Origin of the sequence: Sphingopyxis sp. 22461 (genome assembly GCF_052044915.1) — a bacterium.
GTDB lineage: Bacteria > Pseudomonadota > Alphaproteobacteria > Sphingomonadales > Sphingomonadaceae > Sphingopyxis.
Window position 1 is genome coordinate 109,351 of the sequence record NZ_JBQENY010000004.1, and the last position, 203,150, is coordinate 312,500.

Genomic DNA, 203,150 nt, shown 5'->3' on the forward strand with positions numbered 1-203,150 from the left:
TTTGCCTTCCTCTACGACGCGCCCGAACCGCCGACCTTGAAGGCGATGCTCGAACATGTCGCGAGCCGCCTCGGCAACACCCCCGCGATCGCGCGCAAAGCCTATGTCCACCCCGCGATGCTCGCTGCGGCGCAGGCACGCGAAGACTTCGCATCCGCCATCGGAAACCTGCCGCGCGCGACGCGTTATCTTTCGCGTTACGAACGCGGATTTTTGACCTATCTGGAGCAGGCGCCCGCGGCTGCGGTGCTGCTCCAATCCGCCTGATCCGACGTACAAAGGACCCGACGTGAATTTCTCCATCCTCGCCGCCGCGACCACCGCCGCCCCGAAAGCTGCGCCCGCAAAGGCGGCCGCGACCGATCCGCTCGCCGATCTGCAGCGCTATTGGGACATGAGCCTCGCGTGGGTGGAAAGCCACTGGCTGCAGATCGGTATCGCGATCGGCGTCGGTCTCGCCATCTATTTCCTGCTGTCGATGGTCCGCCGCTTTGCGCTCAAATATGCAAAGTCGGCCGAAGGCGACCTCTCGCTGACCCACATCGCCGGGCGCGTGATCCACAAGACCAAGTCATCCGTGCTCGCGATCATCGCGATCCGCATGGTCGCGAGCTATGCCCAGCCGCCCGCGGTGATCATGCATATGATCCAGTTCGTCTTTACCGTCGCGGTCGTGCTGCAAGTCGCGATCTGGGCGCGCGAGATCGTGCTCGGACTGATCCAGCGCCGCGCCGCCGAGGGCAATAACGAGACGCTCAGCAACGCGATGGGGATCATCCGCCTGCTGATCAGTATCGCCTTGTTCGCGATCGCGGCGATCGTCATCCTCGACAATATGGGGGTCAATGTCACCGGCCTCATCGCGGGCCTCGGCATCGGCGGCATCGCGATCGGTCTTGCCGCGCAAGGCATTTTCTCCGACCTCTTCGCCTCGCTGTCGATCATCTTCGACCGCCCATTCCGCGTCGGCGAGACGATCAAGTACGACATGAGCACCGCGACGGTCGAACGCATCGGGCTCAAGAGCACCCGGCTCCGCTCATTGAACGGCGAATTGCTCGTGATCTCGAACACCAATTTGCTGAGCAAGGAGATCACCAACTTCGCGCATCTCCACCGCCGCCGGATCACCTTCAAGATCGGTGTCATCTATCAGACGACCCCCGCTATGCTCCGCGACCTGCCGCCGTTGCTCGAGGAGCAGGTGGTTGCCGGTGGCCAGGAATTCATCCGCTCGAGCTTTTTGACCTTCGGTCCGTCGAGCCTCGATTTCGAACTGATCTTTGATGTCTTCAGCGACGATTATGATGTCGTCGCCGCGGCGCGCACCGATATCGCCATCCGCGTCTTCGACGCGATGGCCAAGAGCGGCTACGAGTTCGCCTATCCCACGCAGACGACCTTTACCGCGGCGCCCGACGGGACCATGATCATGCCCTATTCCGAGTCTCCAAAGCCAAAGGCGGCGGCGGCAAAGGCAGCGAAGCCCGGCTGACGCTACGGCGCCGCGGCTGCGGGGCTTGGCTCTTGTGCAACGCGGCAAGAGATGCCTAGAACGCGCCCCGAACCAGCAATTTCAGGGGATGACATATGGCCACCATCACGCCGCAGGAACTGCAAACCAAGGTCGGTGAGCATCTCGGCACGTCGGACTGGGTGCTCGTCGATCAGGAGATGATCAACAAGTTCGCCGACGCCACGGGCGACCATCAGTTCATCCATATCGACGAGGAAAAGGCCAAGCTGACGCCGTTCGGCGGCACGATCGCGCACGGCTTCCTCACCCTGTCGCTGATGCCGCTGCTCGGCGCGAGCACCGACGGCCCCAAGGTCGGCGGCGTCAAGATGGGGGTCAATTACGGCTGCAACAAAGTCCGCTTCCTGTCGCCCGTCCGCTCGGGCAAGCGCGTGCGCAGCCATGTGAAGCTGCTCGAGCTCGAGGAAAAGCGCCCCGGCCAGTGGCAGCAGACCAACGAAGTCACCGTCGAGATCGAGGGCGAGGAAAAGCCCGCCCTGATCGCCGAATGGATCAGCCAGTTTTTCGTTTGAGCATAGACCTCCCCGGCAAAGATTCTGCCAAACTCTTCGAAGAGGAATTACATCATGCGTGACGCCGTCATCGTTTCCACCGCCCGCACCCCGCTGACCAAGGCGGCGCGCGGATCGTTCAACAACACCCTTGCCCCGACGCTCGGTGCCCATGCCGTCCGCGCCGCGGTCGAGCGCGCCGGCATCGAAGGCGGCGAGATCGACGACGTCGTCTTCGGCGCCGCGATGCAGCAGGGTTCGCAGACGATGAACGTCGCGCGCCTGATCGCGCTGCGCGCCGGCCTGCCCGTCACCGTCCCCGGCATGTCGATCGACCGTCAGTGCTCGTCGGGCCTGATGACGATCGCGACCGCCGCAAAGCAGATCATCGTCGACCGTCAGGACATCGCGGTTGCCGGCGGCATCGAGAGCATCTCGAAGGTCAGCGGCAGCGGCAAGGTGTTCATCGAGACCGACGCCGAGCTGATCGCGATGCACAAGGACACCTATATGCCGATGATCGGCACCGCCGAGGTCGTCGCCAAGCGCTACAACATCAGCCGCGAAGCGCAGGACGAATATTCGTTCCAGTCGCAGCAGCGCACCGCCGCCGCGCAGGCCGCGGGCAAATATGACGACGAGATCGTCGCCTGCAATGCGACCATGGCGGTGGTGAACAAGGAAACGAAGGAAGTCAGCTTCCAGGACGTCGTCGCGAACAAGGACGAGTGCAACCGTCCCGACACGACGCTCGAAGGGCTGTCGAGCCTGAAGCCGGTGATGGGCGAAGGCTTTTCGATCACCGCGGGTAACGCCAGCCAGCTCGCCGACGGTGCATCGGCGTGTGTCGTGATGGAAGCCAAGGTCGCCGAAAAGAAGGGTCTCCAGCCGCTCGGCCGCTATGTCGGCATGGCGGTCGCGGGCACCGAGCCCGACGAAATGGGCATCGGCCCCGTCTTCGCGATCCCCAAGCTGCTCGAACGCTTCGAGCTCAAGATGGACGACATCGGCCTCTGGGAACTCAACGAAGCCTTTGCGGTGCAGGTGCTTTACTGCCGCGACAAGCTCGGCATCCCGAACGAGCTGCTCAACGTCAACGGCGGCTCGATCTCGATCGGCCACCCGTTCGGCATGACCGGCGCGCGCTGCGTCGGCCACGCGCTGATCGAAGGCAAGCGCCGCGGCGTCAAATATGCCGTCGTGACGATGTGCATCGGCGGCGGCCAGGGCGCAGCGGGCCTGTTCGAGGTCTTCTGATGCGGCTTGCCGCTCCGCGTATCGAGCCGGTCGACCTCGACCGGCTCGATGCCGACCAGCGCGCCGCGCTCGAACCCTTCCTTGCTGCCAATGGCGGCAAGGTCGGGGGCGGCAAGATTCTCAACATCTTCCGCACCCTCGCCCATGCGCCGAAGGCGCTCACCGCCTTCCTCGGCTGGGGCAATTATATCCTCTCGAGGCGCAACGCGCTTTCGCCGCGGGATCGCGAACTCGTCATCCTGCGCACCGGCTACAACTGCCGCTCGGGCTATGAGTGGACGCAGCACAAGCGCATCGGCCTCGATTGCGGGCTCACCGAAGACGAGATCGCGCACATCAAGACCGGCCCCGACGCGAGCGGCTGGAACGACCTCGACCGCGCGATGCTCCGCGCGACCGACGAGCTCACGAGCCATCACTTTGTTACTGACGCCACCTGGGCCGCGCTCGCGCCGCTCGGCGACAAGGGCCGCATGGACCTCGTCATGACCGTCGGCCAATACACGCAGGTTTCGATGATTTTGAACAGCTTCGGCATCCAGGTCGAGGACGGCTGGACCGTCGACCCCGACCTCAAAGCCTGAACCACAAGGGAGAGAGACCATGAGTGCCATCGGTGTAATCGCCACGCTGCGCGTGCAGCCCGGCAAGGAAGAGGCGTTCGAAGGCGTGTTCGCCGAACTCGCCGCCGCGGTGCACGCGGACGAGCCCGGCAACAGCTATTACAAGCTGTTCCGCACCAGCGAGGCGGGTGTGTACAAGGTGCTCGAATGCTATGACGGCGATGCCGCGGTCGAAGCACACCGCGCGTCGGACCATTTCCGTACCCTCGGCGCGAAGCTCGGCCCCTGCCTCGCCGGCGCGCCCGAAATCGAGCGGCTTTCCGCGGTTTGATTATCCGGAGATGATCTTTCATTCATCGTCACCCCGGACTTGATCCGGGGTCCCGCTCGAGATCGAAGCCAGTCGATGCCTCACAAAAGCGGGATCCCGGATCAAGTCCGGGATGACGAAGGGAAAGGACGCGACATCCTTCCTCAGCGCACCCGGTTGAAATAATTCGTCCGCATCGCGGTGCAAGGCGTCAGCCGACCTCGGCAATCTGCCCCGACCGGTCGCCCAGCACATAGCGCGGCCCCGCCCCGCGTTGCGCCGCCTTGTCGTCGCGATTGTAGAGGCCGCATTTCTTGAGCGAGAGGCACCCGCAGCCGATGCAGTTGCCGAGCAGTTCGCGCGTGCGCTGAAGCGCCGCGATCTGCGCATCGATCCGCGCGCTGAGGCCGGTGCTGATCCGTGTCCAGTCGGCGCCGTTCGGCGTCCGTCCCGCGGGGAGCCGCGCCAGCTCGGCGGCGATTTCTTCAAGGCTCAGCCCCAGTTGCTGCGCGATCAGGATGAACGAGACGCGGCGGATATCGGCGCGCAGGAAGCGCCGCTGGCCGCCGCCGGTGCGCAGCGCCTCCACCAGCCCCTTCGCTTCGTAAAAGCGGATCGCCGACACCGCGACGCCGGTGCGCGCCGCGAGTTCGCCGATCGCGATCAGGTCGGTCCGATGCATCTTCCGCGCTCCTGCTTTTATCCTTGATCTCAACCTGACTTGAGCTTTCATAAGCCGTGCGTCAACGCGAATCAGGAGAATATAAGGTGACGCATCCCTTCATCGAGCATGTGAATCTGACGGTCAGCGACCCCGACCGCACCGCCGGAATCCTCTCGGCGATCTTTGGCTGGCACGAGCGCTGGCGCGGCCCTGCACAGGGTGGCGGGCGCACGATCCACCTCGGCAGCGACGCCGCTTATATCGCACTCTACACCGGCCCCGACGGCGAGCACGCCGACGCGCAATATCCAAAGGGCGCGCCGCTCAACCATGTCGGGGTGCAAGTCGACGATCTGGACACGATCGAGATGCGCGTGAAGGCAGTCGGGCTGACCCCGTTCAACCACGGCGATTACGAACCCGGCCGCCGCTTCTATTTCTTCGATCCCGACGGCATCGAATATGAGGTCGTCAGCTATGCGGAGCCGCGGCTGCGCTGAACGGGGCAACGACCGGCGCCCTGCCGCGTTGATCGATCATCGGGGGGCATGAAGGAGTCTTTCGATGAGCGAAGACATCAAGAAACAATTCTGGAAGGCGCTGGCCGACAGCCCTTATGTCATGGTCGGCGCGACCGGCGAGCGCGAACATCATATCCCGATGAACGCCCAGCTCGACAGGGATGCGCACGGCGCCTTCTGGTTCTTCACCGCGACCGACAACCGCCTGTCGGGCGGCGGCCCCGCGATGGCGCAGTTCGCCGCGAAAGGCCACGAGCTGTTCGCCTGCATCTCGGGCACGCTGCGCCGCGAGGAAAGTCGCGCAGTGCTCGACAAATTGTGGAATAACAGCATCGCGGCCTGGTACGAAGGCGGCAAGGACGATCCGAAGCTCGTCCTCTTGCGCTTCGATCTCGACAACGCCGAAATCTGGACCGCCGACCCGAGCATCAAGGGCCTGTTCAAGCTGGCAACGGGCATGACGATGAAGGAAGGCGAGCTTGGCCAGCACGCCACGGTAGCGCTGTAACCTGCCTTCCCCCGTTCATGTCGAGCGAAGTCGAGACACCTATCATGGTAACGCCCAGCCGATGGGCATCGCGACTACGCTCGATGCGAACGGTTTTTGTTCAGCCCACCGGCGGCCCGATCCGCCCGTCGCGAAACTCGAACCCGCCCTCGCGGTCGCGCTCCAACAAGGCAGGACCGTCGAGATCGACCCAGCGCGCCCGCTGTGCCAGCACGAACGCCGGCGCAATCGCGAGGCTGGTCGACAACATGCACCCGGCCATGATCGACAGTCCCGCCGCATCGGCCGCATCGGCGATGCGCAATGCCTCGGTCAGACCGCCCGCCTTGTCGAGCTTGATATTCACCCCGTCGTAAAACGCGCCGATCCGCGCGACATCGGCCGCGGTCTGACAGCTCTCGTCGGCGATGAAGGGAATGGGCGCATAGATCGGGTCGAGCAGCGCGTCGGCACCCACCGGCACCGGCTGCTCGATCATTTCGACCCCCAGGTCGGCGAGCGCCTCGGCCTCGCTCAAAATGTCGATATCGCGCCAGCTTTCGTTGGCGTCGACGATCAGCCGCGCCTCGGGCGCACCTTTGCGCACCGCGGCGACGCGCAGGCGGTCGCCTTCGCCGGTGAGCTTCAATTTCAGCAAACGATAGCCGTCGGCCTCGGCCGTCGCCGCCTGCTCCGCCATCGCGCCGGGCGCGCCGAGCGAGATGGTGAAGGCGGTAACACGCGACGTCGGCGCGCCGTCGCACCCGGCAAGCTGCCAGAGACGCAATCCGCGCTGCCGCGCCTCGAGATCCCACAGCGCACAATCGAGCGCGTTGCGTGCCGCGCCGGGCGCCATCAACTCCTGCACCGCGGCGCGTGCCTCGACGGCGCCCAGCTCGGCGATATAGGGCGCGACGCGCAGTAACTGGTCGCGGCACCCCGCGGCATCCTCGCCCAGATAATAGACCGGCGTCCCTTCGCCGCGTCCGACAGCGCCGTCACCCTCGATTTCGGCGACGACGACATCGACATGCGTCTTCGCGCCGCGGCTGATCACGAACGCTCCCGCGACCGGCCAGCGTTCAACACGTGCGCTTTTCAGTTGGATAGCCATGCGGGAAGGCTAGTGTAGATCGCGATGACCGGCAAATCTCTTTCCGAACGTATCGGCGATCTCGGCCACCGCCTCGCGGTCGAGGCGCACGCCGCCTGGCTCGCCGCGCGCGACCCGCGCGTGCCCTGGCTCGCGCGCCTGCTCGCGATCGCGGTGGCGGCCTATGCGCTGTCACCGATCGACCTGATTCCCGATTTCATTCCGGTCTTGGGCTGGCTTGACGATTTGCTGATCGTCCCGCTCGGCCTGTGGGTTGTGCGCCGCCTGATCCCCGATCCCCTATGGGCCGAACTTCACGCCGCCGCCGAAACCGCGAGCGAGCGCCCGTCGAGCCGCGCCGGAATGGCGTTCATCCTGCTGCTCTGGGCGGGGCTGCTCTATATTGTCTATTGGAGCGTGCGGACGTCGCCCTGGCATTAGTTGCCGGTTTTCTGACGGTCGGCTTCGGGGTGGATTCCAGTCATCCCCCTCCCTTTTAGGGAGGGGTTAGGGGTGGGTACGAGCGAAGCGAGCTGCAGTAGAACGCCGCCTTCGGCGGCCACCCACCCCCGGCCCCTCCCTAAAAGGGAGGGGAGAAGTATGTCCACAACCCGTCGTCAGCCGCCGTGCGCGCGGATCCATTTCTCGACCACCGGCGCGATCTCCTCGCGCCATTTGCGGCCGTTGAAAATACCGTAATGACCGACGCCCTTCACCATCAAATATTTCTTCTGGTCGGCGGGTAGCGCCTTGGCGATCGTCAGCGCTGCCTTGGTCTGGCCGATCCCCGAAATATCGTCGCGCTCGCCCTCGATCGCGAGGATCGCGATGTCCTCGATCGCGCCGACATCGACCGGCTGGCCGCGGTGCGTCATCTCGCCCTTCGGCAGCAGGTGGCGCTGGAACACGACGTCGACCGTCTGCAGGTAGAATTCGGACGTCATGTCGCACACCGCGCGATATTCGTCGTAGAATTCCTTGGTCTTGTCGGCGCTCTCGCCGTCGCCATCGACCAGATGCTTGAACATCTCCCAATGGCTCATCATGTGATTGCCAAGGTTCATTGACATGAAGCCCGCAAGCTGCAGGAAGCCCGGATAGACGCGGCGGCCGGCGCCAGGATAATAAGCCGGGACGGTCGCGATGACATTTTCCTGGAACCAGGCGTGCGGGCGCGTCATCGCATGCTCGTTCACCGCGGTCGGCGCCTTGCGCGTGTCGATCGGCCCGCCCATCATCGTCAGCGTCTTCGGCCGGCACTTATGCTTGTTCGCGGCCATGATCGCCGCCGCCGCAAGGCTCGGCACCGACGGCTGGCACACCGCGAGCACATGCGCGCCGGGGCCGATATGCTCGAGCCACGAGATCAGATAATCGACATAGTCGTCGAGGTCGAACTTGCCGGCTTCGAGCGGCACGTTGCGCGCGTCGCGCCAGTCGGTGATCCACAGGTCATGGCCGGGCAGCATCCGCTCGACCGTGCCGCGCAGCAGCGTCGCATAATGACCCGACATCGGCGCGACGATCAGCAGCTTCGGCGCGTCTTTCGACCCCTTATGCTTGAAATGCTTGAGCTGGCCGAAGGGTTTGCGCGCCTCGACCACCTCGGTCACGCGCGTCTTTTCGCCATCCACTTGGGTCTCGTATAGTTCGAATCCCGGCTTGCCGCGCGGCGCCGAGGCGTGCGCGAATACTTCGAGCGCCGATGCAAACATCGGGCTGCCGCTGAAATAGCCGAGCGGATTCGCGGGATGCTGCATCACTTGTGCGCCCGCGGTCGCCAGCGCGCTCGCGCCTGCGAGCCAGTTTTTCTGCATGTCAAAGGCGTGGTACAGCATATTCGATTCTTCCTTGCGTGACCCCGGCGGCGCTCTCCGGCGCCTGCTCATTGGTTAGCAGTCTAGGGGCTGATCCTCATTGTGCAATGCATCAAAATCGTTGCGAGGCGTGCCGAAGTCGAATATTCTGCGCGGAACGGCGCATGATGCGCCGATGGAGTGAATATGTCTGAGATTGCGGGCAACCGCTAACATCCCGGCGTAATCGGGATGTGCGCAGCGTGCGGACCAGCGGGTCCGCGCGCCTTTGTTGCTTGAAAATCCCGGATAATCCCATGAATATTTCGAAAGCGGAGCAGCGTATGCTCCATGTGCTGGCGCAGGGCGGCATGATCCGCCATCGGCGCGGCGAAAATGGCCATATCGTCGAAGCCTTGTGCTTCACCCGCGATGGCCACGTCCTCGCCGATACCGGCCTGCCCTTGTTCAACCGCCTGCGGCGGCGCGGTTTCATCGGTTCGCAGAATGGCGCGCCATATCGCATCACGCAGGCGGGTCTCCGCGCGGTACGCGCGCAGCTCGACAACCGGTGACGATCGGGCGTTGACGATCGGAGCGCGGTGCACGCCGCCGCGCTCCCTTTTCGGAGCGACCATATCGTCCCGCTTCAAAGCGCTTGAAGCCATGTGTCATTCTGCGGCGTTGAGCGGCATCGGCGGGGCTGCTAGGGCCGTCGTCCATGGCGACCACATCCGACAAATCCGACACGCCCCGCCGCAAGCTCGGCAGCCTGCGTATGATCTGGCACTATGCCAGTCGCTATCCGCTGCAACTGGTCATTGCCGCGGTCGCACTCGGCGTCGCCGCGCTCGCGACGCTCGCGATCCCCTATCAATTCAAGGAAATGATCGACAGCGGCTTCGTCGCCGGCGGCGGCGACGTGAGCCCCCATTTCCGCTTCTTCTATCTCATCGTCATCGTCCTCGCGGTCGCCACCGCGCTGCGCTTCTATTTCGTCAGCTGGCTGGGTGAGCGCACCGTCGCCGACATCCGCCAGGCGGTGCAGCGCAACCTGCTGCGCCTCGCCCCGGGTTTCTTCGAGGAAAACCGCCCGTCGGAAATCGCCTCGCGCATGACATCGGACACCTCGGTCATCGAACAGACGGTCGGCACCACCGTCTCGGTCGCACTGCGCAACACCGTGATGGGTATCGGCGGCATCGCCTATCTCTTCACCCTATCGCCCAAGCTCACCGGCGGCATCCTGCTCGGTATTCCGGTGATCATCATGCCGATCGTGCTGCTCGGCCGAAAGCTCCAGAATGTCTCGCGGTCGAGCCAGGACCGCGTCGCCGACATCGGCGCGACCACCGCCGAGCAATTGGGCGCGATGAAGATCGTCCAGGCATTCGGGCAGGAAGCGCGCGAGGCTGATCGCTTCACGACCGCGGTCGAGGCGAATTTCGCGACCGCCAAGCGCCGCATCCAGCTGCGCGCGACGATGACCGCGATCGTCATCGGCCTGCTCTTTGGCGCGATCACGACCTTGCTCTGGTACGGCGCGGCGGGCGTCGCCGCGGGCACGATCACCGGCGGCACGATCGCCGCCTTCGTGCTGACGGGCGGGCTCGTCGCGGGCGCGTTCGGTGCCCTTACCGAAGTTTATGGCGACCTGCTTCGCGCCGCCGGAGCGGCCGAGCGGCTCAGCGAATTGCTCAATGCCGAGGCGAGCATCGCGCCGCCCGCAAAACCGCGCCCCTTCCCCGCACCGCCCGTCGGTACGCTCGAATTCGATCATGTCGAATTCCACTATCCGACCCGCCCCGACGCCCCAGCGCTCCATGATTTCAGCCTTGCGATCCGCCCGCGCGAGACCGTCGCGATCGTCGGCCCCTCGGGCGCCGGCAAGTCGACGCTCTTCCAGCTCGCCGAGCGCTTCTATGACCCGCAGGGTGGGCAGATCCGCCTCGACGGCGTCGCGCTCACCGAAGCCGACCCCGCCGACATCCGCGCGCGTATCGCGATGGTGCCGCAGGAAACAGTGATCTTCGCCGCCTCGGCGCGCGACAATCTTCGCTACGGCAATTGGGACGCGACCGACGAAGAACTCTGGGACGCCGCACGCGCCGCCAATGCCGAGGAATTCCTGCGCAAGCTGCCTGACGGGCTCGACACTTTCATGGGCGAAGGCGGCGCGCGGCTTTCGGGCGGCCAGCGCCAGCGCGTCGCGATCGCGCGCGCGCTGCTCCGCCGCGCCCCGCTGCTGCTCCTCGACGAAGCGACCTCGGCGCTCGACGCCGAATCCGAAAAGCTCGTGCAGGACGCGCTCGAGACGCTGATGCACGACCGCACGACGATCGTCATCGCGCACCGTCTCGCGACCGTCCGCGCCGCCGACCGCATCGTCGTCATGGACGACGGCCGCATCGTCGAAGAGGGCAAGCACGACGAGCTCGTCGCCGCCGACGGCCTCTACGCCCGCCTCGCGCGGCTCCAGTTCCAGGACAATCTTGCCGCCGCCTGACCCAAGTTCGATCGATCGAAGGAAATGACGATGCTCTACGACCTCACCGTACCCGCCTGGCAAAATGGCCTGAGAGCGCTGTCGGGCGAGCTTTCGCGGGCGCGCGTATGGGGTGAGGAAAACGGCATCGGCGAATTGCAGTTCGCGGTCGCGCGCCTCGCGCCCGACATGTTCCCGCTCGCCTCGCAGGTTCGCTTTACTTGCGTCCAGGCGCTCCAGCCGCTGGTCCGCCTCGCCGACGCCGAAGTCCCAGAATTCGCCGAAGACGCGGTCGATTTCGCCGGAATGCAGGAGCAGATCGCGGCGACGCTCGCGGTCCTCGACGCGGTCGATCCAGCCGCGCTCGGCACCGACCTCGATCGCGCGGTCAGCTTCCCGCTGCCCAACGGCATGATCTTCGACATGCGCGCCTTCGACTATGTCCGCGACTGGGCACAGCCGCAATTCGCCTTCCATCGCACCGCGGCCTATACGGTGATGCGCCACATGGGCGTGCCGCTCGGCAAGGCCGACTATGTCAGCTATATGATGCGCTATCTCCGGCCCGGAACGGCTCCCGCCGCCTGAGACAGCGGGAACCCGCCAAGACTCAGATCAGACTGGCGTAATTCTGGATTCCCGGAAAGGCGAGCTTCGACCCGCCATTGCGCCGGATCGCTCCAATGGCTTCGTCGACGCGCAAGTAGCGCGCCCGCGCTTCAGGTTCGAGCAGGATGGCTGCGGGCTCGGGACGTTCGGCCGCGACTTTCACCAGCACCCCCAGCTCGGCAAGGTCGACCGCTTCGTCATTCCAGCGGATCACGTCGCTCGTATCGATGGTGACACGATTCTCGTCCAGCACCTTGCCCGGAATATCCGGTCCGATCGGCAGTGTGACATCGACGCTGTGCGTCGGCGGGGGGATGGTGATGATGAACATCACCAGCATCACCAGCATCACGTCGATCAGCGGCGTGGTGTTGATATCGGGATCGCCATTGGGGTCGGCGCGAAAAATGCTGCGATGAAACCTGCTGCGATTGCGCATCGTCTCTCTCCCGCTGGGGAGACGCACCGCGCTTGACGGGCACCACCCCCTCATCGAGGACCCAAGACCATCCTGCGCCCCTGAGTGATGGTATATCATAATACGCGCCGAGCAAGCAGAAACTGGAAAATGAGCAGCGGACGATTACTGCCGCACAAAGCACGCATAAAGAAAGGGCGGCACCTTTCGGCACCGCCCTTCTTTTTCGTTCCGTCCCAGTCGGGAGCGGAAACCGGTCTTACATGCCCGAGTTCGGACCGTAAGTGATTTCCACGCGACGGTTCTGGTCGTTGCGGACGCCATCGGCGGTTGCAACGGCCGGGCGGCTTTCGCCGAAGCCCTGCGCGCTGATCGAGCCATCCGAGATACCGCGAGCGGTGAGATAGCTGCGAACCGCGGTGTTGCGACGTTCCGACAGGCCGACGTTGTACTTGGCCGAACCCGAACGGTCAGCGTGACCGGCGAGCATGACCTGCGTACCCGTGCAACCACGGTTGTAGGCGCTGATCGCGTTGTCGAGCGTCGAAGCCGCTTCCGGCGTGATGTCCGACTTATCCCAGTCGAAGTACACGATATACGGTCCCGGTGCGCATTCCACGACCGGCGGCGGCGGCGGAGGCGGCGGGGGCGGCGGGGGCGGCGGGGGCGGGGGCGGCGGTGCCACCACCGGCTCCGGTGCGCCACCGAAGTTGAACGTCAGCGTGCCGAGGATCGAGTGCGAACGGAAGCGCGTCGAAACGTCGCGACCGCGCTGGTCGACCAGATCGATCTTGTCGGCGTTGAAGAAGCGATACTTCAGGCCAACGTCGATGCTGTCGGTCAGCGGAGCGCGGACACCCGCGATCGCCTGCCAGGCAAAGCCCGTGTCCGAATCGTCGAGGAAGTTACCGGCAAAGACCGGCTCGACCGAAACGCGCGCGACACCGGCACCACCGCCGACAAAGCCCTGAAGGCCGTCGTCGTCGCCGAAGTCGAGCATGCCGTTGACCATGAAGCTCAGCGCGTTCGTATCGCCAGCGAGGTCAAACGAACCGGTAGCGAGCGCGCCAGCGCCGTTAACCGACTGCGGAATGCCCGGGGTCGCGAAGCGGCCCGACTTGATGTCAGCTTCACGGAAGCCGACTTCGACTTCCGCGCGGAAACCGCCGAAGTCATAACCGACGGTGCCTTCGACGTCATAGCCAGCGCGATGGTCGAGCGAACCGGCATTGTTGAAAGTGCCAATGTCGAGATCCAGGTCTTCGACGAGCATTGCGCCAGCACCAACACCAACATACCAGGAGTTGTCGCGCGCCAGGACGGGCGACGCCAGGGTGGTGGAGGCCAACGCCACAGCGACGGCAAGCTTCCTCATAGTAATTCCCCTTTCAAATTGAGATATACGTCTCGGCAGACGTCCTACTCGCCGCTTTGGTTCCGTGCAAGTGAACAAATCGTCAATCTGTTGCCAAAAAGTCGCACTTCTTATGTCAAAGAACCGAAAATCAGCCTGAGATCAGAAGACCCTGCGCGGCGAGGTGAAGAATCAGTGTGGAGATCGCGTTACGCGCTTCGGAATCGATTATCGACCCGCCCGAAGGCGCCCCCACCGTCGCCGGCGCGGCCCATGCGCCGCCCACGAAGCGAAGCTGCGCGCCGTCGGTGAGCCGCGTCGCCCGCATCCCCTCACGCGGCGGCGCAAATCGCCATCCGCCCCCGGTCCGGATCGCGATCGCATTTGCCTGCCCCGCCCAGGGACCCGTCGGCGCCGCACCGACGATCCAGCATTGCCCCTCGACAGGTCCCGCGGGCGGCGCGGCGAGCGGTCCGGCCTCGACGGCCGCGTGGACCAACGCGTCGAGCAGCGTCAAAGCTTCGTTGTGCGTTACCTCTTTCTGCGCCTGCGCTACGCCAAGTAACGGTAACGCGAAGCGCGGCGTGGATGGCATGACGGTCATGGTTTTATCCTTTTATGTCAATGGTAAAGACAGGGGCGAGGACAGTGCGAAATCCCCCGCCTGCCGGATCTCGATCGTGCAACCGGGCGGCAGCGCCGCCAGCTCGGCGGCACCAATATCCAGCGTCGGCGATGCGCTTTCCCACGGCCCGATTCCCGGAACGGGCGGCGACAGCGCAATGCGCCACGCCTCATGACTTTCGCCAAGTGGCTGGTCGACATGGTCGCGCCACCCCGCGTCGGCGCGGCTGCGTCGAACCCAACCGATCGTCACGCCGCCCGCACCGTCGGCCCGGACCTGCCCGTGTACCGGCGTCAGCGGCCGCAGCGCCCGGCCGGTCGCCGGCACATCAACCTCGGCCAGCGTCGTCCCGCCCCGCGGAGCCCATTCGAGGGTCGCCGCGCCGCCCTCCGCCGATCCCGCAAGCGCCTCGGGCAGTGTCAACAGCGCCGGATCGTCAAGCAGGACAAAGGACGCCCCGGCCGCATGCGTCATTTCCCTCTCGGTGCCGGCCCGCCCGCGCAGCAATCGCGACAGGCGCCAGCGCCCGGATCCGACAACTTCGGCAATGCCGAATTGCAGCAATTCGCCATCGACCATCGCCCGGTTCGCGCCGCCCAGCAACGCCGCGTCGCTTACCGATTCCAACGTCATCGCCGGATTGACCAGCTGAACCTCGACGCTGTTCAAAAGGTCGAACAGGCAATCGCTTCCCGCGGCCAGCGGCAGGGCAAGCTGGCCCAGCGCGGCCGCCGGACGCACCGCGCCGACCGGGATCGGTTCGGCACCGGCCGATGCGACGAGCCAGCAATCGGCGCCGCGCCAACCATCGTTACTGCCGGCACCGGCGACCAATAATCGCGGCGCCGACGCCGCCGGACTGCCCATATTGGGAAGGTCGAACAGGCGGACCGTGCCGATGGCATCAGGCCAATCGGGCGCACGGACCGGAACGCCGGGTTCTGCGGGAAGATCGGCCGCGGGAAGCGGCGCGTGGCGCCTGAGTTCGAGCAAGATGTCGCTCCCGCGAACCGTCCTTCCCGCCAGCCGCCAGCGGCTCCCGTCGGCCAGTGCAATGACATGCCCGACGGTCAACGCCAGCGCCGCAAGATCGGCCCGCCACACCAAAGTTTCGCGCCCGTCCGCCGCGGCGGCGGCAAGCCGCTGCGCCAGCGCCCGCGCCGACGTCGCCGGCAGCACCGCGGGTAAATCGATCCGTTCCTCGCGGACGCCGCCGCCGGCAACCTGGCTCGTCTGCTGGCCGAGCTGATAATCGCGTTCGGGTTCATAGTGCCGCAGCCGGATCGTCCCCGGCAGCGATGACAGCGGCGCGCGGCGATGCTCGGTCCGGTCGCCCGGTGCATCGCCCCGCCTCGCCTCGCGGAAATCGGCCAGCGCCAGCGGTTCCCCGGCCGCAGCCGTCGGCGCCAGCCGCCATCCGTCCGGCCCGCTGAGCAGCCGCACGCCGTCCGCCTCGAACAGCGGCGCGAGCGCGTCGCGCAACCGGTCTCCCGATGCGGCATAGCCCGTAAAAGGCCATTCGCCGTCGCAGCGCGCGGTTTCACCGAACAGGCTGTTACCGACCATCCCGGCGTCGATGCCCGCGGCGTCGGCCTCCACTTCGAAGGTCAGGGACGGAATCCGATTGCCGAACGTGCCGAGCTCAAGCTCTTCGAACACCGCATAGGCGCACCCCCGAAACGCACTCACCGACGCGATGCCCAGCGCCGATGCGATCAGCGGATCGACCGCCTGGTCCTCGCTGCCGTTATGCCAGCGAAAGATGCACCGCTCCTGGAACGTCCCGCTCGACCCGCGCAGCAGATTTCCGTCGGCCCATATCCGTCCGATCCTGCGGATCGGCCGCGACGACAGCGCGACCGCCAGCGACACGGCATAGCTATATTCGGTCGTCGACGGCCGCCCCTTGCCCCCGCCGCGCTTGTTCCGCCGTTCGATCAGGTCGGTGGCCCAGATCACGCTCCCTGCGACGCGCATCGTCCCGAACAGCTGCGGGATCTGCTGGCCATAGGTCGACGCCTGAATCTTCAGATCGGCAAGCCGCGGCCCTTCGCGCCCCTTGGGTTTGAAAATCTGTGCGTCGATCTGCTGGCCCACCGCAGCCCCGATCGCGGCCCCCACCGGACCCCCGACAATCCCGCCGACCACCGTCAGCACCAACGTTGCCATCAATCTGCTCCCGAAAAGAATATTCCTCCCCTCCCGCTTGCGGGAGGGGCAGCGAGACTTGGCAGCTCGCTGCCTAGTCGCAGCGGGGAGGGCATTGCTCCAGCCGCCAGCACGCGACGCCATCCAGTCCAGAGATTGGCGTCTCGACCACCCGCCGCAGCCCGGCATGCGCATGCACCAGCCGATCCAGCCCCATCAGGCCGAGATGAAACTGCCCCGCCGGATAGGCGATCAGCATCACATCGCCACCGCGCCCATCCCCAACGACCGGAACGAAGCCCGCGTGAACCAATCCCGCTTCGACCTGAGCCCGCGCCCAGCCCCGCAGCGGGTAACCGACCGGCCGCGCCAACCGCCGCCCCGCCGCCGCATAGGCCGCCCACACCAGCCCCACGCAATCGAGCCCCGTCGCCGGATCATAGCCCTGCGGCCGGAACCTCACCCCGACCATCGTCCGCGCCGCCGCAAAGGCGCGCGGTCCCAGCTCATCCACCGGGATAACGCGTGAGCAGGTCATTACCCGGCAGGTGCGCCTCGCCGCGAAAATTGACAGCGTTGGCAAACCGATCCCGGCACGTCGCAAGCTGCTTGTCGCATCCTTCAGTGAGCCGTACGCGCACCGGTCCCGCGACCGCGAAAGACGGCGCTTCGGCCAGATGCAGTACGGCCGCCTCGACCGCGATCACCGGACTGGCCAATCCGCAATTGGCGCCCTCCATCCACAGGAGTTCGCCGAACGCCATTCCGGGCGCCGCGGCATCCAGCGTCACCATGCGCCCATCGACCGCAACGACCCGCCTCGCATGTGTCAGCGGCGCCAGATCGACCCGGCACGCCCGGTCGCCCAGCATGGCGCGGCACGATGGCGAGGTCGCCGGGCACACCGGTCGGTCGAGCAGCCGTGTCACCCCCTGCAACTCCGCTGCAAAGGCCGGCCCGCGCCGCTCGATCGCCCCCAGCGACCCCCGCGCCACCGTGACCGGCGCAACGTCGGCCGCGCTCCAGTCGGTGACGAACAGCTCCAACTCGGCGCCGTCCCACCGCCCTGCGTCGAGATCGCGCGCCGCGATCGCGTCGCTCGTGACCGCGCCCTCAAGGTCCATCGTCGCGACATCAAGGCTGTCGCTCGTCTCCAGCGCCGATGGCTTCATCCCCGGCGCCGCACGGTACAATATCCCGCCAACCATCAGGTCGCGGTCGTGCGAAGTCAGCCCGATCACAACCCCGTCGCGCCGCGCCAGCCGCCAGCACCACGCCAGTGTCACCAGCTCTTCGCGCAGCCAGCCCGGCGCTTCCATCATCACCACGGCGCGCGCACCTCGACCAGCGGCACGCTCGCCATCTCGCCCGCGAGGAAGGTCGCGCGACTGACCTCCAGCCGATCTTCGGCAAAGCGCACCGGCACGTCGAACAGATACCCCGCGCGCACCGCGACACCGAGCACGGGCGCGACATCGAGCAAAATCTCGCCCTCGTCCGTCACCAGAAATGCCGCCGTCTCCAGCCCGTCGACCGACACGCGCACGCTGCCCTCGACCGGCATCCGAACGCTGCGCACCTGCTCAGCATCACCGGCACCATAGCGCTTCACCAAAGCAAACTGCCGCCGCGCACCATCGCCGACGCCAAGCATCTGATCGACCGCGGTCGGCAACCCGCCATCCGCCGCCGAGCTGCTATCGAAGGGATCGCGAAAGCGGAACGCTCGCGCCGCCCCGCGCCGCGCGCGAAAAAAGTCGGCGAGCGCCCGCACATCGGCCTCGGACCGGATTCCTGGCCCCGCGTCATAGCGCATCCGCGCCTCGGCCCATTCGGTCGCCCGCTGCTCGTGCCCCGACGGCGAACTCACGATCTGCGTCGAAAATTCGGTCGCGACCATCGCCTCGCGCCCGATCGCGAGCGGAAAATCCACCGCATCGAAAGCCTGCACAACATCCTCCCCGTCAAACGCCACAAACCCATCGCGCGCCACCTGCGGCAGCGCCCAGATGAAGGTCCGCGCGACCCCCGCGCGCCGCGCGCCATCGGCCGCATCGGCGATCGCCGCCCACTGCGCACGATCCTCGGCCGCGAGCACGAAGCCCGAAAAATAATGCTGTTCTGCAACCGGATAGCCGAGCCGCAACACCATCGCCGCCCGCGCACCCGCGGTCTCCGCCCCGCGCCCGCCGGTCACCCAGTCATAGTCCTCGAGCTGCAGCACATCGAACGCCGGCGTCGCCCACCCCAGCGGCACATTCGCACGCCGCACCGCCGGCGCTGCCGGGTCGAGCACCGTCGGCAGGTAAACGAGCAAATGGCTCACCAGCCCCGCCGCTCCCGCCTCGTCGCGCGCCGCCGCAGCCAAAGCGGCAGTCGACCCCGCCAGCAACACCCCCAGCGCATCGAGCATCGCCAATTGCGCCGCCCCCAGCGACCCGCGCACGTCGGCGATCGGAACGCTTGCCGCCCCCAAAGCCGCCGTGGTCGCCGCATCATAAGCGCAAATCCGCCCGCCGCTCGCGATCCACCACCAAGGCTCGCCGACCTGGAATTTCAGCGGCAAGCCAGCGGCCGCGCCGATCGCCACAAACGCCCGCGCGACCAGCTGCAAATATCCCATCGCAGCTGCATTCGCCGGCGACAGCAGGGTCGACGGCGGCTCCCACCCGGTCAGCGCGGGCGACCCGTCGCTCGCCCGCTGCTTCCACACGTCCCAGCAATAGGCGTCGAACAGCTCGTAGGAGAGCGACCAGATCACCCCCAGCCCCGCATTCGCACACGCCGCCGCAAAACCCGCATGCCAAGCTGCGCAAGGCGCATTCAGCACGCCGCCCGCCACGCTCGCGGAAAAGCCGCCGCCCGCCGCCTCGAGCCGCATATAATGGCTCATCCCGACATAATGGACGACATCGCCGCGATAGCCCAATTGCACCATCTGCCGCACCAGCCGCGCCGGGGTCAGGTGATAGCTGTCGTCATAGCCGCTCGCGATCCCGAGCCCCCCTTTGGCCGGGTCCAATTCGGGCATCACCACATCGCCTATCGCCAGCACCGAGCCCGATCCCGAGCAGACAATCCCGCTCATCTCGGCCCAGCCAGCGGCCGGTGCCCCCAGCACGCCGTCGCCGCCATCATAGGTCGGCGGCACCAGCGAAATGAACATCCGGTCGATGTCGCCCGCCCACACCGGGTCGGCCTCGCCGGGAAGCAGGAAGCCACCGTCCAATGCGTCGAAATCAAGGCTGACGACGGCATCCTCGGCCGTCCCCTCGGCATAGTTCCAGAGCCGCACATACCAGGCACGCGGCGCCCCCGCCGCATCGCGCCCCTCGATCGTCAAGGTCGGCCCGTGCAGCGCATCGAGCGGCTTCACCCCGCCCGACCGCCAGCGGAATCTGAGCTGCGTGTGCCGAAAATCGCGGCGCGTCTCATAGGCGAGCAAAGGATGATCCCACCGGTCCTCGGCTTCCCAGATCAGCCCCGCCAGATCCTGCTTCCGATAAAAGATCGTCTCGACCCGCAGCGACCCCGGCACATCGCTCGTCACGCTCGCCATCATCGGCCGCGCGAAATCGACCGTCCAGAACCGCGGGTCGAACCGCTTGAGCCAGCCCTTTCGATGATGCGGCTCGGCCGCCGCTACCAGCGCCCAGCCCATCAATCGTCGCCCGCTGCAACCGCGCGCCGCACCGCGCGCGCCAGTTGCCGCCCCGTCTGCGCCAGCCGCTGCGGCTCGCTCCCCGCTTCCCCGCGCACATTTACCGTGATCGCGAAATTGCGTACCCCACCGGCACCCGCGGCCTCGATCCGCCCGCTCGCGGTCGGCACGAACAGCTCGGGCCCGCGCTCGCCGACGCGATAGGCGCGGCCGGCGCTCACTGGCCCGCCGGTCGCCCGCCCCGGTGCCCCGAACAGCGCCATCGCGATCGAGGTGCCGAGCGACAGCAAATCGCCGCTCCCGCCACCACCTGAGCCCCCGCCCGCCGCCGCGCCGATACCGTTCGAAATCGCCGCCCTTGCGATGTCCGCCATCACCGACAGCGCGAGCCGCTTCAGATCCTCGAACCCCATCTTGCCGCTGACGATCGCGCGCGACAGCGCCCGCTCGATCGCACGCCCCGCCTGATCGGCCTCGGCAACCAGCGGCCCGCCCAGCTCGGCGCGCAGCGCCGCAATGTCGCGCCGGAACGCGCCCGTGTCGGCGCGCACCGCGACCACCATTTCGTCGATCTCGTCACCCATCGGGAAACCTCTCCATCATCGCCGCCAGCGCCGCACCGTCGAGGGACGCCTCGGCATCCGCCTCGACCCAGCCCGCCAGCACCGCGCGCACATCGGCCGGCGTCGCGGTCCAGAACTCATCGGGCCGCCATCCCGCAACGCGCGCCATCACGCCCGCCAGCGTCACCGCTGCAGGCCCTATGCAAAGTTGCGACATATCGATCCTCCCTGTCGCGCAGCGATGGGGAGGTGGCAGCGCGAAGCGCTGACGGAGGGGCCGAGGGCGCGACGCCGCAGCCCCTCCACCATCCTGCGGATGGTCCCCCTCCCCATGCCTGCGGCACGGGGAGGATCGATTTGTCACATCACCGCCCCTGCAAAATCTGCCCGAGCAGCACGCGCAGCGCCGGCGTCGCCGACGCCAGACCCTGCGCGATGACCGCCTCGCCGACCGCCTCGCGCGTCAGCGTCTCGGGCCGATCCCTCACGCAATGCCAGAACAGGCACGCAAGCTCGCCCAGCCCCAACCGCCCGTCCGCCGCGCGCTCAACCAGCGCGAACAGCGGCCCCAGCTCGCCCTCCGCTGCAACCAACGCAGCAAAACTCGGCCGCAGAACATGCACATGGTCGCCGACGCGCAATTCCGCTTCGCCGCGCAGCGCGTTGGCGGCGCTCACAGGCTCACCACCGCGCCGCTCGATTCCAGGTTCAGCGTGTAATTGCGCTCGCCATTATAATCGCCGGCATAGTCGAGCCGCGTGACGAGGAAGCGCCCACGCATCCGTTCGCCGCTTTCAAAGCTCAATTCATAATCGTCGATGACGCCCGAAAGCGCATGACCGCGCAGCCGCACCTCGGCGTCGGACCCGGTAAAAATGCCCGCCGCGCTCACCGAAACCGATCGCACCCCGGCGCCCGACAGCAGCTCGCGCCAGCCGCCCGAATCCTTCGTCGTGACATTCACCGCTTCGCCGTTGACCGACATCTGCGTGGTGCGCAGGCCCGCGACCGTCCGATAGGTCGGCGGCGCTTCGCCGTCGCCGATCTTGAGCAGAAAATCGCTCCCATTTTCAATCGCCATCGTCTAATCTCCTCTGGGAAAAAACACTGCTAACGGGGAGTCGCAGGATGCTTTTGATCACAACATTGATTTTGGCCGTCATGGTGCAGTCGCCCTCGGCGACGGTCGACACGACGCGCGCCGCTTTCACCAAATGCCTGCGCGCCGACATGAAGAAGGCGCTCGAGGCCAAGATGGAAGAGGCCGAGTATGAAATGCAGGTGAAATCGAACTGCGCGACCGAGCGCGACGCGTTCCGCAAGGCCGTGATCGCGCTGGGCCGGTCGGGCGGCGATTCCGAAAAGGTCGCGGGCGAAGACGCCGACATGCAGATCGACGATTACCACGCCAATTTCACCGACAAGTTCAAGGACTATAAGTCGACGAACACGATGCCCGGCGAGTAAACGAACGATCTGATCCTCCCTGTGGCGAAGCCATGGGGAGGGGGACCGCTCGCAAAGCGAGTGGTGGAGGGGCCGCGACGGTAGCGCCAATAGCCCCTCCGTCAGCGGCTAAAGCCACTGCCACCTCCCCATCGCTACGCGACAGGGAGGATTGGATGGCAATATCCGTCAGTTCCTACCGCAATCACCCCGCCAAACACCGACACCGCACGATCAGCTCGTGGCGCCAGCCGCCGTCGCGCGCAAAAGTAAAGCGCGTGCGGATCGTTCGCGCCCCGACCACCGACCAGGCACCGGCCGGGCCGCGCAGGGCCGTGACGACCGCCTCGACGCGCCCCGCGGCCTTGTCGTCGATCGCGCTGTCGACGCCGACCAATGTCAGCGTCAGGCGGATTTCGCGCCCCGCCCGGTCCTTGGTCCCCCAGTCGCCGCCTTCCGCCGTACCGACCGCTACATAGGGCGCGCTCACCCGCGGCGGCGTGCCGTCGAATATTCCGTGGACCATCGCCGCCAGCGCGTCATCGCGCGCCAACAGCTCGATCGCCCGCGCGCGCACCGCGCCCTCCGCGCTCGTCATTGCCCGCCCCCCAGTGTCAGCCGCCGCCACGGCTGCCACAGCGCCGCGATCGCCGCCGGCGGGGCCGCGCCCGCGCCGTCACGCGCCTCATGCAGATGCTGCGTCATCCGGACGATACCCTGCCGGATCGCTTCGGGAATTCCGTTCGCGCCTTCGGCAATTCCCGCGCGATAGGCGACGCGCACCCGCGCCGCGCCGCGCGGGTGGCCCACTGTCACCCGCGCGGTCCCGTCGCGGCCGACCGTCGTCCGGTAATCGCCGTCGCCCAGCGCCGCCTCGTCGCCGCCGGGAAGCAACAAAGTCACGGCATCGATCCCGACCACCGGTCGTGCCCCGGGTTGGCCCACCCCGTTTTTCAAGGGCAAAAGCTCCTCGACCGCGCGAATGACCAGCCACTGCCCGATAAAGGCCTCGCAGATATTGGTCGCCGCGCGGACAAGGCCCGCGACCACGGCATCGTCGATCGTCGCCCCCAGCCGCAACCAGCCGCGCGCTTCGTTCAGGCTCACCGGGGCATCGCCCGGCGTCAGACTTTCCGCCATCACCGTTCCTCCACCCGCACCGTCATCGATCGTTCGTCGATCTGGCCGTCGCTCATCGTCACCCGGTTGGTGACGCGATAGACGTGGCCGGCGATCCCGCCCGCCAGCGTCGCGGTCGTCCGGGTCAGGTCGTGCGCGGCGGCGGCCACCGCCACGCCGCCATCCTCGTCCGGTACAACCAGCCATGCGCTCGCCAGCACCGCCTGCCCATCGGCATAGGCCGCACCCCAGTCGAACTCATAATCGATCCGTGATCCCGGATCCTTCACCATCATCGTCATGGCCGCTCCTTTCTGGTCAGGGCTTGCGAACCGCCATGCGGCGGCGGGGTTCCGGCGCCACCGGGACTGCGGTCTGGGCTGCGGCGGGTTCGGGACCGCCCCATTCGCTGGGCAAATCGCGCCGCTGAGCGTCGCCGACGGCGCGCGACGCAAGCGCCGAACCGGCGATCACGACGCCGTCTCCAGCGCCGCCAGGCGCCGCTCCTGCGCCGCGATCAGGAACAGCGCCAGCTGGTCGGGGCGGATGCCGAAGCGGTCGTGCACCGCACCCGCCTCATCGGCCCACGCGTCCCAGCACAGAAAGGCATAGGGCGTGTCGCCCGGCCGTCCGGCGGGGTCCAGCGGTTCGATCAGGCCTTCGTCGGCCATGATCGTCCACACCGCCTGCGCGCGGACGCCAAAATGCAGCCGCGCGCCTTCCGGCCCCTTTTTCGCGATCGCATCGTTCCACTGGAAAAAGCCCAGCTCGGCGGCGATGCGCGATGCGGCCTGCAGTTCCGCGCCGCTCGCCGCGCTGCGCCACGTCTTTTCGCGCATGTCCGATGTGTTGATGGCGCCGGTGGCGGAAAAGATGACCGACCATCGATTGAAACCGACGCCCAGCGACTGCGCATTGTCGCCGCCGGGCCGTACAAAGGCGCCGTCGACGACCAGCAATGTCGTGTCGGCCGTCGCATCATAGACGGAAAAGCAGGACTGGCTCGCATTGTGGATGCCCGACACCAGGTCATAAACCCGCCCGCCGGCGGCGCTGTTGCGGATACGCAGGCGCGCCACGATCTGGTCCGTGCCCGCGATCTCCAGCCGTGTCGCCGGATTGGCTGTGCCGATCCCGACCAGGCCGCCGCTCGCGATCCGCATCCGCTCCACCCCGCCGGCGGCAAGGCCGATGCTGTCGGGGGCGGGGCGGAACAGGCCGCAATCGCCGTCGTCGGCAAAGCCGATCGCGGGGGCCGCCGCGGTGCCGTCCTGCGCCGCCAGCCCCCCGCTCAGCATGTGGCGCCCGCTCGCATTCCGATACGCCAGCGCCGTCAGCGGAATATTGACCCAGCCGCCGCCGCGCCGGACGGTCATCAGATCGCCGTCGGCCCCCGTCGCTGCGCCGCCATGCGTCGTCGACAGCGGCTGCTTTGCCTCCAGCGCGCTCGCCAGCGCCGCGACATCGTCGCTCAGCCCCGCCGCGCCTGCATCGCTCGCGGCGAACCAGTCGGCGGCAACCGTCAGTGCGATCGTCTTGAGCCCCGCCGCGAAATCGACGCGCGCGCTACCGGCGGACGAGGCGACGACCGCATCGCGTTGCAACCGGCCGGAGCCATCGATCCGGCCCATCCCGACCTCCCATTGCTGGGGCTGCGCGATGCCCGCGACGGCATAATGAAATGGCGTGCCCGGCGGCACCGCATCGACGAAGCGGCGATGCCCGGGGACCGCGCCGGTCGGCGTCAGCGGTCCGCTGCCGCCGTCCTGGCACGTCTCGCGCACCAGGTCGGCGAAAAATTGGGTCGGCATGGCGGGGCCATCCTTCTCTTGATGTCATGAGGAAATTGGCGCCCGGTCCGCCCCGAAAGGGATAGGGCCGGCCGGGCGCCCATCGCGCGCCAGCAGATCAGCTGGCGGCGAATTTCATCAGCTTGATGGCCTGCGAATCGATGACCGCGCCGCCGACCCTTTTGGTTGCATAGAAATGCACGAAGGGTTTGTTGCTGAACGGATCGCGCAGGATGCGCGTCTCGCCGCGGTCGGCGACCAGATACCCCGCGCGAAAATTGCCGAACGCGATCGACAGGCTGTTCGCGCCGACATCGGGCATATCCTCGGCCTCGACGACGGGATAACCCAGCAGCGTTGCCGCCTGCCCCTCGACCATTCCCGGCTGCCAGATGAAGGCGCCGTCGCTGGTCTTGAACTTGCGGATGCGGCTCAGCGTATCCGAATTCATCACCCAGCTCGCGCCCTGACGATAGGGCGCCTTCAGCGAATGGACCAGCTCGACCAGCTTGTCCTGCGGGTTCGACGCCGGGAACGCGCCTGCCGTCCCCGTCGCCAGATGCTGGAGCGTCCCGAACGCCCGCACGCTGTCGATCTCGTTCGTCGTCGTATAGGTCAGGAACCCCTTCGGCCGGTTCGTCCCGTTGCCGCCCACGAACGCGCTGCCCTCGGCGACCGCGAACTCGCGGCCGAGCTGCTCGGCCAGCCAGTCCTCGACGTTGAACATCGCATCGTCGAGCATCGCCTGGCTTGCCGCCGGATTGGCGTAGAGCTCGCCCGACGGCGGCGCGATTTCGGCAAAGCTGCGCGTCGCGGTCTCGGGCCGCGCCGCGGTCTCGCCGACCCAGCCCGCACCCATCGATCCCGTCGCGATCAGCTTGCGATAGCCGCTCGTCCCTGTCTGCACGACCGTCGCGATCGACCGGATCGGCGACAGCGTCTTCAGCGTCGCCGCGATGCTGCCGTCGATCTCGCGCGGCACCGCAAAACCGCCGTCGCCGCCCGACGCCCCCGACAGGCTCTTCATCTCGACCCCGGCATCGATCCCGCGGCGCAGGTAGCGCTCGACAAAGGCGTCACGCGCCGGATCGGCCGCCTTCGCCCCGTCAAGCGGCAGCCGCGACGCCGCCACCGTCTGCGCATCGACCTGTGCCTTCAGCGCCGCGACCGACGCCTTCAGCTCATCGACCGCCTCGGCCGCCAGCACCGCATCGAACGCCCCCTCGAGCGCATCCGCCTTCACTTCCATCTCCATATCCATGCCCGTCACTCCTTCTGAAAATTTACCGCAATCACTCGCGCGAGCGGCTGCATCGGCGCCGCCACCAAACTCACTTCCGCGAGGTCGAGCCCCAGCAATTCGCGTGGGCCGTTCCCGCGCGAAGCCGTCACCCGATATCCAAAGGACAATCCCGTCAGCGCCCCGCGCGCGACCAGCGCCGCCGCCGTCGGATGCGTCACCCGCGCGACGACGCGCAGCCCGCGCGCATCCTCCGCCAATGTCTCGATCACGCCGATCACCGCCCCCGGCCGATGCTGCCAAAGCAAGGGCACCGCGCGCCGCTCGCGCAAACTCGCAGCAAAAGCCCCCGCCCGCACCACATCGCCCCCGCGATCGACCCGGTCGAACACCGAAGCATAACCCGCGAACCTGACCTCCCCCTCCCGCTTGCGGGAGGGGGCCGGGGGGTGGGCAGCGGCACCAACCGCCCTCACCGCAGCAACCCCGGCAGCCCCAGCTTCATCGCCAGCCCGACGACCAGCAGCGCCAGCCCGCACCGCACCGCCCAGTCGACCGCTGCCTTCCACGCGCTCGTCTTCGCATCGCGCCACGCACCGAGCAGCTGCCGCAGATCGACCATGTCGTCGCGCGCCGCCTCGTCGGCGAGCCCCAGCCGCGCCAGCGCCCGCCGCGCCCCCAGCTCGCTCGCCTCCTCGACCACCGCGCGCAGCAGCGCCGCATCGGGCGCACTCGTCCCCGCCAGCGCGATCAGCCGCGCCAGCGCTTCCTCTTCATCCATTTGTGTAACTCCTTCGTCATCCCGGACTTGATCCGGGATCCACAGCAGCGCCGAAGTCATGGACCCCGGATCAAGTCCGGGGTGACGAGGGCGGCTAACCCACCCCCAGCAGCGCCTTCTTCTCATCCGCGCTCAGCCAGTCCGCCGCCGACACCTCGCGCCACAGCGCCATCCGGTCCTCGGCCAGCGCCGGCACCTTGTCCAAATCGACGCGCAGCTCGGCGCCCTCGAACCAGCCCGACAATCCCTGCGAAACCGCCCCCAATATCTTCGCGCACAGCGGCAGGACCGTCAGCCGCCACAGCGCGCGATTGGCTTCGCGATAATTGGCATAGGTCGCATCCCCCGGCAGCCCGAGCAGCATCGGCGGCACCCCGAACGCCATCGCAATCTCGCGCGCGCTGCTGTCTTTCAGCGCCAGGAAATCCATCTCCGCCGGCGACAGCGACAGCGCCTGCCACCGCAATCCGCCCTCGAGCAGCAACGGCCGCCCCGCATTCGCCCCGCCCGCGAAACTCTCGGCCAGCTCCTCGCGCAGCCGGTCGACCTGCTCCGCCGACAAAGGCATCCCCTTGTCGCCCGGATCATGCACCAGCGCCCCCGAAGGCCGCGCCGCATTCTCCAGCAACGCCGCGTTCCACCGCGCGGCTGCGTTGTGGGATGCGATCGCCCCCGAAGCCGCCCCCAGGCACCCCGCGCCATAATGATCGTCGAGCGGGTGCAGCGCCTTCACATGCACCACCTGGGGCCGCCCCGCGCCATCCTCGGCGGGCAGCACAACCCCCGATCCGCCGGCTTTATACCGATAGGCCACCGGCCACCCGCGCGCGTCGGCCTCGACCGTCACCCGCTCGGGCCGCAGCGCAAACAGCTCCGCCGGCGCCCCCGCGCCATCGGCCAAAATCTGCACATAGCCATTGCCATGCAGCAGCAACTGCGACGCCAGAGTCTCAACGAGCCCCTGCCCGCCCGACGTCGCGGAAACGAGCGCCGCCAACGCCGGATCGCTCGCGACCAGCGGCGCCGACCCGGCAGCCTCGGCCACCAACCGCACCGCCCGCTGCACGATCGCATTGGACAAATAGCCCTCGCTCACCTGCGCTTCCCAGCTGAGTGGCGCAGGCGCCGACCACGATCCATACACACGCGACAAAGCGGGCCGCGCAGGATGCTGCGCGGCCTTGCGGCCAAACCAGTTCATGATGATCTCCTGCATGTTCCCCGGCGAACGCCGAGGCCCAAGGCGTCAAAGCGCCATCTTCTTCTCTCCGTTCGTGTCGAGCGAAGTCGAGACACCCCGAAAGCAAACGCCAAGCCGATGGGCATCTCGACTTCGCTCGATGCGAACGGATGAGTTATTCACACACAATTCACAGCCATCGAGACCAATGGGTGGAAATGGCCCATGTTCATGGTTGGCTATTTGTTCCTGCTCGCTTATCCAGATTGTTGGTAGTCGTCCTACCGACCTTTTTGACCGGAACCGCGGCCTCTGAACGGCGCGGAGGCACGAGGCCTTCCGGAGTGTGGGCTCAATCCCACTTCAAAAAGGAGATGGCTTATGGAGCGCGTATTCGTGCGAGCTTATAAGCGTTGGCGCCTTGGCCGGATGGAGTTCGTAAGAACTCACACCCGGCGTTGGCCCAACCAATATTCGTTCGACTTCTAGCCGGAGGCAGAACGGGTAGGGCGGCTACCACCCTTTCGGGTTTCACCGTACGAAACTTTCGCACAGGCCGACCTTCGCCCGCAAGAAAATTATCCCGTCGGGATAATTTGATCTCGCGGCTTCAATCTAGCGACCAACCCACCGCTAAACCCGCCGCACCCCCGGCTCGCGCCCCTTCCGTAGCCCCTCCAGCAAAGCCGCCAGCGCCCACACGCACGCATCCGCCCGATCGGGCGACCGCCCCGGCCCTGCATAACCGCCACCCACCTGCAATCCGCAAAGCTGGTCCTCCAGCGCCGTAAACACCCCCGCATGCACCACCTGCCCGCGCTCATACGCCAGCGCCACCGGCTCCGCCCTTCGCGCCTTGCCGACGCTCGCATGCACCGGCACCACCGGCAACGTCAGCTCGGCCTGGCGCAGCGTCCCCTCGACCATTTCACCGCCCATATTGCTCTCGGCGACGACCCGCTCGGCCCCCCAGCGCGCCGCCGCGCCCGCCACCGCCTGCGCCCACACGGCGGGCGGCGGGTTCTCGACGCTCGCATCCTCGACCACCGCCAGCCGTCCGTCGCGCAGCAGCGCCGCCACCACGATCCCGCACGCATCGCCGTGCGCCGTCGCCGGCGGATCGACGCCGATCACGACACGCACCGGCTTGCCGATCGCATCGGAATCGACCCGGCACCGCTCGATCAGCACCCGCGTCCACAGTGCGCCCTCGACATCCTCGAGCATCTCGCCGTCAAGCTCCTGCCGCCCCAGCCGCGTTCCGCCATAGGTTTCGAGCATCGCGCTCACGAAAAATTCGGGCAGCCAGGGATTCTCGCCCGTCTTGCCCAGCGTCTCGACCTTTCCCGGCGCCGCCAGTACCCGCTGCATCGCCGCATTGACGCGCGGCGTCGTCGTCACCACGACGCGCGGCCGTTCGCCAAGCCGCATCCCCATCATCAGATTGTCCCACGCCGCCTCGCCGCGCCGCCATTTCGCCAGCTCGTCGCACCAGGCGAAATGATGTTCGGGTCCGCGCAGTTCCTCGCCCGCCTCGGCCGAATAGAGCGTTGCGACCGCCCCGCTCGAAAAGCGCAGCTCGCGCCGCGCATTCACCCAGCGCGGTTCCTCGTCGGCGCGCGCGACCGCGAGCAGCCCGCTCGGCCCCTCGATCATCACGCGCTGGCCGTCGACCTGCGTCGCCGCGACCAGCGCGATGCGCGCATCGCCATTGCTCCGCGCAACCTCGCTCACCCATTCGGACCCCGCGCGCGTCTTGCCAAAACCACGCCCGGCGCGGATCAGCCAGATGCGCCAATCGCCCGGCGGCGCACGCTGGCCGTCATTCTCGAACCCGTACCAGCGGCGGACCAGCTCCCGCTTCTGCGCCACGCTCAACTGACGCAGCACCGATCGCCGCTCGGCCTCGGTCAGCTCTGCCCACCATGTCCAAATATCATCGGACCGTATCTGCCGTGACGCCGCGTCGGTCGCATCGAGCGCGATTGCCGTTATCCGCACGCGCCGTCCGGCGCATCGGGCGCGCCGACCTTGTATTCGGGCGATGGTAGCGCGGCCGGGCCGCCCCGCTCGGCGCGCAGCGCCCGCTGACGCAGCACCATGCCGATCCGCTTGATCAGCACCGCATCGGTTTCTTCCTGCGTCGCGATCTCGCGCGGCTGCGACCGGCGCCCGGTGGCCCCGCCGCGTTCGACGCTCGCTCGATGCTGGCGCAGCAGCGCGATAGCCTGCGCGACAGACATCTTCTCGACCGGTTCCTTGCCTTCGTCGAGCGTCAGCTCATCGACAGCTTCGAGCGCGCGGCGAACCAGCGCCAGTTCGAGCCGCTCATACCCCAGCTCAAGCGCCTCCTGCCATTGCCGCGCGAACAGCGGGTCACGCCGCCGCAGTCGATACGCGCTCCCCAATCCCATTTCCGCCGACGCATGCGCGCGGCGGACGTTACAAGACATCGCGAGTTCTTCCAGAAAGGCGGCGCGGCGCGCCTTGGTCCATCCATTCGTCTTTGTCCTTTTACGTTGCAACGGCCCATTATTCTGCGGCCCGATCTCCTCATCCATCGTCGCCTGCCTCCAAAAGCAATCGGGCCGGAACGCCCCTCCGCATCGAAAGGGGGCACCGGCCCGACTCGCAATTCTTCATGATGTGACACTTGTGCCATATCAGCGTGACGATGTCAATATAAAATAACCTATTTGGTTATTACGCCAAAATGGATGACCCGCCTCAAGTCAGAGATTCAGCGCCCACCCAGCGACGCCGCCCGCCAGCACGAGCGCCGGAGCGGTGAGCTTTCCCTTCCAGCGCCAGACCACCAGCACGGCGGCGACAAAGAGAAGGCCCGACGACACAAGGTTCGCGACGCGTCCCGCGGTCGACCAGCCCAGTTGCAGCAGCGTCGCGGCGATCACGCCGACCACCGCCGCCGCCACGCCGGCGAGCACGCGGTGGAGCGCCGGATTGTCGACCACCGCCTCCAGCCGCTCGAAAAAGATCATCGAGAAGGCGAAGGCGGGCAGGAACATCCCCACCGTGATTGCGACCGCGCCGGGCAGGCCCGCCGCGACATATCCCGCAAAGGTCGCAAAGATGACGAGCGGGGCCGGCAGCATCCCCGCGAACGCGACGCCGTCGAGAAAGCTCGCGTCGCTGATCCAGCCGCGCCCGACCGTGTCGGTGCGCACATAGGGGATCGCGGTATAGGCGCCGCCAAAGGTCAGCAGCCCGCCTTTCAGCCCGGCGATGAACAGCGCCACAATCCCCGCCTCGCTCGCGGCGATGCTTGTCTTCACCGAGGGCGCGGAGCCCGACACAAGGGCGGCGAGCACGACTGCCGCGACAAAGATCGCCGCCGCCACGACCGGCCGCTTCGCATAGGTATAGATCAGCCCCGATGCGATCAGCGGAATCCAGAACGGCACCCCCGCCAGCGTCGCGGCAAGCCCGGCAGCCGCGAGCAGCCAGAGCAGCCGGTCCTCCAGGATATGCGCCCCGATCCGCTGCACCGCGCGCAGGATGATCGCCAGCACGACGACCTGCACCCCCAGAAAGATCGGCGCCATCGCCGGATTGCCGACGATCCAGCCCGTGTAGAGCCACGCCGCACCCAGCATCAGCGCAAAGCCGGGCAGCATGAAGCCGAGCCCCGCGAGCAGCCCGCCGATCCGCCCGCGCGCGACCATCCCCAGATGGACGCACAATTCATGCGCCTCCGGTCCCGGCAGGATCTGCATCACGGCGAGCAGCCGGTTGAAACGCACCGGCGAAATCCAGCGCTCCTCCTCGACGAGCGCCTGTTTCACCATCGCGATCTGCGCGACCGGGCCGCCAAAGGCGAGGAAACCGAAACGCAGGAAGCGGAGGAAAAGCTGAAACAATGAAAGGCTGGGCGGCGAATAGATATCGGTCGTCATTGCAAGCACGCTCCTTGCCGCAGTCGCGGCTTATGGAGCGGAACTTGGACGGCGCACCGTCTGAACGGGCGTCCGCATTGCCCGCACCGCCCATTTTACCGCGTCCGCCCGAAAGGGGAAGATAGACTTTGTTTCAGCGCGAAACGCGAATGTCGGCTTTGAGGTGGGAAGCAGACGTTACTTCATCTTCCTTCGTCATCCGGCGAGCAAGCTCAACCTCGATGGACCCAATCAGCCGCCGATCGCCGGCAATCCGTCCATGATCGCGGTGAGCGCGAGCGCATTCTCGCGCTCCATCGCGCTGTGCCCGGCGTTGGTGACGACATAGGTCGCGGGCTCGCGCCCCGCCTCGCGCAGCGCCGCGACCAGCCGCGACGCCTGCGTCAGCGGACACACCTCGTCGAAACGACCGTGCACGATATGCACCGGGATGCTCGCCAGAGTGTCGATATTGTCAAAGAAATGCCCCGCCGGGATGAACAGCTCGTTCGCGAAATAATGCGCCTCGATCTGCGCAAAACCCAGTGCGAAATCGGCCTCGCCGAACTTGCCCGTGTCGGCGGTCTCGGGGATCATGTTCGAGATCACGCCTTCCCAAAGCGACCAGGTCAGCGCGGCCTTCAGCTGCCGTTCCTTCTCGGCCTCGGTCGCGGGCACCATGTCGAAAATCGCCTTGTACGACTTCATCACATCCTTGCGCTCTTCGGCCGTCAGCTCCGACAGCAGATCGGCCCACTCCGCGGGATATTTCATATAGGCCCCGGGCTCGGTCAGCCCGTACGGATCGGCTTCCCACGTCGCTGCATTCCCCTGATACAGATACAGCAGATCCTCGGACGAACCGAGGAAGATGCCGCGCAGGATCAGGCTCGCGGTATGCGCCGGATGCGCAATCGCATAGGCCATCGCCAGCGTGCTCCCCCAACTCCCCCCGAACACATGCATCGGCCCGCTGATCTCCAGCTTCTCGCGCAATTTCTCGATATCGCCGATCAGGTCGGCGGTGGTGTTCTTCGTCAGCGCCAACGCCGGCCCCGCCGACGCCACGTTGGGCTCGCTCTTCCCGCACCCACGCTGGTCGAACAGGATGACGCGATAGCGCTTTGGATCGAAAAAGCGCGCCATCGCCGGCGCGCACGCCCCGCCCGGCCCGCCGTGCAGGAACATCACCGGCTCGCCCGCGGGATTGCCATATTCCTCCCAGTAAATGCGGTGCGCCGGATCGCGGTCGACCTCGAGCCAGCCGAAATTCAGGCACGGCGGCTGCGGATAGACCCAGTCGTCACCGATCTTGCTCGAAGCCTGCAACCGCGAAAAATCCATGTCCGATGCCTTTGTCAGTGATTGGCCGCCAACCGGCCCGCGCTGTTCGACTTAACCTCCCGCGCGGCCATGTCCACAGCCCGGGAACTTATCGAGCAGGCTATCGTTCAGAAATTACCCCTGACCGCGGGATCGATAACGCGCGCATAGAACTGCGCGTGGCTGAAATTCCAGGGTTGGGCACGCGCATCCGGAAAGCGATTTCCGGTTGCATCAAAAAGGAGTGGTCTATGCGTATCCAACCAATTTTGCTCGGTGCGCTTGGCGCCCTGGCACTCTCCGCCTGCAGCCAACAGCAAGAAGTCGCCGCCGCGCCGCCCCCACCCCCGCCGGGTGCCGTCCCGGGCAGTGTCGCCGCCGACCGCGACGGCGACGGCATCATCGACGGTTATTACACCTCGGACGGCATTTACCATCCGAACTATATGCCGCCGCCCCCGCCGCCGCCCGCGCCGACGCGGCTGGGAGAACGCGGCTGATTACCAAGTTTCGGGGAGCGCAGCGCTGCTGCGCCCCCCTTTTCCTGATCGGATTGGCGCTCGGCACCACCTTCGCGCCGCCCACACTCGCGGCACCCGCCGCGCAGGGGGCAACGCTGCCGCTCACCGCCGCGATCCGCGAAGAAGCGGGCGGCGACGTCAAGCGCTTCTATGCCGCGCGCGGCTACAAGCCGCTGTGGGTCCGCGCGGGCAAGGTCGGTCCCGAAGCGGCGATCTTGCTCGGCTATCTGTCGACCGCATCGCGCGACGACCTCAAATCCTCCGCCTATGATCTCGAAAAGCTCGAGGAGCTGATCGCGCGCGCCCGCGGCGGCGATCCGCAAGCGCTCGCGCGCGCCGATGTCGCGCTCTCCTCATCCTTCGCGCGCTATGTCCGCGACATGCGCAGCCCCGGCAAGGCGAAAATGGAATATGCCGACAAGTCACTTCGCCCGAAAAAAGCCGATGCCGATGACGTCCTTCGCGCCGCCGCCTTCCCCAAGGATTTCGGCGCCTATATGAAAAACATGGGCTGGATGAGCGAACATTATGTCCGCCTCCGCGCGCTCATGGGCCGCGCGCTGGCAGAGGGGGCGCCCAAGGACACGATGGCGCGCCTCCGCCTCAACCTCGACCGCACGCGCATCCTGCCCGGCCCCTATGTCTATCACATCGTCGTCGACGCCTCGTCGGGGCAGCTCTATTATTATGGCGGCGGCAAGCGCGCGGGCACGATGAAGGTCGTCGTCGGGGCGCCCGAGACGCAAACGCCGATGCTCGCGGGCAAGCTCCAATGGGCGATCCTGAACCCCTATTGGAACGTCCCCGACTATCTCGCACAGAAAAGCATCGCGCCGAAGGTGCTCGCCGGCCGCAGCCTCGCCTCGCTGCGCATGGAGGCGCTGTCCGACTGGGGCCCCAATCCGCGCAAGCTCGACGCGTCCGAAATCGACTGGCCCGCGGTCGCCGCTGGCGATCAGGCGCTGCGCCTGCGCGAGCTTCCCGGCGGCGCCAATTCGATGGGCCGCGTCAAATTCCTCTTCCCCAATGACGAGGGCATCTACCTCCACGACACCCCCGATCGCGCGCTGCTCGGCAAGCCCGACCGCCATTTTTCGAACGGCTGCATCCGCCTCGAAAATGCCTCCGCGCTAGGCCAGTGGCTGCTCCACCGCTCGATCAACACCAAGTCGAAAACCCCCGAACAGGCGGTCGCGCTGCCGGTCGAAGTGCCCGTCTACCTCACCTATATCACCGCCATCGCAACCGAACGCGGCCTGGCCTTTCGCGACGATGTGTACGGCAGGGACGGGTAGCCACCCCTTCGTCATCCCGGGCTTGACCCGGGATCCCGCTCTCTTTTTGAAAAGTTGGTCTGCCCAGCTCTCGAGCGGGACCCCGGATCAAGTCCGGGGTGACGATAAACGGGACAATAATTTTCGACCTTGCGGCACGGCTCTCTCGTCAGGCCGTGTCTAACGAAAGAACCTCTGCCAGAGGCGGTTGACCCACCCCGGCGAAACGTACAGACCTGCCGCTTCACTGAAAAAAGGGCGAATCTTCATGCGCAAACTGGCCATCCTCGGTGCGAGCCTGCTCGTGCTCTCCTCGCAGCCGACCTTCGCACAGGAAGAGCCCGCCCCAGCCGCCCCGCCCGCCCCCGCCACAGAAACCACCACCCCCGCCCCCATGTCCGCGTCCGCCGCCGGCAGCGCGCGCAAAGGCCCCGAACGCCGCCTCACCGGCGCCGACCTCTTCGACCTCTCGATCGCCTCCGACCCGCAGATCAGCCCCGACGGGCGCCACATCGCCTATGTCCGCCGTTCGAACGACATCATGTCCGACCGCGCGGTCAGTTCGATCTGGCTGATCGACACCGCGACCGGCGAGGAAACCCCGGTGGCGGGCCGCAGCGGCGGCGCTTTCTCGCCGCGCTGGTCGCCCGACGGCAAGCGCCTCGCCTTCGCCTCGACCGAGGGCGGCAGCGCGCAACTCTGGGTGCGCTGGATGAACGGCGGCGAGGCGGTGCGCCTCACCGGTCTGCCGACCAGCCCGTCGAGCCTCGCCTGGTCGCCCGACGGCCGCTCGATCGCCTACACGATGCTCGTCAAGGACGACGGCCCCAGCTTCGGCTCGGCACCGAAGAACAAGCCCGAGGGCGCGAAATGGGCCGAACCGCTCGAGGTCCACGACCTTCTCGCCTACCGCGCCGACGGCGAAGGCTATCTCGAACCCGGCTTCGAAAAGATTTTCGTCGTCCCCGCGACGGGCGGCTCGCCGCGCCAGCTGACCTTCGGCCCTTATCATGACGGCGGTCCCTTGAGCTGGTCGCGCGACGGCCGCACCCTCTATTTCAGCGCGAACCGCAAACCCGATTGGGAGAAGGATCCGGTCGAGAGCGAAATTCACGCGCTCGACGTGACGAGCGGCACGGTCACCGCGCTCACTGACCGCAACGGCCCCGACAGCAACCCGCTCGTCTCGCCCGACGGCGGCAAGATCGCGTATCTCGGCTTCGACGACAAATTGCGCGCTTACGAAAACACCCAGCTCTACGTCATGAACCGCGACGGATCGGGCAAGCGCAGCCTGACGGGCAATTGGGACTATGGCGTCGACGCGATCCAGTGGAGCGCCGACGGCAAGTCGGTCTACGCGCAGTACGACGATCATGGCGAGACCAAGGTCGCACGCATCGGCCTCGATGGCGCGGTGCGCACCGCCGCGACCGGCCTTTCGGGTGGCGGGCTCGACCGGCCCTATACGGGCGGCAGCTTCACCGTGTCGGACGGCGGCGCGATCGCCTTCACCGGCGGCACTGCGACCCGCCCCGCCGAGGTACAGCTCAACCGCGGCGGCACCCCGCGCATCCTCACCGATCTCAACCGCTCGCTTCGCGAAGTGAAATCGCTCGGCGAGGTGCGCAAGATCACGGTAGCATCGAGCCACGACGGCAAGACGATCGAGGGCTGGCTGACCCTCCCGCCCGGCTACCGCGATGGCCAGCGCGTGCCGCTGATCCTCGAAATCCATGGCGGCCCCTTCGCGGCCTATGGCGGCCATTTCTCGACCGATAACCAGCTTTACGCGGCGGGCGGCTATGCCGTGCTCTCGGCGAACCCGCGCGGTTCGACCAGCTATGGCGCGGCCTTCGCGAACGAGATCGACAAGACTTATCCGGGCAATGATTATTTCGACCTCATCAGCATCGTCGACCGCGCGATCGAACTCGGTGTCGCCGACCCCGACGCGCTCTTCGTCACCGGCGGCTCGGGCGGCGGCGTGCTCACCAGCTGGATCGTCGGCAAGACCAACCGCTTCAAGGCCGCGGTCACGCAAAAGCCCGTGATCAACTGGACGACGCAGGCGCTCACCGCCGACGGTCCCGGCTTCTTCGGCCCCTATTGGCTCGGCGCCGAGCCGTGGGAAAAGCCCGAACTCTTCTGGTCGCGTTCGCCGCTCTCGCTCGTCGGCAATGTCGAAACCCCGACGCTCGTCATCGTCGGCGCCGAGGATTACCGCACCCCGGTCAGCGAATCCGAGCAATATTACACCGCGCTCCGCCTCCGCGGCGTGCCCAGCGCGCTGATCAAGGTGCCCGGCGCCGGCCACGGCACCATCGCCGCGCGCCCGTCGCAATCGGCCGCCAAAGCCTCGGCAATCCTCGCCTGGTTCGAAAAGTACAAGAAGGGCTGGACGCGCCCGGCGAGCGATGCTGCGGCGAAATAGCCTGCCCGTCTCGCGTCTGCTTAGGGGTGGTGAGCATCCTTTCGATCATCCACTTTCGTCATCCCGGGCTTGACCCGGGACCCGCCTTTTCCTTCAAGAAGGCAGGCTCCGGATCAAGTCCGGGGTGACGATGATGGATAGGTCAGCTCTCGGTCGAAGCCGACACTGTCTCGGCACGCCGCCGCACCGGACGACGATTAGCGACCATCCAGATCAAATTTTATCCATTCAATATCAATATTTTATTTTATATCGTACGCGATTTAATCGCTAGCGCTTGATATTGCAGCGCGACTCACTTAATTACATCGCATCCGATCTAAACGGATACGATCAAAAACCCCGAAAGGAACCCGAAATGGCTTACAAAATCATCTTCACCGGCACCACCCACGTCAAAGGCGGCCCCGAGGGCTACGCCCGCAGCACGAACGACGTTCTCGATCTCGCGCTGCCCCAGCCGCACCCCGCCGCCGAGAATCTCTTCGCCGCCGCATGGTCGGCCTGCTTCATCGGCGCGCTCGAACTCGCCGCCGGACAGCGCAAGATCGCGCTGCCCGCCTCGCCCGAAGCCGACACGACGATCGAGCTGCTGAACCGCGCTGACGGTTTTGTCCTCCGCGCCCGCCTCGACATCCAGGTTCCCGGCATCGACCGCGACATCGCGCGCGAACTGGTCGACACCGCGCACAAGATCTGCCCCTATTCGAAGGCGGTCGAGGGCAATATCGACATCGAACTCAACCTCGTCTGATGTTTCGACCGGGCGGTGCCCCCCGCACCGCCCGGTTGACACTGCCGCAATCCGATTTCATCGTATGCGCTTGAATTATCGGACCTTCACCAAGGAACCCCCATGACGAAATCGCCTGCCCCCGAACGGCCCAAGCTCGGCGAATTCCTCTGCTTCGCGGTCTATTCGGCGAACCTCGCCTTCGGCCGCGCCTATCGCCCGATCCTCGAAAAGCTCGGCCTGACCTACACCCAATATGTCGCGCTCGTCGCCTTGTGGGAACAGGACGGCCAGACCGTCGGCGAACTCGGCGAAAAAATGTTCCTCGAATCGAACACGCTCACCCCGATTTTGAAGAAACTGGAACAATCAGGCTTCATCGAGCGCCGCCGCGACCCCGCCGACGAGCGCCAGGTGCGCATCCGCCTGACCCCCAAGGGCAGCGAGCTGCGCAGTCACGAGATCGGCAATGAATTGTTCGACGCGACCGGTCTCGGTGACAGTTTTTTCGACGTGCAGAAATCGGTCGCCAAGCTACGCGACAATCTGATGCGCTCGCTGGACGACTGACCGCGCGCTTAGGTTGCGTCGTGAAAAATGACGCCCAGCGTGTGCCGCCGCCCCGACCGGATTTCGCTCACCCCATGGCGCATCGCGACGCGATAGTCGCCGCGCGCGCCCTTCACGGGCCGGACATTCACCGCAAACACCACCGCATCGCCCTTCGCCAGCGGCACCACCGCGGCGCGTGATTGCATCCGCGGCCTTTGCTCGGTCAGCACGAATTCGCCGCCGGTAAAATCGTCGCCCGGCGCCGACAGCAGCACCGCGACCTGCAACGGAAAAACATGCTCGCCATACAGATCCTGGTGCAGGCAATTATAATCGCCCGCGCCATATTGCAGCAGCAACGGCGTCGGCCGCCGCTGCCCCGCATCATGGCACCGCGCTAGAAATTCGGCGTGCCCGGCGGGAAAGCGCACCGCCATCCCCATCCGCTCGTGCCAGCGATTGGCGATCGGCGCGAGCGACGGATACAGCCCGCTCCGCAGCGCCGCGACCAGAGGCGGCAACGGATAGGCGAAATAGCGATATTCGCCGCGCCCGAAGCCGTGCCGCGCCATGAACACATGGCTGCGAAACCCCGCCTCCTCAGCATAGAGCGCCGCAGTGCCGTCGCACTCGGCATCGCTCAATAGCCCCGGCAACACCGCCCACCCGTCGCGGTCGAGCGCCACGGCGATCGCGTCCCGGTCCAGCGCTTCGATACGCGCGCCGATGTCTGTTTCCATGGTTTCCGTCATGCCCCGGGCCATGCCACCGCGCGCGCCGACCCGCGCCCCGTTTCTTGCTTTCAAACTGGAAGTCCCACGCCGCGCCACCGTCCGGCGTATCCAGGGCACAGCGGACCCGATCGGGGCTTTCGCGCCCGCGCATCTTCTCTCTAGTCGATCTGACAGGGGGCGAGTGAAGACAGGAGCAAAGATCATGAGCGCCCTTTCGACCCGGCACGAGCCCGACCCGGTCCGTCATGGCTGCCCGCCGACGGCGGACGACTATGCGCTGGGGCTCCAGTTCTGCCGCGTCGGCTTTCTGTCGCTGACGCGGTTGCAACTCGCGCTCGAACGCGGCGACCGGTCGCGCGCGATGGAGGCGATCGACGACCTGCACGCACTCGATATCGAGGTCGAACGCCTCGTCGGCGCGCTCCCCGTCTCGCCCGACGATCCGCAGCAGGAACACGCCGCCCGCATTGTCAAGGAAGGAAGGATGGCGGTCGCCTTCGAGAAACTCGCGCTCGCCAGCGGGATCAGCGGGCCGGACCTCTCGTCGCGACCCGGCTTTCCGAACCGCATCGGCGATGTATGGCCCGAAGCCGAGCCTGCCGTCGTCGCCGACTGGCCACCCGCCGAGCCGCGAACGGCGCGCCTCCTGCGCCTCTATGGCCTCCGCGCTGCGGTTCTGCTCGCGATCGCGGCCGCGACGCTCGCCGCATTGCTGGTTGCACTCTAGCCAGCCTCAACCGCCGCCGCACCGGTTCACAAAGCGCTTGGCCATGCTAGGGTCCGACCTCCTTCCCCAAAGCGGAACCGATTCATCATGTCCCTGCGCCACGCCGCCGCCCTGCTCCTCCCCCTGCTCGCCATTCCCGCCGCGGCGCAAAACGCGCCCGGCATCGACGCCGCGAACCTCACCCAGACCGTCCGCACCCTCGCCTCCGATCAGTTTCAGGGTCGCGCGCCCGGCACAATCGGCGAGGAACGCACGATCGGTTATCTGATCGGCCGGCTGCAGGCGCTCGGGCTCGAACCCGCGGGCACCGGCGGCGGCTGGACCCAGCCCGTGCCCTTGCTCCACACCCGCCTCGGCACCCCGACGACGCTCGCCTTCGACCGCAAGGGCACCGCGACCCCGCTGACTTTCGGCACCGACATCTATGTCTCGACGCTCCAGCCCAAGGATCAGGCGGTGATCCAGAATGCGCCGATGGTGTTCGTCGGTTACGGCGTCTCCGCGCTCGAACGCGGCTGGGACGATTTCAAGGGGCAGGACCTCAAGGGCAAGGTCGCGGTCTTCCTTATCAACGACCCCGATTTCGTCGCCACAAAAGGCGAGGACAGCTTCGGCAAGTTCGGCGGCCGCACGATGACCTATTATGGCCGCTGGACCTACAAGTTCGAGGAAGCCGCGCGCCGCGGTGCAATCGGCGCGCTGATCGTCCACGACACCGACGGCGTCGGCTATGGCTGGAACGTCGTCAAAAGCCCCGGCGGCGAAAATTACGGCCTCGTCGTCCCCCCCGAAAAGGTCACCAGCCTAGCGCTCCAGGGCTGGATCTCGGGCGAGACCGCAACGGCGCTGTTCACGAACGCCGGACAGGATCTGGCAAAGCTGCGCACCGCAGCGCGCCGCAAGGATTTCAAACCCATCCACCTCGGCACCAGCTTCAACGCCGCGATCCCCGTAACGCAGGCGGTCGTGCAGAGCCAGAATGTCCTCGCCAAAATCCCCGGCACCAAGCGCCCCGACGAGGTGATCATGTACGGCGCGCATTGGGACGCCTATGGCGAGGGCGCGCCCGACGAAAAGGGCCGCATCTACCGCGCCGGCGCCAACGACGACGCGCTGGGCGTCGCCGGACTGTTCGAGATCGCACGGCTGTTCAAGGCGGCGCCCGCCCCCGACCGGACGATCGCCTTCGCCTTCTGGACCGCCGAGGAGCGCGGGCTCTTGGGCTCCGAAGCCTATGCCCAAAACCCGATCTTCCCGGCGGAGAAAACCGTTGCCAACTTCGGCCTCGACATTCTCCAGACCGCCGGAAAGGCAAAAGACGTCGTCCTCGTCGGCAAGGGCCAGGGCACGCTCGAAGACGATCTCGCGCGCGTCGCCGCCACCCAAGGGCGCACCGTCAGCGTCGAAAGCCTCCCCGAACGCGGCCTCTTCTACCGCGCCGACCATTTCAGCCTCGCCAAGCGCGGCGTCCCCGTCCTCCTGATGATGGGCATCGCGGGCGCCTCCGATCTCGCCCGGGGCGGTAAGCCCGCCGGACAGGCGTGGGTCGATGCCTATACCGGCAAATGCTATCATCAGGCCTGCGATGCGTGGGACGAAAGCTGGAACCTCGACGGCGCGGTTCAGGACATTTCGATTTTCTACACGATCGGCGACGAACTCGCCCGCTCGGCCAAATGGCCGGGCTGGAAGGACGGCAGCGAATTCAAGGCGATCCGCGACAAGAGCGCCTCGTCGCGGAAATAAGCGAATGGCGGCGATTGTTGGCGACCGGGACGCGTACATCCCTTTTCTCGTCACCCCTGACTTGATCCGGGGTCCATGACAACGGCGCGGTTATGGGTCCCGGGTCAAGCCCGGGATGACGAGCGACTGGAGGCGACCAATTTCGGCTACGACGGATCGGCCGGCGGAAAGCGCAACGTGGCAGCGATCTGTGCCTCGGCCGCGGTTGCTTCTTCGATGAGCAGGCGCAATGCCTTTGCGGTGTCTTCCAAAAGCCCGTCACCAAGGGGCCGCTCGCCATTGATAAAACGGCGGATGGCCCGCTCGTCTATGCCAAGGCGCCGCGAGAATGCAGTGGTTCCGCCAAACAGTTGGACGCAATAAGCAAAATGCTCGCGTCGCTCGTCCACTGAAAATGTCGCGGCCATTGCTTTCCCTCTTCGTCCATCGCCAGTGGCCATAGGCTATCTTGCGGATGAGGCGCAATCGACCGATTGTGGACGTTCCTAGCGGGCGCTCGACCAAGTTACGCGGTCGACCGCAGGGTCATATCGCGCAATGGCGGAATCCCTCTGATTTTCAGGAGTGAGAATGACTTCCTGGGAGGTGGCACGCCCCATTTGCGTGAGAAACCGTTCGAGCAATTCGCCGTCAGCAGCAGAACGAACCTCTTGTGGATCGATATCCAACTCCACTTCGTCTGCTCCGAAGAAATGGCAATTAAGGCCCATTGTTCCAAGCCGATATGTTGCCAAGAATCCGTGGAATGGCCGGCGCTCGAAAATCTTTTGCAGATCGCTCGGTGGATCGGTTCGATCGCCATCGACCCAGAATTCCAGCAAATCGGGATCGGCTGTCAGCAATGCCCAGACATTCTCCCACACTGAGAGCGATGCATTAAGAATGTAGATATCCCGTAATCCGCCGTCCGGCTCGAAATCCTGTGCGATACTTGACCATTCCATCGCCGTTGCATGCAACTTTCCAGTATCGGGTGCAATGTCCGCTTCCCACCCCAAACCGGCCCTTCGCGCCGCACGACGACAGGCAACCGCCTTCACGAAAACAGGTAGGTACAACCAACCACTGAAATAATATTGCGCCCGGCCCGGCACTGCGCAACAAGCCCCTCATTCGAATAGGAGAATGTGATGCGCTTTGCCGTTGCCCTGATGCTGCTCCCCGTCCTGCCCTTCGCTCCGATGACCGCGCCCGCCTTCGCACAGGCGGCACCGCAAGCCGGCGCTCAGGACCCGGCCCTGCTCGACTTCCTCGATCAGGCGTTCGAAGAGCGGCTGGCCCTCAGCCCCGAATCGCAGACCCAGCTCGGGCTCAAGACCAATTACGGCAAGCTCGACGATTACACTGACGCCGCGTCGGTACGCGAGCAGGAGCTGGCCGAACGCCAGCTCAAGGACATGCACGCGCGTTTCAAACCCGACCAGCTCGGCGAGAGCGCGCGCGTCAGCTACCGTCTGTTCGAATATGAAGTCGAACGCGGCCGCGAATCGCTGCGCTTCCGCAAGCTGCGCTTCCCCGTGTCGACCAACGGCAGCCCGGCGGGCGCAATCCCGGTGCTGCTCATCAACAATCACAAGATCGACAGCCTGCAGGATGCGGAAGCCTATATCGCGCGCCTGCGCGACACCGACCGCGTGATGCGCGAAGTCGCGGCGACGATGCGCGAACAGGCGGCGGCGGGGATCGTCCCGAACAAGGTCAATTTCGCCCCCGCGCGCGCCGATGCGCTGAAAGTCATCACGGGCGCCCCGTTCGGCAGCGGCGCCGATTCGACGCTGATGGCCGATTTCCGCAAAAAGGTGGGTGCGCTGGACGCGCCCGCGGCGACGAAGGCCAAGCTGCTCGCCGACGCAAGCGCCGCGCTGACCGGACCGTTCAAGCAAGGCTACAACACGCTGGTCGCCGCGATCGACGAAATCGAGCCCAAATCAAAGGGCAATTTCGGTGCATGGAACCTGCCCGACGGCGCCGCCTATTATGCCGACCGGCTGAAGAGCTCGACCACGACCAGCCTCACCGCCGACCAGATCCACGACCTCGGCCTCGCGCAGGTCGCGGCGATCCGCGGCGAGATGGAGGCGATCAAAAACGAGGTCGGTTTCAAGGGCACGCTCGAACAATTCTTCGACCACATCCGCACCGATCCGCAGTTCAAATATCCGAATACCGAGGCCGGCCGCGAAACCTATCTCGCCGACGCGCGCGCGGTGATCGCATCGGTGATGACCGCCGCGCCGCGCTATTTCCGCGTGCTGCCCAAGGCGGCGCTCGAAGTGCGCGCGGTCGAGAAATGGCGCGAGGGGACGGCGTCGACCGCCTTCTACAACCCGCCGTCGGCCGACGGGTCGCGCCCCGGCATCTATTACGTCAACCTCGTCGACATGAACCAGACGCAGAAGGTGCAGGTCGCCGGCATCGCCGCGCACGAAGGCGCGCCGGGCCATCATTTCCAGATCGCGCGCCAGCAGGAACTCGCAGGCATCCCGAAATTCCGCAAGTTCGGCGGCTATGGCGCCTATATGGAGGGCTGGGGACTCTATTCGGAGCGGCTCGCGAACGAGATGGGCGTCTACAAGACCCCCTATGACCGCTTCGGCATGCTCTCGTTGCAGGTGTGGCGCGCGATCCGCCTCGTCCTCGACACAGGTATCCATTCGAAGCGCTGGACGCGCGATCAGGCGATCGCTTACTTCAAGGCGAACAGCTCGGTGTCGGACACCGACATCGCGCGCGAGGTCGACCGCTATTTCAACTGGCCGGGTCAGGCGACCAGCTACATGGTCGGCCAGCTCAAGATCGCCGAACTGCGCAAACGCGCCGAAAGCGAACTCGGCCCGCGCTTCGACATTCGCGATTTCCACGAAGCCGTGCTCAGCGAAGGCGCCCTGCCGCTCGACATCCTCGAAGAGCAGGTAACGCGCTATATCGCGGCGAAGAAGAAGTGATGCGGCGGCGCTGACGTAGGCGGAACGGAAGCTGCTCCTTTGTGTACGCCGGCGAAAGCCGGGGCCCAGCGCGGAAACACGCCAAGGTCGCGTTTGAGTTCCGTGCCCCGGCTTTCGCCGGGGTGCACATCTCTACTGGCGTTGATCGCTCGATACCCGCCTTGCCCCGCCCCGCGCGCAGGCTTAATCCCCACCCATGACCGACGCCAAAATCTTCATCAGCGCAAACGACCTGCTCGCCGACTCCTTCCGGCTCGGCATGCAGGTGCTGGACAGCGGCTTCAAGCCCACGCACCTCGTCGGCATCTGGCGTGGCGGCGCGCCGGTCGGCATTGCGGTGCAGGAACTGCTCGACTATCACGGCCAGCATTGCGACCATATCGCGATCCGCACCTCCTCCTATCACGGCATCGACAAGCAGGACGCGCACGTCAAAGTCTTCGCGCTCGGCTATCTGATCGACACGCTGAACCCCGAGGACCGGCTGCTCATCATCGACGATGTCTTCGACAGCGGGCGCAGCATCCGCGCCTTCATCGCCGAGCTGAAAGCACGCTGCCGCCACAATATGCCGCGCGATATCCGCATCGCGACCGTCTGGTTCAAACCCGGGCGCAACGTCACCGACCTCCGCCCCGATTTCTTCGTACACGAAACCGACCAGTGGCTGATCTTTCCGCACGAGGTCGACGGGCTGACGGTCGACGAAATCCGCCAGCACAAGCCCGAAGCGGCGATCATCCTGCGCGAGGAGGACAAGCCCAATGCCTGAGGGTTTCGCATCGGCCGAAGACCGGGCCGCCTTCATCGCCGGCCTACCCAAGGCCGAGCTTCACCTTCATATCGAAGGCTCGCTCGAACCCGAACTGATGTTCGAGCTTGCGCAGCGCAACGCCGTCGCGATCCCTTTCGCATCGGTGGAGGACGTGCGCGCGGCCTACGCCTTCTCGAACCTCCAGGATTTCCTCGACATCTATTATCAGGGAATGGGCGTCCTCCAAACCGAGCAGGATTTCCATGACCTGACCGCCGCCTATCTTGCCCGCGCTAACGCCGACGCTGTCCGCCACGTCGAAATCTTCTTCGACCCGCAGGGCCACACGACACGCGGCGTCGCGTTCGAAACCGTCATCGCGGGCATCACCCGCGCACTCGACGATGCGGCGGCAAGCTACGGAATGACATCGAAGCTCATCATGTGCTTCCTCCGCCACCTCAGCGAAGCCGACGCCGAAGCGACACTCGACGAAGCTTTGCCCTTCCTCGATCGCATTGACGGCGTCGGCCTCGATTCGTCCGAGGTCGGCCATCCCCCGGCAAAATTCGAACGCGTCTTCGCCCGCGCCCGCGGCCTCGGCCTCAAGAGCGTCGCGCATGCTGGCGAGGAGGGCCCGCCCGCCTATGTCCACGAGGCGCTCGACCTGCTGAAAGTCGACCGCATCGACCATGGCAACCGCAGCCTCGAAGACCCCGCACTCGTCGCGCGCCTCGCGGCCCAGGGCATGACGCTCACCGTCTGCCCGCTCTCGAACCTCAAGCTCTGCGTCGTCGACGACATCGCCCACCATCCGCTCAAGCGCATGCTCGGCGCCGGGCTCCGCGCGACGGTGAACAGCGACGATCCCAGCTATTTCGGCGGCTATGTGAACGCCAATTATCAGGCGGTCGCCGACGCGCTCGACCTGTCGAAGGACGACCTCGTCACGCTCGCACGCAACAGCTTCGCCGGTTCGTTCCTCGGCGACGCCGACAAGGCGCGCCACCTCGCGGCGATCGACGCTTACGCCTGATCCTTAAACTTCGTCATTCCCGCGAAAGCGGGAACCCAGCGCGGCCTTACGCCGCGATCAGCACACCATGATAGGCGCGGTCCTCGAACGCGCGGCCGGCTCCCATCGCGACACAGATCAGCGCATCGTCGGCAACCACCACCGGCAGCCCCGTCGCGCGCGCAATCGCCTGATCCATCCGGCGCAGCAGCGCGCCGCCGCCGGTCAATGTGATGCCTTCGTCGATAATGTCGGCCGACAGTTCGGGCGGCGTCTGTTCCAGCGCCGCGCGCACCGCGCTGACGATCTGCCCGACCGGCTCGGTCAGCGCCTCGGCGATTTCGGCCTCGGTTACCTTGACCTCGGCGGGGCGGCCGGTCACCAGGTCGCGGCCCTTGACGCCCATGATCATCCCGTCGCCGACCGGCGGCGTCGCACAGCCGATCGTCAGCTTGACGCGCTCGGCGGTCATTTCGCCGACCATCAGATTGTGCCGGCGGCGGATCGACGACGAAATCATCTCGTCCATCTTGTCGCCGCCGACGCGCACCGATGTGCTGTACGCGATGCCGCTCAGCGACAGCACCGCGACTTCGGTCGTGCCGCCGCCGATATCGACGACCATGGCGCCTCTTGGTTCGGTGACATGCAGACCGGCGCCGATGGCGGCGGCAAGCGATTCCTCAATCAGCTGCACCGACACCGCGCCGGCGTTCGTCGCGGCATCGCGGATCGCGCGGCGCTCGACCATCGTCGATCCGGAGGGCACGCAGATCACGACGTTGCTGCGCTGCATGAAGCGGCTCGCGCCGCCCTGCGCCTTGTCCATGAAATGTTTCAGCATCTGTTCGGCGACGTCGATGTCGGCGATCACGCCGTCGCGCAGCGGCCGGATCGCCTGGATATTGTCGGGGGTTTTGCCCATCATCGGCTTGGCTTCGTTGCCGACGACCTTCACCCGCCGCACCCCGTCGCGCGTCTCCAGCGCAACGACCGACGGCTCGTTGAGTACGATGCCCTTGTCGCGCACATAAACCACGGTGTTCACAGTACCCAGGTCGATGGCCATGTCGTGCGCGGCCGACGCAAACCGATTAAAAAACTTCATAAGACGGGGCAAATGCCTTCGGGAATGAATGGAAGAATCAGGCGTGGCTGGCCCTTCGGCGCCCGCAACGTCTGTCCCATATCGACTGCGGCGAAGGCGCACCCGCGTCAACGAATGCCGCGACCAATCCTGCCAGAACGGTGGTTTCTCAGGCCCGGCTGTTCGATCGGTTCAAAATTCGGGACCACCCGAGCCCGGAACGATGAATTTCAGCCCCTGCAGCCGGACGACCTCATCCCCCACACAAACCGGCGCTGCGATCAACCGCATCCACCGGCGCTGCGCCTGCGCCGGCTTTATTTCGACATCGAGCGTGAAGCCGCGCCGGTGCCGGATCGCATAGGCGCGGAGCTTCTCCATAGCCGCCCGCGACCCCTCGGCATAAAGCGCGACCGCCTCGGCCCGCGCGACCGCCACACCCCGCGGAATGCCGAAAATGTCATATACCTCGTCCGACCAGCTCAGCCGGTTGTTGTCGGTTAGGTCGCATTCCCATTGGCCGATCCGCGCGCGCACCGGCAACAGCCGCGCCGCGACATCGACGACGTCGGGGATCGGATCGAGCGTGTCGCCGAGATGAAGCCGCCCAAGCTCGAAAAAGCGATCACGCTCATAAAGCGGCCAGCTATGATGAACAGGCAAGGGATGGGTCGGCTTCAACACGCTGGTCTTCCATTGGGCCGCCAAAGGATAGGCGCGCGTCGCTTAGCAACTGGCGATCCCGATGGACAGCCCTTCGGCGCGTTATCGCCCGCTTGCCAGCGCGATCCCCGCCAGATTCTGCGTCCGCTTGACATGGCGTATGTTCGGCACCGGACCGTCTCCGACGAGCGCGCGGAACGCGGCGAGATGCGCGGCGGCGTCGCCGCGCGCCCGCACCACGTCATTCGCCTGTTCCACCACCGCCGCGGCATCGCCGAGCAGGACAAAATTCGTCAGCCCCAGATCCTGCGCCAGCCGCAGCGCCGCGATCAGCGCCAGCCACTCGGCATCCATGCTGCTGCCGATCCCCGCGTCGCGCACGACCATCGCGGCGCCTCCGGTCACGACGGCGGTTTCCATCTTCCCCGGATTGGGCCGGCACCCGCCGTCGAAATAGATTTTGATGCGGCGCGCCACCATCGGATTCCCTTAGCCCGTCAGAACTTTCCGCGCACCGAAAAGGAGAAGATCGGGCCGATCAGCCGATCGCGTTCCTCGATAAAGCTCACCGGGCTTTCACCGCGAACCCCGGTATAGGCCGTGCGGTCGCGCTTCGAGCGGGCGTTGGCGATATTGCGGATCGACGCGCGGACGGTCAGGCCCAGCACATCCTTGTGCTCGACAAAGACCGACGCCCAGACCGGCCCTTCCCAGACCTTGTCGGTCTGGTTGCGGCGATAATTGGGCTGATAATGCGAATATTCGACATCGCCGCCCCACGCCCAGTCGCTGGCCGGGATATCGTGGCGCAGGCCCAGGCTGATCACCGTGTCGGTGAAGCCGTTCCACTGCCTTTTCTCGCCGGTGAAGGGATCGCGCAGCGAACTTTTCTGCAGCAACATCCGCGGTTCGAGCCTCATTCCCTTGATCCCCGCGGGATCGAGGTTGATCGTCGCCGTCCAGTCGATCGCCCCCGCTTTCGCCTTCGCGATATTGCCGACCGCCTCGCCATTGGCGCCGATCGGGATCACGTCGACCCGGTCCTCGACATCGCGATAGATCAAGATGATCTTAGTCGAGCCCCACGCCCCGAACTTCCTGTTGATCTCGGCTTCATAGGTCCAGTCCTGCTGCGGCCGCAGGTCGTTGTTGCTCTCATTCTGGTTGCCGTCGTTCAGGAAGGCGCGCGCGAGGAAATCGTAGAAGCTGAGCTGGAGCACGCGCCGCCGCAGCTTCACCGAAATGTCGAAATCGGGCGACGGGGTCCACGCCAGCGAAATCGAGCCCTTGGGACGAAAGAAGCTGCGCGTCAGGCCGTTCATGCCCGTCTGCGTGATCGTCGAATGTTCGGCGCCCGCGATGATCTGGAAATTGAGCTTGTCGGTCAGCTTGCGCCCGAAACTCAGCAAACCCTCATAGCGATCCTCGCTCACACCGCCGGTGCCGCCCTCGAACGGCTGATCGACCCACGCCCCCGTGGGATCGAGCACCGCGATCGACGCCACATTGTCGAGCGTATTGAACGCGGCCTCGCCCGACAGCTGCCAGTCGCCGCCGAACATCTTCCACTGATATTCGCCGCGCCCGATCGTCTCGCCGATGTCGCCGGTCTGCATGAAGCGGTCGCCGGTTGCGACGCCGCCCTCGGGCGTCGTGACGATCTCCTGCCGATAAGGCTCGTGGCTGAACCGGCGGAGCCCGATCAGCTTCAGCTTCCCGGGCCCCAGCCCGAACTGGTAATCGCCGCTGACCTCATAATTCCAGCTGTCTTCATTCTCATACACCGTGCGGATACGGTCGGGCAGACCCGGCCCGATACGCACGCCATCCTCGTAATAGCGGTCATATATGCGCTGATAGTGGCCGCCGAGGTTGGCGACCGTATCGCCGGCGGGATCCCAGGTGATGCGCCCCGACAGCTTCGGCGTGTCGTAATGCGTGTTCCAGATGTCCTTGCGCCGCTCGATGATATTGCGCGCGCCGTCATAGATCAAAGTCGGCCCGCCCGCGCCGCTGCGCGCCGAATCGTCGTTGTTCAGCGCGACCTCATATTCGACCGCGCCGGCGCGGCCGCGCACCGACACGTCGGCGCGGGTGAGGAGCGGATCGGTGTAATGGGCACGAAATTCGGGCTTCCATGAAAACTGCCCCGAAAAGGCATCGGCGCGATAGACAATATTGGCGACCTGCCCCGACAGGCCCGGAATATCGAGCGTCGCACCGTCGACGATCTCGATCCGTTCGACATTGCTGGCGGGGATGCGCGACAGCTGCGTATACATGTCGTCGGCCTTGTTCGACGGCCGCTCGCCGTTGAACAGCACATTGCCCGTCGCCTGGCCCAGCCCGCGCAGATTCTCGTTGTCGCGGATCTGGAAGCTCGGAACCTGGATCAGCATGTCATAGGCGTTGTTCGGCGCGTAGCGCGCGAAGTCGGCGGGCGTATAGACCTGCCGCGCCGTGGTCGTCGCGGTCGGCGCGATTTCGGTCGGCGCGGGCGGCGGGGTATCGCCGGTCGGCGCCGCCGTCTCCTGCGCCAGCGCGGGCGCCGAGAGCACGGCCGCAACCGCCATCAGGCTGGTCCATCGGTTCACTTGGAAATTCCCCCCGCCGCGCGGTTCATCGCCTGCGCATATTCGCCCGTGACGCCCATCGCCTTCATGCTGACGACCTCGTCGGCGCTCAGCTTCCGGTATCCCGCCGCGGCGAGCCCGCGCACATAAGCGCCGTCGACGCCCAGCGCCTTGCACGCGATCGCATCTTCGATTTCGGTCAGCACCAGCGCCTCGGACTTGAGGTCGCGAACATAGGCCGGCCGCACATCGAGCGCCGCCGCTGCAATCAGGTCGTCGGCATCCTTCGGTCGCACCCCCTCGCGCGTGAGCCCATCGGCAAGCTCGATCGTCGCATCGACCATCAGCATCGCAAGCAAGGTCGACCGCCGGTCGGGCACCAGTCCGCGTTCGCCAAGCGCACGCTCGAAGGCGGGGTCGGAAGTAAAGCGGCACTCGCCCTTCCCTTCGAACGCGCGGGTCAGCGTGCCGGTGCACGCCAGCGTCCCCGCATCATGTGTCACAGTAAAACTGACCGGCCCCGGCGTTTTCCGCCCGAGCGCCGCTTCTGCCGCAGCGAAATAGGGGCGCGAGCCGTCGAAACTCTGGTCGCTGCTCGACTGTTTGTGCCGGATGCGGACGCGCGGCGCGCCCTTCTTTCCGCCCGCGGGCTCGGCGACCCAGCTGACGTCGCTCAGGACGAGCGGATCGGCAGCGGCGGTCGGCGCCGAACAGGCGAGGATCGACAGCAGCGTGGCGCCGCCGGCAAATAACAGGGCTTTCATTTGGTGCACTCCTCCCTCCGTGCGCCGGGCGAGCGTCATCGCTCGCCGCCGCAGCGGCAATTTTGAATCAAGTTTCGATTAATCGTCGGTCGCTACGGACGAATGTCCGGGCGTCAGTCGCGGGCGGGGGGCTCGGGCGGTTCCGGCGATGCGGGGAATTCGATCCGCGCGGTCCGGCCATCCCCGCGCCGCGCCTCGATCACGCCGCGCTCCATATCGACGACCGCAACATTGTCGCCCCGCACCGCTTTCGTCACCGGGCGCGGCATCGCCGCGGGACGATACTTCGCCATGGGCCGGAACCCGCCCGTCGCGCGCAGCTCGATCGCGTCGTCGGCATCGCGCATCTTGACGCCCGACTTCTGCATGTCGGTGACGAAGTCGCAGTCGACCCCCATCGCCTTCAGCGCGATCAGATCGTCGACCCCGATGTCGGGGAAATGCGATTTCATGTCGCGGGCAAAGGCCGCGTTGACGCCGACATGCCGCGCGCCGACCAGCTCGTCGAAATCGGCACCGGGAATCACGTCACGCATCTGCCGGATATAGGCGGGGTCGATCCCGCTCGCCTTGGCCGAGATGATGTCGTCGGCGTCCATCGACCCGCCGCTCTCGCGCATCTTTTCGACATATTCGGGAGTCACGCCGACCGCGCGCATTCCGACCAGCTGCTCGGCGGAGAGCTGCTTCGACGTCGCCGTCGCGGCGCCCTCGACGGCAGCGGCCTGCGCAGCCACAGCCGACGCCGACGCCGACGACACGGTGGTCGCCTTCTTGGTCGTCGAGGCGACGACGGAGTGGACGTCCGCCGTCGCCGCGGGCCGAGCGGTTGCCGAAAAGGCCGCCAGTGGCGCGGTCACGCCCGCCAGCACCACCAAGCTCATCAAAATCCAGCTCGCGCTCGCCGGGCCGCGCTTCAGGCTGCCGTCGAGGACGCGGGTGATGCGGCGCTTCAGGCTGTCCTTGCCCGGCGCGACGCCATGCGCGGCGAGCAGCGCGCCCTGATTGTCGTGCCGCGCCGCGCCGACCAGCAAAGTCGCATAATCGGGCCCGTTGATATCGGCCATCAGCACCGCATCGTCGGCGGCTTCCTCGCGCAACTGATGGCTCTCGCGCGCCAGCATCCACACCAGCGGATTGAACCAGAAGACCGCGCAGGCGACGCGCGCGCCAAGCAGTTTCGCCCAGTCGAGCCGCGCGACATGCGCCAGTTCGTGCGCGATGATCGCCTCGGCCTCACCCGATGCCGCGACGGCTTTCGGGCTCAGCACGATTGTCGGGCGCAGCACGCCCCAGCTGATCGGCGAGCGCAGCTCGTTGCTGACCAGCAGCGCGGTGCCATGCTTGAACCCCATGCGCCGCTGCGCCTCGGCGAGCGCGGACAGCCACGAGCGTTCGACGAGGATCTCGGCGCGCCCGCGCATCGCGAACAGCCGCACGACGGCGAGCGCCATCACTCCAGATAATAGCAGGAGCGGGACAAGATAGAGAAAGGGGGCAAGGTCGCTCCACGAAAAGACGATCGGCGTCGATCCGGCACCATCGACCACGACAGGGACTGAAGCCGTGGCGGGTGCCGGATCGATCGCCGATCTCCCCGTTGTTGCCGCTTGCACAATCGGCGCGGCGGGTTCGAAAGACCAGCTCGAGGGGAGTGGCGCCCATTGCGGCAGCAGCAGGATCGCCGCGGGCAGCGCGAGCAGCGCCATCAGCCCGGCGTGCGCGATCATCGACCGCTCGCCGGCCGAGCGCGAGCGCATCAGCCGCAACAGTCCCATCGTCAGCGCCGCGACGACAACGGATTTCCAGGCAAGGCCCAGCAACATTGCGGTGGTCAACATCACCCTCTCCCTTCGCGCGCTTTGGCGATCATCTGTTCAAGCTCGTCGAGTTCGCTATTGCTCATCTCGTCCTGCATGCCGAGCAGCGCGGCGGCGGCGCTCGTCGCCGACCCGTTGAAGAAGACGCGCACGACCTGGCTCAGCGCCGACTTGCGCGCCGTCTTGTCCGACACGCTGGGCGCATAGACGAAACCGCGCTCCGATTGTTCACGCGCCACAAAGCCCTTCGTCTCGAGCCGCTTCAGCATCGCGCGGATCGCCGAACCTGACAATTCGTCGGCCAGCGCCTCACCGATTTCGGTCACGGTCGACGCACCGCATTCATACAGAATATCGACGATCTCGCGTTCTCGCGGGGGCAGGCTGGACAACATACGACTCACCTCATGCGCTACATTTGTAGCGTGCTACATTTGTAGCGCATGCTTGGCAAGGGGTTTTATTCGGATAATACACGAAGGACGGATAGCGGGCGCTTTCGGGATGGGGAGCTGCCATCTCCTCCTTTCGTTACCCCGGACTTGATCCGGGATTCATTAGCGTGACGGCAGCTATGGACCCCGGATCAAGTCCGGGGTGACGAGGATAGAGAACGTCCGCCATCGGTCGTTTTCATACCACGTCAGACCGACCTCCCCGGTCGACCCCGGTTGCATGCCGCAACCGCAGCCTCTACATCACCCGCTCAACCAACCGGAGATTCCCGCCATGGACCGCAACCTGACCGCAACGCAGCCCCGCCTTGCCGCCAGGAAAGTTCATGTTCATGCCCCCCGTCTCTCCATCCATTACGATCTCCAATCTCAGCTGGTCCACGCCTGACGGCCGCGCCGTCCTTTCGGACCTCGACCTTAATTTCCAGCCCGAGCGCGCAGGCATCGTCGGGCGCAACGGCGTCGGCAAGTCGACGCTGCTGCGCCTGCTGACTGGCGAACTCACGCCGGCATCGGGCAGCATTGCGATCGACGGCAGCATCGCGATGCTCCGCCAGACCGTGCAGGTCGCGGCTCACGAAAGCATCGCCGATCTGTTCGGCGCACGCGACGGCCTTGCCTTGCTGCGCAAGGCCGAAGCGGGCGAAGCGAGTGTCGAAGAAATCGGCGACGCCGACTGGACGCTCGAAGCGCGGATCGACGAGGCGCTCGCCGGTGTCGGCCTGCCGCTTCCCGCGGACACTCCGCTTGCACAGCTGTCGGGAGGACAGCGCACACGCGCCGCGCTCGCCGGCGCGATGTTCGCCGCACCCGATTTCCTGCTTCTCGACGAACCGACGAACAATCTCGACCGCGAGGGCCGCGAAGCCGTGCGCGACCTGCTCGCCGGCTGGCGCGGCGGCGCGATCGTCGTCAGCCACGACCGCGAACTGCTCGAGGAAATGGACGCGATCGTCGAGCTGACCAGCCTCGGCGGGACGCGCTATGGCGGCGGCTGGAGCGCCTATCGCGCGCGCAAGGACATCGAGCAGGCGGCGGTCGAGGCCGAACTCGCGGGCGCCGAAAAGCGCGCCGACGCCGCGCAGCGGCAGGCGCAGGCGGCGACCGAAAAACAGGACCGCCGCGACTCGCGCGGACGCGCCAAGGCCGCGCGCGGCGACATGCCGAAAATCCTTATAGGCGGTCTCAAGCGCCGCGCCGAAGAAACCCGCGCGGCGGGAAGCCGCCTCGCCGAACGGCAGCGCGGCATGGCCGAAGAGCAGCTATCCGCCGCGCGCGCGAAGATCGAGATCGTCGACCCCCTTGCGGTCGGCCTGCCTTCGACCGGTCTTCCCGCGTCGCGGACCGTGCTTGCCCTCGATCATGTCACGGCAGGCTATGCCGAGGACCGGCCGGTCATCGAAAATCTGTCGCTCACCCTCACCGGTCCCGAACGCGTCGCGATCACCGGTCCCAATGGCTCAGGCAAGTCGACGCTTCTCGCGCTCGTCGCCGGCACCCTGCCCCCCTGGTCGGGACAGGTCCGGGTCGGTGTCCCCTTCGCGCTCTTCGACCAACGCGTCAGCCTGCTCGACCCCGCGCAGTCGATCGCCGGCAATTTCCTCGCGCTCAACCCCGGGACGACGAACAACCAGTGCCGCGCCGCGCTCGCACGCTTTCGCTTCCGCGCCGACGCCGCCGATCGCATCGTCGGGACGCTCAGCGGCGGGCAGATGCTCCGCGCCGGACTCGCCTGTGTCCTCGGCGCGCCGCAGCCGCCGCAGCTCCTGATTCTCGACGAGCCCGGCAACCATCTCGACATCGAGTCGCTGACCGCCGTCGAAACAGGCCTCGCCGCCTATGACGGCGCGCTGCTCGTCGTCAGCCACGACACGGCGTTTCTGGACGCGATCGGGATCACGCGAACGGTCGAATTGACCATATCCTGAGCGATGAAGGCCGCGCGGCCGAAACCCGTGCTTTTTGTGCCGGCGCACCATCTTTCGGCGCGCTCGCTAACCTTCTTTTAACCAGCCCGGCACCAACAACCGCATATGCCTATTTTCGGACATTTCCTGCCATCGGCGCCCGGCGCCGAAAAACGGTTCGACGCGCGCCGGAAACTCAGCCTTCTCGCCTCGGGCTTGCGGCATGACGGCACGGGCCTCGAAGTCCAGATCCACAATATCTCCGGAACGGGCCTGCTGCTCGAAAGCGATGTCAAACTGGCGACCGGCGACCGGATCGAGATCGAGCTGCCGCATGCCGGAGACATAACGGCGGTCGTCATCTGGGCAAGCGGACGTCTTTTCGGATGTCAGTTCGAAGGTCCGGTATCGCCGGCAACGCTGAGCGCCGTGGAACTCAAGAGCGCCATCGGCCCGGCGCCCGAACTGGCGGACGCCGCGGACCCTGCGCCCGGCATCGACGAAGATCAGTCGGCACCGGTGATCGACGAAGCGCCCGGGGAACCCGAGACGTTGCTGGATCTGATCGACCGCAGCCGCGAACAGATCGCGGTCGCCGCCGGCATCAGCGCCGACAGGGTCCGGATCATCGTCGAATTCTAGGCCGCCAGCACCCGCGCCATCAGCTTTTCTTCCTTCGCAATCCACATCGCCATGCTCGGCCGCGACAGGATCGCCTCGCTCCACGCCGCGATCTTCGGATGCGTCGCCGGATCGATGCACGCGCCGCAGTGGCGGAAATTCATCAGCGGCGATGCCACCGCAAGGTCGGCCAGCGTCAGCCGGTCGCCGACGAGAAACCTCGACGCCGGGATCGCGCTTTCGAGGTAGGCGAGCAGCTTGGGCAATTCCTCGCTCTCCGCTTGCGCCGCGGCGGCCAGGTCGCCTTCGCGCCCCAGGAATTTCGGCGCGACGATGCGGTTGAAGAACATCTTGCCGCTGCATGCCGCAAACACCGTGTCGCCAAACTCCTCCCACCAGATCACCCGACCGCGCTCCTGCGGATCGGCGGGAATCAGAGCGGGTTCGGGATATTTCGCCTCGACATATTGGATGATCGCGCTCGAATCGGCGAGCAGGAAGCCGTCATCGTCCATCGCGGGCATCTTGCCGAGCGGCGAGGCGGCACGAAACCCCGGATCGGGGTCGCCGATTCCGACGCCCTTCAGCTCGAAATCGATTCTCTTTTCGCCAAGATATGCCAGCAATTTGCGCACGAACGGCGACACCACCGACCCGTAAATAATCATCGCGCTTCTCCCATTCTATATGCGGCATCATAGGCAATGGGTTTTCGCTTGCAACCGGCCAGCGATGGGGCCGAAGCGGCACGAAATTTACTTGCTATCAGCCCTTTCGCGTGAAACATCTGGCCTCGGAGGGGGGCGCTGCTACGGCAGCCATCAGGCAGGACAAGATAATGCGCCCTTCAACCTGGGCAGATCGGCTGTTGGCGCTGCTGGTCCGCTTCGTCGGGCTGGTCATCCTGCTTGCGACCATCGTCGCGGCCGGCGCCAGTTTCCTCTATAATCAGGCCGAAGAAGCCGATCAGGCCGAACGCGTCGCGGCGCAGTTCAACATGCGGCTGCGCGATCATGTCGCGATCCTCGAAGGCGTCCGCGCGCTCTACCAGTCCGACGCCGCCGCAAGCGGCCCCGGCATCCGCGCCTATCTCGGCGCGCTCCGGCCGCAGGTCCATGCCCCCGGGATGGAGGGCATCGGCATCGCCGCCGCGATGCGCGCGGGTACGCCGGCCGCGATCGAGACGCGGCTGCACGAAAATTACGGCGAGAATATCAAGGTGTGGGGCGAGACCGACCAGCCCGTCGGCTTTCCCGTCATCCTCCTCGAACCCTATACGCCGCGCCGCGATGTCGCGCTGGGCTTCGACATGTACAGCGAGCCCGTGCGGCGCGCGGCGATGCGACGTGCCTGGCAGACCGGGCGCCCGGCCGCGAGCGGCATCGTCCATCTCGCGCAGGAGCGCGCGGCAAAGGTCAAGCAGCAGGGCTTTCTCATTTATCTCCCAGTCTACACCCGCGGGTCGGGGGTGACGGACAATGCGGCAAAAGCCCCCGGCACCCGGCCGGTCGAGGCGTTCGTCTACGCCCCCTTCCGCATCAACGACATGATGAAGGCGGTGCTCGGGCCGCAGCTGGGCAAAATCGACGGCCTCGAAATCCGCGCCGGGGCCGGTCCCTCGGCGCCGGTCATTTTCCGCCAGGGCAAGATGGGCTGGGATGCGCAGGAACAGGTGCTGCGCGTCGCCGACCGGCAATGGACGATGCACATCTCCTACGGCCGCTTCCTCGAGCGGCTGGGTCGCCCGCTCGGCATCTTCCTGTTCGGCGTCGCGCTGGCGCTGCTTGCGACCCAGCTTCACCGCGTCCAGCGCCGCCGCAGCGACGCGTTTCAGGCGCTCGCGGTGCAAACGGCGCGCCACGCCGAGGACCGCGAATTGATGATCGGCGAGATGGCGCACCGCATGAAAAACGCCTTCGCGCGCATCGGCGCGCTCGCGCGCATCACGCTCCGCGAATCCACCAGCCTCGAGGATTTCGAGGTCAAGTTCGACGGCCGCATGCGCGCATTGTCCGACGCCAAGCAGATGCTCGTCACCGGCGCGGTCGACAGCGTCGATCTGGGGCGGATCGTCCACCGCGAGCTCGAGCTCGCCGGCCGCTCGCCCGAACAGCTCGCCGCGATCACCGGCCCCGACGTCCGCCTTGACGACGAGGGCGCACAGGCGCTGTCGCTCGCGGTCCACGAATTCGTCACGAACAGCATCAAATATGGCGCGCTCGCGGGCGCGGGCGGCCTCGCGGTCAGCTGGCACCGCGACGGGGGCGACATCCAGCTCGACTGGGTCGAAAGCAACCTCCCCGAAACCCCGCACATCGACTGCGAAAGCTTCGGCACCCACTTCATCCGCACCCTGATCGAACGCCAGCTCAAGGGCAGCTGGCAGCGCACAGCGGTTGACAACCGCCTCGCCATCGTCATTCGCTGGCCGGACAATGTCCCGACAAACTGACGTCATAAGTTCTGACCCTTACTGGCAAATCTGGATCGACCGCGGCGGCACCTTCACCGATGTCGTCGCGCGCAGCGCCGACGGCGCCGTCGTCACCACCAAATATCTCAGCGAAGACCCCGCGCGCCCCGGCGACGCCGCGGTCAATGCCATCCGCGACCTGACGGGCGCGGGCGCGGGCGCGCTCCCGCCGCTCGCGATCCGCATGGGAAGTACGGTCGCGACCAACGCGCTCCTCGAACGCAAGGGCGAACCGACCTTGCTCGCGATCACGCGCGGCTTCGGCGACGCCCTCACCATCGGCTATCAGGACCGCCCCGAGCTTTTCGCGCGGCGGCTCGACCGCATCCCGCCGCCCCATGCCGCGATCGCCGAAATCATCGAACGCGTCGGCCCCGAGGGCGACATCCTGACCCCGCTCGACGAAGCCGCCGCCCGCGCCGCGCTGCAAGCCGCGCGCGAGCGGGGCCTCACCAGCATCGCGATCGTGCTGATGCACGGTTACCGCCACCCCGCGCACGAAGCCCGCCTGGCCGCCATCGCGCGCGAAACGGGCTTCACCCAGATCTCGACCAGCCACGACGTCAGCGCGCTGATCAAGCTGATCGGCCGCGGCGACACGACGCTCGCCGACGCCTATCTCTCGCCCGTGCTCCATCATTATGTCCGGCAATTCGTCGCGCAGTTGGGCGAAGGCGTCGATGGGGGCATCGATCCGCAGTTCATGAAAAGCTCGGGCGGCCTCGCATCCGCATCGGCCTTCCACGGCCGCGACGCGATCCTCTCGGGGCCCGCGGGCGGCATCGTCGGCATGGTCGGCAGCGCCGCGCCCTTGGGCAAGACGCGCCTGATCGGTTTCGACATGGGCGGCACCTCGACCGACGTCAGCCATTATGCCGGCCGGCTCGAGCGCGATAACGAGACGATCGTCGCGGGCACCCGCATCCGCGCCCCGATGCTGCGCATCCACACCGTCGCGGCGGGCGGCGGGTCGATTTGCCGCTGGGACGGCGCGCGCCTGCTCGTCGGCCCCGAAAGCGCGGGCGCGAACCCCGGCCCCGCTGCCTATGGCCGTGGCGGGCCGCTGACGGTGACCGACTGCAACGTCCTGCTCGGCAAGATCCAGCCCGGCCATTTCCCCAAGCTCTTCGGCCCGAACGGCGACCAGCCGCTCGACCGTGCGGTGGTGGTTGAAAAATTTTCCGCCATGGCCGCCGAAGTCGGGAATATCACCCCCGAAGCCCTCGCCGAAGGTCTGCTCGCCATCGCGGTCCAGCAAATGGCGAACGCGATCAAACGCATCACCATCGCGCGCGGCCACGACGTCACGCAAGGCCACAGCCTCGTCGGTTTTGGCGGCGCGGCGGGCCAGCATGTCTGCCTCGTCGCCGATGCGCTCGGCGTCGACGAAATCCTGCTCCATCCGCTCGCGGGCGTACTCTCGGCCTTTGGCATGGGCCTCGCCAAGCCATCGGCGATCCGCGAGCGCACGCTGGCGCTCAAACTCGACGCGCATTGCAGCGCTGCCCTCGCCGCGACCGAAACCGAGCTGTCGGATCAAGCCCGCACCGATCTCGCCCCCGATGCAGCGACGACGCGCGAAACCTTGATTTTCGTTCGCCTCGCCGACAGCGACAACGCGATTGAACTCCCGCTCGCCGCACCCGCTGAGGTCGCCAGATCCTTCGCCGCCGCCTTCCGCCAGCGCTTCGGCTACGCCCCGCACGACAATCTCGTCGTCGACCGCATCCGCGTCGAACTGACCGAGGCGGGCGATGCTCCCGCAGCACTGTCCTTGCCCGCGCCGACCACCGAACCCGAACCCGAAATCGTCACTGCATGGCTCGCGGGCGCCGAGCATCGGGTCCCGCTTCACCAGCGCAGCGCCCTCGCCCCCGGCCGCACCATCGCCGGCCCCGCGATCATTATCGACGCGCTTTCGACGACGATCGTCGAGCCCGACTGGCGCGCCGAGGTCCAAAGCGAGGGCACATTGCTCCTCGCCCGCACGCGCGCGGCCGGAACACAAATCGTCGCGAGCGACAACCTGACCACTCCCGACCCGATCCGCCTCGAAATCTTCAACAGCCTGTTCATGGCGATCGCCGAGGAAATGGGCGGCGCGCTTCAGCACAGCGCCTCGTCGATCAACATCCGCGAGCGGCTCGACTTCTCGTGCGCGATCTTCGACGGCGAGGGCCGGCTGGTCGCCAACGCCCCGCACATGCCCGTACACTTGGGCTCGATGGGCGAAAGCGTCCGCACGATCCTGCGCCAGCGTACCCGCGACGGCCGCGGCATCCGGCGCGGCGACGCCTACGCGCTCAACGCGCCTTACGATGGCGGCACCCACCTTCCCGACATCACCGTCATCATGCCGGTATTCGTCGACAGCGACACCCCCAGCTTCTTCGTCGCCGCGCGCGGCCACCACGCCGACCTCGGCGGCATCGCCCCCGGGTCGATGCCGCCCGACAGCAAGAGCATCGAGGACGAGGGCATACTTTTCGACAATATGCTGATCGTCGACCACGGCCATTTCCGCGACGCCGCGGTCGCGTCGCACCTCGTCGACAGCCCATGGCCCGCGCGCAACCCCGCGCTCAATATCGCCGACCTCAAGGCTCAGGTCGCCGCCTGCCAGCGCGGCGCGAGCGCACTCGCCGACCTTTCCGCCACGCACGGCAGCGCCACCGTCGCCGCCTATATGGCGCATGGCCAGCGTCAGGCCGAAGCCGCGGTGCGCCAGCTTATCGCGCGCCTCGACGACGGCGCCTTCCGCTACGCAATGGACAATGGCGCCGAGGTTGCCGTCGCCGTCAAAGTCGACCGGACGGCGCGCCACGTCACCATCGACTTCACCGGCTCGTCGGCGACCCTCCCCGACAATTTCAACGCGCCCATGCCCGTCGTCCGCGCCGCGGTGCTCTATGTTCTGCGTACGATGCTCGACGATCCGATCCCGATGAACGAGGGCTGCCTTGCCCCCGTCACGCTCATCGTTCCCGACAATTCGATGCTGTCCCCGACCTATCCCGCCGCGGTCGTCGCGGGCAATGTCGAGACGAGCCAGGTCATCACCGACGCGCTCTTCGCCGCCTTCGGCGCGATGGCCCCCGCGCAGGGGACGATGAACAACTTCACCTTCGGAAACGAAACACACCAATATTATGAAACGATCGCCGGCGGCTCGGGCGCAGGTCCGGGCTTCGACGGCACATCCGTGATCCAGACGCATATGACCAACAGCCGCATGACCGACCCCGAAGTCATGGAAACGCGCTTCCCCGTGATCGTCGAGGAATTCTCGATCCGCAAAGGTTCGGGCGGTGCGGGCCGATGGCGCGGCGGCGACGGCGCCACCCGCCGCATCCGCTTCCGCGAGCCGATGGCCGCGAACATCCTCGCGAACCGCCGCCACATCGCGCCAAAGGGTCTCGCGGGCGGCGAAGACGCCGCGCCGGGACGCAACTGGGTCGAACGCGCCGACGGCCGGATCGAGATGCTGGCCGCGACGGGCAGCGCCGACCTCGCCGCGGGCGACGCCTTCGTCATCGAAACGCCCGGCGGCGGCGGCTACGGGAAACCAGGGGAGAGATAATTTGGCGACAGCGCGGTCTACCCCACGCGGGGATGACGGGATGAAGGGACACCAATCATGCTCGTGCTGATCGGCATCCTGATCATCATCGCGGGCTTCCTGCTCCGCTTCAATCCGCTGCTCGTGATCATGGCCTCGGCGCTCGCGACCGGCCTCGCCGCAGGGCTCGACATCGCCGCGATCATCGCCGCCTTCGGGAAGGCGTTCAACGACACGCGTTATGTCTCGATCGTCTGGATCGTCCTCCCCGTCATCGGCCTGCTCGAAGCCTATGGGCTGCAACAACACGCCCGCAGCCTGATCGGCCGGATGAAGGGTGCGACGCTCGGCCGCCTCCTCACCTCCTATCTGCTGCTCCGCCAGGCGATGGCCGCGGTCGGCCTCACCTCGGTCGCAGGGCATCCGCAGACCGTCCGCCCGCTCGTCGCCCCGATGGCCGAAGCGGCGGCCGAGGCGAAAAACGACGCGCTCACCGACGACCAGCGCGAAGAGGTCAAGGCATTCTCCGCCGCGACCGACAATGTCGGTCTCTTCTTCGGCGAAGATATCTTCCTCGCGATCGGCTCGATCCTGCTGATGAAGGGCGTGCTCGAAGGCTATGGCTATATCATCGAGCCGTTGCACTTTTCGCTCTGGGCGATCCCGACCGCAATCGCCGCCTTCCTGATCCACGGCCTGCGCCTCCGTCGCCTCGAAAAGCGAATGATGACGGAGGCGGGCGCATGATCACGCTCGGCTTCGTTTATGTGCTCACAGGGCTGACCTTCGCCGCCTTCGCCTTCCTCGGGCTTCGGGATCGCAGCAATCCGAAACGCTTCGGCAACGCGGCCTTCTGGGGCCTGCTTGCGGTCTCGATGCTGGCGGGCGACCGGCTCGGCGACTTCGGCAACGGCCTGCTTGTTCTCGCGCTCGTCGCGATCGCCGGCACCGGCCAGATCGGCCGCGCGCCCGGCGGCGATGTCGCGCTCGAAATCCAGGCCGAACGCGCCGCACGTCACGGCCCCTTCCTGCTCCTCGTCGCGCTGATCATCCCCGCGGTCGCGCTCGCGGGCACCTTTCTCTTCAAATGGCTTCCCGGCCTGGCCGACCCGAAGCAGGCGACGCTGATCTCGCTCGCGATTGGCGTGCTCATCGCGCTCGCCGTCGGCATGGCGCGCCTCAAGCCGCCGCCGCTCCTCCCGCTCCAGCAAGGCCGCCGCCTGCTCGACGCCGTTGGCTGGGCGGCGATCCTGCCGCAGATGCTCGCCAGCCTCGGCGCGGTCTTCGCGCTCGCGGGCGTCGGCGAGGTCGTCGGCGACCTCATCGGCGCCGCGATCCCGCATGGCAGCCTGTTCGGCGCGGTGCTCGCCTACGGCCTCGGCATGGCCTTTTTTACCATGGTGATGGGCAATGCCTTCGCGGCCTTTCCCGTGATGCTCGCCGCGATCGGTATGCCCTTGCTCATCATGCAATATGAAGGCGACCCCGCGGTCGTCGCGGCGATCGGTATGCTCGCGGGCTTCTGCGGCACGCTGATGACCCCGATGGCGGCGAACTTCAATCTGGTCCCCGCCGCCTTGCTCGAGCTCAAAAATCCCTATGGCGTGATCAAGGCGCAGATCGGCACCGCGCTGCCCCTGCTCGCGGTGAACATCGTCTTCATCTGGCTGTTTGCATTCTGACCAAGTGGGCCTCCCAATCCCGCTCGCATCGAGCGAAGTCGAGATGCCCCTCGGTCACGCATTGACGACGGGTGTCTCGACTTCGCTCGACACGAACGGGTAACGAGGGGAATGACCCACCTCACCCCCGAACACGCCACCCGCTTCGCCGCCGCGACCCTCTCGCACCTCGGCCGCGAATATCCGTACAAGATGGACCTCGTCCTGAACGGCCCCGAGGACGCAAAGCCCCCGCGCGAGCATCATCCGATCTTCCACGGCAGTTTCGACTGGCACAGCTGCGTCCACGGCTGGTGGCAAATCCTCCGCCTAGCGCGCCGCTTCCCCGACCTGCCCGTCGCCGCCAACATCCGCGCCCGCGCCGATGCGATGCTCGTCCCTGAAAAGGTCGCGGGCGAGCTTGCCTTCCTGGGCCGCCCGATGTCGGCGGGCTTCGAGCGCCCCTATGGCTGGGCTTGGCTCCTCGCGCTCCACGCCGAGGCGACACGCCACGACGCGCCGTGGGCGGCGGCGCTCGAACCGCTCGCCACCGCCTTCGCCGCACGCTTCCACGCCTTCCTGCCCAAGCTCACCTATCCGCTGCGCGTCGGCACCCATTTCAACATCGCGTTTGCGCTCCTCCTCGCGCGTCACTGGGCCGAAACCCGCGATCCCGCGCTTGTCAGCCTGATCGATACCCGCGCCCGCGACTGGTTCGCCGGCGACCGCGACTGTCAGGCGTGGGAACCCGGCGGCGACGAATTCCTCTCCTCGGCGCTCACCGAAGCGCATTTGATGACCGTCGTCCTCGATGACGATTTCTCCGGCTGGTTCGACGCCTTCCTCCCCCGCGCCGCACAGCAGCAGCCCGCAACGCTCTTCACCCCCGCCACCGTCTCCGACCGCAGCGACGGCAAGATCGCGCATCTCGACGGGCTCAATCTCAGCCGTGCGTGGAGCTGGCGCGCCATCGCCGCCGCGCTCGGCCCGGCCCACCCCGTCGCGCCCGTTGCCGAAGCCGCGGCGCAGCGTCATCTCGCCGCCGCACTCCCGCACGTCACCGGCGACTATATGGGCGAACATTGGCTCGCCAGCTTCGCGCTCCTCGCGCTCGACGGCCTTTAGGCCGTCGTTCCGGAAAGAGACGGGCGGCCTCGCCGATTGACAAGCCCCGCCCTCGCGGCGAGAGACGGCGCAAGGGGGAGAGAAGGCCAAGGTGAACGGAAAGATGCTGCGTCCCACATCGTTCGACGTTGCCGAGCGCGCCGGCGTGTCGCAATCGACCGTTTCGCGTGCGCTCCGCAACAGCCCTGGCGTCAACGCCGAAACGCGCGCGCGCGTCTCGGCCGCGGCGCGCGAACTCGGCTATGTCGTCGACCGCCACGCCTCGTCACTGCGCCTCAAGAGCAGCGAGACGATCGCGCTCGTCACCATCTGCCGCCCCGGCGAGGACCGCAGCGCGATCAACCCCTTTTATTTCGCGCTGCTCGGAAGCATCGCCGCCGCGACCTCGGCACGCGGGTTCAACCTGCTCGTCTCCTTCCAGGAAAATCCCGACAATTTCCGCGCCGATTTCGTCGCCTCCGGCCTCGCCGACGCGATGATCGTCATTGGCACGACCAGCAACCGCCCGGCGTGGGACTATTTCGCGCAGGCGCAGGCGTCAGGCCTCGACTTCGTCTGCTGGGGCAGCCCCGGCAGCCCGTTCCACTGGATGCGCAGCGAAAACGACATCGGCGGACAGCTCGCGGCCGAACATTTCATCAAGACCGGCCGCCGCCGTATTGCCTTCGTCGGGCCGCAGCAGTCGCCGCAGCGCCAGTTCGACGAGCGCCGCGACGGCTTTTCGGCCGCGCTCGCGGCGCACGGCCTGACCGCGATCGTCGCTGAGCCGCCCGCCGCCGCCGACCGCCACGCGCAGGGCGTCGCCGCGGTGCAGGCGCTACTCGAGGCACATCCCGACACCGACGCGATCTTCGCGGCCTCGGACATGCTCGCGCTCGGCGTCTTGCAGGGCCTGAAGGATGCGGGGCGCCGCATACCCGAGGATGTCGCGCTGATCGGCTTCGACGGCATCCGCGCCGGCACCCTCGCCGACCCGGCGCTCACCACGCTCGAACCCGACCTCGATGCCGCGGGCGAAGCGCTCGTCGCGATGGCGCTCGAGGATGACGAACGCACGCGCAGCGGCACCCGCATCCCCGTCCATCTCGTGGTGCGCGGGACCGCCTGAGTGTCCCGCTCTGGGGCGTTACCGTGACTTAACTCCCCGAAAAGTAACAATTCGTTATCCAAGGCGCTGCTACCCTAGGGGGCGGGGGCAGAAAGCGGTAGTGTGAACGGACAATTTTTCATCTCGCTGCTCAACCCGGGCATCGGCCTGCTGTTCGCCATCGCCTTTTTCCTGCTCTGGCTGAACCGCCGCGAACGCTATGTCGCCTATGCGGCGGGCGCCTATACCGCGTCGGCGATCGCCTTCATGATCCAGGACGTCGGTCCGGTGCTGCCGATGGAATTGCAGCGCCTGCCAGCCAATCTCGGCTTTCTCGCCACCGGCGTGCTCTTCGCCGCGGCGATCATCAAGCGCTACGGCCTGCCGATCCCCTGGCGCGCAATGGCGGTAACGACCGCGATCTCGATCTCCGTCTTCACCTGGTTCCTGCTCGTCCAGCCAAGCATCGCCGCGCGCATCCTGTCGATCAGCATCGGCGCGGGCCTCATCGCCGCGATGATCGTCAAGTCGCTCTGGCCGATCGAAAAGCCCTATCTCATCGATCGCGTGCTGTTCTGGGTCGCGGCGATCTCGGCGCTCAATCTCATCGTCCGCCCGATCGTGCTGCTCTCGCTCGTCGGCGGCTTCGACAACTATGTCGGATTCCAGCAGTCGGTTTACTGGACCACCGTCCAGTTCAGCCAGGCGATGGTGTCGATCGTCGCGGCGATCAGCCTGATGGTCGCGGTCGCAATCGACCAGATCGCCGAGCTCCGCCGCGAGGCCGACGACGACAATCTGTCGGGTCTGCTCAACCGCCGCGGGTTCGAGGCGCAGGCGGGTGCGGCGCTCCGCCGCTGCATCGACGAGCATGCCCCCGTCGCGCTGATGATCGCCGACCTCGACCATTTCAAACGGGTCAACGACAATCACGGCCACGCGGTCGGCGACGCGATCATCGCCGCGTTCGGCGCGCATGTCCGCGCCATCGGCCCCGCCGGCATGATCGCGGGCCGCATCGGCGGCGAGGAATTCGCGCTGCTCGTCCCCGGCGCGAGCATCGAGGCCGCGCGCCAGCTCGCCGAGGCGGTCCGCGTCGGGCTGCAGGCCGCGTGCGCCGACCGCATCCCGGAACAGCTCTGCCCGACGACCAGCATCGGCCTCGCGATCGGCGCCCCCGGCACGACGCTCTCGGCCTTGATGCAGGAGGCCGACCAGGCGCTCTACGAAGCCAAACGCACGGGCCGCAACCGCGTCCGCACCTTCACCCCCAAGCCGGTGCGCCTCGCCGCGGGCGGAAGCTGAGCCGCCGGGCTATTTCCGGGGCTTCACCGCCACCACCTTGATCTCGACCACCGCGGTCGGCTCGTACAGCCGCGACACGCCGATCGCGGTCCACGCCGGAAAGGGAGCCTTCACATATTTGTTCTTCACCGCCGCAAAGCCGTCGATGTGCGCGGCGAGGTCGGTGTGAAAGGTCGTGATATCGACGACATCGTCCCAGCTCGCCCCCGCGCGCGCCAGCGTCGCGGCGATCCCCTTGAAGGCGCGATCATATCCGGCCGCGAGGTCGGTCTCGCCCTTTGCCATTCCCGCGACCACGCCCGACAGATAAATGGTATCGCCCGCGATCACCGCATCGGCATAGCCCACCGCTTCCTGAAAGGCGCGTCCCTGGGGGTGCTCGGACATGAGCACCTTGTCCGTCTCGCGCGCCGCTGCTGGCGCGGCGACCAGCCCCGCCGCCATCGCCGCCATCATCATCCTTCGCATGCACCGCACCCCCATTTCCAGCCCGTGGCACCCGAGCCTGACAGCGGGCAGCCGCGATGGCTAGCCCCTAACGCCGGGCACGTTTCACTCGCCGGGAACCCTCGCCTTGGTAAAACGTAGGTCCCCTATCAAAATAGGGACGGAGATTTATCGGTGAATATTCTGCATGTTACTTTCCTTGCTGTGACCGGAATCGCGCTCGCGGGCTGCGACGTCAGCGAGGCGCCGTCGACCCCGGACACGGCGGCCGCGCCGGAATCGGGCGTCACGCGCGAAGCTGTCACCGCGCCGCAGGACGAAGCCCCCGTCGCACGCATGCCCGCGCAAGTTGCAATCCAGAGCCAGCCGGGACCTGACGGATCGCAGGTCGACCTGATGAAAGTTGCAGTCACCGGCGACATATTGACCGTGACGCTGCGCTGCTCGAGCGACGAGAAGATCAACAGCGAATCCTTCGACGTGCAAAAGATCAGCGTGATCGACGATGCCACGTCGCAACGGCTGGGCGTGCTCAAGGACAATGCCGGCGAATGGATGGCGTCGAACGTCGGCGGAAACAGCCTGAACACCGAATGCGAGATCAAGCCCGGCGTGATCTGGGCCAAATTCCCCGCCCCGCCCGCGACCAGCAAGACCGTGTCGATCAACCTCCCGAAGGTCGGCCCGTTCGACGGGATACCGGTCACGCGATGATGCGTCTTGCCTCGCTGTCGATCGGCGCCGCGCTGCTCGCCGCCTGTTCACCGGGCGGCGGCGGCGGCGATGCCCCTGCCGGCGAAGCGGCCACGGGGGCCGGGACGACCTCCGCCCCCGTCGCAGCCGCAGCCGACGCACAACCCACCGCCGGGGGCGGACCGGGAAGCGCGATGACAGGAACGGTCAGCGACCTGAAAGGCGACGTGAGCGGGCTGAACATTCGCGTCACCGACACCGCCACGATCGTCGACCTGCCCGCCGATGCGCTGTTCGAATTCGACAAGGCCGATCTGACCCCCGGTGCGGAAGTCGAGTTACAAAAAGCGGCCGAACTGATCCGCAAGGCGCCGCCGGGCGCCATCGAAGTGATCGGCCATAGCGACGCCAAGGGCGACGACGCCTATAACCTGCGCCTGTCCGAAAAGCGGGCCCGCACTGTTGCAGACTGGTTCGCGGGCCAAGTCGGCGTGCGCCAACGCACGTTCCGCGTGTCGGGCAAGGGCGAAACCGACCCGATCGCGGCAAATCAAACCGCCGACGGAAAGGATGAAGCCGCCGGCCGCGCACGGAATCGCCGCGTCGAGGTGGTCCTGCCGCGATAGCCGCCGCCCACCCCCTTGCATTTCCCCACCCTCGGCGTAAGGCGGCGCCAACATAAACCCGCGCGTGCGACTCCCGTTGGCCCCGCTCTCCCGCTTCGCCATCGGACAGTCATTCCCCGCCGCGCCAACATGGGGACTGCAATCCTATGACGACCACGGGCAACGACACGCTTGGAACCCGCTCGACGCTGAGCGTCGGCGGCAAGAATTACGCTTATTATTCGCTCGACAAGGCCGCGGCAAAGCTGGGCGACGTGTCGCGCCTGCCCTTCTCGATGAAGGTGCTGCTCGAAAATCTGCTGCGTTTCGAGGATGGCGGCTTCACCGTGTCGAAGGATGATGTGCAGGCGCTGGTCGACTGGCAGAAGGACCCGCATTCGAACCGCGAGATCCAGTATCGCCCGGCGCGCGTGCTGCTCCAGGATTTCACCGGCGTTCCCTGCGTCGTCGACCTCGCCGCGATGCGCGATGCGATCGCGACGCTCGGCGGCGACACGACGAAGATCAACCCGCTCGTCCCCGTCCACCTCGTCATCGACCACTCGGTGATGGTCGACGAATTCGGCCATCCGAAGGCGTTCGAGCAGAATGTCGAGATCGAATATTATCGCAACGGCGAACGTTACGACTTCCTGAAATGGGGGTCGAAGTCGCTGTCGAACTTCAAGGCGGTGCCCCCGGGCACCGGCATCTGCCACCAGGTCAATCTCGAGCATATCGCGCAGGCGGTGTGGTCGAGCGAGGATGCATCGGGTGAAACCGTCGCCTATCCCGACACCTGCGTCGGCACCGACAGCCACACGACGATGATCAACGGCCTCGGCGTCCTCGGCTGGGGCGTCGGCGGGATCGAGGCCGAGGCCGCGATGCTCGGCCAGCCCGTGTCGATGCTCATCCCCGAAGTCGTCGGCTTCAAATTCACCGGCAAGCTGAAGGAAGGCGTCACCGCGACCGACCTCGTGCTCACCGCGACGCAGATGCTGCGCGCCAAGGGCGTCGTCGGCCGCTTCGTCGAATATTTCGGCCCCGGTCTCGCCTCGCTGAGCCTCGCGGATCGTGCGACGCTCGCCAATATGGCGCCCGAATATGGCGCGACCTGCGGCTTCTTCGGCGTCGACGACAAGACGCTCGACTATATGCGCCTGACCGGCCGCAGCGACGAGAATATCGCGCTGGTCGAAGCCTATGCCAAGGCGCAGGGCCTCTGGATCGTCGAGGGCGCCGCGGACCCGATCTTCACCGACACGCTCGAACTCGACCTCGGCACCGTCGTGCCGTCGCTCGCCGGACCGAAGCGGCCGCAGGACCGCGTCTCGCTCCCCGACGTCGACGATGTGTTCAACGCCGACATGGCGAACACCTATAAAAAGGCGCAGACGCGCGTGCCGGTCGAGGGCATGGATTTCGACATCGGCGACGGCGACGTGACCATCGCCGCGATCACCAGCTGCACCAACACGTCGAACCCCGGCGTGCTCGTCGCCGCGGGTCTCGTTGCGAAGAAAGCCGACGCGCTGGGGCTGAAGCCCAAGCCGTGGGTCAAGACCTCGCTCGCCCCGGGATCGCAGGTTGTCACCGACTATCTCGAAAAGGCCGGGCTGCAGAAGCATCTCGACAATATCGGCTTCAACCTCGTCGGTTACGGCTGCACGACGTGCATCGGCAACTCGGGCCCGCTCGCCGAACCGATTTCGAAGGCGATCAACGAGAATGGCCTCGTCGCCGCAGCGGTGATCTCGGGTAACCGCAACTTCGAAGGCCGCGTGTCGCCCGACGTGCGCGCGAACTTCCTCGCCTCGCCGCCGCTCGTGGTGGCGTACGCGCTGAAGGGCACGGTGATCGAGGACTTCACCACCACCCCGATCGGGCAGGACCAGCAGGGCAAGGACGTCTTCCTCGCCGACATCTGGCCGACCAATCTCGAAGTCGCCGATGCGGTGGCGGGCGCGGTCGACCGCGACATGTTCGTCGCGCGCTACGCGCATGTCTACAAGGGCGACGAGCATTGGCAGAAGATCGAGGTCGAAGGCAGCGACACCTATCAGTGGCGCGCCGGCTCGACCTATGTCGCCAACCCGCCCTATTTCGAGGGCATGACGATGACCCCGGCACCGGTGAAAGACATCATCGACGCCAAGCCGCTCGCGATCCTCGGCGACAGCATCACGACCGACCACATCAGCCCTGCTGGCAGCATCAAGGCCGACTCGCCGGCCGGCAAGTGGCTGATGGAACATCAGGTCAGCAAGGCCGACTTCAACAGCTACGGCGCCCGCCGCGGCCACCACGACGTCATGATGCGCGGCACCTTCGCCAACATCCGCATCAAGAATGAAATGGTCCCCGGCATCGAGGGCGGCATGTCGCGCTATGGCGCCGAGGTCATGCCGATCTATGACGCCGCAATGCGCCACAAGGCCGACGGTACCCCGCTCGTCGTCATCGCCGGCAAGGAATATGGCACCGGCTCGTCGCGCGACTGGGCGGCAAAGGGCACGAACCTGCTCGGCGTCCGCACCGTCATCGTCGAGAGCTTCGAGCGCATCCACCGCTCGAACCTTGTCGGCATGGGCGTGCTGCCGCTGCAGTTCCAGGACGGCGACACGCGCGAGACGCTCGGCCTGACCGGCGACGACACCTTCACCATCACCGGCGTCGCCGACCTCAAGCCGCGCCAGACGGTCACGGTGAATGTCACCCGCGCCGACGGTTCGACGTTCAGCTTCGACACGCTCTGCCGCATCGATACGGCGAACGAGGTCGAATATTATATGAACGGCGGCATCCTGCATTATGTGCTGCGCAAGCTTGCGGCCTGACGCCGCAGACAGCTGATGCTAAAAGCGCCCGCCCCCTCATCGGGGCGGGCGTTTTCATTTGGAGAGGAAGCGCATGAGCGCCGAAGTCATCGTCATCGAGATCATCGGCTGGGCGGCCGCCGCAATCATCCTCGCCGCCTATATCCTACTGTCGCTCGGCAGGCTCGACGGACGCAGCTATCTCTATCAGTAGATGAATGTCGTCGGCGCGGGCGGCTTCATCGTCAATTCGGGTTATAATGGCGCGATCCCGTCGGCGGTCCTCAATGTCATCTGGGCCGCGATGGGATTATTCACCCTTTGGAGCGTGTGGCGCGCCCGGCAAGCGACACGCGCCATCGTCCCTTAGGGCTTGGCCGCCCCGGCATTCCACGCCGCAACTTTCGCGCGCGCGTCGACAAGCATCTTGTCGAGCGCCGCACGATCCTGAACCGTCCCGCGCATCACCACCGTGTCGATGGCGCGCGTCGCGGCGATATCCTCGAGCGGATTCTTTGTCAGCAACACCAGATCGGCAGCCATGCCGGGCTTGATCGCGCCGTAACGATCAAGCTGGCCGAACCACGCCGGACCCGCGCGCGTTGCCGAGGCGAGCGCCTGCGCCGGGGTCAGCCCCTTCTGCTGGAACAGCTCGATCTCGTCGTGCAGCCCAAAACCCGGATAATTATAGCTATTGAGGAAACCCGCGTCGGTCCCCGCGATGATCGGCACCCCGGCTTCGGCGAGCATTGGCAGGATCGTCGCGACATCCTCGATCTGCTTGTGGCGCGCCGCGATGGCCGCGGCGTCGGCCTTCGCCGCGCGCTCGATCCGCCAGTCATAGGTCTTGCGCAGCTTGGGCCCGATATAGGCGAGGCCCGCATCCTTCGAATGATCGTCGCGATCGAGATAGGCGATGATGCGGCTGCCGTTCAGCGTCGGGGTGACGAACACGCCCTTCGCGGCGAAGCGGCGGTAGGCGGCCATCGCGGTGTCGCGGTCGAAACCGGCATCGAGCCGGCGGTTCGCTTCGGCGCGGTCGATGCGCTTCGCGGCGAAATCGGCGGCGATCGCGGCCTCATCCTTCGCCCCGGCGTTATAGGCATAGTCGAGATGCTCGATCGAGCTGATCCCGGCGTCGACCGCCTGATCGACCGTCAGCGCCATCGGGATATGCCCCGACGTGCGCAGCCCAAGCGCCTTGGCCTTGGTCAACGCATAGAGAAACAGCTCGGGTTTCAGCGTGCTGTCGGTAATCTTGACGAAATCGACCTTGTCGCGGTTTTTCAGCCGATCGAGCGCGGCATCGACATCGGCCTCGCTGCCGACCTCGATCGTCCCTTTCCAGACCGGCGCGATCCCCTCGATCTTTGCCCCCGACGTCAGCAGCCGCGGCCCGAACAGGCTGCCCGCCGCAATCTCGCCGCGCCAGGCGAGCACCTGCTCGGGCAGATCCCCCGAACAGTCGCGGATCGTCGTGATGCCGTTCGCGACATAGAGCGGCAGCAAAGCCTTATTCTCTTCGATCAGCTCGGGCCCGCCACCGAAATGGACGTGCATGTCCCACAGGCCGGGGATCAAATAGCCTCCCTTGCCCTCGATCGTCCGCGCCGCGTGCCAGTCCTTTGCGATGACCGCATCGGCGCCGACCGCGACGATATCGTCGCCCTTCAGCACCACCGCCTGCCCAGCGATCGTCTTCGCCGCCTCGACATCGACGATCGTCACATGGCGGATGACGACATCGCCCTGTTTCGGCGCGGCGAACGCCGGCGGAGCAAAAGCGAGCAGAGCGGGGACAAGAGCGGAAAGCAGATATTTCATGGCAGCGACCTTTTTCGAATAGGCGTCCCTTAACCCCATCGGCGGCGAGATCAAGCGACCCAGACGCCGGCGTCCCTATGCCATTCCTCGATCGATTTTTCGGGATAGAGATCGAATGCCGCATCGTCGGGCCCGATGCCGGGTTCGACCCAATCCGCCTTATATTTGAGCATCAGATGGACGCGCGACGGCGGCACCGGCAGCGGCGAATCGATCGCGCTCGCAAAGGGATGGATGAGGTCGGGCCAAGTCGGGTCATAGAGCCACAGCGCCGACCCGCATAAGCGGCAGAACCGTCGTTCGCCGCTCGAAACCTCGCACCGGCCATGCTCGTCATCTTCGATCCGCGCGCGATAGAGGCCCAGATTCTCCTCGCCCTCGACCTTCAGCAGCTTTCGGGGTCACGAACAACCGAATTGAATGACCGAAATGAGGCGCAAAGCGGACATGCAAACAGCTTGGAGAAGGCAATTGCCGCTGCGTTAGAGTGGGCGGAAAAATACCACGTTCCAAAAATTTGGATTCAACGTCACCCCCTCTTAATCAGCGGGTCCCAGGTTCGAGCCTTAAAGTGCGCCCACCATTTCTTTCAAAGACTTAGCTACGAGTCTTGAGTGACTTCTCCGTAACGACCAACGCCGTGTAAGCATCGGCTAAGCATGCGATCGACGGATCGCTTCCGATTATATTCAACATTGGAGGGGCTTATGCCGGTTTTATCCGGCGATTGGCCTCCAGAATGTCACCTTGCCGTCAGCTTCTTGATGGCGTCCCCATGCCTTCATCGCTTGGCCCCTCTCTTCCTGATACGGGTGGCATGGACGTATGGACCTCCTCGGGCGGAGGAACTGGTCAGACGCATGAATCATGCTTCGATCAACGGGAAGGCAGAACAATAGTTCTGCGCGATGGTATCAATTTGGCATGATCATTTGCCGCTGACGTGTAGCCTCCGATTGATCGGCGATCCCAAGCCGCGAGGAGGCAACCCATGAAATGCTATCGCCATATGTTAACCGCCAGCCTGTCCGTTTCCCTCATCGGGTCGGGTCTGGCGATAACCGTCGATGCCAATGCCCATGGCATCTGGTTTGCGCAGCGCGCGCGCCAGTTGGCGCTGGTCTATGGCGTTGGGGCCGACGACCTCGATGCCGTGAAGCGCCTGCCGCTGATCCGGTCGACAACCGGCTATGACGCCGACTGGACGCCGGTGGAGACGCGCCTGCGCGTCGCAGGGCCCATCCCCGTGGTTGACAGCGACGAGCCCGTGGCGGCGGTCGCGGCGGCGATGGATTACGGGTTGTGGAGCAAGACGCCCGATGGCGAGTGGCACAACAAGGGCCGCGACGAGGTGCCGAATGCCACGCTGTCCGAGCATAACTGGAAATATGCCGTCCATCTCGAGAAGATGCCGACCAGCCAGGTGCCGCTGCTCGCCGGACACACACTGCAACTGGTGCCCGTCGGCACCGCAATCCCGCAAACGATGGGCGCATCGATGACGGTGCGCGCTTATTATATGGGCAAGCCGATCGAAGGTGCGAGCATCCTCTCCGATTATGTGAACGACCCAGACGAGGCGCCGGTAAAGACCACCGCCGATGGCACGGCAACGATCAAGGTGCGCAACCAGGGCCTCAACGTGCTGATGGCCATCTATGTCGGCCCCAGCGACGACAAGGCGAAAGCCGACCATGTCGAATATCGCGCCTCGCTTTCCTTCGTCCTGCCGCATGCGCCGGAATGACCCGCCCCTCAACCAGAAGGATGTCGCTCATGAAACTTGATCTCTTGCGCACGAGTCTCGCCGCATTTGCCCTGATCGCCATTCCCGCCGCCGTCCATGCCCATGGCAGCATGAAGCCCCAACATGGCGGGATGGTGCAGATGTCGGGCGAGACCATGATCGAACTGGCGACGACACCCAAGGGTGTCGACGTCTACCTCAGCGAGGAGGACAAGCCGACCCCGACCGCAGGTTTCACAGCCAAGCTCGCCCAGACGGCTGCGGGCAAGCGAACCGAAGCCGCGCTTAAGCCAGCAGGCGGCAACAAATTGTCCGCGCCGGGCTTCAAGCCGGCGCGCGGCGCGAAGCTGGTCGTCGCCATCGTCGACAAGAGCGGCGCCAAAATCTTCGCAACCTTCCAGACCAAATAGCGATGGCGATGCCCAAGGCGCTTTCTTCAGCATCTTTCGGTTCCCGGCTGCGGCGGGCCCTGCCGCCGCTTGCCGGGCTCGCTCTCCTGCTGACGAGCGCAACGCTTTGTGCGCATGGCGTCGACCAGAAAGACCAAGCCTTCATCGAAGGCGCGTCGGGCATCAACATCATCCCCTATATGTATCTCGGCGCCAAGCACATGGTCACGGGGTACGACCATCTGCTGTTCCTCGCCGGCGTCATCTTCTTCCTCTATAGGATGAAAGACGTCGCGGCCTATGTGACCCTTTTCGCCATAGGGCACAGCACAACACTGCTCCTTGGCGTCCTGTTCGACATCCGTGCGAACCCCTTCATCATCGACGCGATCATCGGCCTGTCCGTGGTTTACAAGGCGATCGACAATCTCGACGGCTTTCGCACCTGGTTCGGCGTCGCGCCCAACCCCAAGGCGGCGGTGCTGATTTTCGGATTCTTCCACGGCTTTGGCCTCGCCACCAAGCTGCAGGATCTGACGCTCGCCAAGGACGGGCTCGTCCCCAACCTCATCAGTTTCAATGTCGGTGTCGAACTGGGCCAGCTCCTGGCGCTTGCCGTCATCCTCATTGCGATGAACCTGTGGCGAATGAGCGACAGCTTTCGGCGCAGCGCCCTTGTCGCCAACGCCGCGCTGATGGCGGCGGGTTTCGTTCTGATCGGTTATCAGTTGACCGGCTATTTCATCGAAGGCGCCTGACATGAACACGCAAGAGCTTTCACCACTTCCGACCGGCATCAAGCCGTCACCCGCGACGCTCGCCAAGGCGACCGGCGCCGCCGTGGTCGCCGCGGCGGCGATCCTCACGCTGTTCGTGTTGCCGGCCGAATATGGCATTGACCCGACCGGCGTCGGCACATCGCTGGGCCTGAGCGGCATGGTCGCAAGCTCGGCCGAGGCTGCACCGGTCGCCAAAGCGGCGCCGGCGAATGTCGCGATCCCAACCAAAGCAACCATTTCTAGGCCCGCGGCATGGCGTCAGGACGAAATGACCATCACGCTCGAACCGCACAGTGGCCAGGAAGTGAAGGCGCATATGTCCAAGGGCGACAGTTTCATCTTCCAATGGACGTCGACCGGCGGCCCGGTGAAGGCGGAGATGCACGGCGAGAAGGTCAATGCCGCCGAGGGCGAATTCACGGACTATTGGAAAGAACTGGAAATGACCGGCGGCCAAGGCGATTTTACCGCGCCTTTCGACGGCACTCATGGCTGGTATTTCCGCAACAAGGGCGACACGCGCGTCACCGTCTCGGTCACGACGGTGGGCTTCTACAAGGATCTGTTCCAACCGCAGGGCGAATGAGGACAGGGATGATGATCGGGACGGAGAACGAACGATGAGCGGCACGACATATCATGTTCCAGCCAGCGGGCTCGGAGCCGGCGCGACATCCACCGTGGAGGCAGCGAAGGCAAGGACACGCCTCGTCGCCATCGACGCGCTGCGCGGCTTGGTGATGCTGTTCATGCTGGTCGATCATGTCCGCGAGACGTTTTTCCTCCACCTCCAGGTGACCGACCCGGTCGACGCCAACACCACCGATCCCGGCCTGTTCTACACCCGCCTGCTTTCGACCTTCTGCGCCCCGACTTTCGTCGCGCTGACGGGCCTGTCGGCGTGGCTTTACGGCCAGTCGCACACCAAGGCCGAAGTGTCAGAATTCCTGCTCAAACGCGGCCTGTTCCTGCTGTTCCTCGAACTCACGGTGGTCGGCTTCGCATGGCCGACGCAGCCGCTGATCTTTCCGCCGCCCAATTTCTGGTTGCAGGTCATCTGGGCGATCGGCGTCAGCATGGTCGCGCTCGCCGCGCTGATCCACCTGCCCCGCATCGCGCAGTTCGCCGTCGGCCTTGCGATCGTGTGCCTGCACAATCTGCTCGACCCGATCCAGCCGACGCCCGAATCGCCCTGGTACAACATCTGGGCGATGATCCATCAGCGCGCGGTGATCGACATCGGTGGCGGCATGATCGCGAAAACGACCTATCCGGTGCTGCCGTGGATCGGCGTCATCCTGCTTGGCTATGCCTGCGGCCCGTGGTTCGCCAAAGGCAGCGACCCGGCGCGCCGTATCCGGCGTCTCGTGATCGCCGGCGCGGCGCTGATCGTCGGTTTCGTGGCGATCCGCTACCTGAATTTCTATGGCGACAAGCCCTGGTTCGACGCCGGAACGCCGCTGCGCACTACAATGAGCTTCCTGTCGCTCACCAAATATCCGCCGTCGCTGCTGTTCCTGATGCCGACCGTCGGCACCGGCTGCCTGCTGCTCGCGCTGTTCGAAAAATATGAGAACAGCCGCGTCATGCCCGCGCTGGCTCTCTTCGGAGGCGCGCCGATGTTCTTCTATATCGTGCATCTCTATGTGCTGAAGGGCATCTATAATATCGCGCTGCACCTCTATGGCCCGACCAAGGGCACGGTGTTCGGGGTCGACAATCTGGCGACCGTCTGGCTGTGGGTGGCGATTCTGATCCCGGTTCTTTACTTCCCCACGCGCTGGTTCGCGCAGCTTAGACAGCGCCGCCGCGACATCTGGTGGCTCAAATATCTCTGATCTTCAACGGCGCCCTGCGGTTGAAGTCCACTGGAGAGGGGTCGGATCGATGGATCCGGCCCCTTCTTTTTTGCGCCGCCTTTGCCCGACAAGGCGCCGCGCGGCATATTTCGTGGCTGTCATCACATTTTCACAATAATCAGCCGAGCCACTTGTCCGCTTCAACGCAAGATTCCTTCGCCAGCGCCTAACCTCAGCAATCAAAGGCGAGCAAGACGGAGAATATGCGGAACTTTCTTTCCGGCACAAAATACCGTCATGACATCGCCGATCATTCGCAGGGCCCGGAACGATGCGAGTTGAGGGGAATAAAGATGAAGAGCCTGTCTGCGTTTCATACGATCCTGGCCACCAGCGTGGCGCTGACGATCGTCCCGGCAACCGCCGGGGCCCAGGACACCGCCGACCCGGCCGGCACCGCCGCGTCGGGCGACGCGATCGTCGTTACCGGCCAGCGCCAGCAATATCGCGGCGATGTCCCGCTCAAGGAAATCCCGCAGAGCATTCAGGTCATCGGGTCAGAGCTGATGACCGAGCTCAACGTCACGCGGCTCGATTCGGCACTCGAACTTGCAAGCGGCGTGTCGCGTCAGAATAATTTCGGCGGCTTGTGGGACGCCTTTGCGGTGCGCGGCTTTGCCGGCGACGAAAATTTTCCCAGCGGCTTCCTCGTCAACGGATTCAATGGCGGCCGCGGTTACGGCGGCCCCCGCGATGCGTCGAACATCGAGCGTATCGAAATACTGAAAGGCCCGAACGGCGCCGTTTTCGGCCGCGGCGAGCCCGGCGGCACGGTGAATATCATCACCAAGAAAGCGACGGTGAAAGACACGTTTGGCAGCGCGTCGGCCTCTTATGGCAGTTACGATACCTATCGCATCGAGGCCGATGCCAACCTCGCGCTGAACGAGAAGATCGCGGTGCGAGTCAATGGCGCCTACCAGGAAGGCGACAGCTTCCGTGACACGCTGCATAGCAAGAAGCTCGTCCTCTCGCCGTCGGTGCTATTCAAGCTGTCCGACCGGACCAGCCTCACCTACGAACTCGAATATGTAGATCAGGAAGTTCCGTTCGATCGCGGCGTCGTCGCCGTGAACGGGCAGCTTGGCCTCATCCCGCGCTCGCGGTTCCTGGGCGAGCCCGGCGATGGCCCGACGAAGGTCAAGGTGGTCGGCCATCAGGCCCAGTTCGAGCAGGATCTGGGGGGCAACGACTGGGTGTTCATCGCGGGCTTCGGCTATCGCGACACCAGCTTCAAAGGCTTTTCGAGCGACGCCGAACTGGCGCTCGGCCGCCAGATTCTGGACAATGACGGCACCAACCTGTCCCGCCAGCGCCGCTTGCGCGACTATCAGACCACCAACACCGTGCTGCGGGCTGAAATTTCAGGCGAAGTCCATCTGGGCAGCCTGGTCAACCATGTGCTGGTCGGTGCCGACTGGGACCGGTTCAAGATCGACACGCTTCAGCTGCGCTATCGTCCGCCGACCTATGTAGCGGGCAGCCCGATCACACCGGCCAACAATGCCGTCAACATCTTCAACCCGGTTTACGGGCAGTTGCCCGTTCCCACCGCGACCGTCCAGAATATAGTCGAACTCCAGAAATCCTACGGCATCTATTTCCAGGACCAGATGGACCTGACCGACCGGCTGAAACTTCGCCTTGGCGGACGTTTCGACCATTTCCGTCAGCAGATCACCAATCGCGCCGGCGCCTCGCCGACGCCGGCGGTCAAGGAACGTTTCAGCCCCACGGCGGGCATCCTCTATGAGGTCACCGACACGGTCGGCGTCTATGCCGGCTATGGCACGGGTTTCCGCCCCAACAGCGGTCTCGATGCCGCCGGCAACCCCTTCCTTCCCGAAACGAGCCGATCCTACGAGATTGGTGTCCGCTATACGTCGCCCGGCGAAGGCATCACCGCAACGGTCGCCGCCTATTCGATGAAAAAGAACAATATCCTGACGGCCGATCCGACCAACGCCGGCTTCAGCATCGCGGGCGGCAAGGCGCGCAGCCGGGGGCTGGAAGCCGATGTCAACGCGAACCTGCCCGGCGACTTTACGGTTCTTGCGACCTATTCCTACACCGACGCCCAATGGACAAGTTCGTCGCTCGATCCGAATTTCGCGGCGCTGATCCGCGCCGGCGATCCGCTGATCAACATCCCGAAGCATCAGGCGAGCCTGCTCGCGACCAAGAGCTTCGAGCTGGGCAGCGCGGGCAAGGTGACGATAGGCGCCGGCCTCAACTACACCGGCCGCCGCCTCGGCGAGACGGCGAGCAGTTTCTACTTGCCCGGCTATACACTCGCGAGGGCGCTGGTCAGTTATGAACCGAGCGAGAATATCCGGATCGGGGTCGATGTGACCAACCTGTTCGACAAGACCTATTATGCGAGTTCCTATTCGCAATTCTGGGTCCAGCCGGGCACGCCGCGTACCGTCACCGGCCGCGCGACCCTTTCCTTCTGACCCGGACAGGCTTCGGATCGCGCACAGCCCCCTTCCCGCGCGATCCGAAGCCGACTTTTCGTCCGATGATCTCCCGGCCCAGCCTGCTGATCTTCCATCGCCGATTGGCGCTGGTCGTTGCTCCGCTCCTCCTGCTTCAGGCGATGACGGGATCCGTCCTGCTGTTCCGTGCCGAAATCGCCCGCCTGATCGACCCGCGCGCGATGGCGCGGACCGCCCCGGCCCGCGATGTAGCAGTCTCGACGATGACGGCCCGGGCGGAGGCCGCTCTTCCCGGTTTTCGCGTCACACGCCTCCATTTGCCGGCGGCGCCGCACGACACCGCCTTTGCCCAGCTCACCGACCGGCAAGGGGCACTCCGCTACGCCGCGATCGACCCGGGCAATGGCCGCCTGCTGGCCGCGGGAACGATATGGCGCTTCCCGCTCGAAGCCGCATTGCAGCTTCATTACCGGCTGATGGATGCCAGGGCGGGCATGGCGGTGATCCTCGTCAATGCGCTGGCGCTGATGTTCCTGGCGGCGACCGGAACCGCTTTCTGGTGGCCTGGCCGCAAGCGGGCGACAAAATCGCTTGCCATCCGCGCCGGCGCGCCGCCGCGCGCGCGCCTCCGCCAATGGCACCGCAGCACCGGGGTCCTGCTGTCGCTGCCGATCCTGTTCAGCGCGACGACCGGGGCGCTGCTGATCATTCCCGACCTCGCTGAGCCGGCCGTCGCGGCGTCGGCCCACAACCCAGCGCCCGGTAGGGTCACAATCGACCGGGCCGTTGCGCGCGCCTCCGCAGCCTTTCCGGGCGAACGGCTGCGCGACATTCGCTTCCCGCAGGCCGACCGCATCGACGTCAATTTCTTTTCGCCGCAGCAGGGTCCGCGCGCCGTCGATGTCGCATCCGTGTCGCTGTCGGACGGACAGTTGCTCAAGCGGATTCCGGCGGGCGCAAATCCCGCGCTCTGGATGACGATCCTGCCCCTGCATGCGGGCGACAGCTTTGGCATCGGAGGACGGATCTTACTCCTCATCGAAGCCCTCGCCTTGATTTTTCTTGCCTGTTCGGGACCGCTGATGTGGTGGCACGCGCGGCGGCCCAAGCGAAGGAAGTCCTGATGAAACTTCTCCACCATGGCCCCGAAGCGCGCGGAAAGCACTGGCGCGACGTCGTGTCGCGAGCCCTGCCGCAAGTCGATTTTCGCTGCTGGCCCGACGTCGGAAATCCGGCCGAGATCGAACATCTGGTGGCGTGGACCGTGCCCGACGAGCTAATCGCGAGCCTGCCCAATTTGCGGACCCTGTTCAGCGTCGGCGCCGGCGTCGATCAGCTCGACCTCGACCGGTTGCCCCCGGACCTTCGCATCGTCCGGATGATCGAGCCGGGGATCACCGACACGATGGCCGACTATGTCGCGATGGCGGTGCTCGCGCTGCACCGCGACCTGCCCTTCCACATCGCCGGGCAGCGCGCGGGGCGCTGGAGCTGGCGCGATGTCCCGCCGGCACGCGAGCGCCGCGTCGGGGTGATGGGCCTCGGCGCACTCGGCCGCGCTGCGCTGGCGGCGCTCGCGCCGCACGGGTTCGAGCTGGCGGGATGGAGCCGGTCGCCCCGGACGATCGACGGCGTCGATTGTTTCGCCGGCGACACGGGCCTCGCGCCCTTTCTCGCCCACAGCGAAATCCTCGTCTGCCTGTTGCCGCTCACCGACGACACGCGCCATATCCTCAATCGCGTGACCTTCGCCGCGATGCCGCAGGGCGCGCGGCTGGTGAATGTCGCGCGCGGCGGACATCTGGTGCAGGACGACTTGCTCGAGGCGCTGGACAATGGTCAGCTGTCGGCCGCGATTCTCGACGTCGCGGATCCCGAACCCTTGCCTGCCGGCCATCCCTTTTTCACGCATCCCGCGATCCTGCTGACGCCGCATGTCGCCGGCATCACGCGCACCGACAGCGCCGTCCACGCGCTGATCGACAATCTGCGGCGAATGAGCGCGGGCCTCCCGCTGGCCGGCGAAATCGATCGCCGCCGTGGTTATTGATCGACGGCACAGCATGCCGGGCTGGCGGCGATCGGCGGAAGCAAGCATCGCCGTCCCGCTGCGGAATGACAGCACGCCCCGACGCGGGCGTGGCATGATAGCACCGCAGGAATAGAGGGAGGTCGGGAATGGAAGACGCTGGCGCGATCCGCACCGTGCGGCTGGAGCGCGATCCGCTTGGCATCGTGCCCGTCGACGCCGACCGCCTATACGGACCGCAAACCGAACGCGCGCGCGCCAATTTCCCGCTGACGGGCGCCGTCATCGGCGATTTTCCGGAGCTCCTCATCGCACTTGCACAGGTCAAGAAGGCGGCGGCACGCGTCAACGGACGGATCGGCGATCTGCCGGCCGACATCGCCGACGCGATCGTCCGGGCGTGTGACGAGATCCTTGCCGGCCGGCACCACGATCATTTTCCGGTCGACGTCTGTCAGGGCGGCGCCGGCACATCGACGAACATGAACGCCAACGAGGTCATCGCGAACCGCGCCCTACAGCTTCTTGCCCACGACGCGGGCGATTACACCCGGGTCAATCCCAACGACCATGTCAATCGCAACCAGTCGACCAACGACGCCTATGCCACCGCCGTCCGCCTCGCCGTCTTCGCGCTCAACGGCCGGTTGATGGCGGCAAGCGAGCGGCTGGCGGCGGCGTTCGCCGAGCGGAGCCTGGGGTTCGAGGCGGTGCAAAAGCTCGGCCGGACGCAGCTTCAGGATGCCGTGCCGATGACGCTGGGCGAAGAATTCGGCGCCTATGCAACGACGCTGCGCGAGGATGTCCAGCGCGCGGGAGAAATCGCGCGGCTGTTGCTGGAAGTCAATCTGGGCGGAACCGCGATCGGCACGGGCATCGCCGCAAGCGCCGCCTATCGCGAACAGGTCTGCGCCGAACTGGCACTGGTCACCGGCTATCGGGTCGTACAGGCCGCCAATCTGGTCGAAGCGACGTGGGATATGGGCGCCTTCGTGCTCTATAGCGGGATGCTGAAGCGGGTCGCGGCCAAGCTTTCGAAAATCGCCAACGATCTGCGCCTGCTGTCGAGCGGTCCCGCCGGCGGCATTGGCGAAATCGCGCTGCCTCGCCGCCAGCCGGGTTCGTCGATCATGCCGGGCAAGGTTAATCCCGTCATCCCCGAGGCCGTGAACGCCGCCGCCTTCCGTGTCTTTGGTCTGGACCTCACCGTGACCTTTGCGGCCGAGGGCGGGCAGTTACAGCTCAATCCCTTCGAGCCCGTCATCTACTGGTCGATCCACGAAGCGGTTACGCTTCTTGTGAACGCGATGAACATGCTCGCCGATCATTGCGTTGCCGGGATCGAGGCATGCGAGGCGCGCTGTCATGCCAATTTGCTTCACAGCACTGCGCTCGCCACCGAACTGGTGCCGCGGATCGGCTACGCCCGCGCCGCCGCGGTCGCGGCCTTCGCGCAGGAAAGCGGCAGTCTGCTCGCCGCCGTCGAAGCACTCGAACCCGCACAGACCGACTATATTCGCCTCAGGATTCCGGAGTAAGCCATGTCCACTGCCATCGATTGCCCCAGCTTCATCGACCTGCGCGCCTTCGCGGCCGGGCCCAACCATAATGATGGAGCGGACCCGTTCGGCGAGGGGCGTCGCCTCGTGCCGCTGCGCGGCGGCCCGGTCGAGGCCGGCTCGATCCATCTGCCCGCCGGCAAAGGCACCGCCCCGGCAGCGACGGGCGATTGCTGGATGATCCTTGCCGACGGCGCGGTGACCATTTCCGCCGATGGCGCGACGCGGGAGCATGCAGCGGGCGACAGCTGGGTCGTCCCGGCCGAAACCGCTTTCGACTGGGTGGCACCAGTCCCCGCGACGATCATCTTCCTTCGTTACACGAACGGAGCGGACAGCCCGGCCGGGATCATCCCGATCGACATCGCCGTCGACCTCACGCCCTCGGGCGCTCCGCTCGCCGAATTGCTGATCGGAGAGACGCCCGCATGCCGCAATTTCAGCACCTTCCGTTCGGCAGACGGCGAATTCACCTGCGGTATCTGGGATTCGACTCGCTATCACCGCCGACCGATGCGCTATGTCCATTTCGAGCTCATGTATCTGTTACAGGGAGAGGTGACGTTCGTCGACGAAAGCGGCCGGTCGCGGACCTTTGCGCAGGGCGACATCTTCCTCGTCGAACAGGGTGCAAGCTGCAGCTGGGAAAGCCTCGAGCATGTCGCCAAGGTCTATGCAATCTTTCGGCCGCTTGCATGATCGCATCGTCCGAGGCGGCGCGGAACGGCATTTTATGCCGGTTTGTGAAAGCCGTCGTCCCGAATGCCCGTGATGGCGCGGCGGCAAACCCATCTAAGCAAGCGCAAAGGCGCAAGCGGGAACGCGGCATGCTATGCCGAAACGGGCAAGCGAAACGTGGCGATACGCTTGCCCGACGGGTCCAATCGGGGACAAGTTCCGACGGTCAGATGGCCATATGGTCGGCGCAACAGCGGGGCTACAGTACAGCCGCGCCAGGAGGGAAATCCAGACGATGAGCAATGCCGGTCCCACCTTCACTCCCAAATATATCAGTTTCGACTGTTATGGGACGCTGACCCGTTTCCGCATGTCCGAAATGGCCCGCGATTTTTTCGCCGATCGCATCCCCGCCAAAGTGATGGATGCGATGTGCCGGGATTTCTCGGCCTATCGCTTCGACGAGGTGCTGGGCGACTGGAAACCCTATCGCGAAGTCATCCGGGGCGCGGTGCGGCGCACGGCGAAAAAATATGGCGTCGAATATCGCGAGGAAGACGCCGATTCCATCTATGCGACGGTGCCGACCTGGGGGCCGCATCCCGATGTGCCCGGCGGGCTGTCGAAAATCTGCGACAAGATCCCGCTCGTCATCCTGTCGAACGCGATGAACGACCAGATCCATCACAATGTCGCGTTGCTCGGCGCCACCTTCCACCGCGTCTATACCGCCGAAAGCGCACAGGCTTACAAGCCGCGCATGCAGGCGTTCGAATATATGTTCGACCAGCTCGGCTGCGGCCCCGAGGACATGATGCACGTCTCGTCGAGCTTTCGATACGACCAGAATACGGCGACCGACCTCGGCTTCGGTTGCCGCGTGTTCGTCGGCCGCGGACACGAGCCGTCGAATGCCAATTATCGCGACATCGAAATCCCGCACATCGGCTGCCTGCCCGCCGTCGTTGGCCTCTGACATCATGCCGGTGCCCGCCCCCTCCTATTGGCAGGCGAGCGCCCCTGATTTCGATGGCGGCCGCACCGATGCCGTCGGCGGCGCGTTCGACGTGGCCGTGATCGGAGGAGGATTCACCGGCTTGTCGGCTGCGCTCGCGCTCGCCCGGTCGGGCGCGAGTGTGGCATTGCTCGAAGCCGGACGGGTGATCGGCGCGGCCTCGGGCCGGAATGGCGGACAGTGCAACGCCGGCACAGCGCATGATTTTGGCGCGCTCGCGTCGAGCTTCGGCATCGATCGCGCGCGCGCCTGGTATCTGGCGCATTGTGACGCCGTCGACACGGTCGAACGCATCGCCGCCGCTGAAGACATCGACTGCGACTTCATCCGCTGCGGGCGCGCGAAACTGGCCGCGAAGCCTGAACATTATCCGAAGCTCGAGGCCGCCTACGCCCTGCTGACCAAGGAGGTCGATCCCCATGTCGAACTGGTTCCGCCGGGCCGGATCGGCGACGAAATCGGTGCCCGCGAATTTCACGGCGCGCTGATCCAGACGACGAGCGCGCAGCTTCACCCCGGCCGGTTCGGCATCGGCCTCGCCGACGCCGCCGCACGCGCGGGCGCGGCGATCTGGGAAAATGCGCCCGTGACACGGCTACTGGACGTGGACAAGGGTTGGGCGGTCGATACGCCGCGGGGAACGGCGGCAGCGAAGCAGATACTCGTCGCCACGGGCGGTGCGAGCCCCTACGCTCCCTTTGGCTGGTTCCGCCGCCGCATCGTGTCGGTGGGCAGCTTTGCTATCGCCACCGAACCGCTCGATGCGGAGCTGGTCGCGCAATTGTTCCCGACCCGCCGCAATTATGTGACGAGCCGGATCATCGGCAATTACTTCCGCCTGACCCCCGACAACCGCTTGATCTTCGGCGGTCGCGCGCGTTTCGCGTTGTCGAACCCAGGCTCGGACCTGAAGGGTGCGCGCGTGCTCGAGAGCACGATGCATCGCATGTTTCCGGCGCTGTCCGATGCGCGGGTCGACCATATCTGGGGTGGGACGGTCGACCTGACCGCCGATCGCCTTCCCCGTGCCGGCGAACATGACGGGCTCTATTATGCAATGGGGTACAGCGGCCATGGCGTCCAGATGGCCACGCATCTGGGCGAACGCATGGCGCGCGTGATGGGCGGCGACGCGGCGGCGAACCCCTTCGCCGACCTCTCCTGGCCCGCCATTCCCGGCCACCTGGGCAAGCCATGGTTCCTGCCGATGGTTGGTGCGTGGTACAAGCTGCAGGACTGGCTCCATTGAATAGCGACCTCACCCGCCGCGGCCTGATCGCTGCCGGCATCGCGGGCGCCGGGATGCTCGCGCTGCCCGGTCAGCATTCGGCCTTCGCGGTCCCGCGCCGCGGCGGCAGCATCCGCATCGCCACGCAGTCGAGTTCGACCGCCGACACGCTCGACCCCGCGAAGGGCGCGCTGTCGACCGACTATGTCCGCCATTTCATGCTCTATGGCGGACTGACCAAGACCGGTCCCGATCTGATACCGCGCCCGTCGCTCGCCGAAAGCATCGAGACGTCCGACCGCATCAACTGGCATCTCCGGCTGCGCAGGGGCGTGCGCTTCCATGACGGCGCCGAACTGACGAGCGCGGACGTCATCTGGTCGCTGCGCCGGCATTCGGATGCCAAGCTAGGGTCGAAGATGGCGACGATCGCCGAGCAATTCGCAGAGATCCGGGCCGACGGCCGCCATGGCGTGCTGATCCGGCTGACCGGCGCCAATGCCGACCTGCCTGCGATCCTCGCCCAGTCGCATTTCCTGATCGTCCGCAACGGCGAAACGAAACCCGACGGCAACGGCACCGGACCCTATCGGCTCACCCAGTTCAAACCGGGGGTGCGCACAGTCGTCACGCGCAATCCCGATTATTGGGTGGCGGGGCGTCCCTATCTCGACCGTATCGAGCTGATTTCCATCCCCGACGAGGTCAGCCGCGTCAATGCGCTGCTCGCAGGCGATGTCCAGTTGATCAACGCGGTAAACCCGCGGTCGACGAAGCGCATCGATGCCTCCGCCGGGCATGGCCTGCTCGCGACGCCGTCGTCGCTCTACACCGACCTTATCATGCGACAGGACCGGCTGCCGACCGGCAATCCCGACTTCGTCGAGGCGATCAAGCATCTGATCGACCGGCCGCTCGTCAAACGCGCGCTGTTCCGAAACTATGCGACGATCGGCAATGATCAGCCGATCCCGCCCTTTCACCCTTATTATAACCCCGAGGTGCCGCAGACGACGCTCGACCTCGACCGCGCGCGCTGGCATCTGAAGCGCAGCGGGCTGACCGGGGTGCGCATTCCCGTCTATGCGACCCCTGCGGCCGAAGGATCGGTCGACATGGCGTCGATCCTGCAGGAATATGGCGCTCGCGTCGGTCTCGAGCTCGCGGTCAACCGTGTTCCCGCCGACGGTTACTGGTCGACGCACTGGATGAAGCACCCGATGGGCTTCGGCAACACCAACCCGCGCCCGACCGCCGACCTGATCTTCAGCCTGTTCTTCAAATCCGATGCCGACTGGAACGAAAGCGGATGGAATAATCCGCGTTTCGACCGTTTGCTGGTCGAAGCACGCGGCGAGGCCGATCAGGCCCGGCGCAAGCAGCTCTATGGCGAGATGCAGGCACTGGTCCACGGTCAGTGCGGCGTCGCCATTCCCGTTTTCATCACGCTGATCGACGGCTTCGACCGCCGGCTCAAGGGGCTGCAGCCGGTCGCGCTCGGCGGTTTCATGGCGTATCAGTTCGCCGAATATGCCTGGTGGGACGACTAATGGCCGCGACCACCGCCTCCCGTTCCGCCTTTGCCGGCATCCTGCAGCTGGTGCTGCGCCGCACTGGATCGGCGCTGCTGACGCTGTTCCTCGTATCGGCCGTGATCTTCACGATCAGCGGCCTGCTCCCAGGTGACGCCGCGCAGGAAACGCTCGGCCAAAGCGCGACGCCCGAACAGGTCGCTGCGCTGCGCCACGAAATGGGTCTCGATCGCCCGGCGCTTACCCGCTACGCCGAATGGCTCGGCGCGATCGTCCAGGGCGATCCGGGCCAGTCGCTGGTCGCCAACATGCCGGTGCGCGACATCATCGCCGAGCGCCTGCCCAATTCGCTGATGCTTGCGGGTATCACCGCGCTGCTCGCGGTGCCGCTTGCGCTGCTGATCGGCATCGTATCTGCGGTGAACCGCGGCGGCACCATCGACCGCGCGCTCAACATCGCGACGCTGTCGATGGTCGCGGTGCCCGAATTTCTCGTTGCGACGATCGGCGTCCTCATCTTTTCGGTAAAGTTACTCTGGCTGCCGTCGATCGCGCTCGTCTCCGATGAAGCAACGTGGGGCGAATTGCTGCGCTCGATCGCGCTGCCCGTGCTGACGCTGACCGTCGTCGTGGTGGCACAGATGGCGCGCATGACGCGCGCGGCGGTCGCCGATCAGTTGGACCGCCCCTATGTCGAGATGGCGCGCCTGAAAGGCCTGCCCTTTCGCCGCATCGTCCTGTCGCACGTCCTGCCGAACGCGATCGGCCCGATCGTCAACGCGATGGCGCTGTCGCTGTCCTATCTGATGGGCGGCGCTATCATTGTCGAGACGATCTTCAACTTCCCCGGCCTCGCCAGTTTGATGGTCAACGCGGTGACGAGCCGCGACATGCCGCTGCTGCAGGCCTGCGCGATGATCTTCTGCACCGCCTATCTGGCGCTGATGCTTTTTGCCGACGTCGTCGCGATCCTCGCCAACCCAAGGCTTCGTGCGCAATGAGACGCTTCACCGCCTTCGCCAAGTCGCTGTCGCTCTCGGGCCGCATCGGTCTCGGGCTCGTCCTCTTCTGGCTGTTTGCCGCCGTCGCGGGGCCATGGCTCGCGCCCTATTCGGTCGGCGCCTTTGTTGATTATGAGGTTTTCAGCGGAGCGTCGCGGCGTTTCTGGCTCGGCAGCGACTATCTGGGCCGCGATGTGCTGAGCCGCCTGCTGTGGGGCGCGCGCTATACCGTCTTTCTCGCTTTAGGCGCGGCGCTCGCCGCCAGCATGACCGGCACAGCGCTCGCGCTATTCGCCGCGATCAAGGGCGGATGGGTCGATGAAATGCTTGCGCGCGCGATGGATACGCTGATCTCCATTCCGTCGAAGATTTTCGCGCTGGTGCTCGTCGCCGCTTTCGGTTCCTCGCTCAGCCTGTTGCTGCTTATTTGCGCGATCACCTATGTCCCCGGCAATTTCCGCATCGCCCGCGCCCTTGCGATGAACCTCGTCTCGCTCGATTTCGTGCAGGTCGCACGCACCCGCGGCGAGGGCGTCTTTCATATCGCGTTGCGCGAGGTGCTGCCCAACATGATCCACCCCTGGCTCGCCGACCTCGGCCTCCGCTTCGTGTTCATCGTCCTGCTTTTGTCGGGGCTCAGCTTCCTTGGCCTCGGAGTCCAGCCGCCCTATGCCGACCTCGGTTCACTGGTGCGCGAGAATATCTCGGGCCTCACCGAAGGAGCGCTGGCCATCGTCCTGCCCGCGATCGCCATCGCGACCCTGACCGTGGGTGCGAACCTCGTCATCGATGCGCTGAAACCGGTGGAGGACCGCAAGTGAGTACCGCGGCCGCCTCGCCCCATGTCGAGATCCAGGGCCTGCGCATCACGGTGCGCGGGCCGGATGGCGGCGAACGCGCGATCGTCGATGATGTATCCTTTTCGATCCCGCGCGGCGAAGTGCTCGCGTTGATCGGCGAATCCGGATCAGGCAAGACGACCATCGCGCTGTCGCTGATGGGCTATTCACGCAGCGGCGCGCGCATATCGGGCGGCAGCATCCGCGTCGGCGATCGGACGATCGCCGAGCTTGGTCCCGCCGAGCTCAACGCCCTGCGCGGACGCAGCATTTCCTATATCGCGCAAAGCGCCGCCGCTGCCTTCAACCCGTCGCGCACCATCATGTCGCAGGTCGTCGAACCGGTCCTGATCCACCGCCTCGGCACCCGCGCCGAGGCCGAGGCCAAGGCGCTCGCCCTGTTCAGGGCGCTGTCGCTGCCCGACCCCGAAACCATCGGCGCGCGCTATCCGCACCAGGTGTCGGGCGGCCAGCTGCAGCGGCTGATGGCCGCGATGGCGTTAATTACCGGGCCCGAACTGGTGATCCTCGACGAGCCCACGACCGCACTCGACGTGACGACCCAAGTCGAGGTGCTGAAAGCGTTCAAAACCGCACTCGCGCACTGCAAGGCGACCGCCGTCTATGTCAGCCACGACCTTGCCGTCGTCGCCCAGATGGCCGACCGCATCGCGGTCCTCCAGCACGGCAAGCTCTGCGAAGAAGGCGCCGCGGCGCAGATACTGGCCGCGCCGGCCGACGATTATACGCGCACGCTGCTGGCCGCGGCGCGGCCCGCGGCGCGACCGGCCGCGATCCTCGACGACGCACCGATCCTGTCGGTTTCACATGTCACCGCGGGCTATGGCCGCGTGCGCGGCGGTGTTCCGGCCATCCCGGTGCTGCACGACATCGGCTTCACCCTCACCCGCGGCGCGACGCTGGGCGTCATCGGCGAATCGGGGTCTGGAAAATCGACGCTCGCGCGGGTCATCGCGGGCCTGTTGCCGCGGGCATCGGGTTCGGTCGCGCTCCATGGCGAGGAACTGCCGCGCGGGCTCGACGGGCGCAGCCGCGACCAGTTCCGCCGCGTCCAGCTCGTGTTCCAGAACGCCGACACCGCACTCAATCCGGCGCACAGCGTCGGCGACATCCTCGCCCGGCCCCTGGCGCTGTTCAAGGGGCTGAAGGGGGCGGCGGCCGATGCACGCGTGGGCGAACTGCTCGAACTGATCCGCCTGCCGCGCGACATCGTGCGGCGCAAGAGTTCGGAGCTGTCGGGCGGGCAAAAGCAGCGCATCAACCTCGCGCGCGCGCTTGCTGCCGAACCCGAATTGCTGCTCTGCGACGAAGTGACCTCGGCGCTCGACACTGTCGTCGGCGCGGCGATTCTCGAGCTCATCGACGATTTGCGCCGCGAACTCGGGATCGCGACCATCTTCATCAGCCACGACATCTCGACGGTTCGCGCCTTTTGCGACCAGATACTTGTCCTCTACGGCGGCACCGCCGTCGAACAGGCCGATCGCGCCGAATTCGCGGCGGGGCCGCATCATCCCTACACCCGCCTGCTCATGGACTCGGTTCCCGAAATGCAGGCCGGCTGGCTGGAACGGATTCCCGGGCAAGCGAGCGCCGCGCTCCCGAACGCGGAGGCGGCCGGGCTCTGCCGCTTCCTGCCGCGCTGCCCCGTCGCTATCGCGGGTCCGTGCGACGGCGCAGTGCCGCCGCTGCGGACGCGCGAAGATCACCAGTGGCTATGTCATCACGAGCCAGCGGCGCTGGCCGCGCAGCGCGAAAAGATCACCCTATGAGCGGCCGCTTTCGCCGCCTCGCCGAAACCGGCCGGCCCGAAGTGCGGTTCACTGTCGACGGCCGGTCGGTCGGCGCGCTGGCGGGCGACACGCTGATGGTGGCGATGCTGACCACCGGATCGGCGCTTCGCGACAGCGAATTCGGCGACGGGCGGCGCGCGGGCTTTTGCCTGATGGCGGCCTGCCAGGATTGCTGGGTCTGGACTGCCGCAGGCGAGAGGCTGCGCGCCTGCTCGACCGAAGTAAGCGAAGGATTGTCAGTCCTCACCACCCAGCCGGAGGCGTCATGGCCGAACGTCGGATAATCGTCATCGGTGCCGGACCGGCCGGGGTGCGCGCCGCGGAAGCGCTTGTCGCTGGCGGTGTCCGTCCGCTCGTCATCGACGAAGGGCGCCGCGACGGCGGCCAGATCTATCGGCGCCAGCCGGACGGCTTCAAGCGCGGCTATGCTGCGCTCTATGGCACCGAGGCGGCGCGCGCCGAGGCCGTGCATCAGGCCTTCGACCGGTTGCGCCCGGCGATCGACTATGAGCCCGAAACGCTAGTGTGGAATATCTCGGAAGGCGCGGTGTGGACGAGCTGCGCCGGAGAAGCCCGGGCCGTGCCCTATGACGCACTGATCGTGTGTTCGGGTGCGGCCGATCGGCTGGTCCCAATCAAAGGGTGGAACCGGGCGGGCTGCTACAGCCTTGGCGGCGCGCAGATCGCGCTTAAGGCGCAAGCCTGCGCGATCGGGCACAGGGTCACATTCCTCGGCACCGGCCCCCTCCTCTATCTGGTCGCGCATCAATATGCGAAGGCCGGGGCCGACGTCGCCGCAGTCCTCGACACCTCGCCGCTCGGGGGCCGCCTGGCCGCTGCCGCCAAGCTCGCAGCGCAACCCGACCTGCTCTGGACGGGCGCAAAGCTGACCTTTGATCTCTGGCGCCGCCGCATCCCCGTCCTGACCGGCGTCACCCCGACCGAAATCCACGGCGACGAAGACGGCGGCGTAAGCGGCATCAGCGTCGCAACCCAGGGCGGAACCATCCGCCAGTTCGACTGCGATGCAGTCGGCATGGGCTGGCACCTCCGTCCCGAAACACAGATTGCCGATCTGGCGCGCTGCCGTTTCGCCTTCGACGCGCCGACGCGCCAATGGCTTCCCGAAACCGACGACGACGGCCGCGCGAGTGCCGAACATATCTATCTGGCCGGCGACGGCGCCCGTATCCTCGGGGCGCGATGCGCCGAAGTGACGGGCGAGCTCGCCGCGCTCGCCGCGCTCGCCGACTTGGGCATATCCGACAAGGCGGACCGGCGCCGCGAGCTCCACGCCCAAAAGTCACGCTATCGCCGCTTCGCCGACGGGCTGGCGCAGGCCTTTCCCTGGCCGCACGAACTGGCGGCGCGCGCCCTCGACGAGACGATCGTTTGCCGCTGCGAAAGCGTCACCGCGGCTGCGCTGCGCGCCAGCATCGTCGATGCCGGCGCGACCGAGACAAACCGCGCCAAGGCATTCAGCCGCGCCGGCATGGGGCGCTGCCAGGGCCGCTATTGCGGCAATGCCGCCGCCGAAATCATTGCGGCGGCGCGCGGCGAAACACTGATCGAAGCCGGGCGCCTACGCGGTCAGGCGCCCGTCAAGCCCATCGGCATCGGCACGGCAAGGAACGACAAATGACGATCGCGCCGATCCACAGCGATGTTGCGATCATCGGCGGCGGCATCATGGGCTGTTCGGCCGCCTTCTTCCTGCGCCAGCGCGGGCTGTCTGTGACCCTCATCGAAACCGACAAGGTCGGGCGGCAGGCAAGCGGCACCAATTTCGGCAATGTCCGCCGTCAGGGGCGGCCAATCTTCCAGCTGCCGCTGGCCAATCGTGCGAGCCGCATCTGGCGCAGCGCGAACGAACTGCTCGGCGCCGACATCGAATATCTGCAAGGTGGCCATATCCGTGTCTGCTTTCGCGAGCGGCCCGAAAATGTCGGCGCGATGGAGGATTATGCGGCGAAGGCGCGTGAGGAAGGTCTCGACCTCGAACTGTTGAGCGGCAATGTCCTGCGCGACCGCTTCCCCTGGCTCGGTCCCGATGTCCTCGCCGGTTCCTATTCGGCGCTCGACGGCCATGCCAATCCGCGCCTCGCCGCCCCCGCCTTCGCCCGCGCCGCAGCCAGGCTGGGCGCGCGTATCGTCGAGGACAGGAAGATCGTCGCAGCGAGCAAGCAGGGCGAGGATTTCGAACTGGTGGCGGAGGACGGCAGCTTCTTTCGCGCGCCGATCCTGCTCGTCACGGCCGGCGCGTGGGCGGGCCCGATCGCCGGCTGGTTTGGCGAACCCGTCCCACTGACCCCCCGCGCGCCGACGATGACGGTGACCGAGCCAGTGCCCTATGCCATCGCCCCTTCGGTTGGCGTGATGACGCCCGAGGAAATCGAGACCGTTTATTTCCGGCAAGTTGCGCGCGGCAATATCGTCCTCGGCGGCAGCACGCGCGCCCCCTCCTATCCCGACGAATATCGCGCCTATGTGATGCCCGAGAACACTTTGACTCAGCTCGAACATATCCGCCGCCTCGCGCCCGGACTCGCGCCGCTGCAGATCATTCGCGTCTGGTCAGGGATCGAGGGTTATACCGACGACAGCCTGCCGGTCATGGGGCCCAGCGCAACAATCCCCGGGCTGTTCCATGCCTTCGGCTTCTCGGGTGCGGGCTTCCAGATCGGCCCCGGGGTCGGCGAAACCATGACCGAACTGATCGCGGACGGCGCGACCGATATTCCGATCGCGCCCTATTCGATCGCGCGTTTCGCCGAATAAGACCCGCCGCCTAGAACTGAATGAGCGCGGTCTTGCCCTTGCAATTGGCCAGATAGGCTTCGCGGCCCAGATCCTTGCCGATACCCGATTCCTTGTAGCCGCCGGTGGGCAGGATGAAATCGTCGCTGCGGCCATAGCGATTGACCCAGATTGTCCCGGCCTGCAATTCGCGGGTCGCGCGCAACGCGCGCGCGACGTCGCTTGTATGCACGCCCGCCGCAAGGCCATAGCGCGTGCCGTTGGCGAGCGCGAACGCCTCTTTCTCGTCGGCGAAGGTCTGGACGGTCAGCACCGGCCCGAAAATCTCCCCCTGCACGGCCTCGTCATTCTGCGCGACGCCAGCGAGCAACGTCGGCGCATAATAGCTTCCCCGCTGCGGCGATGCGGCACGGCCTCCGCCGGCCAGCGCCTCGGCCCCGCCCGCCAGCGCGCGCGATACCATGCCGTCGATCGTTTCAAGCTGCCGTTCGGACACGATCGGCCCCATCGTCGTGTCGCTGTTCCAGGTTTCGCCGATGCGATGCGCGGCAAAGGCGCGGACGATGCGGTCGATGACGGGCTCGGCGACGCTTTCGTGCACCAGCAGGCGCGAGCCCGCGACGCAGACCTGCCCGGCGTTGAGCGTGATCGCCTTGGCGACGATGGCGCCCGCCTTGTCGAGATCGGCATCGCCGAAGACGATCTGGGGACTCTTGCCGCCGAGTTCGAGCGTCACCGGCTTGGGTCCGGTTTCGGCGCAGGCGGCCATGATCGCGCGCCCGGTGCGCGTCGATCCGGTGAAGCTGACCTTGCCGATCGCATCGGCGCGCACCAGCGCATCGCCAATATCGGCGCCGCCGCCCTGCACGATATTGAAGATGCCCGCGGGCATCCCGGCCTCGATCGCCAGTTCGGCAAGGCGAACGACGCTGAAGGGTGTCAGTTCGGACGGCTTGAGTACGACGGCATTTCCGGCCGCCAGCGCCGGTGCGATCTTCCATGCGGCCATCACCAGCGGCAGGTTCCACGGTGCGATGGCGGCGACGACACCAAAGGGTTCGGTCAGGGTGAAGCCGAGCTTGTCAGGTGTCGTTGCCCCGACCTCGCCGCCATGCTTGTCGGCAAACTCGGCAAAGAAGCGGATACACTCCGCAGTATAGGGAATGTCCCATGCGCGGATTTCAGCGAGCGTGCGCGTCGAACCCACCGCCTCCAGCGGGGCCAGCCAATCAGTGTCGCCTTCGATCAGTTCCGCCCAGCGGCGCAGCAACCGCATGCGGCCGCGCGGTTCCATTGTCCCCCAGCCGCTGCGCTTTTGCGCCGCGGCGGCATCGGCGACCGCTTCGTCCAGCTGCGCCGCGTCCGCGGCAAGAAGCGGGGCAAGGAGCACGCCATCCGAAGGGCGCAGAACCTCGAACATGCGCCCGCGTCCCTCGATCTTGCGGCCGCCGATGAAATTGGCAGCGGAATCGGGACGGAACCGGTTGGCGTCGAATTCGGGCATGGCGCGGATTCCTTTGATGCGGGTGATGACATCTTATCCGGCATGCCCGGAATTCGCGCCCCGCGCCCGGGCAGTCCAACGCGATATTCTTCTATAATCGGCGAAAAACCGGCAGCCCATGCCAGCAGCGGGTGGTTAGATGGAAATGGGAGGCAGGCGAGTCCGGTGCTGCAACAAGCCTTGACGCGCATTTCTTTCGAGCAGGAGTATTCCCGATGGCGACAATATTGGCCGCTCCCCTGGCCCTTCGGCCGATGACGGCCGCTGACCTTGAAGCGGCGACCGAACTTTCGCGCGAGCAGCAATGGCCGCACCGCGACGAGGATTGGGAATTGTTCCTCAGCCTTGGCGAAGGACTCGTCGCCGAAGCCGGCGGCAAGCTGGTCGGAACCATCATGGCGTGGCGTTTCGGTGAAACAATGGCGACGATCGGGATGGTGATCGTGGGCTCGGCCGCCCAAGGCCAGGGCATCGGCCGCAAGCTGATGGAGGCGATGATCGACCAACTGGGCGAGCGCACCATCGTGCTCAACGCCACCGAAGAAGGATTGCCGCTCTACCTCAAGCTCGGCTTCGTCGAAACCGGTCAAATCTACCAGCATCAAGGCCCCGCGCCCGATGTTCCGCTCACCGAATTGCAGCCGGGCGAACGGGTGCGGCCGAAGGGCAAGGCTGACGGCGAACTTGGCGAACTTTATGGCAAGGCCAGCGGGATGGAACGGCAGGCATTGTTCGACGCGCTGGCCGGCGACAGCCGCACCGTCGTTCTCTCGCGCGACCAGCACCCCGTCGGCTTTGCGATGCTGCGCCGCTTTGGTCGCGGCTGGTCGATCGCGCCGGTTGTGGCGCCTGACGCGGCAGGAGCGAAGGCTCTGATCCTTCACTGGCTTGCCGTCAAACAGGGCCGTTTCTGCCGCATCGACATCACGGCCGAAAGCGGCCTCGGCGACTGGCTCGAAGAACTGGGCCTGCCGCGCGTCGGCTCGGTGCGCACGATGGCACGCGGCCCGGCCCCCGTACCGGCCCCCTTCCCCGCCGTCTTTGGCCTCGCGGCACAGGCGCTCGGATGACCCTCCTCCTCGACGACCCGGGCTTGCTGCGGCAAGCCGCGCTGATCGACGGCGCATGGATACCGGCCACCGGCCGCGCGAGCGTGACCGTCACCGATCCGGCCACGGGCGCCGCGGTCGGCGATATTCCCGACTGCTCGGCCGCCGAAACTGAAGCCGCGATCGCCGCGGCCGAAGCCGCATGGCCCGAATGGCGCGCGCGCACCGCGAACGAGCGCGGCGCACTGCTCGAGCGCTGGCACGCGCTGGTGCTCGAGAATCTGGACGACCTCGCGCGGATCATGACCGCCGAACAGGGCAAACCGTTGGCGGAGGCGCAGGGCGAAATCCGCTATGCCGCGACCTTCATCAAATGGTTCGCCGAGGAAGGCCGCCGCGTCGGCGCGCGCAATATCGCCTCGCCCGAACGCGACCGGCGCATCATCATACTGCAGGAACCCGTCGGCGTCAGCGCCGCAATCACGCCGTGGAACTTCCCGGCGGCGATGATTACGCGCAAATGCGCCCCCGCCCTCGCGGCGGGCTGTCCGGTCATCATCAAGCCGTCCGAACTCACGCCCTTCACCGCCATCGCGCTCGTCGAACTGGCGGTGCGGGCCGGCTTCCCGAAGGGGACGATCAACCTCTTGACCGGCAGGCCGCAGGCGATCGGCGCGGCGATCACCGCCAGCCCCGTCGTGCGAAAATTATCTTTCACCGGATCGACCCGGATCGGCGCCCTGCTGTTCCGGCAGAGCGCCGACACGATCAAGCGCCTCAGCCTCGAGCTCGGCGGCAACGCGCCGCTGATCGTGTTCGACGATGCCGACCTCGACCTTGCGGTGCGCGCTACGATGGCCAGCAAATTCCGCAACGCGGGCCAGACCTGCGTCTGCGCCAACCGCATCCTCGTCCAGTCCTCGGTCTATGACGAATTCGCAGCGCGGCTGGGACAGGCGGTTGCGGCCCTCCATAGCGCGCCCGGGACCGAAGACGGCGCAACGATCGGCCCGCTGATCAACGCCGCGGCGGTCGACAAGGTCGCGGCGCATGTCGACGATGCCCTGGCGAAGGGCGCGAAGGCGCTCGCCGCCGGGTCGGGGCGCCGCGACGGCAATTTCGTCCGCCCGCTGCTGCTCGGCGACGCGACGCCCGACATGCGCCTTGCCGAAGAAGAGACGTTCGGCCCGGTCGCGCCGCTGTTCCGTTTCGGCGACGAGGCCGAAGCGATCGCGATGGCGAATGCGACGCCCTATGGCCTCGCAAGCTATTTCTATACGCGCGACCTCGCCCGCTCCTTTCGCGTTGCCGAACGGCTCGAAGCCGGGATGGTCGCACTCAACACGGGATCGATCGCGATGGAGATGGCACCATTCGGCGGCGTCAAACAGTCGGGCATCGGCCGCGAAGGCGGCGAAGCCGGCATCGCGGAATATCTGGAAACCAAGGCCTTCCATATCGGCGGGCTCGAATTTTGAGGGAGCAAGCCGTGACCGGCAAGCGTCGCTACACGATCGCCGTTCTTCCCGGCGATGGCATCGGCAAGGAAGTCATGCCTGAGGGTATCCGCGCGCTCGAGGCGGCGGCAAGCCGCTTTGGCTTCGAGATCGACCAGCAATGGCATGATTTCGCAAGCTGCGACCATTATGCGCAGCACGGCCAGATGATGCCCGACGACTGGAAGGCACGGATCGGACGCCCCGATGCAATCTTCTTTGGCGCGGTCGGCTGGCCTGCGACGGTGCCCGATCATATTTCGCTGGGCCAGTCGTTGCTGCAATTCCGCCGCGAATATGACCAATATGTCAATTTGCGTCCCGTGCGGCTGATGCCCGGCGTTCCTTGTCCGCTCGCCGGACGCGAACCCGGTGACATCGATTTCTGGGTCGTGCGCGAAAACACCGAAGGCGAATATAGCCCGGTCGGCGGGCACATGTTCGCCGGCACCGATCGCGAGGTGGTGATCCAGGAAACGGTGATGACGCGCTTCGGGGTCGATCGTGTATTGCGCTTCGCCTTCGACCTCGCAAGCCAGCGCGAGCGGCGTCATGTCACATCGGCGACCAAGTCGAACGGCATCGCGATCACCATGCCCTTCTGGGACTCGCGCGTCGAAGCCATCGCCGAAGAATATCCCGATGTCAGTCACGACAAATATCATATCGACATCTTGACCGCGCAGTTCGTGATGAACCCCGACCGCTTCGACGTCGTCGTCGCGTCGAACCTCTTCGGCGACATATTGTCCGACCTTGGTCCCGCCTGCACCGGGACGATCGGCGTTGCGCCGTCGGGGAATATCAATCCCGACGGCATGCATCCCTCGCTATTCGAACCCGTCCATGGCTCCGCCCCTGACATCTCGGGCAAGGGAATCGCCAATCCGGTGGGCCAGATCTGGTCGGCGGCGATGATGCTCGAACATCTGGGCGAAACCGAAGCCGCGGCCGCGATCATGCACGCGATCGAGGATATACTGTCGACCCCCGCGGGCCGCACGGGCGACCTGAAGGGCAGCGCCGACACGGTTGGCTGCGGCAAGGCGATCGCCGCGACGATCGGCTGAAGATGGGCGTCGGCATAATATGCCGCGCCCGCTTTGCAAAAGCCGTTCACGCGCGCCGGATCGGGCAATTTCGGCGCAACCGCCTATCCGCCCGCGCTAGCCTGACAGCATGCAAAACGCCCTGAAGTCCGAGCCCGTCCGGTCCAATCGCTCGCTTCTCGAGATCGACCGCGACCATCTGATCCACCCCGTCAGCTCGTTCCGCGGGCACGAACGCCACGGCGCGCGGATCCTAACCGCCGGTGACGGCATGTGGCTGACCGACAGCGACGGCCGGCGCATCCTCGATGCGTTCGCCGGGCTGTGGTGTGTCAACGTGGGCTATGGGCAGGACAGCATCGTCGAAGCGGCCGCCGAACAGATGCGCCGCCTTCCCTATGCGACCGGTTATTTCCATTTCTCGAGCGAACCCGCGATCCGGCTCGCCGACGAGCTCACCACGCTGGCACCTGCGGGGCTCGACCATATCTATTTCACGCTCGGCGGATCAGACGCGGTCGATAGCGCGATCCGCTATATCGTCCATTATTTCAACGCTATAGGGCAGCCGCAGAAGAAGCATTTTATCGCGCTCGAATGGGGCTATCACGGATCGAGCTCGAATGGCGCGGGCCTGACGGCGCTGGCGAATTTTCACCGCGGCTTCGACCTGCCGCGCTCCTGGCAGCATCATATCGCATCGCCCTATCCTTATCGTCATCCGCAGGGCGATGACGATGCAGCGGTGATCGCCTCATCGGTCGCGGCGCTGGAGGCGAAGGTCGCCGAACTCGGCGCCGATAGCGTCGCAGCCTTCTGCTGCGAACCGATCCAGGGTTCGGGCGGCGTGATCGTCCCGCCGAAAGGCTGGCTGAAAGCGATGCGCGACGCCTGCACCCGGCTCGGCATATTGATGCTGGTCGACGAGGTTATCACCGGCTTCGGCCGCACCGGCCCGATGTTCGCCTGCAACGACGAGGGGGTTTCCCCCGATTTCCTGACGCTCGCGAAGGGGCTGACCAGCGGCTACGCGCCGATGGGCGCGGTGCTGATGGCCGATCATATCTACCAGACGATCGCCGACAGTGCGCCAGAAGCGCTTCCGGTCGGTCATGGCTTTACCTATTCGGGTCATCCGGTGAGCGCGGCCGTGGCGCTGGAAGTGCTGCGCCTCTATCGGCAAGGCGGCCTGCTCGAAAACGGGGTAGCGGTCGGCGAGCGCTTTACGGCGCGGCTCGAAGCACTGAGGGCGCATCCGCTCGTCGGCGATGCGCGCGGACGCGGGTTGCTCGGCGCAGTCGAACTGGTGACGAACAAGCAGACAAAGGCCGAATTTGCCGCCGAACTCGACGTGGGTGGCAGGCTGTCGCAACTGACGTGGGACAATGGCGTGATTGTCCGCTGCTTCGCCAATGCGGTAATCGGCTTCGCCCCCGCATTATGCTGTTCGGACGACGAAATGGACCTTATATTCGATCGGGTCGAAAAATCGCTCGACCAACTCCTCGAACAGCCCGATATTCGGGCCGCGCTCAGCTGACGGCATAGGGGATAGAGTCATGATGCCAGGCCCGAAGCTCGACCGGATCGACCTCAATATCCTCGCAAAGCTGCAGCAGATGGGCCGCATCACCAATGTTGAATTGGCCGACGCGGTGGGCCTGTCACCCAGCCCCTGTCTGACGCGAGTCAAGCGACTGGAAAAGGCGGGTTATATCTCCGGCTATGGCGCGCATATCAACCTGCACAAGCTCGGCGAATTCCTCACCGTTTTTACCGAAGTGACGCTCACCGAGCATCGCCACGGCGATTTTTCGCGCTTCGAAACCCGCATTGCCAAGCTCGACGAGATCGTCGAATGCCATCTCGTCAGCGGCGGCTATGATTATCTGCTGAAGTTCGTCGCACGCGGCGTCGCCCATTATCAGTCGATCATCGAAGGCATGCTCGAAAGCGACTATGGGATCGAAAAATATTTCAGCTACGTCGTGATCAAGTCGCCCTTCATCAAGCATCATTTTCCGATTCAGAACCTGTTCGGCAACCAGAATTGATGACCGACCTCACTGACCTGATCCAGCCGCTCGTCGCACTGCGCCGTGACATCCATGCGCACCCCGAACTCGGTTTCCAGGAACATCGGACGGCCGCGCGCATCGCTGCCGAACTGCGTTCGGCGGGGATCGAGGTTCATGAAGGCATTGGCGGGACCGGACTTGTCGGCGTTTTGCGCGTGGGCGACGGCTCCCGCACCCTTGGCCTGCGCGCCGACATGGACGCGCTGCCGATCGACGAACAGACGAACCTTGCCTGGTCCAGCACCTCGCCGGGCTGCTTTCATGGTTGCGGCCACGACGGCCATGTTGCGATGCTGCTCGGCGCGGCGCAATATCTGGCCCGCGATCCCGGCTTTTCGGGCACGCTCCATTTCATCTTTCAGCCGGCCGAAGAGGGCTTAGGCGGCGCGCGGCAGATGATCGAGGACGGCTTGTTCGAGCGCTTCCCCTGCGACCGCGTCTATGCCTTGCATAATTGGCCGGGCCTGCCGGCAGGCACCATCTCGACCCGCGCCGGAGCGATCATGGGTGCGGCGGACAAATTCGTCATCATGATTGAGGGCCGCGGCGGGCACGCCGCGCTGCCGCAGGATACGCCCGACGCGCTGCTAGCCGCAGCCGGCCTCGTGCAGCAGCTCAACACGATCGTCGCGCGCGATGTGCCGCCATCGGCGGCGGCGGTCCTCTCGGTCACCGAAATCCAGGGCGGCCACGCGCACAATGTCATTCCCGCCGAGGTTCGCGTCGGCGGCACGGTCCGGACCTTCGACCCGCTGGTGCAGGACAGGATCGAGGAACGGATGCGCCAGATCCTGCGCGGCATCGAGGCATCGTTCGAAGTACGCGCGACCCTCGTCTATGATCGCTACTACCCGGCAACGATCAACGACGCGGCCGCAGCGGAAGACGCGCTGGAGATTGCCGCGACCGTCGCCCGCGCCGAACGGGCGCCCGAGCCCGCGGCAACATCGGAAGATTTCTCCTTCATGCTCCAGCAGCGACCCGGTGCCTATATCTGGCTGGGCCAGGGACAAGGCGACAATCCCGCCCCGCTCCACAATCCGCGTTATGATTTCAACGACGATGTCCTGGAAACCGGCATTCGCCTGCACATCGCGCTGGCCCGTCACTGGCTGCGCTGACGGGGGACTGCGGGCGCCCGTCGATGGATCTCGGCGGATGCTAAAACGAAAGCCCGATGCCGAAAATCGCCCGTGTCACCTTGGCCGTTTCTCCATGCGCAGCTGCAATGTCGCGCGTGCCGCCGAGCAGTCGCTCGTGGATGACACCCGTATAGATGTTGAGGCTTTCCCCAAGCGATCGGCGCAACCGCACCGACACCTCGACATCGGTCGGACCGCTGCCAAGATCCTCGGCTAGAACATCCTGTGCCGACCAGCCCAACGCCAGCCGCGGTTCGAGCGCCAAGCGCGGCGCGATGTCCCAGCGGGCGATCAACTGACCGCTTCCCGTCAGGTTCCCGTGCTGCGACACGAAGGCATAATGCTCGGCCTCGATCCCGGACCCGAGATCGCCGACGACCCCCAGGGACGCATGGGCCAGATTCGATGCATCGCGAATATCATAGCGTACGCCGGCGAGCATTGTGACACGGTCCGAAAGCGTGCGCGAATAGAGCGCCTGGATTTCGACGTCGTCGAAGCTCGTGCGCGTGTCGCTTCCGCCTTCGACCTTGATCACAAGCTGGTCGGCGCCCGTACCGACGGTCATGCCGCTGTCGAGCACGAGATGATCGTGCCCGTTGCCGACATGTATCTCGAGCAGATCGATCTCCGCCGAAATGCCATCCTGGGCGCAAACCGCGACGGGAAAGGCGGTAAGGCCGGCGAGAAGCATGAACCAGCGGGAGGCGGCCGAATATCGCATGCCCCCATGTGCCATGCTCGCGCTCGCGATTATCGCCGATCTGGGGTTGGCATACGGCACATCCTGTCAGAAGCGGGCCCGATTCCGAAGATGGATGCGGCCGCAAAGCCGTATAGGATAGAAAGCCTGCGGCACCGCTATGCCGCAGCTCCAAGGACTGGAGAAACAAGATGCGCAAATATGCTTTCATCGCCTTCACCATTCTCACCGCGAGCCTGCTGCCGGCGACTGCAATGGCCCACCCCCGCCTGCTCTCCTCTTCGCCCGCCGCCAACGCCAGCGTCGCGAAGCCGGCAACGATCACCCTCGGTTTTTCCGAAACACTTGTTGCACCGCTGTCGGGGATCGAACTGACGATGACCGGTATGCCGGGCATGGCGAAACACGGGCCGGTTCCGATAAGCGATTTTACCACCAAGGTCACGGGCAAGGTGCTGACGGTGAAGCTCGCACGGCCGCTCGCCGCCGGCACCTATGTCCTGAAGTGGCATGCGGTGGCTGCCGACCAGCACCGCATCGAAGGCAATTTCAGCTTCACCGTCCGATAATCCCTTGACCGACCCCGGCCTCCTCGCCGCCCGTGCATTGAGCTATGCGGCGCTGCTCCTTACGGCGGGCGTGCCCTTGTATATGCTCGCCGCGGGTCGCACGCTGGTCAGCGGGCAGCGGAGCTTGCCGATCGTCGCGGTGCTCGCGCTGACCGCCCTCGCCGCATCGGTCTGGGGAATGTTCGAAAGCGTCGCGTCGATGCTCGGCGTCCCGGTGGGCGAGGTCGATCTTGCAACGCTTCAAACCATTCTCGCGGCGACGCCGCTCGGCTTGGTGTTTGCTATTCGCGGCGCCGCGCTGTTGCTGACGGCCTTCGCTGCGGCGCGCCGGAAATGCGGTCTGGCAGCGATTTCTGCTTCGATCGCGCTCGCAACTAACGCTTGGACGGGCCATGCCGGCGCGACCGAAGACGGCCTCGGCACCCTTCACCGCCTGTCCGACATCGTCCATCTGCTCGCGGCCGCGATGTGGCTCGGCGCGCTTGTCATCTTTCTGGGCGCCTTGCTGCGCCGGAGCAATCGCGATGCCCTCCTCCGCAGCCTTGCCGGTTTTGCCGCCACGGGCACGATCCTCGTGCTGCTGTTGCTCGCCACGGGGATCGTCAACATGATCGTCATCGCAGGATGGCCGCCAGCGCTGACCAGTGGCTGGGCGGTCGTGTTGGTGGCAAAACTCGGCCTGTTCGCCGCGATGCTCGGTTTCGCGGCGCTCAATCGCTGGCGCCTCGCGCCCGCCCTCGCGGCGGACGCACCCGGAGCCGATCGCGCGCTGCGCCGCTCGCTCGGCGCAGAAACCGCTGCCGGGTTCGCGGTCCTGCTGGCGGTCGCCCTGCTCGGCACCCTCTCGCCCACGTGAGCAAAACCTGTCGCGGGACGCGGATTTCCGGCATTCTCGGCCGTTTTCCGCGCAACTTCAGCCGCGCCTTCTCACTCCACAATCCTAAGTGCCGGGGGAGAGAATGAGGGAGCGAGGACAATGGGCGACGCCGAAATCTACCCTGTGCCGCAATGGTGGAAGGAGAATGGCCGCGTCGATGCGGCGGCTCGCCGGATGCTCTACGACCGCTCGCTGATCCAGCCCGACGCCTTTTGGTTGGAACAGGCCCGGCGACTGGACTGGACGAGCTTCCCACAAACCGCAGGCGACTGGTCCTTCGACCGCGACGATTTTCATATCGCCTGGTTCGCCGACGGCTCGCTGAATGCCTGCGTCAATTGCATCGACCGCCATGCAGCGACACGCCCCCAGGCAACCGCGATCATCTGGGAGCCCGACGATCCGTCCGAGGCGCCGCGTCTGATCGACTATGCCGAACTGCTCGCCGAGACATGCCGCTTCGCCAATGTCCTGAAAGCGAACGGCGTCCAGCGCGGCGATCGCGTCACCATCTATATGCCGATGATCCCCGAGGCGGCCTTCGCGATGCTCGCCTGCGCGCGCCTCGGCGCGATCCACTCGGTCGTCTTCGGGGGCTTTTCTCCCGAATCGATCGCCGGCAGGGTCAACGACTGCGGATCGACCGTCATCGTCACCGCCGATGCGGGGCGGCGCGGTGGCAAGCCGGTCCCGCTCAAACCGAATGTCGATGCGGCCCTTGCCCATGCGCCGGGCGTCGGGCGCGTCATCGTCGTGCGGGCCACCGGCGCCGATACGCCCATGACGCCCGGACGCGACATCTGGTATGACGAGGCGGCGGCCGCGGTCGGGACCGAATGCCCGGCGGTCGCCATGAGAGCCGAGGATCCGCTCTTCATCCTCTATACGTCGGGCTCGACCGGCAAGCCGAAGGGCGTCATGCACACGACCGGCGGCTATCTTCTCTGGGCGGCGCTCACGCACGAACTCGCCTTCGACTACCGGCCTGGCGATGTCTTCTGGTGCGCCGCCGACGTCGGCTGGATCACGGGACACAGCTATATCCTATATGGCCCACTCGCCAACGGCGCGACAACGCTGATGTATGAAGGGGTTCCCAATTGGCCGACCCCGTCGCGCCTGTGGGAAATCTGCGACCGGCACGGTGTCAACACGCTGTTCACTGCCCCGACCGTGCTGCGCGCGCTCATGCGCGAAGGCGACGACCATGTCACGCGGACCAGTCGTGCGTCGCTCAGGCTGCTGGGGTCGGTCGGCGAGCCGATCAATCCGGAAGCCTGGCGCTGGTATCATGCCGTCGCCGGCGAGGGCCGTTGCCCGATTATCGACACCTGGTGGCAGACCGAAACCGGCGGAGCGATGATCGCCCCGTTCCCCGCCGCGACCAACCTCAAACCCGGAGCGGCGACCCTGCCGCTTCCCGGCGTCGCGCTGCGGCTTGTCGATGCGAATGGCGACGACGTCCCCGGCACCGGCAGCGGAAACCTCCTCATCGAGCGGAGCTGGCCGGGGCAGATGCGGTCGGTCTGGAACGATCACGACCGCTTCTTCGAGACCTATTTCACCGCTTATCCGGGTTGCTATTTCACCGGCGACGGCGCGCGCCGCGACGCCGACGGATATTGGTGGATCACGGGCCGGGTCGATGACGTCATCAACGTCTCGGGGCACCGGCTGAGCACCGCCGAAATCGAATCGGCGCTTGTGCTCCACGAAAAGGTCGCCGAGGCCGCAGTCGTCGGCAGTCCCCATGATATCAAGGGGCAGGCGGTCCACGCCTATGTCGTGCTGAACGCCGGCGAGGAAGCCTCGGAAGCCATGGAAGGCGATCTTGCACAATGGGTCCGGCGCGAGATCGGGCCGATCGCAACGCCCGAAAGCGTGCGGATCGTGCATGGTCTGCCAAAAACGCGCAGCGGCAAGATCATGCGGCGTTTGCTGCGAAAGATCGCGGAAGGCGATACAAGCGACCTCGGCGACACGTCTACACTGGCTGACCCTACGATTCTCGATACATTACTCGCAAATCTTAGCAAACCTTAGCCCGAAGAGAGCCGCGGTGAAGTTGATCTCGGCCCTTGTATTAGCCAGTCGTACGCGGCCCTGAACCTCAGTCGAAGCCGCGGCGGCCTCGATGGCAGTATCGACGCCATACTTCTGCTCCCTGCTCCGGCTCGCTTACCTTGCGCCCGATATCACGACCGCAATCCTCGACGGCCGCCAGCCCGCGCACCTCAATCGACAGTTCCTGGCGCGCATCAATCACCTTCCGATCGACTGGCAAGGTCAGCGCGACATGCTCGGGTTCGCATAAACCTACACCCACAGCACCGCGGGATAAGATGCGCATCTGATGCGCATCTTTCATGCAACGCATCCTCCGGCCGCAAAATCCTCGAACAGAGAATCTGCGTCCTGCGACGACTGGTTTCGGCCGCCGGAAACGTCTCTACGTCGAAGCTATGCGCGATAGATATCGAGCTAAGCCGCTGACATATCGTGATATTATCGAAAACACAGCTACGGCGTCGCCGCGATTGCAGTCGACTAGTGACTGCGTGGTGGGCGCTGACGGGCTCGAACCGCCGACCCTCTCGGTGTAAACGAGATGCTCTACCAACTGAGCTAAGCGCCCCCCAGATGTCGCCATCAGCGGAAGGTGCGCCCCTGCCATAAGCCGCCGCCGCTGGCAAGCGCGTCGCGCGCGTCAGAGCCAGCCGATATGCTTGAATCGCCAGAAGACGAGTCCTGATCCGCCAAAGATCAGGGCGAGCGCGAATGGATAGCCAAAAGCCCAGTCGAGTTCGGGCATGAACTCGAAATTCATCCCATAAATGCCGGCAATTGCGGTCGGCACGGCAAGGATCGCAGCCCAGGCGGCGAGCTGGCGCGTGATCACGCCCTGGCGCTGCTGTTCGAGCATGCCGTTGGTTTCGATCACCGACGCGGCGACGTCGCGGAGGCCGACGAGGCGGAATTCGGCGCGCTGCACATGATCCCAGATGTCGCGGAAAAAGGGGCGCACGGCGGGATCGATATTGGGCAAATCCTCTTCGGTCGCGAGGCGCCCCGCGACCTCCTTCATCATGCCGACGAGGCGCTGAAAGCGGATGATTTCATGCCGCTGCGCGTAAAGATGACGAATCTCGGCAGCATCGAGCGGGGTGTCCATCACGCTTTCCTCGACCAGCAGCATCCGGTCCTCGATCGCGTCGACGACGGGGAAATAGCCGTCGACGATGAAATCGAGCACAGCATAGAGGACATAGTCGGGGCCGTGCGCGAGCTTGGCGGGCAGCGTTTCGAGCCGCGCGCGAATGTCGGTGTGGGTGCGCGCCGACCCGTGGCGGACGCTGACGAAAAAATGGGGGCCAAGGAAAAACGCCGTCTCGCCCGGATGGATCGTGTCAGAATCGAGGTTCGCAGTGCGGGTTATGACGAACAGCTGGTCGCCATAGGCTTCGACCTTCGGCAACTGGTTCGCCTTCAGCGCATCCTCGACCGCGAGCGGATGAAGGCCGAACCGCTTGGCGATCCCCTCCAGTTCCCCCGGCGTCGGTTCATAGAGGCCGAGCCAGAAAAAATCGCCGTCGGCGCAATCTTCCGGAAGTTCCTCGTCAGGGCCGATGTCGCGGACAAGCTTGCCGTCATGATAAACGCGGGCGGCCATAATCGGCATCAGCAGAAACTCCGTTGAAGTGCGGCGCTTACATAGTGCGCCGCGCGATGAAGGGAAATGGCCCGGCTTGGGGGCGAGGGTCCTGCCCCTAGATGTCCCGGCTGTCGTACGCCCATTGCAGCAATGCCTGCCGCTGTTTCGGACGGCAAAAGGGATCGCCCGGCTCGCAATGCTTGCGCACTTGCGCGGCATGGCGCCGGAACGCGCGCCACCGCGCAATCTGGCGATGGTCCTCGCCCGGCATCCGCCGTCCCGAATAATAGCGGCAATACCATTGGAACCAGCCGCGCGGATCATCGGGATGGATCCACCCTTTCTGGACCCAGATATGCAGCGGAACACTCGCGCGGATGCCGAAATAGTTGAGCGAACAGTCCGCCCGTTCGGGTGAAAGTTTCGCCTTCTTGAACCAGCTTTCCGGGAATTCGGCGGTGCAGTCGGTCATATATTTGCCGCAGAACACCCCGAGTTCCAGCATCTCGGCGGGCGTGAGTTCGGGTTCGAAACCGGGATCGAACGCTTTGCCCATCGCGGCCGTGCGCCTGTAGCGATACCCCTGCTGCATCCGGTCGTTCACGACTACTTCGACGGCATCCTTCATGGCCGGAAGTTAGCCGGGCCGATCGGCGCGGGCCATGCCCATTCTTCGCCTATTCCTCGAGCGCCTCGAAATAACGGCCGAGCGCGTCAGAGGCGCCCTCGGCGAGCGCGATGAAGATGCGGCGGCCATCGTGCGGGTCGTCTTCGCGCAGGAACAGGCCGGCATCGGTCATCGTTTTGATCCAGCGCAGCGCCGTCGTCGCGGGGACCGCGGCGGCGATGCACAGGCTCGACACCGACACCGGCTGGCGCTCGAGCCGCGCGGCATAGAGATCGAGCAACATGTCCCATGCCGGATCGGCGAACAGGTCGGCGGGGAAATATTGCTCACGCATCCGCCGCTGGCGCAGCATCCGCCGCACCGCCTTGGCGCGCTGCCGGTCGAGCGTGCGCTCTTCGGGAACGAAGCTGCGCGGCATCGCGGTAAAGTCGCGCGCCGGTGCGCGGACCTGTCCTGCATAGTCGGCCAGATCCTCAGCCCGCGATGCAAAGCCCATGGGCGTACCGGGAAGACCGCCCCTCTGGCCGGCAAGGTCGCCGAGCAGGCGCGAGATGCGCGCGACTTCTTCCTGCAGCCGGTCGATCCGCTCCATCTGATCATTGCGTGCTATGTCATGGAGTACGCCGTGCCGCGTCCGCCTTGCTGCCGCCAGGGCAACGAGCCGGTCGGTCGGATCGGCGTCAACCAGGAACTGAACGTCGAGCGCCGCCGGAATAGCCGCCGCGGCCCGATCAAGCGCGACCAGCGTGGTTTCGCATATGAGGTTGCAGCCCCGCTCGGCCGCCGCCGCGCATATGTCGCCCAGCGTTTCGCCTTCGATCGTCTCCGCGGCGGCGAGCCAGATAATGTCCAGTGTCGCTGTTTTCCGGATATAGTCCGCCGCCCGCAATGGAGGGAGCGTTCTGACGAGGCGCACTTCGGCGAGCGAAGCCGCGTCGGGCCAATCGGCCGCTGACCCCACGAACAAAAGCGGCGACGCAATACTGTCGGGGATTGATCCGCCGATCGTCTCGGGCGGCCCGGCCTGTCCTGCACCAAAACCGCCTGGCGCGATTGCCAATGAATCCAGCCTCTGCATCTCTTGGCCCATCATGCTACCTGTCCCCCCATCGCTCCATCCTGGCGTAAGCATGCCGTCATTTCGGCGATATTCACCTTTTGTTCGCTCCCGTTTGCCGCCAATCCGGACCCAAGCTTGATATTGGTATGAGTCGGTGCGCGTCGGCCGTTGGAGAATAGGTCCATTTTGGATATGGTTTGTTCCTATCGTCAATCCTTAATTCACCCTTGCCAAGCCGTCCCCATCGAGTCAGGCGGGATCCGATGGTTTCAGGCTCCTCCTCGCTCGCGCGGCTGCGCTGGCGGCGGCGCTTCCGGTCGCTGCTCGCACTACTGCTCCTCGCCGGGTTCGCCTTTGTCGCATGGGTGTGGTTGCCAGCACCCGCGCTGACCGTGCCGCTTGTCCATGTGATCGACGGTGACAGCCTGACGGTGCGGCAGGACGACGCGCCGCTGACGATCCGCCTGACCGGCATCGACGCGGTCGAATATCGGCAGGATTGCGCGCGCGGCGCAACGCGCTGGCCCTGCGGGCGCGACGCACGCACCGCGCTCGAAAAACTCGCGGGCCGCGGGCCGCTCCATTGCGAGGTCGCGGCAAAGGATCGTTACGATCGCACGCTCGCCGCGTGCCGCACCGCCGCCTTCCCCGACGGCATCGATCTCGGCGCCGAAATGACGCGGCTCGGATGGGCGGTGGCAACCAGCGACGCCTATATGGTCGAAGAAGCCGAGGCGCAGGCGAAACGGCGGGGCATCTGGCAGGGCGACTTTGTCCGTCCCGAAAACTGGCGCGCGACGCACGAGCGCTCCACCACCGCACTGACCCCGCCCGACGCCTAGAAATGGCCCGCTATGCCTCGCGCCCGTTTCGGGCTAGGGCGGGCGCATGAACAGCCTGTTTCCCGTCATGATCGGCGGCGCGATCGGCGCCGGCGCCCGCCATCTGGTCGGGCAGGCGATGCTCGCGCGGTTGGGCCCGGCCTTCCCGTGGGGCACGCTGTCGATCAATATCGTCGGCAGCCTGTTGATGGGCCTGCTCGTCGGCTGGCTCGTGCGCAGCGGCGGCGGCGACACCGCGCGACTGTTCGTGGGCGTCGGGATTCTCGGCGGCTTCACCACCTTCTCCTCTTTCAGCATGGAATATTGGATGCTCTTCGAACGCGGTCAAAACGCTCAGGCGGCCGCCTATGTCCTCGCGTCGGTAGTCGGCGCGATTGCCGCCTGCGGGCTCGGGCTCTTCATCGTGCGGCAGGTGCCGGCATGAGCGACGCCAAAGCCAATCTCGACGGCGCCACCATCGCCGAGGAAGACGACGGCATCCGGCTCGACCGCTGGTTCAAGCGCCACCGCGAAGGAACGCCGCACGCACTGCTCGCGCGCTGGGCACGCTCGGGACAGCTGACGCTCGACGGCAAAAAGGCCGATGTGTCGGACCGGATCGCGACCGGGCAGAAACTCGTCATGCCGACACCGCCGGTCGAGACTGCGGCGCGTCCGGCGCGCAAGGGTCGTCCGCTGACCGATGCCGATATCGAGCTGGCGACCGGGATGCTCATCCACCGCGATGCCAGTGCGATCGTGCTCAACAAGCTTCCCGGGCTCGCAACGCAGGGCGGCACCAAGACCGAGCAGCATGTCGACGGCCTGCTCGACGCGCTGAAATTCGATGGCCCGACGCGCCCCAAGCTCGTCCACCGGCTCGACAAGGACACGTCGGGCGCGCTCCTCGTTGCGCGGACGCCGAAGGCCGCGGCCTATTTCGCCAAGAGCTTTTCGAACCGCAGCGCGAAGAAGACCTATTGGGCGCTGATTGTCGGCGTTCCCGACATCCAGCAGGGCGAAATCGACCTGCCGCTCGCCAAGCAGCCGGGGTCGGGCGGCGAGAAAATGCACGTCCATGACAGCGGCCTCGCATCGAAGACGCGCTATCGCGTGATCGAGCGGGCGGGGAACAGCGCGGCGTGGGTCGAACTGCAGCCGCTGACCGGGCGTACCCACCAGCTGCGCGTCCATATGGCGGCGATCGGCCATCCGATCGTCGGCGACGGCAAATATGGCGGCAAGGGTGCGTTCCTGACCGGCACGATCAGCCGCAAGATGCACCTCCACAGTCGCCGTTTGCGCATCGACCACCCCGACGGCGGCGCGATCGATATCAGCGCCGAGGTGCCCGAGCATTTCGCAGCGAGCCTCGACGCGCTCGGTTTCGACCTGCTGCTCGGCGAGGTCGGGATCGACCCGACCGAGAAAGGCCCGCCGCCAAAATCGGCGCTGAAGGCGCAGGCGAAGGCGCACAGCAAGCAGATCCGCAAGGCGCGGCGCGGCGAGCGGCGCGGCCGCACCGCCGAGAGCAAGCCGACCGATTTCGTCGGCAAGCCGAAGCCCAAGGCGAAGGCGAAACCGGGCAAGCCCGGCAAGCCGGCGCCCGGGAAACCCGCGGGCAAGAAACCGAGCGCCAAAAAGCATCCGGCGCGCCCGCCCAAAGCGGACTGATGCATCCGAACTCCGCCTTCCGCCCGCGGCAGGACGATCTCGCCGAATTGCTCGTGCGCGAGATCGGTTTTGCCGCGATCTTTGCGAGCACCCCCGACGGGCCGCGCGTCGCGCATGCGCCGGTGGTGCTGAGCGACGACCGGACGACGCTGCAATTCCACCTCGCGCGCGGCAATGCGCTCACCCGCCACCTGGGCGGCGCGAACGCGCTGGCGGTCGTGCAGGGTCCCGATGCCTATGTCAGCGCGAGCTGGTACGCCGATGCCGATCAGGTGCCGACATGGAATTATGTCGCGATCGAGATGGAGGGCGTGGCGCGCAAGCTCGACGACGCCGAACTGGTCGCGCAGCTCGATACATTGTCCACCCAGCACGAAGCGCGCGTCGGCGGGAACCCGCCCTGGACGCGCGACAAGATGAACCCGGCGCTGTTCAGCAAGATGACCGGCGCCATTACCGGCTTCGAAATGCGGATCGCGGCGTGGCGCCCGACGATCAAACTGTCGCAGAACAAGTCCGCCGCGGAACGCGGGCGCGTGATCGAGGGCGTCGAGGCGACCGGCCATGGCGCGCTCGCGCAGTTGATGCGCCACCTTGGCGGCGATAGGGAGGGTGCATGACCCAAGCCGACGACGCACTCGCCAAAAAACGTTTCTTTGCGATCTCCGCGATGCGCCTGATGGGCGCCGCCTTCGCGATGATCGGTTTCATCCTGATCAGCGGCGGTTTCACGCTCGCGGGCCAGCCGACCGACCGCTGGATCGGCGCCGCGATCGTGCTGGTCGGCGCGTTCGATTTCGCGGTCATGCCGCTGCTGCTCGCGCGCCGCTGGCGTTCGCCCAAAAACCCGTGAAGCGCTTCTGGAAAGAGGTCGCCGTCGCCCCCGAGGACGGCGGCTGGGGCATCGCGCTCGACGGCCGGCCGGTGCGCACGCCGCAACGCGCACCGCTCGCCGTCGCAAGCGCCGCACTCGCCGAAGCGATCGCCGCCGAATGGCGCAACGTGGGCGAGACGATCGACCCGGCCGCCATGCCGATGACAGGCCTGACCAACGCCGCGATCGATCTGGCGACACCCGACCTCGCCGCCTTCGCCGCGCCGGTCGCCGCTTATGCGCAGAGCGATCTCTTCTGCTATCGCGACGCGCGCGATGCCGCGCTGCAGGCCGAGCAGGCGGCGGCATGGAACCCGCTGCTCGCCTGGGCCGAGGCACGCTACGGCATCGAATTCACGCTGACGCAGGGCGTGCTGCCGGTCGATCAGCCCGAGGCGACGGTTGCGGTGTTGCAGGGCGCCGTGCTGGCGCAGGACGCGTGGCGGATCACCGCGCTGACGCCGCTGGTGACGATCGGCGGATCGCTCGTCGCGGGCCTCGCCTTGCTCGAAAACGTGTTCGACGCCGACGCCTTATGGGAGACCGTGAGCCTCGACGAGCTCTATCAGGAACGCCGCTGGGGCGCTGACAGCGAAGCGCAAAAAGCGCGCGCCATCCACAAACGCGACTGGGATAATGCGGCGCGGTTTCTAACTCTGCTCTAATCCGTAAAATTCGGCTTCCGCTTCTGCATCCCCGCCATCACCGCTTCCATCTGGTTCGGGGTGCGGATCACCTTCACCTGTTCATCGCTTTCGGCCTGAAGGATTTCGGCGTCGCTCGCATCGGCGAGCATGTTGCACAGCCGCTTCGCCCCGCGGATCGCGTGCGGATTCTTGTCGGCGATCACTTCGGCGAGTTCCATCGCTTTCGCCAACGGGTCGTCCGACACATGCGTCGCAAAACCGAGCAGCTTGGCTTCCGATCCGTTGAATTCGCGGTTGGTATAGATCATCTCGCGCAGCACATCGTCGGCGACCTGCGTGCGCCACAGCGCCATGCCGGCGACATCGGGGACAAGGCCCCAACGCATCTCCATGATCGCGATGCGCGTGTCGGGGTGGACGATACGGATGTCGGCCGCGGCCATGATCTGGCTCCCCGCGCCGAACGCGACGCCATGAACCGCCGCGATCACTGGCACCGGGATTTCGCGCCAGCCCCACGCGGCGTATTGGGCATTGTTCGCGATCCCACGTGTCCGGTCGGACAGGCTGCCGCCCGCGCTGCTCGCGCCCGGATCACGATCGTTGCTGAGGCTCGAGAGGTCGAGCCCGGCGCAGAAGGCGCGGCCTTCGCCCGAGAGGACGACGACGCGGAGCCCCGCGGTCGCCTTGAGTTGATCGACCGCCTCGGCGAGCGCCTCCCACATTGCGGGGTCGAGCGCATTCATCTTGTCGGCGCGGATCAGCCGGACATCGGCGATCCCGCCTTCGAGCATGGTGATCGAAATACGGTCTTTCACGGGAGAGTCCTTTTCAGCGTGTGAGCGCGGCCTCGACGAGCGGAAGCTGGTCGTTGCCAAAATACATATCGTCCCTATCGACGAAGATCGTCGGCGAACCATAGCCGCCGCGCGCGATGACTTCATCGGTATTCGCGCGCAGCCGCGCCTTGACCGCATCGCTGCCCGCCGCGGCGGCGAGCGCCGCGCCGCCCAGCCCCTCGGCATCGGCGATCGCTGCGAGTACAGCGGGGTCGTCGAGATTTTCCTGCCGGTCGAAATAGCTCGCGAAGGCACCGCGCGCGAAGCGAACGAGCGCCGCCTGATCCGCTTCGAGCGCGCAGCAGAAGCGCATCGCCGCGATGCTTTTCGCCGGGTGCCACTCCGAAGGGAAATTCATCGGCACGCCCGCAAGCCGCGCCCAGTCCTTCAGGATTTTCCAGCTGTGCGTCAGCCGCCGGTTGTCGACCTGTTTGCGCGCCGCATAGACGGCGGGATTCACCGCATTGAACACCCCGCCGACAAGGATCGGCCGATAGACCGCCGCCGCGCCCGTCCGTTCGAGTACACCCGGCAGGTTATGGAACGCGAGGCAGGTCCACGGCGAAGAAAGGTCGAAGAAAAATTCGACGCGCGCGCTCATCGGATCAGGCCTCCGCCTTTGCCTTTTCCCAATATTGGTCGCGGAGCAGGCGCTTGTAGAGCTTGCCCGTGTCGTGGCGCGGCAGCGCTTCCATGAAATCGATGCGGCGCGGGATTTTCACCCCCGACAATTTCTCGCGCGCATAGGTCAGCAATTCGGCGCGGAAGGCATCGGTCGCGTCGGCCATGTCGGCGGGCTGGATCACCGCGATCACTTCCTCGCCCATTTCGTCGTGCGGGCCGCCCACGACGGCGACGTCGGCGACCTTCGGATGGGTGACGAGGTGGTTCTCGATTTCCTGCGGATAGATGTTCACCCCGCCCGAGATGATCATGAAGCTCTTGCGGTCGGTCAGATAGAGGAAGCCATCTTCATCAACTTTGCCCACATCGCCGAGGGTCGACCAGCCCTTCGAATTGCGGCTCGACGCCGTTTTTTCATTATCCCCATGATATTCGAAGACATTTTCGCTTTCGAAGAAAACCGCGCCTTCTTCGTTCGCGCCAAGCTCGGTCTCGTTATCCTCGCCCATGATGTGGATCGCGCCGAGGATCGGGCGGCCGACGCTGCCCTTGTGCGTCAGCCAGTCGGCGCTGGAGATGAAGGTCATGCCATTGCCCTCGGAGCCGGCATAATATTCGAACAATACCGGCCCCCACCAGTCGATCATCGCCTGCTTGACCGGCACCGGGCACGGCGCGGCCGCGTGGATCGCGACTTTCAATGACGAGGTGTCGTAGCGCGTGCGGACGTCGTCCGGCAGCTTGAGCATGCGCACGAAATGCGTCGGCACCCACTGGCTGGCGTTCACGCGATATTTTTCGATGTGCGCCAGCGCGGTCTCGGGATCGAATTTCTTCATCAGCACGACGGTGCCGCCGAGGCGGTGGACGGTCATCGACCAGCGCAGCGGCGCGGCGTGATAGAGCGGCGCCGGGGACAGATAGATGCTGTCGGCGTTGATCTGGAATATCGCCGAGGCGAGCATGACGAGGCTGTTCGTCGCGTCGATCGCGGGATCCTCGGGCAGCGGCACGCGCACACCCTTGGGCCGGCCGGTGGTGCCCGACGAATAGAGCATGTCGACCCCCGCGCGCTCGTCGGCGACCGGAGTCGCGGGCATCGCGGCGACCGCATCCTCCCAGCTTTCATACCCCGGTATAGCGCCGCCCATCGCGAAGCGCTTGATGCCCGTCGTGAGCTGCTGCGCGGCGCCCGCAAGGCTCGCCGACACGATCAGGATCTGCGCGCCCGAATTTTCGAGAATATAGTCGGTCTCGTCCTGCGTCAGCCGCGACGAGATGCAGACATAGCGGAGCCCCGCGCGCTGCGCACCCCAGGTCAGCCCATAATAATGCGGGGTGTTGTCGAGCATGAAGGCGACGACATCCTCATGCCCCAGCCCGTGCGAGCGAAAGAGCTGCGCCGCGCGGTTCGACGCCGCATCGAGTTCGCCATAGCTGATCGCCTCCCCCGTCTCGGCGACGATGATCGCGGCTTTATCGGGATTGGCGCGGGCGTGGACTGAGGGGTGCATCGGGCATCATCTCCGGGAATCGTTGCTTTCTTTATGTCGAAGATCAGTAGCAACCTGAAACTTTCGGTCAAGCAAGCTGGGGCTCGTGACAGGATAGCGATCAAGAAGGGGCAAATCCGAGCGGCACGTCGATCAAATCTTCGATCCTCCCTGTGCCGGAGGCGTGGGGAGGTGGCAGCCTCGAAGAGGCTGACGGAGGGGCCGGGACGTTACGTTGCCGCCCCTCCACCACCGCTTCGCGGCGGTCCCCCTCCCCATCGCTGCGCGACAGGGAGGATTAATCCGGACGCGAGCGCAGCGCGTAACCCATGCCCTTCACCGTGCGCAGCATCGGCCAGTCGAATCCCCGATCGACCTTGGCGCGCAGCCGCGACATGTGCACCTCGACCCGATTGGTGCCGGGATCGAAATCGAGCCGCCACACCGCGCGGAGCAGCGCGCCGCGCGACAGCGGCCGGTCGGGCACACGCGCAAGGTTCGCGAGCAGATCGAATTCGCGGAGCGGCAGACGGATGATCTGGCCCGCGCGTTCGACGCGCCGGTCGATCAGATCGATGCTGAGTTCTCCCTCGCCGAGCTGCCCGGCGGCGATGCGGCTGCGGCGCAGCAGGCTGGCAACCCGCGCGAGCACTTCGGGGAGATTGTCGGTCCAGCCCACCGCATCGTCGGCGCCCGCGCCGAGCGCGACCATCCGGTCGTCGAGCGAGTCGCGGTCGGACAAGGCGATCAGCGGCCGGCGCCCGGCAATCGACGACGCCAACCGGACGAACTCGGACGGCTCCTGCCAGTCGAGGAAGGGATTGATAAGCAACAGATTGAAGCAACTGTCGACCCAAGGGCGCAGGTCGCTCACATGCGGTGGCAGGAATTGCACCGCCAAACCCGCGGCCTCGATCGCCGCACCGAGGACATCGGCCCGTGCAGGCACGGGATGATGGACGGCGACCAGCAACTTCCGGTCGCCTTGCCCGGCAATATCCGATGATGCCATCCGCATCCCCCGTCGTCGACGCAACATATCCAGGGTCAGGACCTACCAAATGCGCGTTCGAGGCGTCGAAATGGCGAAGATATCGGGCTCGAGCGGATGCAGCGGGTAGCATCGCTACCCGCAAGGCCGCGCGGGCCTGAGATCGAAGCCATTTCGGCGTCCCTTCGGGATTTGACCGATTTTGCCCATGGCTTCGTCGGCAAGTCTTGGAATATTCTCATATGCCTGCGCCTTGCCTTCGCGCCCTGAGCAAAATCGCTTCAAACCTCGAACGCGCATTTGGTAGATCCTGACCCTAGCGCCCCGCCGCCCCACCGGCATTGCACCGCCTTTCGGCTGTGCTAACCCATGGGTCATGACCAGTATCGAAATGCTTGACGGCGACTTCGCCACCCTGCCCGACCTTGTCCGTGCTCATGCCGCGGAGCGTCCCGATGCCGTAGCGGCTGCCGACGCGCTGCGGCGGCTGAGCTGGTCCGAACTGGATCAATTGACCGACCGAATCGCCGCGCGGTTGCAGCAGGACGGATTCGCGAAAGGCGACCGCACCGCGATCGCGGGCCTCAACAGCGTCGAGCAGATGGCGGTGATCCTCGGCACGCTGCGCGCCGGCGGGGTCGCAGGGCTCGTCACCAACAGCGCGACGGGCGAGCAGATGGCGGCGATGATCGCGGACACCGGCGCGCGCCACCTGTTCCTCGACAGTGCGGCAAAGACGAGCCTCGAAGGCCATGTCATCACCGCGAGCGACCTGATCGCGATGGATGGCAGCGACGCCGGAACACCGCTCGACGCCTGGCTGTCGCTCGCGGGGGCGAAGCCCGCACCGGTCGAGATTCTGCCCGATGACGGCTTCAACATCATTTATTCGTCGGGCACCACCGGCACGCCCAAGGGCATCATCCACAGCCATGCGATGCGCTGGCAGCACATCATCCGTGGCGCCCCCGCTTATGGCCCCAATGCCGTGACAATCCTGTCGACCCCGCTCTATTCGAACACGACGATGGCGAGCTTCATGCCGACGGTCGGGTCGGGCGGGCAGGTCGTCTTGATGAAGAAATTCGACGCGCGCGGCTTCCTTGAGCTCGCGGCGCGCGAGCGCGCGACGAACACGATGCTGGTCCCGGTGCAGTATCGCCGGATCATGGCGCTCGACGATTTCGGCGACTTCGACCTCTCCAGCTTCGTCGTGAAATATTGCACCTCGGCGCCCTTCGCCGCGGCGCTCAAGGCCGATGTGCTCCGGCGCTGGCCGGGCGGGCTCGTCGAGATTTACGGCATGACCGAAGGCGGCGCGGCGTTCATCCTCGAGGCGCATCAATTCCCCGACAAATTGCACACGGTCGGTAAGCCCGCGCCGGGACATATCGCGAAGGTGATCGACGAGGACGGCAACGAGCTGCCGCAAGGATCGGTCGGCGAAGTCGTCGGCCGCAGCCCCGCGATGATGACGGGATATAACAACCGTCCCGACGCGACCAAGGCGATGCACTGGTACGACGCCGAGGGAAATCTCTTCTATCGCCACGGCGACATCGGCCGCATCGACGAGGACGGGTTCCTGACCTTGATGGACCGCGCGAAGGACATGATCATTTCGGGCGGGTTCAACATTTTCCCGAGCGACCTGGAAGCGATATTGATTGCCGATGAGCGCGTCGTCGAAGCGGCGGTGGTCGGCATGCCGAGCGAGGAATGGGGCGAGACGCCCGTCGCGTTCGTCGTGCTGAAGGACGGCGCCGAGGCCGAGGCCGTGCGCGCCGATTGCAACGCCAAGGTCGGCAAGACGCAGCGGTTGAGCGCGATCACCGTCTTGGACGAACTGCCGCGCAGCCCGATCGGCAAGGTGCTGAAGCGCGAGTTAAGGGACGCGTACGCGCGGTAGCTTCTGGGCCGTCGGCTTTCGACCGCTAGTTGCCGTTCCTATTTATCGTCATCCCGGACTTGATCCGGGATCCCGCTTTTTTTTGAGGCACCGACTGGCTTCGACATCAAGCGGGACCCCGGATCAAGTCCGGGGTGACGAAGAGAAAGGAGACGACGCCAGCTCCCACTCCAAAGCCGACACTCACCACATCCGCAGATTCGCTCAGGCCAACCCTGCTGCCTCAATCGCCGCCAGCGCGCTTTGCAGCCGCGCATCGCCTTCGCCCTCGACCCAGGCCCATTTGAGTTTGCGCCGGTCGAGCTCGCCGATCGCGACCTCCATGAACTGATCCCGTGCCAGTTCGCTGCCGAACAGGCGGGTGCCGTCCTCTTCCCACGAAAGGTCCATCGCGGGGACGAGATAGAGGTCAGCGACCTCGTCCCACAAGTCGATCTCGGGCAGACGGCGGCCGAGCAGCATGATTGCCCACGCCTGCGTCATCAGCGGATCGGTGTCCGAAATCAGCCATTCGGGCCGCTGCGCGAGCGCTTCGCGCGTCGCCGCCAAGTGGCCGTCGAAGATCGCGAGCAGGTCGACTTCGTCGAGGTTGGTGCCGTTCGCCTCGGCATAGGTGCGGCCATATTCGGGGACGACGAGCCCGCCGAGCTGAAGCGCGAGCCGCGGCGCGAGCGTCGATTTGCCCGTGCTTTCGGCGCCATGGAGGCAGATATGGCGCGTCATATCGCTGCCCTGCCCGCGGCCGCCGCGCGCCGCCACTGGAGCAGGCCGTCGATCGACAGGCCGAGCAGCACGACATAGACCGCGCTGGTCGCGTAAAGCCCGCGCGACGCGAACAGCGGCACCGCGATCAGGTCGACGAGGATCCAGAGGAACCAGCTTTCGACGCGGCGGCGCGCGAGCAGCCATTGCGCGGTGATGCTGAGCATCGCGATCGCACCGTCGATCCACGGCGCGGCCGCGTCGGTATAGCGGTCCATCGCAAAGCTCCACCCCGCCCACGCGGCGATCGTCGTAAGCGCCCAGCCTCGCCGCGCACGCTCGGTCATCCAGCGCACCGGCACCCCGCTGTCATCGCGCGCGCGCATCCAGGCGGTCCAGCCATAGAGATTGAGCGCGAAGAAAAAGCCCTGGAGCAGCATGTCGCTGTAAAGTTTCGCCTCGAAAAAGACGAAGGCGTAGAGCGTGACCGCGACGAGCGCGAAGGGATAGTTCCACACGCTGCGCAGTGCGACGAGTGCGACATTGGTCAGCACGAACGCCGCGGCGATCCACTCGAGATAGCTCATTCGCTGGCACCATGGCGCTCGACGTGTCTGGGGCGCGTCCACAGCCCCTCGCGGCTGATCCGCCGCTGCGGCGGGCGGCGCAGCACCGACCAGCCCGCGCGCGCGACCCAGCCGAGCTTGGCGAAGAGGCTCGATGCGGCGCGGTGATCCCACGCATGGTCGCCGCGCGCACGCACTTCGCGCACGATATCGCCATAGATGCCCGCGGCGGCAAGCACCGCCCAGCGGCTGCGCGGGCCGAGCTTGCGCGCGCCCCAACGCGCCGACGCCTCATATTCCTCGGCCATTTCGGACAGCCATCGCGCCATCACCGACAGGCGCCCGCGAAAGGCGGGGTGCATGTGCTGGCCGGGCGGGATGTCGAGTTCGACCAGCCATTCGACCGGCAGGTAACATCGGTCGGCGGCGGCATCCTCGGCCACATCGCGCGCGATATTGGCGAGCTGGAACGCGATGCCGAGGTCCGAGGCGCGGTCGAGCGTCGTCTCGTCGGCGGGATCGATGCCCATGACGAGCGCCATCGCGACCCCGACCGCGCCCGCGACATGGTAGGAGTAGCGGAGCAGGTCTGCCTCGCTGCGCGGGCGCCAGTCCTTCGCGTCGAGTTCGAAGCCCGCGACGATATCGTCGATCACCCAGCGCGGAATCGCGACTTCGGTCAGCAGGAAGCCGAGCGCGTCGAACGCCATGTCGCCCATCGGCTGCCCGGCAAAGGCCTTGTCGGTCTGCGCGCGGATATGCGCGACCGCGGCGACCGGATCATGGTCCGGCTTCATCGCGCCGCCATGATCCTGCCCGTCGGTCAGATCGTCGGCGGCGCGGCACCAGGCATAGAGCAACCACACCCGCTCGCGCGTTTCGCGGTCGAAGAGCTGGCTGGCCAGCGCGAAGCTTTTCGATCCGCGCGCGATGCTGTCGTGCGCGAAACCGTGGAGGGCATGTGCATCATAGGCCCCCGCCTCACTCATTACAGAGTTTCGGCCTTCATCGCGAAAATCGTCTTGTGCGGGACATAAGCCGCCATTTTTTCGAGCAAATCGTCGAGCCCGGCGTCGACGATCATGATCCCGGCGTGCGCGGGGCGGATGAAGCCGACCTCGATCATGTTGCGATTGAACGCGATAAGGTCGTTGTAGAAGCCCGCGGCGTTGAGCAACCCGACGGGCTTGGTATGATAGCCGAGCTGCGCCCAGCTGATCGCTTCCCACAGTTCGTCCATCGTCCCGACGCCGCCGGGAATGGTGAGGAAGCCGTCGGAGAGGTCGGTGAACATCTTCTTGCGTTCGTGCATGCCCGACACGACGTGGAGCTCGGTGCAGCCGCGGTGCGCGACCTCGGCGCCGACGAGCGCCTCGGGGATGATCCCGATGACTTCGCCGCCCGCTTCCAAGGCGCTATCGGCGACCGCGCCCATCAGCCCCAATCGCCCGCCGCCATAGACGACGCCGATGCCGCGCTCCGCCAAAGTGCGCCCGACGTGGCGCGCGGTTTCGATATAGATCGGATCTTCGGGGGTCGCGGACCCGCAATAGACGGCAAGGCGTTTCATTTCTGTCTCTCAACTTCAGTTGGCGGCCTTACATGACCAAGCATTTTTTCCTCACAGGCCCCAAACTGCAAAAAGTTCTTCCGAGCTTGGTTCAGACTCAAATTTCCGTTCGGTCCACCGCGCACCTCATCTGCATCCAAATCATCTTGCCCATCATCTTCCCAATAGCAGACAGGGCATATTTCATAGTCTGCGTGCGCCTCGATCGTGAAAAACCGACAACAAGGGCATTCGACTTTGGAACTCACTGCTTGGAACCTTCCAACATCAGATTGGCGGTCGCCTTGGCGCTGCCGACGACCCCCGGGATACCCGCGCCCGGATGCGTCCCCGCGCCGACGAAGTAAAGGTTCGAAATCACATCGTCGCGGTTGTGCGCGCGGAACCAGGCGCTTTGCCACAGCACGGGCTCGAGGCTGAACGCGCTGCCGAGATGCGCCGACAGGTCGCGGCCGAAATCGGCGGGGGTGTAGTGGAAGCGGGTGACAAGGTTGGCGCGAAGGCCGGGGGCGACGCGGCGTTCGACCTCTTCGATGATCGCGTCGGCGAAGTGCTGCCCGAACGCGCCGTCCCAGTCGGCTTTGGCCCTGCCCAGATGCGCGACAGGGGCGAGCGCGTAGAAGGCGGAATGACCCGGCGGCGCCATGCCTGGATCGGTGATGCTGGGATGGTGAAGGTAGAGCGAAAAGTCGTCGGGGATCACGCCGCCGTAAATATCGCCCAGCAGCCCCTTGTAGCGCGGGCCGAACAGGATGCTGTGGTGCGCCACATCGGGATAGGAGCCCTTCACGCCGAAATGGACGACGAAGAGCGACGGCGACCAGCGTTTGCGCGCGAGCCTCTTTGCCACCTTCGCCCCGCGCGGATGCCCCGCGAGCAGCGCTTTATAGCTGTGCATCAGGTCGCCGTTACACGCGACCATATCGGCGTCGCCGTACCAGCCGCCTTGCGTCGTGACGCCCGTGACGCGGTCACCCGCGGTTTCGATCTGCGTCACCGGATCACCAAGCCGCAGCGTTCCGCCTAGCCGCTCGAACAGCCGCACCATGCCGCGCACCAGCGCATTGGTGCCGCCACGCGCGAACCAGACCCCGCCTTCTTTCTCGATCGTGTGGATGAGCGCATAAATCGCGCTCGTCGTCATCGGGTTGCCGCCGACGAGCAGGGTATGGAACGACAAAGCCTGCCGCAGCCGCTCGTCCTGCACATAAGATGACACGATCGAATAGACGCTGCGCCACGCCTGATATTTCATCAGCGCGGGCGCCGCTTTGATCATCGAGGCGAAGTCGAGAAAGGCGACCGCACCGAGCTTCACATAACCCTGCTCGTACACACCCTTCGAATATTCGAGGAAGCGGTCGTAGCCGGCGACGTCGGCGGGATGGAGCTTGGCGATTTCGGCACGGAGCGCGGCCTCGTCGTTCGAATAATCGAAGTTCGTGCCGTCGGGCCAGTTGAGACGGTAAAAGGGCATCACCGGGACGAGGTCGACGTCCTGCGCCATGTCCTGTCCGCTCAGCGCCCATAGTTCCTGCAAACAGGGCGGATCGGTGATCACGGTCGGCCCCGCGTCAAAGGTAAAGCCGTCCTTCATCCAGTGGTACGCGCGCCCGCCGGGCTTGTCGCGCGCTTCGACGATCGTCGTTTCGACGCCCGCCGACTGGAGCCGGATCGCGAGCGCGAGCCCGCCGAAACCCGCGCCGACGACGATCGCGCGGCGCGTCATCGCCAGTCGCGTTTCCACAACGCGGAAATCGCGCGGCCGATCGGCACCGGGGGCCTGCCCGACAGGATGCGCAGCTTGTCCGCCGTGGTCGAGCGCCCGGCATAGAAGCGCGCGATCAGGCCCGGCGACAGGCGGTAGAAGCGCTCGAAGATGCGGTAGCGCTCCCCCGGATCGGCGGCGCGGAAGAGCATCGCGCCGAGCATGCGGTAGAAGCGCTGGCGCCGCCACGCCGCCGCAGCGCGGTCGCGGAGGATGGCGGGAAGGTCGGCGCGATCGACGAGGCCGGGCAGCGATGATGCAGTGCGCACGGCATCGGGAAGCGAATAGCCGGTGGTCGCATGGAAGGTGCCCGCGCGCACCCCGATTCGTCCGGTGCGGTCGGAGGCGGGCCACAGCCGGTCGAAATCGCCCGCGATCACCACCGGCAGCACGCCGCTTTCCTCGCGCGTCGTCGCGGCGACGTCCCAGCCCCGCACCGCCGCATAGGCCGCGATCCGTTCGCGTACGACCGGGGCATCGAGATCGGCGTCGTCGCTGTAATAGGTGTCCTCGACGAACAATGTCTCGGCATCGAAGGGCAGCAGGTAGACGAAGCGATAGCCATCGAGCTGTGGGGCGGTCGCGTCCATCACGACGGGCTGCTCGACGCCGTGCCCGCCCTTCACTGTCAGCGCCTGCCCGACGAACTTCTGCCAGCCGCAGTCGAGGCCCGCGAATTTCCCCCCGCCGCGCGCATCGATCACATGCTTTGCCGAAAGCCGGCCACCGCGCGCCAGAAGCAGATGGTCGGGCGCGACATGCTTGGCCTTGTCGGCGATGACATGCCCCGTCGGCAGCGCCGCCATGACGGCATCGGCGAGCGCTTCGCCGGTGATGCTTTTGTACCCCATGCGCAGCCGGCGCTCGTGCGATGGGAAGCGCACATCGTAGCGCGGCCAGTGATAGCGGACGAGCGGCGCGACGAGCCAGCGGTCCTTCTTGGCGATGTCGCTGTCGAAAAAGGACCAGATATGATTGCCGCCGATCGGCCCCGGCTCGACCAGCCGGATGTCGAGGTCTGGGCGCTTCGCCGCGAGCGCAAGCGTCGCGAGCCCGCCGGCGAGCCCGCCGCCGACGATCGCGATGTCGCATTTGTCGTTACTCGGCCCCACCATTCCCCTGCCTTAGCCACGCAAACGCGCGGGCGCAAAGCCATTGCAACGCGGCGGCGAGCGGCTAGCCTTGTGCGATGACCGGCTGGCCGATCCTTTTGTCCGCACTCGCGATGACCGCGATCGTCGGCGTGCGCTATCTGATCACCAGCGGCGGCTTCGCGCTTGCGACGCGGTGGAAGCACCCCGGCCTCTATCGCGGGCTCGAGCCGCAGATGCGCCGCGAGGTCCGGTGGAGCCTTGCGAGCGCCGCGATTTACGGCGCTCCCGCGGGCGTCGTCGCGTGGGGGTGGCAGGCGCATGGCTGGACGCGCATCTACAGTGATTGGGGCGCCTTTCCGCTCTGGTATCTGCCGCTTAGCCTCCTCGCTTACCTGTTGATCCACGACACATGGTTTTACTGGACGCACCGCTGGATGCACCGTCCCGCTTTATTCAGAATCGCCCATTCGGTTCATCACGAAAGCCGCCCGCCGACCGCGTGGGCCGCGATGAGCTTTCATCCCCTGGAGGCAATCACCGGCGCAATCGTCATCCCCGCGCTCGTCTTTCTGATCCCGATCCATGTCGCGGTGCTGGGGCTCGTGCTCGCGATCATGACGATCATGGGGGTCGGCAATCATATGGGGTGGGAGATGTTCCCGCGCGCGCTTGTTCATGGACCCGCCGGCCGCTGGCTGATAACCGCGACACATCACGAGCAGCATCACGCCGCTTACCGGGGAAATTATGGACTTTATTTCCGCTTCTGGGACAAGGCGTGCGGCACCGATCTTGGCCTTGGCCATTTCGGCCACGCTGCTGACCGGCGCCGCGCCGCCGCCGACGCCCGCTCCAACAGTTGAGGTCAACGTTACCGGGCTGCGCAGCGCAAAGGGGCAGATCCTCGTCTGCCTGACCACCAATCCCAAGGCATTTCCCGACTGCAGCAAGGACAAGGGGTCGGTGCGCATGGCGGTGAAAGCCGCCGACGCCGGCGATTTCGCGGTCCACGCGCCCGCGACCGGCACCTATGCGATCGCGGTCGTCCATGACGAGAACAGCAACAACAAGATGGATGTCGCGATCTTCGTGCCCAAGGAAGGCTTCGGCTTTTCGCGCAATCCCACGATCACCGTCGGCCCGCCGAGCTTCAAATCGGCAAGTTTCGCGGTCGCGGGCGATATGCGCCAGTCGATCAAGATGAAATATATGCTCTGACGGGTGTAGCGTCGTTCGCAACCGTTTGGGGTAGGGAGCGGACGTTGCTTCATTGTCTTTCGTCATCCCGGACTTGATCCGGGATCCCGCTTTTTGAGGCATCGGCTGGCTTCGACCTCAAGCGGGACCCCGGATCAAGTCCGGGGCGACGATGAAAGCGAGGGTCGGCTACCGCTCGTTATTCGCCATAAGCCCCGCCGGAGAATCGCAAGTGCCATTGTAGGGCCGAGGGTGCAGCGCTAAAGCAGCGCGCGTGACCGCGACATCCTCCCGCATCGCCGCTTTTGCCGACCGTTGGCCAAAGCTTGTTGCCCTCCTGCTCGGTGCCATTTCGGCAACCGGCTTCGCCCCGCTCCACCTGTGGCCGCTGAGCCTGCTCGCGCTCGGCGGCTGGATGGTGCTTGTCGCGCGCAGCCCCAAGGGTTCGCGCGCGCTGGGTATCGGCTGGGCGTTCGGCGTCGGCCATTTCGTCGTCGGCCTCAACTGGATCGCAACCGCCTTCACCTATCAGGCGGCAATGCCCGCATGGCTCGGGTGGATCGCGGTCGGCCTGTTGTCGCTGTATCTTGCCGTCTATCCGGCGCTTGCGGCCTGGGGCGCGTGGATGATGAAGCCCAAGGCAGACGCGCATTTTGCGGCGCCGTCCTACCTGCTGGCCTTCGCCGGCCTCTGGGCGCTCACCGAATGGCTTCGCGGCTGGATTTTTACCGGCTTTGCATGGAACCCCTTGGGGGTGATTGCCGTCCCGCACGTTGCCGCGCCCGCCCGCTGGATTGGCACATATGGCATGAGCGCGATCGTCTGCCTGTTCGCGGCGGTGATGATCCTAGCGTGGTTTCATCGCCGTGTCGCCGCAGCCACGCTTTTCGGTAGTCTGCTCGCCCTATGGGGTGCGGCATTTCTGTCGCAAACGGGCAGCAACGTCGATGCCGCCGTTCGCGTTAAGGGTACGCAGCGCATCCCCATCACCGTCGTCCAGCCCAATGTCGGACAGGAAGACAAATGGGAGGGCAGCAAGGCCGACCTCAATTTCGAAAAGCTCGCGCGTCTGACGACGCCGAAGGATGACACGCCGCGCCTGATCCTGTGGCCCGAGGCGGCGGTGCCCGATTATCTCGAAGCGGGCTATCCCGCCCCTTATTATGATCGCTCGCCCGTCGAGGCGCGTATGCGGCTCATCAAACTGATGAACCCCGACGACCTGATGCTTCTGGGTGCGCTCAAGCTCGAACTCGACAAGACGGGCGATGTCGTCGGCGCGCGCAACGCGGTGATGACGGTCCATGCCGACGGCACGCTCGGCCCGCGCTACGACAAGGCGCATCTTGTCCCTTACGGCGAATATCTGCCGATGCGCCCGATCCTGTCGGCGATCGGCCTGTCGCGGCTCGCCCCCGGCGACATCGATTTCTGGCCGGGCCCCGGCGCCCGCACCCTCGACCTCGGCGCCTTTGGTCGGGCCGGGCTGCAAATCTGCTACGAGATCATCTTTTCAGGCCAGGTGGTCGACCGGGCGCACCGCCCCGATTTCATCTTCAATCCCTCGAACGATGCCTGGTTCGGCGGCTGGGGCCCGCCGCAACATCTGGCGCAAGCGCGGCTCCGCGCAATCGAGGAAGGGTTGCCGGTCGTGCGCGCGACCCCGACGGGAATCAGCGCCGTCATCGATGCCGACGGCCGCATCGTCGAATCGCTGCCGATGCATGCGGCGGGACGCATCGACACCTTCGTTCCGAAGGCGCATGCCCCCACGCTCTTCGCGCGCTATGGCAACATGCTGCCCGTCGGGTTTGCGTTGCTGTTGCTCGCGCTGGCCATTGCCTTTCGTCGGCGCGGACGCTAACAGCACCTCACATAAAGCTTCCTTTATATCCGTTCACAGAAGGCTCTCCATGCGCAACAGCTTCCTCTTCACCTCCGAAAGCGTGTCCGAAGGACATCCCGACAAGGTGGCCGACCAGATCAGCGATTCGATCGTCGACCTGTTCCTGTCGAAGGATCCCGAAGCCCGAATCGCGTGCGAGACGCTGACCACCACCCAGCTCGTCGTGCTGGCCGGCGAAATCCGCTGCAAGGGCGTGTTCGAGAATGACGAGTGGGCACCGGGCGCGCTCGACGAGATCGAAGCCACTGTGCGCAAGACGGTGAAGGACATCGGGTATGAGCAGGCTGGCTTTCACTGGGAAAGCTTCCGCTTCGAGAATAATCTCCACGCCCAGTCGGCGCATATCGCGCAGGGCGTCGACGAAAGCGGCGACAAGGACGAAGGCGCCGGCGACCAGGGTATCATGTTCGGCTATGCGTCGGACGAGACCCCCGACCTGATGCCCGCGACGCTCGATTACAGCCACAAGATCCTCGAGCGTATGGCGGCCGACCGCAAGGCGGGCACCGCACCCTTCCTCGAACCCGATACCAAGAGCCAGGTCACGCTGCGCTACGCCAACGAGCGTCCGGTTGAGGCGACCGCGATCGTCGTGTCGACCCAGCATGCGCCGGGCTATTATTTCCACAATGGCGAAGGCGACGAAGCGAAATACACCGAGCTGCGCAAATATGTGCTCGGCGTGATTGCCGACGTGCTGCCTGCCGAACTGCTCACCGCGAACACCGTCTATCACATCAACCCGACCGGGCGTTTCGAGATCGGTGGCCCCGACGGCGACGCCGGCGTGACCGGCCGCAAGATCATCGTCGACACCTATGGCGGCGCGAGCCCGCACGGCGGCGGCGCGTTCAGCGGCAAGGACCCGACCAAGGTCGACCGCTCGGCGGCGTACATCACCCGCTATCTGGCGAAGAACATCGTCGCCGCGGGCCTCGCGCGCCGCTGCACGATCCAGCTCAGCTACGCGATCGGCGTCGCCGAGCCGCTGTCGATCTATGTCGACCTGCACGGCACCGGTACCGTTGACGAAGGCAAGATCGAGGCGGTCATCCCGCAGCTCGTGCGCCTGACGCCGAAGGGCATCCGCACGCACCTCGGCCTCAACAAGCCGATCTACAAGCAGACCGCAGCGTACGGCCATTTCGGCCGCACGTCGGAGGGCGACAGCTTCCCGTGGGAACGCACCGACCTGGTCGACAAGCTCAAGGCAGCGCTCGCCGCCTGACGCTCATTTGATGTCGCATTATGCCGGGTGGCGGGTTGCCGCCGCCCGGTCGCGCGGCTAGGGCGCGCCCCATGACTGCACATAAGCCCGGCGATCCGACGACGATCAACCGCCTCTACGGCCGTTCAAAGGGCAAACCCCTGCGCGCGGGCCAGCAGGACCTGATCGACACGTTGCTGCCGCAGATCGCGGTTCCCACCGAGGGCGAGGTCACCGCCGAAGCGCTGTTCGGTTACGACCGCCCGCTCCATTTCGAGATCGGCTTTGGCGGCGGCGAGCATATGGCGGGGCGTGCCGACATGCTGCCCGATCATGGCTTCATCGGCGCCGAACCCTTTATCAACGGCGTCGCCCAGGCACTGGTCCACGTCGCGGGCGATCATGGCGCACGGCTCCCCATCGGCAATGTTCGCATTCATCATGGCGACGCGCTGGAAGTGCTGCGGCGCATCCCCGATGGCGCGCTCAGCTTCGCCTATCTGCTCCACCCCGATCCCTGGCCGAAGGCCCGCCACGCCAAGCGGCGGATGATGAACGACGGCCCGCTCGACCTGATCGCGGCAAAGCTCAAACCCGGCGGCGAGTTCCGCTTCGGCACCGACCACCCGATCTATCTGCAGCACGCGTTGATGGTGATGCGCCGCCACCGCCATCAGTTCGAATGGCTGGCGCAGGATTCGCAGGATTTCCAGGTCCGCCCTGGCGGCTGGCCCGAGACACGTTACGAAGCCAAGGCGCGCACTCAGGGCCATGAGGTCTGGTATTTCCGCTACCGGCGGACGGCCACAAAATGCAGCTGACGCCTCAGGCTCTTCATACTATATTTTTGACGCGAATTCAGCCTTCCAACCCGCTTCAGTCGCTGATCACAATCTGGCGGCAAATGACCGAGCGCGAACGGCCTATGCAACGCCTTTCCTTACTAGCGGCTTGGCATAAATAGACCGCTTATCGTTCGATTTTAGTGGCCAAAATCACCGACGTCGTCGTGCGTTCGACACCGTCGAGGAGGCCGATGTCGTCGATCAATTCGTTGAGCTGCGCGCCATCCTCGGCTTCGAGCATCGCGATGATGTCATATTCGCCGCTGATCGCATGGATCGCCTGTACCAGCGAAAAGCCGGCGAGCGCCTGCTCGACCTCGCGGTGAAAGCGCGGCAGCGTCTTGATCATCATATGCGCGCGTACGCGGCTCGCGGCGAAGGCGTTGCCCAGCCGCACCGTATAGCCGGCAACGACCTTTTCTTCCTCCAGCCGCGCAAGCCGCGAATAGATCGCACCGCGCGAAATGCCGAGCCCCTTGGCAAGCTGCGCGATCGTCTGCCGCGCATCGTCGCGCAGCAAGGTGAGCAGGCGTTCGTCGATCTCGTCGAGATTGACGCCCGAGTGCGGCATCAATCGGCCAACTTCTCGTCGGCGAAGATCGCAATTTGTGGAGTCCCCCCGGCGCTCATCCGCCCACGATACATGCCGAGGTCGTTGATGGCAAAGGCGGGGCGGCCGTCGGGCCCCATCGCGATCAGCCCGCCGTCGCCGCCGATCGCGCCGACCGCCATGATCGCGCCTTGCGCGGCGTCCTTCAGGCTCTCGCCCTTCCACGCGACGCGGTCGCAGACTTGCCGCGCGGCACTTTCGCGAATGAAATACTCGCCCGATCCGGTCGCCGACACCGCGCATTGCCCGTTCTTGGCATAGGTGCCCGCGCCGATGATCGGCGAATCGCCGATGCGGCCCCAGCGCTTACCCGTCATCCCGCCGGTCGAGGTCGCGGCCGCCAGATTGCCGTCGGCGTCGAGCGCGACCGCGCCGACGGTGCCGAACAGATGCGTCGGGTCGACCGCCGACACCTGCTTTTCGCGCCAGCGCAGCAGCCCCTGCCAGCGTTCCTCGGTGCGAAACCAGCTCGGGTCGACCTGTTCGAGCCCGCGTTCAATCGCGAAGCGGTCGGCGCCGTCGCGCGCGAGCATGACGTGCGGGCTCTTGTCCATCACCGCGCGCGCAAGATCGATCGGGTGGCGCGTGCGCGTCACCCCCGCGACCGCGCCGGCCTTGAGCGTCTTGCCGTCCATGATCGCGGCGTCGAGTTCGTTCTTTCCCTCGGCGGTGAACACCGCGCCGCGCCCGGCGTTGAACAGCGGATTATCCTCGAGCACACGCACCGCCGCGGCGACGGCATCGAGCGCCGCGCCGCCCTTGTCGAGCACCGCGCTGCCCGTGCGCAGCGCTTCGTCGAGCCCGGCGCGATAGGCCTTTTCCTTTTCCGGCGAGAGCGTCTTGCGCTCGATCACTCCCGCGCCGCCATGGATCGCGAGCGACCAGCGCGGCACCTCGACGATATCGCCCGCGCGGGCGGCATAGTTACGCACGAAAACAGGCGCGTCGACTTGCCCCGACGGCAGGTGGAGCACCGAACCGGGGCCGACGCCCGTCACCTTGACGCGCGGCGCGTCGAGCGGGCCGCGCTGCGCGAGGCCGCGGAGCCCCGCTCCGTCGACGACCCACGCATAGCCGTCGGGTTCGGTCGCATAGATGCGCGCGCGGCCGTCGGGCTCGACCGCGAGCGCCGCGCTTTCATCGACGCCGAGGCCGAGCATCGCAGGCTGGTCGGCGGGGCGCCCGGTCTGCGCCTTGGCGACAAAAGCGAACAGCCGTCCGAGCCGCTCGCGTTCCTTGAAATGCGTGTCGGTGACGATGCCCTTGAGCAGCGCGAAATGCAGAAAGTCGCCCTCGATCGTGTTCGCCGGACCGAACGGGTCGGCGAGTGCCTCGGGGCTCTTGATGCTGCCGTCGTCCATCGCGCCGTAGAGCTTCTCGCCCTGGATCGCGAGGCCGGCGCTGGTGCCCGCGAGCGGCTTGCCCGCCGCGACATGCGCGTTGAGGATGTCGCCCACCGGGGTGCCGCGCCAGTATCGCACATAGCGCGCCTGATCGCCGCCCGCGATGAAGATGCCGTCGGCCTTCTTCAGCCGGTCGAGGATCTTCTTGTTCGTCGCCTGCGACCGGGCGTGAAAGACGAAGATTTCGGTCGACTGGATGCCGCCGATATCGCGGAAGAATTCCTCGCCGATTTCCTTGCCATAGGATGCGCTGATCACGACGATATGGCCGTTCCCGGCCTTGCCGAAAAACCATTTCATCGCGTCGATGTTGCGGTCGCCGCCGCCCATCAAAAGCAGCCCGCCCGATACCGGTCCCGGCGTCGGCGTATTCAATTTGCCGAAGACGTAATGCTCGTGGGGCTTATCTTTCGCTTCTTTCGCCGCAACGGGCGCGAGCGAAAGCCCCAGCGCGGCAAGCAGCAGCCCAAATCCCCGCATGATCGAACGCAGCATCCGTCTTCCTTCCCGCGACCCCGGTGAAAAAGGCAGCGTACATAATGATGACCTCAAAAGACAATATGATTTCCAAATTTGTCATAGTGATTGAAATTATCGACGCTTTCTGGTCGAGTGAGTGAAATATCCGGTGGCGGCGAATGAGTTTGATTCGAGCCGGGACAAAACAGGGGGTTTGATAGATGACCAATTTCGGGAAGCGGGCGTTTCGGATTGTCCTCGGGCTGGGCGTTTGCATGCCCGCACTGGCCGTGCCGGCGCTCGCACAGGACGCCCCCGAAGGCGACGCGCAGGAAATCATCGTCACCGGATCGCGCATCCCGACGATCAAGGATCAGGGGCCGTCGCCGGTCACGACGATCGATTCCGACACGATCCGCGCCAACGGCTATACCAGCGTCCCCGAACTGCTCGCCGCGATGACGCAGAACAGCGGCGAAACGCAAAGCCCGCAGTCGGGCAGCAGCGCCGACTTCACGCCCGGCGCGCAGCAGGTCGACCTTCGCGGCCTCGGCCCCAACCACACCCTCGTGCTGATCAACGGCCGCCGGATCGCGGACTTCCCGCTGCCCTATATCGGCCGCAGCAACTTCACCGACATCTCGAACATCCCCGTCAGCCTGATCGACAAGGTCGAAATATTGAGCGGCGCGGGCTCGGCGATTTACGGGTCCGACGCGATCGCGGGGGTCGTCAACTTCAAGATGAAGGAAAAGCTCGACGGCATCACGCTCGACTATCGCCACGGCCGTACCCAGCACGGCGGCGGGCTGTCGCACCGTTTCACCGCGACCGGCGGCTGGTCGACCGACCGTTTCAATATCGCTGGCGGGATCGAATATCTCGATCAACGCCCGCTCTGGGCGTATCAGCGCAAGATCCAGGACAGCACCGACGACGAGCCGGGCGGCGGCCTGCCGCGGCGTACCTTCCTCCGCCGGAACATGGAAGACGAAGTCTATATCGATCCGGGCGCCGACACCTGCGCCGCGCTGTCGAACCTCAACGGCGGATCGATCATCTATGCCTCGCGCCCCAACTGGGGCTATTTCGACGATGCGCTCGATGACTATGGCCCGGGCTTCTATTGCGGCAGCAAGACCTCGATCGGTTACGGCACGATCATTTCGGGCCGCAAGGGTTTCAACAGTTTCGGCACCATGTCGTACGAGCTGTCGGACAATGCCAAGCTGTTCACCGATTTCCAGTTCGGGATCAGCAAGGTCCGCCTGATGTACGACGTGACAAGCTGGAGCTTCGAAGGTTCGTCGAGCAGCTCGAACAACAGCTTCTATAACATCAATCCGGCCGTCGATTCGCTCGACGAATGGACGCGCCAGTTCACGCCCGAAGAAACCGGCGGGCTGGAAATGCAGCGCAGCAAGCAGACGACCTACAGCATCACGCCCGGCATCCGCGGCAATTTCGGCAATGCCTGGAATTACGAGCTGTCGTTCAACTACAGCCGCTACAAGTCGATCGTGCGCTGGCCGCAGATCATCGCCAGCAAGGCGAACGACCTCTATCTCGGTCCGCAGCTCGGCGTCGACGGCGACGGCAACCCGATCTTCGACGCCGATCCGACACGCTTCTACACGCCGCTGACGCGCGCCGAGTATGAAAGCATCTCGGCCGACACGGTCTACAAGCCCGTCAGCTGGACGAGCAATCTGCAGGCGACGATCACCAACGGCGAGCTGTTCCAGCTGCCCGCGGGTCCGGTCGGCTTCGCCGCGGTCGCCGAATATGGCAAGCAGGGTTACGACCTCAATCCCGACCCGCTCGCGCTCACCGACTATTATTACAGCTGGAAAGACAGCGACGGCAAAGGCAAGCGCAGCCACGCCGCGATCGGCGGCGAGCTTCGCGTGCCGGTGCTCGATTTCGTGACCGTAACCGGCGCCGGACGCTATGATCATTTCCGCTTCGGCGGGGGCAACACCGGCAAGTTCACTTACAATGGCGGGCTCGAAGTGCGCCCGACCGAAAGCCTGTTGTTCCGCGCCGCCTATGGCACCGCCTTCCGCGCGCCCGATCTCCACTATGTCTTCACCGGCCCGGGTAACGTCGAAAGCAGCGTTGACGATTATTATCTCTGCCGTTCCGATCCCAGCGAGGATTATGAGGACATCAGCGATTGCAGCTATTCGGGGACCGGCATCGTCGTGAACCGCAACGGCAACCGAGATCTCAAGTCCGAAACCGGGCGGACGCTCACCGCCGGCGCCGTTTTCTCGCCGTCGCGCCGCCTTCATATCTCGGTCGACTATTTCCGCGTCACGCTCGACAATCAAGTCGACGACCTCAGCGTCAACCAGATCGCGCGCGACGAGGCCGATTGCCGGCTGGGGCGGACGCAGGCGGGAACCGCGGTCGATATCAACTCGCCGACCTGTCAGGATGCGATATCGCGCGTCAGCCGCTTCACCACCGGGCCGTCGATCGGCGAAATCTCGTCGATCCGCGTCAACCCGATCAACATCGCGCGCGAAAAGACGAGCGGGATCGACGTCGCCTTCCGCGGCACGCTGCCTACCAGCTTTGGCGATTTCACGCTGTCGCTCGCGCACAGCCATGTGTTCAAGCACAGCTTCCAGCAATATCCGGGCGATCCTGTGATCGACAAGCTGGCGGCGGACAGCGGCTATTACCTGCCGCGTGACAAGTCGAACGGCAGCATCACCTGGGCGTCGGACGGCGCGCAGTTCACCTTCTCGGGCACGCGTCTCGGAAAACTGCCGAACTATGATGAGGATGCCTATATCAAGGCGAGCTACCTGTTCAACGCGACGCTGCAATATGATTTCACCGATCATATGCGCGGGTCGCTGACGGTGCGGAACGTGTTCGACAAGAACCCGGTGAAGGATCCGACCTGGACAAGCTACCCCTATTACAACACCAGCTGGTTCGACAGCGTCGGCCGCAGCGTCTTCCTGCAGCTGACCTACAAGCTCGGAGGCTCGCCGCTCTGAATTGCCTCCGGACCAACCGATAGGCCGTGTTGGGGCCTATCGGTTTTGGTCGCAAATCCAGCCAGCCAAAAGCCATCAGTAACCTGCCGCATGATGGATCGACCGCCGTATGAGGACTTCCGAAACGATGCTCGGCCGGCGAGCCCTACTCGTTGGATCTGCGGCGCTGATCGCAAGCGGCCCGGTGTCCGTTCGCGCCCGTGCGGGAACCCATCACGCAGACGACAATGCCGCATGGATTCCGTCCGAGGCACTGGTGCAGGAACTTCCGCGCCTCATGCGCATCGCCGGCGTGCCCGGCGTCGCCATCGCGGTCGTGGACCGCGGGAGGCTGGCCTGGAGCAGAAGCTTCGGAGTAAAAAATATTCTCACCCGCGACCCCGTGCGGGAGGATACGCTGTTCGAAGCCGCGTCGATGACCAAGCCGGTCTTCGCCTATGTCGTGATGCGGCTGGCCGACGAAAAGCTCCTCGACCTCGACAAGCCGCTCGCCCGGTATCGCCGGCCGGCGAATTTGGGTATCGACCCGAATATCGAGCTTATCACGGCCCGGCAGGTGCTGGCGCATTCGACGGGCCTGCCCAACTGGGCTTCCGAGCCGCTCGTCACGAGCAGCGCGCCCGGATCGCGCTACACCTATTCCGGCGAAGCTTTCATCTGGCTCCAGCTGGTCGTCGAGACGATCATGGGAATGGGCCTCGGCAGCGTGATGCAGGCGAAGCTGTTCGACCCTGCGGGAATGTCCCACAGCAGCTTCGGCTGGGACGAGGCGATCGCAAGGTCGGTGGTCTTCGGCCATTCCGAACCTCCGGAAGGCGAGCAGAAGCTTCCTTCCCAGCCCACGCGCGAGCTGGGCGACCGGCTGCTCCGGGTCGCTTCGAAGTGGCGCAAGCCGATCGCGTCCTGGACCTATGAGGATTCGGTCGCAGCGATGCGAGAGACAGATCCAAAGACGCCGCCATCGACACACGACCTTCTGGTCAATTCGGCGGGAGGGCTCCTGATGACCGCGTCTGACTATGCGAAGTTCATGGTTCTCATGATGGATCGGCCGGGGCGGGCGGATTGGGAGATTAGCGACGCGGCCCGGCGAGCGATGCTCACGCCGCAGCTCGAAGTGCGCGGGCGCGACATTTCGCGAGGGCTGGGTTGGGAACTCGAGCAATCCTCATCAGGCCAGCTGTTCCAGCACAGCGGCAGCAATTACGGGATCTTCAAGACCCTGGGCGTCGGTGATGCGCGGAGTGGGCGGGCGATCGTCGTCTTCACCAATGCCGCGAACGGAAATGCGCTCGCGTCCCGGATCGTTCGGCAGGCAACAGGTATCGACCGGTTGAAATCCCTGGTCTGATCAGCTTGTCGAACCGGAGGATTGTCTCTTCAACCTTTCTCCCGGTGCAAGATCGCCGAACATTCGCGGCAACAATCTGCTCGATAAGAAGCTGGTCAAGGATCTGGCATACGGGCCCAATCTGTATTGCGACAACTCTTGGCCACGAGCGGGTCGCGAAAGACCCGGCCCGCGGTCATCGGGCTGCACTGGCCGGTTCCAGCCCGTCAGCATATGGGAACATAGCGGCCTTCCGGCGAGCCACGGGACAAGATGCTTCGATCAATTATCGGCGCCGATAGTCGAGAAGGAGGCCCAGAAGGCCGGCGACGCCCAGCGCCGATCGCGCCGCAATTCGCCCTGCGCTTCCTGGAATGCGGCCGGAACGGACAGGGCGGGATTGGCGGCGATCTTCCTGAAGAAAATCTCCATCAGCCGCGCTGTAGCTTCATCGTCGACGCTCCAATGCGATGCGATAACCTCGCGCGCGCCGGCGAACTGGAACGACCGTGCGACGCTGTTGAGGTTACGCGAGGCGATGCCCCTTTCCTCGGTTCCCGTGTTGCAGGCGGATAGAATGATGGCGGCGCGCGCCAGATGGAATTGCGCGATTTCCGACGCCGACAGAAAGCCGTCATTGTCCGATCGGACATTGCTGGCCGGCGGGGTCAGCACCAGCCCCGGTTCGGCCAGACCGCCGGCCTGAGACGCCAGCAGCCCATGGGTCGCAAAGGCGATGAAACGCGGCCGGCTTTCGCGCAAGGCGCCCCGGACATTGCGCTCATCGGCTTCGCTTCCCATCAACAGACGGCTTCGAGCCGGGCCGAAGGATTGCGCGGCCATCTTCAGCTCAGCCGCGGCACCCGGAAGCGGCGCCATCCCCATCAGCATATCGCGATTGGCGACCCCGCGGGTCGCCCAGTCGCCGGGAACGCTCGCCGGCTGGGCCGAAAGCACGTCTTGCTTCCCGATCGCCGGATTGCCGACCCCCAGAAAGCCCTCCCCCTGCAAACCCGGTGAGTTGCTTGCCGATCGTCCCGCGCCAGCTGCCTCGCAGCCCGTGTGGCGATGCTTTTGGTCGACAAGCAGGCAGCGCTGCGCACGCAGCATTGAAACCGTTGCAAGCGACATGATGACGCGCTCGTCCGCCATCCATGCGGCGCCTGGGGCTTCCCGGGCCGGCGTTCGGGGGAGGAGGCCGAGGGGCAAGGCTGAAAGCGGTCCGCTGGTCACCGTGAAGATTCGCCGCCTGCTCCCCAGATCCTTTTCGACCGGCGCCACCAGATTGGCATAGATGCGATGCGCGCGTTCGAGATCGATGCCGGTGCCGCGATCCGCATATCCGTCGATCTCTTCCCGAATCCCGGACCGAATGGCATCGACGTCCGATTTCAGTTCGCGCGATCCATAGCCGTCGACGCGCGACCAGCCGGCGCTTTTGGAGGTGACCGCAAAGCTGTAGCTCTTCTTTTCAAACGTCACGATCAGAAGCAGAGCCTCGTCGGCATTGAGCAGGCGCTGCAATCCGGTAAGCGACACGGCTTCGGGGTGCAGGAGATCCCAATAGGCCGGATCGCGGTCGCGAATCCGGGCCTCGATCGCCTCGATGTCCACCAGCAGCGCGGCGCGGCGCTCGGCGGCCTGCTTACCGATAGCGGGGTCGGGTTTTGCGGCGAGCGCGTCTTCGAAATCGCGTTCGGCGCGCGTCAAATCGGCAAGCGCGGCTTGTCGTTCGCCTTCCCACACGGCAATTTCGCCATCGCCGCGCGACGCCAGCACCGTCGCTGCGTTGAGATTGATCGTCGATTCCGAAAGGGTCGCCAGCTGGACATATTCGAACGCCTTGCCGATCGCGTGAGGATCGGGTTCCTGCGCTTCCGCCACGAAGCTTGCCGCGGCTAATGCCAGCAGCGCGCCCGCGCGCCGTCCTTGCCAGGGGGTCTGGCGACAAAAGATACGCTGCCGTCCCGTCATTCGCGCCCCACCTCGCCCTCCAATTCGCCGGTTTCGGCGTTCCACAGCCAAAGCCCGTTCTCGCTCGATACAGCCAGGCGCGCGCCGTCAGGCGAAAAGGCGAGCCCCGAGACGCCCGCGACGAAAGTCGCCAGGTGCCGAGGTGCTCGAACCCCGCCCGCGAAATAGAGCCAGAGCCGGTTCTGCCGGGTCAAGGCATAGGCCCGCTTGCCGTCCGGGGAGAAGCGCACCGCATAGACGGGGTCTTCGGTGGTTCCGATGACGCCCGCGACCGCTGATGCATGGCCGCCAAAGGCTTCAGCCTGTGCAAGCTCGTCCTGCGCGGCGGCACTCCCTCCCAAATCTGCGACGACCGAGCAATCTTGCGCGCTCCAACGCGTCGATCGGGCAAGATTCGCGACCGCCGGTTCGCCGCGGCTACCCGGTGCAAAGGTCATTCCCAAACCGACGACTTCCGACCCGTCGGCGGAAAAGGCCAGCGCACCAAATGGGCTGACCGGCTCGCCCGAAGCTACTGTCATTTTCTTCACCGGCGCTGAACATAGTTCGTCCCCGCTGTCGGCCGACAGCAGCCTGAACGTGCCATCGCCGCGGATGTCGGCAACCGCAATGCGCGAACCGTTCGCATCGGCAGCGAGCAGGACGCCGTCGACCTTGTCCTGCCGCCAAAGCAGCTTTCCGCTACCGATCTCGAACGCCGCCGTGCCGCCGCCGTCAAAAAGGCCGGAAACGATGCCTACGTCGCGGGACGTTGAAATCGTCGCGTCGCGGAGCCGGGTACCGCCAGGGATTTTCGCCGAGCGCTCCAATATGTCGGGATTCGAGGTCAGGAATATGTCGATACCGTCCGATCCGAGCGCCGCCACGCGCCGCCCGTCACCCGAAACCATCACGGCCGAGTCCTGATCCGCGGGATATTGTGCGATCAGACGCCGGGTGGTGCTGTCCCATTGCCGCAACGCCTTGCCGTCGCGCTCGCCAATCGCGCTCGACAGCGTGAAGAGGCTCCGTGCGTCCGGGCTGAAGCCGAACGCCCGGATCTTCGCCTTATGACCTTGTGCGGAGGCATCCCCACTCAGCTTGGCGGCCACGCCACCCGTTTCAGCGGAAAAGACGATGATGGCTCCCGCTGCGGAACCGCTCGCCAGGAGATCGGAATCCGGACTCCAGGCCAGGCTGACAACCGTCCCATTATGCCCCGAAAGCTGATGAAGAAGCGCGCCGCTCTCGGTCGAATAGAGGCGGAGCTTTCCGTCGAGGCCGCTAACCGCGATCTTCGCGTCGTCGGGAGACAAGGCGGCCGCCTCTACCAGGCCGCCCATCTGAATGGTGCGGGAGGCACCGGTCCGATCATCTTCAATCGATATGGCCTGCAACCCCACCCGCGCGCGCCTGTGCCCGTCGCCGAACTCGATGGGAAGATTGCGATCGAACGCGGGAGGGACGTCGCCATATTCGGGTTTGCGCGCTGAAGCGAACGTTGCACCTTCGACATTCCACGAAATTTCGCGAGCATATTCGCGGCTTGTGAGCATCCTTCCGTCATCGGAAAATTCGAGGCTCCTTATCGATCCCTCGGGCCGGGGGCTTATCAGCACCGGAGCGTTCGCCGCCCGCTTGCTCGTCGCCGCCGTGAGCGGCGCGAGACGCGATCTGGCCCAGTGGATGTCGATCCCGGCCTCGAACAGCCGCGCGAGGCTCAGATAGTCGACCTCGGCGCCTGGCGAACGCCGCGACGCAAGGCGCTTACGACCGGCGACTATTGCGCCCTCCACTTCGGTCTCCAGCATCGGTGTATGGCTTTGCCGCGCCAGATCAACCGATGCCGCCAGACCGATCGTCGTCAACAGATCGAGCGAGTCGTCGGGCAATTTCCCCAGCAATGCGGCCTTCGCGCGGGCAAGATCGTCGACGGCATCGCCCGTCGCACCGAGCGCGAGACGATCCTCCGCGATAGCCCGGCTGACTTCGGCGACGCGGACCGGATCGGGGGTTTCCGACTTTTCGAGCGCTTTGAGCGCAAGCTGGCGCGTGCCAACAGCGCTCTGCAGATCGCCCAAGCGGCGCAAGATATCCGCGCGCAGGTTCAATCGGCCGACCCGCACCGTGAGCGGCAGGATTCTATCGACGAGCGTGGAAAAACGGTCGAGCGCCGCGAGCGCGGCGATCGGGCCGTCGAGCGCCTCTTCGCCGCGGCTGCGCTGCAAGAGCAGCGATGCGCGCAGAGCTTCGGTTTCGGCCGTCAACCGAAACAGCGACAAGCGGCTTCGGGTGATTTCCAGCCCGGGCGCGAAACCGACCGTTTCCAGCTCGGTGAGGCTCGTCACATCGGACAGCCTGTTCAGTTCGAGATATTGCGCCTCATCAAGCTCGATGACCTCGCCCGCCGGATGCTTCGAGGCGCCAATGCGATCGAGAAAGGGCCCTAGCTCCTCGATATCGGCGGGCCCCAGCTCGATGCGAAGCCTATCATAGCGCAAGACCCGTTCGGTTCTGGCGGCTGACGCGCCCGCCCGCTCCAGGTCGGCCAGCAGCGCCTCTACCAGCTGCATTGCTCGTACCGGTTCCCGGTCGTCCTTCAACATTGACGCCAGCGTCATCCGCGCGCGAGCGCTGCTCTCGGCATTAGGCATGGCAATCGCCGCTTCGAGGATCGAACGGGCATCGGCGCGTCGGCCAAGCGCCAGATAGGCTTCCGCCAGCTTGGTTCGCGATGCGGCCCAATGGGGTCCAAGCCTCTCTTCGGTGGCATCCGCACGCGTCAGGATTTCGACGATACCGACAGGGCGCCCGCTTCGGACCGCTACCTCATAAGCGGCGCGCAGCCGGCCAACATCGCAGGCGATCTCACCATCAATACAGAGAAGCTCCGCTCCGCTACGCAGATCGAATATCTGGGTCTGCCCTTCCCGACCAATCGCGAGCAGCCGGCCTCGCGCGACGAGCCGCGAACGATAGACATTGTCGAAATTGGCGAATGCAACCGGCAGTTCGAGGGTACGCTGACCGTCAAGCGACCGGACCAGAGGGCGGTTGTCGACGTCGGAAAGCAACGCACCGGCAGACACATTGACATCGACAGGGGCGAAGGGCCTCGCCACGGCGGCATAGGCCTGCTGTCCGGATTCCAGCGAAAGAACGGATAGCTGCTGTGTGCCCAACCCGGTGCCGATCGCGGTCACGACATGGGTTCCGTCCTCGGCGAAACCGCTGAATTCGCAATCCTCATCAGCCTCGCGAATCCGCGTCCATTCTGCTTCGCCGTCGATGCGGCGACGCAATATTCCGCAATTGTCGCTTGCCACGACGATGGCCCCATCATCGAGGAACTGGCTGGCGCCGATGGTCACGGGCGCTTGCAGGAGCCGTTCCTCGATCCCGGTCCTGGCATTGTGGATCCGCACGCCCTTGCCGTCCCCTGTCTCCGAAAGCAGATAGTTGCCGTCGGGCGAGAAGGGAGAGGGACCGACCTTGCCGATCGTTGCCAGAATCCGGCCATCGGCCGTGTCGAGCAAATAGCCCGGTTCTCGCGACGAGCGCCGAAGCAGCATCGTCTCGCCGCCCGGCGATATCACGGGTGCGACGACAAGAGACGGATCGCCATCGGCGAAGGGCGCGTCGAAGACGCGAAAGGAATTTGTAGAACGGCGCCACACAAGGACCCGCAAACGATCCTGCCCATCGGCACCCAGCGCCACAACCTGCCCCGCGTCGGGCGACGCCGAAAGCCCCCTCCATCGAAGAGGCGCCGCATCGACATGGTCGACCTCTCCACCCGTTTCGATCGATCGGATCGACAGACGTCCGGCGCTGTCGCCCGCCAGAAGCAATTGCCCGTCAGCGGACAATCCGGCGATGTGGTCGGCATGCGCGGCGTTCGGGCCAGCAAGCAGTGCCAACGCGAAAAGATACCGCCATCTTGCCAATGATGCCCCCTCCCGGGGATTGGCTATCATCCCTGCCGACGAGAATCCATCCGGTCGCCGGAGGGATGGGGTGAACAGCAGCATCCGTATCCGACCCGCGCCAAGTATCGCTGGCTGGGACCGTGCTGGATCTCGATGCGGATAACCGCGGCTGGCCGCCTGCAGTCAGTCTCCTCTGGATCGCTGCCCCGAGAAAAGCGGACCTCGCTCTCGCTCAGGCAGGCCGGAAGCGGGGCGTTTCGACGGGGAATTTGAACGCAGGCGACGCGAAGCGCCGGTTGGGATAATAGCGATGAATCGTAGCGCCCTTGGCATTTCCATTGCGTATCGGCTCGCACTTCAGAGGTAGCCGATTCCGTCAGGCCGGTTGCAACAGGGATGAGCCGCAAGGCGCTGTGATCATCAAATGGCGACTACCTCTCGCTTTTTGTCGAAGCGGCATCCGCACGCCACACACAGATGCAGAGCCAGGCGACCACGCTCCATGCACCGATGCTAAGATGCCCGAACCAGGCGACGGCGCCGTAGCCAGCGCCGAACGCAAACCCGTCAAGCACGAAGACCAGCAGCAACAGCGCATAACCGCTGACACGCGCGCGGCGGGTTGCGGCGGGCGCCAGCTTGCGCCCCGCCATATTCGCCTGATGCCGCGGCATGGAGATGGCGAGAAGCGCAAAGCCGCAAAGCGCGAGGATGATGGCAAGGAAATGGATCATGCTGCCGCTACCGTGTCAGACGCTTGCGCTGCCCGGCGCGGGGCACGCACGGATCGCGGACGCGCCGCCTTGCGCGCGGCCCAGCCAAAACCCGCTGCGAGCAGCAGCATGACGGCGTCGAAGGCGACGAACAGCCAGTCGCCCGCCGCAAGGCTCGCGAACAGGTTGCGCGGCGTCGTCAGCGCGTTGACGAACGGAACCGCCGCGAACAGCAGCGCCGCGAGGGCAAGCGCTTCGATCCAAGCACGTCGCGCCGGGCGAACCAGCGCCCAGATCAGCACCGCCCCCCAGATGAGGAACAGGCTGTGGACTTCCCAGTCGGCGCGCGCCTCCATGCGCAGCGGCAGAAGGCGATTGGCGAGGAAATAGGTCGCGAGCCCCGACCCCAGCCCCGCGATCGCCGCGACGTTCAGCCGCTCGACCAGGCGAAAGCCGAAATGCGGCCGTTCAGGATCGGGAAGCCGCGCGCGGCGCTTGACGGTCCACAGCACCAAGCCGCTGCCGACCATGATCGTGCCGCCGACCCCCGACAGGAAATAAAGCCAGCGCAGACCCCATTCGGCGAACTGTCCGGCGTGGAGTCCGATCATCACGCTTTCGGTTTCGAGCGCCGCGCCTTTGGACACGCTCGCGTCGAGCCGCCGGCCGGTGGTGCCGTCGAGGGTCAGTTGCGGCCCGCGCGAACCGATCGCATCCTCGGGCGCGCGGGTCAGCGAGACCGTCGCCGTGGCATCGCCGGGGTTCGACACGCTCAGAAAGCCGACCCCCGCGCCATGCCATTCGGCCGACGCCGTGCGCATCATCGCCCCGACGGGCGCAAGCGGCACGGGCTTCCCGCTGCGTCCGACCTCTTCGGACTGCGCGAAGACGGTGTCGAAAAAGCTGTCGGGGCTCGCATAATTGGCGGCGATTCCCCACGGCATATAGAGCGTCGCGAGTGTGACCAGCCCGGTGAAGGTGATCATCAGGTGAAAGGGCAAAGCCAGCACCGCGGTCACATTGTGCGCGTCGAGCCAGCTGCGCTGTCCCTTGCCAAAGCGGAGCATGAAGAAATCGGCGAAGATCTTCTTGTGCGTTATCACCCCCGACAGGATCGCGACGAGCATGAACATCGCCGCGATGCCGACCAGATAGCGCGCCCAGATCACCGGCAGATAATGGAGGTCGAAGTGGAACCGATAGAGGAAGGTCCCGCCGCGCGTCTCGCGCGCCTCGATTTTCTGGCCCTGCCCGTCCAGCGTCGCGCTCGTGTCGCGGCGGCTGCCGCGTGGGCGGTCGCCATCGGGCTGCCAGAACACCTGCGTCGTCGCGCTCCGGCTGTTCGGCGGCGTGATGAACCAGCGCTTCGCGTCGGGCGCCGTCGTCTGGAGGAAACGCACCGCCTCCTCGGCCGCGGCCACCGGATCGGGACGTCCCGTAACCTCGGGCTGCATCCAGCGGGTGATCTCGTCCTGAAAATAGGCCGCGGTGCCGGTCGCGAACATGGCGAAGAGCAGCCAGCCCAGCAAGAGCCCCGTCCAGGTGTGGAGCCAGGCCATCGATTGGCGGAGCCCCTCCTTCACAGCCGCCCCCCCGTCGCGATCGAGAGCCAGAGCCCGCCGCCGAGGAGAAGCCCCGCCCCGGCCATTGCCAACCAGAGCCGCGCGACCGAACGCACCGCGAAGGCGGTCAGCGCGAGCACCGCGAACAGCGCGAAGGAAAAGAGCGTCGCCGCGACGCTCGCTTCCTCGGGCCGCATCGGAAGCAGTCGCGCGAGGCACGCAATGGCGAGCGAGGTCAGCACATAATTGGCGGGGATCGCCGCGAGCGTGCGCGCCGCCACATTCCAGCGGCTCGCGCCCTTGGGCCGGGATGCCTTGGTCGCCATCGTTCAGAACCGCCGCGCGAGGCTGATCATGAAGGTACGCGGCTCGCCCGGCGTCGTGCGGGTCAGCGAAGCGGTCGGGAAATAGCGCTCGTTGAAGATGTTGCGGACATTCGCCTGCACCGACCAGTCGTCGAAGCGATAGAAGAGCGCCGCATCGACCAGCGCGTAACCATCGAGATAGAAGGGCGTCGAGGTTGCCGAAGCGGTGCTCGCCGGCCGGTTGCTTTCATGGTGCAGCCCCAGCCCCGCGCCGAGATTGGCGAGCGGCCCCTGCTGGATCGTGTAGCGGCCCCACAGGTTGACGATGTGGCGCGGCACGCTCGACAGGCGCGCGCCGACGAGCAGCCGGGAGTCGGCGGTGACCTTCGCATCGAGATAGCTGTACGCGGCGGTCAGCTCGACCCCGGGCAGCGGGCGCCAGCCGCCCTCCAGCTCGATCCCGCGCGTCCGCTGCTCGCCGGTCAGCACATAGGTGTTCGGCGGCGCGGTGGGCGAGAGGTCGGCGGTCGCGACGTTGGTGCGGGTCAGTTCGAACAGCGTCGCCATCGCGCGCAGCGATCCGTCGGGGCGCGCCACCTTGATCCCCGCTTCGTAATTGACGCCGCGTTCGGGCGGCAACGTCGATCCGTCGGACGCGCGGTAGCTGCCCTGCGGATTGAAGGATTTGGCATAATTCGCATAGAGCGACACCGCCTCGCCCAGCATCAGCGTCGCGCCGGCGCGCGGGCTGAAGGCGGTGTCGACCACCTTGGGATTGGCGGTGCCATTATTGTTGATCGCGCTCGACGCCCGGTCCCAGCGCCCGCCGAGCGTGACCGTCAGCCGCTCGCCGACCTTGATATGGTCCTGAAGATAGAATCCGCGCTGCTTGGTGACGCTGGCATAGGTCGTGCCGGGCACCGCGGGATTGGGCGCGCTGACCGTGCCGTAAACCGGATTATAAAGGTCGAGCCAATAGGGGCCCGGATCGAAGAGATTGGTCTGGTCGCTGTCGCGATGCCCATAATCGAGCCCCGCCAGCACATAATGGCTGAGCGGTCCTGTCGCGAAACGCAGGCTGAGGTTAGTGTCGACGCGGAAATATTCGCCATTCTCCTCGAACGGGCCGTAATAGAAACGGCCGACCGAGCGGAAATCGGGTGAGATGCTGCTGACGAACAGCCAATTGTCCCAGCTATTGTGGAAATCCTGATAACGCAGCGACTGATGGACCGCGATCGCGTCGCTGAACTTGTGGTCGGCGACATAGCCGACGCTCCAATAGTCATTGTCCTGCACCGCCGGATATTTGCCGTCGTTGATCGAGCGCTTGATCGAAACCGGCCCGTTCGGATTGGGCAGCGCGGTGCCATAGGCGGTCGTCGGCGACCAGGGGTTGATCTTGTCGTCGACATAACGGCCGAGCAGGGTGATGCTGGTGTCGGGGCCCGGCTTCCACGTCAGCGAGGGGGCGAGGAAAATCCGCCGCTGCCCCGAATAGTCGACAAAGAAATCCTGGTCGCGATAGACTGCGGTCAACCGCGCGAGCAGGCTGCCGTCGGCGACGAGCGGCGCGTTGCCGTCGACCTGCATCTCGAACAGCTCATAGGATCCGCCGGCGATCGACATGTCGAGGAACGCGTCGTCACGCGGCCGCTTGCTGACGAGGTTGACGATGCCCGATAGCGGCCCCTGCCCGAACAGCCCCGACGCCGGCCCCTTGACCACCTCGACGCGTTCGAGCGCTGCCATTTCCGATGTCCCATAGCCGGTGTCGTCGAGCAGCCCGTCGAGATAGGTCGCGCCCGTCGAAGCGTTGAAGCCGCGAATATTGAAGCCGTCGAAAAAGCCGTAGGTGTTGTTGCGCGACACCCCGGCGACGTTGAACAACGCATCGCCCAGCCGGCGCACGCCTTGATCCTCCAATAGCTGCTCGGACAGGATCGAGATCGCCTGCGATGTTTCGAGCACCGGGATGTCGGCCTTCGACGCGATCGCACCGTCGTGGGCGCGCTGCCCGGTGACGACGATATCGGCGCGGCGCATCGATGCGCCTTGCGCGTCCGCCTCCTGCGCGCTGGCGGAAACCGCCAGGAAACACAAAGCTATAGCGACTGGAAGGCCGATACCGGAACGCGCCATCTTTACCCCTTTTCGATGATTCGCGCCGCACCTAACGATATTGAGAATTGATCGCAACTATATTGATAATGAATCTCGTTTGCAAAATTGACTGCAATCGTCAAAGCGCCGCGCACACGCACGCACACAAGCCGACCGCCTATTTTAGCTGGCTGCACATAAGTTCTGGTAGTTCCGCTACCGCCGGACCGACGCGAAATAGGCGCAGGACATTGGCGCGCATAAAATGGGGGCGGTAAAACTCGCCTTTGCCTATCGTACCGCCGCGGCGATTTTGCAGCTGATCCGCGCGGCCTTCGCTTTCATCACAAGCTGCCGGCCGGTGTCGCGTTCGATCGCGACAAAGGGCCGCCACGACGACATCCCCGGCGCCACGGCGACCACACGGACGCCTCCGCCTGCGCCGCGCAAGAGGACCGCGGGCGGGCGCCGCTCCACCGCCACCTCTTCGGGCAAGTTCGTGCTGCGGCACCGTGCCCATGTTGCAGTCGCCCCGCCCGCCCCGCGCAACGCCCGCAATATGGCAAGGCGTTCGGCAAACGCATCGGCGACGCAGGCGCGCCCGTCGGGCTGGAACGCGCAGAGCGCGCGGCGGCGCACCCAGTCCGCCTGTGGCTCGATCCAGCCGGGATCGAGCCCCGCGAACGACAGCCCCGCCAAAAGGCCGTCCACTTCCGCATTTGCCGCGCCGAGGTCGCGGTCGTCGCAGATCATCGTGTCGATCGCATAAACGGGGCGCGCGCAATCGATCACCGGCTGATCGGGCGGTGGCGGCACGGGCGCGGGCGCTGCCTGCACGGGCTGCATCACCAGCAAGGCCAGCACGACGCCGGCGACGCGCGATGCACGGGTCATTTTGCCGCCTGGCTCGCCAGCACGGTCAGCTTGCCGCCGTTCGCGGGCAGCACCGACGCCTGTGTCACCAGCATCGTCGTCCCCGGCACGATCGCGCCCAGCACAGCCTTGCGAAAGGCTTCGGCGCCCATACCCATTCGCCCGGTTTCAGCCGCTCGGCCTGCCGCGCCAGTTCGACGGGCGAGCTCGCCCGGGCGCCCTGCGCAAATGCGCTCGCAGGAAGAAGCAGCGACAAAGTCACGAAACCAAAGGGAATGAGATGCAATGCCAATAATTCCCCTTTCAAACGCGAAGCAGCGCGATCGGGCACCGCAGCGCATAGGGCGCCGCGAGCGCGCGAAAGACGATCACCTCACACCGATGGTCAGCGTGTAATTGGCGGTCTCGTTCCGGCGCGCGGCATTGCGCATGAGGTAGACGCGCACCTTGTAATCGCCGCTCGACGGGATCTGGACGCTGGCGCGATTGCCGTCGATCGAGCCGGTGAAGAGCGCGGCGTCGGCACCCGGCGCGATGATGTTGAAATAGGCCGAGGCATTGCTCGTCGTCAGCGAGACGGTCATCGTCTGGCCGGCCCGCACGCCCAGCGCATAGTCGACCGTCTGATACCCCTTGATCGACGCCTTGATCGTCTTGGAGGAGGCTCCCTTGGCGAACTGCACGCGTTCGGTGCGGATCGGGGCCTGTGCCAGCGAAGGGACAGCGAACGCCGTCAGGACGGCGGCGGCAACCAGCGGCTTTATCATCGGCTTTGCTCCCTCGATCGAGCCCGGCACGAACTCGGGTCATTGCGGACCTATCCCGCACAATCGGCAAGGGTTTAGACTTGCGAACGGCTTCCATAAACTATCATCGAAATGATCTTTACGAAAGCGACGGCGCCGAGGCCTGCCCTTTCAGTCCGAAAACCTCCGTAACGCGCTCGATCCGTTCCAGATCATAACAAGTGTCGATCGAGATCGTGCTGACGGCACGCGGGGACCAAAAAACGCCCCCGCTTACCTGCACCGGCATGGTCAAACGCGTAATCGTCTGTTAAATCCATAGAACAGCTGGCGCAATTGAACGGGGGAACCGTCGATGAAGCAAGGTGCTGATACGGGGACGAGAAAAAGGGAACTGCGTCTCTTCCTCTTTATGACCGTGGTACTGTTTCCGGTACTCGCGGTGATTACGGTGGCTGCCTATGGCTTCATGGTCTGGATGTGGCAGCTGCTGAACGGTCCGCCGGGGGTATGACGGGGACGGCGACATTCTCGCCCGAACGCCGCGCCTTTCTGCGCGGGAAACCTTCTCGGCCATCGCCGCTGCGGCCGCCCTGGGCCGTCACCGAAGCGCTTTTTCTCGATCTCTGCACAAGCTGCGACGATTGCATCGCCGCCTGCCCCGAACAGGTGCTGGACCGCGGCGACGGCGGATACCCGCTTTTCGACCCCCAGCGCGGCGAATGCCTGTTTTGCGAGAAATGCGTCGAAGCGTGCGACACGGGAGCCCTCGACGGCGCGCTCGCCGGGCCGTGGACGATCAGGGCGGATATCGCGCCGAGCTGCCTCGCGAAGAGCGGCGTCACCTGTTTCAGCTGCCGCGACGCCTGCGGCGAGGCCGCAATCGGTTTCCGCCCGGCGCTTGGCGGCGCGCACGTCGAACTCGATGCGGCGCGCTGCACCGGTTGCGGCGCGTGCGTCGGCGTGTGCCCCGTTTCGGCCATCACTTTGTCAGCACCGGAGGCGGCCGATGGATGACGAGGTCCATATCGCGAGCTTCATCGTCCACCACCGCCCCGATGCGCTTGCGTCGATCGAACAGCTTGTCGCGGAAACTCCCGGTGCCGAGATCGCCGCACGCGACGCGGGCCGCTGCATCCTGCTCCACGAATGCGGCGGCACCCGCGAGTTGCTGGCGTGCATGGACGCGGTTCAGGCGACCCCCGGCGTCGTCGGCGTCAGCCTCGTCTATCACCATGCCGAGCCGCAGAGCACCCTCGGCGACATCCTTCAGCCGCATGCCGAAGAGGAGGGCCGCTTATGACGACGCGCCGCGATTTCATCCGGGCGAGTGCCGTGGGCGCGGCCGCCTCTGCGGCAAGTATCGCGGTCCCGGCGCGCTTCGCCGAAGCCGCGACCGCGCCCGTCCCCACCGAGGTCAAATGGTCGAAGGCGCCGTGCCGTTTCTGCGGCACCGGGTGCGGGGTGCAGGTCGCGGTACAGGCGGGGCGCGTCGTCGCGACGCACGGCGACGCCGATGCCGAGGTCAATCGCGGGCTTAACTGTGTGAAGGGCTATTTCCTTTCCAAGATCATGTACGGCAACGACCGGCTGACGACGCCGCTGCTGCGCAAGAAAGACGGGCAGTTCGCCAAGGACGGCGATTTCGAACCCGTCAGCTGGGACGAGGCGTTCGATGTGATGGCGGCGCAGTTCAAGCGCGTGCTGAAGGCCAAGGGCGGCACCGGGATCGGCATGGCGGGGTCGGGCCAGTGGACGATCTGGGAAGGCTATGCCGCGAACAAGCTGATGAAGGCGGGGTTCCGCTCGAACCATATCGACCCCAATGCGCGCCACTGCATGGCCTCGGCGGTCACCGGCTTCATGCGGACGTTCGGCATGGACGAGCCGATGGGCTGCTACGACGATTTCGAGGCCGCCGATGCGTTCGTGCTCTGGGGCTCGAACATGGCGGAGATGCACCCGATCCTTTGGACGCGCGTCACCGACCGGCGGCTGTCGCACGATCATGTGAAGGTCGCGGTGCTTTCGACCTTCGAACATCGCAGTTTCGACCTTGCCGACATCCCGATCATCTTCAAGCCGCAGACCGACCTCGCAATCCTCAATTACATCGCGAACCACATCATCCAGACCGGCCGCGTCAACGAGGATTTCGTGGCCAAGCATGTGAGCTTCAAGCGCGGCAACGACGACATCGGCTATGGCCTCCGCCCCGACAATCCGCTCGAATTGAAAGCAAAGAATTCGAAGGACCCGACGGGCAGCACCCCGATCGACTTCGACGCGTTCAAGGCGTTCGTCGAACCCTACACGCTCGACTATGCCGCCGAACTCAGCGGGGTCGAGAAGGGCTGGCTCAAGCACCTCGCGGAACTTTACGCCGACCCCAAGGTCAAGGTGATGTCGCTGTGGACGATGGGCTTCAACCAGCACACGCGCGGCACCTGGGCCAATAATATGGTCTATAATATTCACCTGCTGACCGGAAAGATCGCGACCCCGGGCAACAGCCCCTTCTCGCTCACCGGCCAGCCGTCGGCGTGCGGCACCGCGCGCGAGGTCGGCACCTTCTCGCACCGCCTGCCCGCCGACCTGGTCGTCACCGATCCCGAGCACCGCAAGCATGCCGAGGAAATCTGGAAACTCCCCGACGGGCTGATCGTCGACAAGGTCGGCTATCATATCGTCGAACAGAACCGGATGCTGAAGGACGGCAAGCTCAACGCCTATTGGGTGATGGCGAACAACAATATGCAAGCGGCGGCGAACCTCGAGAATGAGGGCTATCCGGGCTATCGCAACCCCGACAATTTCATCGTCGTCTCCGACCCCTATCCGACCGTCACCGCGCAGGCGGCCGACCTGATCCTGCCGACCGCGATGTGGGTCGAAAAGGAAGGCGCATACGGCAATGCCGAGCGGCGCACGCAGTTCTGGCATCAGCTGGTGAAGGCACCCGGCGAGGCGCGGTCGGACCTGTGGCAGCTGATGGAATTTTCCAAACGCTTCACAACCGACGAATGCTGGCCTGCCGACCTGCTCGCCGCCAACCCGGGGTATAAGGGCAAGACTTTGTTCGAGGTGCTCTATCGCAACGGCAAGGTCGATCGCTTCGCGCCGGGCGAGGTCGAGGCGGGTTATGCGAATGACGAGGCCGCGGTATTCGGCTTTTACCCGCAAAAGGGGTTGTTCGAGGAATATGCCGAATTCGGGCGCGGCCACGGCCACGATCTCGCGCCGTTCGACGATTACCACAAGGCACGCGGACTGCGCTGGCCGGTGGTGAACGGCAAGGAGACGCGCTGGCGCTACAAGGAAGGTAGCGATCCCTATGTGAAGCCGGGAACCGACTGGCAATTCTATGGCAACAAGGATGGGCGCGCGGTGATCTGGGCGCTGCCCTACGAACCGCCCGCCGAGGTGCCCGACGCCGACTATGATCTGTGGCTCGCGACCGGGCGCGTGCTCGAACATTGGCATTCGGGGTCGATGACGATGCGCGTCCCCGAACTCTATAAGGCATTCCCCTCGGCGGTCGTCTTTATGAACCCCGACGACGCCAAGGCGCGCGGGCTGAAGCGCGGCGACGAGGTCAAGGTGATTTCGCGCCGCGGCGAGATGCGCAGCCGGGTCGAGACGCGCGGCCGCAACCGCGTGCCGGTGGGGCTGGTCTTCGTCCCCTGGTTCGACGCCGCGCAGCTGATCAACAAGACGACGCTCGACGCGACCTGCCCGATCTCCAAGCAGACCGATTTCAAGAAATGCGCGGTCAAGGTGGTGCTGGCATGAAGCGGGTCCGCACGTTCGTCGCGCTGATCGTCGCCTTGGGCCTCGCCGCGTGCGGATCGAAGCATGAGGAGACGCCGCGCAAGGCGCCCGACGCGCCGATCGTCATCACCGCGGCCGGACAGATCGACGCGATGCGCCGCGGCGTCCCGATCGACAAGGAAGCCTCGCCGCTGCCGATGGCGCGGGTCGAGAATTTCGACCGCATCCGCCCGGTCAATTACGAGATGCAGCCGCCGACGATCCCGCACGCGATCGACAACTACCAGCTCACCGTGAACACCAACCGCTGCATGCTCTGCCACACGCGGTCGGCCGCGAAAAAATTCCAGGCGCCGCCGGTCAGCGACGCGCATTATCTGACCCGCGACGGCAAGGTCCTCGAGCAAATCTCGTCGCGCCGCTATTTCTGCGTTCAGTGCCATGTCGTCCAGACCGACGCCGAACCTCTGGTCGGGAACCGGTACGAGGGGCTTAACACCACATTGGCGAAGGAGGAGAAGCCATGATCGGGGGGCGGCTTCGCACGATATGGACGCGCGTCTGGGGTTGGATCAAACCCTTCTGGACGACGGTATGGCGGCCCAGCCTCCACTTCAGCATGGGGTTTCTGACGCTCGGCGGCTTCATTGCCGGCATCATCTTCTGGGGCGGTTTCAATACCGCGATGGAGGCGACCAATACCGAGCAATTCTGCACCAGCTGCCACGAAATGAACGACAATGTGTTCGCCGAGCTGAAGACGACGATCCACTACAACAACCGCTCGGGCGTGCGCGCGGTCTGTTCGGACTGCCATGTCCCGCATAACTGGACCGACAAGATGGGCCGCAAGATGCAGGCGTCGAAGGAGGTGTGGGGCAAGATTTTCGGATCGATCGAATCGCGCGAGAAGTTCCTCGACAAAAGGCTCGAGCTCGCCAAGCATGAATGGGCACGGCTGAAGGCGAATGACTCGCTCGAATGCCGCAACTGCCATCAATATGATTCGATGGACCTCACCCGCCAGTCGCCGCGCGCCGGACAGATTCACCAGCTCTATCTCGGCACCGGCCAGAAGACCTGCATCGATTGTCACAAGGGCATCGCGCATCACCTGCCGAATATGAAGGGCATTCCGCAAGGCTGACGCCCGCTCGCGCCCGCGAATCTAGTCGCCAGGCTCTTGTTTCGCGGCCGCTTGCCGCAGGCGATTCTCACGCATCGCCAGTTCTTCGTACCGGCATAGCGGTATCGCGGCCTTCGCGGCCGAACGATCGGCGGGCGTTTCGCGGCGGGGTTTCTTGCCGGGCATGACGGACATCACCCTAAACCATGCGCCGCGCACAAACAAATGGGGCGGCCTCGTATCGAGTGCCGCCCCAGTTATGTGGATCCGTCGGGGAGAGGGAGAGGACGGTCCGGAGATTGGTGTCAGTCTGTCTTAGCGCGACGCCATCTGGCTGTCGGTTTCGACTTCGGCGACGCCGGCGATCTTCAGCGCGGCGCGGAACTGCTTGGCGGCGGCGCGTTCGTTGCCCGCTTCGCACAGCTTCTTGCCGGTCGAAACAAAGCGCTTGGCGCTCGACTGCTTGGCACCTTCGACGCCGCCGGCGGCGACATGGGCCTGTTCGGCCAGACCGGCGCAGCGATAATCGCTACCCGACTGGGCGTAAGCGGGGCTTGCGGTCGCCATCAGGCCGGTGAAGGCCAGCGCCGAAGCGGCGACGATTGCGAAAGCGGCGGGAAAGCGGCGATAAGAGGAGAGCTGATAGGCCATGGGAGAGGTTCCTTTCGTTTCTTTGTGCAACCTTTTTAGTCGCGGTTGCGCAGATAGATAATCCTCTATAATCTGCAAGTGCTTTGAAGCAGGATTTAACAATCCCCCAAGGGGCGCTCGACGGGATCGAAGCCTTCCTGCGTGTTGCGGAAAGGCGCAGCTTTTCCGCCGCCGCCGCCGACCTCGGTGTCTCGCCCTCGGCGATCAGCCAGACCGTGAAAGCACTCGAAGCGCGCGTCGGCGCGCCCTTGTTCATGCGCACGACGCGCAGCGTGGGCCTCACGCAAGCGGGCGAAATGTTCCTCGAACGCGCCGCGCCCGCCTATTCGGGGCTCGCCGATGCATATGAAGCGGCGCGCAATCTTGGCAACCGGCCCGCGGGGCGCCTCCGCATCAACCTCATGCGCGGTGCGGTGCAGCCCCTGTTCGAACCGATCATCGCGGGCTTTTGCGAAACCTATCCCGAGATCGAGCTCGAAATCTATGCCGAGGACGCGCTCGCCGACCTCAGCGCGGGCGGGTTCGACGCCGGGGTACGGATGGGCGAAGCGCTCGACGCCGACATGATCGCGGTTCGCCTGACCGGTTCCTTTCGCTTCGTCGTCGCGGCGGCGCCCGCCTATCTCGACAAATACGGCCGCCCCGAGTTGCCAGAGGATTTGCGCGACCATCGCTGCGTTCGTTTCCGCCTTGCGAGCGGCGCGCTGATGCCGTGGACCTTTGAACGCGGCAATCGCGATTTCGACGTCGCGGTCGCCGGCCCGATTATCGTCAACGACTGGATCGCCGCATTGGTCGCAATGCGCGCCGGGGTCGCAATGGGCATGATGGCCGAACCGATGGCGACGGCGATGGTCGAATCGGGCGAGCTCGAACTGGTGCTCACCGACCATGCCGCATCGACATCGGGCCTCTTTCTCTATTATCCCGGCCGCAAGCAGGTGATGCCCAAGCTGCGCGCTTTCATCGACTATGTGCGCGACAACCTGCCCGATGACCTGACCGGCTGACCCGGTTTGCCGCGGTTCGATCGGGCGCGGAAACAAATCCCTTTGTCGCCAGCAGAAAATTTGGGCTGGCGCGCGAGCGGAAATCCCGGCAGCAGGTTGTCAATCAAAAGGGTTGGGATGAAATATGATTGATCTTGCGGCCATCGACTTTACCGCGCTCCTGCCGTTCATCCTCATCGGTTTCGCGGCGCAGCTCGTCGACGGCGCGCTGGGCATGGCGTTCGGCGTCATCTGCAACACATTGCTCGTCGCCGTTCTCGGCGTCCCGCCCGCAACGGCGTCGGCGCGCATCCATGTCGTCGAAATCTTCACGACCGGCGCGTCGGGACTCAGCCACTTATTCCATCGCAACATCGACTGGCCGCTGTTCTTCCGGCTTCTGATCCCGGGCGTGATCGGCGGCGTCCTGGGCGCCTATGTCCTTTCGTCGCTGCACGCCGACGTCGTAAAGCCCTTCGTGCTGGGATATCTGGTGCTGATCGGCATCTGGCTGCTCATTCGCGGCCTGCTCTATCCGCCCAAGATCGCGAAGCCCAAAGTCGTCGCGCCCCTGGCGGTCGTCGGCGGCTTCCTCGACGCGGCGGGCGGCGGCGGCTGGGGTCCGGTTGTGACCTCGAACCTGCTCGTTCAGGGCGGCGAACCGCGCAAGGTCGTCGGCACCGTCAACAGCGTCGAATTCTTCCTCGCCGTCGCGGTCTCGATCGCTTTCATCGCGAACCTCGGGATCAACGAGATATTGGGCCCGACGCTCGGCCTGATCATCGGCGGCGTGGCGGCGGCCCCGCTTGGCGCGATGATGGCGAAGCGCTTCTCGCCGAAGGTGATGCTTGTGATGGTCGGCGTCGTGCTGACCGCGACCAGCGCCTTTGGCCTCTATCGCGCGGTGATCTGATCTTTCCGGCTGCCGCCGGAAACCAGGGTCAGGACCTAGTTCGCCGGCCGGGTCTCGTCGATCTTGTCGACCCATTCGGGATAGAAGCTCGGCTCGCGCGCCGACCAGCCGGGTGCGGTCGCGGCGGCTTCGCTGATCGACTGGAGCAGCAGCTTGCGCTTGTCGGGGTGCAGGTGCGGCAGCGACGCCGCGGCGCAAAAGGCGCCGGGCAGCCACGGCCGCGCATGCGCGCCGAGCAGCCGTTCGTAGAGGAAGCGATAGGGGGCAAAGGCATGCAGTCGGTCCTGCCCGAGGTCGAACGCCGACACCGCGATCAGCGGCGCCATGAAATGTTCGAGCGCGTCGAGCCCGCTGTCATCGGGAATATGTCCGCGGACTTCGTGCAGCCGCTGATAGACGCGCGCCTGGACGCGGATTGCTGTTTCCTCGACCATATCGCGCGACCAGCGCGCGATCGCATCGTCGCGTTCGAGCCCGATATCGAGCGAGCGGCGGATGTAGCGCTGCGTCGCCGCTGGAAAACCCGCAAATTCCTTGATTTCCGCAATCGACAGGTCGCCTGCTGCCGGTCCCGAACGCGTCGCCATGGTCATGCTCCCGCACGGCGCCCGGGGAGCCATCCCCCCGGAGGCCTGCATCAAACAGTCTGCCACTAAAATGGTTAGTGACGGGTTAACCATGATGTTAGCGATCGTTCAGGCAATTTGGGGGCGTTGCGCGATGCCGCGGCGAAGCCTAATCAGCGTGTCTTGAATCGATAAGACACACGAGAGCCACATGTCGCATACACCGCAGCCGGTTATTTCCTCCACCGGCCTTTTCACCCCCGTCGAACGCATCTCCAACGAAGAACTTGTCGCAAGTTTTAACCAGTATGTTGCGCTGCACAATAGAGAAAATGCAGCCGCCATCGCGGCGGGCGAAACCGCCGAACTTACTGAATCGAGCGTCGAATTTATCGAGAAGGCGAGCGGCATCGGATCGCGCTTCGTCGTCGACAAGGCGGGCATTCTCGACCCCGAACATATGGCGCCGCGGATCGCCGAACGGAGCAACGACGAGCTGTCGATCCTTGCCGAAATCGGCGTCCTTGCCGCGAAGGACGCGCTTGCGCGCGCGGGGCGCGATGCTTCGCAAGTCGATGCGGTGCTGTGCGCCGCGTCGAACATGCAGCGCCCTTATCCCGCGATGGCGGTCGAAATTCAGGACGCGCTTGGCATCGACGGCTTCGGGTTCGACATGAATGTCGCCTGCTCGTCGGCGACCTTCGGCATCCAGACCGCCGCCGATTATATCCGCGCGGGCCACGCGAGGAGCGTGCTCGTCGTGAACCCCGAAATCTGTTCGGGGCATTTGAACTGGCGCGACCGCGACAGCCATTTCATCTTCGGCGACGTCGCGACCGCGATCCTCGTCGATGACAAAAGCATCGCGCCCGCGGGGCATTGGGACATCCTCGGCACCAAGCTCAAGACCCAGTTCAGCAACAACATCCGCAACAATTTCGGCTTCCTCAACCGCGGCCATGGCGGGATCGACCAGTCGGGACCGAAGAGCGACAAGCTTTTCGTCCAGGAAGGCCGCAAGGTGTTCAAGGAAGTCGTGCCGTGGGTCGCCAATCTGATCGTCGAGCAGATGGAGGTGCTGAACCTCCAGGGCAGCGATATGCGCCGCCTGTGGCTGCACCAGGCGAACACCAACATGAACCGGCTGATCGCGCAGCGCGTGCTGGGGCATGAGGCGAGCGACGACGAGAGCCCGACGGTGCTCGACACCTATGGCAATACGTCAAGCGCGGGATCGATCATCGCCTTTCACCTGCATCACGAGGATATGGTCGCGGGCGACACCGGGCTGATCTGTTCGTTCGGCGCGGGCTATTCGGCGGGGACGGTGTTCGTCCGCAAGACCTGACCGTCGTTTACGACGGCGGGACAGCTACGGCACAGACGGCGGGACAGCTACGGCACAGACGGCGGGACAGCTACGGCACAAAGGTCGTGAACAGGTAGATCGCGAACAGCATCAGGTGGATCACCCCCTGCAGCACGGTCGTGCGGCCGTTCGCGAGCGTCTGCACCGACACGATCAGCGACAGGAACAAGAGCACGGTCGATTTGGCGTCGAGCCCGAGGCTGATCGGCAAGTCGGTCATGATCGACAGGATCGCGACCGCCGGGATGGTGAGGCCGATCGTCGCGAGCGCCGAGCCGAGCGCGAGGTTGAGGCTGGTCTGGAGGCGGTCGGCCTTTGCCGCGCGCACGGCTGCCAAGCCCTCGGGCGCGAGGATCAGCGCCGCGATCAGCACGCCGAGCACCGCGGGCGGCGCGCCCCAGTCGGCGAGCAGCGCCCCCATGATCGGCGACAGATTTTTCGCGAGCAGCACGACCGCGACGAGGCTGGCGAGCAGCAACGCGCCAGAAATCGCGGTGCGCTGGACACTCGGCGGCGCGGCGTGCGCGTCGGGTACACCGTCGCCGTCGGCATCGCCGTCGGGAAGGAAATAGTCGCGGTGGCGAACCGTCTGCACCAGCGCAAAGGTGCCATAGAGAATCAGCGAAACCGCGGCGACGAAGCCAAGTTGCGTTGCCGAATAAAAGGGCCCCGGCACGCTCGACGTAAAATTGGGGAGGACGAGCGTCACCACCGTCAGCACGGTCAGCGTCGCAAGCGCGGCACCGATGCCGGTGCGCTGGAAACGCTGTTCGTGATGGCGGATCGCGCCGCTGAGCAGGCAGAGGCCCATCAAGAGATTGAGGATCACCATCACCGCCGCGAACACCGTGTCGCGCGCGAGCGACTGCGCCTTTTCGGGTTCGGCCTGCATCAGCGTCAGGATCAGCCCGACCTCGATCACCGTCACCGCGAGCGCGAGGATCAATGTGCCGAAGGGCTCGCCGACGCGGTGTGCGATCACCTCGGCATGGTGGACCGCCGCGATGACCGCGCCCGCCAGAATGAACGCGACCACCCAGGCATTGAGCGGCATCGCCATGCTCGCCATCGCAGCAACGAAGCCCAGAATCGGGAAGATGTCGTTGGTGCGGTCGGCGAGGCGGAGTTTCGAGGTCATGGGACTTCTATTGCAGCCCCATTCCCGCATGACTACCCCGCTGGGGGATTTAATGCGCGCGGACGGGCAATCCGGCGGCTGCGAGCCGCGCATGCGCTTCGGCGACGGTCGCTTCGCCGAAGTGGAAGATGCTCGCGGCGAGCACCGCGCTGGCGCCGCCCTCGATCACGCCCGCGACGAGATGGTCGAGATTGCCGACGCCGCCCGAGGCGATCACCGGCACGCTGACCGCATCGGCGATCGCGCGCGTGAGCGCCAGATCGTAGCCGTCCTTGGTGCCGTCGCGGTCCATCGAGGTGACGAGCAATTCGCCCGCGCCGAGTTCGGCAAGCCGGACGGCATGTTCCAGCGCGTCGATCCCCGTCGGCTTGCGCCCGCCGTGGGTGAAGATTTCCCAACGCCCCTCTTCAACCCGCCGCGCGTCGATGCTGCCGACCGCGCACTGGCTGCCGAAGCGGTCGGCGATGTCGGCGACGAGTTCGGGCCGCGCAACCGCGGCGCTGTTCACCGCGACCTTGTCGGCCCCCGCGAGCAGCAAGGCGCGCGCATCGTCGGCGCTGCGCACCCCGCCGCCGACGGTGAGCGGCATGAAGCAGACTTCGGCGGTGCGGCTGACCATGTCGAGCAAGGTGCCGCGCCCCTGATGGCTGGCGCTGATATCAAGGAAACAGAGTTCGTCGGCGCCCGCGGCGTCATAGGCGCGCGCGGCCTCGACCGGGTCGCCCGCATCGCGGAGGTCAACGAAGTTCACCCCCTTGACGACACGCCCGTCCGCGACGTCGAGGCAGGGGATGACGCGGACGCGGACGGTCACTTGCTCCCCTCCCATTTATGGGAGGGGTTGGGGGAGGGCTTGTTTCGGGAGGGAAGCATTGTCGACATGCCCTCCCCTAGCCCCTCCCGCCAGCGGGAGGGGAATTTCCCGCCGCAATCGCTTCGGCCAAGTCGAGCCGCCCGTCGTAGAGCGCGCGTCCGGTGATGACGCCTTCGATTCCGCTTGCGACATGCGGACGCAGCGCGTGGATATCGCCGATATCGGCAACGCCGCCCGACGCGATCACCGGAATGGCGACCGCCTGCGCAAGCGCGACCGTCGCTTCGACATTGCAGCCCTTGAGCAGCCCATCGCGGCCGACGTCGGTGAACAGCAGCGCCGCAACGCCCGCGTCCTCGAAGCGGCGCGCCAGATCCTCGACGCGCACGTCCGAGACATCGGCCCAGCCCTCGGTCGCGACCATGCCGTCGCGGGCGTCGACGCCGACGACGATCCGACCAGGCAAATCGCGCGCGGCCGATTTGACGAACTCGGGATCCTTCAATGCCGCGGTGCCGATGATAACGCGCTCGACGCCGAGCGACAGCCAGCGGTCGACCCCGGCGCGGTCGCGGATTCCGCCGCCGACCTGCACCTTGCCCGGGAATGCCGCGATGATGCTCTCGACCGCAGCGCCATTGATGCTTTCACCTGCGAAGGCGCCGTCGAGGTCGACGACATGGAGGTGCGATGCGCCCGCGCCTGCAAACAGCCGCGCCTGCGCCGCGGGATCGTCGCCATAGACGGTAGCGCGCGCCATATCGCCCTCGGCGAGCCGCACGACCTGTCCGCGCTTAAGATCGATCGCGGGGAAGATGGTCAGGGCCGCCAATTGAGAAACCTTTCGAGCGTCGCGAGGCCATAGGCCTGGCTCTTTTCGGGATGATATTGAACGCCGACGATATTGTCCTTCGCCACCGCGGCGACGAAGGATCCGCCATGGCTGCTGGTCGCGGCGACATCGACCGCGTCGGCGAAATGATAGCCGTGAAGATAATAGGCCTCGCCCGCGGCGATCACCGGATGCGCGAAGCCGGGCACGACGTCGTTCCAGCCCATGTGCGGGATGCGCAGGCCCGGCGCCGGATCGAACGCACGCACGGTGCCGCCGACCCAGCCAAGCCCGGCGTGGCGACCATGCTCTTCGCCCGCGTCGGCGAGCAATTGCATGCCGACGCAGATGCCGAGGAAGGGCGCACCCTCGCCGCGCACGCGCTGTTCCATCGCGCCCACCAGCCCGTCGATCGCCGACAGTCCGTTCATGCACGCGGCGAACGCCCCGACGCCGGGCAGCACGATGCGGTCGGCCTTCGCGACAAGATCAGGATCGGCGGTGACGGCAACATTGTCGGCGCCCGCAGCGACGAGCGCATTATGCACCGAGCGAAGATTGCCCGCGCCATAGTCGATCAGGGCAATGCTGCTCATTTTCTGGCCCTAGAGGACACCCTTGGTCGAGGGGATCGCATCGCCCTTGCGCGGATCGATTTCGACCGCTTGCCGCAGAGCGCGCGCGAGTGCTTTGTACATGCTCTCGGCGATGTGATGGTTATTCTCGCCATAGAGCATCTCGATGTGCAGCGTGATCCCCGCCGCCTGCGCGAAGCTGTGGAACCAGTGCGGGAACATCTCGGTATCCATTTCGCCGAGCCGCGGCTGCGAGAAGGCCGATTTATAGACGCAGTGCGGGCGCCCCGAAATGTCGAGCACGCAGCGCGTCAGCGTTTCGTCCATCGGCGCATGCGCCTCGCCGTAGCGCGCGATGCCGCGCTTGTCGCCGAGCGCCTTGGCCACCGCTTCGCCGAGCGCGAGCGCCGAATCCTCGACGGTGTGGTGCTGGTCGATATGAAGGTCGCCCTTCACCTGCATCGAGATGTCGATCAGCGAATGGCGCGACAATTGCTCGACCATATGGTCGAGGAAACCGATGCCGGTGGACACCGAATATTCGCCCGTTCCGTCGAGATTGACGGCGATCGCGATATCCGTTTCCTTGGTCGTGCGCTGGACGGTGGCGGTACGCATGGCGCCCCCATAGCACCCACTTTTCACAGCGCAAGGCGACTCTCCCCTCTTGACCCCCGCGCGGCGCGCGTTCATCCCCTCGCCCCATGAGTGACGATGTACGCGACAGCCTGATTCCCTATGACGAAATCGTGCAGGACGCGCTGCGCGCCGTGGTCGGCCGCGTGCTCAGCCAGATCGTCGGATATGACAGCCTGCCCGGCGAACATCATTTCTATATCACCTTCAAGACGCAGGCGGTCGGGGTCGATATTCCGGCGCATCTGATCGCCAAATTTCCCGACGAAATGACGATCGTGCTACAGAACCGTTTCTGGGACCTGAAGGTCGAGGACGACCATTTCAGCGTCGGCCTGTCGTTCAATCAGACACCGTCGATCCTCACCATCCCCTACGCCGCGATCACCGCCTTCGTCGATCCTTCGGTCGATTTCGGGCTGCAGTTCCAGGTCAGCGACGATGACGAAACCCAGCCCGAGCCGCATGACGAAGCCGACAACGATCGCCCCGAGGTAACGACCGAGGATGGATCGAACGTCGTGACGGTGGATTTCGGCAAGAAGCGCTAAGATGGCGGGCCCCAACTGGCCCCCCAGCCGTTTTTGGCAATATTGGGCTCTCGCGGGTATGGTCGTGCTCACCGCCGCTTTCTGGTGGGGGGTTGAGGGCTATGCGCTGGCCCAAAGCGATATTCCGCGCGGACAGATAGCCGACGGGCTGCTGCGTTTCAGCGTATTGATCCTGACCCCCGCGCTCGTGCTCGCGTGGCTCGCCGCGGCATGGCTGCGCCGCCGCGTCGGCGAAGGTGGATATTGGCAGATGCTGGGGCTTGTCGCAATGATCTGGGCGGGATCGGTGCTGGTAACAAGGATGCTGATAGCATGAGCACGCGAATCGAAAGCGACAGTATCGGCGAAATCGAGGTTGCGGCCGACGCCTATTGGGGCGCGCAGACCGAGCGCAGCCGGCACAATTTCGCGTTTCCGGCGCACGAGCGCATGCCGATGCCGATCGTTCACGCGCTCGCGCGGATCAAGGGCGCGGCGGCGCGGGTCAATCGCAGCCATGGGCTCGATGCCGGCCTCGCCGACGCGATCGACGCCGCGGCCGAAGCGGTCGTCGCCGGCCGCCATGACGATCAGTTTCCGCTCGCGATCTGGCAGACGGGCAGCGGCACGCAGTCGAACATGAATGCCAATGAAGTCATCGCGGGCATCGCCAACGAAGCACTCGCCGGCACGCGCGGCGGCAAATCGCCCGTCCATCCCAACGATCATGTCAACATGGGCCAGTCGTCGAACGACAGCTTCCCGACCGCGCTGCATGTCGCGGTCGCGGTCGAAACGACCGCGCGGCTGCTGCCGGCGCTGATCGAGCTGACCGATGCGCTCGCCGCCAAGGCGGACGCGTGGGGCGATATCGTCAAGATCGGCCGCACCCATTTGCAGGACGCGACCCCGCTGACGCTGGGCCAGGAATTTTCGGGCTATGCCCAGCAGCTCGCCGCGTGCCGCGCGCGGATCGAGGGCGCGCTGACGCACGATATCTGCAAGCTCGCGCAGGGCGGCACCGCGGTCGGCACCGGGCTGAACGCGCCTGCCGGATTCGACGCCGCGATCGCCGCCGAGCTGTCGAAAAGCACCGGCATCGCGTTCGAACCCGCACCCAACAAGTTCGAGGCGCTCGCATCGAACGACGGACTCGTCTTTTTTTCGGGCGCCTTGAACACGCTCGCCGTCGCGCTGACCAAGATCGCGAACGATATCCGCCTGCTCGGTTCGGGCCCGCGCGCGGGGCTAGGCGAGCTCGACCTGCCCGCGAACGAGCCCGGCAGCTCGATCATGCCGGGCAAGGTCAACCCGACGCAGTGCGAGATGCTGACGATGGTCGCCGCGCAGGTCATCGGCAACCATCAGGCGGTGACCGTCGGGGGGCTCCAAGGCCATCTCGAACTCAACGTGTTCAAGCCGCTGATCGGGTCGAACGTGCTGCGCTCGATCGAGCTGCTCGCGATCGGCATGGCGGGCTTTACCGAACATTGCGTTGTCGGAATCGAGCCAAATCGCGCCCGCATCGACGAGCTGATGAACCGCTCGCTGATGCTCGTAACCGCGCTCGCGCCCGAAATCGGCTATGACAAGGCCGCGAAGATCGCGAAGCACGCGCATGAAACCGGCAGCACGCTGAAGGAAGCCGCGCTCGATCTCGGCTATGTCGATGCCGCGACGTTTGATCGGGTGGTCGACCCGCGCGCGATGCTGGGCCCCGAGGGCTGAACGGGAACCCACAGGGCCTTCCGGGGATTGATGAGGGGAAGGAGAGATGAAGATGATCGGTCGTATCGTAGGCGGCGTTCTTGGCAGCGCTATCGGACGTCAGAAGGGCAATCATCCCATGGCCGGCGCGGTGATCGGCGCGGGCACATTGTTCGCGGCGCGGCGCCTGTTTCCGCAGCGCTATGCGGTGCTCGCGGCGACCGTCGCGGCGGGCTATCTCACCAAGAAATGGGCGGAGCGCGCCGAGGCGCGCAAGGCGGCGGCCGAGGCGCATGCACTCGACCCCGAACTCGCAAAGGCGGGCGTGGTCGACACCTATGCCGGCACCGCCAAAATACCGACCGACGGACAGACAATCGGCGACGCGCTGCCGCCCGCAATCCCGATCGACTCCAATGGGCGGAGCACCGCGATCCATTAAGCGAACCCGTCGCCCCCGCGAAGGCGGGGGCCGCCGTCGGCTTGTCACTTCGCAGCAGCTCTAGACCGCTTGCGGCCCCCGCCTTCGCAGGGGCGACGCTATTTCTTAGGCGCCCGCCTGCCACTCCTTGATCGCCTCGACCGGCGAGACGAGCATAAGCACGTTCAGCGTCAGATTGTCGCGGATCGTCCACAATGTGAAAAGCTCGAAGACGATCGCGAGCGCCGCCGTAACCCACCAGCGCAGCTTGCTGGCGGCGAGGAAGCCCAGCACCATGAACAGCGTGTCGCTCACCGAATTGAGCACCGAATCGCCCGAATAGCCGAACGCCATCGTCACTTCGCGATAGCGGTCGATGATGATCGGCGAATTTTCGAGGATTTCCCATGCGCCTTCGACGCCGATCGCGATGGCGAGCGGCACCCACAGCGGCCGGTGCGGCAGGATCCAGCGCAGCACGCCATAGAAGATGAAGCCGTGGATCACATGGCTGAAGCTGTACCAGTCCGAAATCTGCTGACTGTTCTGGTTCGACTGGACGCTGCCGTGCCACAGGCTGATCGTACCGCACGGACAGATCGGCGGGCGGCCCATGCCGAGCAATATCGCCGCGAGCAGCGCGACCAGCGCGGCGGCCACCAGCCATCCGGTTCGTGAAATTTCTGCCATGCCCGGCTCCCCCCTGTTCCACGGACGTGGAACCCGCATACGACGCTTGACCCGCGCGGCTGCTTTGGCGAATAGCGCCCATGGCTGAAAGCGTCCACCTGAACCGCCGCGGCGTGTTATTCGTCCTCTCCTCGCCCTCGGGCGCGGGAAAGACCACCATTTCGAGGATGATGCTCGAGGCCGACAAGGATATCGCGCTCTCGATCTCCGCGACGACGCGCCCGCCGCGCCCCGGCGAAATCGACGGCGTCCATTATCATTTCGTCGACACCGATACCTTCAAGAAGATGGCGGCCGACGGCGAGTTCCTCGAATGGGCGCATGTCTTCGGCCACCGTTACGGGACGCCGCGCGCGCGCGTCGACGAACTGCTCGATGCGGGCAAGGACGTGCTGTTTGACATCGACTGGCAGGGCGCGCAGCAGCTTTATCAGGAGGCCGGCCCCGACGTCGTGCGTGTCTTCGTCCTGCCGCCGACGATGGAAGAGCTCGAACGCCGCCTGCGCTCGCGCAATACCGACAGCGACGAGGTGATCGCCGCGCGCATGGAACGCGCCGCGAACGAGATCAGCCACTGGGACGGCTATGACTATGTCCTGATCAACGACAATGTCGAAGGCTGCTTCGACGAGGTCCGCGCCATCCTGCGCGCCGAGCGGCTGAAGCGCCGCCGCCAGATCGGGTTGATCGGTTTCGCGCGCGACCTGATCCGCTCGGTCCCCGACGCCGACAAGAATCTCTAGACCGGTTTCACCAGATTCGCTTCGAGTTCCGTGACCATTGCGGCGCGGAGCGGCTTCGCCTGCCCGTCGGTGCGGCACACGACGACGGTGTCGCACGTCGCGATCGCGCGGCCGTTCTGGAACATCGCCTGCACGATCGTCCAGCTCGAGGTGCCAAGCCGGCCGATGCCCGTCGCGATCTGCACGGGATCGGGGAAATTGCCCTCGGCGAGATAGTTGATCTCGACCGCCGCGACCATCGTCCGCTCGTTCGCGGGACGCTCGTCCCATGGACGAATTTGCCGGTTGAGCAGCACGCGGCCGCTCTCGAACAAGGCGGCAAAGGCCACATTGTTGAGGTGGCCGTTGATGTCCATGTCCTGAAAACGCGTCTGCAATTCGATGCAGACGGGGTAGCTGGCGGCATCGAGCCGCCAGCTTTCCGGTTTCGGCATGTCAGCGCGGCGCCATGCGGATGCCGCCGTCGAGGCGGACGTCCTCGCCGTTGAAATAGCCATTCTCGATCATGCACATCGCAAGATTGGCGTATTCGGCGGGAACGCCAAGGCGCTTCGGGTTGAGCACCGAGGCGCCGAGCGCGTCGCGCACCGGCTGCGGCGCGCCGGCGAGCAGCGGAGTGTCGAAGATGCCGGGCAGGATCGTGTTGACGCGGATATTCTCGTTGCCGAGGTCGCGCGCGATGGGGAGCGTCATGCCGACGACGCCGCCCTTCGACGCCGAATAAGCCGCCTGGCCGATCTGGCCGTCTTCGGCCGCGACCGATGCGGTGTTGACAATCGCGCCGCGCTCGCCGTCTTCCATCGGATCGAGCGTCAGCATGCCCGCCGCCGACTTGGCGATGCAGCGGAAGGTGCCGACGAGGTTGATCTGGATGATCCAGTTGAACGCATCGAGCGGGAAATGCTTGATGCTGCCGTCTTCCTTGCTGCGGCTCGCGGTCTTGATCGCGTTGCCGGTGCCCGCGCAATTGACAAGGATGCGTTCCTGACCATGCGCTTCGCGCGCCTTGGCGAAGGCGGCGTCGACCGACGCGTCGTCGGTGACGTTGCATTCGCAGAAAATGCCGCCGAGTTCGGCCGCGATCGCGAGGCCCTTTTCTTCCTGCAGGTCGAAGATCGCGACCTTGACGCCCTTCGCGGCGAGCGCACGCGCGGTGGCGGCGCCGAGGCCCGAGGCGCCGCCGGTGACGACGGCGGATACGGTTGAGTCGAGTTTCATGGATTGTCCTCTCTGATTTTCGTCATCCCAGCGAAAGCTGGGATCGCTGGCGACGGTGCGCCGGGTGGATAGCGGCCCCAGCTTTCGCTGGGGCGACGCTGGATTGCTTAAAGCCGCTCGATGATCGTGACGTTGGCCTGGCCGCCGCCTTCGCACATCGTTTGCAGGCCATATTTGCCGCCGGTCGCATCGAGCACGCCGAGCAGGGTCGCCATCAGCTTGGTGCCCGAGGCGCCGAGCGGGTGGCCGAGCGCGATCGCGCCGCCATGCTGGTTGATCCGCGCGGGGTCGGCGCCGAGATATTTGAGCCAGGCGAGCGGCACCGGGGCGAACGCCTCGTTGACTTCATAGGCGTCGATGTCGCCGATTGTCATGCCCGCCTTCTTCAGCGCGCGTTCGGTCGCAAACAACGGCTCTTCGAGCATGATCACCGGATCGCCCGCGGTCACCGAGATGTGATGGATGCGCGCGCGCGGGGTCAGATTGTGATCCTTGAGCGCCTGCTCCGAAACGACAAGCGCCGCCGAGGCGCCGTCGCAGATCTGGCTCGCCGAGGCCGCGGTGATCGCGCCGCCTTCCTGGAGCAATTTGACCCCGGCAATCCCCTCGAGCGTCGCGTCGAAGCGGATGCCTTCGTCGACCAGATGCACCTGACGGCCCTCGGGCGTGTCGATCTCGACGCCGACGATCTCGCGCTTGAAATGCCCCGCTTCGGTGGCGGCGGCGCCGCGGCGATGGCTTTCGAGCGCATAGGCGTCGAGGTCGTCCTTGGTGAAGCCATGCTTCTTGACGATCATCTCGGCGCCCATGAACTGGCTGAACATGATGCCGGGATATTTTTCCTCGAGCCGCTCGGATTTGTAGTGGCCGAGCCCTTCCTTGATGAACAGGGTCGCGACGGTGCCCATCGGCACGCGCGTCATGCTTTCGATCCCGCTCGCGAGCACGATGTCCTGCGTTCCCGACATCACCGCCTGCGCGGCGAACTGGATCGCCTGCTGCGACGAGCCGCACTGGCGGTCGATCGTCACCGCGGGGATCGAGTCGGGGAGGTTCGAGGCGAGCACGGCGTTGCGGCCGAGATCCATCGTCTGCTGGCCGCCCTGGCTGACGCAGCCCGTGATGACGTCGTCGATCGCCTTGGTGTCGAAATCATTGCGGTCGGCGATCGCGTCGAACACCGCGGCGCCGAGGTCGACGGGATGGACGCCCGCGAGCCGGCCGCCGCGCTTGCCGCCCGCGGTGCGGACGGCGTCGACGATATAAGCAGTAGCCATGGGAGAATTCCTTTCACCTTCTTCCTCTCCCCTTGCGGGAGAGGGATGTGGAGCCCCGGACTTGATCCGGGGCGGAGCTGGGAGAGGGGTCGCGTTACGGCGCCGAGGTAAGGCCCCCTCTCAAGACTTGCTAGGCGGCACGCCGCCAAGCCAAGTCTTTCTCTCCCGCAAGGGGAGAGAGATTGTTCGTCAGAGCTTGCGCCCGATCAATTCCTTCATGATCTCGTTCGTACCGCCAAAGATGCGGGTGACGCGCGCGGCGCGCCAGGCGCGGGCGATCGGATATTCGTTCATATAGCCCGCGCCGCCGTGGAGCTGGAGGCATTTGTCCATGACTTCCCATTGAAGGTCGGTGTGCCACAGCTTCGCCGCGGCGCCTTCCTCGGGGGTCAGTTCCTTCTTCATGTGACGGTTCAGCGCCCAGTCGAGGTGCGCCCAGCCGACCTGCAGCTTGGCCTTGAGATCGGCGAGCACGAAGCGCGTGTTCTGGAAATCGAGGATCGGCTTGCCGAACGCCTTGCGGTCGCGGGTGAATTCGACCGTATCGTCGAACGCACGCTGCGCCGATGCCTGCGCGCTCACCGCGATCGACAGGCGCTCCTGCGGAAGCTCGCTCATCAGATAGATGAAGCCTTGCCCCTCTTCGCCGAGGCAGTTGGTGATCGGGACGCGCACGTCGTTGAAGAACATTTCCGACGTATCGGCCTCGTCCTGCCCGATCTTGTCGAGGTTGCGGCCGCGCTCATAGCCTTCGCGGTCGGCTTCGACGAGGACGATCGACACGCCCTTCCACGCCGGCTGGACCTCGGTGTCGGTCTTGACGCAGACGAGGATGAGGTCGGCGTTCTGGCCGTTGGTGATGTACGTCTTCGACCCGTTGATGACATAATGATTGCCATCCTTTTTCGCGGTCGTGCGCATCCCCTGAAGGTCGCTGCCGGTGCCCGGTTCGGTCATCGCGATCGCGGTGATCACCTCGCCCGACACCATCCTGGGCAGCCAGTGCTTCTTCTGCTCCTCGCTGCCATATTTGACGATATAGCTGGTGACGATGTCCGACTGGAGCGAGAAGCCCGTCGTGGCGCGGCCATAATAGGCGCTTTCTTCGTCGACGACCGCATTATAGCCGAAGTCGAGGCCGAGCCCGCCATATGCCTCGGGCACCGTCGGGCACAGCATGCCGAGCTCGCCCGCCTTGGGCCAGATGTCCTTGGGCACGATGCCATCCTCGGCCCATTTCGCCGCATTGGGCGCGACTTCCTTTTCGAGGAACTGGCGCACGGTCGAACGGAACGCCTCATGATCTTCGGAGTAGGCGGAGCGCGATAGATTATCGAGCGACATATGGTTCCTTTCCCTGAGAACAGCCGAACGCAAGCGGGGAGTCGGCCGCATCTTTCCCGCTCAAAAGACCTTACGTTTACGTCCACGTCAAGTAGAAAGACGCTACGGCATGAGACTCTTTCGTCGCCCTGCCTTTCCTCCGGGATGACGAAGGAAAATTACGCGGCGGCTGCATCCAGCACAGCGAATAGGTTTGCAGCCGCTGGGCAGCATCGGCGGGCCGCGCTAAGACCCGCTCCATGGTCCCACTGCTTCTCGATGCCGGCGCGCTGCTTGGCGAATCGCCCTTCTGGCATGCCACCGAAGCTCGCCTCTATTGGGTCGATATCGACGGCCGCAAAATCCATCGCACCGATCCAGCAAGCGGCGCCGACGAGGTGATGGAGCTTACCGAGCAGGTCGGGTGCATCGCGCCGCGGGCGCGCGGCGGGCTGGTCGCGGCGCTCGAAAATGGCTGCGCGCTGATCGACGGGTGGGGTGCCGCACCGCGTCCGTTCGGGCCAGCGGTGCTCGCCGACAAACCCGAACAGCGCTTCAACGATGGCCGTGTCGACGCCGCGGGGCGGCTGTGGGTCGGCAGCCTGACGAGCGACAAGGCGAACCCCACGGCCACGCTCTACCGGCTCGATCCCGATGGCTCGCTGACCGAAATCTTCGGACGGCTGACGACGAGCAACGGCGCAGCCTTCAGCCCCGACGGCCGCACCTTCTACCACGCCGACACGCCGACGCATGCGATCCGCGCCTATGATGTCGACCCGGCCGCGGGCACGCTGAGCAACGGCCGCATCTTCCACCAGTTCGAGTTCGGAAACGGCCGCCCCGACGGCGCCGCGGTCGATGCCGAGGGCTGTTACTGGTCGGCGCTGTGGGACGGCTGGCGCGTCGTGCGCCTCTCGCCCGCGGGCGAATTGCTCCAGACCGTCGATCTGCCCGTCCAGCGTCCGACGATGATTGCGTTCGGTGGGCCCGACCTCCAGACCGCCTTCGTCACCAGCGCGGGCAAGAACCTGTCCGACGAAGAGCGCGCGAAGCAGCCGCACGCGGGCGGCGTGTTCAGCTTCCGCGTCGACGTGCCTGGCCTGATCCAGCGGGATTTTGGCGCCTAGGCGGCTTGCACCCCGCTGTCATATAAGGTTAAGGCGGCCCCCGACATGGTTTCGTTCGAAACCTTATCCTCCGGGGAGATTTATCGATGTCGCGCACCGCGCAGCCTTTTGCCCGTCATTTGTCGATGATGCTTGCATCCACCGCGATGATCGTGGGTTATAGCCAGATGACCACCGCAACCGCCGCCGAACCGACCGCCGCCACGAAGCTGGTCCCCGCCACGCCCGTGGGCCAGAACCCGATGCTCGCGCCGTGGACCGGCCCGTTCGAAGGGGTGCCGCCGTGGGACAAGATGGATCCCGAGCTGTTCCCCGACGCCTTCGTGAAGGGCATGGCCGAAACCAAGGCGCAGGTGCAGGCGGTGATCGACAATCCCGCGGCGCCGACGTTCGAGAACACGCACGTCCCGATGATGCTCGCGGGCGACACGATGGATCGCCTCTTCGCGCTGTGGGGCGTGCAGACGTCGAACAAGTCGAACGACCGCGTCGAGGACATCGACGCCGAATGGAGCCCCAAGCTCACCACCTTCTACACCGAGCTGTTCCTCGAGCCGAAGCTCTTCGCACGCTACAAGGCGGTGTACGATAAGCGGAACAACAGCGGCCTCAACGCGCAGCAGATCCGCATCGTCGAACGCAGCTATGACGAAATGGTCCGCGACGGCGCGAACCTGTCGCCCGCCGACAAGACGAAGCTGGTTGCGATGAACTCGAAGCTCGAAGGCCTGTTCTCGGCCTTCTCGTCGAAGCTGCTCGGCGATGAAAAGCTCTACACCTTTGTCACCGACAAGGCCGAGCTTGCGGGTCTCGAGCCCGGCTTCGTCGCCTCGCTCGCCGCGGCGGCCGAAGCCAATGGCAAGCCCGGCCAGTGGGCGATCAAGAACACCCGCTCGTCGGCGCAGCCGGTGATGCAGGGCGCGACCAACCGTGCGCTTCGCGAGCGCGTCTACAAGGCGTTTATCAGCCGCGGCGACAATGGCGACGCGAACGACACCAATGCGACGATCGTCGAGATATTGAAGCTGCGCCAGCAGCGCGCCGAACTGCTCGGCTTCCCGACCCACGCGCATTACCGCATGGCCGACACGATGGCGAAAACGCCCGAAGCCGCGATGGGCCTGATGATGAAGGTCTGGCCCGCCGCGGTCGCGCGCGTGAAGGAAGAGGTCGCCGACATGCAGGCGATCGCCGACGCCGAAGCCAAGGCCGGCAAGGGTCCGAAGATCACCATCGAACCGTGGGATTATCGCTTCTATTCGGAAAAGGTCCGCAAGGCGAAATACGACCTCGATGAAAGCGAGGTGAAGCCGTACCTCCAGCTCGACAAGCTGCGCGACGCGATGTTCTGGTCGGCGGGCCAGCTCTACGACCTCGGCTTCCGCGAGAACACCGGCACGATCCCGGTCTTCGATCCCAAGGTCCGCACCTTCGAGGTTTATAATCTCAAGACGAACGAGAATGTCGGGGTCTTCTATCTCGACAATTTCGCGCGCGACGGGAAGCGCTCGGGCGCGTGGATGACGACCTATCGCAGCCAGCAGACGCTCGGCGGCGAACGCAACGTCCTTGCGTCGAACAACAATAATTTCACCGAAGCCGCGAAGGGCGAGCCGACGCTGATCAGCCTCGACGATGCGACGACGCTGTTCCACGAATTCGGCCACGGCATCCATTATCTGCTGCAGCACATCTATTATCCCGCGCTCGCCGGGGTGCCGCGCGACTTCGTCGAATATCCGAGCCAGGTGAACGAGAATTGGCTGATGACCCCCGAAGTGCTGTCGAAATATGCGACGCACTACAAGACGGGTGAGCCGATGCCGCAGGCGCTGGTCGACAAGATCCTCGCCTCCGACAAGTTCAACCAGGGCTTTTCGACGGTCGAGTATCTGTCGAGCGCGATCGTCGACATGAAGCTGCACGACCGCAAGACGCCGCCGACCGACGTCGACAAGTTCGAGCGCGAGACGCTCGCCGAAATCGGCATGCCGAAGGAACTGGTGATGCGGCACCGCTTGCCGCAGTTCGGCCATCTGTTCAGCTCGGACGCCTATTCGGCGGGCTATTACAGCTATCTTTGGTCCGAAACGATGGACGCGGACACCTGGGCCGCCTTCACCGAAGCCGGCGGCCCGTGGGACCGCGGCGTTGCCGACAAGTTCCGCACCATCCTGCTGATGACCGGCAACGAAACCGACCGCGCCGAAGCCTATCGCGCCTTCCGCGGCCGCGATCCCGACGTGAAGGCGCTGTTGAAAAAGCGCGGTTTCCCAACCGAATAAGCGAACGATACCGGGGAGGCAAAGGGGGCGATTTCGCCCCCTTTGTTTATCCTAATTCACCTTATTCTTCATGCTTAGCGCTGCGAACAAATGTCCGGTCGGCAGCGTTCCTGTACGAAGTTTCCACTCGGGAGCGGTCCGCATAAGGAAATAGCGCCAGCTCTCCGGACTCCAGAAGTTGATGTGGCCCGCGTAGGAATCAAACTCCGCATGATATTCCTTGGCGGGGAATTGATCCTTCCGCCCATCGGGAACCGTCAATATGAGCGTCCCGGCAGCGGACACAATATCGAGCAGGCGCCGGACAACGGCTTCGGGATCGACCGTGTGCTCAAGCACTTCCATCAGGAACACCACGTCGTAGCGCGATGACCGGGGAAGGTCCGAAAGCGCGCTGAAGAAGAGTTCGGCGTCCGGGCAGGCGCGTTTGGCCATCGCGAGCTTCACATCGCTGATGTCGCATCCGAAGAGCGAGGCTTCCGGGTATCTGGCGTGCATGAGGCGCAGCAGGCTCCCTGCGTGGCACCCGATGTCCAGAACGCGCTTGCCCGCGATTTCGACGTCTTCGGCGTCGCATTGATCGAGCAGAAGGCGGGCCATCGCAAGGCGGCTGGCATCGAAATAATCCTCAAGAAATGCCGGTGTCGGCCATTCTCCGGTCAGCGCATTGTGCTGCACCACGGGAAGTATCTCATCGAGCAAGCTGGCAGAGTGGCGCGCGTCGGCTGCGGTCGGCCGATACCGCATGCCGGATTCTGATCTTACAATCCTGTAGCCGCTCCGCGCGAACATGGATTGAACCAGTTTTTTGCCCTGGAGCATCTGTCCTCCTTCGCGCACGAGCGCGTCAGTTTTGAAGTCCGAACTTGAGTATGCTTCGATGCTGCCGCAGCCGGCCGCCATGGGCAACCACACCGATTGCCACACATCCCGGTCTGAACACGATCGAACCCAACTCCGGCCGCTGTGCCAGCTTGCCGCAGCGAAACCGACATGAGCGTCTGTTCGCTCGAATCCCGATTGACCTCCACCCGATTCGATATAAATATGATATCATCTTTATATCGAATGATTCGGAGGGCAAAATGGTCGAAACAGGGACTCCCGCGCTGAACCGCAGCCGCGAGACACGCGCCGCTACGCAGAGCGGCTATCTGATGCTGTTCATCTGGCTGCTGCTGCTGGGCGTCGCCGCCTGGGCGGGGATCACCAACGCCAATGCTGAATATATGGTCGCGTGGAAATGGATCATCGTTGTCGCCTCGGCGGTCGTGGGCCTGCTGATCCTGTGCGGCTTCTACCTCATCAACCCGAACGAGGCCGCGGCGATCCAGCTGTTCGGCGCGTACAAGGGCACCGACCGCGAGGAAGGGCTGCGCTGGGTGCTCCCCTGGCTGACGCGCAAGAAGATCGCGGTGCGCGCGAACAACGTGATTTCGGACAAGATCAAGGTCAACGACCTCCGCGGCAATCCGATCGAGATGGCGGCGCAGGTCGTGTGGCGCGTCACCGACACCGCGCAGGCTTTGTTCGACGTCGACGATTACAAGGAATTCGTGATGGCGCAGATCGAGGCCGCGGTGCGCTCGATCGGCTCGCGCTACCCCTATGACGACATCGAGCATCAGGAAGTCACGCTGCGCGGCAACCACGACGAGGTCGGGGTCGAGCTGCGCAAGGCGCTGATCGAGCGGCTGAGCGTCGCGGGGATCACCGTCGACGAATGCGGCCTCACCCACCTCGCCTATGCGCAGGAAATCGCCGGCGCGATGCTCCGCCGTCAGCAGGCCGAGGCGGTGATCGCGGCGCGCAAGAAGCTGGTCGAAGGCGCGGTGACGATGGTCGAGATGGCGCTGACCCAATTGTCCGAAAAGGGCGTCGTCGACCTCGACGACGAGCGCAAGGCGGTGATGGTGTCGAACCTGATGGTCGTGCTGTGCGGCGAACGCGACACGCAGCCGGTCGTGAATGCCGGTTCGCTTTACTGACGTAAAAATCCCGTTCGTGTCGAGCGAAGTCGAGACACCCATCGTGGGTACACGACCTCCCGGCATCTCGACTTCGCTCGATGCGAACGGGGATAGAGGTTTGTTCCAATGCCGACGCAGTCCAAAAAAGCCTTTGCCCTCCGCCTCGATCCCGCGCTCTATGCGGCGATCGAGCGGCTGGCGGCGGACGAACTGCGCAGCGCCAATGCCGAAATCGAGATACTGCTGCGCGAGGCGCTGGCGCGGCGCGGGATGAGCGTTAAACCGCCGGTTCCCGCCAGACGCGGACGGCCGCCGAAAGAGGAAAGCTGATCATGCTCCACCTGTTCATGCGAAAGAGCCCCTGGTTTCGTGCCAAGCGCCACGGCTATGGCACCGGCCTGCCGCTCGTGTGGGAAGGCTGGTTCTTCCTCGCGCTTCATATCGCGATGATCGCCGGCCTCGCCTGGCTCTTCCGGGGCCAGCCCGTTCTGATGACCATCCTCGTCGTCCTCGCGGGGCTCGCCCCGATGCCGATCTATCGCGCCAAGACCGAGGGCGGCTGGCGCTGGCGATAGCGTCGCGCGACATTATTTGGGGATAGCTGCCAATAGCCGCCCCGCCCCGCTTGCCCCCGACTCGCTAGATGGTTAAGGCCGGTTTCTATGACCGCCGCCACCACGCCCGTCCGCATTGCCCCGTCGATCCTCAGCGCCGATTTTGCGCGGCTGGGCGAGGAAGTGCGCGCGATCGAGACCGCGGGTGCCGACTGGGTCCATATCGACGTCATGGACGGCCATTATGTCCCCAATCTGACGATCGGCCCGGCGGTGGTGAAGGCCTTGCGCCCGCACTCGACCTTGCCCTTCGACGTCCATCTGATGATCTCGCCGGTCGACCATTTCCTCGACGCCTTTGCCGCGGCGGGCGCCGACATCATCACCGTCCATCCCGAAGCGGGGCCGCACATCCACCGCACCGTCCAGCACATCAAGTCGCTCGGCAAGCAGGCGGGCGTGTCGCTCAACCCCGCGACCCCGGCGAAGATGCTCGACTATCTGATCGACGACATCGACCTGGTCCTGATCATGAGCGTCAATCCGGGCTTCGGCGGCCAGAGCTTCATTTCGAGCCAGCTGAGGAAGATCGAGGCGGTCCGAAAGATGATCGACAAATCGGGCCGCGACATCCGGCTGGAGGTCGATGGCGGAATCGATGCGGGCACCGCCCCGCTCGCGATCGCCGCGGGCGCCGACGTGCTCGTTGCGGGCACCGCGACCTTCAAGGGCGGCCCCGACGCCTATGCCGACAATATCCGGCGGCTGCGCGGCGGCGCCTGACCATGGCAAGACCGGTGACCGCTCCAGAAGATGAACCGGAGGGCGCCGCCGCCGACGCCGTCGATGACACGATCGAACCCGGCAAGCGCCTGATCCGCCTTCCCGCCGACAAGGGGCTCTCGCTCGGCGACCGCGTCGCCAATGCGATCACGCGCCTGACCTGGCGCACGCCGCTCCATGCTTTCCGCCTGAAGGGGCGCTTCCCGCTGAAGCTGCTCGGCGTGCCGGCCGACCCGGTTCCCGGCGACACGCGCGCCGGCACCGCGATCCGCGCGGGCCATTTCCTGCATCGTGGGCTCAAGCTGCCACTCGGCGAGCTCGACTTCGCCGCGCTGAACGTCGCGCCGACCTTTGCCGACTATCTCCACAGCTTCGCCTGGCTGCGCGACCTCGCCGCCACCGGCTCGCGCGCCGACGGCGCGCCGATCGCCGAGGCGGTCGTCCGGCACTGGCTCGGCACGCATGGCGAGACGGTGAGCGAACCCGCGTGGAAAGCCGACAACAGCGCCTGGCGCATCCTGTTCTGGGCCGCGCACGCGCCTTTGATCCTGTCGTCGAGCGATCTTGTCTATCGCTCGGCGGTGCTCAACCATCTCGCGCGCGCGGCGCGCCACCTCGACCGCGTCGCCGACAAGACGCGCCCCGGCACCGGGCAGATGGTCGCATGGGTCGGGATCGTCGCCGCGTCGCTGCTGATGCCCGGCGGCGAACCGCGGCAGATATTCGGCGAGGCCGGGCTGCGCAAGGTGCTCGAGACGAGCTTCTACGCCGACGGCGGCAATATCTCGCGCTCGCCGCAGGCGCAGCTCGACGCGGTCATGGCGCTGTCGATGCTCGCGAAAATATACGACATGCGCCGCATGGAGGTGCCGCCCTTCATCCAGGAAGTGCTCGCGCGCGCGGTCCCGGCGCTGCTCGGCCTCACCCACAGCGACGGCGGCATGGGCAGCTGGCAGGGCAGCGGCGCGACATCGGCCGCCACCATCCAGGCGATCGTCGATGCCAGCGGCGTGCGCACGCGGCCGCTGAAGCAGGCGCGCGACTGGGGTTATCAGCGGCTCGTCGCGAACAAGGTCGTGCTGCTCGCCGACGCGGCACCGCCCCCCATTGCCCGCGTGACCGAAGCGGGCTGCGCCTCGACCCTCGCCTTCGAACTCAGCGACGGCGCCGAGCGGATCGTCGTCAATTGCGGCGGCGCCGCGCTGACCGGCGCGACGATCCCCGCCGACCTCGCGCGCGGGCTGCGCACCACCGCGGCGCATTCGACCCTGACGCTGGGCGACAGCAATTCGACCGCGATCCTCGCGAACGGGTCGCTCGGCAAGGGGGTGACCGAAGTCGAGCTCGACCGGCGCGAGACGCCGCAGGGCAGCCGCGTCGAGATGAGCCACGACGGCTATGCGCGCCGCCACGGGCTGATTCACCGCCGCCTCCTGATACTGTCGCCGAACGGGCGCGAGCTGCGCGGCGAGGACATGCTCCTCCCCGCCCCGCGCACGCGGCGCAAGGGCGACAAGGGGTTCACGCTGCGCTTCCACCTCGGCGCGCATATTTCGGCGAGCCTCACCGCTGACAAATTGGGGGCACTGCTGCGCATCAACGGCGGTCCGCTGTGGCAGTTCCGCACCTCCGAAGGCGGGCTCGACATCGAGCAAAGCCTGTGGGTCGACGGCGAAGGCCGGCCGCACCCGACCGAGCAGCTCGTCGTCACCGGCACCGCGCCCGCGGGCGGCGCCAGCATCGGCTGGATCTTCAAGCATATCGGCTGACGGCGGCGGGCAAGGGACTGCCCGCCGCCGCAACCCAGCGCGTTAAAAGGCGTAACGCGCCATCAGCTGGAAGACGGGACCCGCCTTTTCGCTTTCGACTTCATATTCGTCGAAATCGCGGGTGATCTGGTCACCGGTCTCCGCAAATTTGTTGAACGTCTCGCGCTTCGCACCGTTGAGCAGGTTCGACCCCACCGCGCGGATCGTGAAGCTCTTGCCGAAGCGCTTTTCGACGAAGACTTCCAGGTCGGCGCCATAGCTGGTGAAGACTTCCTCGCCGACCGTGCGGCCGAACGCTCCGCCCTGCTTGCGATAGGTCGCACCGAACGCCGCGCCGACCGAGGGAATGTCCTGGATCACGCCGAAATTATAGACATATTTGCTCTGACCGTTGAAGCGGCGCTCGCCGAATTCGTCGTCGATCTTGCTGTCGAGCCACGACACGTTGCCGAAGACGCCGGTGTCGGGCAGCCCGATAAAACCAAGGTCGCTCGACAGGTCGAATTCGACGCCCCAGACCTTGCCGTCGCCGATATTCTGCGGCTGGTAAAGGAAAGTGGTCGAGCTGCCCGGAATTGCGCCGATGTTGGCTAGCTCGATCAGGTCGTTGACCTTGCGGTAGAAGAGGTTGACCCCCACGATACCCGAGCGGCCAACACGCTGTTCATAGCCAAGATCAAAGCCCCAGGAGGTTTCGGGGTCGAGCAGCGGATTGCCGACGAGGCTGTTGTCGCCGAGCTCCTCCGTCAAAGTCACCGGCGAGAGATAGTTGAACTCGGGGCGGCGGCTGGTACGCGCCGTCGAGGCAGTGATGCGGCCGCGCGCGCCGACGTCGACCTTGATCGACGCCGAAGGGAGCAGCTTCTCATAATTGTTCGTCGTGCGCTGCAGCGCGGCAGGCACGGTGAAATCGTCGATCGTGAGATCGGTCGTTTCATAACGGACACCGGCTTCCCACTTTACCCCGGGCATGTCGCCCTCGACCAGCACGAAGCCGTCGAGGCGCTTTTCCTGGATTGTATTGATTCCGCCGAGCGCGGGCACGAAGGCGCCGAAGGTGCGGACGAACTCGGTCGGGTTGCGCGTGAACTGATCATAGCCCTGGCGGTTTGCGGCGGTCAGATTGAACCGGTCACGCGGCGCCTCCGTGATCGAGGAGTCACGATCCTTGTCCTGCCACAGGCCGCCGAACACCAGCTTGGCGGTTTCGCCGAGGTCGACCTCATGCTCGAGCCGCACCGAAAATTCCTTGTCGGTGATGGCGCTGCGCGTCTGATCGCCGGTGAAGCGCGGCAGCGCGCGATCGAACTCGACCTCATATTCGGTTTCGAACCGGTCTTCGTCGAAATAGGCATAGCCGATCTTCAGGCTGGTCTCGCCCGCCGACCAGCGGTGCGCGAGCTTGCCGTTGACGCTGTAATTATCCTGATTGATCTTGGCGACATTGGCGTTGTCGACGGTCAGATTGCCCGGCGGTGTCGCACGGATCGGACCGTTGACGTTCGTCGGATGATTATATTCGAAGCTGCGCTCATCCTCGGTACGATCGGTGTGGACATAGAAGCCGTTGACCGAGAAATCGGTCGTGTCGCCTTTGATGTCATAGGTCGCGTTGAACGAATAATCCTTGCCGTCGCGGGTGTCGCGCTGGTCCTCGCGATTTTCGAAATCGTCGGTCGCGAAGTCGGGGTTATTCTCGGGCGAGTCGCTGTAGCGCAGCGAATATTTCTTTTTCGGGTTGTGGCGGCCCTGGAAATTGCCCCCGATCAGGAAGCGGCCAGGCCCGAGCGCGCCGCCGAACACGCCGCCGACGCTCGGTTCGAGTTCCTTGTCGTCATAATAGAGGCCGCCCGCGCGCAAATAGCCGCCGTCGAGCTCATAACCGTCGCGCAGCTTGATATTGAGCGTGCCCGCGATCGCGTCGCCGGTGCGGCGCGCCGAAGACGAACGAACGATTTCGACGCGGTCGATCAGCTCGGCGGGGATACGATCGAGGAAGAAGCTGCGATCGGCATTCGACCCCGGCACCTTTTCGCCGTTGATCAGGATTTGCGTATAACCCGGCGGCAGGCCGCGGAGGCGCGCGCCATCGCTTTCGATGACGTCCGACAGGAAAGTCACCGACGGCACGCGCTTCAGCGCGTCACCCGCGGTCAGCGGTTCGAAGCGCTGGAAGAATTCGCTGTCATACGACAGCACGGGTTCGGCCTCGTCGCTGCGCCCCCGATAACCGACGCTGCCGAGGACGACGATGTCCTGCGACGTGGTGATCGTGCCATCGCCGCGGTCTTCGGCCGGGATCGGGGCATCCTGCGCCGTCGCCGGAGCGGAGAGGAGAGCCGTGGCAAGCGCGAGCGCGGCGGCGGAATGCAGGCTGAAAGTTCGAATCATGGTAACAGACCCCCCTTTGTGGTTGCCGGGCCTCTAGGGGGGGCGTGTGACAGTTTGCGGCGAGCCGTGTGACGTGTCGATGACAGTTAAGTGACGGAAATATTGTCATATTGACGCCGCCCAACTTTGCTGGGACGGGGCGCGCGAGCCGCATTTTTTGCGCAATCGGGAACGGGGGAATCATCATGGCCACCATCGGCAAAGGAAAGCTGCTGACTTCGCTGGCTTTTGCATCGGCGCTCGGCGGTTGCGCCGCGAGCGCGCCCGTCATCACTGGCCTGCCCCCGGTACAGGTGACCGCGAGCGGCGAAACTGCGCCCGTCGGCACAGGCAAGGCCGACGCCGCCGACGATCCGGCAATCTGGGTCGATCCCGCCAATCCGAACCGCGCACTGATCGTCGCAACCGACAAGAAGGCCGGGCTGCATGTCTATGACCTGACCGGCAAGGACATCGCCTTCACGCAGGCGGGTCTCGTCAACAATGTCGACGTCGCGGGCAACATCATCGTCGCGAGCGACCGCAACGACGGGGTGAACGCCCATCTCGCGGTGTTCCGCCTCGACGCCGACAAGCCGGCGATCGTCGCGCTCGGCCGCGCCGCGGCGGGCACCGGCGAAGCCTATGGCCTGTGCCTCAAGAAGACCGCGCCCGGCGCACCGCTCACCGCGGCGCTGATCATCAAGGATGGCACGGTGCGCGTCGGCACGCTGGCGGTCGACGGCACGCCGAACTTCACGACCGAATGGGAATATAAGATCCCGACCCAGTCCGAAGGCTGCGTCTTCGACGGCGATACGCTTTATGTCGGTGAGGAAGACGCCGGCGTGTGGGAGTTGAAGCCCAATGGCAAGACGGCCACCGCGCGCATGGTCGCGCCGGTCGACAACCAGCGCCTCGTCGCCGACGTCGAAGGGCTCGCGACGATCGATCACAAGGGCCAGCGCTACCTGCTCGTGTCGAGCCAGGGCGATAACGCCTATGCGGTCTTCCGCCTGCCCGGGATAGAATATGTCGGCCGCTTTGCCGTGGCTGCGGGCGCGTTCGGCGCGACGAGCGAGACCGACGGGATCGAGGCGGTCGCGGGGAATTTCGGTCCGGCCTACCCCGACGGCATCTTCCTCGCGCAAGACGGCGACAACGCCCCGAAGGCGCAGAATTTCAAACTGGTGCGCTGGGACCAGATTGCGACCGCGCTGGGGCTGTAAGATAATCGTCGCCCCCGCGAAGGCGGGGGCCGCCATCGGCCTTGCACAAGGCTGCCAGCGGCCCCCGCCTTCGCGGGGGCGACGTGTACTTGCTCTTAAGGGACGACGCGCCTAGGGGGGCCGCGTCATCCCATCGCCAGCCGAGGCCCTCCCCCATGACCGACCTGATTCCCGTCCGCCGCGCCCTCCTGTCCGTCAGCGACAAGGCGGGGCTCGCCGATCTTGCCGCCGCGCTTGTCCGTCACGGCGTCGAACTCGTATCGACCGGCGGCACCGCGAAGGCATTGCGCGAAGCGGGGCACAATGTCCTCGACGTCTCCGACCTCACCGGCTTTCCCGAGATGATGGACGGCCGCGTCAAGACGCTGCACCCGACCGTCCACGGCGGCATCCTCGCGGTGCGCGACGACGCGGCGCATGTCGCGTCGATGGAGGAACATGGCATCGGCGCGATCGACCTCGTCGTCGTCAACCTCTACCCCTTCCTTCAGACCGTGATGAGCGGCGCCGACCGCGACACGATCATCGAGAATATCGACATCGGCGGCCCCGCGATGGTGCGCTCGTCGGCAAAAAATCACGCCTTCGTCGGCATCGTCACCGAGCCTGAAGATTATGCCGCAGTCATCGAAGAGATGGACGCCAACAACGGCGCCACCACCCTCGGCTTGCGCAAGCGCCTCGCCGCGACCGCCTTCGCGCACACCGCGACCTATGACAGCATGATCGCGCAATGGTTCGCCTTCGCCGACCAGGGCAAATTCTTCCCCGACACGCTGCCGCTCACCGCGAAGCTGTCGGCCGAACTCCGCTATGGCGAAAACCCGCACCAGAAGGCCGCACTCTATCTGCCCGCCGGCCCCGCCGCGCGCGGCATCGCGCAGGCCGAACAGGTGCAGGGCAAGGAACTCAGCTACAATAATATCAACGACGCCGACGCCGCGCTCGAACTCGTCGCCGAATTCCGCGAGGCCGACCCGACCTGCGTCATCGTCAAGCACGCGAACCCGTGCGGCGTCGCGACCGCCGCGACGATCGCCGAAGCCTATGACGCGGCGCTGAAGTGCGACGATGTCTCGGCGTTCGGCGGCATCATCGCGGTGAACCGGCCGCTCGACGGCGCGACCGCCGAAGCGATCAGCGGCATCTTTACCGAAGTCGTCTGCGCCCCCGACGCCGACGCCGACGCGCGCGCGGTGTTCGCGAAAAAGAAGAACCTCCGCCTGCTGCTGACCGGCGAACTGCCCGATCCGGCGCGCGGCGGACTGATGCTCAAGACGATCGCCGGCGGCTGGCTCGCGCAGAGCCGCGACAATGGCCGCATCACCCGCGCCGACTTGAAAGTCGTCACCGACCGCGCGCCGACCGACGAAGAACTCGCCGACGCGCTGTTCGCGTGGACGATCGCCAAACATGTGAAGTCGAATGCGATCGTCTATGCCAAGGGCGGCTCGACCGCGGGCATTGGCGCAGGGCAGATGAACCGCCGCGACAGCGCGCGCATCGCCGCGGTGAAGGCGCGCGAAGCCGCTGAATCGCATGGTTGGGCCGAAGCCCGCACCGTCGGCAGCGCGGTCGCGAGCGACGCCTTCTTCCCCTTCGCCGACGGCCTGCTCGCCGCGGTCGAGGCGGGCGCGACCTGCGTGATCCAGCCGGGCGGCTCGATCCGCGACGACGAAGTGATCGCGGCGGCGAACGAGGCCGGCCTCGCGATGGTGTTTACCGGGATGCGCCACTTCCGCCACTGACGGCGCGGCCGAGGCGCACCAGCCGCTCGGCTTCGCTTTTGCAATCGTAACGCAGTCCGGGCTCGTTGCAGAAGTCGGGCCAGCGCCCCTGGCGCCGCCAGAAATCGACCAGCCCGATCCGCGCCAGCTTGGCAAAAAACTGCGGATCGCGCCGGAGCGGAGCGACCGATGGCCAATAGAGAAGCGACCATTGGCCGTCGGTTTTGCGTATCGGCGCGCGCGCGAGCCACGAAAGCGCCTTCGGCTGGTCGCCGAGCCGCGCAAAATGCGCAGCCAGTGCATAGGCCGACGAAGGGTAGCGCGCGAATTCGGCTTCGGCGGCGGCGTCGACCTCGCGCGATCCGATCGAAGGGTCGGCAAATTGATGGAGGAGCAGCATATCGAATTCACGCTGCTCCCCGGCCGTTGCGCCGCGATAGACTTCGGCCGCCGCGTCCCGGCCGCGTTCGACCGCGAGACGGCGGCGATGTTCGGCAAGATCGGGATGCCCCGGCCAGATTGCCTCCACTTCGGCGAACTGCTTCATCGCATCCTGCATCTTCCCGGCCGCCCCATAACGCCGGACCACCCCCAATGCCTTGTAGATCGACGTCGGGTCCGCGCGCGCGGCGCGCTGCGCCGGGCCGACACCGGCTTGAACATAGCCGGCCTGGAACAGTCCCACCGCATTCGTCATCAATGCGGCCGGATATTCGGGATCGATCGCAAGCGCGCGGTCAACAAGAGGCAGGGCCTCGACCATGAACAATTCGCTACCGCCCGTCTGCGACAGCGCGGTCAGCGCGGGGACATTGTCGGGATCGATCGCAAGCGCCCGGCGCGCCGCATCGATCGCTTTTGCGCGCCCCACGTTCCATTTGGCGGGATCCATCTCGTGCGAGAGATGCTTGATGCGGACCTGCGCCAGCAATCCCAGCGTGTCGGCATCCCCCGGCCAGCGCTGAACCAGCTCCTCCATCAACCGGATTGCGCGGGGTCCGTCGAAAGCCGTGTCCGCGTCGCAGACCGCAAAGATCAGCGATCGTCGATCCGCATCGGCCGCCAACAGGTCTTTCCGGCCGTTCAGCGTCAGCGCGCAGTTGACCAGTCCGGCAACTGCGAGCGCGGTCCGTTCGCGCAGCCGGCTGAGGTCGTCGACGGGCGCCGCGAAACGGCTGGACCACAGGATCGATCCGTTCAAACTGTCGACAATCCGCGACTCGCTGACGAACTGACTGCCGTCGCGCTCGATCGCGATGCGGACGATGAAATCGCCCGCGCGTCCCGCCACCTTTCCGTCGAGCACCCGGACCGCGCCCCCCGACGCCTTGGCAAAGCGCGCGAAATCGCCGGCCAGCGCATCGGCAAAACGGTCCTCGACCGGATCATTGCCGCGCTGCTCGATCGGTTCGACGCGGACCACCGGCGTATCGAATGCAGCGACCGCGGATCGCGACCGCGGGGCATCCGCGCCCGTCAGCGCGAGCGCCAGCGCGGCCATGCCGAGGAACAGCGCGCGCCGCGGCGACAGGCTGGCGGTTGGATTGGCTGCCATCGCGGGCGCTGCGACCGGGCGGGCGACCGGGTGGGCGACCGGGTGAAGGTCAGGGGGACAGGGCCGGGCCGCCAGGCGTCGATATAGTTCGGCGGTTTCGACCGAGGGTTTGCCGTCGATTCCGCGTGCGAGCGCGTCTTCGATCCGCTGCCAGGCGTGGCGCACGCCATCGCCGTCGCCCGCTTCCCAGCGCGCGCTCATCACCAGCCGCGCGGCATGTTCGCTGCACGGATCGAAGCGCGTCACCTTATCCGCCACCGCGAGGGCCCCCTCGACATCGCCCGCCTGCAGCCGCCTTTCCGCCACCGCGAGCACTTCGCGGACGATCGCTTCGCCCTGACGCGTGCGCTCGACCGCGAGCCAGTCGTCCCATGCTTCGTCGATACCGTCGAGATCGGCCAGCAACCCGACATCGTGCGCGGGCAGCCGGTTCAGGACCACGGCGACATCGTCCACCGCGCACGCGGCGTGAAGCAGCGAAATATCGTCGATGACTTGTGTGCGGTCGATGGCGACGGTTTCGCGATCGGCGTGCAGCAGCGGCGGCAATGCGCGCGTCCAGGGCTTCAGTTCGACGAGACATTGCCTGAGGCTGGCATGCGCCTGTGCATCGGGGCGGCGGCTCCAGAGAAGCGCGCTCAGCCGGTCGCGCGCAAGCGGCGCGTCGGCAAGCACGAGCCGGGCAAGAAGGGCGCGGGCCTTGCGACTGGTGGGGGACAGGGCGGGCGGCTCGACGGCGAAGTCACCAAGGAGCCGCAATACCGGCGGCACGGCGGCGATATGCCGCTCGTTTTTTGCGAATGCAGAATTCACGGCGCGACCTCCTTGGTCGAGGGATTGCGGCCGTATGTTTTTCCCGAAGACGGAATAACATTCTTTTGACGGGCAGACGAACGGTAAATTTCAACATTCTGGATTTTGACGTATTTTTAATACCGGATTGACGCTCTTCTCACGGCCGCCGACATGCGCGCCCGCTACTCCCGTCGCATCCGCAGCCTGCCGTTCGGCTGGGACATGGTGAAAGGGAGTAACTCGATGCGTATCTTCATGGCTCTGCCCCTGTTGCTGCTCGGCGCAGCACCCGCATTTTCTCAGCCCATCGTAGCGACTGCACCGGCAGGTGAAATCGAGGTGGTCAAAGTCAGCTATGCCGACCTCAATCTCGACACCGATGCCGGCTGGGCGCGGCTCGACAGCCGCCTGCGCGCCGCGGCGCGATCGGTATGTGACGTCCGGCCCGAATTCGAATCGACCGTGCGGGAAATGGCCACCGGCCATTGCTTCCGGAGCGCGCTTTCGAGAGGCCGCGAAGCCGGCAAGGAGATCATTGCCGCCCAACGGACCGGCACGCCGATGACGCTGGCCAGCGCGATCATGATCTCGCGGCGGTGACCCTTCGCCGATAGCGCGGACGCTACGAGGTCCCTTGCTCCCGTCTCTGGTGGGAGCAACGCCGGAACCGTTCCCCGACGGTTCCGGCGTTTTTCGGTCACGGCATGCCAGGCTTCGGCTCGACTTCGCACGGCGCGAGCGGCATAGGAGGGCCGACGTCGCCACCGCAAGGACCAGCATGACCGCCACACCGCGTAACAAGTCCATGATCCAGAGGCTTTATAACTGGACCATGGAGAAATCCGCGCATCCGCACGCCGAATATTGGCTGGCGCTGGTCTCCTTCGTCGAGGCGAGTTTTTTCCCGGTCCCGCCGCACCCGATGCTCGGGCTGATGTGCCTTGCGAACCCGAAAAAAGCGGTTCGCTACGCGATCATCTGTACGCTCGCGTCGGTCGCGGGCGGCATGCTCGGCTATTTGATCGGCTTTTTTCTCTATGAAAGCGTCGGGCTCGCGCTGCTTGGCGCGCTCGGGCTCACCGACGCCTTCCCGTCGGCCGCCTGTTACCTGCGCGAGTTCGGCGCCGAGATCATCCTGATCAAGGGCGCGACGCCGATCCCGTTCAAGCTGCTGACGATCACCGCCGGCTTCATCCACATGAGTTTCTGGACTTTCCTGTGGGCGAGCCTCGCCAGCCGCGCCTTTTCCTTCATGCTCGTCGGCATATTGTTCCGAATGTTCGGGGCGCCGATCAAGGCGTTCATCGACAAATATCTGATCTGGGTGACCGGCGCGTTCCTCGTCGCCGTGGTCGCGGGTTTCCTCGCGATCGGCGCGCTGTCGGGCGACGGCGAGAGCAAGGAAGCCGACAAGTGCAGCGGCGCGACGCTGGAGAGCATCGGGCTGGACCGGAAATAGTTCAACGAAGGGGCGGACAAAGCCCCCTGTTTCTCGTCACCCCGGACTTGATCCGGGGTCCACACGACTTCAAACGCTGCGGTGGATCCCGGATCAAGTCCGGGATGACGATAGAAGGATGCGCGATGCCTACTCGTTCGCCGCCTGGTGCAGCCAGTCGGCGTGGCGCGGGGCCTTCTTGGTCTGGCTCCATTCCTCGAGCATCAGCGGTGCGACGCGTTTCAGCTCGGCATATTGCTCATCGGTGCCGATGTCGCAGGCCAGCTCGACGCGGTGGCCGTTGGGGTCGAAGAAATAGATCGACTTGAAGATGCCGTGGTGCGTCGGGCCGAGCACGTCGACGCCGTTCGCGGTCAGATGCGCCTTCGCGGCGACCAGCTCGTCATAGCTGCCGACCTTGAACGCGAGATGCTGGACCCATTTGGGCGTATTCTCGTCGCGGCCCATGTCGGGCTGGTTGGGCAGCTCGAAGAAGGCGAGGATGTTGCCGTTCCCCGCGTCGAGGAAGACGTGCATGTACGGGTCATATTCGCCGGTCGACGGCACATGATCCTCGGCAAAGGCGGTCGTGTAGGTCATGCCGAGCATGGCCTCGTACCAATCGACCGTTTCCTTCGCATCCCTGCAGCGATAGGCGGCGTGGTGGACGCCGCCGAGTTTGATCGGGCTCGTCATTCGGCAGGCTCCTCGACGGTCAGCGCACCGCGGCGAATCTGGTCCATTTCCATCGATTTGAACAGCGCGGTGAAATTGCCCTCGCCGAAGCCTTCATCCTTCTTGCGCTGGATGAATTCGAAGAAGACGGGGCCGATCACGGTCTGGCCGAAAATCTGGAGCAGCAGGCGCGGGTCGCCCTCGGTCGTCGACCCGTCGAGCAGGATGCCGCGCGATTGCAGCGCCTCGACGGGCTCGCCATGGCCCGGCAGGCGGTCGGCGAGCATCTCGTAATAGGTCGCCGGCGGCGCGGGGGCGAAGGGGTTGCCGAGCGCCTTGAGCTTGTCCCACGCGGCGTAGAGATCGTCGCAGCTGAACGCGATATGCTGGATACCCTCGCCATTATAGGCGCGCAGATATTCCTCGATCTGGCCGCCGCCGCCCGCACCCTCTTCATTGAGCGGGATGCGGATCTTGCCGTCGGGGGCGGTCATCGCCTTCGAGGTCAGGCCGGTATATTCGCCCTTGATGTCGAAATAGCGAATCTCGCGGAAACCCGCGATACGTTCGTAGAATGCCGCCCAATGCGCCATGCGGCCGCCATAGACATTGTGCGTCAGATGATCGATCAGCTGCATGCCCGCGCCCACCGGGTGGCGATCGACGCCCTCTTCATAGACGAAATCGATGTCGTAGATGCTGAGGTCGTCGCCATAGCGATCGATCAGATAGATGATCGAGCCGCCGATGCCGCGGATCGCGGGCAGGCGCAGTTCCATCGGGCCGGGGTTGACCTCGACCGGCTCGGCGCCGCGCGCGACGGCTTCGCTGTACGCCTTCGCCGCATCGCGGACGCGCCAGCCCATCCCGCACGCCGACGGGCCGTGCTCGGCGGCGAAATAAGCCGCGGGCGATTTGGGTTCGTAATTGGCGATCAAATTGATGCCGCCCTGGCGCCACAACTGGACGTCCTTCGAACGGTGGCGCGCGATCAGCGTGAAGCCCATCGCCTCGAACACGGGTTCGAGAATGCCCTTTTCGGGCGCCGAAAATTCGACGAATTCAAAGCCGTCGAGGCCCAGCGGATTATCGAAAAGGTCGGCCATGTCGCATTCCCATCTAGTTTCAATTGAAACTATTATGATGGATTGGGGTGGCGGAGTCAATGCAGGTGAGCCCACAACAATTCGCCATGCCGGACGGATCCGGCATCCATGGCAGCTTTGGGTGTCTGGACCCCGGATCAAGTCCGGGGTGACGAAGTAGGAACAGATAACCTAGGCGGCCGCGCTCTCAAACGCCTCCAGCGCTTCGCTCGCCGTCACCCAGCGCGCCTCGGCGGCTTCCTGCGCAGCGACGATCTTGCCGCGCCGCTGCGACAATTCACTCATCGTCAGTCCCTTATATTCGCTCGCAGCACCCTGCGGATCGAACATCGCGCGGTCGATGGCCGAGAGCACGACCTCATATTTGGCGAGATCGGCCTCGGCGTCGCTGACGTCCTTCTTGATCTTCGCCGCCGCTTCGCGCGCGGCGGCCGCAGCCTTGCGGTCTTCCTTCTTGTCGGCTTTCGACACGCGGTCCTTCTGCGGACCCTTGCCGAGGATCATGTCGACATAATCGTCCATGCTGCCGTCATATTCGCGCGCGGTGCCGTCATCGACGAGCACGAGCCGGTCGGCGGTGAGTTCGAGCATGTGGCGGTCGTGACTGACCAGCACCACCGCGCCGTCGAAACCGTTCAGCGCCTGTACGAGCGCCTCGCGCGCGTCGACGTCGAGGTGATTGGTTGGTTCGTCGAGGATCAGCAAATGCGGTGCGTCGCGGGTAATCAGCGCCAGCGCCAGCCGCGCGCGTTCGCCGCCCGACAGCTTCGCGACCTGCGTCACCGCCTTGTTGCCCGAAAAGCCGAAGCGGCCGAGCTGCGCGCGCACCGCGCCCTGCGTCTTGCCTTCCATCACGCGCGTCATATGCGCGAGCGGGGTGTCGCTGCCGTCGAGTTCCTCGACCTGATATTGGGTGAAATAGCCGACGCGCATCTTGCCCGATGCCGCCATCGCGCCCGCCATCGGCGCCAGCTGCGCCGCGAGCAGGCGCGCGAGCGTCGTCTTGCCATTGCCGTTGCGGCCGAGCAGCGCGATCCGGTCGTCGGGATCGATGCGCAGGTTGAGCCGCTGGAGCACCGGCCGGTCAGCATAGCCGACGCTGGCAAGGTCGAGCGTAATCAGCGGCGGCTTGAGCTCGTCGGGGCTCGGGAAATCGAACGCGAGCGTCTGATCCTCGGCGAGCGCGGCGATCGGCTGCATCCGCGCGAGCATCTTGGCGCGCGACTGCGCCTGTTTCGCGGTCGAGGCGCGGGCGCTGTTGCGCGCGACATAATCCTGGAGCTTGGCGCGCTGGGCGTCCTGCGATGCCTTGGCCGCGGCGAGTTGCGCCGCACGTTCGGCGCGTTGACGTTCGAACGAGTCATAGCCGCCGGTGTAGAGCGTGACCTTGCCGCCTTCGAGGTGGAGGATATTGTCGACGACATTGTTGAGCAGGTCGCGCTCGTGGCTGATCACGACAAGCTGCCCCGGATAGGCACGCAGGAAGTTTTCGAGCCACAGCGTCGCTTCGAGGTCGAGGTGGTTCGACGGTTCGTCGAGCAGCAGCAGATCGGGTTCGGAGAACAGCAGCGCCGCGAGCGCGACGCGCATCTTCCACCCGCCCGAAAAGCTGTCGAGCGGCTGCCCCTGCATCTCCTCGTCGAAGCCGAGCCCGATCAGGATGCGCGCGGCGCGCGCCGGTGCGGTATAGGCGTCGATCGCGATCAGCCGTTCGTGGATATCGCCGAGCTTGTCGGGGTCCTGTTCGGTCTCCGATGCCGTGAGCAATTCGGCGCGTTCGGTGTCGGCGGCGAGCACGGTGTCGAACGGCGTCGCGGTGCCGTTCGGCGCTTCCTGCGCGATATAGCCGACGCGCGTCTTGCGCGGCATGTCGATGCTGCCCTCGTCGGCTTCAAGCTGGCCGATCATCACCTTCATCAGCGTCGATTTGCCCGCGCCGTTGCGCCCGATCAGCCCGACGCGGCTTCTGGCCGGCAGGCTCGCGGTGGCACGTTCGAGGATGGCGCGCCCGCCAAGGCGTACAGTGATTCCGTTGATCGTCAGCATGGGCGCGCGCCTAGCATGTTGCGGCGCACAACCCAAGTCCCGGACTGGCTTTCCGTGCGTCGGTGCGGCAAATGGGGAGCATGACCGGCCTCGCCCCCTTTCACATCGCCTTTCCCGTCGACGATCTGGACGCCGCGCGCCATTTCTATGGCACTATCCTCGGCTGCCCCGAGGGGCGCAGCGATCCCGACTGGATCGACTTCAACCTCTATGGGCATCAGATCGTCGCGCACCGCGTCGATACGCCGCGCGCATCGGCCGCGCATAATCCGGTCGACGGCCATGCGGTGCCGGTGCCGCACTTCGGCGTCGTGCTGCCGCCCGCCGAATGGCAGGCGCTCGCCGACCGGCTGAAGGCCGCGGGCATGACATTCGTAATCGAACCGCACACGCGCTTTCCCGGCCAGCCCGGCGAGCAGTCGACGATGTTCTTTTACGACCCCGCGGGCAACGCGCTCGAGTTCAAGGCTTTCGCGGACTTGGATCAACTCTTCGCCAAATAGCGGCGTCTTGTTTTGCCGCGTTTTCCGAGCCGTCAGGCGATCCCGCCTGACTTGAAAACGCTCTAGTGCCCGCCGCCCATCGAAATCTGTTTCGGCCGCGGCGCGAACCACACCGATATAGCGGCAAGCACGAACACGACGCCCGACGCGAGGAACAGGTGCAGCACGCCGAGTGTCGAGGCCTGCACCTCGACCAGCCGCTCGATCGCGGCGCGCGCCTGTTCGAGCGTGAAGCCGGCATTCTGCAGCGAGGTCATCGTCGCTTCGGGATTGTTGAGCGACGACACGAGTTCGGACCGCGACGTCCGGCTGGCATCGTCCCACGCGGTCGTCGCGACCGCGGTGCCGATCGCCCCGCACAGCGTGCGCAGGAAACTCATCAACCCGGCGGCCGATGTCTGATGCTGCGCGGGCACCGAACTCAAGGCGAGCGCGGTGAGCCCGACGAAGAAGAAGGGCATGCCGATCCCCTGCAGGATATGCGGCAGCGCGAGCGTCCAATAGCCGACATCGGCGTTCCAGCTCGCGCGCAGCACCGACATCACCGCCATCCAGAGGATGCCGCCCGAGATGGTGATGCGCACGTCGACCTTGGTCATCAGCCCTGCCGCGACGGGAGACAGGAGGACGGCGAACACCCCGAGCCACGCGACGATGAACCCCGTCTGCGTCGCGGTATAACCCGCGACCTGCTGGAGCCACAGCGGCGTCAGCACGACCTGCGCAAAGAAGGCGCCGAAGCCCAATGAAATCGCCATCGTCGCGAAGGTGAAGCCGCGGAAGCGGAAGATGCGCAGGTTCACGACCGGATTGGCGTCGGTGAGTTCCCAGATCACGAACGCGGCGAAGCTGATCGCAGAGACGACCGCGAGCCCGACGATCCACGTCGATCCGAACCAGTCATGCTCGCGTCCGGTGTCGAGCATGATCTGGAACGCGCCGACCGACACGACGAGCAGGATCAGGCCGATTACGTCGATCCGCGCCTTGGCGCGCTTGGTCTCGAACGGCGTCAGCAGGGTGAAGACGCCGAACGCGCAGATCGCGACGACGGGCAGATTGATGAAGAAGATCCACGGCCACGTCCAGTTGTCGCTGATCGTGCCGCCGAGGATCGGGCCGAGGATCGGCGCGGTGGTCGTCGTCATCGCCCAGATCGCAAGGCCGATCCCGGCCTTTTCCTTGGGGAAGATGCGCAGCAGCAATATCTGCGACAGCGGCATCAGCGGGCCGCCGGCGAGCCCCTGCAGCACGCGGAAGAGCACGAGCGCATCGAGCGTGCGCGAAACGCCGCAGAGGAAAGAGAAGATGCCGAAGCCGATGATCGAGATCATGAACCAGCGCACGGTGCCGAAACGCATCGCGAGCCAGCCGGTGAGCGGCACGCTGATCGCGTCGGCGACCGCATAGCTGGTGATGACCCACGTCCCTTGTGTCGGCGACACCGCGAGCCCGCCCGCGATATGCGGCACCGACACATTGGCGATCGTGGTGTCGAGCACCACGACGAAATTGGCGAGCGCCAGCGCGAAGGCGGCGACGATCAGCCGCGCGCCGGTCAGCGGCTGCGGTTCGGCGGGGATGGCGGATGCAGGGAGGGCGGCGCTGGCCATTTGTCAGCGACCGCGCGTATCGATCGTGGCTTCCATCGACAGCCCGACGCGCAGCGGATGCTCTTTCAGCTGCTTCGGATCGAGCGCGATGCGCACCGGCAGGCGCTGGACGACCTTTACCCAATTGCCCGTGGCATTCTGCGCCGGGATCAGAGAGAAGGCCGCGCCGGTGCCGCCGGCGATGCCGATCACCTTACCGCGATAGACGACGTCGCCGCCATAATAGTCCGACACCAGTTCGACCGGCTGGCCGATGCGGATATCCTCAAACTGGCTTTCCTTGAAATTGGCGTCGACATAGGCGGTCGCGATCGGCACGAGCACCATGATCGGCGCGCCCGCGGCGATCCGCTGCCCCACCTGCACTTGCCGGTTGGTGACGATGCCGTCGACGGGTGCGCGGAGCACGGTGCGCGCGAGGTCGAGACGCGCCTTTTCAAGCCGCGCTTCGGCGGCCGCGACGTCGGGCGCGGTGTCGATCGTCGTCCCGCGCACCACGGCCTCGGCGGCGCCCAAGTCGCCGCTCGCCGATCCGCGCGTCGNNTGCCCGCCGCAGCGAGATCGCGCGCCGCCGAAGCCGAAGCGAGCGCCGCGCGCGCCGAAGTCAGCTCTTCGCCCGACACGGCGCCGGTGCCGGCAATGCTTTCGCGCCGCGCGAGTTCGGCGCGTGCGCGCTCGACCGTCGCATTGGCGTCGCGCAGCCGCGCGCGGGCCTGCGCGATATCGGCGCCGCGCGCCGCGACGCGCGCGCGCGCCGCATCGGCGGTCGCGTCGGCCTGTCCATAGCGCTGGCGCGCGAGGCGCAGCGCCGCTTCGGCATCGGCAACCGCGATGCGCTGGTCGGCGTCGTCGAGGATGACGAGGATGTCGCCCTTCTTCACAGCCTGCGTGCCGCTGACGCGGACTTCCTTGACGGGTCCCGAGACGAGCGCGGTCACCTGCGCCGAGTCGGCACCGACATAGGCGTTATCGGTATGAACGCGTCCGGCCTGCGTCAGAAAATACCAGAGGCCCCACAGGATCGCGACCGTCACGACGACGATCGCGAGGATGCGCAAGAGCTTCTTCCGCTTGGCGCCATTGGCTTCGGGGGCGGCTTCGGGAGTCTCGGGAGCGGGGGTTGCGGCTGCAGCCGTTTCGTCGGCCATCATTCGTCTCCTGTTGAATTAGCGGCCCGATATCCGCCGCCAAGCGCGCGGATCAGGGCGATGTCGAGCGAGAGCTGGCGCGCTTCGAGGTCGGCGACCGCGCGGCTCAATGCCACCATGCTGTCCTCGGCGGTGAGCTGGACGATCTGGTTCGAGAGGCCGGCGCGGTAACGAAGTCCGGCGAGTTTCGAGGCTTCGGCGGCGGCGGCCAGCGCCTCGCGCCGCCCGACAAGCTGGCGTTCGGTTGCGACGCGGCTCGCGACGATGTCGGCAACATCGCGCAGCGCGCCGATCAATGTGCGATCATAGGTCGCGACCGCCACGTCATAGTCAGCGCGCGATCCGCGATAGCGTCCCTGAAGGCGCCCGCCTTCGAAGATCGGCAGGCTGATTGCGGCGCCGCCATTGCCATATTCGGACCCCGATTTGAACAGGTTGGAGAGGCCGCGCGACTGGAGCCCGACGAGCGCCGACAGGCTGATATTCGGATAGAAATCGGCGCGCGCGACATCGATGCGCTTGGCGGCGGCTTCGGACCGCAGCCGCGCCGCGACGATATCGGGGCGCCGCCCGATCAGGCCGATCCCCGCATTGCCCGGCAGTCCGAGCGACGGGCGCGCCATCTGGGGGCGCGCGATCGACAGGCCGCGATCGGGACCGGCGCCGATCAGCGCGGCGATCCGGTTGCGCGTCGTCGCAATCGCTTCTTCGAGCGCGACGACATCGGCGCGTGCCGAGGCGGCGCGGCTTTCGGCCTGTCGCTGGCTCGCCTGATTTTCGATCCCCGCCCGCGCGCGTTCGCCCGACAGGTCGGCGCTCGCGGTGCGGACGCGCACCGCATCGTTGGCGACGTCGAGCGCCCGATAATAGCCCGCCAGATCGACATAAGCGGCGGCGATCCCGGTGGTGAGCATCAGCCGCGCCTGCGCCGCGTCGACGCGCGCCGCCTCGGCCTCCGACGTCGCGGCGGCGAGCGCCGCACGGTTACGGCCCCACAGGTCGAGGTCGAAGCTGAAGGTCGCGGCGATATGACCGGTGTCCTGAATGCCGTCGGGCACGAAGCCAGGCGGGATGCCCATGTTCTGGCTTTGCTGGACGCCGCCCGCGCTCGCCTCGGCGCCGATCCGCGGCAGAAGGGCAGCACCCGCCTGCTGCGCCATCGCCTCGGCCGCGCGGACACGCGCGGCGGCGATCGCAACGTCGGGCGAGCCCTTCAAACCCTCTGCGATCAGCGTATCGAGTTGGACATCGCCCAAGCCCTGCCACCAGCCTTCGGCGGGCCACGTACCCTCAGCGCGGGCGAATGTCGCGTGCGATTCCAGCGACTCGGCGGCCGCCGGAACGGGTTTTGGTCCGAGGTCGGGAACGCTCGCGCAGCCCGCGAGCAGGCCGAAAACAGCGGTGGAGAGAAAAATTGTCCGGGGCATGGCTTCCAACGATACTAGCTGGTATCATGCGCAGATGAACTTCGGAGGAAGCGTTGTCAATCGAAATGATACCAGATAGTACGCCTGCCCTCGACGACGCCGCGGCGATACGCCGCAAGGCGTTTGTCGATGCCGCGCGCGAGCTGTTCTTTGCGAATGGCTATGCCGGGACGACGATGTCGTCGATCGCGAGCAAAGTCGGCGGATCGAAGACGACGCTCTGGACCTATTTCCCGTCGAAGGAGGAGCTTTTCGCCGCGGTCGTCGACGACATCGTCGCGCAATATGGCGACGCGCTCGCGATCGACCTGCCGCTTGACGAGCCGGTGCCCGATGTCTTGCGGGTATTCGGCAATCTGCTGATGACCAAGCTGACCGCGACGCCGATCCTGTCGCTCTTTCGCCTCGTCGTCGGCGAAGCCGAGCGTTTCCCGCACCTCGCCGAGACATTTTACGAGCGCGGCCCGCGTCGCGGCAAGGCGCGCGCCGCCGTCTGGGTGGGCGAAAAAATGGTACGCGGCGAGATTCGGATGGGCGACCCGATGCGCGCGGTGCAGCAATTCACCGGCCTTTGCCAGTCGGGCATCTATCAATTCGCGATGCTCAACCTTCCCGAAAGCCGCGACCTCGATCGCCTTCGGGACGATGTCGACGCCGCGGTCGACACCTTCTGTCGCGCGTGGAGCTCCGACGACTGACCTCCCCCGCGGAAACTTGCTCCCCCCGCCCTCCTGTGCAATAGGCGCCGCCCCCAACCGGGAATCCCCAGCTACAGGAGCATGTCATGGACAAGGCGGCCGCGAGCGCGCTCGGCCTCGATTTCGGCACGACGAACAGCGTCGTTGCGCTGGCCGATGGCCAGGGCGGCACCGAGCTGGTCGCGTTCGGCGACGCGGGCGACGCGGTGTTCCGCTCGGCGCTCTGCTTCTGGGAAGAGGAACGCGGCTGGAACGGCATCGCGCACGAGGCGGGACCGTGGGCGATCGACGAATATCTTCAGTCGCCGCTCGACAGCCGGTTCATCCAGTCGTTCAAAAGCGTCGCCGCGAGCCCGTTGTTCGAGCGCGCGATGATCTTCAACAAGCCGTTCCGCTTCGAGGATATGGGGCGCCTGTTCCTCCAGCGCCTCGTCGCGCATGCCGGCGGCGCGCTCGACGCGCGACCGCGCCGCATCATCGTCGGGCGCCCGGTCGAATATGCCGGCGCGCGGCCCGATCCCGAACTCGCGCGGCAGCGCTATGATGCGATGCTCGCGGCGTTCGGCACCGAAATCCATTATGTCCACGAACCGCTCGGCGCCGCGCACAGCTATGCCGCGCGCCTGACCGAGCCCGCGACAATCCTCGTCGCCGACTTCGGCGGCGGCACCACCGACTTTTCGATCGTCCGCGTCGCCGAGCCCGGGAGCCCGCGGCGCTGCGTGCCGCTCGCCTCGTCGGGGATCGGTATCGCGGGCGACCGCTTCGACTACCGCATCGTCGACCGGCTGGTGCTGCCGCTGCTCGGCAAGGGCAGCCGTTATCGCTCGTTCGACAAGCTGCTCGAAATCCCCGGCGGCTATTTCGCCGATTTCGGCGACTGGTCGCGGCTCGCGATGATGCGCAACCGCCGCACGATCGAGGAAATCCGCCGTCTGCAACGCGATGCCGAACGGCCCGACCTGATCGGCCGCATGATCGCGCTGATCGAACATGAGCAGGGCTTTCCGCTCTATGATGCCGTGGGCAGGCTCAAGCGAGCGCTTTCCAGCAGCGATCACGCCGAGTTTCATTTCGCCGGCGGCGGGATCGAGATCGGGGCTGACGTGCGGCGCGCCGATTTCGAGCAATGGATCGCCGACGATCTTCGCCGCATCGAGGCGGCGATGGACCAGGCGCTTGCCCGCGCGGGCGTCGTGCCCGCGGCAATCGACCGCGTCTTCCTGACCGGCGGATCCTCGCTGATCCCCGCGATCCGCGCGATGTTCGACCGCCGTTTCGGCGAAAATCACATTGCGACCGGCGGCGAGCTCACCTCGATCGCGCACGGCCTCGCGCTGATCGGCGAGGAATCCGACCCGGCCGAATGGGCTGCCTGAGGCCGGAATAGCCGAAACGCGCAAAAAGCGTCCGCTCCAGACGCAAAAAGCCCGCGCCCCATAGGGGCGCGGGCTTTTTGATGGTTGCGGGAGTAGGATTTGAACCTACGACCTTCAGGTTATGAGCCTGACGAGCTACCGGGCTGCTCCATCCCGCGTCAACCAGCTTGCGAGTCCCTGGGGACCGGCAAAACAGCAAAAGGCCGGCATCGCTGCCGGCCTCTAACTTTGTGAATGGGTTTCTTTTTCAACCTTACGTCGGCCACAATGCCTGGCGACGTCCTACTCTTCCAACGCTTAAGCGGTAGTACCATCGGCGCTGTCAGGTTTCACGGCCGAGTTCGAGATGGGATCGGGTGGGTCACTGACGCCATGGTCACCAAGCAATGAAGCCGGCGTAGGGTCAAAAAGGGTTTCAATCGATGTCCGTGCAATATTGTCTGATCAATCATCCGACATTCGCGGACAAACCGGTCAGGCTTGTCGTTGATGGCGGGACTCTTAAGTGCGAATAGAGCAATTAGTATCGGTTAGCTCCACGCGTTACCGCGCTTCTACATCCGATCTATCAACGTGGTGGTCTTCCACGGCTCTAAGAAATCTTATCTTGAGGGAGGCTTCCCGCTTAGATGCTTTCAGCGGTTATCCCGTCCATACATAGCTACCCTGCTGCGCGGCTGGCGCCACGACAGGTACACCAGAGGTATGTTCAACCCGGTCCTCTCGTACTAGGGTCAACTCCTCTCAAATTTCGACGCCCACGGCAGATAGGGACCAAACTGTCTCACGACGTTCTGAACCCAGCTCACGTACCACTTTAATTGGCGAACAGCCAAACCCTTGGGACCTGCTCCAGCCCCAGGATGTGATGAGCCGACATCGAGGTGCCAAACGATTCCGTCGATATGAGCTCTTGGGAATCATCAGCCTGTTATCCCCGGCGTACCTTTTATCCGTTGAGCGATGGCCCTTCCACTCGGGACCACCGGATCACTATGACCGACTTTCGTCTCTGCTCGACTCGTCAGTCTCGCAGTCAGGCAGGCTTATGCCATTGCACTCTTGCAGACGGTTTCCAACCGTCCTGAGCCTACCATCGCGCGCCTCCGTTACTCTTTAGGAGGCGACCGCCCCAGTCAAACTACCCGCCACAGAGGGTCCCTGATCCAGTTTCATGGATCGAGGTTAGACATCAGAAAACAACAGGGTGGTATTTCACCTATGGCTCCACATCAGCTGGCGCCGATGCTTCAAAGCCTCCCACCTATGCTACACAGTTCTTTCCTAATGCCACTCTGAAGCTGCAGTAAAGGTGCACGGGGTCTTTCCGTCTAACCGCGGGTACTCCGCATCTTCACGGAGAATTCAATTTCGCTGAGCATCTCCTGGAGACAGTGGGGAAGTCGTTACGCCATTCGTGCAGGTCGGAACTTACCCGACAAGGAATTTCGCTACCTTAGGACCGTTATAGTTACGGCCGCCGTTTACCTGGGCTTCATTTCGCAGCTTGCACCACTCCACTTAACCTTCAGGCACCGGGCAGGCGTCAGGCCCTATACGTCGTCTTGAAGCCGACTTAGCAGAGCCCTGTGTTTTTGCTAAACAGTCGCTACCCCCTGGCCTGTGCCCCCCACAACTGGTTGCCCAGATGTGGGGCCTCCTTCTTCCGAAGGTACGGAGGCAATTTGCCGAGTTCCTTCAGGAGACTTCTCTCAAGCGCCTTGGTATACTCTACCATCCCACCTGTGTCGGTTTAGGGTACGGTCTATAATGGAGGGGCTATTTCCTGGAACCTCTTCAAAGCCTGCTCAATCCAATAAGAGCAGACAATTTACGAGATCCGTCACACACCTCCAGGCCCACGAATATTAACGTGGTTCCCATCGACTACCCCCTTCGGGCTCGTCTTAGGGGCCGGCTTACCCTGCTCAGATTAGCTTTAAGCAGGAACCCTTGGGATTTCGGCGACAGGGCATCTCACCCTGTTTATCGCTACTCATGTCAGCATTCGCACTTCCGATACCTCCACGACCCATTACCAGATCGCTTCATCAGCCTACGGAACGCTCCGCTACCGCGTGTAGTAAACTACACACCCTAAGCTTCGGTGCACGTCTTGAGCCCCGTTACATTTTCGCCGCAGGAACCCTTATTTAGACCAGTGAGCTGTTACGCTTTCTTTAAAG

195 protein-coding genes, 2 tRNA genes, 2 rRNA genes and 2 pseudogenes (2 of these 201 only partly in view) are annotated in these 203,150 nt (G+C 65.5%); 106 read left to right on the forward strand and 95 right to left on the reverse strand.

Annotated elements, in window-relative coordinates:
• The 6 genes from ACTJI5_RS07895 to ACTJI5_RS07920 form a co-directional block, all read left to right on the forward strand.
• Window positions 1-267, forward strand: the 3' portion of a protein-coding gene (locus ACTJI5_RS07895; protein WP_439513416.1) for a DNA topoisomerase IB. The gene continues 744 nt to the left of window position 1, outside the view; only the last 267 of its 1,011 coding nucleotides appear in the window; the start codon falls outside the window, past its left edge; its stop codon occupies window positions 265-267.
• 127 nt (window positions 268-394) lie between these two features.
• Window positions 395-1,495 (forward strand): mechanosensitive ion channel family protein, encoded by a 1,101-nt coding sequence (locus ACTJI5_RS07900; protein ID WP_440860090.1) that lies wholly within the window; start codon window positions 395-397, stop codon window positions 1,493-1,495.
• Between the two features lie 95 nt (window positions 1,496-1,590).
• Complete coding sequence (locus ACTJI5_RS07905; RefSeq protein WP_058536951.1) at window positions 1,591-2,049, forward strand: MaoC family dehydratase; 459 nt, start codon at window positions 1,591-1,593, stop codon at window positions 2,047-2,049.
• Window positions 2,050-2,103: 54 nt separating this feature from the next.
• Complete coding sequence (locus ACTJI5_RS07910) at window positions 2,104-3,285, forward strand: acetyl-CoA C-acyltransferase (RefSeq protein ID WP_058536952.1); 1,182 nt, start codon at window positions 2,104-2,106, stop codon at window positions 3,283-3,285.
• Window positions 3,285-3,869 (forward strand): carboxymuconolactone decarboxylase family protein, encoded by a 585-nt coding sequence (locus ACTJI5_RS07915; protein WP_440859907.1) that lies wholly within the window; start codon window positions 3,285-3,287, stop codon window positions 3,867-3,869. Before ACTJI5_RS07910 ends, ACTJI5_RS07915 begins: the two co-directional genes overlap by 1 nt.
• 19 nt (window positions 3,870-3,888) lie before the next feature.
• The gene (locus tag ACTJI5_RS07920; RefSeq protein WP_058536954.1) at window positions 3,889-4,179 is read left to right on the forward strand and encodes a putative quinol monooxygenase; all 291 of its coding nucleotides are present in this window, start codon (window positions 3,889-3,891) and stop codon (window positions 4,177-4,179) included.
• Window positions 4,180-4,369: 190 nt separating this feature from the next.
• Here the strand turns inward: ACTJI5_RS07920 and soxR are convergent, their stop codons facing one another.
• The gene (soxR, locus tag ACTJI5_RS07925; RefSeq protein ID WP_310251332.1) at window positions 4,370-4,840 is read right to left on the reverse strand and encodes a redox-sensitive transcriptional activator SoxR; all 471 of its coding nucleotides are present in this window, start codon (window positions 4,838-4,840) and stop codon (window positions 4,370-4,372) included.
• Window positions 4,841-4,926: 86 nt separating this feature from the next.
• On the opposite strand from soxR, the gene ACTJI5_RS07930 reads away from it, so the two are divergent.
• A complete protein-coding gene (locus ACTJI5_RS07930; protein ID WP_310251330.1) occupies window positions 4,927-5,322 on the forward strand; it encodes a VOC family protein in 396 nt (131 codons plus the stop codon).
• A gap of 64 nt (window positions 5,323-5,386) precedes the next feature.
• Window positions 5,387-5,851, forward strand: coding sequence for a pyridoxamine 5'-phosphate oxidase family protein (locus ACTJI5_RS07935; protein ID WP_440859908.1), 465 nt, complete (start codon window positions 5,387-5,389; stop codon window positions 5,849-5,851).
• 100 nt (window positions 5,852-5,951) lie between these two features.
• On the opposite strand, the gene ACTJI5_RS07940 is transcribed toward ACTJI5_RS07935, so the two are convergent.
• Entirely contained in the window at window positions 5,952-6,944 is a 993-nt protein-coding gene (locus ACTJI5_RS07940; protein WP_440859909.1) for a dipeptide epimerase, read from the reverse strand.
• 24 nt (window positions 6,945-6,968) lie between these two features.
• On the opposite strand from ACTJI5_RS07940, the gene ACTJI5_RS07945 reads away from it, so the two are divergent.
• On the forward strand, window positions 6,969-7,364 hold the full coding sequence (locus ACTJI5_RS07945) for a YkvA family protein (protein WP_082639994.1): 396 nt from the start codon (window positions 6,969-6,971) through the stop codon (window positions 7,362-7,364).
• 176 nt (window positions 7,365-7,540) lie between these two features.
• Here the strand turns inward: ACTJI5_RS07945 and ACTJI5_RS07950 are convergent, their stop codons facing one another.
• Window positions 7,541-8,761: a polyhydroxyalkanoate depolymerase gene (locus tag ACTJI5_RS07950; RefSeq protein WP_440859910.1), complete on the reverse strand. Its 1,221-nt coding sequence runs from the start codon at window positions 8,759-8,761 to the stop codon at window positions 7,541-7,543.
• A gap of 275 nt (window positions 8,762-9,036) precedes the next feature.
• Here ACTJI5_RS07950 and ACTJI5_RS07955 point away from each other — a divergent pair, with 275 nt between their 5' ends.
• From ACTJI5_RS07955 to ACTJI5_RS07965, 3 genes are all read left to right on the forward strand, one after another.
• A complete protein-coding gene (locus tag ACTJI5_RS07955; RefSeq protein WP_310251321.1) occupies window positions 9,037-9,294 on the forward strand; it encodes a YjhX family toxin in 258 nt (85 codons plus the stop codon).
• 146 nt (window positions 9,295-9,440) lie between these two features.
• The gene (locus ACTJI5_RS07960) at window positions 9,441-11,225 is read left to right on the forward strand and encodes an ABC transporter transmembrane domain-containing protein (RefSeq protein WP_440859911.1); all 1,785 of its coding nucleotides are present in this window, start codon (window positions 9,441-9,443) and stop codon (window positions 11,223-11,225) included.
• 30 nt (window positions 11,226-11,255) lie between these two features.
• Window positions 11,256-11,792, forward strand: a complete 537-nt coding sequence (locus ACTJI5_RS07965; RefSeq protein WP_440859912.1) for a DUF1993 domain-containing protein — start codon at window positions 11,256-11,258, stop codon at window positions 11,790-11,792.
• A 22-nt stretch (window positions 11,793-11,814) separates the two neighbouring features.
• On the opposite strand, the gene ACTJI5_RS07970 is transcribed toward ACTJI5_RS07965, so the two are convergent.
• The 11 genes from ACTJI5_RS07970 to ACTJI5_RS08020 form a co-directional block, all read right to left on the reverse strand.
• Window positions 11,815-12,252 (reverse strand): ExbD/TolR family protein, encoded by a 438-nt coding sequence (locus tag ACTJI5_RS07970; protein ID WP_440859913.1) that lies wholly within the window; start codon window positions 12,250-12,252, stop codon window positions 11,815-11,817.
• A 238-nt stretch (window positions 12,253-12,490) separates the two neighbouring features.
• The gene (locus tag ACTJI5_RS07975; protein ID WP_310251314.1) at window positions 12,491-13,606 is read right to left on the reverse strand and encodes an OmpA family protein; all 1,116 of its coding nucleotides are present in this window, start codon (window positions 13,604-13,606) and stop codon (window positions 12,491-12,493) included.
• Between the two features lie 130 nt (window positions 13,607-13,736).
• Window positions 13,737-14,189, reverse strand: coding sequence for a DUF2793 domain-containing protein (locus ACTJI5_RS07980; protein WP_440859914.1), 453 nt, complete (start codon window positions 14,187-14,189; stop codon window positions 13,737-13,739).
• A gap of 12 nt (window positions 14,190-14,201) precedes the next feature.
• Window positions 14,202-16,379 carry a phage tail protein gene (locus ACTJI5_RS07985; RefSeq protein WP_440859915.1) on the reverse strand — a complete coding sequence of 726 codons (2,178 nt, stop codon included), beginning with the start codon at window positions 16,377-16,379 and terminating at the stop codon, window positions 14,202-14,204.
• A 73-nt stretch (window positions 16,380-16,452) separates the two neighbouring features.
• Window positions 16,453-16,872: a peptidoglycan endopeptidase gene (locus tag ACTJI5_RS07990; protein WP_440859916.1), complete on the reverse strand. Its 420-nt coding sequence runs from the start codon at window positions 16,870-16,872 to the stop codon at window positions 16,453-16,455.
• The gene (locus ACTJI5_RS07995; RefSeq protein ID WP_440860091.1) at window positions 16,865-17,680 is read right to left on the reverse strand and encodes a DUF2163 domain-containing protein; all 816 of its coding nucleotides are present in this window, start codon (window positions 17,678-17,680) and stop codon (window positions 16,865-16,867) included. Before ACTJI5_RS07995 ends, ACTJI5_RS07990 begins: the two co-directional genes overlap by 8 nt.
• A complete protein-coding gene (locus ACTJI5_RS08000) occupies window positions 17,680-20,019 on the reverse strand; it encodes a DUF2460 domain-containing protein (protein ID WP_440859917.1) in 2,340 nt (779 codons plus the stop codon). The genes ACTJI5_RS07995 and ACTJI5_RS08000 overlap by 1 nt, the downstream gene beginning before the upstream one ends.
• The gene (locus ACTJI5_RS08005; RefSeq protein WP_440859918.1) at window positions 20,019-20,603 is read right to left on the reverse strand and encodes a tail tape measure protein; all 585 of its coding nucleotides are present in this window, start codon (window positions 20,601-20,603) and stop codon (window positions 20,019-20,021) included. Before ACTJI5_RS08005 ends, ACTJI5_RS08000 begins: the two co-directional genes overlap by 1 nt.
• On the reverse strand, window positions 20,596-20,799 hold the full coding sequence (locus ACTJI5_RS08010; protein ID WP_440859919.1) for a phage tail assembly chaperone: 204 nt from the start codon (window positions 20,797-20,799) through the stop codon (window positions 20,596-20,598). Before ACTJI5_RS08010 ends, ACTJI5_RS08005 begins: the two co-directional genes overlap by 8 nt.
• Before the next feature lie 148 nt (window positions 20,800-20,947).
• Window positions 20,948-21,259, reverse strand: a complete 312-nt coding sequence (locus ACTJI5_RS08015) for a gene transfer agent family protein (RefSeq protein WP_440859920.1) — start codon at window positions 21,257-21,259, stop codon at window positions 20,948-20,950.
• Entirely contained in the window at window positions 21,256-21,663 is a 408-nt protein-coding gene (locus tag ACTJI5_RS08020; RefSeq protein WP_310251299.1) for a phage major tail protein, TP901-1 family, read from the reverse strand. The genes ACTJI5_RS08015 and ACTJI5_RS08020 overlap by 4 nt, the downstream gene beginning before the upstream one ends.
• A gap of 47 nt (window positions 21,664-21,710) precedes the next feature.
• Here ACTJI5_RS08020 and ACTJI5_RS08025 point away from each other — a divergent pair, with 47 nt between their 5' ends.
• Window positions 21,711-22,049 (forward strand): hypothetical protein, encoded by a 339-nt coding sequence (locus tag ACTJI5_RS08025; RefSeq protein ID WP_310251297.1) that lies wholly within the window; start codon window positions 21,711-21,713, stop codon window positions 22,047-22,049.
• A gap of 184 nt (window positions 22,050-22,233) precedes the next feature.
• Here ACTJI5_RS08025 and gp17 read toward each other — a convergent pair whose 3' ends face one another.
• From gp17 to pip, 13 genes are all read right to left on the reverse strand, one after another.
• Window positions 22,234-22,626, reverse strand: a complete 393-nt coding sequence (gp17, locus tag ACTJI5_RS08030; RefSeq protein ID WP_440859921.1) for a tail completion protein gp17 — start codon at window positions 22,624-22,626, stop codon at window positions 22,234-22,236.
• Window positions 22,623-23,168, reverse strand: a complete 546-nt coding sequence (locus ACTJI5_RS08035; RefSeq protein ID WP_440859922.1) for a head-tail connector protein — start codon at window positions 23,166-23,168, stop codon at window positions 22,623-22,625. Before ACTJI5_RS08035 ends, gp17 begins: the two co-directional genes overlap by 4 nt.
• The gene (locus ACTJI5_RS08040) at window positions 23,168-23,449 is read right to left on the reverse strand and encodes a phage fiber-tail adaptor protein (RefSeq protein WP_310251291.1); all 282 of its coding nucleotides are present in this window, start codon (window positions 23,447-23,449) and stop codon (window positions 23,168-23,170) included. The genes ACTJI5_RS08035 and ACTJI5_RS08040 overlap by 1 nt, the downstream gene beginning before the upstream one ends.
• A gap of 16 nt (window positions 23,450-23,465) precedes the next feature.
• On the reverse strand, window positions 23,466-23,621 hold the full coding sequence (locus tag ACTJI5_RS08045; protein ID WP_440859923.1) for a hypothetical protein: 156 nt from the start codon (window positions 23,619-23,621) through the stop codon (window positions 23,466-23,468).
• Window positions 23,618-24,958 (reverse strand): tail fiber domain-containing protein, encoded by a 1,341-nt coding sequence (locus tag ACTJI5_RS08050; protein ID WP_440859924.1) that lies wholly within the window; start codon window positions 24,956-24,958, stop codon window positions 23,618-23,620. Before ACTJI5_RS08050 ends, ACTJI5_RS08045 begins: the two co-directional genes overlap by 4 nt.
• Before the next feature lie 97 nt (window positions 24,959-25,055).
• Entirely contained in the window at window positions 25,056-26,198 is a 1,143-nt protein-coding gene (locus ACTJI5_RS08055) for a phage major capsid protein (protein ID WP_440859925.1), read from the reverse strand.
• 5 nt (window positions 26,199-26,203) lie between these two features.
• Window positions 26,204-26,653, reverse strand: coding sequence for an HK97 family phage prohead protease (locus ACTJI5_RS08060; RefSeq protein ID WP_440859926.1), 450 nt, complete (start codon window positions 26,651-26,653; stop codon window positions 26,204-26,206).
• Entirely contained in the window at window positions 26,650-26,958 is a 309-nt protein-coding gene (locus ACTJI5_RS08065; RefSeq protein ID WP_310251284.1) for a DUF6127 family protein, read from the reverse strand. Before ACTJI5_RS08065 ends, ACTJI5_RS08060 begins: the two co-directional genes overlap by 4 nt.
• 94 nt (window positions 26,959-27,052) lie before the next feature.
• On the reverse strand, window positions 27,053-28,159 hold the full coding sequence (locus ACTJI5_RS08070; protein ID WP_440859927.1) for a phage portal protein: 1,107 nt from the start codon (window positions 28,157-28,159) through the stop codon (window positions 27,053-27,055).
• A gap of 612 nt (window positions 28,160-28,771) precedes the next feature.
• Complete coding sequence (locus tag ACTJI5_RS08075) at window positions 28,772-30,139, reverse strand: DNA-packaging protein (protein ID WP_440859928.1); 1,368 nt, start codon at window positions 30,137-30,139, stop codon at window positions 28,772-28,774.
• Window positions 30,130-30,699: a hypothetical protein gene (locus ACTJI5_RS08080; RefSeq protein ID WP_440859929.1), complete on the reverse strand. Its 570-nt coding sequence runs from the start codon at window positions 30,697-30,699 to the stop codon at window positions 30,130-30,132. Before ACTJI5_RS08080 ends, ACTJI5_RS08075 begins: the two co-directional genes overlap by 10 nt.
• A gap of 171 nt (window positions 30,700-30,870) precedes the next feature.
• On the reverse strand, window positions 30,871-32,052 hold the full coding sequence (gene chrA / locus ACTJI5_RS08085) for a chromate efflux transporter (RefSeq protein ID WP_440859930.1): 1,182 nt from the start codon (window positions 32,050-32,052) through the stop codon (window positions 30,871-30,873).
• A 231-nt stretch (window positions 32,053-32,283) separates the two neighbouring features.
• A complete protein-coding gene (gene pip / locus ACTJI5_RS08090) occupies window positions 32,284-33,375 on the reverse strand; it encodes a prolyl aminopeptidase (RefSeq protein ID WP_440859931.1) in 1,092 nt (363 codons plus the stop codon).
• A 230-nt stretch (window positions 33,376-33,605) separates the two neighbouring features.
• Between pip and ACTJI5_RS08095 the strand changes: the two genes are divergently transcribed.
• From ACTJI5_RS08095 to ACTJI5_RS08115, 5 genes are all read left to right on the forward strand, one after another.
• Window positions 33,606-33,854, forward strand: coding sequence for a hypothetical protein (locus ACTJI5_RS08095; protein ID WP_440859932.1), 249 nt, complete (start codon window positions 33,606-33,608; stop codon window positions 33,852-33,854).
• A 53-nt stretch (window positions 33,855-33,907) separates the two neighbouring features.
• Window positions 33,908-35,170, forward strand: a complete 1,263-nt coding sequence (locus tag ACTJI5_RS08100) for a L,D-transpeptidase family protein (protein ID WP_440859933.1) — start codon at window positions 33,908-33,910, stop codon at window positions 35,168-35,170.
• A 247-nt stretch (window positions 35,171-35,417) separates the two neighbouring features.
• Window positions 35,418-37,583: a S9 family peptidase gene (locus tag ACTJI5_RS08105; protein ID WP_440859934.1), complete on the forward strand. Its 2,166-nt coding sequence runs from the start codon at window positions 35,418-35,420 to the stop codon at window positions 37,581-37,583.
• 358 nt (window positions 37,584-37,941) lie between these two features.
• On the forward strand, window positions 37,942-38,337 hold the full coding sequence (locus ACTJI5_RS08110; RefSeq protein WP_440859935.1) for an Ohr family peroxiredoxin: 396 nt from the start codon (window positions 37,942-37,944) through the stop codon (window positions 38,335-38,337).
• Window positions 38,338-38,439: 102 nt separating this feature from the next.
• Window positions 38,440-38,886, forward strand: coding sequence for a MarR family winged helix-turn-helix transcriptional regulator (locus ACTJI5_RS08115; RefSeq protein WP_440859936.1), 447 nt, complete (start codon window positions 38,440-38,442; stop codon window positions 38,884-38,886).
• 8 nt (window positions 38,887-38,894) lie between these two features.
• On the opposite strand, the gene ACTJI5_RS08120 is transcribed toward ACTJI5_RS08115, so the two are convergent.
• Entirely contained in the window at window positions 38,895-39,608 is a 714-nt protein-coding gene (locus tag ACTJI5_RS08120) for a 2OG-Fe(II) oxygenase (protein WP_440860092.1), read from the reverse strand.
• Between the two features lie 196 nt (window positions 39,609-39,804).
• Here ACTJI5_RS08120 and ACTJI5_RS08125 point away from each other — a divergent pair, with 196 nt between their 5' ends.
• Both ACTJI5_RS08125 and ACTJI5_RS08130 read left to right on the forward strand, forming a co-directional pair.
• Window positions 39,805-40,329, forward strand: a complete 525-nt coding sequence (locus ACTJI5_RS08125; RefSeq protein ID WP_439513443.1) for a hypothetical protein — start codon at window positions 39,805-39,807, stop codon at window positions 40,327-40,329.
• 87 nt (window positions 40,330-40,416) lie between these two features.
• Window positions 40,417-42,075: a M20/M25/M40 family metallo-hydrolase gene (locus tag ACTJI5_RS08130; RefSeq protein WP_440859937.1), complete on the forward strand. Its 1,659-nt coding sequence runs from the start codon at window positions 40,417-40,419 to the stop codon at window positions 42,073-42,075.
• Window positions 42,076-42,221: 146 nt separating this feature from the next.
• Here the strand turns inward: ACTJI5_RS08130 and ACTJI5_RS08135 are convergent, their stop codons facing one another.
• Together ACTJI5_RS08135 and ACTJI5_RS08140 are read right to left on the reverse strand one after the other, a co-directional pair.
• A complete protein-coding gene (locus ACTJI5_RS08135) occupies window positions 42,222-42,482 on the reverse strand; it encodes a hypothetical protein (RefSeq protein WP_310251240.1) in 261 nt (86 codons plus the stop codon).
• Window positions 42,483-42,560: 78 nt separating this feature from the next.
• Window positions 42,561-43,169, reverse strand: a complete 609-nt coding sequence (locus ACTJI5_RS08140; protein WP_440859938.1) for a hypothetical protein — start codon at window positions 43,167-43,169, stop codon at window positions 42,561-42,563.
• Between the two features lie 36 nt (window positions 43,170-43,205).
• On the opposite strand from ACTJI5_RS08140, the gene ACTJI5_RS08145 reads away from it, so the two are divergent.
• The 3 genes from ACTJI5_RS08145 (at window position 43,206) to ACTJI5_RS08155 (ending at window position 46,810) form a co-directional block, all read left to right on the forward strand.
• Window positions 43,206-45,020, forward strand: coding sequence for a DUF885 domain-containing protein (locus tag ACTJI5_RS08145; RefSeq protein ID WP_440859939.1), 1,815 nt, complete (start codon window positions 43,206-43,208; stop codon window positions 45,018-45,020).
• Window positions 45,021-45,216: 196 nt separating this feature from the next.
• A complete protein-coding gene (locus tag ACTJI5_RS08150; RefSeq protein ID WP_439513446.1) occupies window positions 45,217-45,792 on the forward strand; it encodes a phosphoribosyltransferase in 576 nt (191 codons plus the stop codon).
• Window positions 45,785-46,810: an adenosine deaminase gene (locus ACTJI5_RS08155; protein WP_440859940.1), complete on the forward strand. Its 1,026-nt coding sequence runs from the start codon at window positions 45,785-45,787 to the stop codon at window positions 46,808-46,810. Before ACTJI5_RS08150 ends, ACTJI5_RS08155 begins: the two co-directional genes overlap by 8 nt.
• A 46-nt stretch (window positions 46,811-46,856) precedes the next feature.
• Here the strand turns inward: ACTJI5_RS08155 and ACTJI5_RS08160 are convergent, their stop codons facing one another.
• The 7 genes from ACTJI5_RS08160 to ACTJI5_RS08190 form a co-directional block, all read right to left on the reverse strand.
• On the reverse strand, window positions 46,857-47,897 hold the full coding sequence (locus ACTJI5_RS08160; RefSeq protein WP_058539162.1) for a rod shape-determining protein: 1,041 nt from the start codon (window positions 47,895-47,897) through the stop codon (window positions 46,857-46,859).
• 171 nt (window positions 47,898-48,068) lie between these two features.
• On the reverse strand, window positions 48,069-48,557 hold the full coding sequence (locus tag ACTJI5_RS08165) for a hypothetical protein (RefSeq protein WP_439513556.1): 489 nt from the start codon (window positions 48,555-48,557) through the stop codon (window positions 48,069-48,071).
• An 84-nt stretch (window positions 48,558-48,641) separates the two neighbouring features.
• Window positions 48,642-49,019, reverse strand: coding sequence for a reverse transcriptase-like protein (locus ACTJI5_RS08170; RefSeq protein ID WP_439513448.1), 378 nt, complete (start codon window positions 49,017-49,019; stop codon window positions 48,642-48,644).
• 17 nt (window positions 49,020-49,036) lie between these two features.
• The gene (locus ACTJI5_RS08175) at window positions 49,037-51,133 is read right to left on the reverse strand and encodes a TonB-dependent receptor plug domain-containing protein (protein ID WP_439513449.1); all 2,097 of its coding nucleotides are present in this window, start codon (window positions 51,131-51,133) and stop codon (window positions 49,037-49,039) included.
• Window positions 51,130-51,876 (reverse strand): hypothetical protein, encoded by a 747-nt coding sequence (locus ACTJI5_RS08180; protein WP_058539158.1) that lies wholly within the window; start codon window positions 51,874-51,876, stop codon window positions 51,130-51,132. Before ACTJI5_RS08180 ends, ACTJI5_RS08175 begins: the two co-directional genes overlap by 4 nt.
• A gap of 113 nt (window positions 51,877-51,989) precedes the next feature.
• Window positions 51,990-53,717, reverse strand: a complete 1,728-nt coding sequence (locus ACTJI5_RS08185; protein ID WP_440859941.1) for a M56 family metallopeptidase — start codon at window positions 53,715-53,717, stop codon at window positions 51,990-51,992.
• Window positions 53,717-54,091 carry a BlaI/MecI/CopY family transcriptional regulator gene (locus tag ACTJI5_RS08190; RefSeq protein WP_058539156.1) on the reverse strand — a complete coding sequence of 125 codons (375 nt, stop codon included), beginning with the start codon at window positions 54,089-54,091 and terminating at the stop codon, window positions 53,717-53,719. Before ACTJI5_RS08190 ends, ACTJI5_RS08185 begins: the two co-directional genes overlap by 1 nt.
• A gap of 386 nt (window positions 54,092-54,477) precedes the next feature.
• Between ACTJI5_RS08190 and ACTJI5_RS08195 the strand changes: the two genes are divergently transcribed.
• On the forward strand, window positions 54,478-56,079 hold the full coding sequence (locus ACTJI5_RS08195; RefSeq protein ID WP_440859942.1) for an ABC-F family ATP-binding cassette domain-containing protein: 1,602 nt from the start codon (window positions 54,478-54,480) through the stop codon (window positions 56,077-56,079).
• 105 nt (window positions 56,080-56,184) lie between these two features.
• A complete protein-coding gene (locus tag ACTJI5_RS08200; protein ID WP_310251216.1) occupies window positions 56,185-56,700 on the forward strand; it encodes a PilZ domain-containing protein in 516 nt (171 codons plus the stop codon).
• Here ACTJI5_RS08200 and ACTJI5_RS08205 read toward each other — a convergent pair.
• On the reverse strand, window positions 56,697-57,347 hold the full coding sequence (locus tag ACTJI5_RS08205) for a glutathione S-transferase family protein (protein ID WP_440859943.1): 651 nt from the start codon (window positions 57,345-57,347) through the stop codon (window positions 56,697-56,699). The two genes, ACTJI5_RS08200 and ACTJI5_RS08205, sit on opposite strands and share 4 nt — an antisense overlap.
• Window positions 57,348-57,517: 170 nt before the next feature.
• On the opposite strand from ACTJI5_RS08205, the gene ACTJI5_RS08210 reads away from it, so the two are divergent.
• The 7 genes from ACTJI5_RS08210 to ACTJI5_RS08240 all read left to right on the forward strand — a co-directional run bounded on the left by ACTJI5_RS08210 (window position 57,518) and on the right by ACTJI5_RS08240 (window position 67,889).
• A complete protein-coding gene (locus tag ACTJI5_RS08210) occupies window positions 57,518-59,131 on the forward strand; it encodes a CHASE domain-containing protein (RefSeq protein ID WP_310251209.1) in 1,614 nt (537 codons plus the stop codon).
• Window positions 59,115-62,732, forward strand: coding sequence for a hydantoinase B/oxoprolinase family protein (locus ACTJI5_RS08215; protein WP_440859944.1), 3,618 nt, complete (start codon window positions 59,115-59,117; stop codon window positions 62,730-62,732). The genes ACTJI5_RS08210 and ACTJI5_RS08215 overlap by 17 nt, the downstream gene beginning before the upstream one ends.
• Before the next feature lie 57 nt (window positions 62,733-62,789).
• Complete coding sequence (locus ACTJI5_RS08220) at window positions 62,790-63,458, forward strand: DUF969 domain-containing protein (RefSeq protein WP_440859945.1); 669 nt, start codon at window positions 62,790-62,792, stop codon at window positions 63,456-63,458.
• The gene (locus ACTJI5_RS08225) at window positions 63,455-64,393 is read left to right on the forward strand and encodes a DUF979 domain-containing protein (RefSeq protein ID WP_440859946.1); all 939 of its coding nucleotides are present in this window, start codon (window positions 63,455-63,457) and stop codon (window positions 64,391-64,393) included. The genes ACTJI5_RS08220 and ACTJI5_RS08225 overlap by 4 nt, the downstream gene beginning before the upstream one ends.
• 111 nt (window positions 64,394-64,504) lie before the next feature.
• Window positions 64,505-65,497: a DUF2891 domain-containing protein gene (locus ACTJI5_RS08230; RefSeq protein ID WP_440859947.1), complete on the forward strand. Its 993-nt coding sequence runs from the start codon at window positions 64,505-64,507 to the stop codon at window positions 65,495-65,497.
• A gap of 103 nt (window positions 65,498-65,600) precedes the next feature.
• Window positions 65,601-66,605: a LacI family DNA-binding transcriptional regulator gene (locus tag ACTJI5_RS08235; RefSeq protein WP_440859948.1), complete on the forward strand. Its 1,005-nt coding sequence runs from the start codon at window positions 65,601-65,603 to the stop codon at window positions 66,603-66,605.
• Between the two features lie 102 nt (window positions 66,606-66,707).
• Window positions 66,708-67,889, forward strand: a complete 1,182-nt coding sequence (locus tag ACTJI5_RS08240) for a GGDEF domain-containing protein (protein WP_439513457.1) — start codon at window positions 66,708-66,710, stop codon at window positions 67,887-67,889.
• A 9-nt stretch (window positions 67,890-67,898) separates the two neighbouring features.
• On the opposite strand, the gene ACTJI5_RS08245 is transcribed toward ACTJI5_RS08240, so the two are convergent.
• Entirely contained in the window at window positions 67,899-68,357 is a 459-nt protein-coding gene (locus tag ACTJI5_RS08245; protein WP_439513458.1) for a RidA family protein, read from the reverse strand.
• Between the two features lie 153 nt (window positions 68,358-68,510).
• Here ACTJI5_RS08245 and ACTJI5_RS08250 point away from each other — a divergent pair, with 153 nt between their 5' ends.
• From ACTJI5_RS08250 to ACTJI5_RS08265, 4 genes are all read left to right on the forward strand, one after another.
• Window positions 68,511-69,050 (forward strand): hypothetical protein, encoded by a 540-nt coding sequence (locus tag ACTJI5_RS08250; RefSeq protein ID WP_058539145.1) that lies wholly within the window; start codon window positions 68,511-68,513, stop codon window positions 69,048-69,050.
• Window positions 69,047-69,655: an OmpA family protein gene (locus ACTJI5_RS08255; protein ID WP_440859949.1), complete on the forward strand. Its 609-nt coding sequence runs from the start codon at window positions 69,047-69,049 to the stop codon at window positions 69,653-69,655. Before ACTJI5_RS08250 ends, ACTJI5_RS08255 begins: the two co-directional genes overlap by 4 nt.
• Before the next feature lie 146 nt (window positions 69,656-69,801).
• Window positions 69,802-72,474: an aconitate hydratase AcnA gene (acnA, locus tag ACTJI5_RS08260; protein WP_440859950.1), complete on the forward strand. Its 2,673-nt coding sequence runs from the start codon at window positions 69,802-69,804 to the stop codon at window positions 72,472-72,474.
• Between the two features lie 73 nt (window positions 72,475-72,547).
• Window positions 72,548-72,667: a CBU_0592 family membrane protein gene (locus ACTJI5_RS08265; RefSeq protein ID WP_440859951.1), complete on the forward strand. Its 120-nt coding sequence runs from the start codon at window positions 72,548-72,550 to the stop codon at window positions 72,665-72,667.
• Between the two features lie 152 nt (window positions 72,668-72,819).
• Here the strand turns inward: ACTJI5_RS08265 and ACTJI5_RS08270 are convergent, their stop codons facing one another.
• Together ACTJI5_RS08270 and ACTJI5_RS08275 are read right to left on the reverse strand one after the other, a co-directional pair.
• A complete protein-coding gene (locus ACTJI5_RS08270) occupies window positions 72,820-74,277 on the reverse strand; it encodes an amidohydrolase family protein (RefSeq protein ID WP_440859952.1) in 1,458 nt (485 codons plus the stop codon).
• 50 nt (window positions 74,278-74,327) lie between these two features.
• The gene (locus ACTJI5_RS08275; RefSeq protein ID WP_440859953.1) at window positions 74,328-74,474 is read right to left on the reverse strand and encodes a hypothetical protein; all 147 of its coding nucleotides are present in this window, start codon (window positions 74,472-74,474) and stop codon (window positions 74,328-74,330) included.
• Between the two features lie 794 nt (window positions 74,475-75,268).
• Between ACTJI5_RS08275 and ACTJI5_RS08280 the strand changes: the two genes are divergently transcribed.
• The 19 genes from ACTJI5_RS08280 to ACTJI5_RS08370 all read left to right on the forward strand — a co-directional run bounded on the left by ACTJI5_RS08280 (window position 75,269) and on the right by ACTJI5_RS08370 (window position 95,962).
• The gene (locus ACTJI5_RS08280) at window positions 75,269-76,024 is read left to right on the forward strand and encodes a DUF4198 domain-containing protein (protein WP_440859954.1); all 756 of its coding nucleotides are present in this window, start codon (window positions 75,269-75,271) and stop codon (window positions 76,022-76,024) included.
• 29 nt (window positions 76,025-76,053) lie between these two features.
• A complete protein-coding gene (locus tag ACTJI5_RS08285) occupies window positions 76,054-76,434 on the forward strand; it encodes a hypothetical protein (RefSeq protein WP_440859955.1) in 381 nt (126 codons plus the stop codon).
• 8 nt (window positions 76,435-76,442) lie between these two features.
• Entirely contained in the window at window positions 76,443-77,171 is a 729-nt protein-coding gene (locus tag ACTJI5_RS08290; protein ID WP_440859956.1) for a HupE/UreJ family protein, read from the forward strand.
• A gap of 1 nt (window position 77,172) precedes the next feature.
• On the forward strand, window positions 77,173-77,778 hold the full coding sequence (locus tag ACTJI5_RS08295; RefSeq protein WP_440859957.1) for a hypothetical protein: 606 nt from the start codon (window positions 77,173-77,175) through the stop codon (window positions 77,776-77,778).
• A 34-nt stretch (window positions 77,779-77,812) separates the two neighbouring features.
• The gene (locus ACTJI5_RS08300) at window positions 77,813-79,030 is read left to right on the forward strand and encodes a DUF1624 domain-containing protein (protein ID WP_440859958.1); all 1,218 of its coding nucleotides are present in this window, start codon (window positions 77,813-77,815) and stop codon (window positions 79,028-79,030) included.
• A 314-nt stretch (window positions 79,031-79,344) separates the two neighbouring features.
• A complete protein-coding gene (locus ACTJI5_RS08305) occupies window positions 79,345-81,507 on the forward strand; it encodes a TonB-dependent siderophore receptor (protein ID WP_440859959.1) in 2,163 nt (720 codons plus the stop codon).
• A 65-nt stretch (window positions 81,508-81,572) separates the two neighbouring features.
• A complete protein-coding gene (locus tag ACTJI5_RS08310; protein ID WP_440859960.1) occupies window positions 81,573-82,613 on the forward strand; it encodes a PepSY-associated TM helix domain-containing protein in 1,041 nt (346 codons plus the stop codon).
• Entirely contained in the window at window positions 82,613-83,539 is a 927-nt protein-coding gene (locus ACTJI5_RS08315) for a 2-hydroxyacid dehydrogenase (protein ID WP_440859961.1), read from the forward strand. Before ACTJI5_RS08310 ends, ACTJI5_RS08315 begins: the two co-directional genes overlap by 1 nt.
• Window positions 83,540-83,667: 128 nt before the next feature.
• Window positions 83,668-85,056: an aspartate ammonia-lyase gene (locus ACTJI5_RS08320; RefSeq protein WP_440859962.1), complete on the forward strand. Its 1,389-nt coding sequence runs from the start codon at window positions 83,668-83,670 to the stop codon at window positions 85,054-85,056.
• 3 nt (window positions 85,057-85,059) lie between these two features.
• On the forward strand, window positions 85,060-85,776 hold the full coding sequence (locus ACTJI5_RS08325) for a cupin domain-containing protein (protein ID WP_440859963.1): 717 nt from the start codon (window positions 85,060-85,062) through the stop codon (window positions 85,774-85,776).
• A 274-nt stretch (window positions 85,777-86,050) separates the two neighbouring features.
• Window positions 86,051-86,731, forward strand: a complete 681-nt coding sequence (locus ACTJI5_RS08330; RefSeq protein WP_440859964.1) for a haloacid dehalogenase type II — start codon at window positions 86,051-86,053, stop codon at window positions 86,729-86,731.
• Between the two features lie 4 nt (window positions 86,732-86,735).
• Window positions 86,736-88,019, forward strand: a complete 1,284-nt coding sequence (locus ACTJI5_RS08335; protein ID WP_440859965.1) for an NAD(P)/FAD-dependent oxidoreductase — start codon at window positions 86,736-86,738, stop codon at window positions 88,017-88,019.
• A gap of 53 nt (window positions 88,020-88,072) precedes the next feature.
• Entirely contained in the window at window positions 88,073-89,548 is a 1,476-nt protein-coding gene (locus ACTJI5_RS08340) for an ABC transporter substrate-binding protein (protein ID WP_440860093.1), read from the forward strand.
• Complete coding sequence (locus ACTJI5_RS08345) at window positions 89,548-90,531, forward strand: ABC transporter permease (RefSeq protein WP_440859966.1); 984 nt, start codon at window positions 89,548-89,550, stop codon at window positions 90,529-90,531. Before ACTJI5_RS08340 ends, ACTJI5_RS08345 begins: the two co-directional genes overlap by 1 nt.
• Entirely contained in the window at window positions 90,528-91,352 is an 825-nt protein-coding gene (locus tag ACTJI5_RS08350) for an ABC transporter permease (RefSeq protein ID WP_440859967.1), read from the forward strand. Before ACTJI5_RS08345 ends, ACTJI5_RS08350 begins: the two co-directional genes overlap by 4 nt.
• Window positions 91,349-93,163 (forward strand): ABC transporter ATP-binding protein, encoded by a 1,815-nt coding sequence (locus ACTJI5_RS08355; protein ID WP_440859968.1) that lies wholly within the window; start codon window positions 91,349-91,351, stop codon window positions 93,161-93,163. The genes ACTJI5_RS08350 and ACTJI5_RS08355 overlap by 4 nt, the downstream gene beginning before the upstream one ends.
• Window positions 93,160-93,468 carry a (2Fe-2S)-binding protein gene (locus ACTJI5_RS08360; RefSeq protein ID WP_440859969.1) on the forward strand — a complete coding sequence of 103 codons (309 nt, stop codon included), beginning with the start codon at window positions 93,160-93,162 and terminating at the stop codon, window positions 93,466-93,468. The genes ACTJI5_RS08355 and ACTJI5_RS08360 overlap by 4 nt, the downstream gene beginning before the upstream one ends.
• Window positions 93,450-94,826 carry an FAD-dependent oxidoreductase gene (locus tag ACTJI5_RS08365; protein ID WP_440859970.1) on the forward strand — a complete coding sequence of 459 codons (1,377 nt, stop codon included), beginning with the start codon at window positions 93,450-93,452 and terminating at the stop codon, window positions 94,824-94,826. The genes ACTJI5_RS08360 and ACTJI5_RS08365 overlap by 19 nt, the downstream gene beginning before the upstream one ends.
• Complete coding sequence (locus tag ACTJI5_RS08370) at window positions 94,823-95,962, forward strand: NAD(P)/FAD-dependent oxidoreductase (RefSeq protein WP_440859971.1); 1,140 nt, start codon at window positions 94,823-94,825, stop codon at window positions 95,960-95,962. Before ACTJI5_RS08365 ends, ACTJI5_RS08370 begins: the two co-directional genes overlap by 4 nt.
• Before the next feature lie 10 nt (window positions 95,963-95,972).
• On the opposite strand, the gene ACTJI5_RS08375 is transcribed toward ACTJI5_RS08370, so the two are convergent.
• Entirely contained in the window at window positions 95,973-97,445 is a 1,473-nt protein-coding gene (locus tag ACTJI5_RS08375) for an aldehyde dehydrogenase family protein (RefSeq protein ID WP_440859972.1), read from the reverse strand.
• A 254-nt stretch (window positions 97,446-97,699) separates the two neighbouring features.
• Between ACTJI5_RS08375 and ACTJI5_RS08380 the strand changes: the two genes are divergently transcribed.
• From ACTJI5_RS08380 to ACTJI5_RS08405, 6 genes are all read left to right on the forward strand, one after another.
• Window positions 97,700-98,515: a GNAT family N-acetyltransferase gene (locus ACTJI5_RS08380; RefSeq protein WP_440859973.1), complete on the forward strand. Its 816-nt coding sequence runs from the start codon at window positions 97,700-97,702 to the stop codon at window positions 98,513-98,515.
• Entirely contained in the window at window positions 98,512-99,972 is a 1,461-nt protein-coding gene (locus ACTJI5_RS08385; protein ID WP_440859974.1) for an NAD-dependent succinate-semialdehyde dehydrogenase, read from the forward strand. The genes ACTJI5_RS08380 and ACTJI5_RS08385 overlap by 4 nt, the downstream gene beginning before the upstream one ends.
• A gap of 11 nt (window positions 99,973-99,983) precedes the next feature.
• On the forward strand, window positions 99,984-101,060 hold the full coding sequence (locus ACTJI5_RS08390; RefSeq protein WP_440859975.1) for a tartrate dehydrogenase: 1,077 nt from the start codon (window positions 99,984-99,986) through the stop codon (window positions 101,058-101,060).
• Between the two features lie 109 nt (window positions 101,061-101,169).
• Window positions 101,170-102,579: an aspartate aminotransferase family protein gene (locus ACTJI5_RS08395; RefSeq protein ID WP_440859976.1), complete on the forward strand. Its 1,410-nt coding sequence runs from the start codon at window positions 101,170-101,172 to the stop codon at window positions 102,577-102,579.
• 19 nt (window positions 102,580-102,598) lie between these two features.
• Window positions 102,599-103,093 (forward strand): Lrp/AsnC family transcriptional regulator, encoded by a 495-nt coding sequence (locus tag ACTJI5_RS08400; RefSeq protein WP_440859977.1) that lies wholly within the window; start codon window positions 102,599-102,601, stop codon window positions 103,091-103,093.
• A complete protein-coding gene (locus ACTJI5_RS08405; protein ID WP_440859978.1) occupies window positions 103,093-104,238 on the forward strand; it encodes a M20 aminoacylase family protein in 1,146 nt (381 codons plus the stop codon). Before ACTJI5_RS08400 ends, ACTJI5_RS08405 begins: the two co-directional genes overlap by 1 nt.
• A gap of 40 nt (window positions 104,239-104,278) precedes the next feature.
• Here the strand turns inward: ACTJI5_RS08405 and ACTJI5_RS08410 are convergent, their stop codons facing one another.
• Window positions 104,279-104,983, reverse strand: a complete 705-nt coding sequence (locus ACTJI5_RS08410; protein ID WP_439513488.1) for a copper resistance protein B — start codon at window positions 104,981-104,983, stop codon at window positions 104,279-104,281.
• Between the two features lie 170 nt (window positions 104,984-105,153).
• Here ACTJI5_RS08410 and copC point away from each other — a divergent pair, with 170 nt between their 5' ends.
• The 3 genes from copC to acs all read left to right on the forward strand — a co-directional run bounded on the left by copC (window position 105,154) and on the right by acs (window position 108,451).
• Window positions 105,154-105,531 (forward strand): copper homeostasis periplasmic binding protein CopC, encoded by a 378-nt coding sequence (gene copC, locus ACTJI5_RS08415; protein ID WP_440859979.1) that lies wholly within the window; start codon window positions 105,154-105,156, stop codon window positions 105,529-105,531.
• 4 nt (window positions 105,532-105,535) lie between these two features.
• Entirely contained in the window at window positions 105,536-106,387 is an 852-nt protein-coding gene (gene copD, locus ACTJI5_RS08420; protein WP_440859980.1) for a copper homeostasis membrane protein CopD, read from the forward strand.
• Window positions 106,388-106,507: 120 nt separating this feature from the next.
• Window positions 106,508-108,451: an acetate--CoA ligase gene (gene acs, locus ACTJI5_RS08425; protein ID WP_440859981.1), complete on the forward strand. Its 1,944-nt coding sequence runs from the start codon at window positions 106,508-106,510 to the stop codon at window positions 108,449-108,451.
• A 67-nt stretch (window positions 108,452-108,518) separates the two neighbouring features.
• Here acs and ACTJI5_RS08430 read toward each other — a convergent pair whose 3' ends face one another.
• The 5 genes from ACTJI5_RS08430 to ACTJI5_RS08450 all read right to left on the reverse strand — a co-directional run bounded on the left by ACTJI5_RS08430 (window position 108,519) and on the right by ACTJI5_RS08450 (window position 111,748).
• The gene (locus ACTJI5_RS08430; protein ID WP_440859982.1) at window positions 108,519-108,776 is read right to left on the reverse strand and encodes a hypothetical protein; all 258 of its coding nucleotides are present in this window, start codon (window positions 108,774-108,776) and stop codon (window positions 108,519-108,521) included.
• A gap of 191 nt (window positions 108,777-108,967) precedes the next feature.
• Window positions 108,968-109,043: transfer RNA gene (locus ACTJI5_RS08435), tRNA-Val, on the reverse strand.
• Between the two features lie 72 nt (window positions 109,044-109,115).
• The gene (locus ACTJI5_RS08440; protein ID WP_440859983.1) at window positions 109,116-110,087 is read right to left on the reverse strand and encodes a magnesium and cobalt transport protein CorA; all 972 of its coding nucleotides are present in this window, start codon (window positions 110,085-110,087) and stop codon (window positions 109,116-109,118) included.
• A gap of 88 nt (window positions 110,088-110,175) precedes the next feature.
• Window positions 110,176-110,688: a hypothetical protein gene (locus ACTJI5_RS08445; protein WP_440859984.1), complete on the reverse strand. Its 513-nt coding sequence runs from the start codon at window positions 110,686-110,688 to the stop codon at window positions 110,176-110,178.
• A gap of 49 nt (window positions 110,689-110,737) precedes the next feature.
• On the reverse strand, window positions 110,738-111,748 hold the full coding sequence (locus ACTJI5_RS08450) for a MarR family transcriptional regulator (protein ID WP_440859985.1): 1,011 nt from the start codon (window positions 111,746-111,748) through the stop codon (window positions 110,738-110,740).
• Window positions 111,749-112,011: 263 nt separating this feature from the next.
• On the opposite strand from ACTJI5_RS08450, the gene ACTJI5_RS08455 reads away from it, so the two are divergent.
• The 6 genes from ACTJI5_RS08455 to ACTJI5_RS08480 are packed head-to-tail and all read left to right on the forward strand — an operon-like array spanning window position 112,012 to window position 115,782.
• Window positions 112,012-112,590: a thermonuclease family protein gene (locus ACTJI5_RS08455; RefSeq protein WP_440859986.1), complete on the forward strand. Its 579-nt coding sequence runs from the start codon at window positions 112,012-112,014 to the stop codon at window positions 112,588-112,590.
• Between the two features lie 46 nt (window positions 112,591-112,636).
• On the forward strand, window positions 112,637-113,014 hold the full coding sequence (gene crcB / locus ACTJI5_RS08460) for a fluoride efflux transporter CrcB (protein WP_439513497.1): 378 nt from the start codon (window positions 112,637-112,639) through the stop codon (window positions 113,012-113,014).
• A complete protein-coding gene (locus ACTJI5_RS08465; RefSeq protein ID WP_440859987.1) occupies window positions 113,011-114,243 on the forward strand; it encodes an RluA family pseudouridine synthase in 1,233 nt (410 codons plus the stop codon). The genes crcB and ACTJI5_RS08465 overlap by 4 nt, the downstream gene beginning before the upstream one ends.
• Window positions 114,243-114,863 (forward strand): FMN-binding negative transcriptional regulator, encoded by a 621-nt coding sequence (locus ACTJI5_RS08470; protein ID WP_440859988.1) that lies wholly within the window; start codon window positions 114,243-114,245, stop codon window positions 114,861-114,863. Before ACTJI5_RS08465 ends, ACTJI5_RS08470 begins: the two co-directional genes overlap by 1 nt.
• Window positions 114,860-115,096: a hypothetical protein gene (locus ACTJI5_RS08475; RefSeq protein ID WP_310251155.1), complete on the forward strand. Its 237-nt coding sequence runs from the start codon at window positions 114,860-114,862 to the stop codon at window positions 115,094-115,096. Before ACTJI5_RS08470 ends, ACTJI5_RS08475 begins: the two co-directional genes overlap by 4 nt.
• Window positions 115,093-115,782 carry an ATP12 family chaperone protein gene (locus ACTJI5_RS08480; RefSeq protein WP_440859989.1) on the forward strand — a complete coding sequence of 230 codons (690 nt, stop codon included), beginning with the start codon at window positions 115,093-115,095 and terminating at the stop codon, window positions 115,780-115,782. Before ACTJI5_RS08475 ends, ACTJI5_RS08480 begins: the two co-directional genes overlap by 4 nt.
• Here the strand turns inward: ACTJI5_RS08480 and ACTJI5_RS08485 are convergent.
• The 4 genes from ACTJI5_RS08485 to ACTJI5_RS08500 all read right to left on the reverse strand — a co-directional run bounded on the left by ACTJI5_RS08485 (window position 115,779) and on the right by ACTJI5_RS08500 (window position 119,732).
• On the reverse strand, window positions 115,779-116,582 hold the full coding sequence (locus tag ACTJI5_RS08485) for a crotonase/enoyl-CoA hydratase family protein (protein WP_440859990.1): 804 nt from the start codon (window positions 116,580-116,582) through the stop codon (window positions 115,779-115,781). The genes ACTJI5_RS08480 and ACTJI5_RS08485 overlap by 4 nt on opposite strands.
• A gap of 13 nt (window positions 116,583-116,595) precedes the next feature.
• Complete coding sequence (locus ACTJI5_RS08490) at window positions 116,596-117,204, reverse strand: 2-hydroxychromene-2-carboxylate isomerase (protein WP_440859991.1); 609 nt, start codon at window positions 117,202-117,204, stop codon at window positions 116,596-116,598.
• Between the two features lie 4 nt (window positions 117,205-117,208).
• The gene (locus ACTJI5_RS08495; protein ID WP_440859992.1) at window positions 117,209-118,741 is read right to left on the reverse strand and encodes an acyl-CoA synthetase; all 1,533 of its coding nucleotides are present in this window, start codon (window positions 118,739-118,741) and stop codon (window positions 117,209-117,211) included.
• Between the two features lie 277 nt (window positions 118,742-119,018).
• Window positions 119,019-119,732, reverse strand: a complete 714-nt coding sequence (locus tag ACTJI5_RS08500) for a response regulator transcription factor (protein WP_058539128.1) — start codon at window positions 119,730-119,732, stop codon at window positions 119,019-119,021.
• A 355-nt stretch (window positions 119,733-120,087) separates the two neighbouring features.
• Here ACTJI5_RS08500 and ACTJI5_RS08505 point away from each other — a divergent pair, with 355 nt between their 5' ends.
• On the forward strand, window positions 120,088-121,620 hold the full coding sequence (locus tag ACTJI5_RS08505; protein ID WP_440859993.1) for a class I adenylate-forming enzyme family protein: 1,533 nt from the start codon (window positions 120,088-120,090) through the stop codon (window positions 121,618-121,620).
• A gap of 204 nt (window positions 121,621-121,824) precedes the next feature.
• On the opposite strand, the gene ACTJI5_RS08510 is transcribed toward ACTJI5_RS08505, so the two are convergent.
• From ACTJI5_RS08510 to crtY, 7 genes are read right to left on the reverse strand one after another with little or no spacing between them, the layout of a single operon-like run.
• Window positions 121,825-122,343 (reverse strand): AAA family ATPase, encoded by a 519-nt coding sequence (locus ACTJI5_RS08510; protein WP_310251134.1) that lies wholly within the window; start codon window positions 122,341-122,343, stop codon window positions 121,825-121,827.
• Complete coding sequence (gene pnuC, locus ACTJI5_RS08515) at window positions 122,340-122,909, reverse strand: nicotinamide riboside transporter PnuC (protein ID WP_440859994.1); 570 nt, start codon at window positions 122,907-122,909, stop codon at window positions 122,340-122,342. The genes ACTJI5_RS08510 and pnuC overlap by 4 nt, the downstream gene beginning before the upstream one ends.
• On the reverse strand, window positions 122,906-123,877 hold the full coding sequence (locus tag ACTJI5_RS08520) for a phytoene/squalene synthase family protein (protein WP_439513507.1): 972 nt from the start codon (window positions 123,875-123,877) through the stop codon (window positions 122,906-122,908). The genes pnuC and ACTJI5_RS08520 overlap by 4 nt, the downstream gene beginning before the upstream one ends.
• On the reverse strand, window positions 123,877-124,458 hold the full coding sequence (locus ACTJI5_RS08525) for a TIGR00730 family Rossman fold protein (protein ID WP_440859995.1): 582 nt from the start codon (window positions 124,456-124,458) through the stop codon (window positions 123,877-123,879). Before ACTJI5_RS08525 ends, ACTJI5_RS08520 begins: the two co-directional genes overlap by 1 nt.
• Window positions 124,455-124,706, reverse strand: a complete 252-nt coding sequence (locus ACTJI5_RS08530) for a CPCC family cysteine-rich protein (RefSeq protein WP_082639839.1) — start codon at window positions 124,704-124,706, stop codon at window positions 124,455-124,457. Before ACTJI5_RS08530 ends, ACTJI5_RS08525 begins: the two co-directional genes overlap by 4 nt.
• A complete protein-coding gene (locus ACTJI5_RS08535; RefSeq protein WP_440859996.1) occupies window positions 124,703-126,187 on the reverse strand; it encodes a phytoene desaturase in 1,485 nt (494 codons plus the stop codon). The genes ACTJI5_RS08530 and ACTJI5_RS08535 overlap by 4 nt, the downstream gene beginning before the upstream one ends.
• A complete protein-coding gene (gene crtY / locus ACTJI5_RS08540; RefSeq protein ID WP_440859997.1) occupies window positions 126,184-127,341 on the reverse strand; it encodes a lycopene beta-cyclase CrtY in 1,158 nt (385 codons plus the stop codon). The genes ACTJI5_RS08535 and crtY overlap by 4 nt, the downstream gene beginning before the upstream one ends.
• Before the next feature lie 74 nt (window positions 127,342-127,415).
• Here crtY and ACTJI5_RS08545 point away from each other — a divergent pair, with 74 nt between their 5' ends.
• The 5 genes from ACTJI5_RS08545 (at window position 127,416) to trmB (ending at window position 132,451) form a co-directional block, all read left to right on the forward strand.
• The gene (locus tag ACTJI5_RS08545) at window positions 127,416-128,183 is read left to right on the forward strand and encodes a sterol desaturase family protein (protein ID WP_440859998.1); all 768 of its coding nucleotides are present in this window, start codon (window positions 127,416-127,418) and stop codon (window positions 128,181-128,183) included.
• Window positions 128,119-128,538: a DUF2141 domain-containing protein gene (locus tag ACTJI5_RS08550; RefSeq protein ID WP_440859999.1), complete on the forward strand. Its 420-nt coding sequence runs from the start codon at window positions 128,119-128,121 to the stop codon at window positions 128,536-128,538. Before ACTJI5_RS08545 ends, ACTJI5_RS08550 begins: the two co-directional genes overlap by 65 nt.
• A gap of 253 nt (window positions 128,539-128,791) precedes the next feature.
• A complete protein-coding gene (gene lnt, locus ACTJI5_RS08555) occupies window positions 128,792-130,381 on the forward strand; it encodes an apolipoprotein N-acyltransferase (RefSeq protein WP_440860000.1) in 1,590 nt (529 codons plus the stop codon).
• Between the two features lie 49 nt (window positions 130,382-130,430).
• On the forward strand, window positions 130,431-131,651 hold the full coding sequence (gene metK / locus ACTJI5_RS08560; protein WP_058539120.1) for a methionine adenosyltransferase: 1,221 nt from the start codon (window positions 130,431-130,433) through the stop codon (window positions 131,649-131,651).
• Between the two features lie 71 nt (window positions 131,652-131,722).
• Window positions 131,723-132,451, forward strand: a complete 729-nt coding sequence (trmB, locus tag ACTJI5_RS08565; protein ID WP_310251108.1) for a tRNA (guanine(46)-N(7))-methyltransferase TrmB — start codon at window positions 131,723-131,725, stop codon at window positions 132,449-132,451.
• A 148-nt stretch (window positions 132,452-132,599) separates the two neighbouring features.
• Here the strand turns inward: trmB and ACTJI5_RS08570 are convergent, their stop codons facing one another.
• Both ACTJI5_RS08570 and ACTJI5_RS08575 read right to left on the reverse strand, forming a co-directional pair.
• Entirely contained in the window at window positions 132,600-133,046 is a 447-nt protein-coding gene (locus ACTJI5_RS08570) for an Lrp/AsnC family transcriptional regulator (RefSeq protein ID WP_058538904.1), read from the reverse strand.
• Window positions 133,046-134,983, reverse strand: a complete 1,938-nt coding sequence (locus tag ACTJI5_RS08575; protein ID WP_440860001.1) for an isoaspartyl peptidase/L-asparaginase — start codon at window positions 134,981-134,983, stop codon at window positions 133,046-133,048. Before ACTJI5_RS08575 ends, ACTJI5_RS08570 begins: the two co-directional genes overlap by 1 nt.
• Before the next feature lie 239 nt (window positions 134,984-135,222).
• On the opposite strand from ACTJI5_RS08575, the gene ACTJI5_RS08580 reads away from it, so the two are divergent.
• Window positions 135,223-137,961 carry a TonB-dependent receptor plug domain-containing protein gene (locus ACTJI5_RS08580; RefSeq protein WP_231732679.1) on the forward strand — a complete coding sequence of 913 codons (2,739 nt, stop codon included), beginning with the start codon at window positions 135,223-135,225 and terminating at the stop codon, window positions 137,959-137,961.
• 109 nt (window positions 137,962-138,070) lie between these two features.
• Window positions 138,071-139,312: a serine hydrolase domain-containing protein gene (locus ACTJI5_RS08585; protein WP_440860002.1), complete on the forward strand. Its 1,242-nt coding sequence runs from the start codon at window positions 138,071-138,073 to the stop codon at window positions 139,310-139,312.
• Window positions 139,313-139,573: 261 nt separating this feature from the next.
• Here the strand turns inward: ACTJI5_RS08585 and ACTJI5_RS08590 are convergent, their stop codons facing one another.
• The 10 genes and pseudogenes from ACTJI5_RS08590 to ACTJI5_RS08635 all read right to left on the reverse strand — a co-directional run bounded on the left by ACTJI5_RS08590 (window position 139,574) and on the right by ACTJI5_RS08635 (window position 151,496).
• Window positions 139,574-141,265, reverse strand: coding sequence for a CHAT domain-containing protein (locus ACTJI5_RS08590; RefSeq protein ID WP_440860003.1), 1,692 nt, complete (start codon window positions 141,263-141,265; stop codon window positions 139,574-139,576).
• A complete protein-coding gene (locus ACTJI5_RS08595) occupies window positions 141,262-145,275 on the reverse strand; it encodes a hypothetical protein (RefSeq protein ID WP_440860004.1) in 4,014 nt (1,337 codons plus the stop codon). Before ACTJI5_RS08595 ends, ACTJI5_RS08590 begins: the two co-directional genes overlap by 4 nt.
• Before the next feature lie 329 nt (window positions 145,276-145,604).
• Window positions 145,605-145,907, reverse strand: a complete 303-nt coding sequence (locus ACTJI5_RS08600) for a DUF3325 domain-containing protein (protein WP_058538899.1) — start codon at window positions 145,905-145,907, stop codon at window positions 145,605-145,607.
• A complete protein-coding gene (locus tag ACTJI5_RS08605) occupies window positions 145,904-147,445 on the reverse strand; it encodes a PepSY-associated TM helix domain-containing protein (protein ID WP_440860005.1) in 1,542 nt (513 codons plus the stop codon). The genes ACTJI5_RS08600 and ACTJI5_RS08605 overlap by 4 nt, the downstream gene beginning before the upstream one ends.
• Before the next feature lie 20 nt (window positions 147,446-147,465).
• Complete coding sequence (locus ACTJI5_RS08610) at window positions 147,466-147,774, reverse strand: hypothetical protein (RefSeq protein ID WP_440860006.1); 309 nt, start codon at window positions 147,772-147,774, stop codon at window positions 147,466-147,468.
• A gap of 3 nt (window positions 147,775-147,777) precedes the next feature.
• Complete coding sequence (locus tag ACTJI5_RS08615) at window positions 147,778-149,799, reverse strand: TonB-dependent siderophore receptor (protein WP_440860007.1); 2,022 nt, start codon at window positions 149,797-149,799, stop codon at window positions 147,778-147,780.
• Between the two features lie 348 nt (window positions 149,800-150,147).
• Window positions 150,148-150,750, reverse strand: coding sequence for a hypothetical protein (locus tag ACTJI5_RS08620; protein WP_058538895.1), 603 nt, complete (start codon window positions 150,748-150,750; stop codon window positions 150,148-150,150).
• On the reverse strand, window positions 150,747-150,881 hold the full coding sequence (locus tag ACTJI5_RS08625; protein ID WP_310251081.1) for a hypothetical protein: 135 nt from the start codon (window positions 150,879-150,881) through the stop codon (window positions 150,747-150,749). The genes ACTJI5_RS08620 and ACTJI5_RS08625 overlap by 4 nt, the downstream gene beginning before the upstream one ends.
• A pseudogene (locus ACTJI5_RS08630) lies at window positions 150,869-151,006 on the reverse strand (L,D-transpeptidase); the annotation flags it as partial. The pseudogene ACTJI5_RS08630 and the gene ACTJI5_RS08625, both read right to left, overlap by 13 nt.
• Before the next feature lie 91 nt (window positions 151,007-151,097).
• A complete protein-coding gene (locus ACTJI5_RS08635; protein WP_310251079.1) occupies window positions 151,098-151,496 on the reverse strand; it encodes a hypothetical protein in 399 nt (132 codons plus the stop codon).
• A gap of 334 nt (window positions 151,497-151,830) precedes the next feature.
• On the opposite strand from ACTJI5_RS08635, the gene napE reads away from it, so the two are divergent.
• Genes napE through ACTJI5_RS08665 form a run of 6 tightly spaced genes read left to right on the forward strand, consistent with a single transcriptional unit; the run spans window position 151,831 to window position 156,393 of the window.
• The gene (gene napE / locus ACTJI5_RS08640; RefSeq protein WP_082639611.1) at window positions 151,831-151,989 is read left to right on the forward strand and encodes a periplasmic nitrate reductase, NapE protein; all 159 of its coding nucleotides are present in this window, start codon (window positions 151,831-151,833) and stop codon (window positions 151,987-151,989) included.
• Window positions 151,986-152,492, forward strand: a complete 507-nt coding sequence (napF, locus tag ACTJI5_RS08645) for a ferredoxin-type protein NapF (RefSeq protein WP_440860008.1) — start codon at window positions 151,986-151,988, stop codon at window positions 152,490-152,492. Before napE ends, napF begins: the two co-directional genes overlap by 4 nt.
• A complete protein-coding gene (locus tag ACTJI5_RS08650; protein ID WP_440860009.1) occupies window positions 152,485-152,778 on the forward strand; it encodes a chaperone NapD in 294 nt (97 codons plus the stop codon). Before napF ends, ACTJI5_RS08650 begins: the two co-directional genes overlap by 8 nt.
• Window positions 152,775-155,267 carry a periplasmic nitrate reductase subunit alpha gene (napA, locus tag ACTJI5_RS08655; protein WP_440860010.1) on the forward strand — a complete coding sequence of 831 codons (2,493 nt, stop codon included), beginning with the start codon at window positions 152,775-152,777 and terminating at the stop codon, window positions 155,265-155,267. The genes ACTJI5_RS08650 and napA overlap by 4 nt, the downstream gene beginning before the upstream one ends.
• Window positions 155,264-155,773 (forward strand): nitrate reductase cytochrome c-type subunit, encoded by a 510-nt coding sequence (locus ACTJI5_RS08660; protein ID WP_440860011.1) that lies wholly within the window; start codon window positions 155,264-155,266, stop codon window positions 155,771-155,773. The genes napA and ACTJI5_RS08660 overlap by 4 nt, the downstream gene beginning before the upstream one ends.
• A complete protein-coding gene (locus ACTJI5_RS08665) occupies window positions 155,770-156,393 on the forward strand; it encodes a NapC/NirT family cytochrome c (protein WP_440860012.1) in 624 nt (207 codons plus the stop codon). Before ACTJI5_RS08660 ends, ACTJI5_RS08665 begins: the two co-directional genes overlap by 4 nt.
• Before the next feature lie 294 nt (window positions 156,394-156,687).
• Here ACTJI5_RS08665 and ACTJI5_RS08670 read toward each other — a convergent pair whose 3' ends face one another.
• Entirely contained in the window at window positions 156,688-157,023 is a 336-nt protein-coding gene (locus tag ACTJI5_RS08670) for a hypothetical protein (RefSeq protein WP_058538889.1), read from the reverse strand.
• A gap of 83 nt (window positions 157,024-157,106) precedes the next feature.
• Here ACTJI5_RS08670 and ACTJI5_RS08675 point away from each other — a divergent pair, with 83 nt between their 5' ends.
• Window positions 157,107-158,033, forward strand: a complete 927-nt coding sequence (locus ACTJI5_RS08675) for a LysR family transcriptional regulator (protein WP_058538888.1) — start codon at window positions 157,107-157,109, stop codon at window positions 158,031-158,033.
• A gap of 124 nt (window positions 158,034-158,157) precedes the next feature.
• Complete coding sequence (locus ACTJI5_RS08680; protein ID WP_058538887.1) at window positions 158,158-158,925, forward strand: sulfite exporter TauE/SafE family protein; 768 nt, start codon at window positions 158,158-158,160, stop codon at window positions 158,923-158,925.
• Window positions 158,926-158,960: 35 nt separating this feature from the next.
• Here ACTJI5_RS08680 and ACTJI5_RS08685 read toward each other — a convergent pair whose 3' ends face one another.
• Window positions 158,961-159,512 (reverse strand): hypothetical protein, encoded by a 552-nt coding sequence (locus ACTJI5_RS08685; protein ID WP_058538886.1) that lies wholly within the window; start codon window positions 159,510-159,512, stop codon window positions 158,961-158,963.
• Window positions 159,513-159,702: 190 nt separating this feature from the next.
• On the opposite strand from ACTJI5_RS08685, the gene ACTJI5_RS08690 reads away from it, so the two are divergent.
• Window positions 159,703-160,839: a beta-ketoacyl-ACP synthase III gene (locus ACTJI5_RS08690; protein ID WP_440860013.1), complete on the forward strand. Its 1,137-nt coding sequence runs from the start codon at window positions 159,703-159,705 to the stop codon at window positions 160,837-160,839.
• A gap of 70 nt (window positions 160,840-160,909) precedes the next feature.
• Here the strand turns inward: ACTJI5_RS08690 and ACTJI5_RS08695 are convergent, their stop codons facing one another.
• The 5 genes from ACTJI5_RS08695 to hisB all read right to left on the reverse strand — a co-directional run bounded on the left by ACTJI5_RS08695 (window position 160,910) and on the right by hisB (window position 164,837).
• Entirely contained in the window at window positions 160,910-161,998 is a 1,089-nt protein-coding gene (locus ACTJI5_RS08695) for a calcium:proton antiporter (RefSeq protein WP_440860014.1), read from the reverse strand.
• Window positions 161,999-162,047: 49 nt separating this feature from the next.
• Window positions 162,048-162,812 (reverse strand): imidazole glycerol phosphate synthase subunit HisF, encoded by a 765-nt coding sequence (gene hisF / locus ACTJI5_RS08700; RefSeq protein ID WP_440860015.1) that lies wholly within the window; start codon window positions 162,810-162,812, stop codon window positions 162,048-162,050.
• 76 nt (window positions 162,813-162,888) lie between these two features.
• Window positions 162,889-163,644, reverse strand: a complete 756-nt coding sequence (hisA, locus tag ACTJI5_RS08705; protein ID WP_440860016.1) for a 1-(5-phosphoribosyl)-5-[(5-phosphoribosylamino)methylideneamino]imidazole-4-carboxamide isomerase — start codon at window positions 163,642-163,644, stop codon at window positions 162,889-162,891.
• Window positions 163,632-164,240 carry an imidazole glycerol phosphate synthase subunit HisH gene (gene hisH / locus ACTJI5_RS08710; RefSeq protein ID WP_440860017.1) on the reverse strand — a complete coding sequence of 203 codons (609 nt, stop codon included), beginning with the start codon at window positions 164,238-164,240 and terminating at the stop codon, window positions 163,632-163,634. The genes hisA and hisH overlap by 13 nt, the downstream gene beginning before the upstream one ends.
• Window positions 164,241-164,249: 9 nt before the next feature.
• Window positions 164,250-164,837 carry an imidazoleglycerol-phosphate dehydratase HisB gene (gene hisB, locus ACTJI5_RS08715; protein WP_037516580.1) on the reverse strand — a complete coding sequence of 196 codons (588 nt, stop codon included), beginning with the start codon at window positions 164,835-164,837 and terminating at the stop codon, window positions 164,250-164,252.
• An 86-nt stretch (window positions 164,838-164,923) separates the two neighbouring features.
• On the opposite strand from hisB, the gene ACTJI5_RS08720 reads away from it, so the two are divergent.
• Genes ACTJI5_RS08720 through ACTJI5_RS08735 form a run of 4 tightly spaced genes read left to right on the forward strand, consistent with a single transcriptional unit; the run spans window position 164,924 to window position 167,534 of the window.
• Window positions 164,924-165,406 carry an SspB family protein gene (locus ACTJI5_RS08720; protein WP_037516578.1) on the forward strand — a complete coding sequence of 161 codons (483 nt, stop codon included), beginning with the start codon at window positions 164,924-164,926 and terminating at the stop codon, window positions 165,404-165,406.
• A 1-nt stretch (window position 165,407) separates the two neighbouring features.
• Complete coding sequence (locus ACTJI5_RS08725; RefSeq protein WP_058538880.1) at window positions 165,408-165,722, forward strand: hypothetical protein; 315 nt, start codon at window positions 165,408-165,410, stop codon at window positions 165,720-165,722.
• Window positions 165,719-167,113, forward strand: a complete 1,395-nt coding sequence (fumC, locus tag ACTJI5_RS08730; RefSeq protein WP_440860018.1) for a class II fumarate hydratase — start codon at window positions 165,719-165,721, stop codon at window positions 167,111-167,113. The genes ACTJI5_RS08725 and fumC overlap by 4 nt, the downstream gene beginning before the upstream one ends.
• A gap of 52 nt (window positions 167,114-167,165) precedes the next feature.
• Window positions 167,166-167,534, forward strand: coding sequence for a hypothetical protein (locus ACTJI5_RS08735; RefSeq protein ID WP_440860019.1), 369 nt, complete (start codon window positions 167,166-167,168; stop codon window positions 167,532-167,534).
• Between the two features lie 105 nt (window positions 167,535-167,639).
• Here the strand turns inward: ACTJI5_RS08735 and ACTJI5_RS08740 are convergent, their stop codons facing one another.
• The gene (locus ACTJI5_RS08740) at window positions 167,640-168,203 is read right to left on the reverse strand and encodes a DUF2585 domain-containing protein (RefSeq protein WP_058538877.1); all 564 of its coding nucleotides are present in this window, start codon (window positions 168,201-168,203) and stop codon (window positions 167,640-167,642) included.
• Window positions 168,204-168,283: 80 nt separating this feature from the next.
• On the opposite strand from ACTJI5_RS08740, the gene gmk reads away from it, so the two are divergent.
• Window positions 168,284-168,946, forward strand: coding sequence for a guanylate kinase (gene gmk / locus ACTJI5_RS08745; RefSeq protein ID WP_058538876.1), 663 nt, complete (start codon window positions 168,284-168,286; stop codon window positions 168,944-168,946).
• Here gmk and ACTJI5_RS08750 read toward each other — a convergent pair.
• The 4 genes from ACTJI5_RS08750 to ACTJI5_RS08765 all read right to left on the reverse strand — a co-directional run bounded on the left by ACTJI5_RS08750 (window position 168,943) and on the right by ACTJI5_RS08765 (window position 172,785).
• Window positions 168,943-169,380, reverse strand: coding sequence for an acyl-CoA thioesterase (locus ACTJI5_RS08750; RefSeq protein WP_440860020.1), 438 nt, complete (start codon window positions 169,378-169,380; stop codon window positions 168,943-168,945). The two genes, gmk and ACTJI5_RS08750, sit on opposite strands and share 4 nt — an antisense overlap.
• 1 nt (window position 169,381) lies before the next feature.
• Window positions 169,382-170,164: an SDR family NAD(P)-dependent oxidoreductase gene (locus ACTJI5_RS08755; protein WP_037516562.1), complete on the reverse strand. Its 783-nt coding sequence runs from the start codon at window positions 170,162-170,164 to the stop codon at window positions 169,382-169,384.
• A gap of 107 nt (window positions 170,165-170,271) precedes the next feature.
• Window positions 170,272-171,441: an acetyl-CoA C-acetyltransferase gene (locus tag ACTJI5_RS08760; protein ID WP_440860021.1), complete on the reverse strand. Its 1,170-nt coding sequence runs from the start codon at window positions 171,439-171,441 to the stop codon at window positions 170,272-170,274.
• 189 nt (window positions 171,442-171,630) lie between these two features.
• A complete protein-coding gene (locus tag ACTJI5_RS08765) occupies window positions 171,631-172,785 on the reverse strand; it encodes an acyl-CoA dehydrogenase family protein (RefSeq protein ID WP_440860022.1) in 1,155 nt (384 codons plus the stop codon).
• Between the two features lie 239 nt (window positions 172,786-173,024).
• Here ACTJI5_RS08765 and ACTJI5_RS08770 point away from each other — a divergent pair, with 239 nt between their 5' ends.
• Together ACTJI5_RS08770 and ACTJI5_RS08775 are read left to right on the forward strand one after the other, a co-directional pair.
• Entirely contained in the window at window positions 173,025-173,894 is an 870-nt protein-coding gene (locus ACTJI5_RS08770; protein WP_440860023.1) for an SMP-30/gluconolactonase/LRE family protein, read from the forward strand.
• An 86-nt stretch (window positions 173,895-173,980) separates the two neighbouring features.
• The gene (locus tag ACTJI5_RS08775) at window positions 173,981-176,179 is read left to right on the forward strand and encodes a M3 family metallopeptidase (RefSeq protein ID WP_440860024.1); all 2,199 of its coding nucleotides are present in this window, start codon (window positions 173,981-173,983) and stop codon (window positions 176,177-176,179) included.
• Between the two features lie 51 nt (window positions 176,180-176,230).
• On the opposite strand, the gene ACTJI5_RS08780 is transcribed toward ACTJI5_RS08775, so the two are convergent.
• Window positions 176,231-177,001, reverse strand: coding sequence for a class I SAM-dependent methyltransferase (locus ACTJI5_RS08780; protein ID WP_310251002.1), 771 nt, complete (start codon window positions 176,999-177,001; stop codon window positions 176,231-176,233).
• Between the two features lie 263 nt (window positions 177,002-177,264).
• Between ACTJI5_RS08780 and ACTJI5_RS08785 the strand changes: the two genes are divergently transcribed.
• The 5 genes from ACTJI5_RS08785 (at window position 177,265) to ACTJI5_RS08805 (ending at window position 181,255) form a co-directional block, all read left to right on the forward strand.
• Window positions 177,265-178,167, forward strand: a complete 903-nt coding sequence (locus ACTJI5_RS08785) for an SPFH domain-containing protein (RefSeq protein WP_310251000.1) — start codon at window positions 177,265-177,267, stop codon at window positions 178,165-178,167.
• Window positions 178,168-178,275: 108 nt separating this feature from the next.
• A complete protein-coding gene (locus ACTJI5_RS08790; RefSeq protein ID WP_440860025.1) occupies window positions 178,276-178,479 on the forward strand; it encodes a toxin-antitoxin system HicB family antitoxin in 204 nt (67 codons plus the stop codon).
• A gap of 2 nt (window positions 178,480-178,481) precedes the next feature.
• The gene (locus tag ACTJI5_RS08795) at window positions 178,482-178,724 is read left to right on the forward strand and encodes a hypothetical protein (RefSeq protein WP_440860026.1); all 243 of its coding nucleotides are present in this window, start codon (window positions 178,482-178,484) and stop codon (window positions 178,722-178,724) included.
• A gap of 87 nt (window positions 178,725-178,811) precedes the next feature.
• Window positions 178,812-179,486 carry a ribulose-phosphate 3-epimerase gene (gene rpe / locus ACTJI5_RS08800; RefSeq protein WP_037516851.1) on the forward strand — a complete coding sequence of 225 codons (675 nt, stop codon included), beginning with the start codon at window positions 178,812-178,814 and terminating at the stop codon, window positions 179,484-179,486.
• A 2-nt stretch (window positions 179,487-179,488) separates the two neighbouring features.
• Window positions 179,489-181,255, forward strand: a complete 1,767-nt coding sequence (locus ACTJI5_RS08805; RefSeq protein ID WP_440860027.1) for a heparinase II/III family protein — start codon at window positions 179,489-179,491, stop codon at window positions 181,253-181,255.
• A gap of 42 nt (window positions 181,256-181,297) precedes the next feature.
• On the opposite strand, the gene ACTJI5_RS08810 is transcribed toward ACTJI5_RS08805, so the two are convergent.
• Window positions 181,298-183,646 (reverse strand): TonB-dependent receptor plug domain-containing protein, encoded by a 2,349-nt coding sequence (locus ACTJI5_RS08810; RefSeq protein WP_440860028.1) that lies wholly within the window; start codon window positions 183,644-183,646, stop codon window positions 181,298-181,300.
• 185 nt (window positions 183,647-183,831) lie between these two features.
• Here ACTJI5_RS08810 and ACTJI5_RS08815 point away from each other — a divergent pair, with 185 nt between their 5' ends.
• Complete coding sequence (locus tag ACTJI5_RS08815; RefSeq protein WP_440860029.1) at window positions 183,832-184,854, forward strand: phytase; 1,023 nt, start codon at window positions 183,832-183,834, stop codon at window positions 184,852-184,854.
• A 155-nt stretch (window positions 184,855-185,009) separates the two neighbouring features.
• Window positions 185,010-186,602, forward strand: a complete 1,593-nt coding sequence (gene purH / locus ACTJI5_RS08820; RefSeq protein WP_440860030.1) for a bifunctional phosphoribosylaminoimidazolecarboxamide formyltransferase/IMP cyclohydrolase — start codon at window positions 185,010-185,012, stop codon at window positions 186,600-186,602.
• On the opposite strand, the gene ACTJI5_RS08825 is transcribed toward purH, so the two are convergent.
• Entirely contained in the window at window positions 186,574-188,949 is a 2,376-nt protein-coding gene (locus ACTJI5_RS08825) for a BTAD domain-containing putative transcriptional regulator (protein ID WP_440860031.1), read from the reverse strand. The genes purH and ACTJI5_RS08825 overlap by 29 nt on opposite strands.
• A 153-nt stretch (window positions 188,950-189,102) precedes the next feature.
• Between ACTJI5_RS08825 and ACTJI5_RS08830 the strand changes: the two genes are divergently transcribed.
• Both ACTJI5_RS08830 and ACTJI5_RS08835 read left to right on the forward strand, forming a co-directional pair.
• Window positions 189,103-189,531 carry a UrcA family protein gene (locus ACTJI5_RS08830; protein ID WP_082639605.1) on the forward strand — a complete coding sequence of 143 codons (429 nt, stop codon included), beginning with the start codon at window positions 189,103-189,105 and terminating at the stop codon, window positions 189,529-189,531.
• A 205-nt stretch (window positions 189,532-189,736) separates the two neighbouring features.
• The gene (locus tag ACTJI5_RS08835; RefSeq protein WP_439513558.1) at window positions 189,737-190,390 is read left to right on the forward strand and encodes a YqaA family protein; all 654 of its coding nucleotides are present in this window, start codon (window positions 189,737-189,739) and stop codon (window positions 190,388-190,390) included.
• A 129-nt stretch (window positions 190,391-190,519) separates the two neighbouring features.
• Here ACTJI5_RS08835 and ACTJI5_RS08840 read toward each other — a convergent pair whose 3' ends face one another.
• The 3 genes from ACTJI5_RS08840 to ACTJI5_RS08850 form a co-directional block, all read right to left on the reverse strand.
• Window positions 190,520-191,065 (reverse strand): VOC family protein, encoded by a 546-nt coding sequence (locus tag ACTJI5_RS08840; protein WP_440860032.1) that lies wholly within the window; start codon window positions 191,063-191,065, stop codon window positions 190,520-190,522.
• Window positions 191,062-192,150, reverse strand: a complete 1,089-nt coding sequence (gene hppD / locus ACTJI5_RS08845) for a 4-hydroxyphenylpyruvate dioxygenase (RefSeq protein ID WP_440860033.1) — start codon at window positions 192,148-192,150, stop codon at window positions 191,062-191,064. Before hppD ends, ACTJI5_RS08840 begins: the two co-directional genes overlap by 4 nt.
• 171 nt (window positions 192,151-192,321) lie before the next feature.
• Entirely contained in the window at window positions 192,322-194,196 is a 1,875-nt protein-coding gene (locus ACTJI5_RS08850) for an ABC-F family ATP-binding cassette domain-containing protein (RefSeq protein ID WP_440860034.1), read from the reverse strand.
• 80 nt (window positions 194,197-194,276) lie between these two features.
• On the opposite strand from ACTJI5_RS08850, the gene ACTJI5_RS08855 reads away from it, so the two are divergent.
• On the forward strand, window positions 194,277-194,699 hold the full coding sequence (locus ACTJI5_RS08855; protein WP_440860035.1) for a VOC family protein: 423 nt from the start codon (window positions 194,277-194,279) through the stop codon (window positions 194,697-194,699).
• Window positions 194,700-194,761: 62 nt separating this feature from the next.
• Here the strand turns inward: ACTJI5_RS08855 and ACTJI5_RS08860 are convergent, their stop codons facing one another.
• The 3 genes and pseudogenes from ACTJI5_RS08860 to ACTJI5_RS08870 form a co-directional block, all read right to left on the reverse strand.
• On the reverse strand, window positions 194,762-196,312 hold the full coding sequence (locus tag ACTJI5_RS08860) for a DHA2 family efflux MFS transporter permease subunit (protein WP_440860036.1): 1,551 nt from the start codon (window positions 196,310-196,312) through the stop codon (window positions 194,762-194,764).
• 3 nt (window positions 196,313-196,315) lie between these two features.
• A pseudogene (locus ACTJI5_RS08865) lies at window positions 196,316-197,463 on the reverse strand (HlyD family secretion protein).
• A complete protein-coding gene (locus ACTJI5_RS08870; RefSeq protein WP_440860037.1) occupies window positions 197,460-198,887 on the reverse strand; it encodes an efflux transporter outer membrane subunit in 1,428 nt (475 codons plus the stop codon). The pseudogene ACTJI5_RS08865 and the gene ACTJI5_RS08870 overlap by 4 nt, the downstream one beginning before the upstream one ends.
• A gap of 65 nt (window positions 198,888-198,952) precedes the next feature.
• Between ACTJI5_RS08870 and ACTJI5_RS08875 the strand changes: the two genes are divergently transcribed.
• Both ACTJI5_RS08875 and ACTJI5_RS08880 read left to right on the forward strand, forming a co-directional pair.
• Window positions 198,953-199,585, forward strand: coding sequence for a TetR/AcrR family transcriptional regulator (locus ACTJI5_RS08875; RefSeq protein ID WP_231732677.1), 633 nt, complete (start codon window positions 198,953-198,955; stop codon window positions 199,583-199,585).
• A gap of 86 nt (window positions 199,586-199,671) precedes the next feature.
• Window positions 199,672-200,964, forward strand: coding sequence for an Hsp70 family protein (locus ACTJI5_RS08880; protein ID WP_440860038.1), 1,293 nt, complete (start codon window positions 199,672-199,674; stop codon window positions 200,962-200,964).
• 81 nt (window positions 200,965-201,045) lie between these two features.
• Here ACTJI5_RS08880 and ACTJI5_RS08885 read toward each other — a convergent pair.
• The 3 genes from ACTJI5_RS08885 to ACTJI5_RS08895 form a co-directional block, all read right to left on the reverse strand.
• Window positions 201,046-201,122, reverse strand: a tRNA-Met gene (locus ACTJI5_RS08885).
• A 111-nt stretch (window positions 201,123-201,233) separates the two neighbouring features.
• Window positions 201,234-201,348 (reverse strand): 5S ribosomal RNA (gene rrf / locus ACTJI5_RS08890).
• Window positions 201,349-201,465: 117 nt separating this feature from the next.
• A 23S ribosomal RNA gene (locus tag ACTJI5_RS08895) occupies window positions 201,466-203,150 on the reverse strand; it runs 1,108 nt beyond the window's last position.

What these genes read in the sequence shown, in the direction of transcription:
- ACTJI5_RS07920 (WP_058536954.1), top strand. Translation starts at nt 3,889, where the DNA reads ATGAGTGCCATCGGTGTAATCGCCACGCTGCGCGTGCAGCCCGGCAAG.
- hppD (WP_440860033.1), bottom strand. Translation starts at nt 192,150, where the DNA reads ATGGCCGACCTTTTCGATAATCCGCTGGGCCTCGACGGCTTTGAATTC.
- ACTJI5_RS08065 (WP_310251284.1), bottom strand. Translation starts at nt 26,958, where the DNA reads ATGGATGAAGAGGAAGCGCTGGCGCGGCTGATCGCGCTGGCGGGGACG.
- ACTJI5_RS08080 (WP_440859929.1), bottom strand. Translation starts at nt 30,699, where the DNA reads ATGGATGAGGAGATCGGGCCGCAGAATAATGGGCCGTTGCAACGTAAA.
- ACTJI5_RS08225 (WP_440859946.1), top strand. Translation starts at nt 63,455, where the DNA reads ATGATCACGCTCGGCTTCGTTTATGTGCTCACAGGGCTGACCTTCGCC.
- ACTJI5_RS08210 (WP_310251209.1), top strand. Translation starts at nt 57,518, where the DNA reads ATGCGCCCTTCAACCTGGGCAGATCGGCTGTTGGCGCTGCTGGTCCGC.
- ACTJI5_RS07940 (WP_440859909.1), bottom strand. Translation starts at nt 6,944, where the DNA reads ATGGCTATCCAACTGAAAAGCGCACGTGTTGAACGCTGGCCGGTCGCG.
- ACTJI5_RS08180 (WP_058539158.1), bottom strand. Translation starts at nt 51,876, where the DNA reads ATGAAAGCCCTGTTATTTGCCGGCGGCGCCACGCTGCTGTCGATCCTC.
- ACTJI5_RS08405 (WP_440859978.1), top strand. Translation starts at nt 103,093, where the DNA reads ATGACCGACCTCACTGACCTGATCCAGCCGCTCGTCGCACTGCGCCGT.
- ACTJI5_RS08620 (WP_058538895.1), bottom strand. Translation starts at nt 150,750, where the DNA reads ATGACCCGTGCATCGCGCGTCGCCGGCGTCGTGCTGGCCTTGCTGGTG.
- ACTJI5_RS08465 (WP_440859987.1), top strand. Translation starts at nt 113,011, where the DNA reads ATGAGCGACGCCAAAGCCAATCTCGACGGCGCCACCATCGCCGAGGAA.
- ACTJI5_RS08605 (WP_440860005.1), bottom strand. Translation starts at nt 147,445, where the DNA reads ATGGCCTGGCTCCACACCTGGACGGGGCTCTTGCTGGGCTGGCTGCTC.
- ACTJI5_RS08055 (WP_440859925.1), bottom strand. Translation starts at nt 26,198, where the DNA reads ATGGATATGGAGATGGAAGTGAAGGCGGATGCGCTCGAGGGGGCGTTC.
- ACTJI5_RS07935 (WP_440859908.1), top strand. Translation starts at nt 5,387, where the DNA reads ATGAGCGAAGACATCAAGAAACAATTCTGGAAGGCGCTGGCCGACAGC.
- ACTJI5_RS08580 (WP_231732679.1), top strand. Translation starts at nt 135,223, where the DNA reads ATGCCCGCACTGGCCGTGCCGGCGCTCGCACAGGACGCCCCCGAAGGC.
- ACTJI5_RS08670 (WP_058538889.1), bottom strand. Translation starts at nt 157,023, where the DNA reads ATGGCCTATCAGCTCTCCTCTTATCGCCGCTTTCCCGCCGCTTTCGCA.
- ACTJI5_RS08345 (WP_440859966.1), top strand. Translation starts at nt 89,548, where the DNA reads ATGGCCGCGACCACCGCCTCCCGTTCCGCCTTTGCCGGCATCCTGCAG.
- ACTJI5_RS08375 (WP_440859972.1), bottom strand. Translation starts at nt 97,445, where the DNA reads ATGCCCGAATTCGACGCCAACCGGTTCCGTCCCGATTCCGCTGCCAAT.
- ACTJI5_RS08300 (WP_440859958.1), top strand. Translation starts at nt 77,813, where the DNA reads ATGAGCGGCACGACATATCATGTTCCAGCCAGCGGGCTCGGAGCCGGC.
- gp17 (WP_440859921.1), bottom strand. Translation starts at nt 22,626, where the DNA reads ATGACGAGCGCGGAGGGCGCGGTGCGCGCGCGGGCGATCGAGCTGTTG.
- ACTJI5_RS08760 (WP_440860021.1), bottom strand. Translation starts at nt 171,441, where the DNA reads ATGGCTACTGCTTATATCGTCGACGCCGTCCGCACCGCGGGCGGCAAG.
- ACTJI5_RS07915 (WP_440859907.1), top strand. Translation starts at nt 3,285, where the DNA reads ATGCGGCTTGCCGCTCCGCGTATCGAGCCGGTCGACCTCGACCGGCTC.
- ACTJI5_RS07995 (WP_440860091.1), bottom strand. Translation starts at nt 17,680, where the DNA reads ATGATGGAAGCGCCGGGCTGGCTGCGCGAAGAGCTGGTGACACTGGCG.
- ACTJI5_RS08305 (WP_440859959.1), top strand. Translation starts at nt 79,345, where the DNA reads ATGAAGAGCCTGTCTGCGTTTCATACGATCCTGGCCACCAGCGTGGCG.
- ACTJI5_RS08840 (WP_440860032.1), bottom strand. Translation starts at nt 191,065, where the DNA reads ATGACGAGCCCGATCAAACTCGGCGGCGTCCACCACGCCGCCTATCGC.
- ACTJI5_RS08050 (WP_440859924.1), bottom strand. Translation starts at nt 24,958, where the DNA reads ATGCCGACCCAATTTTTCGCCGACCTGGTGCGCGAGACGTGCCAGGAC.
- ACTJI5_RS08590 (WP_440860003.1), bottom strand. Translation starts at nt 141,265, where the DNA reads ATGACGGGACGGCAGCGTATCTTTTGTCGCCAGACCCCCTGGCAAGGA.
- ACTJI5_RS08635 (WP_310251079.1), bottom strand. Translation starts at nt 151,496, where the DNA reads ATGATAAAGCCGCTGGTTGCCGCCGCCGTCCTGACGGCGTTCGCTGTC.
- ACTJI5_RS08860 (WP_440860036.1), bottom strand. Translation starts at nt 196,312, where the DNA reads ATGGCCAGCGCCGCCCTCCCTGCATCCGCCATCCCCGCCGAACCGCAG.
- ACTJI5_RS08830 (WP_082639605.1), top strand. Translation starts at nt 189,103, where the DNA reads ATGCGCGCCCGCTACTCCCGTCGCATCCGCAGCCTGCCGTTCGGCTGG.
- ACTJI5_RS08855 (WP_440860035.1), top strand. Translation starts at nt 194,277, where the DNA reads ATGACCGGCCTCGCCCCCTTTCACATCGCCTTTCCCGTCGACGATCTG.
- ACTJI5_RS08245 (WP_439513458.1), bottom strand. Translation starts at nt 68,357, where the DNA reads ATGCGAAGGATGATGATGGCGGCGATGGCGGCGGGGCTGGTCGCCGCG.
- hisB (WP_037516580.1), bottom strand. Translation starts at nt 164,837, where the DNA reads ATGCGTACCGCCACCGTCCAGCGCACGACCAAGGAAACGGATATCGCG.
- ACTJI5_RS08595 (WP_440860004.1), bottom strand. Translation starts at nt 145,275, where the DNA reads ATGCTGCTGTTCACCCCATCCCTCCGGCGACCGGATGGATTCTCGTCG.
- ACTJI5_RS08255 (WP_440859949.1), top strand. Translation starts at nt 69,047, where the DNA reads ATGATGCGTCTTGCCTCGCTGTCGATCGGCGCCGCGCTGCTCGCCGCC.
- ACTJI5_RS08155 (WP_440859940.1), top strand. Translation starts at nt 45,785, where the DNA reads ATGCCTGAGGGTTTCGCATCGGCCGAAGACCGGGCCGCCTTCATCGCC.
- ACTJI5_RS07945 (WP_082639994.1), top strand. Translation starts at nt 6,969, where the DNA reads ATGACCGGCAAATCTCTTTCCGAACGTATCGGCGATCTCGGCCACCGC.
- ACTJI5_RS08330 (WP_440859964.1), top strand. Translation starts at nt 86,051, where the DNA reads ATGAGCAATGCCGGTCCCACCTTCACTCCCAAATATATCAGTTTCGAC.
- ACTJI5_RS08350 (WP_440859967.1), top strand. Translation starts at nt 90,528, where the DNA reads ATGAGACGCTTCACCGCCTTCGCCAAGTCGCTGTCGCTCTCGGGCCGC.
- ACTJI5_RS08115 (WP_440859936.1), top strand. Translation starts at nt 38,440, where the DNA reads ATGACGAAATCGCCTGCCCCCGAACGGCCCAAGCTCGGCGAATTCCTC.
- soxR (WP_310251332.1), bottom strand. Translation starts at nt 4,840, where the DNA reads ATGCATCGGACCGACCTGATCGCGATCGGCGAACTCGCGGCGCGCACC.
- ACTJI5_RS08690 (WP_440860013.1), top strand. Translation starts at nt 159,703, where the DNA reads ATGTCGCATACACCGCAGCCGGTTATTTCCTCCACCGGCCTTTTCACC.
- ACTJI5_RS08325 (WP_440859963.1), top strand. Translation starts at nt 85,060, where the DNA reads ATGTCCACTGCCATCGATTGCCCCAGCTTCATCGACCTGCGCGCCTTC.
- ACTJI5_RS08310 (WP_440859960.1), top strand. Translation starts at nt 81,573, where the DNA reads ATGATCTCCCGGCCCAGCCTGCTGATCTTCCATCGCCGATTGGCGCTG.
- ACTJI5_RS07950 (WP_440859910.1), bottom strand. Translation starts at nt 8,761, where the DNA reads ATGCTGTACCACGCCTTTGACATGCAGAAAAACTGGCTCGCAGGCGCG.
- ACTJI5_RS08525 (WP_440859995.1), bottom strand. Translation starts at nt 124,458, where the DNA reads ATGAAACGCCTTGCCGTCTATTGCGGGTCCGCGACCCCCGAAGATCCG.
- ACTJI5_RS08395 (WP_440859976.1), top strand. Translation starts at nt 101,170, where the DNA reads ATGCAAAACGCCCTGAAGTCCGAGCCCGTCCGGTCCAATCGCTCGCTT.
- ACTJI5_RS08170 (WP_439513448.1), bottom strand. Translation starts at nt 49,019, where the DNA reads ATGGTGGCGCGCCGCATCAAAATCTATTTCGACGGCGGGTGCCGGCCC.
- ACTJI5_RS08185 (WP_440859941.1), bottom strand. Translation starts at nt 53,717, where the DNA reads ATGTTGACCACCGCAATGTTGCTGGGCCTTGCCTGGAAATCCGTTGTC.
- ACTJI5_RS08625 (WP_310251081.1), bottom strand. Translation starts at nt 150,881, where the DNA reads ATGGGCGCCGAAGCCTTTCGCAAGGCTGTGCTGGGCGCGATCGTGCCG.
- ACTJI5_RS08190 (WP_058539156.1), bottom strand. Translation starts at nt 54,091, where the DNA reads ATGTTGTCCAGCCTGCCCCCGCGAGAACGCGAGATCGTCGATATTCTG.
- ACTJI5_RS08505 (WP_440859993.1), top strand. Translation starts at nt 120,088, where the DNA reads ATGACCAGTATCGAAATGCTTGACGGCGACTTCGCCACCCTGCCCGAC.
- ACTJI5_RS07900 (WP_440860090.1), top strand. Translation starts at nt 395, where the DNA reads ATGAGCCTCGCGTGGGTGGAAAGCCACTGGCTGCAGATCGGTATCGCG.
- ACTJI5_RS08725 (WP_058538880.1), top strand. Translation starts at nt 165,408, where the DNA reads ATGGCGGGCCCCAACTGGCCCCCCAGCCGTTTTTGGCAATATTGGGCT.
- ACTJI5_RS08280 (WP_440859954.1), top strand. Translation starts at nt 75,269, where the DNA reads ATGAAATGCTATCGCCATATGTTAACCGCCAGCCTGTCCGTTTCCCTC.
- acnA (WP_440859950.1), top strand. Translation starts at nt 69,802, where the DNA reads ATGACGACCACGGGCAACGACACGCTTGGAACCCGCTCGACGCTGAGC.
- ACTJI5_RS08600 (WP_058538899.1), bottom strand. Translation starts at nt 145,907, where the DNA reads ATGATCCATTTCCTTGCCATCATCCTCGCGCTTTGCGGCTTTGCGCTT.
- chrA (WP_440859930.1), bottom strand. Translation starts at nt 32,052, where the DNA reads ATGACGACCGATATCTATTCGCCGCCCAGCCTTTCATTGTTTCAGCTT.
- ACTJI5_RS08695 (WP_440860014.1), bottom strand. Translation starts at nt 161,998, where the DNA reads ATGACCTCGAAACTCCGCCTCGCCGACCGCACCAACGACATCTTCCCG.
- ACTJI5_RS08440 (WP_440859983.1), bottom strand. Translation starts at nt 110,087, where the DNA reads ATGCCGATTATGGCCGCCCGCGTTTATCATGACGGCAAGCTTGTCCGC.
- ACTJI5_RS08110 (WP_440859935.1), top strand. Translation starts at nt 37,942, where the DNA reads ATGGCTTACAAAATCATCTTCACCGGCACCACCCACGTCAAAGGCGGC.
- ACTJI5_RS08380 (WP_440859973.1), top strand. Translation starts at nt 97,700, where the DNA reads ATGACGGCCGCTGACCTTGAAGCGGCGACCGAACTTTCGCGCGAGCAG.
- ACTJI5_RS08535 (WP_440859996.1), bottom strand. Translation starts at nt 126,187, where the DNA reads ATGACGCGCCGCGCGATCGTCGTCGGCGCGGGTTTCGGCGGGCTCGCG.
- ACTJI5_RS08720 (WP_037516578.1), top strand. Translation starts at nt 164,924, where the DNA reads ATGAGTGACGATGTACGCGACAGCCTGATTCCCTATGACGAAATCGTG.
- ACTJI5_RS08000 (WP_440859917.1), bottom strand. Translation starts at nt 20,019, where the DNA reads ATGGGCTGGGCGCTGGTAGCGGCGGCCGAGCCGCATCATCGAAAGGGC.
- ACTJI5_RS08430 (WP_440859982.1), bottom strand. Translation starts at nt 108,776, where the DNA reads ATGAAAGATGCGCATCAGATGCGCATCTTATCCCGCGGTGCTGTGGGT.
- ACTJI5_RS08365 (WP_440859970.1), top strand. Translation starts at nt 93,450, where the DNA reads ATGGCCGAACGTCGGATAATCGTCATCGGTGCCGGACCGGCCGGGGTG.
- ACTJI5_RS07965 (WP_440859912.1), top strand. Translation starts at nt 11,256, where the DNA reads ATGCTCTACGACCTCACCGTACCCGCCTGGCAAAATGGCCTGAGAGCG.
- napF (WP_440860008.1), top strand. Translation starts at nt 151,986, where the DNA reads ATGACGGGGACGGCGACATTCTCGCCCGAACGCCGCGCCTTTCTGCGC.
- ACTJI5_RS08880 (WP_440860038.1), top strand. Translation starts at nt 199,672, where the DNA reads ATGGACAAGGCGGCCGCGAGCGCGCTCGGCCTCGATTTCGGCACGACG.
- ACTJI5_RS08850 (WP_440860034.1), bottom strand. Translation starts at nt 194,196, where the DNA reads ATGCTGACGATCAACGGAATCACTGTACGCCTTGGCGGGCGCGCCATC.
- ACTJI5_RS08495 (WP_440859992.1), bottom strand. Translation starts at nt 118,741, where the DNA reads ATGCACCCCTCAGTCCACGCCCGCGCCAATCCCGATAAAGCCGCGATC.
- ACTJI5_RS08005 (WP_440859918.1), bottom strand. Translation starts at nt 20,603, where the DNA reads ATGGGTGACGAGATCGACGAAATGGTGGTCGCGGTGCGCGCCGACACG.
- crtY (WP_440859997.1), bottom strand. Translation starts at nt 127,341, where the DNA reads ATGGTGGGGCCGAGTAACGACAAATGCGACATCGCGATCGTCGGCGGC.
- ACTJI5_RS08070 (WP_440859927.1), bottom strand. Translation starts at nt 28,159, where the DNA reads ATGAACTGGTTTGGCCGCAAGGCCGCGCAGCATCCTGCGCGGCCCGCT.
- ACTJI5_RS08570 (WP_058538904.1), bottom strand. Translation starts at nt 133,046, where the DNA reads ATGCCGCACTCGGGCGTCAATCTCGACGAGATCGACGAACGCCTGCTC.
- metK (WP_058539120.1), top strand. Translation starts at nt 130,431, where the DNA reads ATGCGCAACAGCTTCCTCTTCACCTCCGAAAGCGTGTCCGAAGGACAT.
- ACTJI5_RS07985 (WP_440859915.1), bottom strand. Translation starts at nt 16,379, where the DNA reads ATGGCAACGTTGGTGCTGACGGTGGTCGGCGGGATTGTCGGGGGTCCG.
- crcB (WP_439513497.1), top strand. Translation starts at nt 112,637, where the DNA reads ATGAACAGCCTGTTTCCCGTCATGATCGGCGGCGCGATCGGCGCCGGC.
- ACTJI5_RS08270 (WP_440859952.1), bottom strand. Translation starts at nt 74,277, where the DNA reads ATGAAATATCTGCTTTCCGCTCTTGTCCCCGCTCTGCTCGCTTTTGCT.
- ACTJI5_RS08775 (WP_440860024.1), top strand. Translation starts at nt 173,981, where the DNA reads ATGTCGCGCACCGCGCAGCCTTTTGCCCGTCATTTGTCGATGATGCTT.
- ACTJI5_RS08470 (WP_440859988.1), top strand. Translation starts at nt 114,243, where the DNA reads ATGCATCCGAACTCCGCCTTCCGCCCGCGGCAGGACGATCTCGCCGAA.
- purH (WP_440860030.1), top strand. Translation starts at nt 185,010, where the DNA reads ATGACCGACCTGATTCCCGTCCGCCGCGCCCTCCTGTCCGTCAGCGAC.
- ACTJI5_RS08660 (WP_440860011.1), top strand. Translation starts at nt 155,264, where the DNA reads ATGAAGCGGGTCCGCACGTTCGTCGCGCTGATCGTCGCCTTGGGCCTC.
- ACTJI5_RS08815 (WP_440860029.1), top strand. Translation starts at nt 183,832, where the DNA reads ATGGCCACCATCGGCAAAGGAAAGCTGCTGACTTCGCTGGCTTTTGCA.
- ACTJI5_RS08455 (WP_440859986.1), top strand. Translation starts at nt 112,012, where the DNA reads ATGGTTTCAGGCTCCTCCTCGCTCGCGCGGCTGCGCTGGCGGCGGCGC.
- gmk (WP_058538876.1), top strand. Translation starts at nt 168,284, where the DNA reads ATGGCTGAAAGCGTCCACCTGAACCGCCGCGGCGTGTTATTCGTCCTC.
- ACTJI5_RS08205 (WP_440859943.1), bottom strand. Translation starts at nt 57,347, where the DNA reads ATGATTATTTACGGGTCGGTGGTGTCGCCGTTCGTGCGCAAATTGCTG.
- ACTJI5_RS08320 (WP_440859962.1), top strand. Translation starts at nt 83,668, where the DNA reads ATGGAAGACGCTGGCGCGATCCGCACCGTGCGGCTGGAGCGCGATCCG.
- ACTJI5_RS08135 (WP_310251240.1), bottom strand. Translation starts at nt 42,482, where the DNA reads ATGGCCGCGACATTTTCAGTGGACGAGCGACGCGAGCATTTTGCTTAT.
- ACTJI5_RS08095 (WP_440859932.1), top strand. Translation starts at nt 33,606, where the DNA reads ATGCGTATCCAACCAATTTTGCTCGGTGCGCTTGGCGCCCTGGCACTC.
- ACTJI5_RS08545 (WP_440859998.1), top strand. Translation starts at nt 127,416, where the DNA reads ATGACCGGCTGGCCGATCCTTTTGTCCGCACTCGCGATGACCGCGATC.
- ACTJI5_RS08130 (WP_440859937.1), top strand. Translation starts at nt 40,417, where the DNA reads ATGTCCCTGCGCCACGCCGCCGCCCTGCTCCTCCCCCTGCTCGCCATT.
- ACTJI5_RS08785 (WP_310251000.1), top strand. Translation starts at nt 177,265, where the DNA reads ATGGTCGAAACAGGGACTCCCGCGCTGAACCGCAGCCGCGAGACACGC.
- ACTJI5_RS08385 (WP_440859974.1), top strand. Translation starts at nt 98,512, where the DNA reads ATGACCCTCCTCCTCGACGACCCGGGCTTGCTGCGGCAAGCCGCGCTG.
- ACTJI5_RS08120 (WP_440860092.1), bottom strand. Translation starts at nt 39,608, where the DNA reads ATGGAAACAGACATCGGCGCGCGTATCGAAGCGCTGGACCGGGACGCG.
- ACTJI5_RS08735 (WP_440860019.1), top strand. Translation starts at nt 167,166, where the DNA reads ATGATCGGTCGTATCGTAGGCGGCGTTCTTGGCAGCGCTATCGGACGT.
- ACTJI5_RS08790 (WP_440860025.1), top strand. Translation starts at nt 178,276, where the DNA reads ATGCCGACGCAGTCCAAAAAAGCCTTTGCCCTCCGCCTCGATCCCGCG.
- napE (WP_082639611.1), top strand. Translation starts at nt 151,831, where the DNA reads ATGAAGCAAGGTGCTGATACGGGGACGAGAAAAAGGGAACTGCGTCTC.
- trmB (WP_310251108.1), top strand. Translation starts at nt 131,723, where the DNA reads ATGACTGCACATAAGCCCGGCGATCCGACGACGATCAACCGCCTCTAC.
- ACTJI5_RS08770 (WP_440860023.1), top strand. Translation starts at nt 173,025, where the DNA reads ATGGTCCCACTGCTTCTCGATGCCGGCGCGCTGCTTGGCGAATCGCCC.
- ACTJI5_RS08740 (WP_058538877.1), bottom strand. Translation starts at nt 168,203, where the DNA reads ATGGCAGAAATTTCACGAACCGGATGGCTGGTGGCCGCCGCGCTGGTC.
- ACTJI5_RS08105 (WP_440859934.1), top strand. Translation starts at nt 35,418, where the DNA reads ATGCGCAAACTGGCCATCCTCGGTGCGAGCCTGCTCGTGCTCTCCTCG.
- ACTJI5_RS08230 (WP_440859947.1), top strand. Translation starts at nt 64,505, where the DNA reads ATGACCCACCTCACCCCCGAACACGCCACCCGCTTCGCCGCCGCGACC.
- ACTJI5_RS07970 (WP_440859913.1), bottom strand. Translation starts at nt 12,252, where the DNA reads ATGCGCAATCGCAGCAGGTTTCATCGCAGCATTTTTCGCGCCGACCCC.
- copC (WP_440859979.1), top strand. Translation starts at nt 105,154, where the DNA reads ATGCGCAAATATGCTTTCATCGCCTTCACCATTCTCACCGCGAGCCTG.
- ACTJI5_RS08680 (WP_058538887.1), top strand. Translation starts at nt 158,158, where the DNA reads ATGATTGATCTTGCGGCCATCGACTTTACCGCGCTCCTGCCGTTCATC.
- ACTJI5_RS07905 (WP_058536951.1), top strand. Translation starts at nt 1,591, where the DNA reads ATGGCCACCATCACGCCGCAGGAACTGCAAACCAAGGTCGGTGAGCAT.
- ACTJI5_RS08805 (WP_440860027.1), top strand. Translation starts at nt 179,489, where the DNA reads ATGGCAAGACCGGTGACCGCTCCAGAAGATGAACCGGAGGGCGCCGCC.
- ACTJI5_RS08445 (WP_440859984.1), bottom strand. Translation starts at nt 110,688, where the DNA reads ATGAAGGATGCCGTCGAAGTAGTCGTGAACGACCGGATGCAGCAGGGG.
- ACTJI5_RS07980 (WP_440859914.1), bottom strand. Translation starts at nt 14,189, where the DNA reads ATGACCGTCATGCCATCCACGCCGCGCTTCGCGTTACCGTTACTTGGC.
- ACTJI5_RS08200 (WP_310251216.1), top strand. Translation starts at nt 56,185, where the DNA reads ATGCCTATTTTCGGACATTTCCTGCCATCGGCGCCCGGCGCCGAAAAA.
- ACTJI5_RS08220 (WP_440859945.1), top strand. Translation starts at nt 62,790, where the DNA reads ATGCTCGTGCTGATCGGCATCCTGATCATCATCGCGGGCTTCCTGCTC.
- ACTJI5_RS08125 (WP_439513443.1), top strand. Translation starts at nt 39,805, where the DNA reads ATGAGCGCCCTTTCGACCCGGCACGAGCCCGACCCGGTCCGTCATGGC.
- ACTJI5_RS08285 (WP_440859955.1), top strand. Translation starts at nt 76,054, where the DNA reads ATGAAACTTGATCTCTTGCGCACGAGTCTCGCCGCATTTGCCCTGATC.
- ACTJI5_RS08585 (WP_440860002.1), top strand. Translation starts at nt 138,071, where the DNA reads ATGAGGACTTCCGAAACGATGCTCGGCCGGCGAGCCCTACTCGTTGGA.
- rpe (WP_037516851.1), top strand. Translation starts at nt 178,812, where the DNA reads ATGACCGCCGCCACCACGCCCGTCCGCATTGCCCCGTCGATCCTCAGC.
- ACTJI5_RS08025 (WP_310251297.1), top strand. Translation starts at nt 21,711, where the DNA reads ATGCTTTTGATCACAACATTGATTTTGGCCGTCATGGTGCAGTCGCCC.
- acs (WP_440859981.1), top strand. Translation starts at nt 106,508, where the DNA reads ATGGGCGACGCCGAAATCTACCCTGTGCCGCAATGGTGGAAGGAGAAT.
- ACTJI5_RS08490 (WP_440859991.1), bottom strand. Translation starts at nt 117,204, where the DNA reads ATGAGCGCGCGCGTCGAATTTTTCTTCGACCTTTCTTCGCCGTGGACC.
- ACTJI5_RS08795 (WP_440860026.1), top strand. Translation starts at nt 178,482, where the DNA reads ATGCTCCACCTGTTCATGCGAAAGAGCCCCTGGTTTCGTGCCAAGCGC.
- ACTJI5_RS08315 (WP_440859961.1), top strand. Translation starts at nt 82,613, where the DNA reads ATGAAACTTCTCCACCATGGCCCCGAAGCGCGCGGAAAGCACTGGCGC.
- ACTJI5_RS08150 (WP_439513446.1), top strand. Translation starts at nt 45,217, where the DNA reads ATGACCGACGCCAAAATCTTCATCAGCGCAAACGACCTGCTCGCCGAC.
- ACTJI5_RS08400 (WP_440859977.1), top strand. Translation starts at nt 102,599, where the DNA reads ATGATGCCAGGCCCGAAGCTCGACCGGATCGACCTCAATATCCTCGCA.
- pip (WP_440859931.1), bottom strand. Translation starts at nt 33,375, where the DNA reads ATGGATTTTTCGCGGTTGCAGGCTTCGAGCAAGATCGGTGACGACTGG.
- ACTJI5_RS08235 (WP_440859948.1), top strand. Translation starts at nt 65,601, where the DNA reads ATGCTGCGTCCCACATCGTTCGACGTTGCCGAGCGCGCCGGCGTGTCG.
- ACTJI5_RS08500 (WP_058539128.1), bottom strand. Translation starts at nt 119,732, where the DNA reads ATGGCATCATCGGATATTGCCGGGCAAGGCGACCGGAAGTTGCTGGTC.
- ACTJI5_RS08665 (WP_440860012.1), top strand. Translation starts at nt 155,770, where the DNA reads ATGATCGGGGGGCGGCTTCGCACGATATGGACGCGCGTCTGGGGTTGG.
- ACTJI5_RS07910 (WP_058536952.1), top strand. Translation starts at nt 2,104, where the DNA reads ATGCGTGACGCCGTCATCGTTTCCACCGCCCGCACCCCGCTGACCAAG.
- ACTJI5_RS08875 (WP_231732677.1), top strand. Translation starts at nt 198,953, where the DNA reads ATGATACCAGATAGTACGCCTGCCCTCGACGACGCCGCGGCGATACGC.
- ACTJI5_RS08160 (WP_058539162.1), bottom strand. Translation starts at nt 47,897, where the DNA reads ATGAAGTTTTTTAATCGGTTTGCGTCGGCCGCGCACGACATGGCCATC.
- ACTJI5_RS08335 (WP_440859965.1), top strand. Translation starts at nt 86,736, where the DNA reads ATGCCGGTGCCCGCCCCCTCCTATTGGCAGGCGAGCGCCCCTGATTTC.
- ACTJI5_RS08290 (WP_440859956.1), top strand. Translation starts at nt 76,443, where the DNA reads ATGCCCAAGGCGCTTTCTTCAGCATCTTTCGGTTCCCGGCTGCGGCGG.
- ACTJI5_RS08755 (WP_037516562.1), bottom strand. Translation starts at nt 170,164, where the DNA reads ATGAAACTCGACTCAACCGTATCCGCCGTCGTCACCGGCGGCGCCTCG.
- ACTJI5_RS08575 (WP_440860001.1), bottom strand. Translation starts at nt 134,983, where the DNA reads ATGCTGCGTTCGATCATGCGGGGATTTGGGCTGCTGCTTGCCGCGCTG.
- ACTJI5_RS08765 (WP_440860022.1), bottom strand. Translation starts at nt 172,785, where the DNA reads ATGTCGCTCGATAATCTATCGCGCTCCGCCTACTCCGAAGATCATGAG.
- ACTJI5_RS08040 (WP_310251291.1), bottom strand. Translation starts at nt 23,449, where the DNA reads ATGACGATGATGGTGAAGGATCCGGGATCACGGATCGATTATGAGTTC.
- ACTJI5_RS08265 (WP_440859951.1), top strand. Translation starts at nt 72,548, where the DNA reads ATGAGCGCCGAAGTCATCGTCATCGAGATCATCGGCTGGGCGGCCGCC.
- ACTJI5_RS08520 (WP_439513507.1), bottom strand. Translation starts at nt 123,877, where the DNA reads ATGAGTGAGGCGGGGGCCTATGATGCACATGCCCTCCACGGTTTCGCG.
- pnuC (WP_440859994.1), bottom strand. Translation starts at nt 122,909, where the DNA reads ATGAGCTATCTCGAGTGGATCGCCGCGGCGTTCGTGCTGACCAATGTC.
- ACTJI5_RS08870 (WP_440860037.1), bottom strand. Translation starts at nt 198,887, where the DNA reads ATGCCCCGGACAATTTTTCTCTCCACCGCTGTTTTCGGCCTGCTCGCG.
- ACTJI5_RS08750 (WP_440860020.1), bottom strand. Translation starts at nt 169,380, where the DNA reads ATGCCGAAACCGGAAAGCTGGCGGCTCGATGCCGCCAGCTACCCCGTC.
- ACTJI5_RS08010 (WP_440859919.1), bottom strand. Translation starts at nt 20,799, where the DNA reads ATGTCGCAACTTTGCATAGGGCCTGCAGCGGTGACGCTGGCGGGCGTG.
- ACTJI5_RS08410 (WP_439513488.1), bottom strand. Translation starts at nt 104,983, where the DNA reads ATGCGATATTCGGCCGCCTCCCGCTGGTTCATGCTTCTCGCCGGCCTT.
- ACTJI5_RS08650 (WP_440860009.1), top strand. Translation starts at nt 152,485, where the DNA reads ATGGATGACGAGGTCCATATCGCGAGCTTCATCGTCCACCACCGCCCC.
- ACTJI5_RS08035 (WP_440859922.1), bottom strand. Translation starts at nt 23,168, where the DNA reads ATGGCGGAAAGTCTGACGCCGGGCGATGCCCCGGTGAGCCTGAACGAA.
- ACTJI5_RS07975 (WP_310251314.1), bottom strand. Translation starts at nt 13,606, where the DNA reads ATGAGGAAGCTTGCCGTCGCTGTGGCGTTGGCCTCCACCACCCTGGCG.
- ACTJI5_RS08685 (WP_058538886.1), bottom strand. Translation starts at nt 159,512, where the DNA reads ATGGCGACGCGTTCGGGACCGGCAGCAGGCGACCTGTCGATTGCGGAA.
- ACTJI5_RS08615 (WP_440860007.1), bottom strand. Translation starts at nt 149,799, where the DNA reads ATGCGCCGCGCCGATATCGTCGTCACCGGGCAGCGCGCCCACGACGGT.
- ACTJI5_RS08145 (WP_440859939.1), top strand. Translation starts at nt 43,206, where the DNA reads ATGCGCTTTGCCGTTGCCCTGATGCTGCTCCCCGTCCTGCCCTTCGCT.
- ACTJI5_RS07955 (WP_310251321.1), top strand. Translation starts at nt 9,037, where the DNA reads ATGAATATTTCGAAAGCGGAGCAGCGTATGCTCCATGTGCTGGCGCAG.
- ACTJI5_RS08610 (WP_440860006.1), bottom strand. Translation starts at nt 147,774, where the DNA reads ATGGCGACCAAGGCATCCCGGCCCAAGGGCGCGAGCCGCTGGAATGTG.
- ACTJI5_RS08215 (WP_440859944.1), top strand. Translation starts at nt 59,115, where the DNA reads ATGTCCCGACAAACTGACGTCATAAGTTCTGACCCTTACTGGCAAATC.
- ACTJI5_RS08195 (WP_440859942.1), top strand. Translation starts at nt 54,478, where the DNA reads ATGTTCATGCCCCCCGTCTCTCCATCCATTACGATCTCCAATCTCAGC.
- fumC (WP_440860018.1), top strand. Translation starts at nt 165,719, where the DNA reads ATGAGCACGCGAATCGAAAGCGACAGTATCGGCGAAATCGAGGTTGCG.
- hisH (WP_440860017.1), bottom strand. Translation starts at nt 164,240, where the DNA reads ATGAGCAGCATTGCCCTGATCGACTATGGCGCGGGCAATCTTCGCTCG.
- ACTJI5_RS08295 (WP_440859957.1), top strand. Translation starts at nt 77,173, where the DNA reads ATGAACACGCAAGAGCTTTCACCACTTCCGACCGGCATCAAGCCGTCA.
- ACTJI5_RS08020 (WP_310251299.1), bottom strand. Translation starts at nt 21,663, where the DNA reads ATGGCGATTGAAAATGGGAGCGATTTTCTGCTCAAGATCGGCGACGGC.
- ACTJI5_RS08475 (WP_310251155.1), top strand. Translation starts at nt 114,860, where the DNA reads ATGACCCAAGCCGACGACGCACTCGCCAAAAAACGTTTCTTTGCGATC.
- ACTJI5_RS08835 (WP_439513558.1), top strand. Translation starts at nt 189,737, where the DNA reads ATGATCCAGAGGCTTTATAACTGGACCATGGAGAAATCCGCGCATCCG.
- ACTJI5_RS08370 (WP_440859971.1), top strand. Translation starts at nt 94,823, where the DNA reads ATGACGATCGCGCCGATCCACAGCGATGTTGCGATCATCGGCGGCGGC.
- ACTJI5_RS08510 (WP_310251134.1), bottom strand. Translation starts at nt 122,343, where the DNA reads ATGACGCGCCATATCTGCCTCCATGGCGCCGAAAGCACGGGCAAATCG.
- ACTJI5_RS08360 (WP_440859969.1), top strand. Translation starts at nt 93,160, where the DNA reads ATGAGCGGCCGCTTTCGCCGCCTCGCCGAAACCGGCCGGCCCGAAGTG.
- ACTJI5_RS08780 (WP_310251002.1), bottom strand. Translation starts at nt 177,001, where the DNA reads ATGCTCCAGGGCAAAAAACTGGTTCAATCCATGTTCGCGCGGAGCGGC.
- ACTJI5_RS07960 (WP_440859911.1), top strand. Translation starts at nt 9,441, where the DNA reads ATGGCGACCACATCCGACAAATCCGACACGCCCCGCCGCAAGCTCGGC.
- ACTJI5_RS08810 (WP_440860028.1), bottom strand. Translation starts at nt 183,646, where the DNA reads ATGATTCGAACTTTCAGCCTGCATTCCGCCGCCGCGCTCGCGCTTGCC.
- ACTJI5_RS08340 (WP_440860093.1), top strand. Translation starts at nt 88,073, where the DNA reads ATGCTCGCGCTGCCCGGTCAGCATTCGGCCTTCGCGGTCCCGCGCCGC.
- napA (WP_440860010.1), top strand. Translation starts at nt 152,775, where the DNA reads ATGACGACGCGCCGCGATTTCATCCGGGCGAGTGCCGTGGGCGCGGCC.